The 200610-nt window shown below is 71.6% G+C and carries 172 protein-coding genes, 1 tRNA gene and 1 riboswitch; of the genes, 104 read left to right on the forward strand and 69 right to left on the reverse strand.

Features of this window, described 5'->3' with window-relative positions:
• The first annotated feature begins 201 nt into the window (after nucleotides 1-201).
• Nucleotides 202-2391, forward strand: a complete 2190-nt coding sequence (locus tag AB0L37_RS21025) for a 3-hydroxyacyl-CoA dehydrogenase NAD-binding domain-containing protein (RefSeq protein WP_365507365.1) — start codon at nucleotides 202-204, stop codon at nucleotides 2389-2391.
• A gap of 28 nt (nucleotides 2392-2419) precedes the next feature.
• On the opposite strand, the gene AB0L37_RS21030 is transcribed toward AB0L37_RS21025, so the two are convergent.
• Nucleotides 2420-3163 carry a MerR family transcriptional regulator gene (locus tag AB0L37_RS21030; RefSeq protein WP_365507368.1) on the reverse strand — a complete coding sequence of 248 codons (744 nt, stop codon included), beginning with the start codon at nucleotides 3161-3163 and terminating at the stop codon, nucleotides 2420-2422.
• A gap of 324 nt (nucleotides 3164-3487) precedes the next feature.
• On the opposite strand from AB0L37_RS21030, the gene AB0L37_RS21035 reads away from it, so the two are divergent.
• Nucleotides 3488-4960, forward strand: coding sequence for an amino acid permease (locus AB0L37_RS21035; RefSeq protein WP_365507370.1), 1473 nt, complete (start codon nucleotides 3488-3490; stop codon nucleotides 4958-4960).
• Between the two features lie 40 nt (nucleotides 4961-5000).
• Complete coding sequence (locus tag AB0L37_RS21040) at nucleotides 5001-5480, forward strand: macro domain-containing protein (RefSeq protein ID WP_365507373.1); 480 nt, start codon at nucleotides 5001-5003, stop codon at nucleotides 5478-5480.
• A 33-nt stretch (nucleotides 5481-5513) separates the two neighbouring features.
• On the opposite strand, the gene AB0L37_RS21045 is transcribed toward AB0L37_RS21040, so the two are convergent.
• Both AB0L37_RS21045 and AB0L37_RS21050 read right to left on the reverse strand, forming a co-directional pair.
• Entirely contained in the window at nucleotides 5514-6146 is a 633-nt protein-coding gene (locus AB0L37_RS21045; protein ID WP_365507798.1) for a response regulator transcription factor, read from the reverse strand.
• A gap of 5 nt (nucleotides 6147-6151) precedes the next feature.
• Complete coding sequence (locus tag AB0L37_RS21050; RefSeq protein ID WP_365507376.1) at nucleotides 6152-7312, reverse strand: histidine kinase; 1161 nt, start codon at nucleotides 7310-7312, stop codon at nucleotides 6152-6154.
• A gap of 109 nt (nucleotides 7313-7421) precedes the next feature.
• On the opposite strand from AB0L37_RS21050, the gene AB0L37_RS21055 reads away from it, so the two are divergent.
• From AB0L37_RS21055 to AB0L37_RS21070, 4 genes are read left to right on the forward strand one after another with little or no spacing between them, the layout of a single operon-like run.
• Nucleotides 7422-8168, forward strand: coding sequence for an ABC transporter ATP-binding protein (locus tag AB0L37_RS21055; RefSeq protein ID WP_365507379.1), 747 nt, complete (start codon nucleotides 7422-7424; stop codon nucleotides 8166-8168).
• Nucleotides 8165-10576: an FtsX-like permease family protein gene (locus tag AB0L37_RS21060; RefSeq protein WP_365507382.1), complete on the forward strand. Its 2412-nt coding sequence runs from the start codon at nucleotides 8165-8167 to the stop codon at nucleotides 10574-10576. The genes AB0L37_RS21055 and AB0L37_RS21060 overlap by 4 nt, the downstream gene beginning before the upstream one ends.
• A gap of 34 nt (nucleotides 10577-10610) precedes the next feature.
• Complete coding sequence (locus AB0L37_RS21065) at nucleotides 10611-10898, forward strand: hypothetical protein (protein WP_365507384.1); 288 nt, start codon at nucleotides 10611-10613, stop codon at nucleotides 10896-10898.
• 57 nt (nucleotides 10899-10955) lie between these two features.
• The gene (locus AB0L37_RS21070) at nucleotides 10956-11813 is read left to right on the forward strand and encodes an oxygenase MpaB family protein (RefSeq protein WP_365507387.1); all 858 of its coding nucleotides are present in this window, start codon (nucleotides 10956-10958) and stop codon (nucleotides 11811-11813) included.
• A 105-nt stretch (nucleotides 11814-11918) separates the two neighbouring features.
• Here AB0L37_RS21070 and AB0L37_RS21075 read toward each other — a convergent pair whose 3' ends face one another.
• The gene (locus tag AB0L37_RS21075) at nucleotides 11919-13394 is read right to left on the reverse strand and encodes a M1 family metallopeptidase (RefSeq protein WP_365507389.1); all 1476 of its coding nucleotides are present in this window, start codon (nucleotides 13392-13394) and stop codon (nucleotides 11919-11921) included.
• 232 nt (nucleotides 13395-13626) lie between these two features.
• Here AB0L37_RS21075 and AB0L37_RS21080 point away from each other — a divergent pair, with 232 nt between their 5' ends.
• From AB0L37_RS21080 to AB0L37_RS21100, 5 genes are all read left to right on the forward strand, one after another.
• Nucleotides 13627-15594 (forward strand): Xaa-Pro dipeptidyl-peptidase, encoded by a 1968-nt coding sequence (locus tag AB0L37_RS21080; protein ID WP_365507392.1) that lies wholly within the window; start codon nucleotides 13627-13629, stop codon nucleotides 15592-15594.
• Complete coding sequence (locus AB0L37_RS21085; RefSeq protein ID WP_365507395.1) at nucleotides 15594-16868, forward strand: M14 family metallocarboxypeptidase; 1275 nt, start codon at nucleotides 15594-15596, stop codon at nucleotides 16866-16868. The genes AB0L37_RS21080 and AB0L37_RS21085 overlap by 1 nt, the downstream gene beginning before the upstream one ends.
• A 126-nt stretch (nucleotides 16869-16994) precedes the next feature.
• Complete coding sequence (locus tag AB0L37_RS21090) at nucleotides 16995-18677, forward strand: BCCT family transporter (RefSeq protein WP_365507801.1); 1683 nt, start codon at nucleotides 16995-16997, stop codon at nucleotides 18675-18677.
• 50 nt (nucleotides 18678-18727) lie between these two features.
• Nucleotides 18728-19372 (forward strand): HAD family hydrolase, encoded by a 645-nt coding sequence (locus tag AB0L37_RS21095; RefSeq protein ID WP_365507398.1) that lies wholly within the window; start codon nucleotides 18728-18730, stop codon nucleotides 19370-19372.
• Between the two features lie 46 nt (nucleotides 19373-19418).
• A complete protein-coding gene (locus AB0L37_RS21100) occupies nucleotides 19419-20057 on the forward strand; it encodes an SIMPL domain-containing protein (RefSeq protein WP_365507400.1) in 639 nt (212 codons plus the stop codon).
• A gap of 56 nt (nucleotides 20058-20113) precedes the next feature.
• Here the strand turns inward: AB0L37_RS21100 and AB0L37_RS21105 are convergent, their stop codons facing one another.
• Nucleotides 20114-21040: an FAD-dependent oxidoreductase gene (locus AB0L37_RS21105; RefSeq protein ID WP_365507403.1), complete on the reverse strand. Its 927-nt coding sequence runs from the start codon at nucleotides 21038-21040 to the stop codon at nucleotides 20114-20116.
• Nucleotides 21041-21106: 66 nt separating this feature from the next.
• On the opposite strand from AB0L37_RS21105, the gene AB0L37_RS21110 reads away from it, so the two are divergent.
• Nucleotides 21107-22132, forward strand: a complete 1026-nt coding sequence (locus AB0L37_RS21110; RefSeq protein ID WP_365507406.1) for an oxidoreductase — start codon at nucleotides 21107-21109, stop codon at nucleotides 22130-22132.
• A 54-nt stretch (nucleotides 22133-22186) separates the two neighbouring features.
• Nucleotides 22187-23824 (forward strand): ABC-F family ATP-binding cassette domain-containing protein, encoded by a 1638-nt coding sequence (locus AB0L37_RS21115; protein WP_365507409.1) that lies wholly within the window; start codon nucleotides 22187-22189, stop codon nucleotides 23822-23824.
• A 70-nt stretch (nucleotides 23825-23894) separates the two neighbouring features.
• Here AB0L37_RS21115 and AB0L37_RS21120 read toward each other — a convergent pair whose 3' ends face one another.
• The 3 genes from AB0L37_RS21120 to AB0L37_RS21130 form a co-directional block, all read right to left on the reverse strand.
• On the reverse strand, nucleotides 23895-26294 hold the full coding sequence (locus AB0L37_RS21120) for a Tex family protein (RefSeq protein ID WP_365507411.1): 2400 nt from the start codon (nucleotides 26292-26294) through the stop codon (nucleotides 23895-23897).
• Nucleotides 26295-26388: 94 nt separating this feature from the next.
• Nucleotides 26389-26523: an LPFR motif small protein gene (locus AB0L37_RS21125; protein WP_365507413.1), complete on the reverse strand. Its 135-nt coding sequence runs from the start codon at nucleotides 26521-26523 to the stop codon at nucleotides 26389-26391.
• An 83-nt stretch (nucleotides 26524-26606) separates the two neighbouring features.
• Entirely contained in the window at nucleotides 26607-27482 is an 876-nt protein-coding gene (locus AB0L37_RS21130; protein ID WP_365507416.1) for a hypothetical protein, read from the reverse strand.
• Between the two features lie 113 nt (nucleotides 27483-27595).
• Here AB0L37_RS21130 and AB0L37_RS21135 point away from each other — a divergent pair, with 113 nt between their 5' ends.
• Nucleotides 27596-28564 (forward strand): GlxA family transcriptional regulator, encoded by a 969-nt coding sequence (locus AB0L37_RS21135; RefSeq protein ID WP_365507419.1) that lies wholly within the window; start codon nucleotides 27596-27598, stop codon nucleotides 28562-28564.
• Between the two features lie 32 nt (nucleotides 28565-28596).
• On the forward strand, nucleotides 28597-29232 hold the full coding sequence (locus AB0L37_RS21140) for a DJ-1/PfpI family protein (RefSeq protein WP_365507421.1): 636 nt from the start codon (nucleotides 28597-28599) through the stop codon (nucleotides 29230-29232).
• 45 nt (nucleotides 29233-29277) lie between these two features.
• Here the strand turns inward: AB0L37_RS21140 and AB0L37_RS21145 are convergent, their stop codons facing one another.
• A complete protein-coding gene (locus tag AB0L37_RS21145; RefSeq protein ID WP_365507424.1) occupies nucleotides 29278-30027 on the reverse strand; it encodes an enoyl-CoA hydratase-related protein in 750 nt (249 codons plus the stop codon).
• 160 nt (nucleotides 30028-30187) lie between these two features.
• On the opposite strand from AB0L37_RS21145, the gene AB0L37_RS21150 reads away from it, so the two are divergent.
• Nucleotides 30188-30769 (forward strand): DUF308 domain-containing protein, encoded by a 582-nt coding sequence (locus AB0L37_RS21150; protein ID WP_365507804.1) that lies wholly within the window; start codon nucleotides 30188-30190, stop codon nucleotides 30767-30769.
• Between the two features lie 93 nt (nucleotides 30770-30862).
• Entirely contained in the window at nucleotides 30863-31405 is a 543-nt protein-coding gene (locus AB0L37_RS21155; protein WP_365507427.1) for an ATP-binding protein, read from the forward strand.
• Between the two features lie 3 nt (nucleotides 31406-31408).
• Here AB0L37_RS21155 and idi read toward each other — a convergent pair whose 3' ends face one another.
• From idi to AB0L37_RS21180, 5 genes are all read right to left on the reverse strand, one after another.
• Nucleotides 31409-32002 carry an isopentenyl-diphosphate Delta-isomerase gene (idi, locus tag AB0L37_RS21160; protein ID WP_365507429.1) on the reverse strand — a complete coding sequence of 198 codons (594 nt, stop codon included), beginning with the start codon at nucleotides 32000-32002 and terminating at the stop codon, nucleotides 31409-31411.
• A 339-nt stretch (nucleotides 32003-32341) separates the two neighbouring features.
• On the reverse strand, nucleotides 32342-33601 hold the full coding sequence (locus AB0L37_RS21165) for a bifunctional class I SAM-dependent methyltransferase/N-acetyltransferase (protein WP_365507432.1): 1260 nt from the start codon (nucleotides 33599-33601) through the stop codon (nucleotides 32342-32344).
• Between the two features lie 175 nt (nucleotides 33602-33776).
• Nucleotides 33777-34718 (reverse strand): cation diffusion facilitator family transporter, encoded by a 942-nt coding sequence (locus tag AB0L37_RS21170; protein WP_365507435.1) that lies wholly within the window; start codon nucleotides 34716-34718, stop codon nucleotides 33777-33779.
• Between the two features lie 168 nt (nucleotides 34719-34886).
• On the reverse strand, nucleotides 34887-35870 hold the full coding sequence (galE, locus tag AB0L37_RS21175; protein WP_365507438.1) for a UDP-glucose 4-epimerase GalE: 984 nt from the start codon (nucleotides 35868-35870) through the stop codon (nucleotides 34887-34889).
• Nucleotides 35871-36081: 211 nt separating this feature from the next.
• The gene (locus AB0L37_RS21180) at nucleotides 36082-36324 is read right to left on the reverse strand and encodes a hypothetical protein (protein WP_365507441.1); all 243 of its coding nucleotides are present in this window, start codon (nucleotides 36322-36324) and stop codon (nucleotides 36082-36084) included.
• Between AB0L37_RS21180 and AB0L37_RS21185 the strand changes: the two genes are divergently transcribed.
• The 19 genes from AB0L37_RS21185 to AB0L37_RS21275 all read left to right on the forward strand — a co-directional run bounded on the left by AB0L37_RS21185 (nucleotide 36316) and on the right by AB0L37_RS21275 (nucleotide 57287).
• A complete protein-coding gene (locus AB0L37_RS21185) occupies nucleotides 36316-37905 on the forward strand; it encodes a DUF5941 domain-containing protein (protein ID WP_365507443.1) in 1590 nt (529 codons plus the stop codon). The genes AB0L37_RS21180 and AB0L37_RS21185 overlap by 9 nt on opposite strands.
• Nucleotides 37902-38654 carry a phosphocholine cytidylyltransferase family protein gene (locus AB0L37_RS21190; protein WP_365507446.1) on the forward strand — a complete coding sequence of 251 codons (753 nt, stop codon included), beginning with the start codon at nucleotides 37902-37904 and terminating at the stop codon, nucleotides 38652-38654. The genes AB0L37_RS21185 and AB0L37_RS21190 overlap by 4 nt, the downstream gene beginning before the upstream one ends.
• Nucleotides 38642-39709, forward strand: coding sequence for an iron-containing alcohol dehydrogenase family protein (locus tag AB0L37_RS21195; RefSeq protein WP_365507449.1), 1068 nt, complete (start codon nucleotides 38642-38644; stop codon nucleotides 39707-39709). The genes AB0L37_RS21190 and AB0L37_RS21195 overlap by 13 nt, the downstream gene beginning before the upstream one ends.
• The gene (locus AB0L37_RS21200) at nucleotides 39687-40466 is read left to right on the forward strand and encodes a CDP-alcohol phosphatidyltransferase family protein (RefSeq protein ID WP_365507452.1); all 780 of its coding nucleotides are present in this window, start codon (nucleotides 39687-39689) and stop codon (nucleotides 40464-40466) included. The genes AB0L37_RS21195 and AB0L37_RS21200 overlap by 23 nt, the downstream gene beginning before the upstream one ends.
• 44 nt (nucleotides 40467-40510) lie before the next feature.
• On the forward strand, nucleotides 40511-41356 hold the full coding sequence (locus tag AB0L37_RS21205; RefSeq protein ID WP_365507806.1) for a glycosyltransferase family 2 protein: 846 nt from the start codon (nucleotides 40511-40513) through the stop codon (nucleotides 41354-41356).
• Nucleotides 41357-41451: 95 nt separating this feature from the next.
• Nucleotides 41452-42381 (forward strand): ABC transporter permease, encoded by a 930-nt coding sequence (locus AB0L37_RS21210; RefSeq protein WP_365507454.1) that lies wholly within the window; start codon nucleotides 41452-41454, stop codon nucleotides 42379-42381.
• On the forward strand, nucleotides 42374-43162 hold the full coding sequence (locus AB0L37_RS21215) for an ABC transporter ATP-binding protein (protein ID WP_338702467.1): 789 nt from the start codon (nucleotides 42374-42376) through the stop codon (nucleotides 43160-43162). Before AB0L37_RS21210 ends, AB0L37_RS21215 begins: the two co-directional genes overlap by 8 nt.
• Nucleotides 43163-43577: 415 nt before the next feature.
• The gene (hpnC, locus tag AB0L37_RS21220) at nucleotides 43578-44477 is read left to right on the forward strand and encodes a squalene synthase HpnC (RefSeq protein ID WP_365507457.1); all 900 of its coding nucleotides are present in this window, start codon (nucleotides 43578-43580) and stop codon (nucleotides 44475-44477) included.
• Nucleotides 44474-45424 (forward strand): presqualene diphosphate synthase HpnD, encoded by a 951-nt coding sequence (gene hpnD, locus AB0L37_RS21225; protein WP_365507460.1) that lies wholly within the window; start codon nucleotides 44474-44476, stop codon nucleotides 45422-45424. Before hpnC ends, hpnD begins: the two co-directional genes overlap by 4 nt.
• A gap of 166 nt (nucleotides 45425-45590) precedes the next feature.
• A complete protein-coding gene (gene hpnE, locus AB0L37_RS21230) occupies nucleotides 45591-47024 on the forward strand; it encodes a hydroxysqualene dehydroxylase HpnE (RefSeq protein WP_365507463.1) in 1434 nt (477 codons plus the stop codon).
• A 44-nt stretch (nucleotides 47025-47068) separates the two neighbouring features.
• The gene (locus tag AB0L37_RS21235) at nucleotides 47069-48163 is read left to right on the forward strand and encodes a polyprenyl synthetase family protein (RefSeq protein ID WP_365507808.1); all 1095 of its coding nucleotides are present in this window, start codon (nucleotides 47069-47071) and stop codon (nucleotides 48161-48163) included.
• A gap of 103 nt (nucleotides 48164-48266) precedes the next feature.
• On the forward strand, nucleotides 48267-50276 hold the full coding sequence (gene shc / locus AB0L37_RS21240; protein WP_365507466.1) for a squalene--hopene cyclase: 2010 nt from the start codon (nucleotides 48267-48269) through the stop codon (nucleotides 50274-50276).
• Nucleotides 50276-50932, forward strand: a complete 657-nt coding sequence (locus AB0L37_RS21245) for a 1-hydroxy-2-methyl-2-butenyl 4-diphosphate reductase (RefSeq protein ID WP_365507469.1) — start codon at nucleotides 50276-50278, stop codon at nucleotides 50930-50932. Before shc ends, AB0L37_RS21245 begins: the two co-directional genes overlap by 1 nt.
• A gap of 5 nt (nucleotides 50933-50937) precedes the next feature.
• Nucleotides 50938-51960, forward strand: coding sequence for an adenosyl-hopene transferase HpnH (gene hpnH, locus AB0L37_RS21250; protein ID WP_365507472.1), 1023 nt, complete (start codon nucleotides 50938-50940; stop codon nucleotides 51958-51960).
• A gap of 7 nt (nucleotides 51961-51967) precedes the next feature.
• Complete coding sequence (gene ispG / locus AB0L37_RS21255; RefSeq protein ID WP_365507474.1) at nucleotides 51968-53134, forward strand: flavodoxin-dependent (E)-4-hydroxy-3-methylbut-2-enyl-diphosphate synthase; 1167 nt, start codon at nucleotides 51968-51970, stop codon at nucleotides 53132-53134.
• A 33-nt stretch (nucleotides 53135-53167) separates the two neighbouring features.
• On the forward strand, nucleotides 53168-55057 hold the full coding sequence (gene dxs, locus AB0L37_RS21260) for a 1-deoxy-D-xylulose-5-phosphate synthase (protein WP_365507478.1): 1890 nt from the start codon (nucleotides 53168-53170) through the stop codon (nucleotides 55055-55057).
• The gene (locus AB0L37_RS21265; RefSeq protein ID WP_365507481.1) at nucleotides 55054-56439 is read left to right on the forward strand and encodes an aspartate aminotransferase family protein; all 1386 of its coding nucleotides are present in this window, start codon (nucleotides 55054-55056) and stop codon (nucleotides 56437-56439) included. The genes dxs and AB0L37_RS21265 overlap by 4 nt, the downstream gene beginning before the upstream one ends.
• A gap of 73 nt (nucleotides 56440-56512) precedes the next feature.
• Complete coding sequence (locus AB0L37_RS21270) at nucleotides 56513-57139, forward strand: XRE family transcriptional regulator (protein ID WP_365507484.1); 627 nt, start codon at nucleotides 56513-56515, stop codon at nucleotides 57137-57139.
• Nucleotide 57140: 1 nt separating this feature from the next.
• Nucleotides 57141-57287, forward strand: a complete 147-nt coding sequence (locus AB0L37_RS21275) for a DUF6126 family protein (protein ID WP_338702479.1) — start codon at nucleotides 57141-57143, stop codon at nucleotides 57285-57287.
• Nucleotides 57288-57300: 13 nt separating this feature from the next.
• Here the strand turns inward: AB0L37_RS21275 and AB0L37_RS21280 are convergent, their stop codons facing one another.
• Nucleotides 57301-58098, reverse strand: coding sequence for a tyrosine-protein phosphatase (locus AB0L37_RS21280; protein ID WP_365507487.1), 798 nt, complete (start codon nucleotides 58096-58098; stop codon nucleotides 57301-57303).
• A gap of 367 nt (nucleotides 58099-58465) precedes the next feature.
• Nucleotides 58466-58651, forward strand: a riboswitch (cyclic di-AMP (ydaO/yuaA leader).
• 3 nt (nucleotides 58652-58654) lie between these two features.
• On the opposite strand from AB0L37_RS21280, the gene AB0L37_RS21285 reads away from it, so the two are divergent.
• The 3 genes from AB0L37_RS21285 to AB0L37_RS21295 all read left to right on the forward strand — a co-directional run bounded on the left by AB0L37_RS21285 (nucleotide 58655) and on the right by AB0L37_RS21295 (nucleotide 61219).
• Complete coding sequence (locus AB0L37_RS21285) at nucleotides 58655-59395, forward strand: LysM peptidoglycan-binding domain-containing M23 family metallopeptidase (protein WP_365507490.1); 741 nt, start codon at nucleotides 58655-58657, stop codon at nucleotides 59393-59395.
• 130 nt (nucleotides 59396-59525) lie between these two features.
• Nucleotides 59526-60344, forward strand: coding sequence for an SGNH/GDSL hydrolase family protein (locus AB0L37_RS21290; RefSeq protein ID WP_365507493.1), 819 nt, complete (start codon nucleotides 59526-59528; stop codon nucleotides 60342-60344).
• 122 nt (nucleotides 60345-60466) lie between these two features.
• Entirely contained in the window at nucleotides 60467-61219 is a 753-nt protein-coding gene (locus AB0L37_RS21295; protein ID WP_365507496.1) for an SIMPL domain-containing protein, read from the forward strand.
• A 24-nt stretch (nucleotides 61220-61243) separates the two neighbouring features.
• Here the strand turns inward: AB0L37_RS21295 and AB0L37_RS21300 are convergent, their stop codons facing one another.
• On the reverse strand, nucleotides 61244-61864 hold the full coding sequence (locus tag AB0L37_RS21300; RefSeq protein ID WP_365507499.1) for a TetR/AcrR family transcriptional regulator: 621 nt from the start codon (nucleotides 61862-61864) through the stop codon (nucleotides 61244-61246).
• Nucleotides 61865-62068: 204 nt separating this feature from the next.
• On the opposite strand from AB0L37_RS21300, the gene AB0L37_RS21305 reads away from it, so the two are divergent.
• The gene (locus tag AB0L37_RS21305; protein ID WP_365507501.1) at nucleotides 62069-63658 is read left to right on the forward strand and encodes an APC family permease; all 1590 of its coding nucleotides are present in this window, start codon (nucleotides 62069-62071) and stop codon (nucleotides 63656-63658) included.
• Here AB0L37_RS21305 and AB0L37_RS21310 read toward each other — a convergent pair.
• Entirely contained in the window at nucleotides 63627-64052 is a 426-nt protein-coding gene (locus AB0L37_RS21310) for a hypothetical protein (protein ID WP_365507504.1), read from the reverse strand. The genes AB0L37_RS21305 and AB0L37_RS21310 overlap by 32 nt on opposite strands.
• 113 nt (nucleotides 64053-64165) lie before the next feature.
• Between AB0L37_RS21310 and AB0L37_RS21315 the strand changes: the two genes are divergently transcribed.
• Nucleotides 64166-65023: a helix-turn-helix transcriptional regulator gene (locus AB0L37_RS21315; protein ID WP_365507506.1), complete on the forward strand. Its 858-nt coding sequence runs from the start codon at nucleotides 64166-64168 to the stop codon at nucleotides 65021-65023.
• Here the strand turns inward: AB0L37_RS21315 and AB0L37_RS21320 are convergent.
• Genes AB0L37_RS21320 through AB0L37_RS21335 form a run of 4 tightly spaced genes read right to left on the reverse strand, consistent with a single transcriptional unit; the run spans nucleotide 64956 to nucleotide 70988 of the window.
• Nucleotides 64956-67055, reverse strand: a complete 2100-nt coding sequence (locus AB0L37_RS21320) for an acetate--CoA ligase family protein (protein ID WP_365507509.1) — start codon at nucleotides 67053-67055, stop codon at nucleotides 64956-64958. The genes AB0L37_RS21315 and AB0L37_RS21320 overlap by 68 nt on opposite strands.
• Complete coding sequence (locus AB0L37_RS21325; protein WP_365507512.1) at nucleotides 67052-68239, reverse strand: Glu/Leu/Phe/Val dehydrogenase dimerization domain-containing protein; 1188 nt, start codon at nucleotides 68237-68239, stop codon at nucleotides 67052-67054. The genes AB0L37_RS21320 and AB0L37_RS21325 overlap by 4 nt, the downstream gene beginning before the upstream one ends.
• A complete protein-coding gene (locus AB0L37_RS21330; RefSeq protein ID WP_365507515.1) occupies nucleotides 68236-69834 on the reverse strand; it encodes a thiamine pyrophosphate-dependent enzyme in 1599 nt (532 codons plus the stop codon). The genes AB0L37_RS21325 and AB0L37_RS21330 overlap by 4 nt, the downstream gene beginning before the upstream one ends.
• Nucleotides 69831-70988, reverse strand: coding sequence for an acyl-CoA dehydrogenase family protein (locus AB0L37_RS21335; protein WP_365507518.1), 1158 nt, complete (start codon nucleotides 70986-70988; stop codon nucleotides 69831-69833). The genes AB0L37_RS21330 and AB0L37_RS21335 overlap by 4 nt, the downstream gene beginning before the upstream one ends.
• Nucleotides 70989-71192: 204 nt before the next feature.
• Here AB0L37_RS21335 and AB0L37_RS21340 point away from each other — a divergent pair, with 204 nt between their 5' ends.
• Complete coding sequence (locus AB0L37_RS21340) at nucleotides 71193-72422, forward strand: MBL fold metallo-hydrolase (protein WP_365507521.1); 1230 nt, start codon at nucleotides 71193-71195, stop codon at nucleotides 72420-72422.
• A gap of 625 nt (nucleotides 72423-73047) precedes the next feature.
• Here AB0L37_RS21340 and AB0L37_RS21345 read toward each other — a convergent pair.
• Nucleotides 73048-73482, reverse strand: coding sequence for a VOC family protein (locus AB0L37_RS21345; RefSeq protein ID WP_365507524.1), 435 nt, complete (start codon nucleotides 73480-73482; stop codon nucleotides 73048-73050).
• Nucleotides 73483-73728: 246 nt separating this feature from the next.
• Between AB0L37_RS21345 and AB0L37_RS21350 the strand changes: the two genes are divergently transcribed.
• The 5 genes from AB0L37_RS21350 (at nucleotide 73729) to AB0L37_RS21370 (ending at nucleotide 77655) form a co-directional block, all read left to right on the forward strand.
• Nucleotides 73729-75567 carry an ATP-binding protein gene (locus AB0L37_RS21350; RefSeq protein ID WP_365507527.1) on the forward strand — a complete coding sequence of 613 codons (1839 nt, stop codon included), beginning with the start codon at nucleotides 73729-73731 and terminating at the stop codon, nucleotides 75565-75567.
• 107 nt (nucleotides 75568-75674) lie between these two features.
• Complete coding sequence (locus AB0L37_RS21355) at nucleotides 75675-76109, forward strand: roadblock/LC7 domain-containing protein (RefSeq protein WP_365507530.1); 435 nt, start codon at nucleotides 75675-75677, stop codon at nucleotides 76107-76109.
• A 2-nt stretch (nucleotides 76110-76111) separates the two neighbouring features.
• Nucleotides 76112-76483, forward strand: a complete 372-nt coding sequence (locus AB0L37_RS21360; RefSeq protein ID WP_365507533.1) for a DUF742 domain-containing protein — start codon at nucleotides 76112-76114, stop codon at nucleotides 76481-76483.
• A complete protein-coding gene (locus AB0L37_RS21365; RefSeq protein WP_365507535.1) occupies nucleotides 76461-77060 on the forward strand; it encodes an ATP/GTP-binding protein in 600 nt (199 codons plus the stop codon). Before AB0L37_RS21360 ends, AB0L37_RS21365 begins: the two co-directional genes overlap by 23 nt.
• A gap of 13 nt (nucleotides 77061-77073) precedes the next feature.
• Nucleotides 77074-77655 (forward strand): GAF domain-containing protein, encoded by a 582-nt coding sequence (locus AB0L37_RS21370; RefSeq protein ID WP_365507538.1) that lies wholly within the window; start codon nucleotides 77074-77076, stop codon nucleotides 77653-77655.
• 8 nt (nucleotides 77656-77663) lie between these two features.
• Here the strand turns inward: AB0L37_RS21370 and AB0L37_RS21375 are convergent, their stop codons facing one another.
• The 5 genes from AB0L37_RS21375 to AB0L37_RS21395 all read right to left on the reverse strand — a co-directional run bounded on the left by AB0L37_RS21375 (nucleotide 77664) and on the right by AB0L37_RS21395 (nucleotide 85985).
• A complete protein-coding gene (locus tag AB0L37_RS21375) occupies nucleotides 77664-79568 on the reverse strand; it encodes a DUF2264 domain-containing protein (RefSeq protein WP_365507540.1) in 1905 nt (634 codons plus the stop codon).
• 55 nt (nucleotides 79569-79623) lie between these two features.
• Nucleotides 79624-82011 (reverse strand): polysaccharide lyase 8 family protein, encoded by a 2388-nt coding sequence (locus AB0L37_RS21380; RefSeq protein ID WP_365507543.1) that lies wholly within the window; start codon nucleotides 82009-82011, stop codon nucleotides 79624-79626.
• Nucleotides 82012-82032: 21 nt separating this feature from the next.
• Entirely contained in the window at nucleotides 82033-83379 is a 1347-nt protein-coding gene (locus tag AB0L37_RS21385) for a M60 family metallopeptidase (RefSeq protein ID WP_365507546.1), read from the reverse strand.
• 336 nt (nucleotides 83380-83715) lie between these two features.
• Complete coding sequence (locus AB0L37_RS21390) at nucleotides 83716-84831, reverse strand: LacI family DNA-binding transcriptional regulator (RefSeq protein WP_365507549.1); 1116 nt, start codon at nucleotides 84829-84831, stop codon at nucleotides 83716-83718.
• An 83-nt stretch (nucleotides 84832-84914) separates the two neighbouring features.
• Nucleotides 84915-85985, reverse strand: coding sequence for a hydroxyacid dehydrogenase (locus AB0L37_RS21395; RefSeq protein WP_365507551.1), 1071 nt, complete (start codon nucleotides 85983-85985; stop codon nucleotides 84915-84917).
• A 263-nt stretch (nucleotides 85986-86248) separates the two neighbouring features.
• Between AB0L37_RS21395 and AB0L37_RS21400 the strand changes: the two genes are divergently transcribed.
• The 14 genes from AB0L37_RS21400 to AB0L37_RS21465 all read left to right on the forward strand — a co-directional run bounded on the left by AB0L37_RS21400 (nucleotide 86249) and on the right by AB0L37_RS21465 (nucleotide 102287).
• Nucleotides 86249-87199 (forward strand): ABC transporter permease subunit, encoded by a 951-nt coding sequence (locus AB0L37_RS21400; protein WP_365507553.1) that lies wholly within the window; start codon nucleotides 86249-86251, stop codon nucleotides 87197-87199.
• Between the two features lie 88 nt (nucleotides 87200-87287).
• Nucleotides 87288-88148, forward strand: a complete 861-nt coding sequence (locus AB0L37_RS21405; protein WP_365507810.1) for a carbohydrate ABC transporter permease — start codon at nucleotides 87288-87290, stop codon at nucleotides 88146-88148.
• 69 nt (nucleotides 88149-88217) lie between these two features.
• Nucleotides 88218-89936 carry an extracellular solute-binding protein gene (locus AB0L37_RS21410; protein ID WP_365507556.1) on the forward strand — a complete coding sequence of 573 codons (1719 nt, stop codon included), beginning with the start codon at nucleotides 88218-88220 and terminating at the stop codon, nucleotides 89934-89936.
• Nucleotides 89933-91402: a M1 family metallopeptidase gene (locus tag AB0L37_RS21415; RefSeq protein WP_365507559.1), complete on the forward strand. Its 1470-nt coding sequence runs from the start codon at nucleotides 89933-89935 to the stop codon at nucleotides 91400-91402. The genes AB0L37_RS21410 and AB0L37_RS21415 overlap by 4 nt, the downstream gene beginning before the upstream one ends.
• Nucleotides 91399-93612, forward strand: a complete 2214-nt coding sequence (locus tag AB0L37_RS21420; protein WP_365507562.1) for a right-handed parallel beta-helix repeat-containing protein — start codon at nucleotides 91399-91401, stop codon at nucleotides 93610-93612. The genes AB0L37_RS21415 and AB0L37_RS21420 overlap by 4 nt, the downstream gene beginning before the upstream one ends.
• A gap of 52 nt (nucleotides 93613-93664) precedes the next feature.
• The gene (locus AB0L37_RS21425; RefSeq protein WP_365507564.1) at nucleotides 93665-94888 is read left to right on the forward strand and encodes a Gfo/Idh/MocA family oxidoreductase; all 1224 of its coding nucleotides are present in this window, start codon (nucleotides 93665-93667) and stop codon (nucleotides 94886-94888) included.
• Between the two features lie 159 nt (nucleotides 94889-95047).
• Nucleotides 95048-96076, forward strand: a complete 1029-nt coding sequence (tdh, locus tag AB0L37_RS21430) for an L-threonine 3-dehydrogenase (protein ID WP_365507567.1) — start codon at nucleotides 95048-95050, stop codon at nucleotides 96074-96076.
• A 37-nt stretch (nucleotides 96077-96113) separates the two neighbouring features.
• Nucleotides 96114-97310: a glycine C-acetyltransferase gene (locus tag AB0L37_RS21435; RefSeq protein WP_365507571.1), complete on the forward strand. Its 1197-nt coding sequence runs from the start codon at nucleotides 96114-96116 to the stop codon at nucleotides 97308-97310.
• 22 nt (nucleotides 97311-97332) lie between these two features.
• On the forward strand, nucleotides 97333-98232 hold the full coding sequence (locus AB0L37_RS21440; RefSeq protein WP_365507574.1) for a LysR family transcriptional regulator: 900 nt from the start codon (nucleotides 97333-97335) through the stop codon (nucleotides 98230-98232).
• Nucleotides 98233-98310: 78 nt separating this feature from the next.
• The gene (locus AB0L37_RS21445; protein WP_365507576.1) at nucleotides 98311-98916 is read left to right on the forward strand and encodes an XRE family transcriptional regulator; all 606 of its coding nucleotides are present in this window, start codon (nucleotides 98311-98313) and stop codon (nucleotides 98914-98916) included.
• Nucleotides 98917-98918: 2 nt separating this feature from the next.
• Nucleotides 98919-99461 carry a GNAT family N-acetyltransferase gene (locus AB0L37_RS21450; RefSeq protein ID WP_365507813.1) on the forward strand — a complete coding sequence of 181 codons (543 nt, stop codon included), beginning with the start codon at nucleotides 98919-98921 and terminating at the stop codon, nucleotides 99459-99461.
• A 45-nt stretch (nucleotides 99462-99506) separates the two neighbouring features.
• A complete protein-coding gene (locus AB0L37_RS21455) occupies nucleotides 99507-100460 on the forward strand; it encodes an alpha/beta hydrolase (protein WP_365507579.1) in 954 nt (317 codons plus the stop codon).
• Between the two features lie 52 nt (nucleotides 100461-100512).
• The gene (locus tag AB0L37_RS21460; protein WP_365507582.1) at nucleotides 100513-100872 is read left to right on the forward strand and encodes an MmcQ/YjbR family DNA-binding protein; all 360 of its coding nucleotides are present in this window, start codon (nucleotides 100513-100515) and stop codon (nucleotides 100870-100872) included.
• 104 nt (nucleotides 100873-100976) lie between these two features.
• On the forward strand, nucleotides 100977-102287 hold the full coding sequence (locus AB0L37_RS21465) for an MFS transporter (RefSeq protein ID WP_365507585.1): 1311 nt from the start codon (nucleotides 100977-100979) through the stop codon (nucleotides 102285-102287).
• On the opposite strand, the gene AB0L37_RS21470 is transcribed toward AB0L37_RS21465, so the two are convergent.
• The gene (locus AB0L37_RS21470) at nucleotides 102241-103167 is read right to left on the reverse strand and encodes a transketolase (protein ID WP_365507815.1); all 927 of its coding nucleotides are present in this window, start codon (nucleotides 103165-103167) and stop codon (nucleotides 102241-102243) included. The two genes, AB0L37_RS21465 and AB0L37_RS21470, sit on opposite strands and share 47 nt — an antisense overlap.
• Nucleotides 103168-103238: 71 nt before the next feature.
• Nucleotides 103239-103943 carry a transketolase gene (locus AB0L37_RS21475; protein WP_365507587.1) on the reverse strand — a complete coding sequence of 235 codons (705 nt, stop codon included), beginning with the start codon at nucleotides 103941-103943 and terminating at the stop codon, nucleotides 103239-103241.
• A gap of 136 nt (nucleotides 103944-104079) precedes the next feature.
• Between AB0L37_RS21475 and AB0L37_RS21480 the strand changes: the two genes are divergently transcribed.
• Nucleotides 104080-104153 (forward strand) — tRNA-Pro (locus AB0L37_RS21480).
• 247 nt (nucleotides 104154-104400) lie between these two features.
• Here AB0L37_RS21480 and AB0L37_RS21485 read toward each other — a convergent pair.
• Entirely contained in the window at nucleotides 104401-105036 is a 636-nt protein-coding gene (locus tag AB0L37_RS21485) for a TetR/AcrR family transcriptional regulator (RefSeq protein ID WP_365507589.1), read from the reverse strand.
• A gap of 147 nt (nucleotides 105037-105183) precedes the next feature.
• On the opposite strand from AB0L37_RS21485, the gene AB0L37_RS21490 reads away from it, so the two are divergent.
• From AB0L37_RS21490 to AB0L37_RS21510, 5 genes are all read left to right on the forward strand, one after another.
• On the forward strand, nucleotides 105184-106338 hold the full coding sequence (locus AB0L37_RS21490) for a VOC family protein (protein ID WP_365507591.1): 1155 nt from the start codon (nucleotides 105184-105186) through the stop codon (nucleotides 106336-106338).
• Nucleotides 106339-106377: 39 nt separating this feature from the next.
• The gene (locus tag AB0L37_RS21495) at nucleotides 106378-107316 is read left to right on the forward strand and encodes a fumarylacetoacetate hydrolase family protein (RefSeq protein ID WP_365507593.1); all 939 of its coding nucleotides are present in this window, start codon (nucleotides 106378-106380) and stop codon (nucleotides 107314-107316) included.
• Nucleotides 107317-107331: 15 nt separating this feature from the next.
• The gene (locus AB0L37_RS21500) at nucleotides 107332-108903 is read left to right on the forward strand and encodes a bifunctional 3-(3-hydroxy-phenyl)propionate/3-hydroxycinnamic acid hydroxylase (RefSeq protein ID WP_365507595.1); all 1572 of its coding nucleotides are present in this window, start codon (nucleotides 107332-107334) and stop codon (nucleotides 108901-108903) included.
• Nucleotides 108900-110870, forward strand: a complete 1971-nt coding sequence (locus AB0L37_RS21505) for an acetoacetate--CoA ligase (protein WP_365507598.1) — start codon at nucleotides 108900-108902, stop codon at nucleotides 110868-110870. The genes AB0L37_RS21500 and AB0L37_RS21505 overlap by 4 nt, the downstream gene beginning before the upstream one ends.
• Before the next feature lie 244 nt (nucleotides 110871-111114).
• Nucleotides 111115-111714 carry a DUF4822 domain-containing protein gene (locus AB0L37_RS21510; RefSeq protein ID WP_365507600.1) on the forward strand — a complete coding sequence of 200 codons (600 nt, stop codon included), beginning with the start codon at nucleotides 111115-111117 and terminating at the stop codon, nucleotides 111712-111714.
• A 35-nt stretch (nucleotides 111715-111749) separates the two neighbouring features.
• On the opposite strand, the gene AB0L37_RS21515 is transcribed toward AB0L37_RS21510, so the two are convergent.
• The gene (locus AB0L37_RS21515) at nucleotides 111750-112979 is read right to left on the reverse strand and encodes a sialidase family protein (protein WP_365507602.1); all 1230 of its coding nucleotides are present in this window, start codon (nucleotides 112977-112979) and stop codon (nucleotides 111750-111752) included.
• A 217-nt stretch (nucleotides 112980-113196) separates the two neighbouring features.
• Between AB0L37_RS21515 and AB0L37_RS21520 the strand changes: the two genes are divergently transcribed.
• Nucleotides 113197-114411, forward strand: a complete 1215-nt coding sequence (locus AB0L37_RS21520) for an ROK family transcriptional regulator (protein ID WP_365507604.1) — start codon at nucleotides 113197-113199, stop codon at nucleotides 114409-114411.
• Between the two features lie 214 nt (nucleotides 114412-114625).
• Here AB0L37_RS21520 and AB0L37_RS21525 read toward each other — a convergent pair whose 3' ends face one another.
• Together AB0L37_RS21525 and AB0L37_RS21530 are read right to left on the reverse strand one after the other, a co-directional pair.
• A complete protein-coding gene (locus tag AB0L37_RS21525; protein ID WP_365507607.1) occupies nucleotides 114626-115660 on the reverse strand; it encodes a LacI family DNA-binding transcriptional regulator in 1035 nt (344 codons plus the stop codon).
• Complete coding sequence (locus AB0L37_RS21530) at nucleotides 115644-118091, reverse strand: glycoside hydrolase family 3 N-terminal domain-containing protein (protein WP_365507610.1); 2448 nt, start codon at nucleotides 118089-118091, stop codon at nucleotides 115644-115646. Before AB0L37_RS21530 ends, AB0L37_RS21525 begins: the two co-directional genes overlap by 17 nt.
• A gap of 246 nt (nucleotides 118092-118337) precedes the next feature.
• Between AB0L37_RS21530 and AB0L37_RS21535 the strand changes: the two genes are divergently transcribed.
• The 4 genes from AB0L37_RS21535 to AB0L37_RS21550 all read left to right on the forward strand — a co-directional run bounded on the left by AB0L37_RS21535 (nucleotide 118338) and on the right by AB0L37_RS21550 (nucleotide 121882).
• Entirely contained in the window at nucleotides 118338-119678 is a 1341-nt protein-coding gene (locus tag AB0L37_RS21535; RefSeq protein ID WP_365507612.1) for an extracellular solute-binding protein, read from the forward strand.
• Nucleotides 119675-120577, forward strand: coding sequence for a sugar ABC transporter permease (locus AB0L37_RS21540; protein WP_365507615.1), 903 nt, complete (start codon nucleotides 119675-119677; stop codon nucleotides 120575-120577). Before AB0L37_RS21535 ends, AB0L37_RS21540 begins: the two co-directional genes overlap by 4 nt.
• 1 nt (nucleotide 120578) lies before the next feature.
• The gene (locus tag AB0L37_RS21545) at nucleotides 120579-121478 is read left to right on the forward strand and encodes a carbohydrate ABC transporter permease (protein WP_365507618.1); all 900 of its coding nucleotides are present in this window, start codon (nucleotides 120579-120581) and stop codon (nucleotides 121476-121478) included.
• Nucleotides 121479-121636: 158 nt separating this feature from the next.
• Complete coding sequence (locus AB0L37_RS21550) at nucleotides 121637-121882, forward strand: hypothetical protein (protein WP_365507620.1); 246 nt, start codon at nucleotides 121637-121639, stop codon at nucleotides 121880-121882.
• A gap of 60 nt (nucleotides 121883-121942) precedes the next feature.
• On the opposite strand, the gene AB0L37_RS21555 is transcribed toward AB0L37_RS21550, so the two are convergent.
• Nucleotides 121943-122347, reverse strand: a complete 405-nt coding sequence (locus tag AB0L37_RS21555) for an FKBP-type peptidyl-prolyl cis-trans isomerase (protein ID WP_365507623.1) — start codon at nucleotides 122345-122347, stop codon at nucleotides 121943-121945.
• A 24-nt stretch (nucleotides 122348-122371) separates the two neighbouring features.
• The gene (locus AB0L37_RS21560) at nucleotides 122372-123037 is read right to left on the reverse strand and encodes a GntR family transcriptional regulator (RefSeq protein ID WP_365507626.1); all 666 of its coding nucleotides are present in this window, start codon (nucleotides 123035-123037) and stop codon (nucleotides 122372-122374) included.
• 166 nt (nucleotides 123038-123203) lie between these two features.
• Here AB0L37_RS21560 and AB0L37_RS21565 point away from each other — a divergent pair, with 166 nt between their 5' ends.
• The 3 genes from AB0L37_RS21565 to madM all read left to right on the forward strand — a co-directional run bounded on the left by AB0L37_RS21565 (nucleotide 123204) and on the right by madM (nucleotide 127373).
• Nucleotides 123204-126092 carry an AMP-binding protein gene (locus AB0L37_RS21565; RefSeq protein WP_365507629.1) on the forward strand — a complete coding sequence of 963 codons (2889 nt, stop codon included), beginning with the start codon at nucleotides 123204-123206 and terminating at the stop codon, nucleotides 126090-126092.
• Between the two features lie 77 nt (nucleotides 126093-126169).
• Nucleotides 126170-126607, forward strand: a complete 438-nt coding sequence (madL, locus tag AB0L37_RS21570; RefSeq protein ID WP_365507631.1) for a malonate transporter subunit MadL — start codon at nucleotides 126170-126172, stop codon at nucleotides 126605-126607.
• A gap of 1 nt (nucleotide 126608) precedes the next feature.
• Entirely contained in the window at nucleotides 126609-127373 is a 765-nt protein-coding gene (gene madM / locus AB0L37_RS21575) for a malonate transporter subunit MadM (protein ID WP_365507634.1), read from the forward strand.
• 14 nt (nucleotides 127374-127387) lie between these two features.
• On the opposite strand, the gene AB0L37_RS21580 is transcribed toward madM, so the two are convergent.
• On the reverse strand, nucleotides 127388-128605 hold the full coding sequence (locus AB0L37_RS21580) for a metallophosphoesterase (protein ID WP_365507637.1): 1218 nt from the start codon (nucleotides 128603-128605) through the stop codon (nucleotides 127388-127390).
• Nucleotides 128606-128812: 207 nt separating this feature from the next.
• On the opposite strand from AB0L37_RS21580, the gene AB0L37_RS21585 reads away from it, so the two are divergent.
• Entirely contained in the window at nucleotides 128813-129940 is a 1128-nt protein-coding gene (locus AB0L37_RS21585) for an NADH:flavin oxidoreductase (RefSeq protein WP_365507640.1), read from the forward strand.
• 11 nt (nucleotides 129941-129951) lie between these two features.
• Here the strand turns inward: AB0L37_RS21585 and AB0L37_RS21590 are convergent, their stop codons facing one another.
• The 4 genes from AB0L37_RS21590 to AB0L37_RS21605 all read right to left on the reverse strand — a co-directional run bounded on the left by AB0L37_RS21590 (nucleotide 129952) and on the right by AB0L37_RS21605 (nucleotide 134715).
• Complete coding sequence (locus AB0L37_RS21590; protein WP_365507643.1) at nucleotides 129952-130320, reverse strand: MerR family transcriptional regulator; 369 nt, start codon at nucleotides 130318-130320, stop codon at nucleotides 129952-129954.
• Between the two features lie 30 nt (nucleotides 130321-130350).
• Nucleotides 130351-131370, reverse strand: a complete 1020-nt coding sequence (locus AB0L37_RS21595) for an NADP-dependent oxidoreductase (protein ID WP_365507645.1) — start codon at nucleotides 131368-131370, stop codon at nucleotides 130351-130353.
• Nucleotides 131371-131663: 293 nt separating this feature from the next.
• A complete protein-coding gene (locus AB0L37_RS21600; RefSeq protein ID WP_365507647.1) occupies nucleotides 131664-133838 on the reverse strand; it encodes a hypothetical protein in 2175 nt (724 codons plus the stop codon).
• A 136-nt stretch (nucleotides 133839-133974) separates the two neighbouring features.
• Nucleotides 133975-134715: a DUF4232 domain-containing protein gene (locus AB0L37_RS21605; protein WP_365507650.1), complete on the reverse strand. Its 741-nt coding sequence runs from the start codon at nucleotides 134713-134715 to the stop codon at nucleotides 133975-133977.
• A gap of 234 nt (nucleotides 134716-134949) precedes the next feature.
• Between AB0L37_RS21605 and AB0L37_RS21610 the strand changes: the two genes are divergently transcribed.
• Nucleotides 134950-135597 carry a sigma-70 family RNA polymerase sigma factor gene (locus AB0L37_RS21610; RefSeq protein WP_365507652.1) on the forward strand — a complete coding sequence of 216 codons (648 nt, stop codon included), beginning with the start codon at nucleotides 134950-134952 and terminating at the stop codon, nucleotides 135595-135597.
• Nucleotides 135598-135674: 77 nt separating this feature from the next.
• Nucleotides 135675-136520, forward strand: a complete 846-nt coding sequence (locus AB0L37_RS21615; RefSeq protein WP_365507655.1) for a hypothetical protein — start codon at nucleotides 135675-135677, stop codon at nucleotides 136518-136520.
• 7 nt (nucleotides 136521-136527) lie between these two features.
• On the opposite strand, the gene AB0L37_RS21620 is transcribed toward AB0L37_RS21615, so the two are convergent.
• Together AB0L37_RS21620 and AB0L37_RS21625 are read right to left on the reverse strand one after the other, a co-directional pair.
• Nucleotides 136528-137529: a proline racemase family protein gene (locus tag AB0L37_RS21620; RefSeq protein ID WP_365507658.1), complete on the reverse strand. Its 1002-nt coding sequence runs from the start codon at nucleotides 137527-137529 to the stop codon at nucleotides 136528-136530.
• Nucleotides 137526-138431, reverse strand: a complete 906-nt coding sequence (locus tag AB0L37_RS21625; RefSeq protein WP_365507661.1) for a dihydrodipicolinate synthase family protein — start codon at nucleotides 138429-138431, stop codon at nucleotides 137526-137528. Before AB0L37_RS21625 ends, AB0L37_RS21620 begins: the two co-directional genes overlap by 4 nt.
• A gap of 193 nt (nucleotides 138432-138624) precedes the next feature.
• Here AB0L37_RS21625 and AB0L37_RS21630 point away from each other — a divergent pair, with 193 nt between their 5' ends.
• The 4 genes from AB0L37_RS21630 to AB0L37_RS21645 are packed head-to-tail and all read left to right on the forward strand — an operon-like array spanning nucleotide 138625 to nucleotide 142253.
• A complete protein-coding gene (locus AB0L37_RS21630; RefSeq protein ID WP_365507664.1) occupies nucleotides 138625-139791 on the forward strand; it encodes an FAD-binding oxidoreductase in 1167 nt (388 codons plus the stop codon).
• 17 nt (nucleotides 139792-139808) lie between these two features.
• A complete protein-coding gene (locus tag AB0L37_RS21635; protein ID WP_365507667.1) occupies nucleotides 139809-140138 on the forward strand; it encodes a (2Fe-2S)-binding protein in 330 nt (109 codons plus the stop codon).
• Nucleotides 140128-141549 (forward strand): FAD-dependent oxidoreductase, encoded by a 1422-nt coding sequence (locus AB0L37_RS21640; RefSeq protein WP_365507816.1) that lies wholly within the window; start codon nucleotides 140128-140130, stop codon nucleotides 141547-141549. The genes AB0L37_RS21635 and AB0L37_RS21640 overlap by 11 nt, the downstream gene beginning before the upstream one ends.
• Nucleotides 141549-142253: a GntR family transcriptional regulator gene (locus tag AB0L37_RS21645; protein ID WP_365507669.1), complete on the forward strand. Its 705-nt coding sequence runs from the start codon at nucleotides 141549-141551 to the stop codon at nucleotides 142251-142253. Before AB0L37_RS21640 ends, AB0L37_RS21645 begins: the two co-directional genes overlap by 1 nt.
• 15 nt (nucleotides 142254-142268) lie before the next feature.
• Here the strand turns inward: AB0L37_RS21645 and AB0L37_RS21650 are convergent, their stop codons facing one another.
• The 3 genes from AB0L37_RS21650 to AB0L37_RS21660 all read right to left on the reverse strand — a co-directional run bounded on the left by AB0L37_RS21650 (nucleotide 142269) and on the right by AB0L37_RS21660 (nucleotide 145514).
• Nucleotides 142269-143135, reverse strand: coding sequence for a carbohydrate ABC transporter permease (locus AB0L37_RS21650; protein WP_365507672.1), 867 nt, complete (start codon nucleotides 143133-143135; stop codon nucleotides 142269-142271).
• Nucleotides 143132-144103, reverse strand: a complete 972-nt coding sequence (locus AB0L37_RS21655; RefSeq protein ID WP_365507674.1) for a sugar ABC transporter permease — start codon at nucleotides 144101-144103, stop codon at nucleotides 143132-143134. Before AB0L37_RS21655 ends, AB0L37_RS21650 begins: the two co-directional genes overlap by 4 nt.
• A gap of 91 nt (nucleotides 144104-144194) precedes the next feature.
• Nucleotides 144195-145514 (reverse strand): extracellular solute-binding protein, encoded by a 1320-nt coding sequence (locus tag AB0L37_RS21660; protein WP_365507677.1) that lies wholly within the window; start codon nucleotides 145512-145514, stop codon nucleotides 144195-144197.
• Nucleotides 145515-145781: 267 nt separating this feature from the next.
• Between AB0L37_RS21660 and AB0L37_RS21665 the strand changes: the two genes are divergently transcribed.
• Entirely contained in the window at nucleotides 145782-148184 is a 2403-nt protein-coding gene (locus AB0L37_RS21665) for a glycoside hydrolase family 2 protein (RefSeq protein ID WP_365507680.1), read from the forward strand.
• Nucleotides 148181-149218 carry a LacI family DNA-binding transcriptional regulator gene (locus AB0L37_RS21670; protein ID WP_365507683.1) on the forward strand — a complete coding sequence of 346 codons (1038 nt, stop codon included), beginning with the start codon at nucleotides 148181-148183 and terminating at the stop codon, nucleotides 149216-149218. Before AB0L37_RS21665 ends, AB0L37_RS21670 begins: the two co-directional genes overlap by 4 nt.
• Before the next feature lie 17 nt (nucleotides 149219-149235).
• Here the strand turns inward: AB0L37_RS21670 and AB0L37_RS21675 are convergent, their stop codons facing one another.
• The 4 genes from AB0L37_RS21675 to AB0L37_RS21690 all read right to left on the reverse strand — a co-directional run bounded on the left by AB0L37_RS21675 (nucleotide 149236) and on the right by AB0L37_RS21690 (nucleotide 153368).
• The gene (locus AB0L37_RS21675) at nucleotides 149236-150255 is read right to left on the reverse strand and encodes a LacI family DNA-binding transcriptional regulator (protein WP_365507686.1); all 1020 of its coding nucleotides are present in this window, start codon (nucleotides 150253-150255) and stop codon (nucleotides 149236-149238) included.
• Nucleotides 150256-150345: 90 nt separating this feature from the next.
• Nucleotides 150346-151710, reverse strand: a complete 1365-nt coding sequence (locus AB0L37_RS21680) for a cellulase family glycosylhydrolase (protein ID WP_365507689.1) — start codon at nucleotides 151708-151710, stop codon at nucleotides 150346-150348.
• A gap of 279 nt (nucleotides 151711-151989) precedes the next feature.
• Nucleotides 151990-152946, reverse strand: coding sequence for an ROK family protein (locus AB0L37_RS21685; RefSeq protein ID WP_365507692.1), 957 nt, complete (start codon nucleotides 152944-152946; stop codon nucleotides 151990-151992).
• Between the two features lie 62 nt (nucleotides 152947-153008).
• The gene (locus tag AB0L37_RS21690) at nucleotides 153009-153368 is read right to left on the reverse strand and encodes a hypothetical protein (protein WP_365507695.1); all 360 of its coding nucleotides are present in this window, start codon (nucleotides 153366-153368) and stop codon (nucleotides 153009-153011) included.
• Between the two features lie 87 nt (nucleotides 153369-153455).
• Between AB0L37_RS21690 and AB0L37_RS21695 the strand changes: the two genes are divergently transcribed.
• The 3 genes from AB0L37_RS21695 (at nucleotide 153456) to AB0L37_RS21705 (ending at nucleotide 156138) form a co-directional block, all read left to right on the forward strand.
• Nucleotides 153456-154487, forward strand: coding sequence for a LacI family DNA-binding transcriptional regulator (locus tag AB0L37_RS21695; RefSeq protein WP_365507698.1), 1032 nt, complete (start codon nucleotides 153456-153458; stop codon nucleotides 154485-154487).
• A gap of 277 nt (nucleotides 154488-154764) precedes the next feature.
• Entirely contained in the window at nucleotides 154765-155454 is a 690-nt protein-coding gene (locus tag AB0L37_RS21700; protein ID WP_365507701.1) for a glycoside hydrolase family 11 protein, read from the forward strand.
• Nucleotides 155455-155487: 33 nt separating this feature from the next.
• Nucleotides 155488-156138, forward strand: coding sequence for a polysaccharide deacetylase family protein (locus AB0L37_RS21705; RefSeq protein WP_365507819.1), 651 nt, complete (start codon nucleotides 155488-155490; stop codon nucleotides 156136-156138).
• 52 nt (nucleotides 156139-156190) lie between these two features.
• Here AB0L37_RS21705 and AB0L37_RS21710 read toward each other — a convergent pair whose 3' ends face one another.
• Nucleotides 156191-159853 (reverse strand): LamG-like jellyroll fold domain-containing protein, encoded by a 3663-nt coding sequence (locus AB0L37_RS21710; RefSeq protein ID WP_365507704.1) that lies wholly within the window; start codon nucleotides 159851-159853, stop codon nucleotides 156191-156193.
• Between the two features lie 291 nt (nucleotides 159854-160144).
• Here AB0L37_RS21710 and AB0L37_RS21715 point away from each other — a divergent pair, with 291 nt between their 5' ends.
• The 5 genes from AB0L37_RS21715 (at nucleotide 160145) to AB0L37_RS21735 (ending at nucleotide 166194) form a co-directional block, all read left to right on the forward strand.
• Nucleotides 160145-161167: a LacI family DNA-binding transcriptional regulator gene (locus AB0L37_RS21715; RefSeq protein WP_365507707.1), complete on the forward strand. Its 1023-nt coding sequence runs from the start codon at nucleotides 160145-160147 to the stop codon at nucleotides 161165-161167.
• A gap of 142 nt (nucleotides 161168-161309) precedes the next feature.
• A complete protein-coding gene (locus tag AB0L37_RS21720) occupies nucleotides 161310-162551 on the forward strand; it encodes an extracellular solute-binding protein (protein ID WP_365507710.1) in 1242 nt (413 codons plus the stop codon).
• A gap of 24 nt (nucleotides 162552-162575) precedes the next feature.
• Nucleotides 162576-163550 (forward strand): sugar ABC transporter permease, encoded by a 975-nt coding sequence (locus AB0L37_RS21725; RefSeq protein WP_365507713.1) that lies wholly within the window; start codon nucleotides 162576-162578, stop codon nucleotides 163548-163550.
• Nucleotides 163547-164383, forward strand: coding sequence for a carbohydrate ABC transporter permease (locus AB0L37_RS21730; RefSeq protein ID WP_365507716.1), 837 nt, complete (start codon nucleotides 163547-163549; stop codon nucleotides 164381-164383). The genes AB0L37_RS21725 and AB0L37_RS21730 overlap by 4 nt, the downstream gene beginning before the upstream one ends.
• A gap of 56 nt (nucleotides 164384-164439) precedes the next feature.
• Nucleotides 164440-166194, forward strand: a complete 1755-nt coding sequence (locus AB0L37_RS21735) for a trehalase family glycosidase (protein ID WP_365507719.1) — start codon at nucleotides 164440-164442, stop codon at nucleotides 166192-166194.
• A gap of 52 nt (nucleotides 166195-166246) precedes the next feature.
• Here AB0L37_RS21735 and AB0L37_RS21740 read toward each other — a convergent pair whose 3' ends face one another.
• Nucleotides 166247-167050, reverse strand: a complete 804-nt coding sequence (locus AB0L37_RS21740) for an NAD(P)H-dependent oxidoreductase (RefSeq protein WP_365507722.1) — start codon at nucleotides 167048-167050, stop codon at nucleotides 166247-166249.
• Nucleotides 167051-167194: 144 nt separating this feature from the next.
• Here AB0L37_RS21740 and AB0L37_RS21745 point away from each other — a divergent pair, with 144 nt between their 5' ends.
• Entirely contained in the window at nucleotides 167195-168103 is a 909-nt protein-coding gene (locus AB0L37_RS21745) for a helix-turn-helix transcriptional regulator (RefSeq protein ID WP_365507725.1), read from the forward strand.
• Here the strand turns inward: AB0L37_RS21745 and AB0L37_RS21750 are convergent.
• Both AB0L37_RS21750 and AB0L37_RS21755 read right to left on the reverse strand, forming a co-directional pair.
• On the reverse strand, nucleotides 168004-168570 hold the full coding sequence (locus AB0L37_RS21750; RefSeq protein WP_365507728.1) for a GNAT family N-acetyltransferase: 567 nt from the start codon (nucleotides 168568-168570) through the stop codon (nucleotides 168004-168006). The genes AB0L37_RS21745 and AB0L37_RS21750 overlap by 100 nt on opposite strands.
• A 55-nt stretch (nucleotides 168571-168625) precedes the next feature.
• Nucleotides 168626-170185 (reverse strand): long-chain-fatty-acid--CoA ligase, encoded by a 1560-nt coding sequence (locus AB0L37_RS21755; protein WP_365507731.1) that lies wholly within the window; start codon nucleotides 170183-170185, stop codon nucleotides 168626-168628.
• 262 nt (nucleotides 170186-170447) lie between these two features.
• Between AB0L37_RS21755 and AB0L37_RS21760 the strand changes: the two genes are divergently transcribed.
• Nucleotides 170448-174377 (forward strand): glycoside hydrolase family 2 TIM barrel-domain containing protein, encoded by a 3930-nt coding sequence (locus AB0L37_RS21760; protein WP_365507734.1) that lies wholly within the window; start codon nucleotides 170448-170450, stop codon nucleotides 174375-174377.
• A 10-nt stretch (nucleotides 174378-174387) separates the two neighbouring features.
• Here AB0L37_RS21760 and AB0L37_RS21765 read toward each other — a convergent pair whose 3' ends face one another.
• Nucleotides 174388-175254, reverse strand: a complete 867-nt coding sequence (locus tag AB0L37_RS21765) for an SDR family oxidoreductase (RefSeq protein ID WP_365507737.1) — start codon at nucleotides 175252-175254, stop codon at nucleotides 174388-174390.
• 120 nt (nucleotides 175255-175374) lie between these two features.
• On the opposite strand from AB0L37_RS21765, the gene AB0L37_RS21770 reads away from it, so the two are divergent.
• The gene (locus tag AB0L37_RS21770) at nucleotides 175375-176067 is read left to right on the forward strand and encodes a TetR/AcrR family transcriptional regulator (protein WP_365507740.1); all 693 of its coding nucleotides are present in this window, start codon (nucleotides 175375-175377) and stop codon (nucleotides 176065-176067) included.
• 32 nt (nucleotides 176068-176099) lie between these two features.
• Here the strand turns inward: AB0L37_RS21770 and AB0L37_RS21775 are convergent, their stop codons facing one another.
• Nucleotides 176100-176624, reverse strand: coding sequence for a 2'-5' RNA ligase family protein (locus AB0L37_RS21775; protein WP_365507742.1), 525 nt, complete (start codon nucleotides 176622-176624; stop codon nucleotides 176100-176102).
• Entirely contained in the window at nucleotides 176624-177457 is an 834-nt protein-coding gene (locus tag AB0L37_RS21780) for a PIG-L family deacetylase (protein ID WP_365507745.1), read from the reverse strand. Before AB0L37_RS21780 ends, AB0L37_RS21775 begins: the two co-directional genes overlap by 1 nt.
• A gap of 150 nt (nucleotides 177458-177607) precedes the next feature.
• Here AB0L37_RS21780 and AB0L37_RS21785 point away from each other — a divergent pair, with 150 nt between their 5' ends.
• Both AB0L37_RS21785 and AB0L37_RS21790 read left to right on the forward strand, forming a co-directional pair.
• Nucleotides 177608-178195 carry an XRE family transcriptional regulator gene (locus tag AB0L37_RS21785; RefSeq protein WP_365507748.1) on the forward strand — a complete coding sequence of 196 codons (588 nt, stop codon included), beginning with the start codon at nucleotides 177608-177610 and terminating at the stop codon, nucleotides 178193-178195.
• Nucleotides 178196-178306: 111 nt separating this feature from the next.
• Nucleotides 178307-179176, forward strand: coding sequence for a methyltransferase (locus AB0L37_RS21790; RefSeq protein WP_365507750.1), 870 nt, complete (start codon nucleotides 178307-178309; stop codon nucleotides 179174-179176).
• Here AB0L37_RS21790 and AB0L37_RS21795 read toward each other — a convergent pair.
• Nucleotides 179173-179502, reverse strand: a complete 330-nt coding sequence (locus tag AB0L37_RS21795; RefSeq protein WP_365507753.1) for a hypothetical protein — start codon at nucleotides 179500-179502, stop codon at nucleotides 179173-179175. The genes AB0L37_RS21790 and AB0L37_RS21795 overlap by 4 nt on opposite strands.
• Nucleotides 179503-179710: 208 nt before the next feature.
• On the opposite strand from AB0L37_RS21795, the gene AB0L37_RS21800 reads away from it, so the two are divergent.
• Entirely contained in the window at nucleotides 179711-180451 is a 741-nt protein-coding gene (locus tag AB0L37_RS21800; RefSeq protein WP_365507756.1) for a class I SAM-dependent methyltransferase, read from the forward strand.
• A 17-nt stretch (nucleotides 180452-180468) separates the two neighbouring features.
• On the opposite strand, the gene AB0L37_RS21805 is transcribed toward AB0L37_RS21800, so the two are convergent.
• The 8 genes from AB0L37_RS21805 to AB0L37_RS21840 all read right to left on the reverse strand — a co-directional run bounded on the left by AB0L37_RS21805 (nucleotide 180469) and on the right by AB0L37_RS21840 (nucleotide 190909).
• Nucleotides 180469-182586, reverse strand: a complete 2118-nt coding sequence (locus tag AB0L37_RS21805) for an NB-ARC domain-containing protein (RefSeq protein WP_365507758.1) — start codon at nucleotides 182584-182586, stop codon at nucleotides 180469-180471.
• A 124-nt stretch (nucleotides 182587-182710) separates the two neighbouring features.
• On the reverse strand, nucleotides 182711-185662 hold the full coding sequence (locus AB0L37_RS21810; RefSeq protein ID WP_365507761.1) for a glycoside hydrolase family 3 C-terminal domain-containing protein: 2952 nt from the start codon (nucleotides 185660-185662) through the stop codon (nucleotides 182711-182713).
• A gap of 75 nt (nucleotides 185663-185737) precedes the next feature.
• On the reverse strand, nucleotides 185738-186562 hold the full coding sequence (locus tag AB0L37_RS21815) for a carbohydrate ABC transporter permease (RefSeq protein ID WP_365507764.1): 825 nt from the start codon (nucleotides 186560-186562) through the stop codon (nucleotides 185738-185740).
• Nucleotides 186559-187533 (reverse strand): sugar ABC transporter permease, encoded by a 975-nt coding sequence (locus AB0L37_RS21820; RefSeq protein WP_365507767.1) that lies wholly within the window; start codon nucleotides 187531-187533, stop codon nucleotides 186559-186561. Before AB0L37_RS21820 ends, AB0L37_RS21815 begins: the two co-directional genes overlap by 4 nt.
• Entirely contained in the window at nucleotides 187530-188834 is a 1305-nt protein-coding gene (locus AB0L37_RS21825) for an extracellular solute-binding protein (protein ID WP_365507770.1), read from the reverse strand. The genes AB0L37_RS21820 and AB0L37_RS21825 overlap by 4 nt, the downstream gene beginning before the upstream one ends.
• 282 nt (nucleotides 188835-189116) lie before the next feature.
• Nucleotides 189117-189497 (reverse strand): metalloregulator ArsR/SmtB family transcription factor, encoded by a 381-nt coding sequence (locus AB0L37_RS21830; RefSeq protein WP_365507822.1) that lies wholly within the window; start codon nucleotides 189495-189497, stop codon nucleotides 189117-189119.
• Between the two features lie 189 nt (nucleotides 189498-189686).
• Complete coding sequence (locus AB0L37_RS21835; protein ID WP_365507772.1) at nucleotides 189687-190061, reverse strand: hypothetical protein; 375 nt, start codon at nucleotides 190059-190061, stop codon at nucleotides 189687-189689.
• A gap of 146 nt (nucleotides 190062-190207) precedes the next feature.
• On the reverse strand, nucleotides 190208-190909 hold the full coding sequence (locus AB0L37_RS21840) for a hypothetical protein (protein WP_365507775.1): 702 nt from the start codon (nucleotides 190907-190909) through the stop codon (nucleotides 190208-190210).
• Between the two features lie 159 nt (nucleotides 190910-191068).
• On the opposite strand from AB0L37_RS21840, the gene AB0L37_RS21845 reads away from it, so the two are divergent.
• The 4 genes from AB0L37_RS21845 (at nucleotide 191069) to AB0L37_RS21860 (ending at nucleotide 194585) form a co-directional block, all read left to right on the forward strand.
• Nucleotides 191069-192310, forward strand: coding sequence for an MFS transporter (locus AB0L37_RS21845; protein WP_365507778.1), 1242 nt, complete (start codon nucleotides 191069-191071; stop codon nucleotides 192308-192310).
• A 36-nt stretch (nucleotides 192311-192346) separates the two neighbouring features.
• The gene (locus AB0L37_RS21850) at nucleotides 192347-192985 is read left to right on the forward strand and encodes a LysE family translocator (protein WP_365507781.1); all 639 of its coding nucleotides are present in this window, start codon (nucleotides 192347-192349) and stop codon (nucleotides 192983-192985) included.
• A 181-nt stretch (nucleotides 192986-193166) separates the two neighbouring features.
• The gene (locus tag AB0L37_RS21855; protein WP_365507783.1) at nucleotides 193167-193928 is read left to right on the forward strand and encodes a CoA transferase subunit A; all 762 of its coding nucleotides are present in this window, start codon (nucleotides 193167-193169) and stop codon (nucleotides 193926-193928) included.
• A 3-nt stretch (nucleotides 193929-193931) separates the two neighbouring features.
• Nucleotides 193932-194585, forward strand: a complete 654-nt coding sequence (locus AB0L37_RS21860; RefSeq protein ID WP_365507786.1) for a 3-oxoacid CoA-transferase subunit B — start codon at nucleotides 193932-193934, stop codon at nucleotides 194583-194585.
• Here AB0L37_RS21860 and AB0L37_RS21865 read toward each other — a convergent pair.
• Both AB0L37_RS21865 and AB0L37_RS21870 read right to left on the reverse strand, forming a co-directional pair.
• Nucleotides 194573-196516, reverse strand: coding sequence for a GAF domain-containing protein (locus tag AB0L37_RS21865; RefSeq protein ID WP_365507788.1), 1944 nt, complete (start codon nucleotides 196514-196516; stop codon nucleotides 194573-194575). The genes AB0L37_RS21860 and AB0L37_RS21865 overlap by 13 nt on opposite strands.
• 84 nt (nucleotides 196517-196600) lie before the next feature.
• Entirely contained in the window at nucleotides 196601-197404 is an 804-nt protein-coding gene (locus tag AB0L37_RS21870; RefSeq protein ID WP_365507791.1) for a 3-hydroxybutyrate dehydrogenase, read from the reverse strand.
• A gap of 209 nt (nucleotides 197405-197613) precedes the next feature.
• Between AB0L37_RS21870 and AB0L37_RS21875 the strand changes: the two genes are divergently transcribed.
• Nucleotides 197614-199290, forward strand: a complete 1677-nt coding sequence (locus AB0L37_RS21875) for an acyltransferase (RefSeq protein ID WP_365507793.1) — start codon at nucleotides 197614-197616, stop codon at nucleotides 199288-199290.
• 215 nt (nucleotides 199291-199505) lie between these two features.
• Here the strand turns inward: AB0L37_RS21875 and AB0L37_RS21880 are convergent, their stop codons facing one another.
• Both AB0L37_RS21880 and AB0L37_RS21885 read right to left on the reverse strand, forming a co-directional pair.
• Nucleotides 199506-200144: a GntR family transcriptional regulator gene (locus AB0L37_RS21880; protein ID WP_365507825.1), complete on the reverse strand. Its 639-nt coding sequence runs from the start codon at nucleotides 200142-200144 to the stop codon at nucleotides 199506-199508.
• A 41-nt stretch (nucleotides 200145-200185) separates the two neighbouring features.
• Nucleotides 200186-200610: amidohydrolase family protein (locus AB0L37_RS21885; protein ID WP_365507795.1), on the reverse strand; the 425-nt coding region annotated here is incomplete at its 5' end.

The raw sequence follows: 200610 nt of genomic DNA on the forward strand, positions 1-200610 counted from the left end.
GCCGTTCCCCGCGCCCCTGAAGGCTTGCGGCTTCGCCGCTGAGCCTTCATCGGGGAGATGCCGCACCGGAGGTGCGCATCTCAGGGGCGCGGGGAACTGCGCGAGCAACCCACCACCACCCGCACCCGGCAACGAAACAGGGCCGCCCACCCCAGAAGCCGCCGAAAACCCCGCCGCACCGAACTTCACGGAGACACGACTATGACCGCCAGCACCACCATCCGCTGGGAACAGGACGAGACCGGCATCGTCACCCTCGTCCTCGACGACCCCAACCAGTCCGCGAACACCATGAACCAGGCGTTCAAGGACTCCATCGCCGCGATCGCCGACCGCGCCGAGGCCGCCCTCGCCGAAGACCCCGCCGCGATCCGCGGGTTCATCTACACCTCCGCCAAGAAGACCTTCTTCGCGGGCGGCGACCTCAAGGACATGATGAAGGCCGGCCCCGAGGACGCACAGGCCGTCTTCGAGACCGGCGTCGGCATCAAGAACTCCCTGCGCCGCATCGAGACCCTCGGCAAGCCGGTCGTCGCCGCGATCAACGGCGCGGCCCTGGGCGGCGGTTACGAGATCGCTCTCGCCAGCCACCACCGCGTCGCCCTCGACGCCCCGGGCTCCAAGATCGGCCTCCCCGAGGTCACCCTCGGCCTGCTCCCGGCCGGCGGCGGCGTCACGCGCACCGTCCGCCTCATGGGCATCGCCGACGCCCTCCTGAAGGTCCTCCTCCAGGGCACCCAGTACGCCCCGCAGCGCGCCCTGGAGAACGGCCTGATCCACGAAGTGGCCGCCACCCGCGAGGAGATGATCGAGAAGGCCCGCGCCTTCATCGACGCGCACCCCGAGTCGGCGCAGCCCTGGGACAGGCCCGGCTACCGCATCCCCGGCGGCACCCCGGCCAACCCCAAGTTCGCCGCGAACCTCCCCGCCTTCCCGGCCAACCTGAAGAAGCAGCTCAACGGCGCTCCCTACCCTGCTCCCCGCAACATTCTCGCGGCCGCAGTCGAGGGCTCCCAGGTCGACTTCGAGACGGCCCTGACCATCGAGGCCCGGTACTTCACCGAGCTGGTCACCGGGCAGACCGCGAAGAACATGATCCAGGCGTTCTTCTTCGACCTCCAGGCCGTGAACTCGGGCGCGAACCGCCCCCGGGGCATCGAGCCCCGCACGGTCCGCAAGGTCGCCGTCCTCGGCGCCGGGATGATGGGCGCGGGCATCGCCTACTCGTGCGCCCGCGCCGGGATCGAGGTCGTCCTCAAGGACGTGTCGGCCGAAGCCGCGGCCAAGGGCAAGGGCTACTCCGAGAACCTCTGCGCCAAGGCCGTCAAGCGCGGCCGCACCACCCAGGAGAAGGCGGACGCGCTGCTCGCCCGCATCACGCCCACCGCCGACCCGCAGGACGTCGCCGGGTGCGACGCGGTCATCGAGGCCGTCTTCGAGGACCCGGCGCTCAAGCACAAGGTGTTCCAGGAGATCCAGGACATCGTCGAGCCGGACGCGCTGCTCTGCTCCAACACCTCGACCCTGCCGATCACGGTCCTCGCCGAAGGCGTCGAGCGCCGGGCCGACTTCATCGGTCTGCACTTCTTCTCGCCCGTCGACAAGATGCCGCTCGTCGAGATCATCAAGGGCGAGGCCACCGGTGACGAGGCGCTGGCCCGCGCCTTCGACCTCGTACGGCAGATCAACAAGACCCCGATCGTCGTCAACGACTCGCGCGGCTTCTTCACCTCGCGCGTCATCGGGCACTTCATCAACGAGGGCGTCGCCATGGTCGGCGAGGGCGTCGAGCCCGCGTCGGTCGAGCAGGCGGCGGGCCAGGCGGGCTACCCGGCCAAGGTCCTCTCCCTGATGGACGAGCTGACCCTCACGCTGCCCCGCAAGATCCGCCAGGAGACGAAGGCCGCGATCGTCGAGGCGGGCGGCACCTGGACCCCGCACCCGGCCGAGGCCGTCATCGACCGCATGGTCGACGAGTTCGGGCGCACCGGCCGCAGCGGTGGCGCGGGCTTCTACGAGTACGGCGAGGACGGCAAGCGCGCCGGTCTGTGGCCGGGGCTGCGCGAGCACTTCACGAAGCCGGGCACGGAGATTCCCTTCCGGGACATGCAGGAGCGCATGCTCTTCGCCGAGGCGCTCGACACCGTACGGCTCCTGGAGGAGGGCGTCCTGACGTCCGTCGCCGACGCCAACATCGGCTCCATCTTCGGGATCGGCTTCCCGGGCTGGACCGGCGGCGTGCTCCAGTACATCAACGGCTACGAGGGCGGACTGCCCGGATTCGTCGCCCGCGCGCGTGAGCTGGCCGAGCGCTACGGCGACCGCTTCCTGCCGCCGGCGCTGCTCGTGGAGAAGGCCGACAAGGGCGAGACGTTCACCGACGCCCGCTGACCCGGCTCCTGGCCCGACCGCCCCGCGCTCACGGCGCGGGGCGGTCCTGGGTGCGCGTGGCCTCGTCCAGCTCGTCCCTCAGCGCTTCCTTGAGCGAGCGCTGGAACGCCGTGAGCAGGGCCTGCACCACCAGCGGATGCATATGGGCGGACAGCGACCGCACATCCGGCGCGGCCCGCTGCGCGACCTCGTCGCGGAACAGCCGCGCCAGCTCGCGCGCGGCGGCCCGTGAGTGCTCGACCAGGACCTCGCGCGAGGCGACGACGGACTCCAGCGACAGGGGTACGTCGAGGAGCTGGACGCCGAGCCGGAGCATCCCCGCGTCGCAGCGCAGGGTGCCGTCGCCGGCCGGGGTCACGATGTCCATCGCCGCGAGCCGCGCCACGTCCTCGTCGCCGAGCCGCCGCCCGGCCCGGCGGTCGAGATCGTCGCGGGTCAGCGTCTCGACGGTGTCGGGCGCCCAACTCGCCACCACCGCGCGGTGGATGGCCAGATCGTGCGCGCTCAGATCCGCGGGGAGCTGCTCCAGGTACCGCTCGATCGCGGCGAGGGTCATGCCCTGGTGCTGGAGTTCCTCGATCAGGGCGAGCCGCGAGAGATGGTCCTGCCCGTAGTGGCCGACCCGGCGCGGTCCGATCACCGGCGGCGGCAGCAGACCGCGCGTGCTGTAGAAGCGGATCGTGCGCACCGTCACGCCCGCCCGCGCCGCCAGTTCGTCGACGGTCAGGGTGGGGGCCGACGCCGCCGCGGCGTCCTCGGTGTCCGTCGTCATGTCCGCCTCGCGGGTCGCTCGCGTACTCCTGCCGAACAGGAGGGAACAGGTTGAACAGTATTGCTGACACACCGGTGTTGTGAAAGCCTCCGGCGCCAAGATCGCCGAACTCGACGCCTTATACGCCTGCTTCGAGGTCCTGTACAGAGTCGTCCTGCCATGTGAGAAGAACCGCTATGTGATCTCCGCCACCGCGTGCGGCGTGATCTCTGGGGGAAGGTGCACCGTCGGTCCGCGCACTGTCAGGGGTGTCGCGGGCCGGAGCACTTTCCGGACCCCGGCTGACCTGCGCGTCTCCGGGCACCACAGAGTGGACACCCCCACGTGAGCAAGGACGCCGTCAACACGGCCCTGGACGCATCCCGCACGGATGCGACCCAGGCGCCCGCCGACGCGGGCGACGCCGGCTACAGCAAGGACCTCAAGAGCCGCCACGTCAACATGATCGCGATCGGCGGCGCGATCGGCACGGGCCTCTTCCTCGGCGCCGGAGGCCGCCTGCACGACGCGGGCCCGGCCCTCGTCTTCGCGTACCTCATCTGCGGAGTCTTCGCGTACTTCGTCGTACGCGCCCTCGGCGAGATGGTCGTCTACCGGCCCTCGTCCGGTTCCTTCGTGTCGTACGCGCGCGAGTTCCTCGGTGAGAAGGGCGCCTACGTCGCCGGTTGGATGTACTTCCTGAACTGGTCGATGACGGGCATCGCGGACATCACCGCGATCGCCCTCTACACGCAGTACTGGAGCGCCTTCACGACCATCCCCCAGTGGGTGCTGGCGCTGATCGCCCTCGCGGTGGTCCTCGGCGTGAACCTCATCTCCGTGAAGTACTTCGGCGAGATGGAGTTCTGGTTCGCGATCATCAAGGTGGCCACGCTGGTCGCCTTCTTGTTCGTGGGCATCTTCCTGGTCGCCACGCAGCACCCGATCGACGGGCAGACACCCGGCCTGAACATGATCACGGACCACGGCGGCATCATGCCGAGCGGCCTGATGTCCGTGGTCCTCGTCATGCAGGGCGTCGTCTTCGCGTACGCCGCCCTGGAGCTGGTCGGCGTCGCGGCCGGCGAGACCGCCGAGCCGCAGAAGATCGTCCCGCGCGCGGTGAACTCGATCATGTGGCGCGTCGGGCTCTTCTACTGCGGCTCGGTGCTGCTGCTCGCGCTGCTGCTCCCCGCGACGTCGTACTCGTCGGACGAGAGCCCGTTCGTGACGCTCTTCAGCAAGCTGGGCGTCGGCGGCATCGGCGACATCATGAACCTGGTCGTGCTCACCGCGGCCATGTCGTCGCTCAACTCCGGCCTGTACTCCACGGGCCGCATCCTGCGCTCCATGGCGATGTCGGGCTCGGCCCCGAGGTTCACCGCCAGGATGAACCGCAGCCAGGTGCCCTACGGCGGCATCCTGCTCACCGCGGGCGTCGGCGTCCTCGGCGTGGGCCTCAACTACCTGCTGCCGCACGACGCCTTCGAGATCGTCATCGAGGTCTCCTCGATCGGCATCATCGGCACCTGGGTGATGATCATGGTCGCGCACCTGGCGTTCGTCCGCCGGGCCAAGCAGGGCCTGGTCGAGCGCCCGTCGTTCCGCCTGCCCTGGTCCCCGGTCACGGAGATCGTCACGATCGTCTTCCTGCTGCTCGTCCTCGGCCTCATGTGGAACGACGAGGAGACCGGCCGCAAGACCCTCATGCTGATCCCGATCGTCGCGGTGGCCCTGGTCATCGGCTGGTTCGGCGCCCGCCGCCGCATCGACCGCCTGGCGACGGACGAACTGACGAAGGTCGCGGACGGCAAGTAACCCGAGCCGGACTGTCAGTGCCTGCCCCTACGGTGGCGTCATGTCGGAGATCACGTATGTCCGAGGTGACGCCACCGCGCCGTTGGGCAAGGGCCCGCGGCTGATCGTCCATGTCTGCAACGACATCGGCGGCTGGGGCAAGGGTTTCGTCCTCGCCCTGTCGCGCCGCTGGCCCGAGCCGGAGAAGGCCTACCGCCGCTGGCACCGCGAGCGCGCGACGAACGACTTCGGGCTCGGCGCCGCCCAGTTCGTCCAGGTCGAGCCGTACCTGTGGGTGGCGAACGTGATCGGGCAGCGCGGGACACGCACCGGCAGCAAGGGCGTCCCCGTCCGTTACGAGGCGATCGCCGAGGGGCTGAGCGCCGTCGCCGGGAAGGCCGCCGAGCTGGGCGCCTCCGTGCACATGCCGCGGATCGGGTGCGGGCTCGCCGGCGGCACGTGGTCGCGCGTGGAGCCGCTCGTCGTCGAGCGGGTCGCGGGCCGGGGGATACCGGTGACCGTGTACGACCACGGAGACTGAGGTCCGTCGGCAGTCCTGGCAGGCGACACCCGGTCAGCCCCGCAGGTACGCGAGGACGGCGCGGACGCGGCGGTGGTCGTCGGGGGCCGGGGGCAGGTCCAGCTTCAGCAGGATGTTCGCCATGTGCTTGGCCACCGCGGCCTCGGTGACGACGAGGGCGCGGGCCACCGCGGCGTTCGACCGGCCCTCCGCCATGAGCGCCAGCACCTCCCGCTCGCGGGGCGTCAGCCGGGCCAGCGGGTCGCGGCGCCGCGCGAGCAACTGGCGTACGACCTCCGGGTCGACGACGGTGCCGCCGTCCGCGACCCGCCCGACCGCCGCCACGAACTCCTCGACGTCACCCACCCGGTCCTTGAGCAGATACCCGGTCCCGGCGCCCCGCCGTGACTCCAGGAGTTCCTCGGCGAAGGTCTGCTCCACGTACTGGCTCAGCACCAGGACCGCCAACTCCGGCAGCCGCGGCTCCAGTTCGCGCACGGCCCGCAACCCTTCGTCGGTGAAGCCCGGCGGCATCCGCACATCGGCGATCACCACGTCGGGCTCGTGTGCGAGTGCCGCCGCGACCAGGGCGTCCCCGTCACCGACCGCCGCCACGACCCGGTGCCCGAACCGCTCCAGGAGCGCGACCAGGCCCTCCCGCATCAGGACCGCGTCCTCCGCGACCACCACGCTCAAGCACCGCACGGGAACTCCATCCGCAGCCGGGTCGGCCCGCCCGCCGGGCTGGACAGCAGCATGCGCCCGTCGACCGCCGCGATCCGGTCGGCCGTCCCGGTCAGCCCGGAGCCGCGCGCCGGATCGGCGCCGCCGCGCCCGTCGTCCGTCACCTCCACCCACAGCGCCCCGCCGTCGCGCCCGCCCTCGATCCGGCAGCGCTCGGCACCGCTGTGCCGGGCGACGTTCGTGAGGGCCTCGCACACCGCGAAGTACGCGGCGGTCTCCACGGCGGCGGGCGGCCGCCGCGGCAGGTCGAGCACCACGTCGACGGGGACGGGGGAGCGCCCGGCCACGTCCCGCACGGCCGCCCCGAGCCCGCGCTCGGTGAGCACCTGCGGATGCACGCCCCGGATCAGCTCCCGCAGCTCCGCCAGGGCCTCCTTCGCCATCACATGCGCCCGGGCCACCTCGTCGGCGGCCCGCGACCCCTGCGGCAGATCGAGCCCGGCGAGCCCCAACTGCACGGTGAGCGCCACGAGCCGCTGCTGCGCCCCGTCGTGCAGATCCCGTTCGATACGGCGCCGTTCGGCCTCGTACGCGTCGACGAGCCGGGCCCGGGAACGCCGCACCTCCACCAGCTCGGCGGAGTCGGGCGCGAGCACCGCCCGCGACACGGCGCCGCGCGCGCCCGCCCACCCGGCCACGGGATACGCCGCCACCGGCAACAGCAGCGCCCCCGCGACCGGCCCGCCGACCACCGCCCACCCGGGTGCCGACGGCTGGAACGGGGTCGTGAGCAGCGCCCCCGGCACCCCGAGCGACACGCAGACCACGCCGAGGTCGATCCAGCCGACGCCGAGCACGGACAGCGCCCCGTACCCGAGCGCCCGCCGCACCGGCGCCGCCGCTGGCTCCACGAGGCGCAGCCGCCACCGCTCCACCGGGTTCGCGAGCGCCGCCACGAACGCGAGGACCGCGACCGCGCACACCACGACCGTCGCCGTCCCGAGCCGCCCCCGCGCCGCGACGAGCCCGCCCACGGCGACCCACGCGGCGACGCCGAGGACGCCCCCGGACAGCAGGTGCGCGAGCGCCCGCCACGGCCACGCCGAACCGAGGAACCGCAAGGGGTGCCTGGTCAGGGCGGCGAACAGAGTGCTCGGAGCGGAGGTCACACGGCGACCCTAGCCAGCCTGATCACCCGGCGCAGTAGTGCCAGGTGGAGTATCGGGACTAGCCCTCGGGCCGCTGCGCCGGGGCCGCCCGGCGCGGTCCACTCGTGGCATGCCGAACCAGACACCGCACCCCGTCGTCCTCGACTCCGTCACCCGGCTGCACGGCACCGGCGAGCGGGCCGTGCGCGCGCTCGACGGCGTCAGCCTGCGCTTCGCCCGCGCCACGATGACCGCCGTCATGGGCCCGTCCGGGTCCGGCAAGACGACACTGCTGCACTGCGCCGCCGGGCTCGACCGGCCCACCGAGGGCCGCGTCGTCGTCGACGGCACCGACCTGACCGGGCTCGACGAGCACGCCCTGACCCTGCTGCGCCGTGACCGGATCGGCGTCGTCTTCCAGGCCTTCAACCTGGTGTCCGCGCTCACCGCCGCCCAGAACGTCGCCCTGCCGCTCCGGCTCGCGGGCCGCAGGCCCGACCCCGGGCAGGTCGCCGACGCCCTCGCCCGGGTGGGCCTCGCCGACCGCGCCGGCCACCGGCCGGGCGCGCTCTCCGGCGGGCAGCAGCAGCGTGTCGCCATCGCCCGCGCCGTGATCGTCGAACCCGCCGTCCTCTTCGCCGACGAGCCGACGGGCGCCCTGGACACCGGCACGTCCCGCGCCGTGCTCGCGCTGCTGCGCGAACTCGTCGACCGGCACGGCCAGACCGTGATCATGGTGACGCACGACCCGGCCGCCGCGGCCTGGGCCGACCGAGTCGTCCTGCTCGCCGACGGCCGCGTCGCCGACGACCTCGACGGCCGTCACGACGCGCCGGCCATCGCGCGCCGCATGGCCGACCTGGAGGTCACGGCATGACCGCGCTCGCCCTCGCCATGCTCAGGGAGCGCCGCACCGCCCTCATCGGCTCCCTGCTCGCCCTCTGCCTCGGCGCCGCTCTGCTGACCACCGCCGCGCTCACCCTGCTCACCGGCGCGACCTCCGTGCCCGGGCGCTACGCGGGCACCGACCTGTTCGTGCGTACCACCCAAGGCGCCGACCACAGCGGTCAGTTCCTCGAACGCGCCCCCTTCCCGCCCGAGCGGGAGCGGCAGTTGGAGCGCCGCCTCGAAGCGCTGCCCGGGGTCCGCGACGCCGTTCCCGACCGCTCCTTCGCGGCCCAGGCCCTCGTCGACGGGCGCCCCGCCGGCCACCAGGAGGAGGGCGACCGGCTCGGCCACGGCTGGTCCTCCGCCGCGCTCGCCCCGTACCGGATCGCCGACGGCGCGCCGCCCCGCACCGGCCGCGAGATCGCCGTCGACCGCTCCCTCGGCCTGCGCCCCGGCGACCGCGTCACCCTGCTCACGGCGACGGGCGCCGCCCCGTACACCGTGTCCGGCACGGTCACCGGACCCGGCTACTACGTCACCGACGAGCGCGCCGCCCAACTGGCGGGCGGGGCAAGGGTGCTGGGTCTCACCACCGACGGGCCGGTCGGCGCGGACGCCGTGCGCGCCGCCGCCGGACCCGGCACCGAAGTCCTCACCGGCGACGACCGCACCGCGCTCGCGCCCGCCGAAGACGCCAGGACCACCTGGATCGGGGGCCAGGTCGTCAGCGCCGTCGCCGGGCTCGCCGCCTTCGTGACCGTGCTCGTCGTCGCCTCCACGTTCGCCTTCGGCGTCGCCCAACGCCGCCGCGACATCGGCCTGTTGCGCACCGTCGGCGCCACTGCGCGCCAGGTCCGCCGCATGCTGTACGCCGAGGCGCTCGTCGTCGGCGCGGCGGGCGCGGCGGCCGGGGTGCTGCTCGGCGCCCTCGCCGCGCCCGCCCTCGCCGGCCTCCTCGTCACCACCGGATTCGAACCCGAAGGGTTCACCGTCGAGCGTCAACCCCCGCTCCTCGCCGCCGTGTTCGCGGTCGGGGTCGCGGTGGCGCTCGCCGCCGTGTGGAGCGCTGCCCGCCGCGCCGCCCGCATCGGACCGCTCGACGCGCTGCGCGAGGCCGCCGTCGACGACCGGCCCCTCGGCCGGGGGCGCCGCACGACGGGACTCGTCTGCACCGCCGTCGGACTCGGCGCCGCCGTCGCCTCCGCGACCAGCGACCCCACCGACATGATCACCTTCGCGCTGCTCACCGCCGTCGGCCTGATCACCGGACTCACCCTGCTCGCCCCGGCATTCGTGCCCCCGCTGGTGCGCTGGGTGACCTGGCCACTGGCCCGGCGCGCCCGCGGGGCCACCGCGCTGCTCGTCCGCGAGACGATGCTCACCGCCGTCCGCCGCACCGCGTCCACGCTCGCCCCGGTCCTGGCCACCGTGGCCTTCGTCGTCCTCATCACCGGCAACACCGAGACGACCGCCCGCTCGTACGAGTCCCAGGACGTGGCCGCCGTCGACGCCCGCGCGGTCGTGGTCCCGGACGGCACCCCCGGCCTCCCCGACGCCACGGTCGCCCGGATCGACGGCACGGCCCTCCTGCCCACGACCGTGTACGAAGGGAAGGCCCGAACTCCGGTCCCGGCGGCGGGAGTCGACACCGCGGGCCTGCGCACGGCGTTCGACCGGCTCGACGTCGTCGAAGGAACCCTGACTGCGCTGCGCGGCCACGGCACGGTCGCCCTCTCCCGCGGTGCGCTCGCCGCGCTGCGCACCCGGCAGGGCGGCACCGTCGACCTCACCTACGAGGACGGCACCACCGCGCCCGCCCGGGTCGTCGCCGTACTCAGCGACCAGACCGCCCCGGCCGGCGTCCTGCTGAGCCGCGACGCGGTCCGCGTCCACGATCCGTCGGCGCTCACCACGGCCGTGTTCCGCACCGGCGAACGCGCCCCGCACGAGGTGCCGGGCACCCGCGAGATCACCGTCACTGCCCACGCGGGCCGCCAGGACGCGGAGGAGGACCGGCTCATCGCGGTGTTCACCCAGCTCCTCGTCGCCCTGTCGGCGGGCTGCACCGCCCTCGCCGTCGCCAACACCCTCCTGATGGCCACCGCCGACCGCCGCCATGACCTGCGCGTCCTGCGCCTTTCCGGCGCAGCGCCCCGGCAGATCCTCGGCACGGTCGCCGCCGAGACCGGTGTCGTCGTGGCGCTCGGCACCCTGCTCGGCGTGTGCGCGGCGCTCCCGTCGCTGCTCGGCATCAGGGCCGGACTCAGCGGCACCCTCGGCATCCCGGTGGACCTGGTCGTACCGTGGCAGCCGGTGGTCGGCGCCGTCGGGGGATGCCTCGCCCTGGCCCTGGCGGCGAGTGTGCTGCCCGCCCGAAGGGCCCTGAGGGAGCGGTGAGTTGAGGCGCGTGCCGGGCGGGTAGGACACAGGCATGGCCCTGATTCCGTGGGACGTCCATCTCAAGGCGGGTCAACTGGCCGTGTTCGCGGCCATGTTGGCGACGACGCTGGTCACCACCGTGCGACGACGGGCCCGGCACGCGGGACGTACCGGGGCGGCGGCACCGGAGCCGCCGCCGTACGCCCCCTGCCGCGTCCCGGTCGTGCCCACTCCCCTCGTCCGCTCCGACCCGCGGCACGCCGCCGCCGTCACCGACCTGTGCACCTGTGTCTCCGAGCTCGCATCGGACCTCGCGAAGCGATTCGGCGGCGAGATCTAGCGCGTCGCATACTGGGATCACGGCACCACCCGCACCACGTGACCCACAGGACGCGGCATGAAACAGCACGACCCGGACCCGCCACCGCCCCCGCCCGGCGGGATCCTCTGGGACACCGCGGGCGACATCCGCTCGTTGCTCGCCCTGCCCGCCGCGTTCGTCCTCCAGGTCGCGCACCCCGCCGTCGGCGCGGGCGTCGACGACCACTCCGTCTTCCGCACCGACCCGTGGGGCCGCGGCCGGCGCTCCCTCACCTCGGTCCTGCTCTGGGTCTACGGGGGAGAGGCCGCCGCCGAGGAAGGGCGCCGCCTGCGCCGGGTGCACCGCGACATCCGGGGCACGGACCCGGACGGCCGCCACTACCACGCGCTGACGCCCGCGTACTACGCCTGGGTGCACGCCACCGGCTACCCCGTGGCCCGCTACGCCCGCCGCTACTTCGCCCGCCCCTTCACGCCCGAGGAGGACGAGCGGTTCTACGCGGAGTGGCTGATGGTCGGCCGGATCCTCGGCATCCACGACCGGGACATGCCGCAGACCACCGCGGAGTTCTGGCCGTACTACCGCGAGACGCTCGCGCGGCAGATCGGCCGGAACCCGGTGGTCGACGAGCTGACGTCCGCCGCCCGCGCGATCCCGGCCCCGCCGGGCCACGGGGTGCTGCGGCTGCTCTGGCCGGTTCTGCGCCCCGCGCTGGCGCGCACCCTGCGGTTCCTCTCGATCGGCCTGCTCCCGCCCGAGGCCCGCGAGGCGCTTGACCTCCGGTGGACGGCGCGCCAGGAACGGGCGCTGCGGCGTCTCGCGGTGCCGGTCAGATGGGTCGTCCCGCGCCTGCCCGAGCGTCTGCGGTACCTGCCGTTGGCTCGGCGGGCGCGGGCCGGTGGGGGTTGCTCGCGCAGTTCCCCGCGCCCCTGAGATGCGCACCTTCGGTGCGGCATCTCAGGGGGGAAGGCTGCGCGCAGCGCATGCCTTCAGGGGCGCGGGGAACTGCGCGACCAGCCCCCACGCACCCACAGCCGCTCAACCCTCCGCATGCACCCCATTGGTCGCGGCAATGGCCCGCCAAGACTTCGGCCGCTCCACAACCCCCGCAGACCGCACCGCGGAAGTCGCCGGCTTCGACGGCTGGTACAGCCACGTGTCGAACAACCCCGCCAGCGGCTTACGGGAGACCTTCTCGGCGTACCGCACGAAGTCGGAGACCTTCGCGTTGCCGTACGCGTGCTGCTGCGGCCACCCCTTCAGAATCGCGAAGAAGTCCTTCTCGCCGACCGCGTTGCGCAGCGCCTGGAGCGCCAGGGCGCCCCGGTCGTACACCGCGATGTCGAACTGGTTCTCCGCGCCCGGGTCGCCCGGCTTCACCGTCCAGAACGCGTCGTCCGCCGGATGCTGCGCGTACACGTAGTCCGCGAGTTCCTGCGCCGTGCCCTCGCCCTCCTTCTCCGACCACAGCCACTGGCTGTAGCGGGCGAAGCCCTCGTTGATCCAGATGTCCTTCCAGTTGTCGACGGAGACGCTGTCGCCGTACCACTGGTGCGCCAGCTCATGGACGACCACGGACACGTTGGCCCCGTTGGCGAACTGCTTCGGCGAGTAGAACGGCCGCGTCTGGGTCTCCAGCGCGAAGCGCGACGGGACGTTCGGCACGTAGCCGCCCAGCGCGTCGAACGGGTACGGGCCGTACAGCGACTCCAGCCACTCGGCGACCTCGGTCGTGCGCTCCACGCTGGCCTTCGCCGCGCCCTCGTTCGCGCCGAGATCCTTGCTGTAGGCGTTGATGACCGGCAGGCCCGACGCCGTCGTGTCCTTCGTGATGTCGAACTTGCCGACCGCGAGCGTCGCGAGATATGTCGCCTGCGGCTTGCTGGAGCGCCAGTTGAAGCGGGTCCAGCCCAGCTGCGAACTCTGCGACTGCAACGTGCCGTTGGAGATCGCCTGCGTCCCGTCGGGCACGGCGACCGACACGTCGTACGTGGCCTTGTCGCGCGGGTGGTCGTTGGACGGGAACCACCAGGCCGCCGACTCCGGCTCGTTGGCGAAGACGGCGCCGTCCGGGGTGCGCTGCGGGGACGTGAAGCCCCACAGCTCGACGTCGGTCGGCTTGCCGGAGTACTTGACGACGACGGTGAACGGCGTGCCCTTCGGCAGGCCGGTCGCCGGGGTCACCTCCAGCTCCTGCACGCCCGACGCCGCGAACTTCGCCTTCTTGCCGTTGACGAGGACCGAGCTCGCCGTCAGCCCGAAGTCGAGGTTGAAGCGCGAGAGGTCCTGCGTCGAGGAGGCGAGGATCGTCGCCGTGCCCTCCAGCAGGTCCGTCGTCGGCTGGTACTTCAGACGCAGGTCGTAGTGGGAGACGTCGTAGCCGCCGTTCCCGTACGTCGGGTAGTAGGGGTCGCCGATGCCCGAGGCCCCCGGCGTGTAGTCGGCGGCCGATGCCGGGATCGCCAGCATCAGGGAGGCCACGAGTGCGCCGGGGGCGATGAGTCTGCGGTACACGTAAAACTCCAAGTCGTAGGAACACGCCGAGGGTTGAGCCACGGTGATCACTCGGCCAGGTGGGTGATCACCACCGCGAGCCTATTCAGCACCCCCACCCCCGGTCATGTCCATGGCCCCGACTGTCACACGATCGCCATTCGGCCGACATGTGCCTGTCCACCCCAAGCGCCTGTCTTCACCCGCTACCGCCCTCTGTCGCGCGGGAGTTGACCCGTGTACCTTCCGCGCCATGCCGATACCTGCCAGACGCACCCACCGCCTCTGGAGAACGCTCGCGACCGCGGCCACCGCCGCCCTGCTCGCCGTTCTCGTCGCACCCGGCGCCGCCGTCCACGCGGCCGAACCCACCGGGTCGCAGCCCGTCTACTCGTACGAGAAAGCGATCCGTGAGTCCGTCTGGGTCGACACCCGGCTCGACGGGGACGGCGACGGAAAGACCGACCGGGTCGCCGTCGACATCGTCCGCCCGCGTGAACCCGCCGCGCGGGGCCGCAAGGTGCCCGTGATCATGGACGCCAGCCCGTACTACTCCTGCTGCGGGCGCGGCAACGAGAGCCAGAAGAAGACGTACGACGCGAACGGCGACGTCGTCCAGATGCCGCTGTTCTACGACAACTACTTCGTGCCCCGCGGCTACGCCTTCGTCGGCGTCGACCTGCTCGGCACCAACCGCTCCGACGGCTGTGTCGACGTCGGCGGCGCCTACGACATCGGCTCCGCCAAGGCCGTCGTCGACTGGCTCAACGGACGCGGCAAGGGCTACACCAGCCGCACCGGCACCGAACGCGCCAAGGCCGGCTGGACCAACGGCCGCACCGGCATGATCGGCAAGAGCTACGACGCGACCATCGCCAACGGCGTCGCCGCGACCGGCGTCGAGGGCCTGGAGACCATCGTCCCGATCGGCGGCATCTCCTCCTGGTACGACTACTACTTCCAGCAGGGCGCCCCGCTCTACGACTCGGGCCCCGACTGGCTGTCCGACTACGTCGAGAGCCCCGACGCCCGCACCCGCTGCGCCGCCGTCCAGAAGCAGCTCGTCGACGAGGCGCCGCGCACCGGCGACTGGACCTCCCTGTGGGAGAAGCGCGACTACGTCAAGGACGCCGACAACGTCCGCGCCAGCGTCTTCGTCGTCCACGGCATGCAGGACCTCAACGTCCGCGCCAAGCACTTCGGCCAGTGGTGGGAGGCGCTCGCGAAGAACGGCGTCGACCGCAAGATCTGGCTCTCGCAGACCGGCCACGTCGACCCGTTCGACTTCCGCCGCGCCGCGTGGGTCGACACCCTGCACCGCTGGTTCGACCACGAACTCCTCGGCTACGACAACGGCATCGACCGCGAGCCGATGGCCGACATCGAGCGCACCCCCGACCACTGGACCACCGACAAGGTCTGGCCGCCGCGCAGCACGCAGACCACCGCCCTGCGCCCCGGCAAGGGCAGCGCCGCGGGCGTCGGCACGCTGGGCCTGAAGACCGGCTCCGGCACCGAGACGTTCACCGACAACCCGGCCCTGAGCGAGACCGACTGGGCCGACCGCATCGACAGCCCCACTCCCGACAAGGCCGGCTTCATCAGCCGCCCGCTCGCCAAGGACCTGCGCCTGTCCGGCTCGTCGAAGGTCACCGTCACCGCGACGCCGACCACGTCGAGCGCCCACCTCAGCGCCGTCCTCGTCGACCTCGGCCCGGCCACCATCCGCGACTACGCGGGCGCCGGCGAAGGCATCACGACGCTGACCGACCGCAACTGCTGGGGCCCCGGCACCACGGGCGACAGCTCCTGCTTCCTGAACACGCAGGCGGCCACCACCGATGTCAACTCGACGATCTTCAGCCGTGGTTGGGCCGACCTGGGGACGTACGCGAACCCGGACAAGGGCACCGAGCTGACCCCGGGCAAGCCCTACACCCTCACCATCTCGCTCGCCTCGGCCGACCACGTCGTGCCCAAGGGCCACCGTCTCGCGCTGATCGTCGCGGGCACCGACAAGGACCTCATCGACCCGCCCGCGAGCAAGCCGACCCTCACGCTCGACCTGTCCGGCACCGCGGCCCGCGTCCCCGTCGTCGGCGGCGCCGACGCCTTCGCGGCCGCCACCTCCGGATCCGTCACCGCCGCGCCGCACTCCAGGACGGCCGACGGCGTGAGCCCGTTCCGTCAGGACCGTCCCGTCCCGGGAGGCGCCCACTGATGCGTAAGCCGAAGCGCACCCTCGTCCTGGCCGCGTCCGTCGCGGCCCTCGCCGCCACGGCGCCCGCGCAGGCGAGCGCCACGGAGCCGCCCCGCACCGGCTTCGAGCAGACCGGCGGCGCCCGCTGGACCACCCAGCCCGAGGAACAGGACCTCCTCGCCACCGTGGACAAGGCCTCCGACCGGGTCTCCGTCTCCCGGATCGGGACGACCGCGCAGGGCCGGCCGCTCCAGCTCGTACGGATCGGCGCGCACCGCACCGCCGGCACCGTGCTGCTCGTGTGCAGCCAGCACGGCGACGAACCGTCCGGACGCGAGGCGTGCCTCACCAAGATCCGCGACCTCGCGTACGCCAAGGACGCCGCCACCCGGCGTTTCCTGTCCCGCACGACCCTCCTGGTGGTGCCCACCGCCAACCCCGACGGGCGCGCCGCCGACACCCGCGGCAACTCCGACGGCGTCGACATCAACCGCGACCACCTCGCCCTGAGGACGGCGGAGGCGCGGGCCATGGCGGCCGTCATCCGGGACCGCAGGCCCGACGTCATCTACGACCTGCACGAGTACGGGGCCACCCCCGAGTACTACGACAAGGACCTCTTCGACCTCTGGCCGCGCAACCTCAACACCGACGCGGCCGTGCACGACGAGGCGAGGAAGCTCTCCCTGGACTACGTACGGCCGGCGGCCAACGCCTCCGGATACTCCACAGGCACGTACGGCATCTGGACCGACCCGGTCACCGGCGACCCGATCAAGCAGACCGCGGGCGACGGACAGGAGCGCATCCTGCGCAACATGTCCGGCGTGAAGCACTCCGTCGGCCTGCTCATCGAGAGCCGCGTCGATCCGGGCACCCCGGCCGAGGAGGCCGACGAGTCGCTGAACAACCGGCGCCGCCGCGACTCCCAACTCGCGGCGCTCGGCGGACTGTTCACCTTCACCGGGGAGCGGCTCGGCCGGATCGAGGCGGCGACCGGCGCCGCCCGCGTGGCCGGCTTCGCCGACAGCGGTCCCGTCTACGTCGGCGGCGCCGACAACGACCCGGCCGAACCCGCCGAGACCATCCAGGACCCGCCCTGCGGCTACCGCCTCACCGAGGCCCAGTACGCCACGTACAAGGACGAGTTGGCGCTGCACGGCATCACCGTGGAGAAGTCGGGTAGGGGGGCCTTCGTGCCGCTGCGCCAGTCGGAGCGGGCGCTCGTCGCGCTGCTGCTCGACGCCCGCGCCCCCTACCACTTGACGGAAGGGGAGCCCGACACCAGCTGCTGAAGGGGTGTCAGGAGCGTCGTGTGTGGTAGGCCCTAAAGGGTGACAACCCCTCAGAAACCACCCACCGACGCTCCCGTCCCCGACGAAGGAGCGACAGGCGGCCGGAGCCCCGCCACCGACCGGATCGTGTTCGGCGTCACCGCCGTGCTCACCCTGGCCTTCGTGGTCTGGGGCTCCGTCGCCACCGACAGCCTGGAGAGCGTGTCCACGCGTGCGCTCAACGGCCTGATCCACAACGGCGGTTGGGCGTTCATGCTCGCCGCGTCCGGCTTCGTCGTGTTCGCCCTGTGGCTCGCGATCAGCCGCTACGGCAAGATCACCCTCGGCAAGGAGGGTGAGGAGCCGGAGTTCCGCACGGTCTCCTGGGTCGCCATGATGTTCAGCGCCGGCATGGGCATCGGCCTCATGTTCTACGGCGTGAGCGAGCCCCTCGCGCACTTCACGACGCCGCCGCCGGGCACCGACCCGGCCGACTCCGCGGAAGCCATGGAGACCGCCATGGCGACGACCCTCTTCCACTGGACGCTGCACCCGTGGGCGATCTACGCGGTCGTCGGGCTCGCCATCGCCTACTCCACGTTCCGGCGCCGCCGCCGGCAGACGATCTCCTCCGTCTTCGTGCCGCTCATCGGTGAGAAGCGCGCGCACGGGGCGTGGGGCCGGGTCATCGACATCATCGCGATCTTCGCGACGCTGTTCGGCTCGGCGGCGTCCCTCGGCCTCGGCGCACTCCAGATCGGCTCCGGCTTCGAGGTCCTGAACTGGATGGACAAGGCGAGCACCGCCCTGCTGGTGTCGATCATCGCCGTCCTGACGGTCGCGTTCGTCGCCTCCGCCGTCTCCGGGGTGGAGAAGGGCATCCAGTGGCTGTCCAACATCAACATGGTCCTGGCGCTGATCCTCGCGGTCTTCGTCTTCATCGCGGGCCCCACGATCATCGTCCTCGACCTGCTGCCCACGTCGCTCGGCGCCTACCTCGGTGACCTGCCCCAGCTCATCGGCCGCACCGAGGCGTCCAGCGGCAAGGGCGTCGCCGAGTGGCTCGGCAGCTGGACGGTCTTCTACTGGGCGTGGTGGATCTCCTGGACGCCCTTCGTCGGCATGTTCATCGCGCGCATCAGCCGCGGCCGCACCATCCGCCAGTTCGTCGGCGGCGTGATCCTCGTCCCGTCCACGGTCAGCCTGCTCTGGTTCGCCATCTTCGGCGGTACGGCGATGAAGATGAAGGAGCACGGGCAGCTCGGCGGCGCCGACACCCCGGAGGCCCAACTCTTCGGCGTCCTGCACGAGTTCCCGATGGCGACGGCCACCAGCCTCCTCGTCATGATCCTGGTCGGCATCTTCTTCGTGTCGGGCGCCGACGCGGCCTCCATCGTCATGGGCACGCTGTCGCAGAAGGGCGCGCTCGAACCCGGCCGGTTCGTCGTCATCTTCTGGGGCGTGGTGACGGGCGCCGTGGCCGCGGTCATGCTCCTCATCGGCAACGGCTCCGGCAATGCGCTCACCGGTCTGCAGAACCTGACCATCCTCGTGGCGGCCCCCTTCACCCTCGTCATGATCGGCATGTGCGTGTCCCTCATGCGCGACCTGCGCCAGGACCCGCTCATCGTCCGCGGCGACATGGGCATCGAGGTCGTCGAGGCGGCCGTCGTCGCCGGACACGAGCAGTACGGCGGCGAGTTCGAGATCCGCATCGGCCCCGGCGACAGCCTGGAGACGGAGGGCGACCCCATCGGCAGACACCTGGAGGACGACGGGCCGGGCAGCGGCCTGGACACGGACCTCAAGACGGACACCGACAAGAGCTGACGTCACCGACGTCGGGCGGGGCAGGGCCGGGACGTGTTCTACTCCCGGCCATGCCCCTGCTCCTGCTCGACCTCGACAACACCCTGATCGACCGGGACGCGGCGTTCCGCGCGGCGATGACGGCTTTCCTGGCCGAACACGCGCTCCCGGCAAGGGACGTGGCGTGGCTGATGGCCGTCGACGCCGACGGCTGCACACCTCGGGCCGAGGTCGCGGCGGCCATGACTGCGCGCTACGGCCCCCGCGTCCCGGCATCCGCGATCCGCACCGTCCTCGACCACGGCGCGGCGGACCGCGTGACCCTGCCCGACCCGGTCCGTACGTCCCTGCTCGCGGCGTCGGCCGCCGGCTGGACCCCGGTCGTCGTCACCAACGGCCGCACCGCACAGCAGACCGAGAAGATCCGCCGCACCGGCCTCGACGCGCTCGTCGACAGCTGGGTGATCTCGGAGGCCGTGGGCCACAAGAAGCCCGCCCCCGAACTCTTCTGCGCGGCAGCGGTCGGCCGCTCCCTGGACGACGCCTGGATGATCGGCGACGCCCCGCGCGCCGACATCGGGGGAGCGCATGCCCTCGGGCTGCGAACCGTGTGGCTGACCCGCGGCCGGACGTGGCAGGAGCGGGACTTCACACCGACGCGCACGGCCGACGACGTCGTCGAGGCGATCGACGGGCTGCCGAGCGTACGGCCGTGAATCCGCGCCCCTGTCGCCCAGCGCGCCGCGGTGTTTCAATCCCGGCATGACAGAGATCAAGGAACCCTGGGGCCTCAGCGTCTTCGGGACCGGCAGCGTGTCGGCGGAGCCGCGCGTGGCCCAACTGAAGCTGGCCGTCGACCATCTGGCGCCGACGCCCAAGGAGGCCTTCGCGCACGCGGGCGCCGCGGTGGCCCGGCTGCGGGGCGTGCTGCGCGAGCACGGCGTGCCCGACTCCGAGGTGTCCGGATCGCGCCTCGCGCTCCAGTCCGAGTTCAAGGGGTACGGGGGCGAGCGGACCTTTCTCGGCTACCGGTGCGAGGCGACGTACACCGTGCAGACCGAGCAGCTCGACCGCCTCCAGCAGCTCATCGAGGACGCCGTGGAGGCCGGTGCCAACCGCGTCGACGAGGTCCGCTTCGATGTCCTCGGCAAACCGGCCATGCGCGACGAGGCCCGCCGCCGCGCCGTCGCCGCCGCCCGCCGCAAGGCCGAGGTCTACGCCGAGGCGGCGGGGGTCCGGCTCGGCCGCGTCGTGCACATCCAGGACGTCGACCCCGAATCGGTCGGCGTCCGCACCCACGGCGGCCGCCTCGGCGGCGACCCGGAGACCGACGGCGTCCTCGCGCCCGGCGCCGTGAAGGTCGAGGCGGCGGTGCTCCTCGGGTACGGTCTGCTGCCGTGACGCACGAGGGGGCGGGCCGCCTGGGCCGCCCCCTCGTCCCGGATCCGCCGCCCCCCTCACACCAGATCCGCCGCCTCCTGCGCGCACCCCCAGGCCACCGTGACCCCGGCCCCGCCGTGCCCGTAGTTGTGCACCAGCACCCGCCCGGAGCCGGTCACTTCACGCTCGACGCGCACGGCGGGCCGGGCCGGCCGCAGCCCCACCCGGTGCCCGAGCACCCGTGCCCCCGCGATCTCGGGCCGCACCTGCGCACACCGCTTCACGATCGCTTCCGCCACCGCCGGGTCGGGCTCCAGGGACCACGCGTCCTCCTCCGCGGTGCCGCCGAGGATCAGCCCGCCGGGCTGCGGGAAGAAGTACGTCGTCGCGTCCGACGCGGGGTCCGCCGCCGTGAACCACGTACGGATGCCGGGGTTCTCCACGACGACCAACTGCCCGCGCACCGGGCGCACCGCCGCGTCCGGTACGAGGTCCCGGGCCCCGAGCCCGGCGCAGTTCACGACGACCGGCGCGGGCACGTCCCGCAGGGAGGACACCGCCCGCTCCTCCACCGCCACACCGGCGGCCGCCAACTCCCCGCGCAGCCACGCCAGATGGGCCGGCATGTCGATCAGTGGAAGCCGCGCCGCGAGCCCCGCCTCCGTGTCGCGCAGCCCCGCCACCTCGCCGGCCCACGCACCGAGCCCGGCAAGACGCGTGCCGGCGTGTACACCCTCGACCATGCGTACGCCGGTCGCCTCGGGCCGCCCCGCCCACTCCTCGTAGCGCCGCAGCGACTCCACCGACCACGCGCCCACCCGCTCGACCGGGTCGATCCGGTACGGCCACCACAGCGCACCCGCGACGGCCGAGGTGGTCCGCCCGGCCGGCTCCCGCGACCACACCCGCACCCGGCGCCCGCGCCGCGCCAGAACCAGGGCGGTGGCCATCCCTATGACCCCGCCGCCGACCACGATCACTTCACCGCTCGGTTCACTCTTCACGCCCGGACGGTAGCGGAATGTGTGATGCCGTGCTCACATCAGGTTCCAGGTGGGGATACTCACCTCATGTCTGCCGAGTACGCGACCTTCGGCCTGGCACCGGCGATGCGCGCCGGTGGAGTTCTCGCCAACGGTGACTACCAAGTCCACCGGGACTTCGTGGACTTCATCGTCGACGGCCGCCCGCTGCTGTTCCAGCTCTCCGACCTCGACGCCGTCTCCCCGCTGGCCGCCGACATCCCGCCCGCCATCTTCACCCACCACGTCAGGAGCCTGCTCCTGGAGGCCGACGCACCGCTCGCCGGCGGCCGCTACGTCATCTACGGCTGCCCCGAGTGCGAGGGCCTGGAGTGCGGGGCGGTCACGGCCGCCATCGAGAAGGCCGGCGAGGACTTCGTATGGCGCGACTTCGCCTGGCAGACCGACGAGCACGCCGATCTGGAGCTCAACGGCTACCACGGCATCGGCCCGTTCCGCTTCCGCGGCGACGCCTACCGCGCCGCGCTGGGCCAGTTGCTCGACGGCGCCCCCGGGCCCGTCGCCCCGCGCAGGGTGCTGCTCATCGGCGCCCGCGTCGCCGTTCTCGCCAAACTCGCCGCCGCGCTGCGCACCATCGGCATCGGCGCGGACATCACCCAGGACGCGGCAGGCGTCCCGGCCGAGGAACTGCGCGCCTATGGTGCCGTCGCCTTCGGCCGGGCCGTCGAGCAACGCCAACGGGACGCCGTACGAAGGGAGTTCGAGCGCACGGGCGCCGACGTCGCGTACGTCGACGGGCTCGCACCGATCATTCCGCTCCTCGTCGCCCAGATCGAGAGCGCCCTGGACCGCGGGCCCGAGGAACAGCGCCGCCTCACCCGGCTGGTCGCCGCCGACGGCGAGGCGGGCCTTGAGGTCACCTCCACCTGCCGCGTCAAGATCACCGCCTACCGCCTCGACCGCCTCTACCGCACCCACACCCACGAGGTCTTCGACGACGTCCTCGCACCCGGCCTGCACCGTGTCGCCCTCGACGGGAAGGCGACCAAAGGGGAGTCCTTCCTCGTGGCCCGGACCACCGGAAGCGTGCTGGTGGCGCCCATGGCGCGCTGACCCGCCGGGCCGCGGCCACGGCGGCCGCGTGCCCCGATTAGGATCGACGCCCTGATGACTGCCACCCTCGTAGCCAAGAATCTCGCCGCGGGACACGGCGACCGCTCCCTGTTCTCCGGGCTCGACCTCGTGGTCGCGCCCGGCGACGTGATCGGCCTCGTCGGCGCCAACGGCGCCGGAAAGTCCACCCTGCTCCAGCTCCTCGCGGGCCTCGCCGTGCCGGAGGAGGGCGAGCTGCGGCTCTCCCCGCCGACCGCGGCCGTCGGCCACCTGCCGCAGGAGCCGGAGCGCCGCCCCGGCGAGACGATCCGCGCGTTCCTCGCCCGGCGCACCGGCGTCGCCGAAGCCCAGCGCGCCATGGACGAGGCCACCCAGGGCCTGGTCGACGGCACCCCCGGCGCCGACGACGCGTACGCCACGACCCTGGACCGCTGGCTGAACCTCGGCGGCGCGGACCTCGACGAACGCGCCGAGGAGGTCGCCGGGCAGCTCGGCCTGAGCGTCGGCCTCGACCAGACGATGACGTCCCTCTCCGGCGGCCAGGCGGCCCGCGCGGGCCTCGCCTCGCTTCTCCTGTCCCGCTACGACGTCTTCCTCCTGGACGAGCCGACCAACGACCTCGACCTCGACGGCCTGGAGCGCCTGGAGAACTTCGTGCGGGGCCTGCGCGCCGGCACCGTCGTCGTCAGCCACGACCGCGAGTTCCTCACCCGCACCGTCACCAAGGTCCTGGAGCTCGACCTCGCCCAGCAGGAGATCAACCTCTACGGCGGCGGCTACGAGGCCTACCTGGAGGAGCGCGACGTCGCCCGGCGCCACGCCCGCGAGGAGTTCGAGGAGTACGCCGACAAGCGCTCCGCCCTCGAAGGCCGCGCCCAGATGCAGCGCGGCTGGATGGACAAGGGCGTCAAGAACGCCCGGCGCAAGGCGACCGACAACGACAAGATCGGCCGCAAGTTCCGCAGTGAGGCCAGCGAGAAGCAGGCCGCGAAGGCCCGTCAGACGCAGCGCATGATCGAGCGCCTGGACGTCGTCGACGAGCCCCGCAAGGAGTGGGAGCTGCGCATGGAGATCGCGGCGGCGCCCCGCTCGGGCTCGGTCGTGGCCTCGCTCCGCGACGCCCGGCTGCGGCGCGGCGACTTCGACTTCGGCCCGGTCACGCTGCAGATCGACTGGGCGGACCGGGTCGCGATCACCGGGGCGAACGGCTCCGGCAAGTCCACGCTGCTCGCCACCCTGCTCGGCCGCGTCCCGCTCGACTCCGGGCACGCGACGCTCGGCTCGGGTGTCGTGGTCGGCGAGGTCGACCAGGCCCGCGCCCTCTTCCACGGCCAGGAGACCCTGCTCGACGCGTTCTGCGCGGCCGTCCCCGAGACCGAACCGGCCGAAGTCCGCACCCTGCTCGCCAAGTTCGGCCTCAAGGCGGACCATGTGCTGCGCCCGGCGGCGACCCTCTCACCCGGTGAGCGCACCCGCGCCGCCCTCGCCCTCCTCCAGGGCAAGGGCGTCAACCTCCTGGTCCTGGACGAGCCGACGAACCATCTCGACCTCCCGGCGATCGAGCAGCTGGAGTCGGCCCTCGCGACGTACGAGGGCACCCTCCTCCTGGTCACCCACGACCGCCGCATGCTGGACGCGGTGCAGACGACCCGCCGTCTGGAGATGGCTGCCGGAAAACTCAGAGAGCTTTAGGGGCGCGAGGAACTGCGCGCCCGGCCACGAACCGGGCCGCAGTTCCCCACGCTCACAAGCTCAACGGCGGCTAGGCCAATCCAGCCTTCCGCAACGCGTCAGCCATGGCGGAATTGGCGGCGGCAGGAGCCCCACCCTGCCGCCCCTTGCCGCCACCCGGACCAGAACCCCGGCCCCCGCCGCTCCCGCGACCACCCTGACGGGCCTGCTGCTGCGGCGGCTTACGATCCCGGTCACGAGACCCCCGAGACCCGCCGGAGGCACTGGCGTCGTCGTCGAGCCGCAGCGTGAGCGAGATCCGCTTCCGCGGCACGTCCACGTCAAGGACCTTCACCTTCACGATGTCACCGGGCTTGACGACATCGCGCGGGTCCTTCACGAACGTACGGGACAGGGCCGACACATGCGCGAGCCCGTCCTGGTGCACACCGATGTCGATGAAGGCCCCGAACGCGGCGACGTTCGTCACGACCCCCTCGAGGACCATCCCCGACTCCAGGTCGGAGATCTTCTCCACGCCCTCCTTGAAGGTGGCCGTCTTGAAGGCGGGCCGCGGGTCGCGTCCCGGCTTCTCCAGCTCCTTCAGGATGTCGGTGACCGTCGGCAGACCGAACGTGTCGTCCACGTAGTCGGCCGGCCTGAGCGAGCGCAGCGTGCCCGTGTCGCCGATCAGTGAACCGACCTCGCCCCCGGTCGACTTCGCCATCCGCCGCACGACCGGGTACGCCTCGGGGTGCACGGACGACGCGTCCAGCGGGTCGTCGCCGCCGCGGATCCGCAGGAAGCCCGCGCACTGCTCGTACGCCTTCGGGCCGAGCCGTGCCACGTCCTTGAGGGCCTTGCGGTTGCTGAAGGGGCCGTGGGCGTCGCGGTGCGCCACGATGTTCTCGGCGAGGCCGGAACCGATGCCCGACACGCGCGCGAGGAGCGGCGCGGAGGCGGTGTTGACGTCGACACCCACGCCGTTCACACAGTCCTCGACGACGGCGTCGAGCGAGCGCGACAGCTTCACCTCGCTCAGGTCGTGCTGGTACTGCCCGACACCGATCGACTTCGGGTCGATCTTCACGAGCTCGGCCAGCGGGTCCTGGAGACGGCGGGCGATCGAGACGGCGCCGCGCAGCGACACGTCCATGTCCGGCAGCTCCTGCGAGGCGAAGGCGGAGGCCGAGTAGACGGAGGCGCCCGCCTCGCTGACCATCACCTTCGTGAGCTTCAACTCCGGGTGCTTGGTGATGAGTTCACCGGCGAGCTTGTCGGTCTCGCGCGACGCCGTGCCGTTGCCGATCGCGATCAGGTCGACCGCGTGCTCCTTGGAGAGCTTCGCCAGCTTGGCGATCGCCTCGTCCCAGCGGTTGGCCGGGACGTGCGGATGGATGACGTCGGTCGCCACGACCTTGCCCGTCGCGTCGACGACCGCGACCTTCACACCCGTACGGAAACCGGGGTCGAGCCCCAGCGTCGCGCGCGTGCCCGCCGGGGCGGCGAGCAGCAGGTCCCGCAGGTTCGCCGCGAAGACCTTGACCGCCTCGTCCTCGGCGGCCGTGCGCAGGCGCAGCCGCAGGTCGAGGCCGAGGTGCACCAGGATGCGCGTGCGCCAGGCCCAACGGACCGTGTCCTGAAGCCACTTGTCGCCCGGACGCCCCTGGTTCCTGATCCCGAACCGGTCGGCGATGATCGGCTCGTACGAGGACGAGGCGCCGGGGCCCTCCTCCACGGCCTCCTCAGGCTCCAGGACGAGCTCCAGCACGTCCTCCTTCTCGCCGCGCAGCATCGCGAGGACGCGGTGCGAGGGAAGCTCCTTGAAGGGCTCCGCGAAGTCGAAGTAGTCGGCGAACTTGGCGCCCGCCTCCTCCTTGCCCTTCTTGACCTTCGCCGCGAGCCGCCCGCGCACCCACATGCGCTCGCGCAGCTCGCCGATCAGGTCGGCGTCCTCGGAGAACCGCTCGGTGAGGATCGCGCGGGCCCCGTCGAGCGCGGCCTGCGCGTCCGCGACGCCCTTGCCGGCGGCGACGAACGCGGCGGCCGCGGCCGCCGGGTCCACCGACGGGTCGCCGAGCAGGCCCTCGGCCAGCGGTTCGAGACCCGCCTCGCGCGCGATCTGCGCCTTCGTCCGCCGCTTCGGCTTGAACGGCAGGTAGATGTCCTCCAGGCGCGCCTTGGTGTCGGCGGCGCGGATCTGCGCCTCCAGCTCCGGCGTCAGCTTGCCCTGCTCGCGCACGGAGTCCAGGACGGCGGTGCGCCGCTCCTCCAACTCGCGCAGATACCGCAGACGCTCTTCGAGCGTGCGCAGCTGCGCGTCGTCGAGGGACTCCGTCGCCTCCTTGCGGTAGCGGGCGATGAACGGCACCGTCGAGCCGCCGTCGAGCAGCTCGACGGCGGCCTTCACCTGCCGCTCCCGTACGCCGAGTTCCTCGGCAATCCTGCCTTCGATGGACCCGACAGTGGTTCCAACAGTGGGTGTCGCCACGATCCCGTAACCGCCTATGTCGACTGAGGTTGCGCGGCAATTGTGGCAGGTGGCACCGACAACAGGGGATCAGGGCGCCGACCAGGGGGGCCTGTCATGCGCGGCGCGCCCGGCCTCCGGAGCGGGACGCTCCGCCGAACAGCCGGGCGAGCGCGCGGAACGGCAGCGTCACCACGGTGGCGATGGCCCCGGCGATCTGGCGCAGTACGTCGGCGATGGCACGGAACATGAAGGCTCTCCTCTCGTCGCCCCGGCCGCGGTGACCGGGGTGCCTTGCGGAGACCGGGTACCGCGTACGGCGCCGCTCAGACGTCAGGCGGCCTTGCCGATCAGGTCGGCCGGGAACGCCCCGTTCTCCAGCGCCGCACCGATGAAGCCGCCGGCGAGTTCGGTCAGCCGGGCCACGCCCTCGTCGCCGAGGTGCGCGTACGGCGCGCGGTCGAGTTCGTCCGTCCGTAGTTCGATCGCGGCCCGCAGCGCCACGCCCTCCTCGGTGAGCGTCAACTCCTCGCCGGCGGTGAGCAGTCCGCGCTCCCGCAGCCTTCCCGCGGCCTCGTCGAACTCGGCACGGCTCCAGCCGCGCGTGGCCAGCAGCCACTTCGGGGCCATGCCCTTGCCGGTCGCGACATGGCTCACGAGGGCCTCCAGCGGGTCGAGTTCGGCGGCGAGCAGCGCGGCGAGGTGTCCGTCGCCGCGGTGTTCGCGCAGCAGCGTCGTCGCGTGCCAGTAGGCCATGTGCGGGGCGTCGGGCACCGGGAGGTCGGCGTGGGCGGCGTACAGGGGCCGCGCGTGCCGCGTGCACGCCTCGGTGGCGCGCAGCGCGAGTTCGGCCGCCTCGGCCATCTCCGCGGAGGCGAGCACCTCCTCGCCGAGCAGCCGGCGCAGCGTCGCGTCCACGGCACGCGCGCGTGCGGCGAGCACCGTCTCCGGGGAGGCGGCCTTCCACACCTCGGGCACGTGCCGCGCCACGAGTTCGTGCTTGAAGTTGTAGAAGGCCGCGGTGACCGTCCCGGCGCCGACCGCGCCCATCGGCGCGGAGCGCACCGCGAAGTAGGCGGCGTTGCGGTCGCTCACCCCGACCGCGGCCAGCTCCTTGCCGAGGTCCGGTGAGAAGTAGTGCGTCGAGTGGAACGGGTTGACCACGTGGTGACAGCGGCGGGCGGCACGGAGGCGCGGGTCAGGAGTCATGCCCGTACGTTACCGACCGGTCGGTACGACTGGCGAGGAGGGAGTCGACGATGGCAGGAAAGGTGGGCTGCTCGTCATTGCGGCCATGACGGAGAGGCCCGAAGAATGAGGGCATGCCGCCACGCACCGTCCTGGTCCCGCTCTTCGACAAGGTCCAGAGCCTCGACGTCACGGGCCCGGTCGAGGTCTTCGCCGGAGCCACGCTCACCACCGGCTCCGCCACCGGATACCGGGTCCGCACGGCCTCCCTCGACGGGGCACCGGTGCGCACGTCGAGCGGCCTGACCCTGGTCCCGGACCACGCCCTGGCACACGCCCCCGCCCCGCACACGCTGCTCGTCCCCGGCGGCCAGGGCACCCGCCGCCCCGACCCCCGCCTGATCGACTGGCTCCGCGAGACCGCCCCGCGCGCCGAGCGGATCGTCTCGGTCTGCACCGGCGCGATCCTCCTCGCCCGCGCGGGCCTCCTCGACGGCCGCAGGGCCACGACCCACTGGGCGTACTGCGACACGCTCGCCCGCGACCACCCCGCGATCCAGGTCGACCCGGACCCCATCTACGTACGCGACGGAAACGTGGCGACGTCCGCCGGGGTCACCGCCGGCATCGACCTCGCGCTCGCCCTCGTCGAGGAGGACCACGGCCGCGACACGGCGCTGACGATCGCCCGCCACCTCGTCGTCTTCCTGCGCCGCCCGGGCAATCAGGCCCAGTTCAGCGCCCAGCTCGCCGCGCAGACCGCCCGCCGCGAACCGCTGCGCGAGGTCCAGCAGTGGATCACCGAGCACCCGGACGACGACCTGTCCGTCGACTCCCTCGCCGCCCGCGCGCGCCTCTCGCCCCGCCACTTCGCCCGCGCCTTCCAGGCGGAGACCGGCCTGACCCCCGGCAAGTACGTCGAACGCGTCCGCATGGAACACGCGCGCCGGCTCCTGGAGGACACCCCCGACGGGGTGGAGGAGATCTCCCGGGCCAGTGGCTACGGCACCCCCGAGGCGATGCGCCGCGCCTTCCTGAAGACCCTCGGCACACCTCCGGCGGAGTACCGCCGCCGCTTCCACGCCCCGCACCCCGCGCACTGACCACCCGAGAAATCCGACCGGAAAGGCCCCTCGTGCAGATCGCCGTCGTCCTCTTCGACCGATTCACCGCTCTCGACGCCGTAGGCCCCTACGAGACCCTCGGCCGCCTCCCCGACGCAGAACTCGTCTTCGTCGCCGAGGAGCGCGGCCCGGTGCGCACCGACACCGGCACCCTGGCCATCGTCGCCGACAAGACCTTCGCCGAGGTCCCGCACCCGGACATCGTGGTCGTCCCGGGCGGCCCGGGACAGACCCCGCAGATGGAGAACGAGACGCTGCTCGCCTGGCTGCGCGCGGCCGACGCCACCAGTACGTGGACGACCTCGGTCTGCACCGGATCGCTGCTCCTCGCGGCGGCGGGCCTGCTCAAGGGGAGGCGCGCCACCTCGCACTGGCTCGCCCTGGACTTCCTGAAGCAGTTCGGCGCCGAGCCGACGGGCGAGCGCGTCGTCGTCGAGGGCAAGTACGTCACCGCCGCCGGGGTCTCCTCCGGCATTGACATGGGCCTGACCCTGCTGGGGAAGATCGCGGGCGACGAGCACGCCCAGGCCGTCCAGCTCCTCACCGAGTACGACCCGCAGCCGCCCTATGACGCGGGCTCACCGCAGAAGGCACCCGCGCACCTCGTCGAGGAGTTCCGGTCCAAGAGCCGCTTCATCCTCACGTAAAGCACGTAAAGCGCGTAAAGGATCTAGAGGATGTAGCAGCCAGCGTCATACGGTCCACTCGAAGCGCGGCGCCCGCCGTTCCAGGAACGCGGCGACACCCTCCGCGGTGTCGCCGCTGCCGCGCGCCTGCGCGGCCCAGTGCGCGTCCCGGTCCGCGCGCCCCGCCACGAACTCCTTCGCCGCGGCCTGGGTGAGGAGCGAACGCGACGCCAGTACGCGGGTGAACTCGGCCACCCGCTTGTCCAGTTCGGCCCCGTCCCAGACCTCGTCGACGAGCCCGGTCCGCAGCGCCCGCTCCGTGCCGATCAACTCGCCCGAGAACAACAGGTACTTGGCGGTCGCGGGCCCGACCAGCGCGGCGAGCCGGCGCGTCGACGACGCCGGATAGACGATCCCGAGCTTCGCGGGCGTCACCCCGAACAGCGCGCCCTCCGCGGCGAACCGCAGATCGCACGCCGCCGCCAACTGGCTGCCGCCGCCCACGCAGTAGCCCCGTACGACGGCCAGCGTCGGCTTCGGGAACGCCGCGAGGGCGTCCTCGGCCGCGACCGCGAGCCCCTGCGCGGCACCCTTGCCCAGCGTCGAGATGTCGGCGCCCGCGCAGAACGTCTCACCCGCCCCCGTCAGCACCAGGGCGCGCACCGCCGGGTCCGTTGCGAGCTCGGCGAGCAGCGGCGGCAGGGCGGCCCACATGCCGTCGGTCATGGCGTTGCGCTTCGCCGGATGGTCGATGACGACGGTTGCGATGCCGTCGGCGACGGAGTGCGTGAGCCGCGGCGGGGAGACGGGAGCCATGCGCCGGATGCTATCCGCAGCGGGCGAACGTACGATCTGAAGGGGGTGCCGACAGGAGGCGCCGATGGCTGAACCGCAGGATCAGGAAGCGGCGGCGGGGCCGCCGCTGACCGGGAAGGTCACCACCGACGAGCGCGGCCCGGACCGGCGGCGCCGCAAGATGCGCCGCGGCTTCGGCTGGCTCGCGGCCCTCGGCGTCGTGCTCGTCCTGGCGGGCCTCGTCGGTCTCGCCTACACCGCCTTCGCCACGCTCACCTCGATGCTGCTCTTCGGCTGGCTGCTGCTGCTCGGCGGCCTCGTGGGACTGCTGCACGCGGTCCAGTCGCGCGGCACCAACTTCTTCTGGCTCGGCGTCGTCGTCGCGGCCCTCAACCTCGCGGCCGGCATCGTCGTCATCCGCCACCCCGAGGGCACCGCCGAGGCGCTGACCATGTTCGCCGCGCTGCTCTTCCTCACCGGCGGCGTCTTCCGGCTCGTCGGCGGTCTCGTCGTACGGGGGCAGTATCTCGGCTGGACGCTGGTGCAGGGCGCGTTCGGCATCCTGCTCGGCGTCCTGGTCCTCGGCAACTGGCCGGAGAGCAGCCGCTACGTCCTCGGCTGTTTCTTCTCCCTCGCGCTGCTCTTCGACGGGCTCGGGCTGCTCGCGACCGGTCTGGGCGGCCGGCGCATCGTCCGTCTCGTACAACAAGCTGAAGAGCCTCTGAAAGAGGACTCATTGGGGCGGGACCAGTCGGAGAACTGACCCTGTCATACGCCATCGGTCAAATTCCGTCGATACGCGCTGACTTCTGGTCAGTCATTCGGTCCGGACCAGTGGATTCTCAACACTCGAAGGGTGGTGACAATCGAGCGCAAGGGCGGCGACCGGACGATGAGCGGCCACGGGTGGGGGTCCCGCCCAAGTCCTCAGGGCAGTGGGGGAGTTCCCCTCGACCGACCATCGAACGAGCCGCTGCCGTACGAAGGAGTCTGGCGCTTCACCGCCGAGGCGGTCGACGCCTCCGTGCCGCAGGCCCGCCGCGCGGTGCGCGAACTGCTCGCCCGGCAGGGGGTGCCCGCCCCCGACGACCTGGTGCACGGGCTGCTCGTGATCGTCTCCGAGCTGGTGACGAACGCGGTGAAGCACGCGGCCCTGCTCTCCCCGATGCTTGCCGTGGAGGTGGCCGTCGGGGCGGAGTGGGTGCGCGTCTCCGTGGAGGACGACCACCCCTACCGCCCCACGGCACTCGAGGCCACCAGCGGACAGACCGGCGGGCGCGGGCTGCTGCTCGTCCGGGAGATCACCGCGGAGGCGGGCGGCGTCTGCGACGTCGCCCACACCGCGAGCGGGGGCAAGGTCATCTGGGCGGCCCTGCCCCTGCCCGCCGCGCACTTCTGAGCGTTACCAGCCGGCCGCCTGGCCCGTCAGCTCCTTGATCGCGGGGCGCGCCGCGTCGAGCACGGTCATGAACCACGCGGAGAACGGGTCCTTCGCGTGCCGCTCGGCCAGCTCCCCGGCCGTCACGAACGCCGTCGCCCCGACCTCCTCCGGGTCCGGGTTCAGCGGTGCCTGCACCATCCCCACGAAGAGGTGGTTGAACTCCTGCTCCACCAGGCCCGACTCCGGGTCCGGGTGGTTGTAGCGCACGGTGCCGGCCTCCGCCATCAGCGACGGCGAGACGCCGAGCTCCTCGAACGTGCGCCGGGCGGCCGCCGCGAACGGCGCCTCACCCGGGTACGGGTGCCCGCAGCAGGTGTTCGACCACACGCCGGGGGAGTGGTACTTGCCGAGCGCCCGCTGCTGGAGCAGCAGCCGCCCCTGCTCGTCGAAGAGGAACACGGAGAACGCTCTGTGCAGCTGCCCCGGCGCCTGGTGGGCGGCGAGCTTCTCCGCCGTGCCGATCGTCCTGCCGTCCTCGTCGACGAGTTCCAGCAAGATCGCTTCTCCGGTGCCGTTCGACGAACTGTTCGCCGCGGTGGCAGGTGTGATCGGCATACCCATCCTTCGCTTCGGTTTTCCGGACCAAGTCTGCCGTACGGGACGCGGACTCCCGGGCCATACCGTCCCCCGCATGTCCCGCCCGGCCGCACGGCCGGGCGGAACCACCGTAGGGCCTGTCCGGCGGATCTTGTCGCGGGCGCGGGGTCCACCACGCCGATCTGCGGCGTTGTCGTCGGTTGCCAACGCTCCGCGTTGTCGCCCTCTTCCGCCTTGCATCTCGACGCGCCGGACCCCGCTCACCCGGCGATGACGTGCGCGGGCCTCCTGTGATGCGACCTGACCCTCCCCCCAGCCTTCGGCCGGGGGGACCCACTGACAGGCGCTGGGGTCCGCTCAGACGCCGAAGGCGGCCGGGTAGGAGATAGTGCCCCGCGGGAGCTGCCCGGAATCGGGTCCGTCACCCAGGGCCAGCGCCATCATCGCCTCGTCGGGCACGTCGAACCCGGGCCTGATGCCGTACGCCGACGCGGGCCCGAAGCCGAACCGCGGGTAGTACTCGGGGTGTCCGAGAACCAGCACGATCCGCTCCCCGCGCGCGCGTGCCGCATCGAGCACCGCGCGTACGACGGCCGAGCCTGCCCCCGTGCGCTGGTCCTGCGGGCGGACGGCCACGGGCGCGAGCGCCGCCGCCGGTTCCCCGTCCACGGTGCAGCGGGTGATCAGCGCGTACGCGGCGACCGAGCCGTCCGGCGCCTCGGCGACGTACGAGAGGCCGTCCAGCCAGGCGCCCTCGTCGGCGCGCAGGGCGTCGACGAGATCGGCCTCGGCCGGCGTCGGGAACGCGGCGGCGTTGACCGCGTGCACCGCGGCCCGGTCGCCGTCGGTCTCGGGCCGGGTGGGCCAGGCCGCGGCGGGCCGCAGCACATAGCCTCCGTACCCGTAATCGGCAGCGTGCTCGCGGCGCATCGCCAGCTCCGCGCGCGTGGCGGCCAGCGCCACGGCCATGCCCGGCCGCGCCGGATCGGCGGCGTCGGCGCGCGCGGCGAGCGGGGCGTAGTACTCGTCCCAGTCGGACTCGGGCTGCCGGTAGGCCCCGAGCACGGAGTACCCGGCGGCCGTGCAGGCTCGCAGGTTCTCCTCGGCGGTACGCAGCTTGTAGTGCTCCTCCCAGAAGGCGCGGGCCTCGGGGGAGGGGGTGTCGGTCGTCCACTCGCACTCGGTGAGCACGAGCGTGCCGCCCGGCGCGAGCAGCCGCTTCCACCGCTCGAGCGCGGTGTCGAAGCCGATGCTGTACGCCGAGCTCTCGGCCCACACCAGATCGAACGAACCATCCGGACAAGGGAGTTCGCCCATGTCGGCGTTGACGACATGAACACGGCCGTCGAGGGCACGCTCGCGCGCCGCGGCGCGCAGCTCGTCGAGGAATGGCTCGTGCAGATCGACGGCCGTCACCTCCCCGCCGGTCTCGGCGGCGAGCAGCAGCGCGCTGCGGCCCGGACCGCAGCCCAGGTCGAGGATGCGCGGACAGGCGGGCAGCTCACCCGCGTAGGAGAGAAGACGCCGTGTGGTGGCGTCGGAACCGGGGCCCTGCCGGGGAAGTCCGTGGTGCAGAGCGAAGAAGGAATCGCGTACGACGTTGTTGTCGTCGGTCAACGTAAGAACCCTTGGGTGAAGGGACCCGCTCAGAAGGAGAGGGCCCGAGGAATGGTGGGGATGCACCTGTCGCTGCGCACGGCAGCGCTCACCGCGACGACAGTCATCAACCCACCTCCTCAAAGATCCGTGGCCAAAGTACCACGGAGCGTGGGTCGGTCGCTTTCGGCGGACATCAGTGGCAGAGCTTCGCCTCGTGCTCCGCGTGACCGGTGGGCTCCAGCTGGAACGTGCAGTGCTCCACGTCGAAGTGGTCGCCGAGGCAGCCCTGGAGTTCGTGCAGCATCTTCTCGTTGCCGATCGCGCTCAGCACGTCGGGGCTGACGACCACGTGCGCGGAGAGCACCGGCATGCCCGAGGTGATCGTCCAGGCGTGCAGGTCGTGGACGTCCTCGACGCCGGGCAGCGCCAGTATGTGCGTCCTGACCTCGGCCATGTCGACGCCCCTCGGGGCCGATTCGAGCAGCACGTTCAGGGTCTCGCGCAGCAGCTTCACCGTGCGCGGGACGATCATGAGGCCGATGACGATCGACGCGATCGGGTCGGCCGGCTGCCAGCCCGTCGTCAGGATGATCACGGCCGAGATCAGCACCGCCACCGAGCCGAGCGCGTCGGCGGCCACTTCGAGGAACGCGCCGCGCACGTTCAGGCTCTCCTGCTGGCCCTTGACGAGCAGCGACAGCGAGATCATGTTCGCGACCAGGCCGATCAGGCCGTAGACGATCGTCAGGCCGCCCGCCGTCTGCGCCGGTTCCATGAAGCGCTGGATCGCCTCGTACAGGACGTAACCGCCGACGCCGAGCAGCAGCAGACAGTTGGCGAGCGCGGCGAGGATCTCGGCGCGCGCATAGCCGAACGTGCGCTGCTCGCTGGCCGGGCGGTTCGCGAAGTGGATCGCGATCAGGGCCATCGCGAGGCCGAGCGCGTCCGTCGCCATGTGGGCGGCGTCCGCGATCAGTGCCAGCGAGTCGGCCACGACGCCGCCGACGATCTCCACCACCATCACGGTCAGCGTGATCGACAGCGCGATGCGCAGCCGGCCCCGGTGGGCGGCGGCGGCCGTTCCGGTCGTGGGTCCCTGGCCGTGCCCGTGGTCGTGGCTGTGCCCGACGCCCATCGAAACCGCCCTCCGTATCGGTTCGCCGTACCGCCCCGGTCGGGGGCGGCGATCACAGTGAACTACGGGGAGGGGGTATCTGCAAACACTGCACTGAACACCGTTGTCATATGCCCTGACCTGCGGAAACGAAGAACTCCATGTGTGCAGGTCAGGGCGCCGGAAAGATCATTCAGGCGTCGCCTCGGGGTGTCGCAGACACCACCCCGCCCAGGCCGACTCCACCATCTCGCGCACCCCGCGCGTCGCCGACCAGCCGAGCTCCTTCTCGGCGAGCGCCGAGGAGGCGACCGCGCGCGGCGCGTCACCGGGGCGGCGCGGCTCGACGAGCGTGGGCGTGCGGTCGCCGGAGACGTCCGCGATCACGTCCACGAGTTCGCGTACGGAGACGCCCTGACCGGTGCCGATGTTCAGGGTCAGGTCGCCGCTCGCGTCGGGGCGCAGGAGCCGGCGGGCCGCGGCGAGGTGCGCCTCCGCGAGGTCCGCGACGTGGATGTAGTCCCGTACGCACGTGCCGTCCGGCGTCGGGTAGTCGTCGCCGAAGATCCGCGGGGACTCGCCGCGCGTGAGGCGGTCGAAGACCATCGGGATCACGTTGAAGACGCCGATGTCGGCGAGGGCGGGCTCGGCGGCCCCGGCCACGTTGAAGTAGCGCAGGCAGACCGTCGCCATGCCGTGCGCCTGCCCCGCCGCCCGCACCAGCCACTCGCCGGCCAGCTTCGTCTCGCCGTACGGGTTCACGGGCGCACACGGCGTCGACTCGGTGATCAGGTCGGTGTCGGGGTTGCCGTAGACCGCGGCCGACGACGAGAACACGAAGCGGCGCACGCCCGCGGCGGCGACCGTCTCGAGGAGCGTGGCGAGCCCGCCGACGTTCTCCCGGTAGTAGAGCTCGGGCTTCTCGACCGACTCGCCGACCTGCTTGTGCGCCGCGAGGTGCACCACGCCCGTCACCTCGTGCTCGGCGCAGACCCGGGCCACGAGATCCGCGTCCAGGGCCGAGCCGCGGACCAGGGGAAGGTCCGGGGGCAGCCGGTCGGGCACGCCCGACGTCACGTTGTCGAGGACCACGACGCGCTCCCCGGCGCCCGCCATCGCCCGTGCCACATGTGCCCCGATGTATCCGGCTCCGCCGGTGATCAGCCACGTCATGACGCACCACCCTAAGCCGGACCCCGGCCGGTGGCGGCCGCCCGCGGGTTTGTCGGCCGGGGCCTTGATCGACAATGATGAATGGGCGGCCTGGCCTACGCAGACCGTGTGGGACAGGGGCCAATCGGGCCGTAAACGGGCGGTGAACGTCCGCTTCTCATCATCCGATAGCCTCTGCCGACATGCCGCCCGGCCCCCGGAAAATCGGGGCTCAGGGCGCCCCCATCGTGTGCATGAGCCCGGCGCCCTCGCGTCGGCACCCAAGGAGTGAGTTCGTCTGTCGACCGCCATCGTCACCGGCCAGCCGGTCCCCGGGTCGTCCCTGGAGGGCGATCTGCGGGCGCTCGGCTTCGACGTACGGCTCGCCCCGGACGCGGCGGACGCCGAAGCGGCGCTCGCCACCGTCCCCGGCGGCCGGCGGGTCGCCGTCGTGGACGCGGGCTTCGTGGGCCATGTCCACGCCCTGCGCCTCGGCCTCACCGACCCCCGCTTCCCCGCCTCCGCGATCCCCGGCGCCGTCTCGGTGCTGCCCTCCGCACGGCAGGCACTGAACCGGGCCTTCGCGGAGAGCGGCCCGCACCCCGACGCCCTCGCCACGTCCCTGGAGGCGGCCGGCACCGAGGTGCGCCGCCCCGAACTCGGCGAACTCGTCGCGGACGTGCCCGCCGACCCGCAGGCCCGCAACGAGGCCCGCCAGCGCGTCGCCGCCGTCGACGACGAGGCGATCCGGCTGCGTACGGCGGTCAAGGCGCGGGACGGCTTCTTCACCACGTACTGCATCAGCCCCTACTCCCGCTACATCGCTCGCTGGTGCGCACGCCGCGGCCTGACCCCGAACCAGGTCACCACCGCGTCGCTGCTCACCGCCCTGATCGCGGCGGGCTGCGCGGCCACCGGCACGCGCCCCGGCTTCGTCGCCGCGGGCCTGCTGCTCCTCTTCTCCTTCGTCCTCGACTGCACGGACGGGCAGCTCGCCCGCTACTCGCTGCAGTACTCGACGCTCGGCGCCTGGCTGGACGCGACGTTCGACCGCGCCAAGGAGTACGCCTACTACGCGGGTCTCGCCCTCGGCGCGGCCAACGCGAACGGCGACGACGTGTGGGCCCTCGCCCTCGGCGCCATGGTCCTCCAGTCCTGCCGCCACATCGTCGACTTCTCCTTCAACGAGGCGAACCACGACGCGAGCGCCAACACCAGCCCCACAGCGGCCCTTTCGGACAAGCTCGACAGCGTCGGGTGGACGGTCTGGCTGCGCCGGATGATAGTGCTGCCGATCGGCGAACGCTGGGCGCTGATCGCGATCCTCACCGCGCTGACCACCCCGCGCGTCACCTTCGTCGTCCTCCTCATCGGCTGCGCGCTCGCCGCCTGCTACACCACCGCGGGACGCGTGCTGCGCTCGCTCACCCGCAAGGCCCGCCGCACCGACCGCGCCGCCCAGGCCCTCGCCGATCTCGCCGACACCGGCCCGATCGCGCAGCTGTTCAGCAAGGTGAAGGCGCCCCTTCCCGCCCCCGTGACCGCCGCGCTCGGCGGCGTGGCCGTCGTCACTGTGAGTGCTCTCACGGACGTCGGCGGCCCCTGGCCGATCGTGGCCGCGGCCGTGTACTGCGTCACGTCGGGCCTCGCCGTCGCCCGCCCCCTCAAGGGCGCCCTCGACTGGCTCGTGCCCCCCGTTTTCCGGGCCTCGGAGTACCTGACGATCCTCGTCCTCGCGGCCCGCTCGGACGTCGACCAGGCGCTTCCCGCGGCTTTCGGGCTGGTGGGGGCGGTCGCCTACCATCACTACGACACGGTGTACCGCATTCGCGGCGGCACCGGAGCGCCCCCGCACTGGCTGGTGCGGGCGATCGGCGGGCACGAAGGCAGAACGCTGGTGGTCACGATCCTGGCCGCGCTGTTCACAACGACAGATTTCACCGTCGCGCTCACGGTCCTCGCCGTGTTCGTGGCACTCGTGGTGCTCGCCGAGAGCATCCGCTTCTGGGTCTCTGCTGGAGCACCCGCCGTACACGATGAAGGAGAACCCGCATGATCGGCCTCGTCCTGGCCGCCGGCGCCGGCAGCCGGCTCCGCCCCTACACCGAGACGCTTCCCAAGGCGCTCGTGCCCGTCGTGGGCGAGGGAACCGAGAACGAGCTCTCCGTCCTCGACCTCACCCTGAAGAACTTCGCCGAGATCGGCCTCGAAGAGGTCGGCATCATCGTCGGCTACCGCAAGGAGGTCGTCTACGAGCGCAAGGCTGCGCTCGAGGCGAAGTACGGCCTGAAGCTGACGCTGATCGAGAACGACGTCGCCGAGAAGTGGAACAACGCCTACTCCCTGTGGTGCGGCCGTGACGCCATCAAGCACTCGGTGATCCTCGCCAACGGCGACACCGTGCACCCGGTCTCCGTCGAGAAGACGCTGCTCGCCGCCCGCGGCGACGGCAAGAAGATCATCCTCGCGCTCGACACGGTCAAGGACCTGGGCGACGAGGAGATGAAGGTCGTCGTGGACCCCGCCAAGGGCGTCCAGAAGATCACGAAGCTGATGGAGCCCTCCGAGGCCACCGGCGAGTACATCGGCGTCACCCTCATCGAGGGCGAGGCCGCCGACGAGCTGGCCGACGCCCTGAAGGCCACGTACGAGCGTGACCCGCAGCTGTACTACGAGGACGGCTACCAGGAGCTCGTGAACCGCGGCTTCAAGGTCGACGTCGCGCCCATCGGCGACGTGCCGTGGGTCGAGATCGACAACCACGACGACCTGGCCAAGGCTCGGGAGATCGCGTGCCAGTACTGACGAGGCTCATCCCCTCGCCGGTCGTCGTCGACATCCGGCCGGGGGCGCTCAACGACCTGGCCACCGTCCTCGCCGACCAGAGGATCTCGTCGTCCACGGGGCGCCTGGCCATCGCGATCAGCGGTGGCTCGGGCGCCGCCCTGCGCGCCCGTCTCGAGCCCTCGCTGCCCCGGGCCGACTGGTTCGAGGTCGGCGGCGGCACGCTCGACGACGCGATCAAGCTGGGCGACGAGGTCAAGAAGGCGGGGCGCTACGACGCCATCGTCGGCCTCGGCGGCGGCAAGATCATCGACTGCGGCAAGTTCGCCGCGGCGCGCGTGGGCCTGCCGCTGGTCGCCGTCGCGACGAACCTGTCGCACGACGGCCTGTGCTCGCCGGTCGCGACCCTCGACAACGACGCGGGTCGCGGCAGCTACGGCGTACCGAACCCGATCGCCGTCGTCATCGACCTCGACATCATCCGTGAGGCCCCGGCCCGCTTCGTGCGCTCCGGTATCGGCGACGCCCTGTCCAACATCTCCGCGGTCGCGGACTGGGAGCTGGCCGCACGGGAGCGCGGCGAGGACATCGACGGACTCGCGGCCGCCATGGCCCGCCAGGCCGGCGAGGCCGTGCTGCGGCACCCGGGCGGCGTCGGCGACGACGGCTTCCTCCAGGTCCTCGCCGAGGGTCTGGTCCTCACCGGTATCGCCATGTCCGTGTCGGGCGACTCCCGTCCGGCCTCCGGCGCCTGCCACGAGATCAACCACGCCTTCGACCTCCTCCACCCCAAGCGCGCCGCCAGCCACGGCGAGCAGTGCGGCCTGGGCGCGGCCTTCGCGATGCACCTGCGCGGTGCCCACGACGAGTCCGTGTACATGTCGCAGGTGCTGCGCCGGCACGGTCTGCCCGTGCTGCCCGAGGAGATCGGCTTCACCGTGGACGAGTTCGTCAAGGTCGTGGAGTTCGCTCCGCAGACCCGGCCGGGCCGCTACACGATCCTCGAGCACCTCGACCTCTCCACCGACCAGATCAGGGACGCCTACGCCGACTATGCAAAAGCCATCGGTAGCTGAACTCCGCCCGGTCGTTCACCCCGCCGGGGTGAAGGACCGCAGGAGCGGTGAGCACTGGATGGGCCGGCTCTACATGCGCGAGATCTCGCTGCGTGTCGACCGCCACCTGGTGAACACCAAGGTCACGCCCAACCAGCTGACCTACCTGATGACCGTCTGCGGTGTCCTGGCCGCCCCCGCGCTGCTCGTCCCGGGCATCTGGGGCGCGGTCCTCGGCGTCGTCGCGGTGCAGCTGTACCTGCTGCTCGACTGCGTCGACGGCGAGATCGCGCGCTGGCGCAAGCAGTACTCGCTGACCGGTGTCTGGATGGACCGTGTCGGCGCGTACCTCACCGACGCCGCCGTGCTCGTCGGCTTCGGCCTGCGCGCCGCCGACCTGTTCGGCGAGGGCCGCATCGACTGGCTGTGGGCCTTCCTCGGCACGCTCGCCGCGCTCGGCGCCATCCTGATCAAGTCCGAGACGGACCTGGTCGCCGTGGCCCGCGCGCAGAGCGGCAAGGAGCAGGTCAAGGAGGCGGCGTCCGAGATGCGCTCCTCCGGCATGGCGCTGGCCCGCAGGGCCGCCGCGATGCTCAACTTCCACCGGCTCATCCTCGGCATCGAGGCGACGCTGCTCATCCTGGTCCTCTCGATCGTGGACCAGATGCGCGGCGACCTGTTCTTCACGCGCCTCGGCGTGGCCGTCCTGGCGGGCATCGCGCTCCTCCAGACCCTGCTCCACCTCGTGTCCATCCTCGCTTCGAGCAGGCTGAAGTGACCCCGGACGCACGGCAGTTGAAGGTCGGCGCGGTTGTCATCACCATGGGCAACCGGCCGGCCGAGCTGCGCGCCCTCCTCGACTCGGTCGCCAAGCAGGACGGCGCCCCGGTCGAGGTGGTCGTGGTCGGCAACGGCTCGCCGGTCCCCGATGTCCCCGACGGCGTACGCACCGTCGAGCTGCCGGAGAACCTCGGCATCCCCGGCGGCCGCAACGTCGGCATCGAGGCGTTCGGCCCGTCGGGATCCGACGTCGACATCCTGATGTTCCTGGACGACGACGGCCTGCTGCCGCTGACCGACACGGCCGAGCTGTGCCGCGAGGCCTTCGCCGCCGACCCGAAGCTCGGCATCATCAGCTTCCGCATCGCGGACCCGGACACCGGCGAGACCCAGCGCCGCCACGTCCCGCGGCTGCGCGCCGCCGACCCGATGCGCTCCTCGCGCGTGACGACCTTCCTCGGCGGCGCCAACGCCGTCCGTACGCGGGTCATCGCCGAGGCCGGACCGCTGCCCGCCGAGTTCTTCTACGCCCATGAGGAGACCGACCTCGCCTGGCGGGCCCTCGACGCGGGCTGGATGATCGACTACCGCGCCGACATGGTCCTGCACCACCCGACCACGGCCCCGTCCCGGCACGCGGTGTACCACCGCATGGTGGCCCGCAACCGGGTCTGGCTGGCCCGCCGCAACCTGCCCGCGCCCCTGGTCCCCGTGTACCTCGGCGTGTGGCTGCTGCTGACCCTCGCCCGCCGTCCCTCGGGCCCGGCCCTGAAGGCCTGGCTGGGCGGTTTCAAGGAGGGCTGGACGACGCCGTGCGGCCCTCGGCGTCCGATGAAGTGGCGTACGGTGTGGCGCCTGACCCGACTGGGCCGACCTCCTGTCATCTGACAAGCTCATGTCTGAGAGCATTCGGGCCGAACCCGGTCCCTGGCTCCTCGCCTATGCCCGACCAGGCTGTGCTTTTGAAGACGAAAGTTCCCCTTGTGAGTGAGACAACGCATGACGGCGGTGTCGCGGTGAGCGCCGCCCCGTCGCCCGACGACGGGCTCTCCCCGGCCGAGCTCGCCGCCAAGTACGGCTTGTCCGTCAGCGGAGCGCGGCCCGGCCTGTCCGAGTACGTACGGCAGCTGTGGGGCCGGCGGCACTTCATCCTCGCCTTCTCGCAGGCGAAGCTGACCGCCCAGTACAGCCAGGCCAAGCTCGGCCAGGTCTGGCAGGTGGCGACGCCCCTGCTCAACGCCGTCGTCTACTACTTGATCTTCGGCTTGATCCTGGGCACCAAAAAGGGCATGACCCAGGAAGTGTTCATCCCGTTCCTGGTGACCGGCGTCTTCGTCTTCACCTTCACCCAGTCGTCGGTCATGGCGGGCGTGCGGGCGATCTCCGGCAACCTCGGCCTGGTACGCGCCCTGCACTTCCCGCGCGCCTCGCTGCCGATCTCCTTCGCGCTCCAGCAGCTCCAGCAGCTGATGTTCTCGATGATCGTGCTGTTCATCGTGGCGATCGGCTTCGGCAGCTATCCGAGCCTGTCGTGGCTGCTGATCATTCCGGCCCTCGCGTTGCAGTTCCTCTTCAACACGGGCCTGGCGCTGATCATGGCCAGGGCCGGGTCGAAGACCCCCGACCTCGCGCAGCTGATGCCGTTCGTGATGCGTACGTGGATGTACGCGTCCGGCGTCATGTTCTCCATCCCGATCATGCTCGAGGGCCATCCGCAGTGGGTCGCCGACGTGCTCCAGTGGAACCCCGCCGCCATCTACATGGACCTGGTGCGGTTCGCGCTGATCGACGGCTACGGCACCGAGAACCTGCCGCCGCACGTCTGGGCCGTGTCGGTCGGCTGGGCCGTCCTCGTCGCCGTCGGCGGCTTCGTCTACTTCTGGAAGTCCGAGGAGCGGTACGGCCGTGGCTGATCTCGACAAGAACCCCTCCGACGCCCGCGTTCCCACGGTCATCGCCGACGAGCTGCACATCGTGTACCGCGTCAACGGCGCCAAGACCGGCAAGGGCAGCGCGACCTCGGCGCTGAGCCGCATACTCAAGCGCGGCGAGGAGCGCGGCGTGCGCAAGGTGCACGCGGTCAAGGGCGTCTCCTTCACGTCGTACCGCGGCGAGGCCATCGGGCTGATCGGCTCGAACGGCTCCGGCAAGTCGACGCTGCTGCGCGCCATCGCCGGCCTGCTCCCCGCCGAGAAGGGGAAGGTCTACACCGACGGCCAGCCCTCGCTGCTCGGCGTGAACGCGGCCCTGATGAACGACCTCACGGGCGAGCGCAACGTGATCCTCGGCGGTCTCGCCATGGGCATGTCCCGTGAGGAGATCAAGGCGCGCTACCAGGACATCGTCGATTTCTCGGGCATCAACGAGAAGGGCGACTTCATCACGCTGCCGATGCGCACTTACTCGTCCGGCATGGCGGCCCGGCTGCGGTTCTCCATCGCGGCCGCCAAGGACCACGACGTGCTGATGATCGACGAGGCGCTCGCCACCGGTGACCGCAAGTTCCAGAAGCGCTCCGAGGCCCGCATCCGGGAGCTGCGCAAGGAGGCCGGCACGGTCTTCCTGGTGAGCCACAACAACAAGTCCATCCGCGACACCTGCGACCGCGTGCTCTGGCTGGAGCGCGGGGAGCTGCGTATGGACGGTCCGACGGGCGAGGTACTCAAGGAGTACGAGAAGTTCACGGGCAAGTAACCACCCGGCTCCGGCCCGCGTCATAGGAGGCTCCACCGAGTCGCATCGGTGGGGCCTCCGATGTGCTTGTAGTGGCCAAGCGATTTCCCGATCACGGTCAAGGACGGGTCAACTTCCTTGGCCTGAAGGAATCTTGGAGCCAATCGGTGTGTTCTTGTGATGTGCGGAACACCCCGCCGTGGCGAGCATCGTTGTACAACGTAAGCTGTACCGGTGCCTATTCGCGGCAAGTGGGGCGATAATGCGCGACGCCCGGTCCGGCGGGGCGGGCCGACCGCGCGGAAGTCCGGGCGGCGTGTCCGAAATAGGATGTATTGGGTCGGCAGTGTAGAACGGGAGACGTGACGGCAATGGCTACGGAAACTCTCCAGCTCCACGGGGCTTTTGCCGTCGTTCCGGAAGCGGACCGCGCCCGGTGACCGCATCCCGCCCGCGCCCCGACACCACGGAGAGCGCCACCCTGGACAAGGCTGCCGACGAGAACTTCCCGGTCGCCCCCTTCTTCCTGCCGCGCGCCTGGCGCGACGACCTCATGGCCGTCTACGGGTACGCGCGCCTCGTCGACGACATCGGTGACGGCGACCTCGCGCCCGGCGGCGCGGACGCCCGTCTGCTCGGCGTCTCACCCGATCGGGCCGACGACCGGCTCGCGATGCTCGACGCCTTCGAGGCGGACCTGCGCCGGGTCTTCGACTCGACGCCCAGACACCCGCTGCTGCTCGCCCTGCAGCCCACCGTGCGCCGCCGCGCCCTCACCCCCGAGCCGTTCCTCGGACTCATTCAGGCCAACCGCCAGGACCAACTCGTCGCGCGCTACGAGACGTACGACGACCTCCTCGCCTACTGCGAGCTCTCCGCCAACCCCGTCGGCCGCCTCGTCCTCGCGATCACGGACACGGCGACCCCCGAGCGGATCCGCCGCTCGGACGCGGTCTGCACGGGCCTCCAGATCGTCGAGCACTTGCAGGACGTCGCCGAGGACCTGGGGCGGGACCGGGTCTACCTGCCCGCCGAGGACATGAAACAGTTCCACGTACAGGAGTCGGATCTCGCCACGGCGACGACGGGCGCGTCGGTGCGTGCCCTGGTCGCGTTCGAAGCGGAACGCGCCCTCGGGCTCCTGAATGAAGGCACCCCCCTCGTGGGTAGCGTCCACGGCAGGTTGAAGCTGCTGCTGGCCGGGTTCGTGGCAGGGGGGAAGGCGGCGGTGCACGCGATCACCGCCGCCAAGTACGACGTCCTTCCTGGACCGCCCAAACCCACCAAGCTCCAGCTGCTGCGCGAGGTGGGAGCGACTCTGCGAGGAGAGGGGTGAGCAGAACCGTGGAGTCTGACCAGCAGATGTCGGCACCGGTGCTCGCCGCATACAGCTACTGCGAGACGGTCACCGGCCGACAGGCACGGAACTTCGCCTACGGGATCCGGCTGCTGCCGACCGCGAAGCGCCGCGCCATGTCGGCGGTGTACGCGTTCTCGCGCCGTGTCGACGACATCGGCGACGGCACGCTGGCGCCCGACGTCAAGGCGCAGCGGCTCGACGAGACCCGGGCGCTGCTCGCGCGGGTCCAGAACGGCAAGGTCGAGGAGGACGACACCGACCCGGTGGCCGTCGCGCTCGCCCATGCCGCGGGCCGGTTCCCGATCCCGCTCGGCGGGCTCGACGAGCTCATCGACGGCGTCCTGATGGACCTGCGCGGCGAGACGTACGAGACCTGGGACGACCTGAAGGTGTACTGCCGCTGTGTCGCGGGCGCCATCGGGCGGGTCTCGCTGGGCGTGTTCGGCGCGGAGCCGGGGGCGCGTGGCGCCGACCGCGCGCCCGAGTACGCGGACACGCTCGGGCTCGCGCTCCAACTGACCAACATCCTGCGGGACGTGCGCGAGGACGCCGCCGACGGGCGTACGTACCTGCCCGCCGACGACCTCGCCAAGTTCGGCTGCTCGGCCGGGTTCGACGGGCCGACGCCGCCGCCCGGTTCGGACTTCGCGGGCCTCGTGCACTTCGAGGTGCGGCGCGCCCGTGCGCTGTTCGCCGAGGGCTACAAGCTGCTGCCCCTGCTCGACCGCCGCTCGGGGGCCTGTGTCGCGGCCATGGCCGGCATCTACCGGCGCCTGCTCGACCGCATCGAGCGCGAGCCGGAGGCCGTGCTGCGCGGCCGCGTCTCGCTGCCCGGGCACGAGAAGGCGTACGTCGCCGTGCGCGGCCTGTCCGGCCTCGACGCGCGCACGGTCTCCCGCACCGCCCTCAGGAGGCGCGCCTGATGGGCAGCCACGGTCTCGGTGCAGCGAGGAACGTGAAGTGGCGGGCAACCCTCCGCCGCGACGCGGCGTCCCTGCATGCAACGGTCGGCAGCGCGTTCGTCACATCCGTCGAACCCCGCCGCACCCCGGCCGTACGCACCATCGGCACCGCCTCGGGGGAGGGCGCATGAGCAACGGGAACACCGCACCCGAAGAGTCCGACGCGGACGACACCGCGGCCCGGCAGCGGCCCACCGCGGTCGTCGTCGGCGGTGGGCTCGCGGGCATCACCGCCGCGCTCTCCCTCGCCGACGGCGGCGCGGACGTCACGCTCCTGGAAGGACGGCCGCGCCTGGGCGGGCTCGCCTTCTCCTTCAAGCGCGGCGACCTCACCGTCGACAACGGCCAGCACGTGTACCTGCGCTGCTGCACCGCCTACCGCTGGTTCCTCGACCGCATCGACGCCGCGTCGCTCGCGCCCTTGCAGGAACGTCTCGACGTGCCGGTGCTCGACGCCGAGAAGAACCGGCTCGGACGGCTGCGGCGCACGGCGCTGCCCGTACCGCTGCACCTCGCGAAGAGCCTCGCGACCTACCCGCATCTGACGCTGGCCGAGCGGGCCAACGTCGGCCGTGCCGCACTCGCGCTCAAGGGCCTCGACCTCACCGATCCGGCGCTCGACGAGCGGGACTTCGGCTCCTGGCTGGCCGAGCACGGACAGTCGCAGCGGGCCATCGAGGCGCTGTGGGACCTGGTCGGTGTCGCGACCCTGAACGCGGTGGCGGGGGAGGCCTCCCTCGGCCTCGCCGCCATGGTGTTCAAGACCGGGCTGCTGTCCGACCCCGGTGCCGCCGACATCGGCTGGGCCCAGGTGCCCCTCGGTGAACTCCACGACACTCTCGCCCGCAAGGCGCTCGACTCCGCGGGCGTACGCACCGAGCTCCGTACACGCGTCACCTCCATCTCCCGTACGGAGAACGGACGTTGGGCCGTCGAGGTTCCCGAGGGGCCCGACACTTCCGGCCAGATCCTGGCCGCCGACACCGTGGTGCTCGCCGTGCCACAGCGCGAGGCGCACGACCTGCTGCCCGACGGCGCGCTCGACGACAAGGGGCGGCTGCTCGACATCGGCACCGCGCCGATCCTCAACCTGCACGTCGTCTACGACCGCAAGGTCCTCAAGCGGCCCTTCTTCACGGCGCTCGGCTCCCCGGTGCAGTGGGTCTTCGACCGCACCGAGGCCTCCGGCCTCACCGAGGGGCAGTACCTCGCCGTGTCGCAGTCCGCCGCGCAGGACGAGATCGACGAGCCCGTCGCCGTGCTGCGGGAGCGCTACCTCCCGGAGCTGGAGCGGCTGCTGCCCAACGCGCGCGGGGCGAAGATCCACGACTTCTTCGTCACCCGCGAGCGGACGGCGACCTTCGCACCGACCCCGGGCGTCGGCGCCCTGCGCCCCGGTGCCCGGACCAATGCCCCCGGCCTCTACCTGGCCGGCGCGTGGACCGCCACCGGGTGGCCCGCGACCATGGAAAGCGCCGTGCGCAGCGGTGCGTCCGCGGCGGACGCGGCGCTCGCCGCACTCGGCCGCCCGCGCGGCCATCTGTACCGGGAGGCGGCGTGAGCCTCGAACCTCCCACGGCAGGAACACCGACATCGACGACATCGGTGCATCCGGTTACACAAGGAGAGACTGTGCCACCTGTGCCCTCGGCCGAAAAGGCTGCCGACGCGGTGGACGTGACCGCGCTTCTGGAGCGCGGCCGAACCCTGGCCACTCCGGTGCTCAAGAAGGCGGTCGACCGCCTCGCACCGCCCATGAACACCGTCGCCGCCTACCACTTCGGCTGGATCGACGCCGAAGGCAACCCGTCCGACGGTGACGGCGGCAAGGCCGTCAGGCCCGCCCTCGCCGTGCTCTCCGCGCAGGCCGCGGGCGCCGCACCCGAGGTCGGCGTCCCCGGCGCCGTCGCGGTCGAGCTCGTGCACAACTTCTCGCTGCTGCACGACGACCTGATGGACGGCGACGAGCAGCGCCGCCACCGCGACACCGTCTGGAAGGTGCACGGGCCCGCCCAGGCGATCCTCGTCGGCGACGCCCTGTTCGCCCTCGCCAACGAGGTGCTGCTCGAACTGGAGACGGTCGACGCCGGTCGCGCCACCCGCCGCCTCACCACCGCCACCCGCGCCCTGATCGACGGTCAGGCGCAGGACATCTCCTACGAGCACCGCGAGCGCGTCAGCGTCGTGGAGTGCCTGGAGATGGAGGGCAACAAGACCGGCGCCCTGCTCGCCTGCGCCTCCTCCATCGGCGCGGTCCTCGGCGGCGCCGACGACGCCACCGCCGACGCCCTGGAGAAGTACGGCTACCACCTGGGCCTCGCCTTCCAGGCCGTCGACGACCTCCTCGGCATCTGGGGCGACCCGCAGTCCACCGGCAAGCAGACGTGGAGCGACCTGCGTCAGCGCAAGAAGTCGCTGCCCGTCGTCGCCGCGCTCGCCGCGGACGGCCCGGCCTCCGAGCGGCTCGGCGAGCTGCTCGCGGCGGACGCCAAGAACAACGACTTCGACAACTTCTCCGAGGCGGAGTTCGCCGCCCGCGCCGCCCTCATCGAAGAGGCCGGCGGGCGCGAGTGGACGGCCCAGGAAGCGCGGCGCCAGCACACGGTCGCCCTCGAAGCGCTGGACACCGTCCAGATGTCAGACCAGGTGCGGGCCCAGTTCGCGGCGCTCGCCGACTTCGTCGTCGTACGAAAGAGATGATCACTATCGGCCGCATATGACTCGCAGTCGCCGGCCGGTGTCCATCCAGGGCATCGGCCGACGGTTACCCAGCAGAGATGAACCACTGCATGAAGGGATAGCCATGACAGCGACGACCGACGGAAGCTCCGGAGCCCCGGCCCCGCAGGCGACCTCGGCCACCACTGCCCCAACGACCGACACGACCCCGCAGGCGGCCGGGACGCACGGCGCCGCCGGCCGAGCCATACACCGCGCCACGGACTTCCTGCTCGCCCGGCAGGACGCCCAGGGCTGGTGGAAGGGCGACCTCGAGACGAACGTGACGATGGACGCCGAGGATCTGCTGCTGCGCCAGTTCCTGGGCATCCGCGATCAGGCGACCACCGAAGCGTCCGCCCTCTTCATCAGGGGCGAGCAGCGCGAGGACGGCACCTGGGCCACCTTCTACGGCGGACCGGGCGAACTCTCCACGACCATCGAGGCGTACGTCGCCCTGCGGCTGGCCGGCGACGCCCCCGACAGCCCGCACATGGCCAGGGCCTCCGCGTGGATCCGTGAGCGCGGCGGCATCGCCGAGGCACGGGTCTTCACCCGGATCTGGCTGGCCCTGTTCGGCTGGTGGAAGTGGGACGACCTCCCCGAACTCCCGCCGGAGCTCATCTACTTCCCGAAGTGGATGCCGCTCAACATCTACGACTTCGGATGCTGGGCGCGGCAGACCATCGTGCCGCTCACCATCGTGTCCGCGAAACGCCCGGTGCGGCCCGCGCCGTTCCCGCTCGACGAGCTGCACACCGACGCCAGGAATCCCAACCCCGCCAAGCCCCTTGCGGCGGTGGCGAGTTGGGACGGTGCGTTCCAGCGGCTCGACAAGGTGATGCACGGCTATCACAAGGTGGCCCTGAAGCCGCTGCGCAAGGCCGCCATCAACTCGGCCGCGCGCTGGATCATCGAGCGGCAGGAGAACGACGGCTGCTGGGGCGGCATCCAGCCGCCCGCCGTGTACTCCGTCATCGCCCTGCACCTGCTCGGCTACGACCTCCAACACCCGGTCCTCAAGGCCGGGTTGGAGTCCCTCGACCGGTTCGCCGTGTGGCGCGAGGACGGGGCCCGGATGATCGAGGCCTGCCAGTCGCCCGTCTGGGACACCTGCCTCGCGACCATCGCGCTGGCGGACGCGGGGGTACCCGGCGACCACCCCGCGCTGGTCAAGGCCGCCGACTGGATGATCACCGAGCAGATCGACCGGCCAGGCGACTGGTCGGTGCGCAAGCCCCGCCTGGAGCCAGGCGGTTGGGCCTTCGAGTTCCACAACGACAACTACCCGGACATCGACGACACCGCCGAGGTCGTCCTCGCGCTGCGCCGTGTGCGCCACCCCGACAAGGTGCGCCTGGAGAAGGCCATCGAGCGCGGGGTGCGCTGGAACCTCGGCATGCAGTCGAAGAACGGCGCCTGGGCCGCCTTCGACGTCGACAACACCAGCCCGTTCCCCAACCGGCTGCCGTTCTGCGACTTCGGCGAGGTCATCGACCCGCCGTCCGCCGACGTCACCGGGCACGTCGTGGAGATGCTCGCCATCGAGGGCATGTCCCACGATCCGCGCACCCGCCGCGGCATCGAGTGGCTGCTCGCCGAACAGGAGGCGAACGGCGCCTGGTTCGGCCGCTGGGGCGTCAACTACGTATACGGAACAGGGTCGGTGGTCCCCGCGCTCGTCGCGGCCGGTCTGCCCACCTCCCACCCGGCGGTCCGGCGCGCGGTCGACTGGCTGGAGTCCGTGCAGAACGAGGACGGCGGCTGGGGCGAGGACCTGCGCTCGTACCGCTACGAGGACTGGAAGGGCCAGGGCGCCTCGACCGCCTCGCAGACCGGCTGGGCGCTCATGGCGCTGCTGTCGGCCGGCGAGCGGGAGTCCAAAGCGGTGGAGCGGGGCGTCACCTACCTCGCCGAGACCCAGACCGAGGACGGCACCTGGGACGAGCCGTACTTCACCGGCACCGGCTTCCCCTGGGACTTCTCGATCAACTACCACCTGTACCGGCACGTCTTCCCGCTGACCGCGCTCGGCCGGTACGTGCACGGCGACCCCTTCGGCGGCCAGGCCGGCGCCGTGACCAAGGGCAGCTGATGAGCGCCGACCCGGCGACAGGACCGCCGGACACCACCCCGCTGCTCGTCGCCTGCGCGCTGGGCATCGAGCACCTCGCCCTGCGCACCGGCAGCCGGGCCGGGGCGAGCGCCCCCGTGACCGTGCTCCGTACGGGCATGGGGCCGAGGGCCGCCGAGCGGGCCATGACCCGCGCACTCGGCGACCCGGCGCTCAGCGCCGCCGCCGTCGTGGCCACCGGGTTCTGCGCGGGGCTCGCCCCCGGCATGCACCCCGGTGACCTGGTCGTGGCCGAGGAGACCCGGGACGCGGACGGCAGCACGCCGTGCGCGGGCACGGAGCTGCTGGTCAAGGAGCTGGTCAGGGCGGTGCCCGGCAGGACCGTGCACACCGGCCCGCTCACCGGTTCCGATCACGTCGTACGCGGTCACGAGCGGGGCGACCTGCTCGCCACCGGTGCGATCGCGGTCGACATGGAGTCCGCGGCCACGCTGCGCACGGCCGCGAGAACCGACGGCCGCCCGGTTGCCGCCGTACGGGTGGTCGTGGACGCCCCGCAACATGAACTCGTCAGGATCGGCACGGTGCGCGGTGGACTATCTGCTTTCCGCGTCCTTCGTGCCGTCCTTCCCGCTTTTTTCGAATGGCACCGTTCTTTGCTGCTCCCCCGGAGGTGAGCCAGATGGCCATGCCGCTTCGTCAGTCCATCAAGGTTGCGACGTATCTCGCTGAACAGAAGATCCGCAGGCGGGACAAGTTCCCGCTCATTGTCGAACTCGAACCGCTCTTCGCGTGCAACCTCAAATGCGAGGGCTGCGGCAAGATCCAGCACCCGGCCGGGGTGCTGAAGCAGCGCATGCCCGTCGCGCAGGCCGTCGGCGCCGTGCTCGAATCGGGTGCGCCGATGGTGTCCATCGCCGGCGGCGAGCCCCTGATGCACCCTCAGATCGATGAGATCGTGCGGCAGTTGGTGGCGAGGAAGAAGTACGTCTTCCTGTGCACCAACGCGATGCTGCTGCGCAAGAAGATGGACAAGTTCACCCCGTCCCCCTACTTCGCGTTCGCGGTGCACATCGACGGGCTGCGCGAGCGGCACGACGAGTCCGTGGCGAAGGAGGGCGTCTTCGACGAGGCCGTCGAGGCGATCAAGGAGGCCAAGCGGCGCGGCTTCCGGGTCACGACGAACTCGACCTTCTTCAACACGGACACCCCGCAGACCATCATCGAGGTGCTCAACTTCCTCAATGACGACCTCAAGGTCGACGAGATGATGATCTCGCCCGCGTACGCCTACGAGAAGGCGCCCGACCAGGAGCACTTCCTCGGCGTCACCCAGACCCGCGAACTGTTCAAGAAGGCCTTCGCGGGCGGCAACCGGCGGCGCTGGCGGCTCAACCACTCGCCCCTGTTCCTCGACTTCCTCGAGGGCAAGGTCGACTTCCCGTGCACCGCGTGGGCCATCCCCAACTACTCGCTCTTCGGCTGGCAGAAGCCCTGCTACCTGATGAGCGACGGGTACGTGACCACGTACAAGGAGCTCATCGAGAAGACCGACTGGGACGCGTACGGGCGCGGCAAGGACGAGCGCTGCGCCAACTGCATGGCGCACTGCGGGTACGAGCCGACCGCGGTCCTTGCCACGATGGGCTCCCTCAAGGAGTCGCTGCGGGCCATGACCGAGACCGTCGTGTCGAATCGCGGGTGACGACGCCATGAGTTCCGGAGAGCCTGTCTCACTGGGCCTCCCCGAGGTGCCGGTCCGACCTCTGGCCGAACGGCGGGTCAGCCGTCAGATCCAGGTCGGACCGGTGGCCGTGGGAGGCGGCGCGCCGGTGTCCGTGCAGTCGATGACGACGACGCGGACCTCGGACATCGGGGCCACGCTCCAGCAGATCGCCGAACTGACCGCCTCCGGCTGCCAGATCGTGCGCGTGGCGTGCCCCACCCAGGACGACGCGGACGCGCTCGCGACGATCGCGCGCAAGTCGCAGATCCCCGTGATCGCGGACATCCACTTCCAGCCGAAGTACGTGTTCGCGGCAATCGACGCCGGGTGCGCGGCAGTGCGCGTGAACCCAGGCAACATCAAGAAGTTCGACGACCAGGTGAAGCAGATCGCGCGGGCCGCCTCGGACGCGGGCACCCCGATCCGGATCGGGGTGAACGCCGGTTCCCTGGACCGGCGTCTGCTCCAGAAGTACGGCAAGGCCACCCCGGAAGCGCTCGTCGAGTCGGCGCTGTGGGAGGCGTCGCTCTTCGAGGAGCACGGCTTCCGGGACATCAAGATCTCGGTGAAGCACAACGACCCCGTGGTGATGGTGAACGCGTACCGGCAGCTCGCGGCCGCGTGTGACTACCCGTTGCATCTGGGGGTCACGGAGGCGGGTCCCGCCTTCCAGGGGACCATCAAGTCGGCTGTCGCCTTCGGGGCGTTGTTGAGCGAGGGCATCGGCGACACCATCCGTGTCTCGCTGTCCGCGCCGCCCGCCGAGGAGGTCAAGGTCGGCATCCAGATCCTGGAGTCGCTCGGCCTGCGCCAGCGGCGCCTGGAGATCGTTTCCTGCCCGTCGTGCGGGCGGGCACAGGTCGACGTGTACAAGCTCGCCGACGAGGTGAGCGCCGGGCTCGACGGCATGGAGGTGCCGCTGCGCGTCGCCGTCATGGGATGTGTGGTGAACGGCCCGGGTGAGGCGCGCGAGGCGGACCTCGGCGTCGCGTCCGGCAACGGCAAGGGTCAGATCTTCGTGAAGGGCGAGGTCGTCAAGACCGTCCCGGAGTCGAAGATCGTGGAGACGCTCATCGAGGAGGCGATGAAGATCGCCGAGCAGATGGAGCAGGACGGCGTCGCGTCGGGGGCACCCGACGTCACCGTGGCTTGAGTTCTGAAGTTCGAACGGGAAGGGGGCTCGAGCGTGACGATTCTGGAATCCATCCGGGGGCCGCGCGACCTGAAGGCGCTGAGCGAGGAGGAGCTCGACGAACTGGCCCTGGAGATCAGGGAGTTCCTGATCCACGCGGTCGCGAGGACGGGCGGCCACCTCGGGCCCAACCTGGGCGTCGTGGAACTCTCCATCGCGCTGCACCGCGTCTTCGAGTCGCCGGTCGACCGGATCGTCTGGGACACCGGCCACCAGAGCTACGTGCACAAGATGTTGACCGGCCGTCAGGACTTCTCGAAGCTGCGCGGCAAGGGCGGCCTGTCCGGCTACCCCTCGCGCGAGGAGTCCGAGCACGACATCGTCGAGAACAGCCACGCCTCGACCGCGCTCGGCTGGGCGGACGGCCTCGCCAAGGCGCGGCAGGTGCAGGGGGACCGCGGGCACGTCGTCGCCGTCATCGGGGACGGCGCGCTGACCGGCGGCATGGCCTGGGAGGCGCTGAACAACATCGCGGCCGCCAAGGACCGCCCGCTGATCATCGTCGTCAACGACAACGAACGCTCCTACGCACCGACCATCGGCGGCCTGGCCAACCACCTCGCGACGCTGCGCACCACCGACTCGTACGAGAAGGTGCTCGCCTGGGGCAAGGACGTGCTGCTCAGGACGCCGGTCGTCGGGCACACGGTGTACGAGTCGCTGCACGGCGCGAAGAAGGGGTTCAAGGACGCGTTCGCGCCGCAGGGCATGTTCGAGGACCTCGGTCTCAAGTACGTAGGACCGATCGACGGGCACGACGTGGGCGCCATGGAGTCCGCGCTGCGCCGCGCGAAACGCTTCCACGGGCCCGTCCTCGTGCACTGTCTGACCGAGAAGGGGCGCGGGTACGAACCCGCGCTCGCCGACGAGGCCGACCGGTTCCACACGGTGGGCGTGATGGACCCGCTGACCTGCGAGCCGCTCGCCCCCTCCAACGGGCCGTCCTGGACCTCGGTGTTCGGCGACGAGATCGTGCGGATCGGGCGCGAGCGGGACGACGTCGTCGCCATCACGGCGGCGATGCTGCACCCGGTGGGCCTGACCAAGTTCGCCGAGGAGTTCCCCGGGCGGGTGTGGGACGTCGGGATCGCCGAGCAGCATGCCGCCGTGTCGGCCGCGGGACTCGCGACCGGCGGACTGCATCCCGTAGTTGCCGTCTACGCGACCTTCCTCAACCGGGCCTTCGACCAGCTGCTCATGGACGTCGCGCTGCACAAGTGCGGGGTGACGTTCGTGCTCGACCGGGCCGGGGTGACCGGCGTCGACGGCGCCTCGCACAACGGCATGTGGGACATGTCCGTGCTCCAGGTCGTGCCCGGACTGCGGATCGCGGCGCCGCGCGACGCCGACCAACTCCGGCTCCAGCTGCGGGAAGCCGTCGCCGTGGACGACGCGCCGACCATGCTGCGCTTCCCCAAGGAGTCGGTGGGGCCCGAGATCCCGGCGGTCGACCGGGTGGGAGGCGTCGACGTCCTGCACCGGGCGGACGACGCGCGCGTGCTGCTCGTCTCCGTCGGCGTCATGGCACCGGTCTGCCTCCAGGTCGCCGAGCTGCTCGCCGCGCGCGGCATCAACTCCACGGTGGTGGACCCGCGTTGGGTCAAGCCGGTCGACCCGGCCCTCGCGCCGCTGGCCGCCGACCACGAGATGGTCGCCGTCGTCGAGGACAACAGCCGTGCGGCAGGCGTCGGTTCGGCCGTCGCGCTCGCCCTCGGGGACGCCGACGTCGATGTGCCCGTACGCCGGTTCGGGATCCCCGAACAGTTCCTGGCGCACGCCAAGCGGGGCGAGGTGCTCGCCGACATCGGTCTGACACCGGTGGAGATCGCGGGACGGATCAGCGCCTCGCTCAGTCTGAAGTCAGGCAAGGAGAACGACGCATGAGCAAGGAGTTCGACCTCGGCACGCTGCTCGCCGAGCGCGGCGCCGAACGGTACGAGCTGCACGCCAGATACCTCAACCACCAACTGCCGAAGATGCTCCACACCATCGGCTTCGACAAGGTCTACGAGCGGGCCGAGGGCGCGCACTTCTGGGACGCGGACGGCAACGACTACCTGGACATGCTCGCCGGCTTCGGCGTCATGGGCCTCGGCCGGCACCACCCCGTCGTCCGCAAGGCGCTGCACGACGTCCTCGACGCCTCGCTCGCCGACCTGACCCGGTTCGACTGCCAGCCGCTGCCGGGCCTGCTCGCCGAGAAGCTGATCGCGCACAGCCCGCACCTGGACCGGGTGTTCTTCGGCAACAGCGGCACGGAGGCCGTGGAGACCGCGCTCAAGTTCGCCCGGTACGCCACCGGCAAGCCGCGCGTCCTGTACTGCGCGCACGCCTTCCACGGTCTGACCACCGGCTCCCTGTCGGTCAACGGCGAGGACGGATTCCGTGACGGGTTCGCCCCGCTGCTGCCCGACACCGCCGTCCCGCTCGGCGATCTCGACGCGCTGGCACGGGAGTTGAGGAAGGGGGACGTCGCCGCGCTCATCGTCGAGCCCATCCAGGGAAAGGGCGTGCACGAGTCGCCGCCCGGGTATCTGCGGGCCGCGCAGGACCTCCTGCGGGGGCACAAGGCGCTGCTCATCGCCGACGAGGTGCAGACCGGGCTCGGCCGCACCGGCGACTTCTACGCGTACCAGCACGAGGACGGCGTCGAGCCGGACCTCGTGTGCGTCGCGAAGGCGCTGTCGGGCGGCTATGTCCCGGTCGGCGCGACGCTCGGCAAGGACTGGATCTTCAAGAAGGTCTACTCGTCCATGGACCGTGTCCTCGTCCACTCGGCGAGCTTCGGGTCCAACGCGCAGGCGATGGCGGCCGGGCTCGCCGTCCTGTCGGTCATGGAGGACGACCAGATCGTCGCGAACGCCCGCGCCATGGGCGATCTCCTGAAGTCCCGGCTCGCCGCGCTCGTCGACCGCTACGAGCTGCTCAGCGACGTGCGCGGACGCGGGCTCATGATCGGCATCGAGTTCGGCCGGCCCAAGTCCCTGAAGCTGCGCAGCCGTTGGACGATGCTGCAGGCCGCGCGCAAGGGCCTGTTCGCGCAGATGGTCGTCGTGCCGCTGCTCCAGAAACACCGGATCCTCACACAGGTCTCCGGCGACCACCTGGAGGTGATCAAGCTGATCCCGCCGCTCGTCGTGGACGAGGCCGACGTCGACCGGTTCGTGGAGGCCTTCACCGCCGTGATGGACGACGCGCACAGCGGCGGTGGACTGATGTGGGACTTCAGCAAGACACTGATCAAGCAGGCGGTCGCCAACCGCTGAGACGCCCCCGAGAGACTTTGCCTCTGAGGCAAAGGATTTGCCGCTGGGGCAGGGCTCTGGCTGAATCGACAGCATGAGTCCTGCCCTCCCGGAGGAGGTTCCGGAGCCCCCGGAGCTGCCCGCCGTAGCGCCCCAGCTGCGCGCCCTGCGCCGCCGCGCCTCCCTCACGCTGGAGCACGCGGCCCGCGCGGCCGGCCTGTCGCCGGCCCACCTCTCACGCCTGGAGACCGGACAGCGCCAGCCGTCGCTGCCGATGCTGCTCGCTCTCGCCCGTACCTACGGTACGACGGTCTCCGAACTGCTCGGCGAGACCCCCGCCGACCGTGACGCCGTCGTCCGGGCCGGGGCCATGGAGCCCACCGAGGCCGGCGGCTGGGTGTACCGGCAGGCCGGCGCCCCCGGCCGCGGCATGCAGGCGCTGCGGGTCCACATCCCGTACGGCAGCCAGGGCGACATCGTGCGCGTCCACCCCGGCGAGGAGTGGCTCTACGTCCTCGAAGGGCGGCTGCGGCTGCGGCTCGGGGACACGACCCACCGGCTCGGCCCGGGTGACAGCGCCCACTTCGACTCGCTCACCCCGCACCGGCTCGCCGCGGCGGACCAGGGCGGGGCCGAGCTCCTCTTCGTCCACACCCTGTTGCAGAGCCCGACCGCCGCGCTGTGCCTCGGCCCCGCGGCCGGTCCGATCCGGGAGGTCTGACATGAGTGACACCGAGCGGCCCGCGGGCCGTGACATCGAGGACAAGCTGCCGCGCGGCATCTGGGTGCGGGTCCTCGTGTACGTCTTCGCCGGGCACGCCCTGGCCGCCTTCATCTATCTGCTGTTCACGCTGGGCGGCGGCCAGTAGGCGGCCTGGACCGTCAGTCCAGCAGGCGCTCGCGCAGCCGCTCGCGGTCGGCCGCGGTGAGCTTCAGGCCCTCTTCCAGGTAGCGGTCCGTGCTGCCCCAGGTCTCCTCGAGCGTCTCGAAGGCCGCGTTCAGGTACTCGGCGCGCGCGTCGAAGAGCGGGCTGAGCAGCTCCATGACCTCGGGGGAGTACGCGTCCGCGGACGTGCCGCTGCGGCGCACCTTGTAGCGGCGGTGCTTCGCGTTCGACTCCAGGTAGTCCGCCTCGATGGCGTCGCGCTCCACGCCGACCGCGAGCAGTGTCACGGCGATCGACAGGCCCGCGCGGTCCTTGCCCGCGGCGCAGTGCATCAGGGCGGGGACGCTGTCCTCGGCGAGCGCGTGCAGCACCCGGCTGTGCTCGCCGGTGCGCTGCGTGATGATCGAGCGGTAGGACGTGATCATGCGGTTCGCGGCGCGGCCCTCGGACAGGAGCGCCCGCAGCTGCTCTATGTCGCCGTCGCGGACCATCTGCCAGAACTCGGCGCCGTCGGCCGGGTCGGACAGCGGCAGGTTCACATTGCGCACGCCCGGCAACTCGACGTCGGCGCCCTCAAGGCGCTGGTCCGCCGCGTTGCGGAAGTCGAAGACCGTGTGCAGCCCGAGGCCCGCGAGGAACACCGCGTCCTCGGCGGTGGCGTGGGCGAGGTGTCCGCTGCGGTAGAGCACGCCCTGGCGCACGCGCCGGCCGTCCACGGTCGGGAGGCCGCCGACGTCCCGGAAGTTGCGTACTCCGGCCAGCTCGGGCTCGGTGGACGGGACGTGCTGCGTCACGGGGGCTCCTCCCGGTCGGGGCACCGGCGTTGCTCGCCGGCGGATCGCGCTCCTGACGATACGACATGGCTTCCCGGGGCAACCATCTGTCCGATTTGAGGCTTTCCTTGGTAACTGTCCCTGGTAGCACGGGTGTTGCGCAGGTCTGCGTGAGCAGGCTCATAGCCGTGACGTTCCGTGGCGGTCGTCCGGATTGCGGCGCGCGGAATTTGCTAGGGGTAAGGCGTTGGTAAAGCGGAAGGGTCGACGCAGGGTGACACCGGGAACTCCCAGTCGATCAAGAAAGGGCTGGCGTACGTGAATTCGGCGCTTGTCGCCGCCTTTCTCATTCCTTTACGGTCACCACCAACTCCGGTCGGAACGCCTAGTCCTGCCACCGCCCGGATTCCGAACGACTACCCGTGACGGCAGGAGCGGGGGACCCACAGGCAGTACGCCGCCGAGGGAATTCCCCATGCGGCTCGGGGTGAAGTCGCGTCCGTACGACGGGCGCGGCCGGACATCTCCCGTCCGAACCCGACAGCTCACCTCGTAGGCGACGGAGAGAGATTTCGCCATGCCCGCAAAGGGAAAGCACCGCCGTCCGAAGTCCCAGCGCGTCACCCGCGCCGCCGCCGTCGTCTCCGCCGGCGGAGCCGCGCTCGCCCTGCCGCTGATCGGCGCGACCGGCGCCCATGCCGCCACCGCCACGACGTACACGGTGAAGGCCGGTGACACGCTCTCCAAGATCGCCGAGGCGCAGGGCGTCGACGGCGGCTGGAAGCAGCTCTACCAGGACAACAAGGCCGCGATCGGCTCCGACGCCGCGCTCATCAAGCCCGGCACGAAGCTCACGCTCGGCGGCGCGGCCAAGGCCACCACCACGGCGACGCAGGCGAGCGCCTCCACCACCACCTCCTACGTGAAGCCCGTCGCCGCGTCCATCGGTACCCCGTACCACCAGAACGGCTCCATGTGGTCCAGCGGCTACCACACCGGGACCGACTTCACCGTTGCCACCGGCACCTCGCTCAAGGCGATCGCCGCCGGCACCGTCGTCTCGGCCGGCTGGGACGGCAGCTACGGCAACGAGGTCGTCATCCAGCACGCCGACGGCAAGTACTCGCAGTACGCCCACATGTCGTCGGTGGGCGTCTCGGCCGGCCAGGCCGTCACCGCCGGGCAGCAGATCGGCCTGTCGGGCGCGACCGGCAACGTCACCGGGCCGCACCTGCACTTCGAGATCCGTACGTCCCCGAACTACGGCTCCGACATCGACCCCCTGGCGTACCTGCGCCAGCACGGTGTGAGCGTCTGACAGGACCCGGCGCGCGCGATCCACTCGGCCCCCCGGGATATTCCCCGGGGGCCGAGTGGGCTATCTCACCACCCGTCAACCCCTGGCTACGGTCGCGTAGGTCACATCCCAGGGTGAAAGATGTGTGGTCGTGGCAAACGAATCGAGATCATTCAGCGGCGGCACGATTCGGTCCTACGCGGCGGTGGGGGACAGCTTCACCGAAGGCGTCGGGGACCCCGGGCCCGACGGGAACTTCGTCGGATGGGCGGACCGGCTCGCCGTCCTCCTGGACGACCGCGTCCCCGAGGACACGTTCCAGTACGCGAACCTCGCGGTCCGCGGCAAGCTCATCGACCAGATCGTCGAGGACCAGCTCCCGCGAGCCGTCGAGCTCGCCCCGGACCTGGTGACCCTCGTCGCGGGCGGCAACGACATCATCCGCCCCGGCACCGACCCGGACGACGTGGCCGAGCGCTTCGAGAAGGCCGTGGTGCGGCTCTCCGAGGCCGCGGGGACCGTCATGGTCGCCACCGGCTTCGACACCCGCGACGTCGCCGTGCTCAAGCACCTGCGCGGCAAGATCGCCACGTACAACATGCACGTACGGGCCATCGCCGACCGGCACGGCTGCGCGATGCTCGACCTGTGGTCCCTCAAGTCGCTCCACGACCGCAGGGCCTGGGACGAGGACCGGCTGCACCTGTCGGCCGAAGGGCACACCCGGGTCGCGCTGCGCGCCGCGCAGGCGCTCGGCATCGAGGTCCCCGCCGACCCGGAGCAGCCCTGGCCGCTGCTTCCGCCGCGCGGCACGTTCGAGGTGCGGCGCGACGACATCCACTGGGCCCGCGAGTTCCTGGTGCCGTGGATCGGGCGGCGACTGCGCGGCGAGTCGTCCGGCGACCGGGTGCAGGCCAAGGGGTTCGTCGACCCGCACGCGATCAAGGCTCACCTGGAGTCCGCGTCCTGAGTCCGGGGCTGCGCCGGTGAGGTGACCGGGCGGAGTGGCGTGTCCTGCCGGGACCGGCGCGGGTGCTGGGATGTCGGCTGCCCGCCGCCGGGGCGGGCCCGACCGGGAAGGACCCCGATCCCATGCCTGTCAGTACCCGCCACTGCGCCGCGCTCGCCGCGGCCCTGCTCGCCGTCGGCCTGCCCGCGTTCCCCGCGGCGGCCGCCCCGCAGGCCCCGGCCGCGGTCGGCGCGCAGGCGCCCCGGCCCGCGACCCTGACGGTCACCGGTGAGGGCCGGGCCGCCGCCGCGCCGGACATGGCCACCGTCACGGCGGGCGTCGAGGTGTCCGGCGCGAGCGCCAAGGAGGCGCTCGCCGCCCAGAGCCGCGCGGCGGACGCGCTGCTCGACGCCGTGCGCGAGGCCGGGATCGCCGACCGCGACGTACGCACCGAGGCCCTCGCCCTGTCCGCCGTGTACGCGGACGGGCCCGAGCCCGGCTCCGCCCCGAAGCTCACGGGTTACCAGGCGTCCCAGGCGTTCTCCGTGAAAATCCGCGACCTGAAGCGCACCGGCGCCGTCATCCAGGCGATGTCCGACGCGTCCGGCGACGCGATCCGCCTCCACGGTGTCACCTTCGACGTCGCCGACCCGAGCGCCCTGCGCGCCGAGGCCCGCAAGGCCGCGCACGCCGACGCCCACGCGAAGGCCGTGCAGTACGCCGAGCTGACCGGGCACAAGCTCGGCCGTCTCGTCTCGCTCGACGAGGGCGCGGGCGGCCGGCCGCGCCCGGTGGCGGTCTCCGCGGTCGCCTTCGACGCGATGGAGAAGGTGCCGGTGGCGCCCGGCGAGATCGAGGACGAGGTGACGCTGACGGCGGTGTACGAGCTGCGCTGACGACTGTGCCCCGGGGGGGCGGTGCTACCGGCCCGCCCCCGTCAACTCGGCCCGTTCCAGGCCCAGTTCCCGTGCGAGCGCCTCATCGGCCCACTCCTGCGTACGGGCCCGCGACACCGCGCCGTCGTACGCCGTCATCTGCACCGCGAGCCCGTCGAGCAGGGCGGTCAGGCGCAGGGCCGTCGCCGCCGGGTCGGGGCAGCTGAACTCGCCCGCGGCGACGCCCTGCGCGATCACGTCCGCGAGTTCCGCCTTCCACCGCTGGTCGAGGTCGCGGGCGACCTCGCGCAGCGCGGGCTCGCGCAGCGACACGGCCCAGCCCTCGATCCACAGCCGCCAGCCCTTGGCCTGCCCGGTCGGCGCGTACCAGCGCACCGCCGCACGGAGCCGCTTGAGGGCCGACGTGCGCCGCCCGAGCAGCTTGCGCAGATGCGCCAGGTCGCCCTCGGCGGCGTACGCGAACGCGGCCGCGACGAGTTTCTCCTTCGTCGAGAAGTGGTACAGCACCAGCGCGTTGCTCACGCCGAGCGCCGATGCCACGTCGGCGATGCGCACGGCGGCGACACCGCGCGCCTCGATCTGTTCGATGGCGGCGCGCAGCAGCTCCTCGCGCCGCTCTGCCACGCTCAACCGGACTCTGGCCACGCGGTCACCCTAGTTGGTCCCGTCCGCGGGCGGCGGCGCGGGAGGTCCGTGCCGGGCTCGTGGCCGCCGCTTCGCGCAGGACCCTTGACACCTTCCTGACGGGCGCGCCACAGTCCCTCTACTCTCCTCTACTGACTGGCCATTCAGTCAATAGGGGTCGGTCGTCCCCCGTCGGAGCAGTCCTGTCGCCGCCAGGAGCACCTCGTGACCCAAGCGCCGCCCGTCCCGCAGAACCAGCCCCCAGCGGGCACCCCCGACCTCTCGGAAGGCTGGGGCGAACAGCGCTCCAGGCTGCGCAAGGACCTGCGCCGGCTCGACGTGCTGTTCTTCCTGATCTGCACGCTCGTCGGCCTCGACACCATCGGCTCGGTCGCGGCCCAGGGCCCGCAGGGCATCACCTGGATGGCGATCCTCGCCCTCGCCTTCTTCCTGCCGTACGGGCTTCTCGTCGCCGAACTCGGCTCCGCCTTCCCGGTGCAGGGCGGCCCGTACGTGTGGACCCGGCTCGCCTTCGGCCGGCTCGTCGCCGGGGTCAACCAGCTCCTGTACTGGATATCCAACCCGGTCTGGGTGGGCGGCAGTCTGTGCATCATCGCCCTCACCACCTGGGAGGAGTTCTTCACGCCGCTGCCCGGCTTCTGGAAGTACCTCGCCGGGCTCGTCTTCATCTGGGGCGGCGCGCTCGCGGTCGTGCAGTCGGTGCGGATCGGCAAGTGGGTGCCGATCGCGGGCGCCGTCGCGCGGATCGTGCTGCTCGGCTTCTTCCTCGTCTCCGTCGTGGTGTTCGCCGCCGAGCACGGTGTGCACACGCTGCCCGCGGGCGAGTTCACCCCCACCTACGCCGGATTCGTGGCGCTCGTCCCCGTCCTCATCTTCAACTACGTGGGCTTCGAACTGCCCAGCTCCGCCGCCGAGGAGATGAAGAACCCGCGCCGCGACATCCCCCTGTCGATCCTGCGCTCGGGGCTCGCCGCCGTGCTGCTCTACGGCGGGCCCATCCTCGGCATCCTGTTCGTCCTGCCGAGCCAGGAGATCGGCAGCCTCGGCGGCTTCATCGACGCGTGCAAGGCCGTGTTCACGGTCTACGGAGGCTCGATCGCGGCCGACGGAACGGTCACGCTCACCGGGCTCGGCTCCGTGTTCGGCGGGGTCGCCGCCGCGGGGCTCATCATCGGCCTGCTCACCTCCGGCGTCACCTGGGCCATGGGCGCCCACCGCGCGCAGGCCGTCGCGTGCGCGGACGGCGCGGGGCCCGCGTGGCTCGGCCGCATCTCCGAGAAGCACGGCACCCCGGTACGGGTCAACTTCCTCTCCGCCGTGCTCGGCACCGTCTTCTTCGTCGTCGCCCTGAACCTCACCGGCGGCGACGGCGAGAAGTACTTCGCCGCCGGCCTCGGCCTGACGATCTGCACCACCTTCATCTCCTACGTCATCACGTTCCCGAGCCTCGCCGTCCTGCGCCGCAAGTACCCGGACCAGCCGCGCCCGTACGCCGTTCCGGGCGGGCGCGCGGGCGCGTGGACCGTGAGCGTGCTGGCCACCGGGTTCGTGGCGTTCACCGTGGTCGTCCTCGTCTGGCCGGGCTTCGGCGTCGGCTGGTTCGGGACGGCGGGCAGCGCGGCGGACTCGCTGCCCGAGTCGTTCGCCGGTCAGCGGCTCCAGTACACGCTCAGCCAGGTCCTGCCGCTGCTGCTGTTCATCGGGATCGGGTTGGTGTTCTACGCGAGCGGCGCGAAGGCGCGGCGACGCGACCGGGAGAACGTCACAGCCCGGGGAACTGATAGTCGCGGTTGATCCGGCCGTCCGCGTCGACGGTCACGAACTCCAGGCCGCCGCCCGACACTTCGCCGGTCTCCGCGCGCACCGACTGCCAGCGGAACGTGACGACGTCCTCCAGGGCGGACGCGCTGTCCGGCGCGGCACGGAACGTGAACTCGCCGGTGGCCACGAACTCCTCGTGGGAGCGCGCCACGCGGGTCTCCAGTTCGTGATGGCCGCGCGCCACGAGCGCCGTGGCGGTGAAGCCGAGCCGGCCCGCCTCCGCCCGCATCTCCTGCGGCGGCTGCAGGACATGGACCCCGCCCGGCGCCCACAGGGCCTCCACGGCCTTGCGGCGCAGGTCGGGGTCCGGCTCGTTCCAGACGGCGGCGTAGCGGGCGGCCAGATCCTGTGCGTCGATGTGCGGCACGGTGACTCCTCGGGAAGCGGGTGTGTGCGACCGACTCTGCGGCCCGGCCGGGTATGACCTCAATTCCCGGCAGGGAATGGCCGATCGGCGTTTCCTGGGGTAGACACGGCCCGGTGACGACCGAGACGGTGACGACGGAGACGGTACGGGGCGGGGGCCTGGGCGAGGCGCTGCGCGGATGGCGGACGCGGCGCAGGATCAGCCAGCTGGAACTGGCCGCACGCGCGGGCACCACACAGCGCCATGTGAGCTTCATCGAGAGCGGCCGTTCCACGCCGGGACGTGCCATGGTCGTACGGCTCGCGGAGGCCATGAAGGTGCCACTGCGCGAGCGGAACGCGCTCCTCCTTGCCGCGGGGTACGCGCCCGCCTACAAGGAGACCGGTTTCGCGGATCCCCACCTGGGCGCCGTCCGTAAGGCGCTGGAACGCGTCATGGAGGCGCACCATCCGTACCCGGCCGTCATCATCGACCGCGGCGCGGACCTCGTCACCGCGAACGGCGCCTTCTATGCGCTGATCGACGGCGTGGGCGCTTCCTTGTCGAAGGCGCCGGTGAACGTCGCGCGCGTGCTGCTGCATCCGCGCGGTCTCGCGCCGCGCATCGAGAACCTGGAGGAGTGGGCATGGCACGTCGTCGACGCCCTGCGGGACGAGGCCGCGCGCAACCCGCACCGGCGTACGGCTCAACTCCTGGCCGAGCTGGAGGAGTTGCTGCCGGACCGGCCGCGGCGCGTCGGCCCGGACCACCTGGGGTTCGCCGTTCCGCTGCGGCTGCGCTCCCGCGTCGGTGAGCTGCGCCTGCTGAGCACGCTCACGCACTTCGGTACGGCGGTCGACGTGACCCTCGCCGAGCTGCGGCTCGAAGCCTTTCTGCCGCTCGACGAGGAGACCGCCGAGCGGCTTACTGTGCTGGCACCCCGTGCGCGTCCAGGGCGATCGCCCCGCCCGGATGCACCAGGAGTGGATTGACCTCCAGTTCGGCCAGTTCGGGGTGGTCCGCCGCGGCCCGTGCGACCGCGCACACGGCGGCCGCCGCCGCCTCCAGATGGACGGGCGGGGCGCCGCGCCAGCCGGTGAGCAGCGGGGCGTGCCGCAGCTCCAGGAGCAGGGCACGCGCGCGTGCCGGGGTGAGCGGGGCGAGGGCGAGCGCCGTGTCGGCGTGCAGCTCGGCCGTGACACCGCCCGCGCCGACCATGACGACCGGGCCGAACGCGGCGTCCCGCCGTACGCCGACGATGAGTTCGCGCGCGTACGGGGGCGTGGCCATCGCCTCGACCGCGTAGCGCTCCATACCCGTGGCCCGGCGCATACGGGCGAACGCGGCGCGCAGGGCGGCCTCGTCGGCGATGCCGAGTGCGACCCCGCCGGCCTCCGTCTTGTGGGCGAGCCCCATCGCCTTGAGCGCCAGGGGGTAGCCCGTGCGGTGCGCGGCCTCCACGGCGGCGTCCGCATCGGTCACGAACTCGGCCACGGGGAAGGCGAGTCCATGGACCGCCAACAGGTCGCGCACGCTCTCGTAGCCGCCGTCCTCAAGGGCGTACGACGCCCCAGGCGTTTCGTGCGGGTCCGGGAGGCAGGGTGTCGTGGCGGCCAGGCGGGCCGCGCCCGCCAGTGCGGTCGCCGCCTGCTCGATGCGCTCGTAGACCGGGACGCCGCGCTCCCTGAGGGTGGCCAGGGCAGGGGTGTCGCGGGCCATCGTGTGGACGACGAGCGGGCGGCCCGCGGCGTCGGAGGCGTCGGCCAGCGCGTGCGCGACCGCGCACTCCGTGTCGCTCTGCGCCGGATTGGCGCTCGCGTAGTCGCCGAAGTAGCCGGTGAGCACGACCGCGTCGGCATCGCCGCCGTGCAGCAGACTGCCCGCCACGCGCGCGTAGTTGGCCAGATCGGCCTCGCCCGCCCCGGCGAGGTCGACCGGGTTGGCCGCGCCCGCCCCGGGCGGCAGGTGCTGCGCGACGGCGGTCTCGGTGTCCGGAGAGAGCGCGGGTACGTCGAGGCCGTGCGCCGTGAACACGTCGGCGGCGAGCGCACCCTGGCCGCCGCTGTCCCCGATGACGGCGACCCGCCGAGCCGGGGTACGTCCTCGCTGGGGGCCGCGCGCCATCAAGTGGACGGCGGTGTCGACAAGTTCACCGGCCGAGTCGAGGAGCAGCGCGCCCGCGTCGCGGCAGACCGCGGCGACCGTGGCGTGCGGGCTGACGAGGGCGCCGGTGTGGGAGGCGGCGGCGCGGCCCGACGCCGCGCTGCGGCCCACGGTCAGGAGCAGCACCGGCTTTCCCGCGGCGTGCGCGGCCGCCAGGACGCCCGCCAGGCGGCGGCCGTCCCGGAAGTCCTCCACGTACGCGGCGATCGCTCTCGTGGGCTCGTGCGCGATCAGCGAGGCGAGGGCGTCGGCGGCGTCGATGTCGCGCTGGTTGCCGAGCGAGACGAACCGCGAGAATCCCTCGCCCGCGCGGGCGAGATGCCGGCCGATCTCCAGCGCGAGGTTGCCGCTCTGCGAGACCAGGCCGAGCCCGCCGTGCGGGAAGTCGCCCCAGCTGAGCCGCAGTTGGCTGGTCGTGTCGACGACGCCCATGCAGTTCGGGCCGAGCAGCCGCGCCCCGTTCGACGTGACCAGGTCCGCGAGGGCCCGCTCCTCGGCGGCGCCCGCACCGCCCGACGTGATGACCGTGAAGCAGCGCGCCCCCGCCGCGAGCCCCTCGGCGACGACGGGCCGCACCTGCCGGGGCGGCACCGCGACGACCACGTGCTCGGGCGCGGTCGGCACGGCCGCCAGATCCGGCAGGAACGGTTCACCCTCAAGGTGGCCGCCCCGGCGGTTGACCAGGTGGACGGCGCGCCGGGCACGGCCGCTCAGGGCGCCGGCGGCCAGCCAGTACCCCCACTTCTCGGGGTTGTCGGACGCGCCCACCACCGCGACCGAGGCGGGGTCGTAGAGCGTGTCCAGGGTGCCCAGCGGGTCGGCGCAGGCAGGGGCGCGTTCCCCGACTCGCTCAGTGGTCACCTGTACCACCCGAAGCGCTCCGCGATGACGGGCAGCCGGTCGGCGACGATGGCGTGCGCGGCGGCCCGCGGCGTCGTGCCGTCGGCCTCCGCGCGGGCCAGCATCTGGTCGATCAGGGCCCGCATGGAGCGCCGCGTGTAGGCGAACGCCTCATCGGCGTCGGCGCCGATGTCGCCGAACAGGGTCCACCACCACCAGGCGTTCGTCCCGGAGTTGACGACCACGTCGGGCAGGACCGTGATGCCGCGCCGCGCGAGGAGCTCCTCCGCCTCCGCGACGACCGGCATGTTGGCGGCCTCGACGATCCAGCGGGCCGTGATCCGGTCCTCGTTCGTGGCGTCGATCGCGTACGAGACGGCGGCCGGCACGAGCACGTCGGCGTCGGCCGACAGCCAGGCGTCGCCCGGCAGTTCACGGTCCTCGGGGCGCAGCGCAGCGCGTTCCACGGTGCCGTACGCGTCGCGGGCGGCGAGCAGCGCCTCCACGTCGAGCCCGTCGGGGTTGGCGACCGTGCCCTTCAGGTCGGCGACCGCGACGACCTTCAGGCCGGCGCGGGCGAGGAAGCGGGCCGTGGCGCCGCCCATCGTGCCCAGGCCCTGGAGCGCGACACGGGTGCCCTCGTGGGCGACGCCCGCGCGGTCGAGCGCGACGAGCACCGACTCGGCGACACCGCAGCCGCCGACGAGCTCGTCGAGGCCGATCCCGTCGACGTCGAGCGCGAACGCGTCGGCGAGCCGCGCGCGGGCCGCCTGCTCGTCGTCGAGCAGCGGGTACACGGCCTGGATGGACGAGACGAGGCCCGCCTCCGCGGCCGCCCTGTCGACCAGGTCCTGGGTCAGACCCAGGTCCTCACCGGTCGTCCAGAACGACTCGATGTACGGGCGCATGGCCCGCAGGTAGCGCACCAGGACGCCGTACGCCTCCGGGGAGCGCGGGTCGCAGTCGATGCCGCCCTTGGCGCCGCCGAGCGGGATGTAGCGCCCTTCGGGGTTGTATTGCAGCGCTTCCTTCATCGTCATGCCGCGCGCGAGCCCGGCGACCTCCTCGACGGTGCAGCCCGGGCGCATGCGCAGGCCGCCGCTGGAGACGCCGCGGACCAGCCGGTCGATCACCAAGTGGCCGGTGCGGCCGGTGACATGGTCGGTCCAGGTGAGCTGGACGAGCGGGGCCGTGGGGGTGGTCATGCGGTCTCCTCGGGGACGGTGATCAGGGTGGGGCCCGGCGTGGTCAGGGCCCGGGCCAGGAGCGTCGCCAGCTCGTCGGGGGAGTGGGCGACGGCGCCGTGGCCTCCGTAGGCGCGGGCGAGCGCGGGCAGGTCCACGCGCGCGTGGTCGACCGCGAGCGGCGTGTCGCCGCGGGCCGCCATCTCGTCGCGGATCTCGCCGTAGCCCGCGTTGTCGAACACCACGACGGGCAGCGGCAGCCGCAGCTCGGCCGCCGTGGCCAGCTCCTGGACGGTGAACTGGAGGCCGCCGTCACCGCTGAGCGCCACGACGTGCCGGTCCGGCTGGGCGGCCTTCGCGCCGATCGCGGCGGGCAGGGCGTAGCCGAGCGTGCCGAAGCCGGTCGGGTGCAGGTAGCGGGCCTGTGGGCCGAGCGTGAGGTGCGGCAGGGCGCCGTAGTAGCAGCACTGGGCGCTGTCGGAGGTGACGATCGCGTCCGGTGCGAGCGTCGCACGGATCGCCTCCAGGTACGGGAGCCACACGGCGTCCCGCGCGCGGGTCTCGTCGTCGCGCGTGGTGCGCAGCGCCGCCGCCTCTTCATGCCGCTCGTCCGGCGCGCTGCCACCGACGACCTTCAGGGCGTCCAGCGTGGCCGCCGCGTTGCCCACGAGCGCGACGTTCGCCGGGATGCCCGCATACATCTGCGCGGGATCGAGATCGACACGGATCAACTGACCCTGGAGGGGCGGGAGATCGGCCCACAGGTCCGACTCCGCGAGCTCCGTGCCGATCGCGAGGACGACGTCCCGGCTCGCGAGCCACTTGTGGACCGCCGGGCTGTGCAGGGAGACGCCGAGCGACAGCGGGTGCTGTTCGTCCACGACCGCCTTGCCGTTCGCCGTGGTGACCACCGGTGCGCCCAACTGCTCGGCAAGGGCCAGGCACTGAGGGCCCGCGCCGCGCGCGCCGCCGCCGAGGACGAGGGCCGGGCGCTCGGCCCGCGCCAAGAGGTCGGCCGCCGCCGCGAGTGCCTGCGCGTCGGGTACGGCCGGCGCGGTCGGTGGGGCAAGACGCACGGGGCCCACCGGCTCTGCCGCCTCCAGGAGGTCGAGCGGCACTTCTATGTGCACCGGTCGCGGCCGCTCCGTACGGAACAACGTGAAGGCGCGCGCCACCGCCGCACCGATCTCGTCCATGGAGGAGACCCGGTGGCTGAACGCGGCCACGTTGCGCAGCGCCTCGCTCTGGCTGCGCATCTCGTGCAGCAGCCCCGTCGACTGGCGCGGATGGCGCAGCGGCATCCCGGGCGAGATCACCAGGAGCGGCACGCTGTCCGAGTACGCCTGGCCGACGGCGGCCGCGATGTTCAGGAGCGCAGGACCCGTCGTGGTGATCGCGACACCCGGGGCGCCCGTCACGCGCGCGTGGGCGTCCGCCGCGTATCCCGCGCCCTGCTCGTGGCGCGGGGCGACGTGCGCGATGCCGTATGCGGTCAGATGGCGGTAGATCTCCAGGTTGTGGGTGCCGGGGATGCCGAAGGCGCGGGTCACGCCGTGCGCGGCGAGGGCGCGTACGACGGCCTCGCCGCCGGTCAGCCGCACCGGTCCGGCCGTCACAGCGACCTCGAGATGACCAGGCGCATGATGTCGGAGGTGCCCTCCTCGATCTCCTCCAACTTGGCGTCCCGCATCCACTGTTCGACCGGGAACTCGCGCGAGTAGCCCCAGCCGCCCAGCGTCTGCACCGCCGCCCAGGTGCAGTAGGCCGCCGTCTCCGACGCGGTGAGCTTCGCCATGGCGGCTTCCGCGGTCGCGTCGAGGCCCGCGTCCAGGCGCTTGGCCGCGCGCCACGTCATCAGCCGCGACTGCTCGATCCGCGTCCGCATGTCCGCGAGCCGGAAGGCGACCGCCTGGTGCTCGATGATCGGCTTGCCGAACTGCACGCGCGTGCGCGCGTAGTCGCGTGCGTACTCGTAGGCGGCGCGGGCCACACCGGTGGCCGCCGCGCCCAGCACCGCGCGCGAGATGTCGAAGGTGCGCATGAGGCCGACGAAGCCCTGGCCCTCGTCGCCGAGCCGGTTCTCCTCGGGGACGAACACGTCCGAGAAGAACATCTCGCGGCACACGATGGCGCGCTGGCCCATCTTGCGCATCGGCTCGCCGAAGGTGAGCCCCTCGGTGTCCTTGCGCAACAAGAAGGCGCTCACTCCGCGCGAGCGCTGCTCCGGGTCGGTCTTGGCGAACACCACGTACTGGTCCGCCTCGCCCGCGTTCGAGATCCACGCCTTCTGGCCGTTGAGGAGGTAGCCGCCGGCGGCGCGGGTCGCCGTCGTCGTGATGGAGGCGGCGTCCGAGCCCGCACCGGGCTCCGTCGTCGCGAGCGAGGTCATCGGGGAGTCGGGGCCGGTCAGCGGGGTCAGCCAGGCGCGCTTCTGCTCCTCGGAGCCGAGCTCGAGCACCGGGTCGGCGAAGAAGCCGTTCGAACAGAGCAGGTTGCCGATGCCCAGGTCACCGACGCACAGCTCCTCCTGGACGAGCACCTGCGTGAAGACGTCGGTGAAGCCGCCGCCCCCGTACGCCTCGGGGAGCATGAACCCCGTGATGCCGACCTTGGCGGCCTTGTGCCACAGGTCCCAGGGCGTCTCGACGTCCGCCTCGTCGACGGCACGCGCGCGCGGACGTATCTCCTCGGCCGCGAACGACCGCGCGAGATCCACGACGGCGCGCTGCTCGGTGGTGAGCGGGACCAGCTCGGTGGGGAGTTCCGACACGGTGCCTCCAAGTGGCTTTACTGAATCGTCGGTCAGTATCCGGACCCTGGGAGAGCCCTGTCAATGGACCGGTTACTGAATGATGGATCAGTTCGAGTCAGGTGTGGCCGGCGGGCGGCGGAGCAGGCAGGGGGAAGGGGCGCGGCGCGTTGTCGGTGGGGCCGCCCATAATGGAAATCCCTGATCGATCAAACGGGAGGCGTCGTGTCACGTTCCCTGAGTTCCGGACCGCGTTCGTTGCGGCCCGCTGCCTTCGGCGCCGAGTCGACGGGCGCGCGCCTGGAGCGCATCCGTAAGTCGCCGAACTTCTCCGACGGCACCTTCCAGAACCCGCAGGCCGCCAAGATCCGGCCGGACGGCTCCATGATCGACTTTGCGAAGGTCTTCTTCCGCAAGGAGGAGCGCGCCCTGCGGGCTCCCACGGGCACGATCCCGGTGCACGCCACGACCCTCGCCGACCTGTCGAAGCCCTCCGCCGACGGGCTGCGGATCACCTGGATGGGGCATTCCAGCGTGCTCGCCGAGATCGACGGCGTGCGCGTGCTCTTCGACCCGGTCTGGGGCGAGCGCTGCTCCCCGTTCTCCTTCGCCGGCCCCAAGCGGCTGCACCCCGCGCCGCTGCCGCTCGCCGCGCTCGGACCGGTCGACGTCGTCGTCATCTCGCACGACCACTACGACCATCTCGACATGCCCACGATCAAGGAGCTGGCCGGCACCGACACCCTGTTCGCGGTGCCGCTCGGCGTGGGCGCCCACCTGGAGCACTGGGGCGTCCCGGCCGACCGGCTGCGCGAGCTGGACTGGCACGAGTCGGCCGAGGTCGGCGGCGTGACCCTCACGGCCACCCCGGCCCGCCACTTCTGCGGCCGCGGCATGCGCAATCCGCAGCACACGCTGTGGGCGTCGTGGGTCGTGGCGGGGCCCGACCACCGGATCTACCACAGCGGTGACACCGGCTACTTCCCCGGCTTCAAGGACATCGGCGCCGAGCACGGTCCGTTCGACCTGACCATGATCCAGATCGGTGCCTACTCCAACCACTGGCGCGACGGCCACACCGGGCGCACCCCGCTGCCCGGGGCGTGGCCCGACATCCACATGACGCCCGCCGAAGGCGTGCGGGCCCACCTGGATCTCCAGGGCGGCGCGCCGCGCGGCGTCCTGATGCCCATCCACTGGGGCACCTTCAATCTGTCGCTGCACGCCTGGGCCGAGCCGGGCGAGTGGACCGCCGACGCGGCGCAGGAGGCGGAGCAGCCCCTTGCCCTGCCGCGGCCCGGCGAGCCCTTCGAGCCGGCCGGAGCGCTGCCGACCGAGCCGTGGTGGCGGGCGGTCTCCGCGCCTCTCGCACACCCGTGGCGCCCGAGCGAGGACGAGGCGCCGGTGGCGGCGCGGCCGGTCGAGGGCGAGCTGGATCTCGCGGGAGACCGCTGAGGGCGCCGGGTCCGCCCTCCGGCGCGCTGTCCGAGCGTGCGCGCTGGTGCGGACCCGGGCTCCTCTGTGAAGCCGGAGGGGCGTGACGAACCGCAGCCCGTAGCCGAGCGGCGCCTACGGCGCGTGGGCCGAGCCGCGCCTATGGCGCGTGGGCCGAGCCGCGCCTGCGGCGCGTGGGCCGAGAATCGCGGGCTGCCCGCCGTCGCCCTCGCGCCGGGAACGCCGCACACCCCTCGGTATCGGGTCATTGACCCGCCCACCGCGCGCCGTTGGCCCCCCGTCGACAACTGCCGCATCACGCTCGTCGCCCATACGGACGGGCGCAGCGGTCTGCGGGGGCGGTCTGCGGGACGAGCACGACGGGCTGCGCCCGCTGACCCAGCTGTCGGCCACACGCACAGCCACGCCCAGCCGCTCTCCGGCAACCTCCGGCTGCTCGGCGTCTGACCCACGGCTCTGGGCCGACTCGCCGTCGGCGGCGGCGCGTTCTTCGGGAGCCGGCTGCTCACCGGGCGCCCCGACGGCTCTGGAGCGCTGCGCACCCTCGGCCGGGCCGACGTGGTGACACGGGGCGGGCACGTGCACCGCGGCGACGGCGAGATCCGGTGGCCGTGACCGCCCGCCGTCAGCGCGGGGCCGCGGCCACACAGAACTCGTTCCCCTCCGGGTCGGCCATCACGATGTGGTGGCCGTCGAACTCCTCCAGGATCGTGCCGCCCGCGCGCACCAGCCGGTCCGCCTTCGCCACGATCCGCGCCCAGCGCTCGGCGGGCGAACCGTGCCCGGGCACCCGTACGTCGATGTGCAGTCTGTTCTTCGCCGTCTTCGCCTCGCGCACCTTCAGGATCGACAGCCGCGGGCCCGTGCCGTCCGGGGAACACAGCCACGCGCCGTCGTCCTCCTCCTCGTCCTCCGGCGGCCCGAACGACGCGAGCCACTCCTCGCGCGTCGCGAACGGCGCGGGCGGGGGCTCGTCCACGTAACCGAGCGCCGTCTTCCAGAAGTCGGCGAGCAGCGTCGCGTCCGCGCAGTCCAGCGTGAGGTCGAATCCCGTCGTCATGAAACCGACCGTACGGGAGCCCACTGACAGTCCGGCCTCGGCGAACACCTGTCCGGCGGAGTATTCGGACTGTCGTACGAGGGCTCATACCAGAGCGGGACCTCGGCCGCCGGAGTTTGGCAACTGCCCACCGCACATGAGGCGTTGACGACTACCGTGAGTGCCCGCCGCGCGACACCCGGTCGCGCTGCCTGCCGTCGTGAACCGCCGACCGACACCCCGAGAGAACCGAGGACGAGGACCCGTATGTCTCAGCTTCGCCAGCCGGCCGCCCGCGCAGACCGCCGCGAAGGCGGTCGGCACGGCAGGCCGGCCGGGCGGGCCGCCGCGCCGCGCCAGGCCGAGACCCACATACGCCCTCAACTGCTGCGACTCGCCGTGCTGCCACCGCTCGCGGTGGCCCTCAGCGCCTGCGCCGCCGTGCTGTTCGTCATCCGCTCCACCGGCGTCCGGCCCAGCCCCGCCCTGTGGGCCGTGCTCGCCGGGGCCTGCCTCGTCACGGCCGCCGGCATCGTCATCGCCGCCATCGCCGCCGACCGCGCGGCCACCGCCGTCCGCGACCGGGTCGTCGGGCTGCGCCGCAGCACCGCCCGCGGCCAGGCCGAACTGCGCGGCCTCGTCGAGAAGTTGCGCAAGGGCGAAGGACCGCCGCCGCGCCGCACCCACACGCCGGTCGGCTCGGGGGCCGACGACTTCGACAAGCTCGCCGCCGACCTCGCGCGCTCCCAGGACGTCGCCGTCACCGCCGTCGTCCAGGCCACGCAGCTCTCCAGCCAGGCAGGCAGCCAGCAGAAGGTCGAGGTCTTCGTGAACCTCGCGCGGCGCCTCCAGTCCCTGGTGCACCGCGAGATCTCCATCCTCGACGACCTGGAGAACGAGGTGGAGGACCCCGATCTCCTCAAGGGCCTCTTCCATGTCGACCACCTGGCCACCCGCATCCGGCGGCACGCCGAGAACCTCGCGGTGCTCGGCGGCGCCGTGTCCCGGCGCCAGTGGAGCCACCCCGTCTCCATGACCGAGGTGATGCGCTCCGCCATCGCCGAGGTCGAGCAGTACTCGCGGGTCAAGCTCGTCCCGCCGATCGACGGCACGCTGCGCGGGCACGCCGTCGCCGACTGCATCCACCTCCTCGCCGAACTCGTCGAGAACGCCACGGTGTTCTCCGCCCCGCACACCCAAGTGCTGCTCCGCGCCAACCTGGTGACCGCCGGACTCGCCGTCGAGGTCGAGGACCGCGGCCTCGGCATGCCGGTCACCGAGCAGAACAAGATGAACGCCCTGTTGGCCGACCCCGACCAGGTCAACGTCGCGAGCCTGCTCCAGGACGGCCGCATCGGCCTGTTCGTGGTCTCGCAGCTCGCGCGGCGGCACGGCATCACCGTACGGCTCCAGACCAACATCTACGGAGGCGTGCAGGCCGTTCTCGTCCTCCCGCAGGGGCTGCTCGGCACCGACCGCGACGACGAGGGCGAGCGGACCCCGCACGTCCGCAGGGCCGCCGCCGCGGCGACCGCCGACAGCATGCTCGGCCCGCAGGCCGCCGCCGCGAACGGCCGGAGCGCTGCCGCCTATCCCACGGCGGTCCCGCGCGAGGCGCCGCAGCCGGTGACCGCCGCACCGCGCGAGACGCCGTCGCCCGTACGCGCCGTCCCGAACACCCCGGTGCCCGGGGTGCCCCGACAGCCGCGCACCGAGTCGCCCCTCGCGCCGCCCGGCGCCGCACCCCTGCCGCAGCGCACCGCGGGCGACCCGCGGCCCACCCCCGCCGACGCCCTGCCCGGCATCCGCCCCGAGGACCGGCAACTCGCCGACGAGCACACGGTGACACCGCCGACCCCGCTCGGCGGCGCGGTCCGCGGCACCATCGGACGCCCGCAGCTCCCCAGGCGCAGAGCCCAGGAACACCTCGCGCCCCAACTGCGCGGAGGCCCCGCGGAGCGGCCCGACGACGAACCTCCGGTCGGTCACGACCCCGGGCTCATGGCGGCGTTCCAGCGCGGCATCACGCTCGCCGAGGCGGCCGAACCGCGCGAGCTGTCACGGGAGGCGCCGCTCCGTGACGACGAGAGCGGGAGCAGTACATGACCACCGCCGCGACGGCCCCGCACGGCGGGGCGATACCCGCGGGCCCCCACCACGCCCCCCACCCGACCAGCACCACCCCCAGCAGTCCGACAAGGAGTCGATCCCCCATGGCGAGCGATGTGCCGACGGGTCATGTGTCCGATCTCGACTGGCTGATGAGCGGCCTCGTCCAGCGCGTACCCCACACCCACAGCGCCGTGCTCCTCTCCTCCGACGGCCTCGTCAAGTCCGTGCACGGACTCGACCCCGACAGCGCCGACCACATGGCGGCCCTCGCGTCGGGCCTCTACTCGCTCGGCCGCAGCGCCGGAGTCCGGTTCGGCGACGGTGGCGACGTACGGCAGGTGGTCGTGGAGCTGGACTCCACGCTGCTGTTCGTGTCGACCGCGGGCTCCGGCACCTGCCTCGCCGTGCTCGCCGGACGGGAGGCCGACGCCGCCGTCCTCGGCTACGAGATGGCCATGCTCGTCAAGAGCGTGCGGCCCTACCTGGTGACGGCACCGCGGCAGCCCTCGGCCGAGCCCACGGCGATGAGGAATTGAGCGTGGCGGCCCCGCAGGACGGGCCATGGCTCGACGGCGCGGCCGGCCGCCTCGTTCGCCCCTACACGGTCAGCAACGGGCGCACCCGGCCGAGCACGTCGATGGATCTGCTGTCCCTGGTCATGGCCACCGGGGCAACCCCCCTCGGCTACCTGGGCCCCGAACACAGCCAGGCGCTCGACCTGTGTGCCCAGCCCACGTCGGTCGCGGAGATCGCCGGCCATCTGAAACTCCCCGCAGTCGTCACCAAGGTGCTTCTCTCGGACCTCGTCGACTGCGGGGCGATCACCACCAAGCCCCCCACGTTCCACGAAAACCCCACTGACCGGTCCCTACTGGAGGCAGTGCTCGATGGACTACGACGACAGCTCTGAGCTGTTCCCCACTGCGCTGAAGATCTTGGTGGCGGGCGGGTTCGGCGTCGGAAAGACGACCTTCGTCGGGGCGGTCAGCGAGATCGCACCGCTCAGCACGGAAGAGCTGCTCACCACCGTCAGCGCAGCGACCGACGATCTCGAGGGCATCGAGAACAAGGTCGAGACGACGGTCGCGATGGACTTCGGGCGGATCACGCTGGACCCGGAGCATGTGCTGTACCTGTTCGGCACCCCGGGGCAGGAACGCTTCTGGTTCATGTGGGACGAGCTCTCCGAAGGCGCCCTGGGGGCCGTGATCCTCGCCGACACCCGGCGCCTGGAGGACTGCTTCGCCGCCGTCGACTTCTTCGAGGAGCGCGGCATGGGGTTCATCGTGGCGGTCAACGAGTTCGACGGCGCGTACCGCTACGAACCGGAGGAGGTGCGCGCCGCCATCGACCTCGACCCCCAGGTCCCGGTGGTCCGCTGCGACGCACGCATCTCGAGTTCCGGCATCCAGACGCTGCTCACCCTGGTCAGGCACCTGCTGGCGCACGCCGCGCCGGCGGCGCCCAGCTTCGGGGCCCACACGTGACAGGAGCACACACGTGACCTACGACGCGGCCGGGCGTCTGCTGCTCACCCCGGTCGACAAGGAAGGCCCCGAGCGGGCGCGGCGGCTGCGCAGGCTCGACCTCGGGCGGCGCCCCGAGCGCACCTTCGACCTCTTCGCCGACCGGCTCGCGGGCGTCACCGGGGCGCCTTACGCGATGGTCAACTTCATCGACGAGAACCGGCAGTTCTTCGCCGGCCTGCACACGCCCGACGGCGACCACCGGGGCGGCGAACTGGGCGCGGTGGCAGCGGAGTCGGCAGCGGGCTCGGCGAGCCGCTATATGGCACGCGATCACGGCTACTGCCCCCATGTAGTCGTGCGCCGCAAGGCACTCGTCCTTGAAGACGTGTGCGACTACCCGCGATTCGCGGGCAACCCTGTGGTCGACGAGATCGGCATCCGCTCCTACCTGGGCGCCCCGCTGATCGACGACCGTACGGGGCTCGCGCTCGGCACCGTATGCGTGGTGGACACCGAACCGCGGCCCTGGGGGCGGGCCGGACTCGCGACCATCAAGGCGATGGCGGGCGAGGTGATGGACATGATCCGGGTGCGCGGCGACACCCTGCTGTGACCTGGGCTTCACGCCGTGACGGTGTCACCGTCGGGGAACGTGATCCGGACCGCGCCGTCCTCCTCCACCGTGCAGTTGACCGACTCCCGCAGGGCCCGCGGGTGCACCACGTCACGGGTCAGGGCCACCAGCGTGACGTGGACGCTCGTACCGCCCGGGTGGTGCGCCGCGCGGAGGTACGGGGTGGCCGAATGCGGGCCGAAGGCGTTGGCCTCGACCTCGCGGGCGATCCCGGTCTCCTCGTCCCAGCCGTACAGCGCGACCACGGCGCTCGTCAGCCCCGACTCCGTACGCGTCAGGGCCCAGCCGGGGCCGAGTTCGCCCTGCGGCCGGACGGCGTCGGCCACCGCGTGACCGCCCTCGCGCACGGTCAGGCCCGCGGCGGCCCGCACCCGGTGCACCCGCAGCTCCCACGGCCCGTGCAGCACACTCGTCGACTCGATCGGGAACTCTTCGTCGCTGCCCGGGAGTTGAGCGTCGTGACGGGAGGAGGCGCGGCGCCCCTCGCAGGTGAGCGGATGGATGCGGCGGCGGCGCGACGGGGTGCCGTCGGGCGCGAGCAGCGCGAGGTGGTTGTCGACCGTGCGGGCCCAGGCGTGCGGCGCGGACTCGGGCGCGGCCGCCGTGGAGTAGGCGAGCTTCGCGTAGTGCGGATCGTCCTCGGCCGGGCCTTCCAGGGGGTTGTGGTCGCTGCCGTGGTTGATCAGCCGGACGATGCCGTCGTGCGGCGTGCCGTGCAGCAGCCAGCCCGGCGCGGGCAGCGCCGTGTACTGCGCGGACTCCTCGACGGGGAGCGGGAGTTCACGCTCCGTCCACACCGGGTGATCGGCGGGCAGCAGAAGTCCCGCGAAGCCCTTGCTCGCCCAGTACGGTGACGCGGGCCCCGAATACGCCTGGGTCGCGGGCAGGAACGTGTCGTACCAGCCCAGCGGCAGCAGCCCCCGTTCGTCCGGCACGCCGCGCTCCACGAAGTGCCGGGCCGCACCGGACGCGAGGCGCCGGGTGAGGCCGGGCGCGAGCGGCGTGCAGTCCGCGAGCGCGCCCATCCACACGGGCGCCGTCGCCGCGAACCGGTACGTGAGCGAGCGGCCCTGGTGCACGGGGGCGCCGTCGCCGCCGAAGAACTGCGGGTAGGTGGCGAGGAACTGGCCGAGGCGCTCCCGGTAGACCTTGGTGCGGCCGGTATCGGGGTCCTCGCCGGCGATCCGTGACCACAGCAGCGGATACAGGTGCAGGGCCCAGCCGATGTAGTAGTCGAAGTTGCGGCCGTCGCCGTCGGTGTACCAGCCGTCGCCGACGTACCAGTCCTCGATCCGGTCCAGGCCGCCGTCGATGTCGCTCTGGCTGTAGGGAGCGCCGACGGACGCGAGGAACTGCTCCGACACCACTTGGAACAGGCGCCAGTTGTTGTCCCAGGTGCGTCCGCCGACGAAACCGGAGAACCACTCGACGACCCGCTCCTGCACCCGGACGTCGAGCCGGTCCCAGATCCAGGGGCGTGTCTCGTGCAGCGCGACGGCGATCGAGGCGGCCTCCACCATCTGTTGGGAGCAGTCGGTGAGTTCGGGCCAGGCCTCGCCACTGTCACGGTCCGTGCCCGTTGTCAGACCCTCCGTATACCTTTCGATCAGGTGGGAGACGGCGGCCGCGTCGGGGCCATCGCCGCCGCCCGCGCCCGCGATCCGGAAGGAGGCCAGCAGAAATGTCCGAGCGAAGCCTTCGAGCCCGTCCGAGACGACCCCGGACCAACTGGCCCGCCCCGGCAGCCGGTACTGCGCGAAACCGGGGGTCGCGTACGGGACGAGCGCGTCCAGCTGGCGGTCGGCCAGGGCCTCCCAGTGCGCCCGCGTCCAGCCCGTCCGGGGGGAGCGGACACGGTCGGTGGGCGGCAGGGAGAAGTACGGGGCGGGCATGGCGGTTCGCTTGCTCCTCGGTTCGGGGCTCCGCGGCCGGGGCGGTGGCCGCGGATCAGACGAGTTCGGCGGTGTGCGTACGGCCGCGGGAGCCCGCGACGCGGACGGTGACCACGGGACGGCGGCCGGGTGCGACCTGCACCGTGTCGTCGGCCCGCACCACCTGCCGTACGGGGAACGGGAGTTGGACGGTGACGGTCGTCGCCGTGCGGCCGGGATCGGCGAGCGCCACCGAGATCCCGTCGTCGCGGCGGCGGACGAGGACGGTGCAGGGGCCGTCCGCGCGCAGCCCGCCGACCGCGCCCGCCGCCCAGAAGTGCACGGCGAGCAGCCCGAGCCGGGGCGACTCGACCGCCTGGACCGTCGTGTCGTTGGCGACGACGCGCACCGGCCGGGACCGGGACCAGGCGCCCGTAGCGGTGGCGGTGGCGCCCGGCAGCAGGACGTAGGCACAGGAAGCGGACGTGGGGGAGGGGCCGTGATCGAACCAGAGCGTGGCGTAGCGGCGGATGACGGGGGCGGTGCTGCCGCCGGTGTCGGCGCCGGTGTTGAGGGAGCGCCAGGTGCCGGTGCGCTCTTCGCGGAGCGCGTGCAGGGGGCCGCCGGCCGGGAAGACGTAGCCGCCGGTGCCTTCCAGGTGGGCCCAGGAGGCGTCGGTCAGCGCCGCCGACCAGCCCGGCTCCGCGGGTTGCGGGTGTCCGTCGACGGTGAGGCGGGGCGCGCCCTCGGCGTGCAGGTTCCGGTTCTCCACGATCGTCTCGACGGTGCGGCCGTCGCTCGCCGTGATGCCCGCGCCCAGGGCGACGACCGCGTTGTCCACGAAGAACCAGGCCTTCTTGGCGCGCAGCGTCGACCCGTCGGCGATCAGCTCCATCGCCGCGGCCCCGTACCGGCCGTTGAGGACGGCGCCGCCCGCGACCGCGTTCTTGGGCCGCATCGTGCCCGTCCCGCCCCCGGTCCCGAGGTCGGCCCGCGCGCGGGTGTCCACCGTCGTCCCCGGCAGTCGGTACGGATCGACGGTCGGCCAGAAGCCGTCCCCGAAGGCGTCGAGGTCGTCGCCTTCGTACAGGTACGTCATGCCGTCGCCGGTGTACCAGCCGTGCAGGTTCTCGCCGTTGCCCGCCTCGTACGCGGCGATGCGCTTCGAGGACAGCGCCAGGGCGCACGCCCAGCCGGGCCTGCGGTGCACGACCCGGTCCATGCCGGCGAAGACGAAGTGGCCGGTGAGCCGGTCGGCGGGGAGCACCGCCGGATCGTCGAGGACCGCCTTGGCGCGGGCGAGCGCGGGGATGCCGACGAGCGTCGCGTACGGCGTCTCGCGGTTGCGCAGGATCCAGCCCTTGGCCGCCGCGCGCCAGCGCTCCGCGTACGACTGCGGTGCGCCCTCCGCGAGTTGGAGGATGTACGAGACGGTGACGGCGCCGTCGGTGTGGTCGCGGGCCCGCTCCCGGGAGATCGCCCGGCCGCGCACCGCGTCCATCATCAGGCCGTCGAAGAGAACCGGTGCGAAGGTCCGGTCGACGGCGTCGTGGAGCACCGAGACGGCCGGGTCCGTGACCGCGTGCTCCGAGCCGGCCAGCAGCGCGATGAGCTGCCCCACGCTGCCGAGCAGCACGCTGCCGTACGTTCCCGTGTAGGCGACGGAGTCGTGCTGGACGAACGAGCCGTCCGCGTAGAAGCCGTCGCCCGAAGTGACGTACCGGAACAGACTGTTGCGGCCCTGGTCGCGGACGTCGGACAGGCCGTCGCGGGCCAGCGCGACCACGGCCGCGTCCCGGGCGAGCAGCCCGCGCAGCGCGACGATGACGGCCTTGTCGGCGCGGTTGGCACCGGTCTCGGCGAGGCCGGGGGAGTTGGTGCGCCGGTCCGGGTTCGGGACGAACCGGGCGACCGTCTTCAGGTAGGCGTCGAGGTCGTCGGCCGGGAGCGAGGCCCGCAGCAGGACGCAGGTGTCCATCAGCGCCCTGGGCGCGCCGATCTCCCAGAACCACCAGTTGCCGGACTCGGAGCGGGCCGGGTGGTAGCCGGTGGTGTGCAGGAAGCGCAGGGCGCCGAGCAGCCCGGCGAGCACCGTGGGCTCGCCGGTCAGCGAGGTGCCGGGCGTGGCCCACGCGGTGGCCAGGGTGCGCAGCCGCTGGTAGCTCTGGCCGAACATGCCGGGGTCGGAGGCAGGGGCCAGGTCCGCCCACAGCGCCGTGCGCCCGGCCGACGTGTCGATCTGTCGCCACCAGGTGGCGGCCTGGGTGTCCAGTGCCGTGAGCGCGGCGGCGAAGTCGGTGTCGTCCGGGTCGAAGGTGCCGCCGGTGAGCTGCCGCGCGGCCCGCGCGAGCAGGCCCTCGTACGGGTCGTCGGCCGCGGCGGCGCTGCTCGCGAGGGCGCCGGGCAGGCTCACCGCGGCGGCCGCACCCGCGAGAGCGAGTGTCTGACGTCTGCTGAGGTCCATGGTCGCTCGTCACCCTTCCCGTCAGTCGCTCAGGCCGGCCGGGTCGACGTCCGGCTTCGGCAGGTTGAGTGCGGCGAGTTCGGCGCGGCCCTGAGCGTCGATGGGGAACGCCCAGGTCGTGAGGAAGAAGTCGGTGAGATCCCGGCCGGCGACGCGGCTGGCGTACGTGGCCAGGGCCCGGTAGCGCTTGTCGTTCTCGGTGTAGCTCGACTGCGGGTTCTCCTCGCGCACGAGGCGGTGCATCCGCGGCCAGAAGTCGTCCCCGAACGCGAGCTCCAGCTGCCGCAGCGGCACGAGCTTCTCGTACGCGCCGAACGACTTCTCGTAGGTGAGCCCCGCCGTGCCGAACTTGGCCTGGGCGGACTGGAAGTAGTTCAGCCCGGTCGACGGCGTCACGGTCAGCAGGTTCGACGGCTGCCCGAGGGCCCGCTGCACCGCCAGCGAGTAGATGTTCACCGTGACCTCGGTGAGTCCGCCCGGCTTGTAAGCGAACTGCTGATGCAGATGGCCGAGTTCGTGGTAGAGCCCCCAGCCCCGGGTCGTCAGGCCGGTCACGGTGGTGGCCCGGTCGAGGTAGGCGCGCGGGAACCCGTTGTAGCCGTGGGTGGCGTACGCGCCGACGCCGGACGGCACGACCGACACCTCGGTGAAGTGGTAGCCGCCCGCCTTCGGCCGGTGCACCGGCTTGGACCCGTCGAGGCCGCTGATGTCGGACTCGGCGTCGATGATCCGCTCCAGGAGCCGCAGCAGCGCCGCGTGGTCTTCGTCGCGGTGGAGCAGCGCGCCCTCCCGGGTGAGCGTCACGATGGACCGGGGGCCGTGCAGTTCGACGAGCGGGACGTCGGTGTACGTGTCCAACTGGCGCTGGTAGTCGGCCTCTTGGGTGGAGCCGAGAGTGAAGACGGGCATCGGGGCGGAGCCGCTCTTCAGCTTGACCGCCGCGCGCTGCCCGTCGCCCGCGAGGGAGAAGTAGACGGGCCCGCCGTGCGGGTCGGTGACCGTGTTCGCGCCGGCCTTCAGGGGGTAGCTGCGGGGCGCGGTGAGCGTGCCGTAGTAGTCCCACTGCCCGATCCAGAGCGTCGGCACCACGTCGTCGTACGGCAGCACGTCGAGGCGGAGCGCGGCGCCGGGCAGGGCGTAGCGGCCCGTGGCCTGGAACTCGGAGGCGCGCAGCGCCTGTCCGAGGCGCAGCCGCTCGGCCTCCGCGGAGGGCCGTGCTCTGAGCTCCACGGTCACCGCATCGGCATGGGCCTCGGCGCCGGCGGCGTGTGCGGCCGGCCCGGCGCCGAGGCCGACGGCGATCGCGGCGCCGGTGGCCGCGGCGCTGGTCAGGACGGTACGGCGGGACGGAGCTTCGGGAGTGCGCATGCGGAGTCGTCTCCTTGCGGTCATCCGAACAGGGAGGGGAAGGTGCGGCAGGGAGGTGCGGTGGAGGGCGGACGCAGGGCGAGTGCGCCGCGTCGCCAGCATGTAAGCGTTTGCTACCTGCCCGCAAGAGGTTCCGGGGAGTTTCTGTTCGTTACTACGTCAAGTGGCGCCGATCCGAGCAGAATCGAGCAGCGCAGCGGGACTGGGCGGCACAGCGGAACGGGCCAGCACAGCGGAACGGGCCGGCCCGGCGCGACCGGCGGGCCCGGCGCGACCGGCCGGTCCAGGGCATCCGAGCGGCGAGGCGCGACCGAGCGGCGAAAGGGCTCAGCCGGCTCAGCCCTGCCGCCGTCCCGCCCGGGGCGGCGCCACCGAATCGCGCACCACGATGTGCGTCCCCAGCCGCAGTGTGCCGGTCGTGGGCGCGCGCCAGTCGTCCTCGTCGCCGCCGTTGAGCGCGACCCGGACCGCCTGTCGGCCCATCTCCTCCAGCGGGATCCGGACCGTGGTCAGGCGGGGCCGCAGCTCCTGGGCCACCGGAATGTCGTCGTAGCCCACCAGCGACATGTCCTGCGGGACGCGTACGCCGGCCTCCTCCAGGGCCTGGGCCGCGCCCGCCGCGACGATGTCGTTCGCGGCGAAGACGGCGGTGAAGTCGGGTGCCTCCCGCAGGAGTTCGGCCATGCGCCGGTAGCCGAAGGCGCGGCTGAACGCGCCGGGCTGTTCCAGCCGCGGGTCGCGCCCGATGCCGCGCAGCTCCAACGCGCGCCGGTGTCCGGCGAGCCGGTCGCGGGCCGTCGACAGGCCGGGCGGCCCGCCGAGGTACAGGATCCGCCGGTGCCCCTGGGTGATCAGGTGGTCGGTGAGGGCGAAGGCGCCGCCCTCGTTGTCGTACTCCACGCCGACCGTGGGTACGTCGTCGCCGAGGGAGGGCCGCCCGCACAGCACCAGCTTCGAGCCGCCCGCGTCCAACTCGCGCGCGCGGCGGGCCAGTTCGGCCTTGTAGGCACGGTCCTCGACGCTGCCGCCGACGAGCACGACCGCGTCCGCGCGCCGCTCGTGCATCAGCTCGATGAAGGCCAGCTCCCGCTGTGGATCGCCCTGGGTGCAGCAGACCAGGCACAGTCGGTCGCCGTCGGTCGCCTCGCGCTCCACGCCGCGCGCGATGTACGCGTAGAACGGGTCGATCAGCTCGCTCACGATGATGCCGACGGTGCGGCCGGAGACCCCGGCGAGCGCGCGGGCGTGGGCGTTGACCACGTAGCCGAGCGCGCGCATCGCCTCCTCGACGCGTTCGCGGGTGGCGGCGGCGACCGGATAGTTGCGGTTCATGACGCGGGACACGGTCGCCGTGGACACACCCGCGCGCTTGGCCACGTCCACGACCGTGGCGCGGCGCTGCCCGCCGGCCGTGCCGCTCGCGCCGGACGCCGTCGAACTCTGCCGGGACATCCGGCCCACCCCCTGATGGTCGTGCTGTTGTGCTGTCGGTGCTCCGCCCGGACCAGAGCCTATGGCGTGCGGCGCGGGCCCGGTCACGCGATCCGCTCCAGATCCTCCAGGAGCACGGGATGGTTGAGGGGCACCCCGCGGGCGTACCGGGCCAGTTCGTCGACGGCGAGCGCGCCGAGCCGCCCGACCTCGTTGCCCTGGGCGCCCGCCATGTGCGGGGTGATGAAGACGTTGGGCAGCTCCCACAGGGGGTGGTCGGCGGGCAGCGGCTCCGGGTCGGTGACGTCGAGTACCGCGTCGATACGCCCGCTGACCAGGTGCCCGGTCAGCGCGGCGGTGTCCACGAGCGGGCCGCGCGCGGTGTTCACGAGCAGGGTGCCCGGCCGCATCAGATCCAGCCGGCGCGCGTCGAGCAGCTGCCGGGTCTCGGCCGTGTCGGGCGCGTGCAGGGTCACCACGTCGCTGGTCGCGACCAGGGTGTCCAGATCGGTGCGGGTCGCGCCGAGCAGCTCGGCCTCGGCGTCGCTCACGTACGGGTCGTAGAGCAGGACCTCGGCGTCGAGCGGGCGCAGGAGCCGGACGACGCGCCGGCCGATGTGCGAGGCGCCGACGACGCCGACCGTGAGGCCGTGCGTGCCGAGCCAGTGGTGCTGGTCCAGGTCGTCGGCGGTGCGGTGGGTGCGGCGGGTGCGGAAGAGATGGGAGAGGGGGAAGGCGCGTTTGGCGCCCAGGATGATCGCGGCGAGGGTGAACTCGGCGACCGGCACCGCGTTGGCGGCTGCCGCCGAGGAGACGGTGATCCCGCGCTCGTAGGCGTCCCGGCTCAGAAACGTCTTCACGGTGCCGGCGGCGTGGATCACCGCACGCAGCCGGGGTGCGCGGTCGAGCACGGCCGTGTCGATGGGCGGGCAGCCCCAGCCGGTGAGCAGCACCTCGCACTCGGCGAGCGCCGCGTGTGCCGTGCTGCTGGCGAACTCCCGTACGACACAAGGGGGTTGGATGTCGGCGGTCTCCTCGAGGCGGGCCCGTACCGACGGCGGGAAGACGTCGTCGACGACCGAGGAGTCCATCGCGAGAACCGTGCGGGGCCGCCGCGGGGGCGGTGTGGCGTCGGCGGCCGTGGCCTCGACCGGCGCCTCGTCAGTGGTACGCACCCTGCCTCCGGACAGTAAACGTATTCTATGGCGTTACCGAAAACTAGGGAGCCCGATGCGGGACCGTCAAGGTCAACCACACCGCCACTGCTGCGAGTTGCCAGCAATTTCGCCGAAATGCCCGGTCGTGCAGGGCTCGTGAGAGGTGCGCGTCACGCAGGTGTTGCCCGCATCTATTGACGACAGGGTTAACCGCTTACTAACTTGCCGCCGCAGCAGGAGAGTTACCGCATCGCGCCACTTCGGCCGAACAGGACCGCCTCATGACTGTTCCCGCACCACCGTCCGTCGTCCCCCGCAAGACCCTCCGGCAGCGTCTCCAGCGCGACAAGGTGATGCTGCTGCTGTGCCTGCCGGGTTTCCTGTATTTCGTGGTGTTCCACTACGTGCCGCTGCTCGGCTACATGGTGGCGTTCCAGGACTACCAGCCCTATCTCGGCTACATGCACAGCGCCTGGACCGGCTTCGCCAACTTCAGCGCCGCCTTCGCCGACCCCGACTTCTGGTCGGCGACCGGCAACACGCTGACGATCGCGCTCGTCCAGCTGGTCCTGTTCTTCCCCGTGCCGATCGGGCTCGCCCTGCTGCTCAACAGCATCGTCAGCGACAAACTGCGCCGCTTCGTGCAGAGCGTCGTCTACCTGCCGCACTTCATCGGCTGGGTCATCATCGTCTCGATCTTCCAGCAGATACTCGGCGGCGCGGGTGTCGTCCCCGACCTGCTCGAAGCGCTCGGCCTGCCGCGCTACGACATGATGACCGACCCCGACGCGTTCCCCTGGCTGCTCGCGCTTCAGGTCATGTGGAAGGACGCCGGCTGGGGCACGATCATCATCCTCGCCGCGCTGCTCTCCGTGGACCGCGGCCTGTACGAGGCGGCGGCCATGGACGGCGCGGGCCGCGCACGCCGCTTCTGGCACGTCACGCTGCCCGGCCTCTCCCCGGTCCTGGTCCTCTTGCTGATCCTCAACCTCGGCAACATCCTGACCGTCGGCTTCGAGCAGATCCTCCTCCAGCGCGACGCCGTCGGCCCGGGCAGCGGCGAGGTCCTGGACACGTACGTCTACTTCCACGGGATCAAGGACAACCAGTGGGGCACGGCGGCCGCGGTCGGTCTCGTGAAGGCCGTGATCGGCACCGTCCTCGTCATCGGCGCGAACAAGTTCGCCCACCGGCTCGGCCATGAAGGGGTGTACCGCGGTGCTGACCGCTGAGACGACGACCGCCGTCCGGACCCGGGGAAGTGCCCCACAGGCCCCGCAGGAAGGGGAGTTGCGCCCGTCCGGGGCCCGGCCGCCCTGGATGGAGAAGCCCACCAAGGCCGGCCTGGTCATCAAGGGTCTCGCTCTGGTCCTCGTCGTCGGGCTCGTCGCGTACCCGCTGCTCGGCGTGATCGGCACGAGCTTCGCCTCGCAGAGCGACATCATCCGCTCGAACGGGCTCGTCCTGTGGCCCGATCACCCGAACCTCGACGCCTACCGCACGGCGTTCACCGGCGGCCGCGTCACCCGCGCTCTGTTCGTCAGCGTCGGGGTCACGGTCCTCGGCACCGGATGCAGCCTGCTCGCCACCATCGGCATGGCGTACGGGCTCTCGCGGCGCGGCATCGTCGGTGGCCGCTTCATCCTCATGACGGCCCTGTTCACGATGCTGTTCAACGCGGGCGTCATCCCCAACTTCCTTCTCGTGAAGGAGCTCGGCCTCTACAACACCTTCGCCGCGCTCGTGCTGCCCACGATGGTCAGCGCGTTCAACCTCGTCGTGATGCGCGCCTTCTTCATGAACCTCCCCGGGGAGCTGTACGACGCCGCGAAGGTCGACGGCGCGGGCGACCTGCGCACCCTCGTCCAGGTCGTGCTGCCGTTGTCGAAGGCGGTCGTCGCCGTCGTCGGGCTCTTCTACGCGGTCGCGTACTGGAACGCGTACTTCAACGCCCTGCTGTACCTCGGCGACAACGACAAGTGGCCGCTGCCGATGGTGCTGCGCACGTTCATCCTCCAGGGGCAGGCCCTCGACTCCGGGGCGGTCGGCGAGGTCGTGGCCCCGCAGCAGGCCGTGCAGATGGCCGTCCTCGTCATCGCGGTCGTCCCGATCCTGCTCGTCTACCCCTTCCTCCAGCGGTACTTCACGAAGGGCGTGCTCACCGGAGCAGTCAAGGGCTGACCGGCGACGCGCCTCCGTGGAAAGCGCCCCCACCTCTCTTCTCATCCCCTCCTGTCGAGGAGTTCTCCGATGTCCGGCACCCTCCCTGCTCATCGACCCGTCAACCGCCGCACCCTGTTCCGCTGGGGCACGGGCCTCGGCCTCGGGGTCGCGGCCGCCCCGCTGCTCGCCGCGTGCGGCGACGGCGGTACCGCGGCGAAGGCCGACGCCATCGGCGGCAAGCTGCTGCCGAGGACGACGGTCCGCTCCATCGGTATCAACGCCGATCTGCCCGGCACCGCGGCCGGCGTCCCGAACGCGTTCCTGAAGTACCCGACGGACCTGGTCCGGGCGACGAAGGGCACCCCGCTCAAGGGGGCCAAGAAGATCACGGCCGTCACCGAGACCTTCGCCCCGCTGCCGCCCGCGCGCGGCAAGAACGCCGCCTGGCAGGCCATCGAGAAGCTCCTCGGCACCGAGGTGGACTTCACGGCGGTGCCCGCCGACGACTATCCGGCGAAGTTCTCCACCATGGTCGCGGGCGACCAGCTCCCGGACATCTTCATGTACCCGGAGACCGGCGGCGTCGACAACATGGCCTCGTTCCTCCAGGCCAAGTGCGCCGACCTCGGCCCGCACCTGTCCGGCGACAAGGTCAAGGACTACCCGAACCTGGCGGCCATCCCCGAGTACGGCTGGCGCGACGCGGTCAAGGGCGGGAAGCTCTACGGCATCCCGATCGCCCGAAGCGGCAGTGCGGGCGCCGGTTTCTACCGCGCCGACCTGTTCGCGCGGGCGGGCGTCACGAGCCTCGACCAGATCGACAGCATCGAGCGGCTCGTCGAGCTCGCGAAGGAGCTCAGCGACTCCAGGAAGAAGCAGTACTTCTTCACCGGCGGCGGCGTGAACCTGCTCGCCATGTCGGCCGGCGCCCAGCACCTGTGGAAGCGGGACCACAAGACCGGCAAGTGGACCTACCAGATCGAGGACGACAAGTACCGGTACGCCATCGAGACCGCAGCCAAGCTCTACAAGGCGGGCTGCTACTACCCGGGCACCGTCCAGATGTCCGGGGCGCAGAAGGCCGAGTACACGAACCTCTTCAAGAACGGCAAGGCCGCGTACGTGTACGACGGCATGCCGTCCTACCTCGCCCCCGGCGCCGGCTACGTCGACTCCATGGCCGCCATCGACAAGACCTTCGACGTCCGGCCGATCGTCCCGGTCGGCAAGGACGCGGTGGCCTGGACGGACAATGTCTCGCTGGAGAACTGCTACGTCACCAAGGCGAGCGACGCCCGCGTCAAGGAGATCCTGCGCCTCGCCGACTTCGCGGCCTCGCCGTTCGGCTCCCTCGAGTACACGCTCATCACGTACGGCGTCGAGGGCACCGACTACCGGCGCGACAAGAACGGCACGCCGGTCCTCACCAAGCAGGGCACTCAGGACATCACCGTGCCGTGGTCGAAGCTGGCGTCGGCGGCGCCCGCGTTCTTCAGCGCGACCAACCCGGACGCGGCCAAGCACGTCCACGAGGCGTACACGAAGATCATCCCGATGCTCATCGAGGACCCGACCCAGGGTTACTCCTCGCCGACCTGGGACTCCAAGGGCCTCGGCAGCCTCTACACCATCCATCTCGACGGCATGAAGGACTTCGTCACCGGCCGCGAGCCGCTGTCCGCGTACGACTCCTGGGTCAAGAAGTGGCGCAAGGCGGGCGGCGACACGTGCCGCGCCGAGTTCGAGCAGGCATCAGAGAAGCAGGCATCAGAGAAGCAGGCCTCCGGGAAGAAGGGTTCCAAGTGACCACCACCAGACGCGCGTTGCTCGGCAGGTCCGCGTCGGCCGCCGTGGCCGCCGCCGTCGGCGTCCCGCTGTTCGGCGCCCCCGCGCTCGCCGCCGAAGGATTCGACCCGCGCCCCGGCTCCGACGGCGTCGGCGACCCGCTCTACCCGACGCTCGGCAACGGCGGCTACCAGGTCGTCCACTACGACCTGACCTTCGACTTCACACCCGTGACGTACGACTTCACGGCCGTGGTCCGGATGAACGCGCAGGCCACGCAGGACCTGTCCGCGTTCAACCTGGACACCGACGGCCACACCATCGACGCCGTCACAGTGAACGACCGCGCGGCCCAATTCGCCCTGTCCGCAGGTAAGTCGGGGCAGGAGCTGACGGTCACCCCGACCGCACCGCTCCACAAGGGCACCCCGTTCACGATCGCCGTCAGCTACCACGGCAACGGCAAGGCACCCCGGACGAGCCTGTCAGGCTGGAAGTTCGGCGCGGACGGCGGCTTCGCCTCCGCCGTGCAGTCCTCGCGCGCCGACACGTTCCTGCCGTGCAACGACACCCCCTCCGACAAGGCCACGTGGACCTTCCACCTCTCCGCGCCCGAGGGCTATGTCGCCGCCGCCAACGGCGAGTTGACCGGCACCGACAAGCGCCCGGACGGTTCGACGGTCTGGCACTTCGCGCTGCGCGAGCGGATGCCCACCGAACTGCTCGGCATCGCCGTCGTCAAGGGCACGTATCTGTACGGGACGTCGCACGCGGGCCTCCCGCTGCGCCACATCGTCCCCCGGGGCGAGGAGGACACGTACGCGCCGATCGTGGCCCGCACCCCCGACCATCTCGCCTGGCTTGAGGCGAAGTTCGGGACGTACCCCTTCTCCGTGTACGGGCTGCACATCTACGGCGGCTACACCGACGCCCTGGAGAACTCCACGCTCACCCTGATGGGCACCAACTGGTTCAAGCTCAACGCCGACGGCAACCCCACCTACGAGAACACGATGGTGCACGAGCTGACCCACCAGTGGTTCGGCGACTCGGTCACCCCGCACGACTGGCAGCAGGCCTGGCTCAACGAAGGCCCCGCCGTGTACTACGCCGCCCTCTACAGCGAGGAGCGCGGCTGGTCGCGGATGGCCGACAAGATGAAGGCGACCTACGCCAAGCTCGACGCGATCCGCGCGAGCGACGGCCCGCCCGGACGGCCCAAGGGACTCGGCGGCACCAACATCTACGACGGCGGCGCCCTCGTCCTGTACGCCCTTCAACTCCAGGTCGGGCAGCGGAAGTTCGACCGGATCATGGGCCTGTGGCCGCGCCGCTTCAAGGACCGGACCGTCACGAGCGAGGACTTCATCGGCCACGCCGTCGACGTGACCGGCGACCGTTCGCTCGACCCGTTCCTGCGCGACTGGCTGTTCGGTGCCGTGAACCCGCCGATGCCCGGTCACCCCGACTGGACGGCCGCGTCATGAGGGGGAGTTGGAGGCGCGCGGTGTTCGCCACAGCGGCCGCGCTCGCCCTGGCCCCGCTGCCCACCGCGCAGGCCCATGCCGAAGCCGCGCCGAAGATCCTGTACGCCGCCCCGCACGGTTCCGGCGACACCTGCACCGCGGGCCGTCCGTGCTCGGTGGAGGGCGCCCGTGACGCCGCCCGCACCGTCACCGGCCGCGACATCCGCGTAGAACTCGCCGACGGCACCTACGCGTTGCGTACGCCGCTGAAACTCGGCCCCGACGACTCCGGCGTCACCTGGGCCGCCGCACCCGGCGCCGCCCCGGTCCTGTCCGGCGGCCGCGCCCTGACCGGCTGGACGGCGAACACCGACGGCACCTGGACCGCGAAAGTCCCCGACGGCGTCACCCCGCGTCAGCTGTTCGTCGACGGCGAGCGGGCCGTCCGGGCCCGCGGCACGTCCTGCGCCGCCGCCCTCTGCGATGCCACCCAGACCGGCATGACCGGCGCCGAGAAGACCGGCATCGCCGCCTGGGCCAGGCCCACCGACGCCGAAGCCGTGATCCGCGTCCGCTGGCGCAACTACCACTGCCGGATCGCGTCCGTCAGCGGCGACCTCATGACGTTCGCCCAGCCCTGCTGGACCAATTCCGCCTCCGGCACCGACCGCACCGGACCCGCCTGGGACTCGACGACCGTCGACTCGGGCCGCTACACCAAGGTCGCCTTCTTCGAGAACGCCCGCGAACTCCTCGACCAGCCAGGTGAGTTCGTCTGGGACTCGGCCGCGCGCACGGTCACGTACCTGCCGCGCACGGGCGAGAACCCGCGCCGCTTCAAGGCCGTCACCCCGGTCACCGAGAACCTGCTCGTCCTCGACGGCGCCCACGACGTCCGCATCACCGGCCTCGGCTTCGCATACGCCGCCTACCGGCAGCCGTCCACCGACGAGGGCTACGCCGGCATGCAGGCGGGCCTGACCCTGACCGGCGCCACCGGGCCCGTCGACCACGCGGGCCGCTACTACACCAAGCCGGCCGCCGCCCTCACCGTCCGCGGCGGCCGCCGAGTCGTCGTCGACCATGCCATGTTCGCCCAACTCGGCGGCGCGGGCGTGGTGTTCGAGCACGGCACCCAGGACTCCACCCTGACCCGCTCCCGCTTCTCGGACCTGTCGTCAGGGGCCGCGTACATCGGCGACACGGAACCCCGGCCCGAACCCGAACTCGCCGGCGCCCGCAACACCGTCTCCTACAACACGATCCGCCGCACGGGCGTCGAGTACACGGACGCCGTCGGCATCTGGGCCGGCTACGAGGCGCAGACCGCCATCGACCACAACACCCTCGACGACCTGCCCTACTCCGGCATCTCCGTCGGCTGGGGCTGGAACCAGCCCGAGGCGCGGACGTCCGTCCTGCGCGACAACCGCATCACGAACAACCGCATCACGAACGTCATGCGCGTCGAGCACGAACAGCACGACGGCGGCGCCATCTACACCCAGGGCGCCCAGCCCGGCACCGTGATCTCCGGGAACTACATCAACCGCAGCGCGTACGGGAACACCGAGCGCGACGGCAACGGCATCTACCTCGACGAACAGTCGAGCCACATCACCGTCACCGGCAACGTGATCACGCGCGTCGGCTACAAATGGGTCTCCAACTGGGCCGACTACGGCATCGACAACCACGCCACCGGCAACTGGGTCGACACCGACGCCCCCGCCCTCGCGGGCACCGGCTCCACCATGAGCGGCAACCACACCAAGCTCGACAGGCTCCCGGCCGAGGCCCTCAAGGTCGCCGAGGCCGCGGGCGCCGACGGACGCGGCCGCGTCGAACAGCTCCGCCCGGACCTGGCCCGTAACGGGACCGCCGCTCAGTCCACGACCGACGGCACCTCCGCGGCGGCGCGCGCGATCGACGGCGACACCTCCACCGACAGCCGCACCCTCGCCGGCGCGGGATCCTGGTGGCAGGTCGACCTCGGCGCCGCACGGCACATCGGCCAGGTGGAGATATGGAACGACGCCTCCATGACGACCGCGGAGTTCGACGTCCAGCTCGCGACCGACGCCGGCTTCACCGACGCCACCCCTGTCCACGTCACCGGTAAGGCGCTGCGCCCCACCGTCCTCGACACCGACACGGACGCCCGCTACATCCGCGTACGGCTGACGGGGACCGGCCGCGTCGGCCTCGCGCACGTCCTCGTACACCCGTAGAAGGCGGCGCCGGGGCCACCCCGGCACTCCTGCCACGAAAGGCGGTTACGTCATGACCGACACCCCGGCCGGCGACCTCGGGCTCGGCGTCCTCGGCTACGGGCTGCGCGGCTCGATCGCCCGCACCGCCCACCGGCCGGGGGCCGGCTCCCGGGTCACCGCGCTCGCCGACCACGACGCGGCGGCGCGCACGGAAGCCGCCCTGGCGTTCCCCGGCGCGCTCGTCTCCACCGACCACGCGAAGGTGATCGGCGACCCCGACGTCGACGCGATCCTCGTCCTCACCCCCGACCACACCCACGCCGCCCTGGCCTGCGAGGCGCTCAAGGCGGGCAAGCCGGTCTTCGTCGAGAAGCCCCTCGACATCACGATCGAACGCTGCGACGAGATCCTGCGCACCGCGTACGAGACCGGGACGCGCCTGTACGTGGGGCACAACATGCGGCACATGCCGGTCGTCCGGCTGATGCGCGACATCATCGCGCGCGGCGAGATCGGCGAGGTCAAGACCGTGTGGGTACGTCACTTCGTCGGCTACGGCGGCGACTGGTACTTCAAGGACTGGCACGCCGAACGGCGGTACACCACAAGTCTGTTGCTCCAGAAGGCCGCCCACGACATCGACGTCCTGCACTGGCTCGCGCACGGTTACACCCGGCAGGTGCAGGCCTTCGGCGACCTCATGGTCTACGGCGACAACCCGCACCGCCGCGAGCCCGGCGAACCCAAGCACGACGACTGGTACACGAGGGACGGCCACTGGCCGCCGCACACCCAGCGCGGCCTCAACCCGGTCATCGACATCGAGGACGTCTCGATGGTCAACATGCGCCTGGACAACGGGGTGCTGGCCGCCTACCAGCAGTGCCACTTCACCCCCGACTACTGGCGCAACTACACCGTGATCGGCGACGCGGGCCGCCTGGAGAACTTCGGCGACGGGCCCGGGGGAGTGGTCAAGGTGTGGAACAGCCGCCGCTCGACGTACCGGGCCGAGGCCGACGCCGCGTACCCCGTGCCCGACGTCCAGGACGAGGGCAGGCACGGCGGCGCCGACCCGCTCCTGATCGACGAGTTCGTACGGTTCGTGCGCGACGGCGGCACCACCGACACGTCACCCGTCGCCGCCCGGATGGCCGTCGCGGCGGGCGTACGGGCCACCGAGTCGCTGCGGGACGGCGGCACACCGCGCGAGGTGCCGCCCCTGGACCCCGGCCTGACCGCGTACTTCGAGCGCGGGCAGACCCGTCCGGCACCCGAAGAGCACGGCCTGTAGGAAAGCTGCGGCGGCGCTTAAGAAAACCTCGATGGACCCGGGGCCCCGCCGTAGGGAAGAGTCCGGGGTGGCGGCTTCCTCGCCGCCACCTCCACTCACTCTTCCCCGTGTGCGGGCCGCCTCGCGCTGCCCGCGTGCGCGACGACAGGAGCCGATCCGTTGAAGGCGCTGGTCAAGGAGAAGGCCGAACCGGGACTGTGGCTGACGGACGTCCCGGAGCCGTCCATCGGCCCCGGTGACGTACTGATCAAGGTCCTGCGGACCGGCATCTGCGGCACCGACCTGCACATCCGCAGCTGGGACGGCTGGGCGCAGTCGACCATCAGCGCGCCGCTCGTCGTGGGCCACGAGTTCGCCGGCGAGGTCGTCGAGACCGGTCGCGACGTGCAGGACATCGCCGTCGGCGACCGGGTCAGCGGCGAGGGCCACCTCGTCTGCGGCAAGTGCCGCAACTGCCTCGCCGGGCGCCGCCACCTGTGCCGCGCCACCGTCGGCCTCGGCGTCGGCCGCGACGGAGCGTTCGCCGAGTACGTCGCGCTGCCCGCCTCGAACGTGTGGGTGCACCGTGTGCCCGTCGACCTCGACGTCGCCGCGATCTTCGACCCGTTCGGCAACGCCGTGCACACCGCCCTGTCCTTCCCGCTCGTCGGCGAGGACGTCCTGATCACCGGTGCGGGCCCGATCGGCCTGATGGCCGCCGCCGTCGCCCAGCACGCCGGCGCCCGCAACGTCGTCATCACCGACGTCAGCGAGGAGCGCCTGGAGCTCGCCCGGAAGATCGGCGTGAGCCTCGCCCTGAACGTCGCCTCCGGGACCATCGCGGACGGCCAGCGCGCGCTCGGCCTGCGCGAGGGCTTCGACATCGGCCTGGAGATGTCCGGCAACCCCGTCGCGATGCGCGACATGCTCGCCAACATGACCCACGGCGGCAAGATCGCCATGCTCGGCCTGCCGTCGCAGGAGTTCGCCGTCGACTGGGCCCGGATCGTCACCTCGATGATCACCATCAAGGGCATCTACGGCCGCGAGATGTTCGAGACCTGGTACGCGATGTCCGTCCTCCTCGAAGGCGGCCTCGACCTCGGCCCGGTGATCACCGGCCGTTACGCGTACACCGACTTCGACGCGGCCTTCGACGACGCGGCGAGCGGCCGCGGCGGCAAGGTCATCCTCGACTGGACCTCCTGAACTCCCCCCGCGCACACAGGACTTAAGGACTCACGGCATGTTCGACAACGTACGCGAAGACCTCCAGAACACCCTCGACGAGATCGTCGCCGCCGGCCTGCACAAGCCCGAGCGGGTCATCGGCACCCCCCAGTCCGCCACTGTCGGCGTCACCGCGGGCGGCAAGCCGGGCGAGGTGCTGAACTTCTGCGCCAACAACTACCTCGGCCTCGCCGACCACCCCGAGGTCATCGCCGCCGGGCACGCGGCCCTCGACCGCTGGGGCTACGGCATGGCCTCCGTCCGCTTCATCTGCGGCACGCAGGAGGTCCACAAGGAGCTGGAGGCGCGCCTTTCCGCCTTCCTCGGCCAGGAGGACACGATCCTCTACTCCTCCTGCTTCGACGCCAACGGCGGCGTCTTCGAGACGATCCTCGGCCCCGAGGACGCCGTGATCTCCGACGCCCTCAACCACGCCTCGATCATCGACGGCATCCGGCTGTCCAAGGCCAAGCGCTTCCGCTACGCGAACCGCGACATGGCCGACCTCGAAGCCCAGCTCAAGGCCGCGACCGAGGCGGGCGCCCGGCGCAAGCTGATCGTCACCGACGGCGTCTTCTCCATGGACGGCTACGTGGCGCCCCTGGGGGACATCTGCGACCTCGCCGAGCGCTACGACGCCATGGTCATGGTCGACGACTCGCACGCCGTCGGCTTCGTCGGCCCCGGCGGCCGCGGCACCCCCGAGCTGCACGGCGTCATGGACCGCGTCGACATCATCACCGGCACCCTCGGCAAGGCCCTCGGCGGCGCCTCCGGCGGCTATGTCGCGGCCCGCGCCGAGATCGTCGCCCTGCTGCGCCAGCGCTCGCGCCCCTACCTCTTCTCCAACAGTCTCGCCCCGGTCATCGCGGCGGCCTCCCTGAAGGTCATCGACCTCCTGGAGTCGGCCGGTGACCTGCGCGAACAGCTCGCCGCCAACACCAAGCTGTTCCGCGAGCGGATGACGGCCGAGGGGTTCGACGTCCTGCCCGGCGACCACGCCATCGCGCCCGTGATGTTCGGCGACGCCACCGTCGCAGGGCGCATGGCCGAGCTGCTCCTGGAGCGCGGCGTGTACGTGATCGGCTTCTCGTACCCGGTCGTGCCGCAGGGCCAGGCCCGCATCCGCGTCCAGCTGTCCGCCGCACACTCCACGGAGGACGTGAACCGGGCCGTGGACGCGTTCGTCGACGCCCGCGCGCAGCTCGGCTGACCGGTTTGCGACAATCGGAGACATGATCGAAGCGCGGCGACTGCACATCCTCCGGGCGGTGGCCGACCACCGTACGGTCACGGCTGCGGCCGCCGCGCTGTATCTGACCCCGTCCGCGGTGTCCCAGCAGCTCACCGCCCTGGAGCAGGAGACGGGCCACAAGCTGGTCGAGCGCGGCGCGCGCGGCGTCCGGCTCACCCCGGCCGGCGAGATCCTGCTCACGCACACGAACGCCGTCCTCGCCCAGCTGGAGCGCGCCGAGGCCGAGCTCGCCGCGTACAGCACCGGCGAGGCCGGCACGGTCACCCTCGCGTCCTTCGCCACGGGCATCGGCCTGGTCGTCGGCCCGGCCCTCGCGCATCTGTCGCGGTCCGCGCCCGGCATCCGGGTCCGGGTCCGCGACGCGGAGGGCGACGCGAGCCTGCCGATGCTCCTCGAGCGGCAGATCGACGTCGCCGTCGCCGTCGAGTACCGGGGCGCGCCCGGCGCCGACGACGACCGGATCACGCGCGTACCGCTGTACGCGGAGCCGTTCGACGCGGTGCTGCCCGTCGCGCACCGCCTGGCCGCCGCCGAGCGGGTCCCGGTCGCCGAACTCGCGAAGGACACCTGGATCGGCCCCTACCCGGGCAACCCGTGCCACGACGTCGTCGTCCTCGCCTGCGAACACGCCGGGTTCTCCCCGCAGTTCGAGCACTCCTCGGACGACTTCCGCGCGGTCGTCGCGCTCGCCACGGCGGGCGCGGGCGTCGCCCTCGTGCCGCGTTCGGCGCTGATCGGCATGGACCTGACGGAGGTCGTCGTCCGCCCGATCGAGGGGGTCGCCCCGACCCGCAAGGTCTTCGCGGCGGTCCGCCACGGGGCGGAGACGCATCCGCTGATCCGCCCGGTCCTCGACGCCCTCGGCGAAGCGGCGGCGTGACCGCCCTGGGGCTCCGTGCCCGAGGGATCCACGACTTCCGTAACCTCACTGTTTCATATCTGGGATATCGTGCCGAATATGAGACGCGAGAGCGCGGGGTCCGCCCCCGCCGAACCCGGCCCTGAATCGGACCCCGTCGACGCCCGGCTCGGCTCCCGCCTGGCCGAGCTGCGGGCCGAACACGGCTGGTCCCTGGGCGAGTTGGCCGACCGCAGCGGGGTGAGCAGATCCACGCTGTCACGCGCCGAACGCGCCGAGATCAGCCCCACGGCCGCCCTCCTCAACCGGCTGTGCGCCGTCTACGGGCGGACCATGTCGCAGCTCCTGAGCGAGGTCGAGTCGGCCCCGGCCCAGGTCGTCCGCGCCGCCGACCAGCCCGTGTGGCGCGACGACGCGACCGGCTTCGTGCGCCGCTCCGTGTCGCCGCCGCTCGCCGGACTGCGCGCCGAAGTGGTCGAGGGCAGCCTCGAACCGTACGCCGACATCGCCTACGACCGCCCGCCCGTGCCCGGCCTCGAACAGCACATCTGGGTCCTCGAAGGGCGCCTCGACCTGACCGTGCAGGGCATCACGCACACCCTGACCGCCGGAGACTGCCTCCGTTTCCGACTCTGGGGTCCCACGCACTTCCACTGCCCGGGCCCCGAAGGCGTCCGGTACGCGCTCGTGGTGGTGCTGCCGTGAGCATCGTCGTCGTACGGCTGACGCTCGATCAGTTCCTCTCTTGCGTCAGCGACTTGGGCGAACTGCTCGCCGACGTCGTGGCCGGTGGCAGCTCGCTCGGATTCCTCTCCGGCCTCACGGCGGCCGACGCCACCACCTGGTGGCGCGAGCGCGCACCCGCCGTCGACCGAGGCGGCCTCGCCGTCTGGGTCGCCAGGGACGGCGCGGGCCGCTGCGTCGGCACGGTCTCGCTCGCCTTCACCGACTGGTCCAACGGCACGCACCGCGCCGAGGTCGTCAAGCTGATGGTGCACGAGAAGGCGCGCGGCCAGGGCCTCGGCCGGACTCTGCTCGCCACCGCCGAACGGGCCGCGGCGGACGCGGGCATCACCCTGCTCGTCCTCGACACCGAGACCGGCAGCCCCGCCGAGCCCCTGTACCGCACGGCCGGCTGGACCGAGGTCGGTGTCATCCCCGACTACGCCCTCGATCCCTCCGGCGTCCCGCGCCCGACGACGCTCTTCTACAAGCGCCCAGGCATGGAGGCCGACGAAAAGGGGAGGTGAAGGGGGTCGCCGCCCGGCCCAAGGCCCACCTGGACAGGAGCACCCATGACCGACACCCCCGCGCACACCACGAGCGCGCTGAGCACCGGCGACGGCGCGGCCGTGGCCACGTACACCTGGCTCCCGGACGGCGGCAGGCCCCGCGCGTTCGTGCAGATCGCCCACGGCGCGGCCGAGCACGCCCTGCGCTACGACCGGTTCGCCCGCCACCTCACCGCCCACGGCTACGGCGTCATCGCCTCCGACCACCGCGGCCATGGCGCCACCGCCCAGTCCACCGGCGGCTACCGCGTCACGGACGACGCCGAACCCGGCACCGTCGACGCCTGGGAGTCGATCGTCGAGGACCTCAAGGCGATCGGCGACCAGGCGCGGGCCCTGCACGCCGACGTCCCCTTCGTCCTGTTCGGCCACAGCCTCGGCTCGCTCCTCGCGCGCGATTACGCCCAGCGCCACGCGGACGACCTCGTCGGCCTCATCCTCTCCGGCACCTTCCGCTCCCTGCCCGGCGCCGACAACGAGGGCTCGATCGCGCGCCTGGAGGCCGAGATCGCCCGCGACGGCCGCGCCGCCCTCTCCTCCTACGTCCCCGACCTCTTCGCCTCCTTCAACGACCCGTACGAGCACCGCACCGGCTTCGAGTGGCTCTCGCGGGACGAGACGGAGGTCGACACGTACGTCGCCGACGAGCGCTGCGGGTTCCCCTTCTCGGCGGGGCTGTCCCTGGACTGGGTCCGCGCCGTGCGCCGTATCAACGACCCGGCGAACCTCGCCCGCATCCCCACCGATCTGCCGGTCCACGTCGCGGTCGGCACCGAGGACCCCTGCAACCAGCACATGACCCTGGTCCACGAACTCCTGGAGGACTTCCGGTACGTGGGCGTGGAGGACCTCACGTGGAAGGGTTACGAGGGCGCCCGCCACGAGATCCTCAACGAGACCAACCGCGACGAGGTCCAGGACGACCTGACGGCCTGGCTGGACAAACGCGTCCTGTGACCCGCTGATCGGGTCGGCGGCCGTTGTCAGTGCCCTTGGCTACGGTTTCTCCATGCTGGACGCCGAGGATGTACGCACCATCGCCCTGTCGCTGCCGGAGACGACGGAGAAGATCGCCTGGAGCATGCCCACGTTCCGGGTCGCGGGCAAGATGTTCGCCACGCTGCCCGAGGAGGAGACGTCGATCGCCGTGCGCTGCCCGAAGGTGGAGCGCGACGAACTGGTCCTGGCGGAGCCGAAGAAGTTCTGGATCGCCGACCACGAGGCGTCCTTCGCCTGGGTCCGGGCCAGACTCGCGGCCCTCGACGACGCCGACGAGCTGCGCGCCGTCCTCGCCGACTCCTGGCGCCAGGCCGCACCGCCCCGACTCCTCGAAGCACACCCGGAGTTGGGCCTCCCGCCCACGGACTGAAAATACGTGGGGCGTGCACGGTCCGCCATGGCATCATCCGCCTCACAGGGGCGGGGACGACGAGGCGGCGCTGCGGAGCGGCGCCGGGAGAAGACGGGGCGGGCATGGGCGAGGCGGCACCACGGCAATCGCTGGGACCACGCCGGTCACGGAGCATCTGGTCCCGCGACTTCGGTCTCTTCTTCACCGCGCGCGCCCTCGCCAAGCTCGGCGAGACGATGCTGCCCGTGGCCCTCGCCGCCGGCCTGCTCCAGTACGGATACGGGGCGGGCGCCGTCGGCCTCGCCATGGCCTCGTCCGTCGCCTGCTTCGCCGGACTCGTCATCTTCGGCGGCGTCTTCGCGGACCGGTTCAGCACCCGGCTGCTGATGATCGGCGCGGACGCCACGCGCCTGATCAGCCAGTCGCTGGCCGCCGTCATGTTCTTCACCGGCCACGTCGTGCTCTGGGAGATCTGCGTCATCGGCGCGGTCAACGGCGCGGCCTCCGCGATCTTCCAGCCCGGCGTCGCCAGCACCGTGCCCCGCCTCGCCGCCGACGTCCAGGCGGCGAACGGCGCGATCCGGGTCGCCGAGTCGGGGTCCCAGCTCGCGGGCCCGGCCGTCGCGGGCCTCCTCGTCGCCTTCGCCTCCCCGGGCCTGGTCTTCGCCGCGCACGCCGGTACATACGCGCTGAGCGGCCTGTGCCTGATCCTCCTGCGGCTGCCTCCGGCGGCCCCCGGCACCAAGGCCGTGCGCACCCGCTTCCGCACCGAACTCGCCGACGGCTGGCGCGAGTTCAGCGCGCGGCAGTGGCTCTGGGGAGTCATAGCCGTGTGGTGTGTGCTGCAGATCGGGGCGTCGGGTCCGGCCGTCCCCCTCATCGCGACGGAGATCACCCAGGAACACGGCCCGCGCGCGTACGGCCTCGTCAACGCCGCCCTCGGCGCGGGCACCGTCGTCGGCGGTCTCATCGCCCTGCGCCTGCGACCGCGCCGCATGCTGCGCGCAGGCTCCCTCGCCCTGTTCGCGTTCGCCCTGTTCCCGGCGGTGGTCGGCGCGGGCCTCGACGTCCCGTGGATGATGGCGGGTTGTCTGATCGCCGGCACCGGCATGTCGTTCTGGGGCGTGATGTGGGCGACCAGCGTGCAGACCCAGGTCCCGCACGAGGTCCTCAACCGCATCCACGCGTACGACGTCGCCGGCTCCCTCGCCATGGCCCCGGTCGGCCAGGCCCTCGCGGGCCCGGCGTCCGGCGCCTTCGGCACCCGGCACGTGCTGCTCGCGGGCGGCGGCGTCACGGTCCTCTGCGCCACGGCCCTGCTCGCGATCCCCGCCGTACGAGGACTCGTACGGGCCGACGCGAAGACCGAGCCGTCCCTCGCGCTCCCTAGGCGGGAACGGGAACGGGCGCGCCCCGATACAAGAACCCGCTGATCCGCTCCCGCAGCGACGCCGCGTCGAGCCCGTGCGCGGCGACATGCTCCTCGATCCGTCCATAGCGCCGCAGCTCGCGCCGCCCCACGCCGAGCCCGAGCACCCGGTGCGGCACATCGGAGAGCGCGTCGTTCGCGGCGGCGGTCGACGTGCCCGCGAGATACGGCTCGACCAGCACCACATCCGCGGCGTCGGCCCCCGCCACGGCCCGCCGCAGGGCTCGCGCGTCGAAGGGCCGCACCGTGGTCGCGTACAGCACGCTCACGTCGAGCCCCTCGGTCGCGGCGAGCACGTTGTCGAGCATCGGCCCCACGGCGACGACGACCCCTCGCCGCCCCTCCCGCACTGACAGGAATCGCTCGCCGTCGACGGGGAGCGCCTCCCGGTTGGCCTGCACGGAGAGCCGCACGTACGCCCGCTCGTCGCCCGAGCCGACGGCATGCCGCAGCAGCGTCTCGGCCTCGTCCGGATGCCCCGGCACCTGCACGCTCCACCCGTCCAACGTGTCGAGGAGCGCCACATCGCCGGGTGCCATGTGCGTGAAACCGCCGGCCGACACGTCGTACGACCCCGCGGCGCTCACCAGTACCCCGCCCACGTCCTGGTGCCCGAAGTCCAGCTTGACCTGCTCGAAGGGCCGCTCCACGAGGAAACTGGCGAAGGTGTGCAGCACCGGCCGCAGCCCGGTGAGCGCGAGGCCGGCCCCGGCGCCGACGAGCAACTGCTCCCGGATCCCGACGTTGATCACCCGCTGCGGATGCCGCCGCGCGGCCTCCGCGAACGGCGCGACCCCGATCTCGGCGAGCACGACGGCGACCCGTGGGTCCTTGTCGAGCAGCCGGGAGACGACGGGAGCGAAACGGTCACGCATGGTGTCCATCGACATGGAAAGCTCCTTCTGGGGGCGTGGGGGCGTGGGGGCGTGGGGGAGTTTTTCTGGGGACGGGCTCGTCAGAACTTCGCCTCGACACGGGCGACGACCACATGCGGCCGCCCGCCGTGCGGAGCGCTGAAGGCCTCGTACAGCGCGTCATGATCACGGCCGTCGACGGCCAGGGTGGACCAGCCCGCGGCCTCGAAGCGGGCCGCGATCCCGCCGGCCCTGCCGTACGTGGCGCTGAGGTTGTCGATCACGACGGCGTGCAGCCGCTCCAGGCCGACGGCCCCGGCGAACGCGATGGCCTCGTGATTGCTCCCCTCGTCCAGCTCGGCGTCGCCGACCAGCGTCCAGACGGCGGGCTCGTCCAGCCCCTGCGCCCGCAGCCCGAGCGCCGTGCCGACCGCGAGGGGCAGTCCGTGCCCCAGCGACCCGCTGCCGATCTCCACGCCCGGCACGAGCACCCGGTCCGGGTGGTGCCCGAGCCGCGACCCGTACGCCCCGAACCCGCTCAGCCACTCGACCGGTACGAACCCCTTCGCGGCGAGCACCGCGTAGTAGGCCATCGGCCCGTGCCCCTTGGACAACAGGAACCGATCCCGCCCCGGCGCGTCCACACTCCCGGGCCCGACCCGCAGCACCCGGTCGTAGAGCACCCACAGCACATCGAGAGTCGAGGTCGCGGCGGGCCCGTGCTTCTCGTCCCCGGTCATCAGGCTCATCAGCCGGGAGAGGTCCCCGTACCCGTACTCACGTCCACGCACCGCTGTCGTCGTCATGCCGACCACCCTGCAACCTCAACCAAACTTGAGGTCAACCCGTCCCCGCCCCCGAAAGGGATGCGCGACCACGGCCCCGAGTGCGGTATGGTTTCCGTGCGCGTTCGGCCAGGGGAAAGCCCAGGTCAGCGAGCACCGGGACGTGGCGCAGCTTGGTAGCGCACTTGACTGGGGGTCAAGGGGTCGCAGGTTCAAATCCTGTCGTCCCGACTAGTTCGAGCTATCGAACGTCGCAGGTGAAGGGCCGTTTTCGAACGGCCCTTTTTCTGTTGCAGCCACTGTCCCCCGGGCTGTTTGCTCCCACTCGCCGCGATGCGCACATATTCGGTTCCCTGCGCATGCATTCCACTCGTGTCTGCTTCATGAACCGCCGAAGGCGCGGCTCGTCTTCGCCGACTACGTCACCGTGCTGGACGCGGACGGCGGCTCGGTGGCGTGGTTCGGCCGGAGGGACGGGTCACGCCAGGTGCGGCAGGGGGCGCCGGGCGACGTCGTGGGCGTCGGCGGCGGGGACGCCCAGCATGCGCAGGGCCATCTCGGCGAGGTTCGACGCCGCTTCGTCGCCGTCGAGCTCGGGGCGGGCGAAGCGCAGTTCGATCAGGGACAGCAGGCTCCCGCCCAGCGCGTACAGGGCGGTTGTCGGATCGGTGACCGTGAACCGGCCGGACGTCATGCCGGCCTCCAAGTCGCGCAGGGCCCGCGGGGTGAGCCCCCGCTCGGAGTGCAGATGCTCGAGCCCGTGGCGGCGCAGGACCTGCATCAGCTCGGGGTGCGAGTCGGCCATGCGGGCGCTGAGCCGGAAGCCCGCCGCGACGAGCTCCGCGGGATCGTCGATGCCGGTCAAAGATGCGTCGAAGGACCGACCGAACTCCTCCAGGGCGTCCACCACCGCCGCGTCGAACAGCTCTGCCTTCGACTCGAAGTGGTTGTAGAACGAGCCGAAGCCGACATCGGCGCGCTCCGCGATCGCCTGGATGCTGGGGCTGGCGTCCCCGGGCTCGGCGAGGATCTGCCGGGCCGCGCGCACGAGTGCGCCGCGGGTCTCGGCGCGTCGCCGTTCGAAACGGTTGCCGGGCGGGGCTGACGTAGGCATGCAGGGAATTCTAGTCGCGTTACGGGCGCGCTCCCAGATCTGATGGATTCATCAGAAAGGTGCGTCCCGGGGCTTCCGGCGCCTTGACGATGGCGTGCTCAGAGTTGATGATTTCATCAAGACAAAGACGTTGCGTTGGAGGGCACCATGTCCGAATCCCGCGTCCACGGGGCCTTCGCCCCCGACGCCGCGACCGCCCATCAGAACCTTCACAGCGAGGCGGGAGCCCTGCGGGGCGAGCACTCGGGCCGGTCCCGGAACCCCGTGATCAAGGTGGCGGACCTGGCCTGGCTGGAGTTCGAGAAGCCGGATCTCGACCGCGCCGAGGTCTTCGCGCGCGACTTCGGCTTCGGCGTGGCGGCCCGCACCGAGCGTGAGCTCTGGCTGCGCGGCACGTTCGCGGGATCGCCGTGCATGGTGATCCGGCGCGGTCGCGCCTCGCGTTTCATCGGTCCGGCTTTCCGCGCGGCCGAGCCTGCCGACCTGGACCGGCTCGCCCGGGTGACCGGCGCGGCGGCCCGCGAGGCGGACGTCCCGGGCGGCGGCCGGACGGTCGATCTCCTCGATCCGTCCGGGTTCCGGGTGCGTGTCGTGCACTGCGGCGAGGAACTGGCCGAACTGCCCGGCCAGCAGCCGCAACTCCTCAACTTCGGCACCGGCCACCCGCGGGTGAACACCCCGCAGCGCCCGCCCCGCGAGCCGTCCCGCATCCAGCGCCTGGGGCATGTCGTCCTGGAGACCAACGTGTTCGCGCGGGCCCTGGACTGGTACCTCGACACGCTCGGCATGATTGTGTCCGACTTCCTCTTCCTCGACGGACAGCGTGAGCGCGGCCCCACCATGGCCTTCATCCGCTGCGACCAGGGCACCGTCCCGGTCGACCATCACACCCTCGCGATGCACCTCGGCCCGGCGTGCGGATACGTCCACTCCGCCTACCAGGTCACCGACCTCGACGCGCTCGCTGCGGGTGGCGAGTACCTCAATGAGCGCGGATACCAGCGCAGTTGGGGCATCGGACGGCACATCCAGGGCAGCCAGATCTTCGACTACTGGCGCGACCCCGACCGCTTCATGCTGGAACACTTCGCCGACGGCGACCTCTTCGCCTCCGACCTCGCACCCGGCTGGGCGCCCATGTCGACGAGCGGCCTCGCCCAGTGGGGCCCGCCCGCCACCCGCGACTTCCTCGGCGCGAGCCCGTCCCCGTCCCGGGTCCGGGAGGTCGTGCGCACCCTGCGCGGCGACAACGAACTCGACCCCGCCCGCCTGCTCGGCCTGCTCAAGGCCACCAACTCCTGACCCCGCCCCGCCCTCACCCCCATCGACAGAGGCACTGACATGAGTACGAACATCCTGCGCACCGCCGACGGCTGGTGGGTGGTCCGCGACACGCGTGCCGTCCGTATCGACACCACAGCGGACACCACCGCCGGCCTGCTCGCCGACCGCGCCGCCGTGCACGCGGCCGCCGCTTCCAAGGACGCCGGCGCGGCGGTCGCGGACCTGGACCCGGTCTCGCCGGTCACCACGCCCTGCCGGGTCGTCGCCCAGATGGTCAACTACCGCAGCCACGCCCGGGATTCGGGATTCATCGGAGAGTTCCCGCCCGCCTTCTTCCGCAAGGCGTCCGGCTCCGTCAGCGGGCCCCGGGACACCGTCGTCCGCCCCGCCCACGTGAAGCTTCTCGACTACGAGATCGAACTCGGCCTGGTCATGGGCGCGCCGCTGCCCGACGGCACCGTCGTCGAGGAACGGGACCTCGCCACGTACGTGGCCGGACTCGTGATCACCAACGACGTCAGCGCCCGCGACATCCAGCTGACCCGGACCCAGTTCTACGAGAGCAAGTCCTACCCCACCTTCACCCCCACCGGCCCGTATCTCACGCTCCTGGAGCCGGAGGACTTCGCCCACCTCCTCGACCTGCGGCTGCGGCTGACCGTCAACGGCGAGCTGCGCCAGGACCGCACCCTCGCCGACATGATCGTCCGCCCCGCGCAGGCGCTGACCCTCCTGGCCCGGTTCCAGGAGCTCGCCCCCGGTGACCTGCTGCTGACCGGAACGCCCGGTGGCACGGCCCTCAAGGCGCCGCCGAAGGCCATCGAGAAGATCGGGGCGTTGCTGCCGCCCGCCGTGAAGTGGAACGCATTCTTCAAGGGGCAGGCCAAGAACCCGCACTACCTGCACGAGGGCGACCTCGTCACCGCCGCCATCGCCACGCCCGACGGGCGCATCGACCTCGGCGAGCAGCGCACCCCCGTCTCCTACGCCCACTGACGACAGGGGAGTGACATGACAGCGCAGCCATCCGCACCGGCCCACGTCCCCGTCGTGATCATCGGCGCCGGTCCGGTGGGCGTCACCGCCGCCCTTCTGCTCGCCCGGCGCGGCGTGCGCAGCGTCGTCCTGGAGCGGCACAGGGACGTCTATCCCTTGCCCCGTGCCGTGGCCATGGACGACGAGGTACGTCGCATACTCCAGGCCGCGGGGGTCGCCGACGCCTTCGCCGCTCTCGCCCGGCCGGGCCGGGGGCTGCGGCTCCTCGACAGCCGGCACCGGCGCATCGCCGAGTTCCGGCGCTCCCCGGAAGGCCACCACGGTTTCCCGGAGACGAGCATGTTCGACCAGCCGCAACTGGAGCGGGCGCTGCGCGCCGCACTCGACGCGCGCCCGGAGTCCGAACTGATCGGCGGCGCCGAGGTGACCGCCGTCGCGCAGAAGAGCGCCGCCACGGTCCGGGTGGCCTACCGCGACGACGACGGCGACCACGTCCTGAACGCCGATGCCGTGCTCGGCTGCGACGGCGCGGGCAGCCTGACGCGCGACGCCATCGGCGCGCGCTGGGAGGACCTGCGCTTCGAAGAGCGATGGACCGTCATCGACGTGACGACCAAGGCGCCCGTCCGCTGCTGGGAGGGCGTCGACCAGGTCTGCGATCCGCAGCGGCCCGCCACCTTCATGAGGGTCGGCGAGGACCGTTACCGCTGGGAGTTCCGGCTCCCGGACGGCCAGGGCGCGGACCTGGACCACGAGCGGCTGCGGGCCCTGGTCGCCCCGTGGACCGACCTCGCGGACGCGGCGGACCTCAAGGTGCTCCGGCAGGCGCAGTACACCTTCCGCGCCGCCGTCGCCGACCACTGGTCCCGGGGGCGGATCTTCCTGCTCGGCGACGCGGCCCACCTCACCCCGCCGTTCGTCGGGCAGGGGCTGTGCACCGGACTGCGCGACGCCTCCAACCTGACCTGGAAACTCGCCCGCGTCCTCCGACAAGGCGCCGACGAAAGGCTCCTCGACACGTACGAGCGGGAACGCAAACCGCACGCACGCCATGTCATCCGGCTCGCCGTCGCCACCGGCTGGGCCATGACCGGCGGCCAGGACCGCGCCGCCGCACTGCGCCGGACGGCCGTCTCCGCCCTGTGCCGCATCCCCGGCGTCACGACCCTGGCCGGCCGCAACATGACCCGCGCCCTGCCCGTCGGCCCGCTCGTGCACCGCAGCCGGCTCGGTGGCACCCCGTGCCCACAGCCCTGGGTGGACGCCGACGGGGCCCGCACCCGGTTCGACGCCGTACTCGGCGACTCCTTCGCCGTCGTGACGGCCACGCCGTCCACCCCGACCCTGCGGGCCCTCGCCGAAGGCATCGGCGCCCCGCTCGTCGACGCGCAGGCGATCCGTGACGACGGCACCGTCGCCGCCTGGCTCAGGCGCGGCCGGGCGGAGGCGGTCCTGCTGCGCCCCGACCGAGTCGTCCTCGACGCCGTCCCCGCGGGCGGCGCCGACTTCCCCGGCCGGGCGGTCTGGGCCCCCCTGCTGTGCACCACCCGTCCCGCCGAACCCGTACAGAGGAGCAGTGCCCCATGACCGCCACCGCCCCGTTCTGGCTTCCCGACCCGGACACCGCCGGGGACAGCCGCATCGCGGACTTCGCGCGCCTCCACGGCATCGACCCCACCGACCACGCCGCCCTGCACCGCTGGTCGGTCACGGACCTCGAAGGGTTCTGGGGCGCGGTCTGGGACTACTTCGCCATCGACGCGGCCACGCCCTTCGAGCGGGTGCTGGCCGAGGAGAAGATGCCCGGCGCCCGGTGGTTCCCCGGCGCCACCCTCAACTACGCCCACCACGCCCTGCGCCACCTGCGGCCGGACGCAACGGCGATCGTCGCGCTCGACGAGACCGGCGCGAGTTATGAGGTGACGGGTGGTCAACTCCGTTCCCAGGTCGCCTCCCTGGCGGCGACGCTGCGTGATCTCGGGGTCGGGGAGGGCGACCGGGTCGTCGGCTACCTCCCCAACACCCCGCACGCCATCGTCGCGTTCCTCGCCACCGCGAGTCTCGGTGCCGTCTGGTCGGTCTGCGGCCAGGACTACGCCCCGACGGCCGCCGCCGACCGCTTCGCCCAGCTTGAACCGGCCGTCCTCGTCGCCGCCGACGGCTACCACTTCAACGGCACCGCGCACGACCGCAGCGCGGCCACCGGCGAACTGACCCGCGCGCTGCCGACCCTGAAGGCCACTGTCCTGGTGGACCACATCGGGCTCGGCCGGGACACCGGCCGGCAGCACGGGCCTATGGTCTCCTGGCAGGACGCGACCGGCCGCACCGAGCAACTCACCTGCACCGACGTACCGTTCGACCACCCCCTGTGGATCGTGTTCTCCTCCGGCACCACCGGCCTGCCCAAGGGCATCGTCCACGGCCACGGCGGCGTCCTCCTGGAGCACCTCAAGACCCTCGGCCTGCAGAGCGACCTCGGTCCCGGCGAGCGCCTCCTCTGGTACACGACGACCCACTGGATGATGTGGAACCTCGTCGCCTCCACCCTCCTGACCGGGGCCACGCCGTGCACGTACGACGGCAGCCCCGCACCGCACGCCCGCCCCGACATCCTGTGGGACCTCGCCGCACGCCACCGGGTCACCGTCTTCGGCACCAGCCCCCAATACCTGCTGGGGATGGCCAAGTTCGGCATCACGCCGAGCACGTACGACCTGTCGGCCCTGCGCAGCATCGGCTGCACCGGCTCCACTCTGCCCGCCTCCGCCTACCCCTGGGTGCGCGACCATGTGGGCGCGCACATCCAGCTCGCCTCCGGCAGCGGCGGTACCGACGTGGTCTCCGGCTTCGCGGGCAGCGCGCCGACGACACCCGTGTGGGCGGGCGAACTCTCCGCGCCGAACCTCGGTGTCGCGCTCGCCGCGTACGACACCGAAGGGCGCCCGGTCGTCGACGAGGTCGGTGAGCTGGTCGTCACCCGGCCGATGCCGTCCATGCCGCTGTGCTTCTGGAACGACCCCGACGGCAGCCGGTTCCACGACGCCTACTTCGGCGCGTATCCGGGCGTGTGGCGGCACGGCGACTGGATCACCCTCACCGGGCACGGATCCGTGATCGTCCACGGCCGCTCCGACTCCACCCTCAACCGCAACGGAGTCCGCCTCGGCAGCGCCGACATCCACGACGTCGTGGAGCAACTCCCCCAGATCGCCGAGGCGTTGGTCATCGGCGCGGAGGAGCCGGACGGCGGCTACTGGATGCCCCTGTTCGTCGTCCCCGCGCCCGGAGCCACCCTCGACGACGCCCTGCGCGAGCGGATCCGCGCGGCCGTCCGCGAGGGCGCCTCGCCCCGCCATGTCCCCGACGAGATCCTCGAAGTCCCCGCGATCCCGCACACCCGCACCGGCAAGAAGCTGGAGGTCCCCGTGAAGCGCCTGCTCCAGGGCGTGCCGATGGAGGACGTCGTCAACCCCGGCGCAGTGGACGACCCCGAGCTGATCGACCACTACGCCCGGCTGGGAGCAGAGCGCCGCGCCCGACGCACAGGCTGAGCCGACGCTCAGCACGGCGCGTACTGAGGGGCAAGGGGGCGCAGATTCGAATCCTGTCGTCCCGACCAGCTTCTTGCGGGTCGGAGGCCGTTTCTGCCGTTTGGCAGAGGCGGCCTTTCCCGTGTGGAGTCGTTGTGCGGCCGTCGCGTGGTCGTGGCCCGGTCGCGAATCGGCAAGACGGAGCATCCATCAATAGCCGATCGGATGACATGCCCGCCCCGGAGCCGTACCTAGCGTGGGGGCCATGAACATCAACCGCATCTCCCGCCGCTCCGCTCTCACCGCCTCCGCGATCGCGGTCGCCGTGGCAGGCCTGGTGCCCGCCACGGCCATGGCCGCCGAGGGGCCCGCCGCACCGGCATCCGCATCCGTGGCGCAGAAGGACGCGACCCCCTCCGACGTGCTCGCCTCCACCCCGTGGAAGACCACCAGGGCCGTCGACCAGGACGGCAACCGCGTCGCCCTCGACGACCCCGCTGTGTCGAACTTCGTGGGCTGGGCCTACTTCGACGCCGACGGCACGTACGCCATGTACAACCTCGACGACAGCCCCAAGATGCACGGTGACTGGACCGTCACCCCCGACGGCTCCGAGCGCTGGATCAACGCGAAGGACGCGAACGGCAACGTGCTCTTCCAGCGCACCGTTCCGATCACCCAGCTCGACAAGAACGTGTTCACGTACCGCATCTACCCGAACGCGGCCGACACCAGCGTGTACTACGACATCGTCCACACCAGGACCAACCACGTGGAGCCCGGCACCGACGGCCGAGGCCCCGGCGCCCACGGCAACCAGGGCGGCAACGGCGAGTACCACTTCAACAACGGCAACGCCCACTGATCGCGATCCGCTGAATCGAGCTGTGGTCCGAGGCGTCAGGCCAGCCGGATGACGCCGGCCCGGACCGGGGTCCGTTCGGCGTAGGGGGAGCCGGTGATGACGAAGACGAGGCCCTGCCCGTCCCGCGGGCCCGGGCCGGTCAGCGGGATGGTCTGGCGGCTGTAGCCGCGGGGCATCGGCGAGGGCAGGCGCGTCCACTCGGCGGGGTCGCCCAGGGCGCGGTTGACGAAGAAGTCCTGGTTGTCGTTGTCGGTGACGACGATGGTGCCCAGGGGGCCGCCGGCCGGCGACCACGACACGGTCGGGGCGCCGTTCGGGGCGTTCCCGTCCTGGTCGAGGAGTGCGTGCTCCGGTGCCGAGTCGAACGACTCCGGGTCGTGGGCGAGCCGGTAGCGCACGTGGTAGGTGCCGTCGGGGAGACCAAACTCGTACGTCATGATCCATAGCCCGCGCGGCAGTTGGGCGACCGTGGTCATGCCGGGCCGCAGGCTGTACTCCGTACCTCTCGCGTCGTTGACGACGGGGCCCCAGGTGCGCAGGTCCTTGCTGGTCTGGTGCGCCAGCTTCTGCCCGTAGCCCGGGTCGCGCTGGTCGGAGTAGTAGCAGACGAGCCGGTCGTGGTGGAGCAGCAGGAACGGCTCCCACACCGGTGTGTTGCCGTTCTCCGCCCTGGGCGCGCCGCCCTCCGCGACCGTGCTCAGGTATCGCCAGGTCAGGCCGCGGTCGACGCTCGCGTACACCACCATCCGGGTGCTCGTGTCGTCCAGCGAGTTGGCGGCGCACAGCACTGTGCCCTGGGGGAAACCGGCGAAGGCACGGGGGAGTTCGTAGAGGTGCGGCTGCAACCAGCGCCTGCCGGCCTCGCCGCCCACGGGCACATTGCTGTACGGGCTCCAGGTGCGGCCGCCGTCGGTGCTGCGGTGGATCGGGAAGCCGCCCGGCCCCGTGGAGCCGAACTGCTGGAACGTCGCCAGCACGGCCCCCCGGCCGCCCGGTCGCTGCGCGCCGAGGAACACGGCCCGCGCGTACGACCCGCCCGACTCCGGGTCGGCCACCGTGACGGGGCCGAACGGGCCCGCGCCCCGCGAGGTGCTCGTCGGCGCCGCGAACGCCGACCCCGACGCGCCCAGGGACAGCGCCGCGACCGCCGCCGAGCCGGTGCCGAGCAACGCCCGGCGGGTCAGGCGGGCGCTGCGGTGAGCTGCGCCGTCCGCCGGCTGTCCGTCGTTCGGTTCGATCTGCTGCGAGTTACGACCATGTCCCATGGTTCACCTTCGCTCTACTAGATCGGCTGCCGGGAAGTTATGTGCAACTCTGACGTCATGTCAATGTCCGTGCGCCTCAACTGGGCGTGATTTGACGTAAGTTGGAGGAACAAGCCGCCTGAGGCGATGTCAAAGAGCTTGATTGTGACGACCTTTGGCAAGACAGGGGTGTGCCTGTATGGATTCGGATCAGCGGCGTTGAACTAGGCTTCGGGCCGTGATCCAGCCAGTGGGCATCCCCTCGCCGCCGTCCCTCGGCATGCGCGACCTCAACCGGCTGCGCGTGATCGAGTCGATCTACCTCCATCCGGGCTGCAGCCGGACCGAGATCGCCCGGCGCACCGGCCTCTCGCGCGGCACAGTGTCGAGCGTGGCCGAAGAGCTCGAGAGCGCCGAGCTCATCCGCGAGTACGAGGCTCCCGACGAGGAGCGGCGCCGCCACGGCACCGGACGACGGCCCACGCTGCTCTCACTGGCGCCGGGCGCGGCCTACGCGATCGGCATCGACATCGGCCACCGGCACGTCCGCGTGATCGTCTGCGATCTCGCCGGCAAACCGGTCGCCGAGCAGTGGTCCCCGGCGCACGTCGACGAGGCACCCGCGGCGACCCTGGACCTTGCGTACGACCTGGTCCAGCGGGCGTTGCGCGACGCCGACGTCGACCCTCGGCGGGTGCTAGGCGCCGGCATCGGCCTGGCCTCGCCGATCGATCCGGACACGGGGGCGATCAGGGCGGACGGCATTCTCCCCGGCTGGCAGGGCGTCGTTCCCGCGACCGAGATGCAGGGACGGCTCGGCGTGCCGGTGCAGCTGGCCAACGACGCCGACGCCGGCGCGCTCGGCGAGAACGTCTTCGGCGCCGGTCAGGGCGTCGACGACATGATCTACGTACGGCTCTCGGCCGGTGTCGGGGCCGGACTCATACTCGACGGCCGGCCCTACCGCGGTGCCCGCGGCATCGCCGGAGAGATCGGCCACGTCTGCGTCAGACGCGACGGCGCCATCTGCCGGTGCGGCAACCGGGGGTGCCTGGAGACGGTCGCCAGTCCTGTCGCGGTGGCGCGGGAGATCGAGCACGTCGTCGACCGGCCCGCCGGGGAGCAACTGTTCAGCCTGATCGCGGCCGGCGACCGGCGGGCGCTGCGGGCCGTGGCCGACGCCGGCGAGGCCGTCGGGCTCGCCCTGGCGTCGGTCGTGAACGTCCTCAACCCGGAACTGGTGGTCGTCGGCGGTGAACTCGCCGCCGCACACGAGGCGTTGCTGGACCCGATCCGCACCGCCATCCACCGCCACAGCCTGCCGGGCGCCGCCGCGACGGCACGGGTCATCACCGGAAGTCTCGGGGACCGCGCCGAGGTCCTCGGCGCCGCGGCGCTCATCCTGGCCCGATCGCCTGCCGCGCTCGCCGAACGCGTGCGCACGCCCGCCTAGATTCCGCGGGACGAGGTCGCCCCGCAAGTACGGCCTCGGGATCGTCCTTGCCTCCCAGCCCCTGGGGGATCCACAACCAGGCGCTGCGCATCACCGTGAGCCAGATCGTCCGCCGACTCACAGCGAACGCCCACATCGAGGCGGCCATGGCGCAGGCGCGGAACGCGGTCCTCGACAACCTCGGCGGTCTGAGTCGGGGTGTCTTCGAGCGCGGCTACGCCCGCGTCGACGATGCCTCCGGCGGGGGCGGTGCCGTGGACTGTCGTACGACCAGTTCCGTGGCGAGTTCGATGTGGTGGGATTCGACGCGCTCGTTGTTCGCCAGGCGCAGCGCGGTACGGAGTGCGATGCCGCCCATCTCGCGCAGTGGCTGGCGCACGGTGGTGAGGGGCGGCGACGCCATCCGGGACAGGTGGGTGTCGTCGAAGCCGACCACGCTCAGGTCCTCGGGGATGCGCAGGCCGCGGGAGCGGGCCGCCTCGATGATGCCGAGGGCGATCTCGTCGTTGCCCGCGAAGAGCGCCGTCGGTGGTTCGTCCAGGTCGAGGAGTGCGGCGGCGCCGAGCAGGCCGGTGCGGTGGGTGAACTCGCCGTGCCGGACGTACGCGGAGGGAGTCGGGGCGCCCGCCGCCTCCAGGGCGGCGCGGTAGCCGTGCATACGGGCCTGGTTGCACACGGCCATGGTCGGCCCGCCGAGATAGCCGACGCGGCGGTGGCCGAGACGGAGCAGATGCTCGGTCGCGGCCAGGCCGCCGGCGAAGTTGGTGGCCCCGACGCTGTGGACCCGGTTGTGCGGCAGATGCAGCGGGTCGAGGACGACCAGCGGAAGCCCGGCCCTGGCCAACTCCCTGACATGCGTGGCCGTGTACATGCTGGTGACCGCTATCAGGGCGCGCCGTCCGGCCGACACGAGGTCCCGGGCCCAGTGCGGGGCGGGCGACGACACCTTGCTGATCACGACGGAGACGCCCAGTTCGGCGGCGGCCTCGATGATGCCCTCGAGCGCCTCGGCCGAGTACGTCTTGAGGTCGTTGTTGAACTGCACCTCGATCGTCAGGCTCCGGGCGGTCTCGGTGTACCGGAACACCGGGGCCAGGTACTCGTGCTGGCGCAGCAGTTCCTGCACCCGGGCGCGGGTGTGCGGCGCCACGTCACTGCGGTCGTTGACCACTTTCGACACGGTCGCCACGGACACCCCCGCCTCGCGGGCGATGGTCGCCAGGGTGGTGCGTCTAGCGTGCGGTGGCATCGGCTTCTTCCAGGGTTACGTCCACCGGCGTGGTGAGCCGCCGGTCGTGGCCGACCTCCCGGGTGGGGCCCGTCAATCGTACGGCAGCCCGGCAGGGCAGATGCTGCGACGAGGCGCCGACCTGCACCTCCACCTCGCCGGGCTCGACGATCCGGGTGAGAGCGCGGCCGGTGAACGCGGTCCGGTCGGCGTGCACCCTGAAGGCCACCCGCGCACTCGCCCCCGGGAGCAGCTCCACTTGTGTGAAGCCGGTCAACTGCCGCACAGGGCGGCTGACTTGGGCGACGGTGTCGCGCAGGTACAGCTGGACGACCTCGCGTCCCGGCCTGGCGCCGGTGTTGCGCACCCGTACCGACACCGTGAACTCGCCGTCGGTGGGGACGTCGTGCGCGCTCACGTGAAGGTCGTCGATCTCGAAGGTGGTGTACGAGCCGCCGTAGCCGAACGGGAACAGCGGTGTCGGGTCGACGCTGCTGATGCCCTGCGTGTGCGCGCCGAGGGGCGGTTGCAGGTACGTGCCGGGCTGGCCGCCGGGGCGGCGCGGAATCTGTACCGGCAGCCGCCCTGCCGGCTGGATGCGTCCCGACAGCACTCCGGCGATCGCCGCCGCGCCCTCCTGCCCCGGCATGAACGCCTGGACGAGCCCGGCGGACCGCGGATGCACCTCGCCCAGGGCGTACGGGCGGCCGGAGAGCACGACCACGACCACGGGCGTCCCGGTGGCGAACAGTTCCGCCAACAACTCCGCCTGTACGCCGGGCAGTTGCAGGTCCTCCACGTCGCATCCCTCGCCCGACGTGCCGTTGCCGAACAGGCCGGCGCGGTCGCCCACCACGGCGATGCACAGCTCCGCGTCGCGGGCCGCGGCCGCCGCCGCGGCGAAACCGGACCGGTCCTCCTCGCGCACGTCGCAGCCCGGCTCGAAGACGAGCTCGGTGTCCGGGAATTCAGCGCGCAGCGCCTCCACGACGGTCGGCGCCGAGATGCCGAGCGGCAGGCCGGGGTGGCGGGGCAGCACATGGTTCGGGAAGGCGTAACAGCCCATCAGGGTGCGCGCATCGGCCGCGCAGGGCCCCACCACGGCGACCCGGGCCGGCGCGGTGCGCCCCGCGCCGGCGTCGACCAGCGGCAGCGCGCTGCCCGCGTCGAGCAGGATCACGGACCGCTCGGCCAACTCGCGGGCCAGCTCCCGGTTCTCCGGCGAGTCCAGGTCCCTCGCCGCGGCCTGGGCGAGAGCACCCTCGGGTGTCCAGCCGGGGTCGAGGAGGCCCAACTCGACCTTCTGGGTGAGCAGTCGGCGTACCGCCCGGTCGAGCAGTGACTCGGGCAGCTCACCCCGTTCGACCCGTTCCTCCAGGTGACGGCCGTAGGTGAGCGTGTCCGGCAGCTCCACGTCGACGCCCGCGTCGAGTGCCAGGACGCCCGCTTCGCCGAAGTCGGCCGCCACCCCGTGCAGGCCGGCGAGGAACGCGAGCGACCCGTAGTCGGAGACGACCGTTCCGGTGAACCCCCACTCGTCGCGCAGCAGTTGCGTCAGCAGCCAGGGGTCGGCGCCAGCCGGGACGCCGTCGATGTCGGAGTAGGAGTTCATCACGGAGCGGGCGCCGCCCACCGCGATCGCGGTCTCGAACGGCGGCAGGATGACGTCCATCAGTTCGCGGCGGCCCATGGGCACGGGGCCGTGGTTGCGGGCACCGCGCGCGGCCGAGTACCCGGCGAAGTGCTTCAGCGTGGCGATGACGCCCGCGCCCTCCACCCCGCTGACGTACGCGGCACCGAGCATCGACACGAGGTAGGGGTCCTCGCCCATGGTCTCCTCGACGCGGCCCCATCGGTAGTCCCGCACCACGTCCAGGACCGGTGCGAGCCCCTGGTGCACACCGGCCGCGCGCAGGTCCCGCCCGATCACCCCGCCGAGGCGGCGCACCAGCTCCGGGTCGAAGGTCGCCGCCCACGCGAGCGGAGCGGGGTGGACGGTGGCGCCGTAGGTGTTGAACCCGGTGAGACACTCCTCGTGGGCCAGGGCAGGGATGCCGAGCCGCGACCCCTTGACGACGGTGTGCTGCTGCGCGACCAGGAGAGCGGCGCCCTCCTCCACGCTCACCGGACGGCTGCCGTACACCCGCGTGAGATGGCCGAGCCCGTCCCGCGCCGCCTCTTCGAGCGGAACGCGTCCCGCCTCCTCGAACACGGCCTCCATCGGGGCCACTTGAGGCCGCTCGGTCTCGCCGTCGCCGTCGGCGCCGATGTCGTCGTCGCCCGCTTCCTGCCCCATGAAGTTGCCGAGCCAACGGCTGCCGAGCTGCGCGACCTTCTCCGCCACTGTCATCTCGGCGAGCAGCGCCTCGACCCGGTCGGACACGGGCAGCGCCGGGTCCTGCCAGCGCGGCACGGCCTGCCCCGTCGCCGGAAGTGATTCAGCCGCGGACATCCGCATCCTCCTCTGTTACGGCCACAGGATCTCGAAATGTTTTCGAGATCCGCCGTGGCGTTCATGAGAGTCGTGTCCATCTGAAGCTAAGGGGAACTTCCTTGCGGCACAACGTTGTTGCGCATGCCTTGACAGCCCCCTGGCCGCTACCTAATTTGCATGCACGGGCTGAACGCTGACTGGATTTCGAAAAGTTTTCACGGCGGCTCATGAGTCGTCGGCGGCTCTCGAGTGCGGAGAACAGACATGGAAATCCCCCTCTCACGACGTCCCATCGCCAGACGGTCCGCCCTCGGCATCGCCGTCGGCGTTCCGCTTTCCGCGGCGCTCGCGGCCTGTGGATCGTCAGGGCCCTCCAAGAACGGTGCGGGCGGCAAGGGAGCCACGTACTGGTACCTGGGCGGTCAGCCCGACGAAGGCATCAGGAAGAACGTGGTGGATGCCTTCAACAAGGCCCACCCCAAGAGCCAGATCGCCGGCACCGCCTTCCAGAACGACGCGTTCAAGACGAAGATCAAGACCGCGATCGGTGCCGGGAAGGCGCCCACCATCATCAAGAGCTGGGGCGGCGGGACGCTGCGCAGCTACGTGGAAGCGGGCCAGGTCGAGGATCTGACCCCGTGGTTCGAGCAGCACCCCGAGGTCAAGAGCAAGCTCTTCCCCACCGCGTTCGCCGCGGCGACCGTGAAGGGCAAGATCTACGCGATGCCCGTCGAGCGGGTGCAGCCCATCGTCCTCTACTACAACAAGAAGGTCTTCGACAAGGTCGGCGTGGAGCCGCCGCAGTCGTGGGACGACATCATGTCCCTCGTGCCCAAGTTCAACGCCAAGGGCATCGCGCCGTTCTCCCTCGGCGGCCAGTCCCGCTGGACGAACATGATGTGGCTGGAGTTCCTCTTCGACCGCATCGGCGGGCCCGAGGTGTTCCAGGCCGTCTTCGACGGTGAGAAGAACGCCTGGTCCAACCCCGCCGCCATCAAGGCCCTGGGCATGGTGCAGGACCTCGTCAAGGCCAGGGGTTTCATCAAGGGCTTCTCGTCGATCACCGCCGACTCCAATGCCGACCAGGCCCTCCTGTACACCGGGAAGGCGGCGATGATGCTGCACGGCTCGTGGTCGTACGGCATCCAGAAGCAGGACGGCGGCGACTTCGTCTCCAGCGGCGGCCTGGGCTTCATGAACTTCCCGAGCGTCGAGGGCGGCAAGGGCGACCCGAGCAACACCGTCGGCAACCCTGGCGAGTACCTGTCCATCTCCTCGAAGGCCAGCGCCGACGAGAAGAAGGTCGCCAAGGAGTTCTTCGCCAAGGGCATGTTGCAGGACGCCGAGGTGAAGGCGTGGATCGACGGCGGCGGCGTCCCGATCAAGCTGGGCACGGAGAAGCTGCTCGCCGCCTCCAAGGACCACGAGTTCCTGCAGTTCACCTATGACGTCGCGACCAAGGCCAAGTCGTTCAGCCAGTCCTGGGACCAGGCGCTGAGCCCGACGGCGGCGGAGACGCTGCTCGACAACATCGTCAAGCTGTTCCAACTGTCCATCTCTCCCAAGCAGTTCGCCGCCAACCTCAACGAGGTCATCGGGACATGACCTCGCTCGCCACCCGTCCGCGCCGTCGCGGTCAGCGCGGCATCCTGCCGTGGCTGACCGTGCCGGCGCTGGTGCTCTTCGTGGGTTTCGCCGTCGTGCCGCTCGTCGGCGTCTTCGCGCTGTCCTTCACCTCCTGGGACGGCATCGGAGCCATCCACCCCTCGGGGCTCAGCAGTTGGCGGTCCGTGCTCACCAACCCCGACCTGCCGCATGCCGTGTTGGTGACGTTCGGGGTGATGATCGCGTCCTGGGCGTTCCAGACTCCGATGAGCATTCTGCTCGGTACGTTCATGGCGGGACGCCAGCGCTACCGGGCGCTGCTCGGGGTGGTGTACTTCATCCCGCTGCTGCTCAGCTCCGCCGCCATCGCCGTCGCGTACAAGGCGCTGCTCAATCCCAACTTCGGGCTCGGCGCCGGCCTTGGGATCGAGTCGCTGAGCAAGGACTGGCTGGGGCGGCCGGGACTCGCCTTCGGCGTCGTCATCTTCATCGTCTCCTGGCAGTTCGTCCCGTTCCACTCGCTGATCTACCAGGGTGGTGTGCAGCAGATTCCCAAGTCCCTCTACGAGGCGGCCCAGTTGGACGGAGCAGGGCGGATCCGGCAGTTCTTCAGCATCACGCTGCCGCAGCTGAAGTACACGATCATCACCTCGTCGACGCTGATGGTGGTCGGATCACTGACCTTCTTCGACCTGATCTACGTCCTGACCGAGGGCGGCCCCGGAGACGCCACCCGCGTCCTCGCACTCGACATGTACAAGCGGGGCTTCCAGGCCAACCTGATGGGCCAGGCCAGCGCCATCGCGGTCATCCTCGTCCTGGTGGGACTCGCCTTCGCCCTCCTGCTGCGCCGGCTCGGCGGCAAGGACGCCGCCGCGAGCCAGCTCGAGGGAGCGTGACATGACGACCACCCTGACCAAGACCCGGCGCCAGGAGCACACCACCGGCCACGAGCGCCGCCCACGCCGCCCCCGTCGCGCCGCCCAGCGCCGCAACTGGCTCGGCGGCCTGGCCGGCTGGCTCTGGCTCGTCGTGGTCGCCGTGCCCCTGTACTGGACGCTCATCACCAGCTTCAAGCAGCAGAGCACCTACTACGCGAGCAACCCGCTGGTCCCGTCCGGCGACCCCACGGTCGACAACTACCGCCTCGTCCTCGAATCCGACTTCGTCGGCTACTTCGTCAACAGCGTCGTGGTCACCGTCGGCGCGGTGGTGCCGGCGGTCGCGGTCTCCTTCATGGCCGCCTACGCGATCGTGCGCGGCGGACGTACGCGCTACCTGCGCGCGGTCAACGGCCTCTTCCTGATGGGCCTGGCCATCCCGCTGCAGGCGACCGTGATCCCGCTCTACCTGATCATCATCAAGCTGCACCTGTACGACAGCCTGCTGGCGCTGGTCCTCCCGTCGATCGCCTTCGCCATCCCACTGTCCGTCCTCGTCCTCGCCAACTTCATCCGCGACGTGCCCAAGGAACTGTTCGACTCGATGCGGGTCGACGGCGCTACCGAGTGGGGCACCCTGTGGCGCCTCGCGGCCCCGCTCACCCGCCCCGCCATCCTCACCGTGACCATCTTCAACGCGCTCTCCATCTGGAACGGGTTCCTGCTCCCGCTGATCCTCACGCAGAGCCCCGACAAACGGACCCTGCCGCTCGCACTGTGGACCTTCCAGGGCCAGTACGGAGTCAACGTCCCCGCCGTCCTCGCCGCCGTCGTCCTCACCACGCTGCCGATCCTCATCCTGTACGCGTTCGGCCGCCGCCAACTGCTCAGCGGCCTGACGGCCGGGTTCAGCAAGTGACTGGCTTCGTGACATGGTCGGCGACGTCGCCGGAGTCCGGACTCTTCCGTTCGGCAGAGAGTTGCTCAGGCTGGGGATCTTTGTCGGACCACTTCGACGAGCTGCGTTCCCTGGGGCAGGGCTATGTCGAGGTCCGTCCCCCGAAAGGGGACTTCCCGATGCTGAGCCTGGCCTTCCGGGGGGATCGGGCGGTCGTCCATCGGATGGGCAGCCCTGAGCAGATGTTCCTGCTCGCGGGAGACGGCACCGTGCCCTCGGACGCTGAAGTCGAGGTACCGATCATGGACGACCTCGCCGTTTTCACGGGCGACTTCGTTCTGGACATCGATCACGCGTGGAGCCGGCTGCACGCCTTCACCCGGGCCTGGGACGTGGGGCCTCCGGAGGTGTGGTGTGAGCTGTAGCCGAGACCCTGTTCCCGACTGGCGACAGGCGGGACGACCTGACCGGGGCGCTGTGGGGGTCTAGGACCTGCTCCACCCCGTCGTGCCGGAGTACGCGTCGATCAGGTCCACCACGAAGACGAGCGTGGAGCCCGGCGGGATCGACGATGAAGGCGACTGGTTGCCGTAGGCGAGGCGCGGGGGAACGATGAGTTCGCGGCGGCCGCCGACCTTCATGCCCTTCACCCCTCGGTCCCAGCCCTTGATGACCCTGCCGCCGCCCACGGCGAACTTGAACGGCTCGCCCCGGTCCCAGGAGGAGTCGAACTCCTTGCCGGATGCGAAGGTCACCCCGACGTAGTGCACCCGGACGACCATGCCGGGTTTCACCTCGGGCCCGTCGCCGACGATCAGGTCCCGGACGGTCAGCTCGGGGGGAGCGTCGCCTTCGGGGACGTCGACCTTTGGCTTTGTTCGTTCGCTCATTGCCGTTTCGTTCCTCTCCGCGGCCTACGCCGGTTCCGTCAGATGCCGCCACGTCCGCACCAGCTGGCTGAACTCCTTGACCTGGACGAGGACATGCTCGCGCGCCTCCTCCTCCGCCTTCTCCGCCGCGCCCGCGGTGATCGCGTCGGCGATCGCCCGGTGTTCCGCGAGGGAGCGTCGCATCCGGTCCGGCACCCTCAACTGGAGCCGGCGGTACGGCTGGAGGGCTCGCTTGAGGGCGTGTGACTGCTGGCGCAGGTACTCGTTGCCGCAGGAGTCGTAGACGACGGCGTGGAAGCGGGCATTGGCGTAGTAGTAGCGGTCCGCGTCGCCCGCGTGTGCGTGCTCCTCGCACTCGCGCAGCGCCGCCTCCAGTTCATCGAGGGCCTCGCGCTCGATGCGGCGCGCCGAGAGCCGTGCCGCCATGCCCTCCAGCTCCGCCATCACCTCGAACCGCTCGGCCAGTTCGGGCACGCTCAGCTCGGTGACGTACGTGCCCTGTTTGGGGCGGATCTGGACGAGACCGGACCGCTCCAGGGCTTGCAGCGCCTCGCGGACCGGTGTGCGCGAGCAGCCGAACTCCCGCTCCAGCTGCGCCGGGTCAAGGCGCTCGCCGGGGCGGTACCGACCGTCCACCACCGCGTTCTCCAGGGCGTCACGGACACGCCTGGCCTCCGGTACTCGAGCCATGTCCACCTCCGAAGGCCCAGGTTATCCGCCCGCTCCAGGGGGTAGCGCGGGTCGCTTCCGTCATCTACGGTTCCAGCGTCGTCGACGTTATATACATCACGGCCTCAGATGGATATTAAGGGCCACGGCATCTCCGGGATCAGGAATCGACGCAGGGAGGGCACGGATGGAACCGCACGACGAGCGGCCCGACGGCTGGCTGCTGACCGATCTGTACCGGGCCCTCGGGCACCGGAGCGGCACAACTCATGGCCGGGACACGCCGCTGGAACAGCTCATGGCCGCGTGTGAAGTCCTGATGAGCGACGTCGGCGAGGCCTCCGTGCGGGCCGTCGCGGCCCGTGCCCTCGCCGCGTACGACGCACTCGACGACGACGGCAGACTCGCCTTCTTCGCCCACATCACCACGACGTACGACGCCGATGCCGACGCGGTTCGCGCCGCCTATCGCCGCTGGGAGGGCGCCCGCGCCGCCGGCTCCCAGGGGGAGAGCGAGCTGGTCGGCCTCTTCGACGCCGTCGAACCGGCCCGCCAGCAACTGCTGCGCCGTATGAACCACGCCCCCGACGCCACCCTCGCCCTCGTGCACATGCGTGCCGATCTACGTCGCCTGCTGCGCGCGCACCCCGACCTGCGTCCCCTTGACCACGACTTCCACCACCTGCTCACCTCCTGGTTCAACCGGGGCTTCCTGCGGATGCGGGAGGTGACGGTTCACTCGCCGCCCGCTCTGTTCCGGCATCTGCTGGCCGGTGAGCGGGTGCACCCGATGGCGTCCGAGGCCGAACTGCGCCGCCGCATCGAGCCCGCGGACCGCCGCGTCTACGCCTTCTTCCACCCGGCCACCGGCGACGTGCCGCTGATCTTCGTGGAGGTCGCCCTCGTGCGGGGGCTGCCCGACCGCATCGCCCCGCTGCTCGAACCGGGCCCCGCGCTCAGCCCCGCCGACGCGGACACGGCGGCGCTCTACTCCATCAACAACGCCCTCGACGGACTCGCCGGAGTCTCCTTCGGCAGCTTCCTCATCAAGCAGGTCATCGAGCAAGTCGGCGAGCAGCTCCCGCACTTGACGCAGTTCGCGACCCTGTCGCCCATCCCCGGATTCCGCGCTTGGCTGGAGGAGCGTGCCGCCCATGAGGGTGAACTTCGTTCACTCGTCGCCGAGTTGAGTGATCGGACTGCGGCCCTCGCGGCTGCCGAGCGGATCCGTCCGCGCCTCCTTGACGCCCTCGCCCGCTACATCACCGTCGAACGCCGCCCCGACGGCCGGCCCCTCGACCCGGTCGCCCGCTTCCACCTCGGTAACGGGGCCGCCGCCTGGCAGCTCGACTGGCCGGCCAACGGCGCGCCCGAAGCCTGGGAGCAGTCCTACGGGGCGATGATCAACTACCGCTACGAACCGGACGAGTTGGAGCGCCGCCACGAGGACTTCGTGCGCCGCCGCACCGTCGCGGTCGGCGGCCCCCTCGAAGGCGCAGGAACGAAGGAAGGAACCACCACTCCCATGGACCCGATTCAGGACCCGACGGATCCGCATCCGTATGCCACCGTTCACCAGGCCTTCGTCGCGCAGGCCGGCGTGCGGCCGGACAAGGTGCTCTTCGAGTTGCCCGGCGGCCGGTCCGTTACCTATCGCGAGACCGCCGATCTGGTCCGGCGCATCGCCGCGCGCCTCGTCGCCGACGGGGTGACGCCCGGCGACCGCGTCGCCATGCAGGTCGACAAGTCGCCCGAGGCCATCGCCCTCTACCTCGCGACGTTGCAGATCGGCGGCGTCTTCCTGCCGCTCAACACCGCCTACACCGGCACCGAGATCGACTACTTCATCGGCGACGCCCAGCCGCGCGTCCTTGTCTGCGCGCCGCAGCGCCACCCCGATCACGCGCACCGGCAGGGCGCGGACCTCGTCGTCGAGACCCTCGGCACGGTGGGCGACGGCAGCCTGCTCGAAGGCCGTCCCGACGAGCGCCACGACGACGTGTACGAGGCGGCGGCCGGCGACCCCGCGGCCATCCTCTACACCTCCGGCACCACCGGCCGCTCCAAGGGCGCCGTCCTCACGCACGAGAACCTCGCCTCCAACTGCCGTGCTCTGCTGGACTCCTGGCGGTTCACCTCCGAGGACCGGCTGATCCACGCGCTGCCGATCTTCCATGTGCACGGCCTGTTCGTCGCCGCCAACATGGTGCTCACCTCGGGCGCCTCGATGTACTACCTGCCGAAGTTCGACGCGGACGCCGTGGCCGAGTTGCTGCCGCGCGCCACCGTGCTCATGGGCGTACCCACCTTCTACACACGCCTGCTCCAGCACGAGAAGGTCACCCCGGAGACCTGCGCCGGCATGCGTCTGTTCGTGTCCGGTTCGGCTCCGCTCCTGGCCGCCGACCACGAGGCGTTCGAGGCCCGCACGGGGCACGCCATCCTCGAGCGCTACGGCATGACCGAGACCGGCATGAACACCACCAACCCGTACGAGGGCGGGCCCCGCAAGCCCGGCACCGTCGGCAAGGCGCTGCCGGGCACCGAGATCCGTGTCGTGGACGCCGAGACCGGCAAGCCGCTGCCGGACGGTGAGGTGGGCAGCGTCGAGGTCCGTGGCCCCAACGTGTTCGCCGGGTACTGGCGGATGCCGGAGAAGACCGCGTCCGAGTTCCGCGAGGACGGCTTCTTCATCACCGGCGACCTCGGTCTCATCGACGAGGACGGCTACCTCTGCATCTCCGGCCGCGGCAAGGACCTCATCATCTCCGGCGGCTTCAACGTGTACCCGAAGGAGATCGAGACCCTGCTCGACGCCCAGCCGAGCGTCCTGGAGTCCGCCGTGATCGGCGTCCCGCACCCGGACTTCGGCGAGACGGTCGTCGCCGTCGTCGTCCCCGCGCCGGGCCGGCAGCCCCAGGAGCGCGAGCTGATCGACTCCATCGCGGGCGACCTCGCCCGCTTCAAGCATCCGCGCGCGGTCCGCGTCGTGGCAGCCCTGCCGCGCAACGTCATGGGCAAGGTCCAGAAGGCCGAACTCCGCAAGCGGTACGCGGACTTGTTCGCCGCCTCCTGAGCCACCTCACCACCCCGTCCCCGTCCCCTCACGTGCTCTCTTACTCACTTTCCCGGTCTCTCGATGTGGAGTAGACGATGGTTCTCTATGGAGTGGCAGCGCTGGCGGTGTGCATGCTGGCGGGCACGCTCGTCGGCGAGTACCTCGGCCAGGCGCTCGGCGTCGACGCCAATATCGGCGGCGTCGGTTTCGCCATGGTCCTGCTGGTGTTCGTGACGCACTGGCTGCGCCAGAAGGGGAAGTTCCCCGAGGCGAGCCGGCAGGGCGTGCTCTTCTGGAGCGCGATGTACATCCCGATCGTCGTCGCGATGGCCGCCACGCAGAACGTGCGCAAGGCGGTCACCGGCGGTCCGATGGCCCTCCTGGCGGGCCTTGTCGCGCTCGTCGCGGGCTTCGCCCTGGTACCGGTGGTCGCGCGGATCGGCGGGCCGGGGCAGCCGTTCCCGGAGTCCGACGACGGACCGGCACAAGAGGAGCCCGCCGAGGCGCTCACCCCCGAGAAGAAGGGCTCCTGACATGGACGTGTTCGTCTCGGTGTGCAAGGACAACGGGCTCATAGTGGCCTTCGCCCTGGTGGGTACGTTGATGCTGGTCTCGGGGTGGATCTCCGGGAAGCTGACCCGCGGGCGGCTTCAGGGCTCCGCCATCGCCATCGTGCTCGGCCTCGCGCTCGCCTACTGGGGCGGCTCGGTGACCGGGGGATCGGCGGGCGTCTCCGACATCGCGGCGCTCTCCGGCATGAGCGTGATGGGCGGCGCGATGCTGCGGGACTTCGCCATCGTCTCCACGGCGTACGGCGTCGACCTGAAGGAGATCAAGAAGGCGGGCCCGGCCGGCGCCCTGTCGATCCTGCTGGGCGTCGTCGTCTCCTTCGTGGCCGGCGCCGTCGTCGCCGCGCTCTTCGGCTACCGCGACGCGGCTTCGCTCGCCACCATCGGCGCGGGCGCGGCCACGTACATCGTCGGGCCCGTCACGGGCACGGCGGTAGGCGCCAGTTCGGAGGTGATCGCGCTGTCGGTGGCCGCCGGTCTGGTCAAGTCCGTGGTGGTGATGGTGGGCACGCCGCTCGTCGCCCGCCTGATCGGGCTGAACAACCCCAAGTCGGCGATGGCCTTCGGCGGCCTGCTCGGCACCACCTCCGGGGTGGCCGGCGGTCTCGCGGCCACCGACAAGCGGCTCGTCCCGTACGGCGCGATGACCGCCACCTTCTACACGGGCGTCGGCTGCCTTCTCGGCCCCTCGCTGTTCTACGTGTCGCTGCGGGCGCTCGTCGGCGGCTGACCCCGAGCCCCGGGTCAGGGACGGCTCCGCGGTGCGCGCAGCACGAGCAGAGTGATCTCGCTGGGGGCGAAGACGCGGAACGGCGGGCCCCAGAAGCCGGTGCCGCGGCTGGTGTAGAGAAGGGTGCGGGCGCCGTGCCGGGTGAGGCCGGCGAGGGCCGGCTGGTCGATGCGGACCAGGTGGTGGAAGGGCCAGATCTGGCCGCCGTGGGTGTGGCCGGAGAGCTGGAGGTCGACGCCTCCGGCCGCGGCCTCGTCGACGAACTTCGGCTGGTGGGCCAGGAGCAGGACGGGCAGTCGGGGGTCGGCGCCGTCCAGGGCTCCGGCGAGGCTCGCGCCGTGCCCGGACAGGCCGGAGGACTCGGCGGTCACGTCGTCCACGCCGGCGACCACGAGGGTGTCCCCGCCGCGTTCAAGGAGGAGGTGGCGGTTGCGCAGCGGCTCCCAGCCCAGCTCGGCCATCAGGTCGACCCAGCCCTGGGCCTCGCTGTAGTACTCGTGGTTGCCGGTGACGTAGACGCGGGCGCGGGTGGCCCGCACCGTGCCGAGCGGGGCGGCCTGGGCGCGGCGGCGTTCGGCCGTGCCGTCCGCGATGTCGCCGGTGTGGCAGACCAGGTCGGCGTCCAGGGTGTTCACCGTCTCGCACACCCGCGCCGACCAGCGGGCCCGGTCGAGCGGCCCGTAGTGGGTGTCGGTGATGAGGGCGACGCGCGTGCCGTCCAACCCGGCGCCCAGGCGCGGGAGTTCGACGTCGAGGCGGCGTACCCGCGGCACCCGGCGCGCCTCGGTGTAGCCCCAGACGAGCAGAACGGCGGCCGTGCCGAGCACCGCCCACGTGACGATCCGGGCCCGCTCCTGGCCGTCCCCGACGCCGGCCGCGGTCAGGGCGAGCCGCAGGACGACGCCGAGCAGGACGGACCAGGTGAACAGGATCCAGCTGCCGCCCAGGAGCGCGTCCCCGACGATCGCGGCGCGGTCCTGCTGCCGGCGGCCGTGGCCGCGCATCATCGCGACCGGCATACCGAACAGGCCGAGCGCGAACAGGGCGGTGCCGGCCAGGGCGACGGGGAGCGGCCAGTTCTGGCCGGCGTACAGCAGGACCCAGCACGGCACGGTCCACAGCAGGACCGGGGCGATGAGCGGGAGGTAGCGCATCAGGCGGCGCAGCCGGTTCGGGCGGGCCGGCGCCGGGGCCGCGTCGTCGGCGGGTCGGGTCTCGCTGGTGTCGGTCACATCTCCCCTTTGAACCCTTGAACCTCTGAACCCTTGAGCTTCTGAAGCTTTGAACCCTTGAACCCTTGAATCTTTGGAGCTTTGAAGCGCCGGGGCTGCCGTCGCGGGCACTGTATCCGGTGGCCGTGTTGCCGTGGTTGTTTCATGGGCTGTAACAATGCATGCTCACATACTGATCGGTATCCGCGACCCCCCAGGAGCACCAACGTGACCGGCAGCACGACGCCCACTTCCCGCGCGGCCCAGATACTTTCCCGCCCGATCCAGCTGGGCGGTCTGACCGTCCCCAACCGGATCGCGATGGCGCCGATGACCCGGATGTTCTCGCCGGGCGGCATCCCGGACGCCGCCGTGCGCTCGTACTACGCGCGCCGCGCCGCCGCCGGGGTCGGCCTGATCGTCACCGAGGGCACGTACGTCGGACACGAGTCGGCCGGGCAGAGCGACCGCGTGCCGCGCTTCCACGGCGAGGAGCAGCTCGCGGGCTGGGCGAAGGTCGCCGAGGACGTCCACGCGGCGGGCGGCACGATCGTCCCGCAGCTGTGGCACATCGGCATGGTCCGCAACCAGGGCGAGCCCCCGTACCCCGAGGCCCCGGCCGTCGGCCCCTCCGGCCTGGCGACCGCGGGCGCCGAGGTCACCGGCAAGGCCATGACGCAAGCGGACCTCGACGACGTCGTCGCCGCGTTCGCACAGGCCGCCGCGGACGCCGAGCGCATCGGATTCGACGGCGTGGAGCTGCACGGCGCCCACGGCTACCTGCTCGACCAGTTCCTGTGGGCGGGCACCAACCGGCGCACCGACGCCTACGGCGGCGACCCGGTCGCCCGGACGAAGTTCGCCGCGGAGATCATCGCGGCCGTGCGCGAGAAGGTCTCCCCGGACTTCCCGATCCTGTTCCGCTACTCGCAGTGGAAGCAGCAGGACTACAAGGCCCGGCTCGCCGAGACGCCCGAGGAGCTGGAGGCCGTCCTGACCCCGCTCGCCGCGGCCGGCGTCGACGTCTTCCACGCCTCGACCCGCCGCTACTGGCTGCCCGAGTTCGAGGACTCGGACCTCAACCTGGCCGGCTGGACGAAGAAGATCACCGGCAAGCAGGTCATCAGCGTCGGCTCGGTCGGTCTCGACGGCGACTTCATCAAGGGATTCCTGGGCGAGGGCTCCCCGGTCAAGGGCATCGACAACCTCCTCGACCGCATGGAGGCCGAGGAGTTCGACATGGTCGCCGTCGGACGCGCGCTGCTCCAGGACCCCGAGTGGGCGGCGAAGGTCCTCGCCGACCGCTTCGACGAGCTGAAGCCGTACGACGCCGCCGCGCTGAAGACGCTCAGCTGACCCGGCACTGATCACGCGGGCGCCGCGATCTCGTGCGCCAGGCTCTCGCGCAGCGCGGTGAGCCTGGCGATCTCCGCGTCGAGCGCGGCGAGCCGCTGGTCCACGACCCCTCGTGCGGCGCCGGGCTCGGGCGCGGAGCACCGGCGCCCGGGCTGCGCGAGCAACAGGTCGATGCGGTCGGCGCACGCTCGGACGTCCGCGACGGTCAGTCCGAGCGCGAGCAGCCGGCGCACCACCCGGATACGGGCCATGTCCCGTTCCGTGTAGTCCCGTTGGCCCGACGCGGTGCGCCGCGGCGGGGGCAGGAGCCCTCGCTCCTCGTAGAAGCGCAGGGCGCGCGGGGTGGTGCCGGCGGCTGCCGCCGCGTCGCCGATCCGCATCCGGGGCCTCCCTCTCCGCACCGCGTGCGGTCAGACTTCCACCACCAGGGTTCCGAAGTGCCGGCCCTGTTGCAGTTCCTGCAACGCCGACGGGCCGCTTTCCATGCCCGCGAGCACCGTGTACGGGAAGACGATCCGCCCGGCACGCAGCCAGCCGGCGAACCGCTCCCGCCACTCCTCCTCCACGCCGGGATGGTCGGCGGTCTGATAGCCGAGCAGCGACACCGAGCGCTTGACCAGGGCGAACGTGTCGATCACCGTCGGCGAACTCCCACCCGACAGCGCCGGATCGAACTGCCCCGCCAGAGCGCCGACCACGGCGACCCGCGCGCCGGGGCGCGTCAACTCCAGGGCCGCGGTGAGCTGTTCACCGCCCACGTTGTCCACGATCACGTCGTACCCGTCCGGGGCGGCCTCGGCGAGCGAGCCGCTGCCGGGGTCGCCCGGCACCACCACGGCGTCGTATCCGAGTTCATCCCGCAGCCGCGCCGCCTTGCCCGGGCTGCGGGTGGTGCCCACGACCCGGGCCGCGCCGAGCAGCCGCGCGATCTGCCCCGCGAGGGAACCGACGCCGCCGGCCGCGCCGGTCACCAACACGGTCTCGCCTTCCCGCAGTTGGGCGAGGCGGGTCAGCGCGCCATAGGCGGCCGACGCCGTGGACAGCAGCGCCACCGGGTCGGGATGCCCCTCGGGCACGGCCTGTACGGCATCCGCGTCGACCACCGCGTACTCCCGCCACCCCCGCATGTGCGTGACGAGGGCGCCGGTGCGTACGTCCGTGACGCCCGGCCCCGCCGCCACCACCTCGCCGAGCGCCGGCCCGAACAGGGTCTCGCCGGGCTTCAGCGGCGGGAACGGGAAGTCCTTCGCCTCGGCCGAGACGAGGGTGCGCAGTCCCGGGAAGACCAGGAAGTGCCGGTTGCGGACGAGGAGTTGACCGGATCCGGTGGGCGGGACCGGGGCGTCGGCGACGGTGAAGTGTTCCGGTCCCGGCAGGCCGGTGGGCGTGGCGGCCAGACGGATCTCGCGGCCGGTGGACGGTACGGGCATGGCAAACCTCCGGGGTCCGGGGTGGCTGGGCAGGCCCGGACGCTAACCTCTGACGTGCGGGTGAGGGGCAAGCCGCGTACGACGAAGCCCCTGGCGCCGTGCGCCAGGGGCCCGAAGCCGGCGGTGAGGAGAGCGAGGAGGCTATTTCTTAGCAGGAAAGGGTGAGAAGGAAGCCTCTTCATGGCCTCACCGGCCTGGGTCGAGGAGAGCGAAAGGGCTAGGTGGCAAACCCCCGCGAGGGTGGGATCGAGAAGGAAGCCCCTTCATGGCCTCGACCTGCTGAACGCTAGCAGTCACTCGGGGATCACGTCGCGCAGATTTTCCGGGGTGAGGATGCGCGACCCGGGGTGCAGCCCCTCGGGGCGCCGCATCCCGAGATAGGTGACCGGGCCGTCCGGGACGCTCTCGCCGTCCCACACGGTCACGTCCGCGTCGTCGCGCAGGCCGAGCAGCCAGCGCACGGTCAGCTGCTCCCGCTCGACGATGCCGCGCGCCAGCGCCTCCACCGTCACCCGGGTCTCCTCGACGCGGTTCGCGGCCGGCATGCCCTTGAGGTACAGGTGCAGCCAGTGCGCGTGCCAGCGGCCGTCCTCGTCGCGCCGGAACACGAGCGGCAGCGCCACCCGCCCGGGGCCGCGCAGATCCGACTTCATTCGCACGGTCCGCGGTTCGAACGGGCGCCCCTTCTGCTCGCCCTCGCGCAGCATGAACCCGAAGAACGACTCCTCCACGTCCATGAAGCCCTCGCCGGAGAACACCAGGACCTGCGGCACGACGAACGCCCCGCGCACCGCCCCGAGCCTCAGCTCGATGAACTCCGAGGCCCCTTCCGGAGCTTCGACGATGTCTCCCGAGTGCCGGCCCTCGACGTCCGTCAGCTGGGTGTACGAGAGCCAGGTCACCTGCTCGTAGTTCTCGTCCAGGATCACCGCGGACAGGTCGTAGTCGGTGGTCTGCCGGTGCTGCTTCCAGTACACGAAGAACCGCAGCAGCTCGCCCTCGACCGGGGAGACCGAGCCGCGCGGCAGGACGCCGAGCCCGGACGAGACCGCCTTGCCGCTGAGCGGCAGCGCGACATCGAGGACGTCCGGGTCGACGAGCACCGGACCGGTCACCGGCAGCCGGCGGGCGATCTCCGCGTCGAGCAGCGCGATCAGCCGCTCCTTGGCGGTTTCCGGCAGCGCGGGGCGGGTGTCCGGCGTGACCCAGGCGCGGCCGCGCCGGTTGATGAACACCCGGCGCACGCCGTCCTGTTCGAGCCGGTCTCCCCGGTTGAGGAGATGCTGACGCACCGAGAGCAGGACCCGCCCGGCGGTCCGCGGGGCGGCCTTCTCGACGCCGGCGAGGACCGTCTCGTACTCCTCGTCCGCGCGGGCGGAGCGCACCAGGCGGTCCACGGACCGCAGCAGCACACCCGGCGCGGACTCCAACAGCCTTACCGCTTCGGTGAGTTCACCGCGGCCGAGCAGTTCCTCGGTCCGGCTCGCGAAGGACCGTACACGCTGCTCACCGCGGGCCACCGCGAACACCTCGGCGGCAGACGGGAATTGCGGGTACTCGTGCGGGTGCAGGCGCTCGCCGAGCCGCTTCCACGCCTCCCTGTGCGCCGCCACGTCGGCGAGCTTCGCGGGCGCCGCGGCGACCACCGTGTCCAGGCCGGCGAGCAGCGCACGGCGCACGGGCCGCGACAGTTTCACGAACCGGGTGGGCTCCAGGAGGGACACGTCGCCGTCCGCCAGCGCGCAGGCCAGACGCAGCACATCGGTCACCGTGTCGAGGATCGGGCCCGAACCCGCCCGCAGACGAGCCCTGTTGATCACCGCGCGGTTCTCGCGCACCGGGATCTCGTCGGGCTGCGGGCCGTCCACGCAGTGCGTCGCCAGTGCGTCGAGGTCCCGCAGGTGCTCCTCGCCGAGCGGCGTGCGGCTGCCCGCGAGCGTCAGATACAGCTCGCCGACCTCGTCCGCCGCGTCCCCGCCGAGGTGAAGGACCGTCATCCGGTCGCCGGCCGCCGCGATCAACTCCTCGTGGTGGCCGAGCATGTCGGCGTACGTGTGCTGGTAGCGCCCGTACGACGGCAGCGTCAGGAGATTCACGACACCGTTGCTCAGCTGCTTGAGGGTGCCCTCGCGGGCGTCGTCGTCGGCAAGAGCCTCGCGGATGCACCCCATCCAGAAGTCCAGGGTGTCCGGCACGTTCGCGGGGAAGTCGATGAAGTACGTGTTGTGCCGCACATGGTCGCCGACCAGCTCGCGCACCGTGGACAGGGTCCGCACGGCGACATCGACCACCGCGCCTTCGGACAGCCCGGCCAGTCGCTCCAGGAGCGGGGCGGACAGCTTGAAGCCCACGGACATCAGCGCGGCGTCGAACTGCCGCGCGGCGACGGCACCGTCACCGGCCGCGCCCTCGGGGGCGGGCAGACGGTGCGTGTGTCGGACGACCAGATGTTCGAGAGGGTGAACCATGCGGGAATGGTGACAGAGCGGTACACGCGGGTGCACGTGGGTTTTTCGGCAGGGTGCCGGGTGCTGCCGGGGCAACGGGGCCGGCCGCGGCGCGCGGTGACGCACCGTCAGGCGTCACCGCGCACCCGGCGCCGGGTCAGTCCTGCATCGGCCGCAGCGCGAGCCCCTCGGTCCCCGCCCAGTAGCTGACGCGCGCGCCGTCGCTGACGACGGCCGGCTTTTCGAGGACGGCCGGGAAGTCGTGCGACGTGTCGGTGCCGTCGCCCGAGACCAGGCGGACGACGAAGGTGTCGGTGGAGCCCTCGTCGTAGGGGCCCTTGGCGGTGCGCAGACCGGCCCAGGCGGCGTCGCCCGGTGCCAGGACCAGCGTCTCGGTGTCGGCGGTGTCCTTGTCGGGCTGCACGCTGGAGGTGGAGCCCGGCTTGTCGTTGAGCCAGACCTGCGGGTACTCGTTCATCGCGCACTTGTGGTCGGACCGGTTGGTGAGCGAGAGCGCGTAGAGGGTGTTCTTGCTGCCGTCGTCCGGGGTGCGCGGCTCGGCGGAGAGCGCCGACAGGTCCTCGGGGCCGCAGTCCGGGTACGTGGTGCCGTTGCCGCCGCCCGTCTCACCGCTGTCGCCGCTCTGGCCGGCGCCCTGGGAACGGTCGTCGGAGCCGGTCCCCGTCCCGCTGTCCGTCGAACTCGCGGACGCCTTGGGGGAGGAGGCCGACGAGGACGGCGTGGCGGAGGCCGACGTGGTCGCGCCCGCCTTGTCGTCCTTGTCGTCCGGCTGGCACGCGGCGGTGCTCAACAGTGCGGCGGCCACGGCCGCCGAGGCGAGCGCGCCGCGCAGGGCCTGCCGTCTACGTGAGCCCGTTCCCGTGGTGATGCTGTTCATGTTCCGCTCCTGGTCCCCCGAGGCCGGTCGCGGTGACCGGCCCGCATGTCGTTGGCGAAGTCATTCTGCTCACCGTGATCAGCGTTCTCACCTCGAAGGACGAGTTGTTACGAGTCCCGGACGAGCCCGTGGCAAAGCGACCGGGGGCCGGCTGTCGGGCAGGGCTGGCTCCGTCCGGCGAAATGGTTTTGAATCAGCGGGAACCTTCGACCGTCTGCCGGACACGAACAGGGCATGGAACTGAAAGACGCTGACCCCGCCGTACCGGTCGGAGGGATGTCCGACCGGGAGCTGTGGGCGCGGGCCGTGGCCGGCGACCGGGAGGCGTTCGGCCGGATCTTCGACCGGCACGCCAAGGCCGTCTACAACTACCTGTTCCGGCGCACGGCGGACTGGTCGGAGGCCGAGGACCTCACGTCGACGGTATTCATGCACGCCTGGCGCCGGCGCTCGGAGACGGTCCTCGACCGCGAGTCGGCGCTGCCCTGGCTGCTGGGCATCGCCGACCGCCTCGCGTCGAACACCAGACGGCGGCTGAGACGTGCCGAGGCGCTGTTCCACCGGCTCGTCTCGCACGACGAGCCGGTGGGCGACCACGCGGAGCGCGTCGCCGTCCGGATCGACGACGAACGCAGGATGTCGGAGATCCACCGGGCGCTTGCCCGGCTGCCGCGCCACGAACGCGAGGTCGTCGAGCTCTGCGTGTGGTCGGGCCTGGACCAGCAGGCGGCCGCGCACGCGCTTGGGGTGGCGGTCGGAACGGTGAAGTCCCGGCTGCACAGGGCGCGGCGGAGGCTGGGGGCCGACCTTCTCGGCCCGGCCGCCGTCGCGGCGTCGATCGGTTCCGGTAACCCCGTCAACGCGGAGGACGTCGCACGATGAACGACATGCAGGGCATTCCTGCGGCTCCTTCCGACCGTGATCTGCCGGACCACCGGCGGACCCGTGAGGAGCTACTGATGCAGATCGGCCGAGAGAAGAAGCAGGACCGTCCGGACCGCCTCGACCGTCGGGACAGCGAGGAGCCTTCGGCTTCGCTGCGCCGCCGGTGGGGGGTGCCCGCCGGGGTCGCCGCCGGTGTGGTGGGGGTGAGTGTGGCCGCCGTGGCCGCCTTCGGCGGAGCGGGGGACACGAAGCAGGAGGTCGGCGAGCCCGCGGGGAACCCGAGCCGGCCGGCCACGTCGCCGAGTGCGAAGGCGGGGACGGACTCCCCGTCGGCCGACGAGAAGTCCGCCTCCTACGCGTTCACCATCACCGGCGCGCGGACGACCCCGATCGACAAGGCGACGACCGCCAGGATCCTCGCCTCCTGCCTCGGCGCGGACGCCGCGCAGTTCCGCGCGGTGATCGCGGAGCGCGCCCCGCTCGCCGCGAAGACCAGTGACGGCCTCGTCGTCGCCGTCAACTCCGCGGGCCAGTACGCGCAGTGCGGGACGAAGGGAGACACGGGCAGCAGCCAGGCCCACCCGCCCACGTTCATCAACGACCGCCTCTGGGGCACCGGGCGGATCATCTCGTACTTCGACTCGACCATGGAGACCGACGGCGCGGGGCACTTCCTGATGGTCGGCGCCGGGCACTACACCTCCGACGTCGCCAAGGTCACCATCAGCTTCGGCGACAAGAAGAAGGAGTACCCGGCGGTGATGGCCGACGGCGCCTTCGCGTACGCCGCCGCCGTCACCCCCGACACGCCCCCCGGCCCGCACTACGCGGGCCCGAACGCCAACGTCCACGCCTACGACGCGGCCGGCAAGGAGATCTACAGCCAGAAGAAGGACCCGCAGTTCACCGACGGGCAGTGATCCCTGGTCAGAGCAGGAACCCCGCGGGGAACGGGTCGCTCGGGTCCAGGTGGAACTGGGACGTGCCCGTCACCCAGGCGCGGCCCGTGATCGACGGCAGCACGGCGGGCAGCGGACCGACCGTGGTCTCGCCGAGGAGCCGGCCCGTGAAGCGCGTCCCGATGAACGACTCGTTCACGAAGTCGCGGCCGAGGGGCAGTTCGCCGCGCGCATGCAGCTGGGCCATGCGCGCGCTGGTGCCGGTGCCGCAGGGGGAGCGGTCGAACCAGCCGGGGTGGATGGCCATCGCGTGCCGTGACAGCTCGGCGGTCGAGCCGGGGGCCTTGAGGTAGACGTGGTGGCACCCGGTGATGTCGGCACGCTCCGGGTGCACGGGCAGCGCCCGCTCGTTCACCGCCTCCATGATCCTCAGGCCGGCGGCGAGCAGGTCGCCGGCCCGGGAGCGGTCGAACGGCAGGTCCAGGTCGGCCAGTTCGACGATCGCGTAGAAGTTCCCGCCGAAGGCCAGGTCGTAGCCGACCTCGCCGAAGCCGGGGACCTCGACCTTCTGGTCGAGGGCGTACGCGAACGACGGGACGTTCTCGATCGTGACGGCGGTGGCCGCGCCGTCCGTCACGGCCACCGACGCCACGACGAGTCCGGCCGGGGTGTCGAGCCGGATCGTCGTGACCGGCTCGACCACCGGCACCATCCCGGTCTCGACGAGCACGGTCGCCACCCCGATCGTGCCGTGCCCGCACATCGGCAGCAGCCCCGAGACCTCGATGAACAGCACGCCGTAGTCGGCGTCGGGCCGGGTCGGCGGCTGGAGGATCGCACCGCTCATCGCGCCGTGCCCGCGCGGCTCGTACATCAGGAGCGTACGGATGTCGTCCTGATGCTCCATGAAGTGCAGCCGGCGCTCGGCCATCGTGGCGCCGGGGATCGTGCCCACCCCGCCGACGACGACCCGGGTGGGCATGCCCTCGGTGTGCGAGTCGACCGCATGGAACGTGCGCCGGGACCTCACTTGTACCCCTTGGCGAGCACGGCCTCGGTGTCGGCCGTGATGCGGTCGGCCAGCTCGGGGGCGAGCGGCAGGCGCGGCGGGCGGCACGGACCGCCCTTCATCCCCGCGACGTCCATGGACAGTTTGATCGACTGGACGAACTCGGTCTTCGAGTCCCAGCGCAGCAGCGCGTGCAGATCGCGGTAGACCGGCAGCGCCCTGGCCAGATCGGCGGGGTCGCCCGAGGTGGCCAGGCGGTACAGCTCGACCGTGCTCTCGGGGATCAGGTTCGGATACCCGGCGATCCAGCCCGTCGCTCCCGCGAGACCGAGTTCGAGCAGAACGTCGTCGGCGCCCACCAGCAGATCGAGTTCCGGAACCAACTCCCTTATCTGGTACGCCCGTCGGACGTCGCCTGAGAACTCCTTCACGCCGACGATCGTGCCCTCGTGGTACAGCTCGGCGAGCAAGTCCGGCGTCAGGTCGACCTTGGTGTCGATCGGGTTGTTGTACGCGACGACCGGCAGCCCCGCCTTGGCGACCTCGCGGTAGTGCCCGACGACGGCGGCGCGCTCGGCGCGGAAGGCGTTCGGCGGCAGCAGGAGCAGCGACGTGGCCCCCGCCTCTGCGGCCTGCTCGGCCCAGCGGCGGGCCTCCAGCGCGCCGTACGCGGCGACCCCCGGCATGACACCGAACCCGTCGGGGGCCGCCTCCACCGCCGTCTCCACGACACGGGCCCGCTCCTGCGGGGTGAGCGTCTGGTACTCGCCGAGCGAGCCGTTGGGCGTCACCCCGTCGCAGCCGCCCGCGGCGAGGAACCGTACGTGCGCGGCGAACGCGTCGTAGTCGACCGAGAGATCGTCGTGAAAGGGCAGCGCCGTCGCGACATGGACACCGTGCCAGGGCGTGGCGGGGTCGAGCATGCGGAGTCTCCTTGTGAAAGGGCGGCCTTGGGGTACGGACGGTCAGTGGTATGTGCTATTGCACTGGCGTGCTGGGCCGACCCTAGAGGCGTGCTCGGCGTCCGGGCAATGGGGCGTCGGCGGAATTCGCGTACGGACAGCGGGAGTTGGCGAACTCCTGTGCCAGAGAAGGGACATGTGACATAGTACCGCCGTGACTAAGCGACTGACCTGCGATGTTGTAGTCATAGGCGCCGGAATGACAGGCGCCGCATGTGCCTTGTACGCGGCTCGCGCGGGCCTGCGCGTCGCGCTCGTGGACCGTGGTCCGGTGGCCGGCGGGACGACCGGCGCGGGCGAGGGGAACCTGCTGGTCTCCGACAAGGAACCGGGCCCGGAGCTCGAACTCGCGCTGTACTCACTCCGGTTGTGGGCTGAACTCGCCGCCGAACCCGGCGCGGGCGCGGCGATCGAGTACGAACGCAAGGGCGGCGTCGTCGTGGCCGCCGCGCCCGAGAGCCTCGCCGCCCTCGACAAGCTCGCCGTGGAACAGCGCGCCGCCGGGGTCGACGCCCGACCCGTCGCCGCTGATCAACTCCCCGATCTGGAACCGCACGTGGCGCCTGGTCTCGCCGGTGCCTTCCACTATCCGCAGGACGCGCAGGTCATGCCGGCCCTTGCCGCCGCCCGGCTGATCCGCGCGGCCCGCGCCGCCGGCGCCACGCTGCACACCGGGTGGACCGTCACCGCCGTCCTGCGCACCGCGGGCGGAGCGGTCCGGGGCGTGCGCACCGACCGCGGTGACCTGCACGCCCCGGCGGTCGTCAACGCCGCAGGCACCTGGGGCGGCGAGGTCGCCGCCCTCGCCGGGGTGCGGCTGCCCGTGCTGCCCCGGCGCGGTTTCGTCCTCGTCACGGAACCGCTGCCGCGCATGGTCCACCACAAGGTGTACGCCGCGGACTACGTCGCCGACGTGGCCAGCGACTCGGCGGCCCTCCAGACCTCGCCGGTCGTCGAGGGCACCGCCGCGGGGCCGGTCCTCATCGGCGCGAGCCGTGAACGCGTCGGCTTCGACCGGTCGTTCTCCCTGCCCGTCGTACGAGCCCTCGCGGCGGACGCGACCCGGCTCTTCCCGTTCCTGGAGCGGGTCCGCGCGATGCGCTCGTACCTGGGGTTCCGCCCGTACCTGCCGGACCATCTGCCCGCCGTCGGGCCCGACCCCCGGGTGCCGGGGCTGCACCACGCCTGCGGGCACGAGGGCGCGGGCATCGGACTCGCCCCCGGGACAGGGCAGTTGATCGCCCAGGTGCTCAGCGGCGCGCCACCCGACCTGGACCTCGCCCCGTTCAGACCCGACCGCTTCACCGAGGAGGCGGCGTGAGCACAGGAGGCAGCGACATGAGTGCCCGCACGCCACTCGGCCTGGTCGATGCCCGGCCGGGACCGCCCTTCACGGTCACCTTCGACGGCCGCGCGATCGAGGCACTGCCCGGCCAGAGCGTCGCCGCCGCGCTCTGGTCGGCGGGGATCACCTCCTGGCGGGCGACCCGGGGCGAGGGGCGCCCCCGGGGCATCTTCTGCGGCATCGGGGTCTGCTTCGACTGCCTGGTCACCGTCGACGGCCGCCCCAACCAGCGGGCCTGTCTGCTGCCCGCCGAGCCCGGCCAGCAGATCCGCACGCAGCAAGGGACGGGACACGATGAGCGAACGGGACACGATGAGCGCTGACCCGCATCTCGCGGTGGTCGGAGCGGGCCCGGCGGGCCTCGCCGCCGCTCTCGCCGCAGCCGCCCGGGGCGTCCGCGTCACCGTCGTCGACGCGGCGGCCGAGGCGGGCGGACAGTTCTACCGGCAGCCCGCCCGCGCACTCGGCGCGCGCCGCCCGCAGGCGCTGCACCATCAGTGGCGCACCTGGGAGCGGCTGCGCGACGGTCTCGCCGGACATGTCGAGGCGGGACACGTCAGACACCTGAGAGGTCATCATGTGTGGTGCGTAGAAGGGGAGTTGCCCGGGGGATTCACGGTCCACGCGCTGACCGGCCCCGAGCAGCGGGAGCCGGTCGCGGTGCCCGCCGACGCCGTGCTCCTCGCCACCGGCGCCCACGAGAAGGTGCTGCCGTTCCCCGGCTGGACCCTGCCGGGCGTCCTCACGGCGGGCGGCGCCCAGGCCATGCTCAAGGGCGGCCTCGTCCTGCCGGGGCGCAGGGCGGTGGTGGCCGGGACCGGGCCGCTGCTGCTGCCCGTCGCCGACGGGCTGCTCGCGGCCGGGGCGGACGTCGTCGCGCTCGTGGACTCGGCGGCTCCCCGGGCGTTCCTGCCGCACGCGCGGACCCTCGCCGCTCACCCGGACAAGCTCGTCGAGGCCGCCGGATACGCTGCGCGGCTGCTGGTCAGGCGCGTGCGGATCCGGGCGCACCACACCGTCGTCGCGGCGCACGGCACCGACCGGGTGGAGGCCGTCACGATCGCCGCGCTGGACGCGGACGGCCGGGTGCGGGCGGGCACCGAGCGGCGCCTCGCGTGCGACACCCTCGTCGTCGGACACGGCCTGCTGCCGCACACCGATCTCGCCGGCGCGCTCGGCTGCCGCCTCGACGGGGGAGCCGTGGCCGTCGACGACGAGCAGCGCACCGACGTGCCCGGCGTCTGGGCGGCGGGCGAGGCGACCGGCATCGGGGGAGCGGCCCTCTCGCTCACCGAGGGGCACATCGCGGGCCGGTCCGTCGCCGCCCGCCTCTTCGACTCCCGCCCTGATCCCCGTACGTGGAACGCGGTCGCTCGTACGCGCACCCGCATGAGGGAACTTGCCGCGGCGCTCGACACCGCGTACGCGCCGCCCGCGCGCTGGACCGAGCAGCTCACCGACGGCACCGTCGTCTGCCGCTGCGAGGAGGTGACGGCCGGAGCGGTCCGCGAGGCGGTCGACGAGCTCGGCGCCGGCGACGCACGGACCGTCAAACTGCTGACCCGGGCCGGCATGGGCTGGTGCCAGGGCAGGATGTGCGGAGCAGCCGTCGCCGGGCTCGTCGGGGGTGAACAGCCGCCTGCGAAACGGCCGTTCGCCTGCCCGGTGCCACTCGGCGTGCTCGCGGGGAGAACACCGGACCCAGCACCCGACCCGGCACGGAAGGACACCTGATGGCCGCCCAGCGCACCCGAAGCGCCACGACCGCCGCGACCGGCCCCGCTCTGCCCACGCTCGGCGGGACCCGGCGCAGCTACCGAGAGCGCGTCGTCGACGCCCTGCGCGCGGCGCTCATCGCCGGTGAACTGCGGCCCGGCGAGATCTACTCGGCGCCCGGCCTCGCCGCCCGGTTCGGCGTCTCCGCCACCCCCGTGCGCGAGGCCATGCTCGACCTCGCCAAGGAGGGCCTCGTCGACACGGTGCCCAACAAGGGCTTCCGGGTCACCGCGGTCTCCGACCAGCAGCTCGACGAGTACACCCACATCCGCTCCCTGATCGAGATCCCCACGACGGCGGCCCTCGCCTCGACCGCCGATCCCGAGGCCGTCGCGGCGCTGCGGCCCGTCGCCGACGAGATCGTCACGGCCGCGGCCGCCGGCGACCTCATCGCGTACGTGGAGGCGGACCTGCGCTTCCACCTCGGACTGCTCGCGCTCGCGGGCAACGCGCACCTGGTCGAGGTCGTCGGCGACCTGCGCCGCCGCTCCCGCCTGTACGGACTGACGGCGCTCCACGAGGACGGGCGGCTGCCCGCGTCGGCCGCCGAGCACCTGGAGATCCTCGACGCGCTGCTCACCCGCGACGAGGAAGCGGTCCGCGCCGTGATGACCCGGCACATCGGACACGTCCGGGGCCTGTGGGCCGCGCCGCGCCGATGACCCGGCGCGGCACCGCTACTTGGTGGCCCCCTGCGCGAACCCGTTGTAGATGTACCGCTGGAGGAAGAGGAAGACGAGCAGCGTCGGCACGATGACGAGGATCGCGCCCGCGGAGATGTTCTCCCAGTGCGCGCCGAACGGACCCTTGAAGCGGAACAGGGCGGTGGAGATCGTCCCCTTGTCCTCGGACGGCATGTAGAGGAAGGGGATGTAGAAGTCGTTGTACGTCGTGATGCCCTTGACGATGACGACCGTGGCGATGGCCGGCTTGAGCAGCGGCAGGATGATCTTCCGGTAGATGGTGAAGGTGTTGGCGCCGTCGAGCCGGGCCGCCTCGTCGAGCGAGGTCGGGATGGACCGGATGAACTGCAGGAAGATGTAGATGGACACGATGTCGGTGCCCATGTAGAGCAGGACGGGCGCCCAGCGGGTGTCCACCAGGCCGAAGCTGTTGACCACTTGGAAGGTCGCCACCTGCGTCGTCACGCCGGGCACCAGCGTCGCGATCAGGAACAGCGCCATCACCGTCTTCTTGAACCGGAACTCGAAGCGGTCGATCGCGTACGCCGTCATCGAGCCGATCAGCACGGTGCCGGTGATGGAGAACAGCAGGATGAACGCGGTGTTCCCGAAGGCCGTGAGCATGTGACCGTCGTTGAACGCGGTGACGTAGTTGGAGAAGTTCAGCCAGTCGTGCGGCAGGCTCAGCGCGCCGCCGTCGGTCACCTCGCGGTTCGTCTTGAGCGACGTGAGGAAGACGACGGCCAGGGGGACGAGGACGACGAGGGACGCGACGACGAGCGACAGATACGTCAGTGCCGTGCTGATCCGGGGCCTGCCGCCGCCGGAGGTGACGCGGTCGTCGGTGCGGAGCGTGGTCATACGAGGTCCACCTTGTCGTCGGGCACGAGCCGCCGCTGGATCCAGGTGATCACCAGGATGATCAGCAGCAGCACGACGGCACAGGCCGAGGCCAGGCCCGTCTTGTTGAACTGGAACGCGAGCTTCACCGTCTGGATGACGAACGTCGACGTGCCGGTCGCGCCGCCGGTCATGATGTACGGGATCTCGAAGACGGCGAGCGAACCCGAGATCGCCAGGATGACGCTGAGGCTCAGCACCGGCCGGATGCTCGGCGCGATGATGTGCCGGAACTGCTGCCAGCGGCTCGCGCCGTCGAGTTGTGCCGCTTCGTAGAGCTCACCGGGGATCGACTGGATCGCGCCGAGGAAGAGCACGAAGTTCAGGCCCGTGAACCGCCACACGGACACGCCCGCGAGCGAGGTGTTCGCCGACTCCGGGTCGCCGAGCCAGGCGTGGTCGCCGCCGACGCCGAACCAGGACAGGACCGAGTCGAGCGTGCCGCCGTCCTGGAAGAAGTACAGGAACACGAAGCCGATGGCGACGCCGTTGATCAAGTAGGGGAAGAAGAGGATCCCCTTGAAGAGATTGCGCAGCCGCAGGTCGAAGCTGAGGACCGTCGCGAAGTAGAGCGCGATGACGATCTGCACCGCCGACGCTGCCAGGTAGTAGAAGCTGACGAAGAAGACGCGGAACAGCTCGGGACGGGTGAAGAGCTGGGTGTAGTTGTCGAGGCCCACGAGGTTCCGGTCGGGGCTGACGCCGTCCCAGTCCGTGAAGCTGTAATAGATCATGTTGCCCACCGGCACGTACGTGAACGTGATCAGCAGCGCGAGCGGCGCCAGCAGGAACAGCCACGGGGTGAGCCGGCGCACGGGATGATCGCGCCAGGAGCGGGTCGGCGGCTTGCGGCGTCCCGGTCGGCGCCGCGGGTCGGAATCGGCGCGCCGCGCAGGGGCGGGCGGCGCCGGGGACTGGGTGTCGGTCATGTCGGACGGGCCTTTCGTGATCCGGGGCGAGCTCGGTCAGGCGCGGGGCCCCGCCCCCGCGGACGGTGCGGGGCCCTGTGCTCGGTCCGGGTCAGTTGCCTGCGGTCGCGGCCGCGTCGGCCCAGCGCTTGTTCAGCTCGTCGAAGTAGCCCTGGAGGGAGCCCTTCTGAGCGCCTCGGGCGATGTCGATCAGCTTCTGCCGGTAGTCCTGCTTGGCGAGGCCGATCTCGGCGGCGTTGTCGATCGCGTCGACCTGGAGCGTCTTGTCCTCGGAGCGCTCGATCAGCTTGACATCGTTGTCCTGGTACGGCTTGAGGACATCGGGGAAGCTGAGGGAGGTCAGGGCCGAGACGCCGCCCTCCTTCGCGGAGAAGCCGGACTTCTCGGTGAACCAGTCGATCCAGGCGCGGGCGGCCGGCTTGTTGTCCGAGTGCGTGTTCACGGCGAGCTGGTAGTCGGAGAGCATGGTGGCGCGGAACGCGCCGCCCTTCTGGACCGGGAAGGGCATGAAACCGATGTCGTCCGGGTTCTCGCCCGCCTTGCCGGCCGCGTCGCGCATCTGGTTCACGGCCCAGGAGCCGAGCAGCATGCTGCCGATCTTCCCCTTGGCCAGGTCGGTCTTCGAGGTCTCCCAGTTGGTGGTGGTGGGGTCCTTCTCCGACAGCTTGTCGTGGACGATGTCGTAGAGGAGGGTGTCGAGGACGTTGAGGTCGCTGCCCTTGGCCCACGGTGCCTTGGAGTCGGCGAGCTGCGCGTAGGCGTCGGGGCTTCCGCTGACCGAGCCGATGCTGTTGGTCCAGGGGCTGCTGAGCGGCCAGCCGTCCTTGAAGTTGGTGTAGTACGGCGTCGCGCCGGTCTTCGCCTTGATCTGCCGGAGATTTGTGAGGAACTCGGCAGGGGTGGTGGGCCAGTCGGTGATGCCGGCCTTCTTCCACACCGCCTTGTTGTAGACGAGCCCGTTGACGGTGCCGAAGTTGGCGATGCCGTACGTCTTGCCGCCGACATCGGTCTTGCCGGTGAAGCGGTAGGTCTTCGCCATCTCCTTGGTGTCACCGAGCGGGGCGAAGAACTTCGGGTAGTCGCCCTTGGCGATCACCGACGGGATCAGCAGCACGTCGCCGTAGTTCTCGGTGTTCATCCGGATCTTCACCTCCCCCTCGTAGTCGGTGATGCCCTGGAACTTCACCGAGACCTTGGGGTAGGTCTTCTTGAACTGGGCGGCGTACTTCTTCATCGTGCCGTCCTGCACGAGGTCGGTGCGGTTGGTCAGCACGGTGATCGTGCCCGACACCTTGGCGGGGTCCGAGGGTGCGGTGGCCGCCTCCCCGGACGAGGATCCCCCGCCACCACACCCCGCGACGGTCAGCATCGCGGTGGCAAGCAGAACCGCGCTCAGCGGCTTCCTCCTCATGTGCCCAACTCCTTTCAAGGGTTACGGCTCAGGCCCCAGCGGCTGACGGCACTATGTCAGCCATCCGTGAACCGGTAAAGCTCCAATTTCCGGCGTGATGCCTAATCGTTACTCCGCGCTCGGGCGGGAGTCGGCTGCCGGGGCGTGGATCTGCGCTGTTGTGTGCGGGCGTGATCAGTTGTGGGGACTGGACCGGTTAATCAACGAGGGTTAGGTTGGCCGACGTCACCCGCAACAGGGCCTGTACCTGTCCGAGAGGAGCCGCAGATGAAGCACGTCGTCCAGCTGACGGAGGGCTGGCGACTCAGCCACGAGGGGAAGCGGCTGGAAGCCGCCGTCCCCGGCTGCGTCCACACCGACCTGCTCGCCGCGGGCCTCATCCCCGACCCCTTCCTCGGAACGAACGAGAAGGAGGTCGACTGGGTCGGGCGCCGCTCGTGGACCTACACCCTCGACCTGCCCTCCGTGAGCGGCGCCGCCGAGCGGACCGACCTGGTCTTCGACGGCCTGGACACCGTCGCCGAACTCACCCTGGACGGCGCGGAGTTGGGCCGCACCCGCAACATGCACCGCTCCTACCGGTTCGACGTCACCGGCCGCTCGGGCGAGCTGAGCGTCACCTTCGCCTCCGCCTACGACGAGGCCGAGGCCGTCCGGGCGTTGACGGGGGACCGGCCCAACGTCTACCCCGAGCCGTTCCAGTACGTGCGCAAGATGGCCGCCAACTTCGGCTGGGACTGGGGTCCGACCGTGGTCACCGCCGGCATCTGGCGCCCGGTCCGCCTGGAGCAGTGGTCCACGGCCCGCATCGCCCGGGTCCGACCGCTGGTGACCGTGGACGGGACCGACGGCCGCGTGGAACTCCGCGTCGACATCGAGCGCACCACCGCCGGCGCGGACCGCGGCCTGGCCGCCCTCGCCACCGTCGCGGGCGTGACCACGCGCGCCGAGATCGACGGCGACAGCGCCACCCTCGTCCTCGATGTGCCCGACGTACGCCGGTGGTGGCCGCGCGGACACGGCGAACAGCCGCTGTACGACGTCGAGTTGACGCTCCTCGACGGCGCGGCGCCGCTGGACGCGTGGCAGCGCCGGATCGGCTTCCGCACCGTCGAACTCGACCGCTCCGCCGACGCGCACGGCACCGGCTTCACCTTCGTCGTCAACGGCGAGCGCATCTTCGTCCGCGGCGTGAACTGGATCCCCGACGACGTCCTGCCGTCCCGGATCACCCCCGAGCGCTACCGCCGACGCCTGGAGCAGACCGCCGCGGCCAACGCCGACCTCGTGCGGATCTGGGGCGGCGGCATCTACGAGGACGACGCCTTCTACGACGTCTGCGACGAACTCGGCCTGATGGTCTGGCAGGACTTCCTCTTCGCCTGCGCCGCCTACCCCGAGGAACAGCCGCTGCGCGGCGAGGTGGAGGCCGAGGCCCGCGACAACGTCGTACGGCTCATGCCGCACCCCTCACTCGTCCTGTGGAACGGCAACAACGAGAACCTGTGGGGCTTTCGCGACTGGGACTGGGAGGAACCCCTCGCGGGGAACTCCTGGGGCGAGGGGTACTACCTGGGTCTCCTGCCGCGCGTGGTCGCGGAGTTGGACCCCACCCGGCACTACAGCGCGGGCAGTCCCTGGTCCGGGTCCTGGGACCACCATCCGAACGACCCCGACCACGGCACGTACCACTCGTGGGAGGTGTGGAACCGGCAGGACTACACCGAGTACCGCTCGAACGTGCCGCGCTTCGTCTCCGAGTTCGGCTGGCAGGCGCCCGCCGCGCTCGCCACGCTGCGCCGCGCCCTGCCCGGCGAGGACCTCGCGCCCGACTCGCCCGGCATGCTGCACCACCAGAAGGCCGAGGACGGCAACGGCAAGCTGAACCGCGGCGTCGCCCGCCACTTCGCCCTGCCCGAGGGCGACTTCGACCGCTGGCACTACCTCACCCAGGTCGTCCAGGCCCGCGCCGTCGCCACCGGCATCGAGCACTGGCGGGCGAACTGGCCGCGCTGCGCCGGCACGATCGTCTGGCAGATCAACGACTGCTGGCCGGTCAGCTCCTGGTCCGCCATCGACGGCGACGGCCGCCTCAAGCCCCTCCACCACGAGCTGCGCCGCGTCTACGCCGACCGGCTGCTCACCCTCCAGCCGGGCGCCGACGGACCCGACCTTGTGCTCGTCAACCAGAGCGCCGAGCCGTGGACCACGGACGTCACCCTGCGTCTGATGCACGCCGACGGAACCCTGGCGACCCGGCTCTCCCTCGGTCTGACCGTGCCCGCGCGCGAGGTGCTGCGGCTGCCCGCCCCACCGGAGGTACGGCCCACCGACGGTGGCACGAAGGAGTACCTGGTCGCCGACGCCGACGGCCTGCGCGCCCTCCATCTGCCCGTGCGGGACAAGGAGTTCGCCTACCCGGCGCCGCGGTTCGACATCGCCGTGGAGACCGTGGGCCGCGACCAGGACACGGTGGACGTCGTGGTCAGCGCACACACCCTCGTACGCGACCTGCTGCTCCAGGCCGACCGGCTCGGGCCGCACGCGACCACCGACCGCGGTCTGATCACGCTGCTGCCCGGCGAACAGACCCGCATCCGTGTCCACGGGGCGGCCGGCGCGGGCGCCAACGCCGTCCGCGCCGCCCTCTTCTGCGTGGAACCCGCGTGAGCGCTCCCGTCCAACGCGTCACCATCAAGGAGGTGGCGGCCGCCGCCGGAGTCTCCAAAGGCGCGGTGTCGATCGCGTTCAACCACAAGCCGGGCTTGGCCGAGACCACCCGGGAACGCATCTTCGCCGTCGCCCGCGAACTCGGGTGGGCGCCCAACTCCTCCGCCCGGAGCCTGTCGACACAGCGGACCGACACCATCGGCCTCGCCCTGTGCCGGCCGGCCCGGCTGCTCGGCCTCGAACCGTTCTACATGGAGTTCATCTCCGGCATCGAGAGCGTCCTGGCCGAGCGGTCCTGCTCGCTGCTGCTCCGCCTGGTCAGCAGCCTCGACGAGGAGATCGCGCTCCAGGAGAGCTGGTGGCGCGAACGGCAGGTCGGCGGCTCGATCCTGGTCGACTTCCAGCAGGACGACCCGCGCATCGGCCCGCTCAAAGAGCTCGGCATCCCGGCGGTGGCGGTGGGCCACCCGGACCTGACCGGCGGGATCCCCTCGGTGTGGACGGACGACGCCACCGCGGTCGACGAGGCGGTGCGCTACCTCGCCGCCCTCGGCCACCGGCACATCGCCCGCGTCGGCGGCCCGCCGGGACTCGGGCACAGCGCCATCCGTGAACGGGCCTTCCGCGGCGCGCTGGACGACCTCGGCCTCGGGCCGGGGGCCCAGGTGGCGACGGGGTTCGCGGGGGAGGAGGGGGCCAGGGCCACCCGCTCGCTGCTGCTGCGGCCCGAGCGGCCGACCGCGATCGTCTACGACAACGACATCATGGCGGTCGCCGGTCTGGGCGTCGCGGCCGAGATGGGCGTGCGGGTGCCGGCCGAACTGTCGCTGCTGGCCTGGGACGACTCCCAGCTGTGCCGGCTGACGCACCCCACGCTGTCGGCGATGAGCCATGACGTGCACGGCTTCGGCGCCGAGGTCGCCCGGGAGCTGTTCGCCGTCATCGCAGGGCGGGAGGTGACGCCGCGTCCGGTGCGGACACCGTCGCTGGCGCCGCGCGCCTCCACGGCGGCGCCCGCGCTGCCGCCGACCTGACGCGCTCGGCCAGGCGCTCAGCGAGGGCGCGGCGCGCTGGTGCTCGCGCGCGGCACGAGCCGGGCGGCGTCCACCTGGACGTGGTCCACCGGCTCCTTGCCGATGGCGGCGAGGAGCGTACGGGCGGCGCAGGCCCCGTACGCGGGGATGTCCCGTGTCAGGGCGGTGAGCTGGGGACGTACGGCCTGCGTGAACGGGGAGTCGTCCCATGCCACGAGGGACAGGTCGCCGGGCACGTCCAGACTCAGCTCCTGCGCCACGGACAGGCCCGCCACCGCCATGATGTCGTTGTCGTAGACGATGGCGGTGGGCCGCTGCGCCGCGATGAGGAGTCGGCGCGTGGCGCGTGCGCCGTCCTCCCCTGAGTAGTCGGTGTGTACCACGACCGGCTCGGGCAGCCCCGCCTCACGGCAGCTCGCCTCGAACGCGGCGTCGCGCACGGTCGTGTGGGCGAGCTGCGGCATCCCCGCCACCCGTGCGATGGAGCGGTGCCCCAGCGCGGCCAGGTAGGCGACGGTCTCCTGCATGCTGGCCCCGTCGTCGGACCAGACGGCGGGCACGGCCCCGGCGGCGCTCGGCGGTCCCAGAGCGACCACGGGCAGATCCAGCGCCGCGAGGGCCGGCACCCGTACGTCGTCGTCGTGCAGGTCCACCAGGAGCGCGCCGTCCACCCGGCCCTCGCCCCACCAGCGACGGTAGAGCTCCGTCTCGTCCTCGTGGCTGGTGACCGTCTGGAGCATCAACGCGATGGAACGCGGCGCCAGTTCGGACTCGATGCCGCCGATCAGCTCCATGAAGAACGGCTCGACGCTCAGGGTGCGCGCGGGGCGGCACACCGCAAGACCCACGGCCCTGGCCTGCGCGCCGTTGAGCGCGCGAGCGGCGCTGCTGGGGCGCCAGCCGACCTCCTGGGCGATCGCCTTGATCCGCGCCCGGGTCTGCGCGGAGACGCCCGGCTGGTCGTTGAGGGCGTAGGAGACCGCGACCTTGGAGACTCCCGCCTGGCGCGCGATGTCCGCGATCGTCGGCCGTTTCATGCGCCCTCCTGCTGTACCGGTTCCGCGCTTCAGCGGCCGACCTTACCGGTCGGCCGCTGAAGCGCGCTCATCCGGTCACTGAACCAGGGTTCAGCCGGTGGTGCATGCCCTGCCGTCGAGCGTGAAGGCCGTCGGCACCGCGTTGGTGCCGGTGGAGGAGCCGCTGAACCCGAAACTCACCGAGCCGCCCGCCGGGACGGCGGACGTCCAGGACTCGGGGGTGACATGGACGGCGGTGCCGCTCTGCGTGGCCTTGGCGTTCCAGATCGAGGTGACCTTCTGCTGTCCGGAGAACGCGAAGTCGAGCTTCCAGCCGTCGAGCGCCCGGTCGGACGTGTTGCGCACGGTGACATCGGCGTTGAACGAACTGCCCCAGTCGCTCAGCCGGTACGTGACGGCGCAAGCGCCGGTGCCGGTGCCTTCGCCCGGGTCGGTGCCGCCGCCCCCACCCGTGCCGCTCGTGAAGACGCTGGCCTCCTTGGCGGTGGCCTTGATGCCGTCGGCTCCGTCGAAGAGGCGCTTGCCCCAGTCGGAGAGCCGGCTCGCGTCGAAGCCCTGGACGAGGTCGAGATACTCGACGCCGCCGCCGTTGCCGCTCCAGGACCAGCCCAGGTAGCCGACCCCGAGGGACTGGGCGGTGGACATGATGGCGTCCTCGTCGGGGTTGCCGTCGGAGTGCATGTTGCCGAACTCGCCGACGACGATGGGCAGATGGGCGGAGGTGAACCGGTTGAGGTAGTCGCTGACCTCGGCCGGGGTGTCGTAGACGCCGTACATGTGGATGTCGAACAGGGTGTTGCGGTCGGGGTCGGCGGCGAACACCGAGGCGGCGTTGTCGCGCATCGTGAACGACCAGTCCTGGCCCCAGTTGGGGGCGTCGACCATGAGGGTGTGGTCCAGGCCCCCGGCCCGCAGCCGGCCGATGGCGGCCTTGGTGTCCGCGGTCCAGGCGCTGTATCCGCTGTTGCCGTACGGCTCGTTGCCGATGTTGACCACGACGTACTTCTCCTGGCCCACGAGGGCGCTCTTGACGCCGAGCCAGTAGTCGACGGCCTTGGACAGTGGCGCGGCGGCGCCCGCCTCGCCGTAGCCGGTGGTGTCGTGCGCCTCCAGGACGCAGATCAGCCGGTTCTCCTTGCACTCGGCGACGACGCGGGTGACGTCGGCCGTGTCGTTCTTCGTCCACTGGTCCCCGGTGGCGAGAACCACGCGGACCGTGTTGGCGCCCTTGGCCTTGATGTCCTTCAGGGCCTGGGTGGTCTTGTCGGGGTACCAGGTGTGCGCGTGGTTCACCCCGCGCATCACGAAGTCCTTGTCGTTGGCGTCCAGCAGCCGGCCGTCCTTGATGTGGAAGCCGGGGGTCTCGGCGGCCTGGGCCGAGGGGGTGGCGGTGAGGAGTGCGGCGCAGGCGGCTAGGAGGGTGCCGGTCGCGACGGCGGCTCGGGTGCGTCTCATCTACTGCTCCTGGTTCGACGGGGGCGCGCCCGCTCTCCGGGCAGCTGGCATCGGCTGCCCGGGACGTGACGCGGCATCAGGGGCGACTCGGGACAAGGTCGGCCGGGGAATCGCCGAACACCATCTGACCTGCGAGAACGCAGAGAAGGTGACCGGCTTCGAGGCTTCCGCCCGGCGACGGCCACGACATTAGGGGCCCCGATGGTCGAGCACAATGCTTTCTTCGGAACCGGTTAAGTCTTCAGCTTGAGCATCAGCGGAGAGGCGGTGCGGAGGCGGTTACGCGACTGCTTCCCCGGCCCGCGCGAGGCGTTCCGGCTCGCGCACCGCGGCGACCGCCCCGACCAGACCGGCGTCCTGGGCGAGCGCCGCCGGGCGGACCTGGATGCCCCGGACGAAGTCCAGGGTCGCGTAGGTGTCGAGGTGGCGCCGCAGGGGCGTGAACAGCAGGTCGCCTGCCTGGGCGACGCCGCCCCCGATGACCGCCGCCTCGATCTCGACCAGGGTGGCCGTGGCGGCGATCCCCGCTGCCAGGGCTTGTGCGGCCCGGTCGAAGGCGGCCAGGGCCAGTGCGTCGCCGCGCCGCGCGGAGGCGGCGACCTCCGCGGCCGTCGCCGCCTCCCCCTGCGGCGGTGTCCAACCGGCGGCCCGTGCGCGCCGCGCGATCGCCGTGCCGCTGGCCAGGCCCTCCACGCAGCCGCGCGCTCCGCACGGGCAGGGGTCGCCGTCGAGGTCCACGCTGATGTGGCCGATGTGCCCGGCGTTGCCCGAACGCCCGTGATGCAGGCGGCCGTTGAGGACGAGACCACCGCCGACGCCCGTGGAGACCACCATGCACAGCGCGTTGTCGACGCCGCGGGCCGCGCCCTTCCAGTGCTCGGCGGCGGCCATCGCCACGGCGTCGCCGACCAGGACGGGTTCGACGCCGGGGGCGAGGAGGGGGTGTGCCCGCACCTCGTCCACCAGCGGAAAGCACCGCCAGGCAGGGATGTTGACCGGGCTGACGGTGCCGCCGACGGTGTCGACCGGGCCCGCGCTGGCGATGCCGAGACCGCGCACGGATGCCCAGGCGGGGTCCCCGGCAAGGGAGTTCAGAACCTCGCCGACCGCGCCCATCAGGACGCGCGCCGACTCCTTCGCCGGTGTCGGGCGCTGCACCCGCCGCGTCACGCGCCCTTCCGCGTCGACCAGCGCCCCGGCGATCTTCGTGCCCCCGATGTCCAATGCCGCGTACATGACCCTCCCCTTCCGGCACGGGCCGCGGGCCACGTGCTCCGAACCAGTGGTGACAACGTTGCCTAGAGGATACTTAACCGATTCAGTCCGGCGGGTGAAGGGTGGCGAGCTGCGGACAGCGGTGCGGATCGGATCCGGGTGTGCACCCCGGCCGCGCGCAGGGCGAGCGACGGTTCGACGTCGTCGGGCTCGTGGGTCCAGGTGACGGCTGGCGCGGACGCGTCGGGGGACCGGTGTCGCCGTCGCCCGGACCGTGCACCGTACGCGTGGAACAACTCCCTGTACTGCCATGACGGTTCACGCATCTCGTGGTCGAGGCCGATCCAGGATGCGGGGTCCGGCGCGTCGAGCGCCAGGCTGGGCGCCACTCCTGCGGCCAGCTTCCTGACGATCTCGTGCGACGGGTCTTCGCTGGTCACCATGGGTGAAGTCCAGGGTTCGGCCAAGTCGTCGCGCCGGGAAGGGGAGAGCGATCGGAAACCCCCTTCGAAACTCTTTCGGCGTGCCTTATGCTCTCGGACATGCGAGATGACGATTACGCGGGTCGGATCACCCTGGCGCAGGTCGCTCAGCAGGCGGGGGTCTCCATTTCGACAGTTTCGAAGGTGCTCAACGGGCGGCAGGACGTCGCGGCGCCCACCCGCGACAAGATCGAGCGTCTGCTGGACGAGAACGCCTACCGCCGCACCACCCGCGTCGCCCACGAGGCGCCCCTGATCGAGCTCGTCTTCCACGAGCTGGAGAGCGTCTGGGCGCTGGAGCTGATCCGGGGCGTGGAGAGGGTCGCCAAGGCCAACGACGCCAGCGTCGTGCTCACCGAGAGCGGTACGCGCCAGGCGCCGGGGCCCGAGTGGATCGAGGGCGTGCTGCAGCGCAGGCCGCTCGGCGTGGTCCTCGTCTTCTCGACGCTGCCCGCCGAGGTCAAGCAGCAACTGCGGTCGCGCTCCATCCCGTTCGTCGTGATCGACCCGGCCGGCGACCCCGACCCGGACGTGCCCTCGGTCGGCTCGGCGAACTGGAGCGGTGGGCTCGCCGCCACCCGGCACCTGGTCCAGCTCGGCCACCGGCGCATCGGCATGATCACGGGACCCGAGGACGTGCTCTGCTCGCTGGCCCGCCTCGACGGCTACCGCTCGGCGCTGAGCATGGCCGGACTTCCGGTGGACCCCGACCTCGTGCGGTACGGCGACTTCCACGTGGAGGGCGGCCGCGAGCGCGCCGCCGAACTGCTCGACCTGGCCGACCCGCCGACGGCGATCTTCGCGGGCAGCGACCTCCAGGCCCTCGGCGTCCTGGACGCGGCCCGCCTGCGCGGGCTGCGGGTCCCGGAGGACCTGTCCGTCGTGGGCTACGACGACGTGCCGCTGGCCAAGTGGTCGAGCCCCGCGCTGACGACGGTGCACCAGCCGCTGCTCGAGATGGCCGAGGGCGCGGCCCAGATGCTGCTGCGGCTGCGGGCGAAGGAGGAGGTCGCGACCCGTCTGGAGCTGGCGACGTCCCTGGTCGTACGGCAGAGCACGGCGGCGCCCGGCAGTCACTGATCCGGCCTCGCAGGCGAAAACCTTTCGGTCAGGCCGTCGCTGAGGCGTGCGTGTTTCTCGGTGCGATTCGGACCGCTTCCTGGTTCTGGCTTGTCATGAGCCCGTAATGCTGAGCTGAACTGCGGTGATGTGTCGATGAGTTAACGCGTCGTGTCATAAAAGTTTCGTCGTCTGTGTCGAAACAGTTGACAGTGCTCAGGGGTGGGACCAACCTGACGGCGTCGACAAGCACCTCAATGGCTGTGCAGCCTCTCCCAGGCCCCCACCCGGAGGAAGCATGAACACGGACCACAAGAGCCCCACGCCGCCCCTGAGCCGCCGCGCGTTCATCGGTACGGCCGGTGCGATGGCGCTCGGCGCCTTGGCGCTGGTGCTGCCCGGCACCGCCCACGCCGACACCACGATCACCACCAACCAGACGGGCACCAACAACGGCTACTACTACTCGTTCTGGACGGATGCTCCCGGCACGGTCTCCATGACCCTCTCGTCCGGCGGCAGTTACAGCACGTCGTGGCGGAACACCGGCAACTTCGTGGCCGGCAAGGGCTGGGCCAACGGCTCCCGCAGGACCGTGAACTACCGGGGCAGCTTCAACCCGTCCGGCAACGCGTACCTGGCCCTGTACGGCTGGACCTCGAACCCGCTCGTCGAGTACTACATCGTCGACAACTGGGGCACCTACCGGCCCACCGGCACGTACAAGGGCACCGTCACCAGCGACGGCGGCACGTACGACATCTACCAGACGACGCGGTACAACGCGCCGTCCGTCGAGGGCACCAGGACCTTCAACCAGTACTGGAGCGTGCGGCAGTCGAAGCGCACCGGCGGGTCCATCACCACCGGGAACCACTTCGACGCCTGGAGCCGTGTCGGGATGCCGATGGGCAGCTTCAGCTACTACATGATCATGGCCACCGAGGGCTACCAGAGCAGTGGCAGCTCCAGCATCACGGTGGGCTGACGGGTGCGCCGCGCCCGTGCGTCACTGACGAAGCTGGTCGTCCTCGCGAGTATCGGAGCCTGCGCCATCACCATCAACACCGTCGACCCGGCGCGCGCCGCGACCTGCACCGGATACGTCGGCCTGACCTTCGACGACGGCCCGCAGGCCGGCTCCACACCGGCCCTGCTCGACGCGCTGCGGAGCAACGGCCTGCGCGCCACCATGTTCAACGAGGGCCAGTACGCCGCCGCGAACCCGTCCCTCGTACGGGCCCAGGTCGCCGCCGGGATGTGGGTCGGTAACCACAGCTACACGCATCCCCATCTGACCCAACTGAGCCAGGCGCAGATCGACTCCGAGATCGGCAGGACCCAGCAGGCCGTCGCCGCCGCGGGCGGCGGCACGCCCCGGCTGTTCCGTCCGCCGTACGGCGAGACGAACGCGACGGTGGCGGCCGTCGCCGCCAAGTACGGTCTGACCCAGATCATCTGGGACGTCGACTCGCAGGACTGGAACGGGGCGAGCGCCGACGCCATCGTGCAGGCCGCGTCCCGGCTCACCAACGGGCAGATCATCCTGATGCACGACTGGCCCGCCAACACCCGCGCCGCGATACCCCGGATCGCGCAGGGGCTCGCGGCCCGCGGCCTGTGCGCGGGCATGATCTCCCCGCAGACAGGACGGGCCGTGGCCCCGGCCTGACCGCGGGCGACACGGTGCCCCGGGACGCTCGGCGTCCCGGGGCACCGGTGTGTCACCCCACGGGCCGCGCGTACGGAGCGACCGTGATCCGGTCGATCAGCGGCGCGTACCGGGAGCGGAGCAGGATGCCGGGGAAGGTGTCCGACGCATAGGTGGTGCCGTCGAAGTTGGGGAGTTCCTCGGAGCCGAAGGTGATCGTGTTGCTGCCCTCCTTGAGGTCGACGGGGACGGTCAGTTCCCAGAAGTTGTTCTGGTGGAAGGTGTGCGGGAAGCCGACGCGTCGCGGGGCCGCGCCGTTGACGGTGATGTCGGCGTGGCGGGCGAGCGGGTCGGGGTTGTAGTGCGTGGCCGGGGACTGCTCCGGGTTGGAGTAGCGGATGCGGAGCGCGTAGCGGCCGTCGCGGTCGGCGTCGACCGTGAAGGTCGCGGTGTTCGTGTTGCCCGGGGCGCCGCCGATGTCGGTGATCGCCGTGCCCTTGTCGGCCAGCGACAGTTCGGTGAGCTTCGCCGTGCCGGCGAGCTTGGCGTCGCGGGCGTCGTACGTACGCTCCGTCAGCGTGCCCTCGGTCGGCGTGACGGTCAGCCGGTCGACGAGCGTCACCGCTGAACTCCCGGTCACTGTCACCTTGTTGAGGCCGCCGGAGAGCGAGACCGCGACCTTGTCCCGGCCCTTGGTGACGCGGAGCACGTCGTGGCCGTTGACGGAGAGCCGGGCGTTCGGCGTGCCCAGCGTCTCCACGCGCAGTGTCGCCTCGCGGTCGGCGGGGGAGTGCACCCAGAACGTCGCCGTCTGGTCCTTGGCCAGGCGGGCCGCGCCCGATCCGGTCCTGACGGGCAGCGACGTGCCGTAGTCGGGACGGGCGCCGCCGCCCAGCCAGGCCAGCTCACCCTCGTACACCTGGGTGGCCGCCGTCGGGGCGGGCAGGGACAGCGTCAGCCGGTCGACGATCGCGTCGCCCCGCGTGGTGCGCTTGCCGTCGAGGCTCTTCGCGGCGAGCGTCAGGGTGTGGGTGCCCTTGGTGAGTTTCACCTTGGTGTCGGCGTGGTCCCACACCACCCACTTGTAGCCGAGCGGCAGGTTCAACTCCCTTTCGCTGTCCGCCTTTCCGTCCACGCGCAGGAAGACGTTGGTCGGGCCCTGCTCCTTCACCTTGTCGTAGGTGTTGAGGGAGTTGGCGAAGACGCTCAGGTCGTACGTGCCGTCCTCGGGCACGTCCACGGTGAAGTCCAGCGTGACGTCGGAGCCGGTCCGCAGGCCGCCGACGTCGTAGCCGCCCGAGGTGTAGAACTTCGACACGTCCTTCGGCGAGCCCTCGGGGCCGTTCTTCGCGTAGCCGGTCCCGGTGTGGGCGGCGTCCTCCGCCTCGTAGGACGTCTGCCAACTCACCGGCGGCGTCTGTGTGTTCGCCGCCTTTCCGGCCGGACTGAGGACGATCTCGTACGCCGACGACTCGTCGAGCTTCGGCAGGGTGCCGTCCCCGAAGTCGAGGGAGACCGTGCCGTCGTCGCCCACCTTCAGATCGGTCTCGGAGAGCAGGCGCGGGCCCGCCGAGTCGCCGATCTGGCCGCTCCAGCCGATCTCCCGCACCCAGGCGTGGACCTGGTCGCCGAAGACGCCGTCCGGGAGGTTGCCGAAGGTGATGTGGCCCCTGCCGGCCGAACCGCCGAAGAGCAGCCGTGCCTGCCGCTTGTCGCGGTCGAGGGTGGCGACACCCTGCATCGTGTAGTTCTCGCCGGGCGACGGCGGGGTGACCCGCACCGTGCGTCCTGTCATCGACGCGTACGCGTTGAGCAGCCACCACTGGCCGTTGGCGCGGTTGGACTGCACGGCGGAGTCGGAGAGGTTGCCGTCGATGTTCCAGTACGCGATGTCCGCGTCGACCTTGGACTCCTCGATCGCGGAGACCCACTGGACCATCTGGCCGGGGACCGAGGTGTGGTAGTTGAACGCGTACTCGTTGATGTTGACGGGGAGTTGGGTCCCCTCGTGCCGTGTCCCCTTGAAGAGGTCCTTCTCCCACGTCCGGTACTTCGCGACGCTGTCGCGCACCGCTTCCGGGTGGCTCAGCTCGTGCCAGGTGATCACGTCGGGCAGGGTGCCGGCGTCGAGGGTGTGCCGCAGGAAGCCCTTCACCTGGTCGTACAGGACGCTGGTGTTCGGCCCCGCGATGCGGGCGGCCGGCATCTTGCCCTTGATGAGCTTGTACGCGTCGTCCCAGGCGGCGAAGTAGTCGTCAGGGTCGGACAGCCAACTCACCTTGTCGTACGACCAGGTGCCCGTGCCGAACATGTTGCCCTCGGGCTCGTTGAACGGCACGAAGACGATGTTGTCCTGGTACTTCTCCGGCAGCTTCAGGACCTGGTCGACCTGCTTGGCGATCTTCTCCATGTACAGCTTGAGCTTCTGGGCCGGGGTGTCGCCCGGCCACTCGTACGGGAAGCCGCGGTGGATGTCGGTCATGTAGATGTACACGTCGCCGTCGGTGGAGTCCGCCAGCGGCTTCACCACCTCCAGGGCGTCGGCGCCCGGGTGCTGCGGGCCGTCCTGCGCCTTGGTGGACACGGTGCGCAGGCCCATGCCCTCCAGGAGGTTGTTCGTCGGGACGTCCGGGCCGTACACGCCGTAGAGCGTGCCGGACGCTCCGCCGTGGAAGGCGCCGGTGTCCGCGCCGAGGTCGACGGTCAGCTGTCCCGCGCGGGTCACCGTGACGTCCGCGCGCACCGCGCGTCCCGCCGCGGTCCCGGCGACCGTGAAGGTGCCCGGCTTCGCGTACTTCTCGGACGGCACGGCGTCCCAGACGACCGGGGTGTCACGGTCGTAGCCGTCGGAGAACGACGCGCGCACCGCTTCAGGAAGCGCCGGGGCGCTGCCCGTCGTCGTACGGACATCGAAGGACGTCTTCGACAGCTCCTTGAGGGTGGGCCGTTCACCGGTGACCGAGCCGGCCACCTGGTCGGCGGTGAGCGCCGCGTGCCACACCGTGAAGTCGTCGATCGCGCCCTTGAACAGCGGGTCCGGATACAGGGACTTGCCCAGATATCCGGCCGCCGTGGCCGAACTCTCCAGCAGATCACCGGCCTTGACGTTCGTCGCGGCGGACGACACCGCCACACCGTCCAGGTATGTCGTCAGCCGCTTGGCCGCGCTGTCCAGGGTGACGGTGACCGTGCGCCATCCGTCCGTGGGCAGCGGTGCATAGCCGCTGACCTGGGACTCGGCGCCGCCCCCGCCGGTGGTCACGGCGGTGCGCAGCACACCGCCGTTGTTGGACGGGGTTGTGAACAGGTACTTCGAGGTGTTGCTGCCCAGGTCGAAGATGCGCTGCCACGCGGCGTTGTCGCCGCTCCACTTCACGCGGGCGGAGACCGTCAAGTCGGCCGTGTCCACCAGGAGTTCGCGGGGCAGTCGGACGTACGCGCCGTCCGAGTCGGCGGCGCCGCCGGGCAGCGAGAGGGCCTTGCCGCCGTCAGGGCCTGCGACGGAGGCGGCGGTGGAGGCGTTCACCAGGCTCGCCGTGAGTCCGTTGCCGGAGCTGTCGGCGATCTTCCCGGACGTGAGGTCGTCCTCGTCGAAGGTGTACCGGGCCGTCGGCCGGGGCGGGTCCGCCGCGTGGGCGGGGGCGACGGTGGGGGCGGTCAGCAGGCCCGCGCCGAGCGCAACGGCCACGGCGGCAGGGGCCCGGCGGGGGCGGGCGGGTCTGTCAGCGGATGGCATGGAATCGCGTCCTCAATCCCTTGAGATCCCTTGAGACTTCGTGGACCGGCCGAACCACGGGGTCGAACCGGTTCGGCGAAGTTAGCAGCGTGGCCAGTGGCCAGCAATGCTTCGGGAGGGGAGAAGTGGCCCCGCACTCAACGGGGTTCATGAAGTACGAGGTCAACGATGAGACGTGTCAGAAGTGTTGACAGTCGTGCCTCGCCTTCCTACCTTCACTTCACGCGAACCGGTTCGACACAGGACCGTCGCCGCCTGAGAGCACGCACCCCACCTGAGCAAGGAGCAGCCGTGAACATCGGTGAGATCGCCCGGCGGGCCGGTGTCTCGCGGAGCACCGTGTCGGTCGCCCTGTCCGGCAAGCGCCCGGTCTCGGACGACACACGGCGCAAGATCCAGCAGGTCATCGACGAACTCGGCTACCGGCCCAACGCCAGCGCACGCGCACTGGCCAACGGCCGCACCAGCACCATCGGCCTGGTCTTCCCGCCGGCCGGGAACCACTACACCGGCATGCAGCTGGACTTCATCGGCAGCGTGGTGGAGGCGGCCACGGCCCACGACTACGACGTGCTGCTCTCCCCGAGCGGCGTCGACAGCGACCGCTCCTTCCAGCGGCTGCTCGGCGAGCGGCGGGTCGACGGCGCGATCCTCATGGAGATCAGGCTGGAGGACGACCGGGCCGACCACCTCACGGCCCTCGGCTTCCCGTTCGTCGCCATCGGCCGTACCGCCCACCCGCACGACAGTTGGTGGGTCGGCCTCGACCACACCGCGCTCGCGGCGGCCTGCGTCCACCACCTCGCCGACCTCGGCCACCAGCACGTCGCCTTCGTGAACCGGCCCGAGCAACTCCTGCGCACCGGCTACGAGTCGGCGCAGCGCGGCCTCGACGGATTCACCAAGGCGGCGGCCGAGCGCGGGCTCACCGTGCGCACGTACTGCTGCGGGGACGACGCCGCCGCCGGCCAGTCGTGCGTCGAGCAGATCCTGCACGACGAACCGGCGACGACGGCCCTGGTCACCCTGAACGAGGCCGCACTCGGCGGCCTGTACCGGGGGCTCGCCCAGGCCGGCCGCCACGTCCCGCGCGACTTCTCCGTCACCGGCGTCGTCGCCGCGCGCTGGGCGGAGACCGTGACACCGCAGCTCACCGCCGCCGACGTACCGGCGGCCGAGCTGGGCCGGCGCGCCGTCGACCTGCTGGTCGAGCGCCTCGGCCGGGCCGACGCTCCGCCCCGGCACCATCTGCTCACGCCGCCGATCTCGCTGCGCGCAAGCACCGGCCCCGCGGCCTCCGCGCAGCGCCCCTGACACCGACCGGCCGGCACACGCACCACCACAGCACCGCCGCACCACGACACTGCACAGCATCACAACAGCGCACCACCGCTTCCCACTTCACCCCGTCGCCCCTTCCACGGCACCCCTGTGCCCAGATGACGAAGGACCCGCCATGCACAGCACCTCCCGACGACGCCTCGCCGCCGCGGCTCTGTCGACCGCTGTCTGTCTGACCGGCGCCGCCTGCTCCTCCGGCTCCGGCGGCTCCGACAGCCAGGGCGCAGCCGACGGCACGTACACGATCTGGGACCCGTACCCGCAGTTCGCCAAGGGCTCGGCGTGGACGAAGCTGCTCGACAAGTGCGGCACCGAGGCCGGGGTCAAGGTCAAGCGGACCGGGTTCGACACCAGCGACCTGGCCAACAAGACGCTGCTCGCGGCGCAGCAGGGCAACTCGCCCGACGTCCTCATCGTCGACAACCCGGTCGTGTCGACCCTCGCCGAAGCGGGCGTGCTCACCACGACCGACGACATCAAGCTGGACACGTCGAAGGTCGACCCCAACCTGCTCGCCGCCGGCCAGTCGGACGGCAAGACGTACGGCACACCGATCGGCGCGAACACCCTCGCCCTCTACTACAGCAAGAAGGTCCTGAAGGCGGCAGGCGTCGACGTCGCCTCCATCAAGGACTGGCTGTCCCTGACCGCCGCGCTCGGCAAGGTCAAGAGGGCGGGCAAGAAGGGCATCACCTTCTCGGCGATCGGCACGGAGGAGGGCAGCTTCCAGTTCCTGCCGTGGTTCTGGGGCGCGGACGCGAAGCTCACGCAACTCGACTCCACGCAGGCCGAGTCGGCGCTCGCGCTCTGGAAGGACTGGCTGAAGCAGGGGTACGCGCCGAACTCCGTCCTCAACAACACGCAGACGACCAGCTGGCAGGAGTTCGCCACCGGCGACTACGCGTTCGGCGAGAACGGCACCTGGCAGCTCGCCAACGCCAAGAAGGCGGGCCTCGACTACGGGGTGCTGCCCATCCCCGCCGCGACGCAGGGCACCGCGTCCGCCCCCACCGGCGGCGAGTTCGTCACCGTCCCCGTCCAGGAGGACACCGGCCGCTACGCCACCACCAAGAAGCTGACGGCCTGCCTGACCAGCACCCAGAACCTGTACGACACCGACACCACCCTCTCCTACGTGGCCCCCACGTCCGAGGTCCAGGACAAGCAGGTCGCGGCGAACGCCGAACTGAAGCCGTGGGTCGAGGCGGTCAAGTCCGCCAAGGGGCGCACCAGCGACGACCTCGGCACCAAGTACCCCAAGATCTCCGAGCAGTTGTGGAAGGCGGTCCAGTCCGCGCTGAGCGGATCGACGTCGCCCAAGGACGCGCTGGCCGCGGCCCAGTCGGCCGTCAAGTAGCGGCGGACCCCGGACGGATCGCCGATGAGCCACATGACCGAGCAGCTGCCGGCGCAGCGCCGGACCGGCACCGGGGCGCCCCCCGCCGCCCCGGCCCGGACCACGAAGCGGCGCCGCCCCGCCTCCACCCAGTGGGCCGCCTGGGGCTTCCTCGCCCCGGTCACCGCCTACCTCGTCCTCTTCTACGCCTATCCGCTCTTCCGCAACCTCGACCTGAGCCTGCGCAACTACACCGTCCGCTCCTTCGTGCAGGGCGACGCGCCCTTCACCGGCCTGAAGAACTACCGGACCGTCTTCGACGACCCGACCTTCGCCCCGGCCCTGCTGCACACCGTCGTCTTCACCGTCGTCTGCCTCGCCTTCCAGTACGCGATCGGCCTGGCCCTCGCCGTCTTCTTCCACCAGAACTTCCGGCTCTCGGCGACCCTGCGCGCCCTCTTCCTCGTACCGTGGCTGCTGCCGCTGATCGTGTCGGCATCCACCTGGTCGTGGATGCTCAACAGCGACTCCGGCATCGTCAACGCGGCCCTGCACGCGCTCGGCATCGGGCCCGTCAACTGGCTGACCTCGCCGTCCTGGTCGCTGACCTCCGTGATCCTCGCCAACATCTGGATCGGCGTCCCCTTCAACCTGGTCGTCCTCCACAGCGGACTTCAGTCCATCCCCGCCGGGCTCTACGAAGCCGCGGCGCTCGACGGGGCGGGGGCCTGGCGCCGGTTCTGGAGCATCACCTTCCCGCTGCTCCGCCCCGTCTCCGCGATCACGCTGCTGCTCGGCCTCGTCTACACGCTCAAGGTCTTCGACATCATCTGGATCATGACGAAGGGCGGTCCCGCGGACTCGTCGACCACCTTCGCCACCTGGTCCTACCAGCTCGGGTTCGGCAATCTCCTGCCCGCCTTCGGCCCCGGCGCGGCCGTCGGGAACCTGCTCGTGGTCGCCGCCCTCGTCTTCGGCCTGGTCTATGTGCGGGCCCAGCGAAAGCAGGCACTGTCATGAGCCTCGTACGTCAACGGGCAGGCGGCCGTGGGCCGTTGAAGACGGCCGTCGGCGTCGTCCTGACCGCGGTGATGCTCTTCCCGGTCTACTGGATGGTCAACGTCTCCTTCACCCGCGACCAGGACATGCGCAAGAGCCCGCCGGACCTGTTCCCCGCGCACGGCACGCTGGCCGGGTACCGCACGGTCCTCGACGAGCAACTGCCCTACCTCGGCACCAGTCTCGTCATCGGCCTCGGCACCGTCGCCCTCACCGTCGCCCTGGCCGCGCCGGCCGGCTTCGCCCTCGCCAAGCTCCGCCCGCGCGGCGGCGGCATCCTCAGCTTCGCGCTGCTCGCCGCGCAGATGATCCCCGGCATCATCATGGCGATGGGCTTCTACGCCATCTACCTCCAACTCGGCCTGCTCAAAACGGTTCCCGGGCTGATCATCGCCGATTCCACCCTCGCCGTCCCGTTCGCGGTCCTCATCTTCACCGCGTTCATGTCGGGCATCCCCGGCGAGCTCCTCCAGGCCGCGAAGACCGACGGCGCGGGCCCCCTGCGCACCTTCTGGTCGATCGTCCTGCCGATGAGCCGCAACGCCGTCGTCACCGTGTCGCTGTTCGCGTTCCTGTGGTCCTGGTCGGACTTCGTCTTCGCGAGCACCCTCGTCAACGGCGGCTCCCACGAACCGATCACCCTCGGCATCTACCACTACATCGGCAACAACAACCAGGAGTGGAACGCCATCATGGCCACCGCCGTCGTGGCCTCCCTGCCGGCCACGGTCATCCTCGTCCTCGCCCAGCGCTATGTCGCCGCCGGCGTGACCGCGGGCGCCGTCAAGGACTGAGAGACCCCTTCGAACCCCGCCTGCCGCCGCCTCTCTCGAGAATCGAGTCACTCCGTATGACCGCCGCCCACTCCGGCCCGGCCTTCTCCGTCCACGACATCCCCTTCAGCACGCACGGCTCCTGGTTCGACATCTCGCCGGTCGTCGCAGAGAAGACGTACGCCGACGATCTCCATCTCGTCTCGCACCAGAACGGCATGCACGGCGTCCTGCGCCTGACCCCGATGCACCGCGGCTCGGGCGGCCGCGCCGAGACCCGCGTCGAGGCGACCCCGGGCCTGCTCAGCTGGATCGGCGAGCAGGGGCGGATCGACCTCGCCTACGAGTCACCGGACACCGTCCGGCTGCGCGGCAGCGGCGACCTGGACCTCGGCGTGTTCGCGGCCGCGCCGACCCTGACGCCGTTCAGCGGCACGTACTTCTTCCACGACCCGGCGGCCGACGCCCACGTCTTCACGTCGTACGAGACCGGACGCCGCTACCGGGTCACGGTGCTGAGCGGCGCCGTGGCCCGTGTGGACGGGCCGCAGGCGCTGGCGGGCAGCGAGCGCGGTGTCGTCACGACCGCGTCGGACGGCGGCGCCTGGGAGCTGGCCGTCGAGGAGTTCGAGACGGCCCGCCCCCGGTATGCCGGGACGACGTCCTTCGACGATGTCGTGGCGTCGGCGCGGGCCTCGTTCGCCCGGTTCGTGGACGCCGTGGCGCCCTGGCGCGGCGCCGCCACTCCCGCCGCCGAACTCGCGGCGTACGTCCTGTGGTCGGCGACCGTCGCTCCGGCGGGCCTGGTCACCCGGCCCGCGGTCCTGATGTCGAAGCACTGGATGGACAAGGTGTGGAGCTGGGACCACTGCTTCAACGCCTTTGCTCTGGCGGCCGGTTGCCCGGACCTCGCCCGTGACCAGTTCGCCCTGCCCTTCGACCACCAGGACGCGACCGGCGCGCTGCCGGACTCGGTGACGCACTCCGAGGTCCTGTACAACTTCGTGAAGCCGCCCATCCACGGCTGGACCCACGGCCACCTGCGTGAGCGCCTGTCGCAGCCCCCGACGCGCGCCGAACTCGCCGACACCTACGCCCGGTTGGAGCGCTGGACCGAGTTCTGGCTCACCGCGCGCCGAGCCGAGGGCAGCGAACTGCCCTACTACCAGCACGGCAACGACAGCGGCTGGGACAACGCCACCACCTTCGACCCCGAGCGGGTCGTCGTCACCGCCGACCTGACGGCCTTCCTCATCCTCCAGATGCACGAACTGGCTCACCTGGCAGATGTGTTGGAGATGCGGGAGGAGGCCGGGCGGTGGACACGGGCGGCGGACGACCTCCAGTCCACGCTGCTCGACCAGCTCTGGGCGCAGGACAGGTTCGTGGCCAGGGGAGCGGCGTCCGGGGACACCTGGAGCACCGACAGCCTCCTCGACCTGATGCCCGTCGTGCTCGGCGAACACCTTCCCGAGCACATCTCCAGCACCCTCGCGGACCGCATCAAGGCCCACCTCACCCCGTACGGCCTGGCCACCGAACTCACCACCTCGCCGCACTACCTCGCCGACGGCTACTGGCGCGGACCCATCTGGGCCCCCGCCACCGTCCTCATCGAGGACGGCCTGCGCCGGGCGGGCCACGAGCGCCTCGCGGACGACATCGGCGCCCGCTTCCGTGCCCTGTGCGAGGCCCACGGCTTCGCCGAGAACTTCGACGCCCTGACCGGCACGGGCCTGCGCGACCGCGCCTACACGTGGACCGCGAGCAGCTATCTGCTCCTGGCCGAGGCGCACGTCCGCCGCGGCGGACAGGGGGACCGGGACCACTGAGGACCGCGCCGCGGCAGCCGGCGGTGAGGGCCGGCTGCCGCCGCGGCCCGCGTCACGCCTTCACGTGCAGCCCGAACCCCGTACGGCCGGCGGGCTCCAGGCCCTCCTTCAGCTGGAGCGCGGGGATCTCGTAGTCGCCGAAGTTCTGCGGCCGGAAGGCGATCGGCTCCGTCGACCCCAGGGTGAGCAGGCGCTGCTCCCACGCCTTGGCGACGTCCGCGTACGCCTCGCCGGACATCCGGTCGGTGCCGTACTGGACGAACGGCGGAAGCACCTCGATGCCCGGGTAGTAGAGGATGCCGTGCTGGATGGGGAAGAGCAGGTCGTCGATGGGGCCGTTGATCCCGCGCGCCCCGTAGTGCGCCTCCGGGCCGCCGACGGTCACCGAGAGCAGGGCCCGCTTGCCCGCGAGGGTGCCCTCGCCGTAGCGCTCGCCGTACTTCGTGGCGCTGTGCTCGCCGACGCCGTACGCGAAGCGGTACGTGAAGACCCGGTCGAACCAGCCCTTGAGGATGGCGGGCATCGAGTACCACCACAGCGGGAACTGGAAGACGACGGTGTCCGCCCACAGCAGCTTCTCCTGCTCGGCGCGGACGTCCGGGCTCAGCTCACCGGCCTGGAAGGCGCGGCCCGAGTCCAGCGGGACCTTCAGCGGGTCCGAGGCGTGCGGACCGAAGTCGTCGGCGTCCACCGCCGCCTTCCAGTTCATCGCGTACAGATCGCTCACCCGTACGTAGTGTCCCGCCTTCTCCAGGGTGGAGACGGCGAGGTCCTTGAGCGAGCCGTTGAGCGAACGGGGCTCGGGGTGGGCGTGGACGATGAGGGTCTTCGGCTGCGTGGTCGGCTGCGTGGTCATGGAAACTCCTGAGGATCGCTGCGGATGTCTTCGATCCTGGCCGTCGCGATGCCCTTTGTTCAGGGGCGCCGATTCCATAGGACGGGACTTCCTGGTATCGGCAGGGCCACCCTCGCCACCGGCCCCGTGCCCATACTGGGAGGCATGGACGATCTCGCGAGCTTCCTGAAGACCCGGCGTTCCCGCGTGGACCCCGCGGCCGTCGGCATCCCCACCGACAGCCGCCGCCGCGTCGCGGGGCTGCGCCGCGAGGAGGTGGCGCACCTGTCCGGGGTGAGCGTCGACTATTACGTACGCCTGGAGCAGGGGCGCGCCACCCAGCCCTCCGAGCAGGTCCTCGACGCGCTCGCCGGCGTCCTCGACCTGGACGAGACCGAGCGCGAGCACCTCTACCGGCTCGCCCGGCAGCGCCGCCGCCGCGCGAAGGCCCCGGGCGGGCGGGTACGGCCCGAACTGCTGCGCGTCCTCGGCCTGGTGGCCGACGCACCCGCGCTGATCATGGACCACCGCCTCGACGTGCTCGCCGGCAACCGTCTCGCCGGACTCCTCTACGGGCGTGCGCTGCCGGGCCTGAACACGGCCCGGCACATCTTTCTGGAGGAGACCGAGCGCGGCCTGTACGCGGACTGGGAGACCTGCACCCTCGACGTGGTCGGGCATCTGCGCCTCGCCGCGGGGAAGTACCCCGACGACGCCCGGCTGGCCTCGCTCATCGGCGAGTTGGCGATGGGCAGCGAGCGGTTCCGCCGTCTGTGGGCCCGCGCGGACGTGCGCGCCCGCACCCACGGCCGCAAGGCGTACCGGCACCCCCTGGTCGGCCTCCTCGAACTGCACCAGGAGAACTTCGCGCTGCCCGACGCATCGGGCCGCGAACTGATCGTGCTGTCCGCGCCGCCGGGCAGCCCCACCGAGGACGGCCTTCGGCTGCTCGCCGCCCTGGGCGCGGACGCCGCTCAGCCCGGCAACTCCCGCGCCCACACGTCGAGTTCGGACGGTGAGGGGTCCTCCGTCGAAGGGTTCAGCGCGCCGAACCGGCGCCACCCCCAGGCCTGAAGCGCGGCCCGCGCCACGGTGTCGGCGGGGTCGGCCAGGGTGACGGCGAGCTCCGCGTCGTCGGCGGCGAGCAGCCGCTCCAGGAGACGGCCGCCGATGCCGCGGCGGCGATGATGGGGGAGCACCATCAACTCGGCGACGGCGAACACCTTTCCGGACGCGGTGAACTGCTCGACCTCGTCCGGCAGGACCCCGACGAAGCCCTGCCACCACGAGCCGTCCCGGTGCAGCGGATACCCGTACGCCATGCCCGCCGGGGCGTCGTCGTCCGCGCCCGCGTCATCGGCCGCCACCATGTCGAACCCCGGCCGCTGCACGTCCTGCGCGAGCCGGTCCAGGAACTTCTCCCGGTTGCGGTACTCCTCGCCCGGCGGTTCCTCGTAGGCCGTCACGTACAGGTCCGCGAGTTCCTCGCGGTCCCCGTCCGCCTGCCATCGAGTCAGCCTGCGGAAGAACACCTCGCCCATTGCCCGCCCCCTCGCCTGTGACGCCTGGGGATCAGCGTGCCCAACGTCGCGGCGGCTATGCGGACGCGTCCAGCCTGCGCAGCGCGGGTTTGACGATTTTGCCGCCCGCGTTGCGGGGCAGCTCGTCGACCACGACGAGATCCTTGGGGCGCTTGAACGAGGCGAGCCGTCCGTCGAGGAACTCCGTCAGGCCGGTCAGCGACAGCTCGGCGCCCTGCGCCACGGTCACGTACGCGACCGGCACCTGTCCCCAGCGCGCGTCGGGCCTGCCGATGACCGCCACCTCCCGGACGTCCGGGTGCGCGGCGACGGCGTTCTCCAGCTCGGCGCAGTAGATGTTCTCGCCGCCGCTGATGATCATGTCCTTCGCGCGGTCGACGACCCAGACGAAGCCCTCCTCGTCCTGCCTGACCAGGTCGCCGGAGTGGAACCAGCCGCCGGCGAAGGCCTCCGCCGTCTCCTGCGGCTTCTTCCAGTACCCCCGCGTCACGGTGGGCCCGCGGTAGACGATCTCGCCGACCTCGCCCACGGCGACGTCGTTCATGGCGGCGTCGACGATGCGGTACTGGATGCTCGGGATCGGCCGTCCGACGGACCCCAGCTTGCGCAGTGAGTCCTCGCCGCGCAGCACACAGGTGATCGGCGATGTCTCGGTCTGCCCGAACACGGCCACGTTGAGCGCGTCCGGGAACTTCTCGCTCATCGCGCGCAGCGTCGCGTCGCTCGCGGGGGCGGCGCCCCAGCTGATGATCCGCAGCTTCAGATCGCGCTTGTCGATGTCGGGCTGGGCGCAGATCAGGTCCCACTGCTGCGGGACGTTGAACACGACGGTGGCGCCCTCGCGTTCGTACGCGTCGAGGACCGCGACCGGATCGAAGGCGCCCAGCGGATGGAGCACGACCGTACTGCCGACCATGAAGTTCGCCACGATCGAACCCAGGCCCGCGATGTGGAAGAAGGGCGCCGTCAGGAAACCGACGTCGGAGTCGTCGGAGATCTCCATCGCGCGGATGCACGTCATCGCCTGCACCTGCATGTTCCGGTGGGAGAGCAGCACCCCCTTCGGCCGGCCCGTGGTCCCCGAGGTGTACATGATCAGCGCGGTGGACTCCTCGCTGACGTCGGGCAGCTCCATCGGCTCGTACGACGACAGCAACTCCTCGTACGCCAGGGCGCCTTCGACCGGCTCCGGCGCGTCGACCACGACTACCGTGCCGATCCGCGCGGCGTTCGGCGCGGCCCGCAGCAGCGGCACCAGGCGGGCGTCGACGACGACCGCGGCCGGCGTGCAGTCCTCCAGGATGTAGTCCAGCTCCAGCGGCGCGAGCCGGAAGCTGAGCGGCACGGCCATCGCCCCCAGGCTGTTCGCCGCCAGCACGCTCTCCACGAACCAGGGGTGGTTGAGCGTCAGCAGGGCCACCCGGTCGCCCTCCGCGACGCCCCGGCCGGCGAGGGCGGCCGCGAGTTGCAGCGACCGCCGCGACAACTGCGCCCAGGTCGTGGTCCGTCCGAGATGACGCAGCGCGGGCTTGTCGGGGCGGGTCTGCGCGTGGGTGGCCACCTGGGTCATCCAGTGGTTCCTGAACGTCCAGGCGGGCGCCGTGTCGGCAGGCATGGGCGACTCCTCGAGTCGGGTGTCGATGGGTGGTCGCTGAATGCGCAGGGCCGTTCTTCGAGGGGTGCGGATCGTCCGATTATGAAGCGGACCGGGCCCGGTGCGTCGGCGGTCTCCCGGAACCGCGGCCGTCTCCTCAGGAAGCAACAAATTCGGACGGTGGCATTGTGTGGGTTGTGTTGTGTTCTTAGGGTGGTCGAGCTCAACAGGCCTGTCTCGTCACACCAGTTGCACGTGTCCGCACCCGCAGAAGGGCACAGCCATGCCGATGTCCAGCCCCCGCCCCCACGCCATGCCCCTCAGTCGCCGCAGGCTGCTCCAGGCCGGCGGCGCCGCCGTCGGGGCGCTCGCCCTGCCGATCGCCGGATCCGCCGCCCCGGCCCTCGCCGCCGGCGGCGGGGTGAGCGCCGACGGCGACGAGTGGAACGGACGCATCGACGTCTTCCGGCTCGGCACCGAGCCGCCGCACACCACCCTCATGCCGTACGAGAGCGTGCAGCGCGCCCTCGCCGCCGACCGCACACGGTCGGCGTACCGTCAAAGTCTCGACGGGGACTGGAAGTTCGCCTACGTCGACCGGCCCTCGGAGCGGGACGAGGACTTCTACCGGACCGATCTCGACGACGCGGCGTGGGAGACGATCCCGGTGCCGTCCGTCTGGCAGCTGCACGGGCACGACCGGCCCATCTACACCAACATCACCTACCCCTGGTGGGGGCCCAACGGTCTCGGCGAGGACGCCCAGCCGCCCGCGTCACCGACCCGCTACAACCCGGTCGGCCAGTACAGACGCACCTTCACCGTGCCGAAGGGGTGGGCGAAGCGGCGGGTCTTCCTGCACTTCGAGGGCGTGAAGTCCGCCCACTACGTATGGGTCAACGGCACCCTCGTCGGCTATCACGAGGACTCGTTCACCCCCGCCGAGTACGACATCACCGATCACCTCGACCCCCATGGCGGCCCCAACCACCTTGCCGTGGAGGTCTATCGGTTCTCCGACGGCGACTGGATGGAGGACCAGGACATGATCCGGCTGAGCGGCATCTTCCGCTCGGTCCACCTCTACGCGACGCCCTCCGTGCACCTGCGCGACTTCAAGCTGGACACCCCCCTCGGCGACGGTTACAAGAGCGCCGAGCTGTCGGTCACCGCCACGGTCCGCGACTACGGCGGCGACGCACCGGCCTCGGCCGCGTACACCGTCGAGACGCAGCTCTACGACGCAGCCGGGCACCCCGTGTGGAACCGGCCGCTGGCGCAGCGCGCGACGCTGACCGACACCGAGGTGACGGTGCGGGCCGCCAAGTCCGTTCCCTCGCCCCGCCTTTGGTCCGCCGAGAGCCCGTACCTCTACACCGCCGTCCTGCAACTGCGCGACCCGTCGGGCAAGGTCGTCGAGACGCTCTCGCACCGCGTCGGGCTGCGCGAGTTCGCGCTCACCGACGGGCTGATGCGGATCAACGGGAAGCCGGTCTCGCTGCGCGGCACCAACCGGCACGAGATGCACCCCGACCGCGGCACCGCCCTCACCCGCGCCGACATGGTCGAGGACATCACGATCATCAAGCGGATGAACATGAACTCGGTCCGCACCTCGCACTACCCGAACAACCCCATCTGGCTCGAACTCGCCGACGAGTACGGCCTGTACCTCGTCGACGAGACGAACCTGGAGACGCACGGCGTCCGCGACAAGTACCCGACCAGCCACGCCGACTGGACCAAGGCGTGCGTCGCCCGCGCGCAGAACATGGTCCACCGGGACAAGAACCACGCCAGCGTGGTCATCTGGTCGCTCGGCAACGAGGCGGGCGCCGGGTCCACCTTCAGCGCCATGCACGACTGGATCCGCTCGTACGACACGACGCGGGTCATCCAGTACGAGGGTGACGACAGGCCCGGTGTCAGCGACATCCGCTCCGCGATGTACGAGTCGCCGGCCCGCGTGGAGGCCCGCGCCAAGGACACCGCCGACACCCGCCCGTACGTGATGATCGAGTACTGCCACGCGATGGGGAACTCGAACGGCAACGTCAAGGAGTACTGGGACCTGGTCCGCCGCTACGACGTGCTCCAGGGCGGCTGGATCTGGGACTTCGTCGACCAGTCGCTGAGCTGGCCGACCCCGGACCGCACCCTCTTCACGGAGAGCGGTCCCGTCGGGCTCAAGGGTGAACTCCTCAACCCGGCGGGCTCGTTCAGCCGGGAGAAAGGGCTGAGCGGGGCCACCGTCTTCGCGCGCGACGACCGCCTCGACCTGACTGGTTCGCTCACCCTCGAAGCCTGGGCGACCCCGCACGTGACCGGCTACCACCAGCCGATCATCGCCAAGGGCGACACTCACTACGCGCTGAAACAGAACGACAAGAAGCTGGAGTTCTTCATCTACTCCGGCGGACAGTGGATCACGGCGACGTGGGCCACCCCGGCCGAGGGCTGGACCGGCGCCGAGCACCACATCGCCGGCGTCTTCGACGCGAGCGCGGGCACGCTCACGCTGTACGTCGACGGCGAGGTCAAGGCCACCACGACGACCACCCGCAAGCCCACGGTCAACACCGCCCCGCTCGCGCTCGGCGTCGACGTGGACAACATGACACGGGAGTTCAGCGGCGCGATCCGCCGCGCCCGCGTCTACGCCCGCGCCCTGAGCGCCACCGAACTCGCCGACGGCAAGCGGGGCGCGGACGGTGACGGCGTGCGCTTCTGGTTCGACGCCGAGACGGTCGGGGTCGTGAAGAAGAAGCCGCGCGACAAGACGTTCTTCGCGTACGGCGGCGACTGGGGCGACAACCCCAACGACGGGAACTTCGTCGCCGACGGCATCGTCACCGCGGACCGCGGGCACACCGGCAAGGCCGCCGAGATCAAGCGGATCTACCAGGCGATCAACGCGACGGCGACGAAGGGCGGCGGCCCGGGCGGCGTCACCCTCACCAACGAGTTCCTCTTCACCAACCTCCGTGCCTACGAGGGACGGTGGGAGCTGTCCTGCGACGGCGAGGTGATCCGGCGCGGCAGCCTCAGCCGCACCCAGCTGGACGTCGCGCCCGGCACGAGCAAGGACATCACGGTCCCGGTGAACCTGCCGGCCGACCCGAAGCCCGGCGCCGAGTACTTCCTCCAGCTGTCGTTCCGGCTCAAGGAGGACACCGTGTGGGCGGACGAGGGCTTCGAGGTGGCCCGCGCCCAACTGCCCCTGGATGCTGGCAGCCCCGCGATCACGCCCGTACCGCTCGGCGACGTACCGGACCTGTCCTACGAGGACGGCGACAAGGCCGTCACGGTCACCGGACACGGCTTCACGCTCGTCCTCGACAAGGCCGAGGGCATCATCACGTCGTACGAGGCCGACGGAGTCACGCTCGTCTCGTCCGGGCCGGTCCCCAACTTCTGGCGCGGGCCCACCGACAACGACCACGGCAACGGCCAGCACACCCGCAACCAGACCTGGCGGGACGCGGGCCCCCGCCGCGCCGTCACCGATGTGACGGTACGTCAACTCCCTTCGGGGGGTGCCACCAAGGCGGTCGAGATAGCGGTGAAGGCCACCCTGCCGACGACCACCGCGTCCACGTACTCCACCACCTACACCGTCTTCGGCGACGGCGCCGTGAAGGTCGACAACGCCCTGCACCCCGGAGCCGCGAACCTGCCCTACATCCCCGAGGTCGGCACGATCCTGCGGCTGCCCGCGGCCCTCGACCGGATCCACTACTACGGCCGTGGCCCCGAGGAGAACCACTGGGACCGCAACGACGGTACGGACGTGGGGCGTTGGGGCGGCCCCGTGGCCGGGCAGGGGACCTCGTACATCCGCCCCCAGGAGAACGGCAGCCGGACGGACGTGCGCTGGGCGGTCCTCGGTGATGAGCGCGGGCGCGGCCTGCTGGTCAGCGGCGACCCGCTGACGGACCACCCGCTCCTGGAGGTCAACGCCTCGCACCTGACCCCGGAGGACCTGTCCGTCGGCGCCCGCCACGACTACCAGCTCGACTTCCGTGACGAGGTCGTGCTGCGGGTCAGCCACCGTCAGATGGGCGTCGGAGGCGACAACAGCTGGGGCGCGCACACGCACGACGCGTACAAGCTGTTCGCCGACCGGGACTATGCGTACACGTACTGGCTGCGGCCGGTCTCCGGGGTGGGGGAGGCGCTCGCGCTGTCGCGCCGGGTGATCGACGTGGAGTAGCGCGCCCGCGTCACCGCTGCCCGGCGAGCGCCGCCGCGAGCACGTCGCGCAGCGGTGTCGTCGGGCGGCCGACGATCGTCCCGAGGGCGGGGTCCACCGCCGCGAACTCGCCCTCGCGGGACGCCCGGTACATGCCGACGAGCAGGTCGGCCTGTGCCCGGGGCGCGCCGTGTCCGACGAGGGCCTCGTGGTACTCCTCGTCGGACACCACGACGCGCTCGATCCGGCGCCCCGCTATCTCCGAGGCGAGCGCCGCGACGGCGTCGAGGTCGAGGGCGTGCGCGCCGGTCAGCGGCGGGGTGGGCCCCTCGAAGCGGCCCTCGTCGGCGAGGATGCGGGCCGCCGCCTCGGCCAGGTCGGCGTGGTCGGTCCAGGAGACCGGGCCGTCCTGCGGTGCGACGAGGCGGCCCGTGCGGACGGCGTCGCCGAGCATCATGACCGTCGTCGACGCGTAGAAGCCGTTGCGCAGCGCCGTGTACGCCGTGCCCGATTCCTTGAGCAGGTCCTCGGTGGCCGCGTGGTCGGGCATGGGCGGGAAGGGAGACGCCGGGTTCGCGCCCATGTGGCTGGTGTAGAGGACGCGGCGGGCGCCCGCGGTGACGGCGGCGGAGATCGCGGCGCGGTGCGCTGCGACGGTGTCCGCGCCGGTGGAGTCCGCGGACACGATCAGGACCTGCTCGGCGTCCTCGAAGGCGTGGGTGAGGCTGTCGGGCTCGGTGAAGTCGGCCCGGCGCACGCGGACGCCGCGCTCCGCGAGGGCACGGGCCTTCTCGGGATCGCGGACGCTGACGCCGATCCGGTCGGCGGGGACGTGGTCGAGCAGCCGCTGGACGGTCTGCCGGCCGAGCAGGCCGTTGGCTCCGGTGACGATGATCATGAGGACTCCTGTGGTGCCGAGGAAGGGATGGCGCAGCGGTAGCGCCGCTAACGTGACCGAGATATCGACGATAACACCGTCACGTTAGCGTCGCTAACGCCTGCCTGTTACCGTTGGCTCATGAGCGTCGACGACAGTCCCCGCGAGCGGATCCTCGCCGCCACCACCACACTGCTCGCCGAAGGCGGCAGGGAGGCTGTGTCCACGCGTGCCGTCGCGGCCGCCGCAGGGGTGCAGGCCCCCACGATCTACCGGCTCTTCGGCGACAAGCAGGGGCTCCTCGACGCGGCGGCGGCCGAGGGCTTCGCCGCCTACCTGGCCGACAAGACCGACGTCGAACCGACCGACGACCCCGTCGAGGACCTGCGCGCCGGCTGGGACCTGCACCTCGGCTTCGGTCTCGCCAACCCGGCCGTCTATCTCCTGATGTACGGCGAGCAGCGGCCCGGCGCCGTCCTGCCGCCCGCCGCCGTCGCGGGCGCCGAGATCCTCGCCGCGCACATCCGGCGGATCGCCGAGGCGGGCCGGCTGCGGGTCCCCGAGGAGCGGGCGGCGCAACTGGTGCACGCCGCGGGCAGCGGCACGACGGTCGCGCTGATCGCGCAGCCCGCCGAGCGGCGCGACCTCGAACTGTCCGTGCTGGCACGGGAAGCGGTCATCGCCGCGATCACCACGGACGCGCCCGCGGCGCGCGAGCCAGGACCGGTGGCGGCGGCGGTGGCGATGCGCGCGGCCCTGCCGCGAACGGAGGCGCTGAGCGGTCCGGAGCGCGGATTGATGCGGGAGTGGCTGGACCGGATCGCGGACGCGTAGCCGCCTGCGCGTCCGCGCCCCCGCCCAGCCGTCTACGCGAGCGGGAACGTGTCCCGCTGCTGCCACCGAGTGCCGTCGTGGACCACCAGGTCGACGGCCGAGACGTGAGTGACCAGGGGCAGGGCACGGGCGAGCAGATCGGCCTCGGCCCGCTCCATGCCCGCGTCGTCCCGGCACTCGACGACGGTCAGATGCGGCGCCGCGTCACCGTACTTCCCGCCGTACGGCGGGTGTTCGGGCCACTGCCCGACGACCGCCTCGGTCAGGCGCCGGAACGGGGTGACCGGTTCGGGGGCGAGATACAGCAGACCCGGGAACCGGCCGCAGCGCTCGAAGCGGGCCTCGAACGAGCGCTGACGGCCGAGCACCGCGCGGAGCGTGTCGCGGACACCGGAGTCGATCCGGTCCGCGGGCAGGAACGGGAAGAGCACCGTCACATGGGCCGGAACCCCGGAGCGCGGCGACGTGTCGAGCCGCTCCCGCCACGCCCGCACGGCGGCCTCCGCCTCCGGGACCCGGACGACCAGACCCGAAAGACCCGCCCCGGCACTCCCCATCAGCGCAGGCCGGCGAAGAGGTCGTTCTCCGGAAGGGGTGCGTCGGTGGTGTCCCGGACCCGTACGAAGGTCTCCACGCCCATCAGGTCGGTGAACTTCTCCAGGCCCATCTTGAGGAAGAAGATGTTCTCGCCCTGACTGGCGTGCGCGGCCAGCGCGTCGAACTTCTGGGCGCCGTACGCCGCCGTGTCCACCCAGGTGGTGATCTCCTCGTCGGGCAGACCGATCTCGGCCATCGCGGCGGCCTCCTCGGGAGACGGCTCAGGGAAGTCGTCCCCGAGTTCGCGCATGACGTCGCCGAACCGGGCCATCGCCGAGCGGGGCATCGTCGTCCAGTACACCTTCGGCGTCAGCGGGACCATGTCGAGCGCGGCCATGGTGATGCGGTGGGCCTGGATGTGGTCGGGGTGGCCGTAGAAGCCGTTCTCGTCGTACGTCACGACGATGTCGGGCTCGTAGCGGCGCATGAGTTCGGCGAGGCGGGCCGCGCCCTCCTCCACCGGGGTCTGCCAGAACGCGTGCGGGGCGTCGTTGGTCGGCCAGCCCATCATTCCGGAGTCGGCGTAGTCGAGAGTCTCCAGATCGCTGATCTTCAGGACCTCGCGGCTCGCCTCCAGCTCCTGGCGGCGCATCGCGGCGACGGCCGCGGGATCGTGCCCGGGGTCACCCGGTTTGATGCCCCCCGGCCCGTCCCCGCACCCGCCGTCGGTACAGGTCACGAGGACCGTGCGGATGCCCTCCGCCGCGTACCGGGCGAGCACACCTCCCGTTCCGGTCGCCTCGTCGTCGGGGTGGGCGTGCACGGCCATGAGCGTCAAGGTGCCGTCCGGCATGAAGCAGTCCTCCTCGGTAAAAAGGCCACCGTATGCGGCCCCGGTGCGCGTGCGCACCGCCGGTGCAACGCCGCCGGTCGGACCCGGTGTTCCCGAGGGGCCGCACGACCTCGCGGCCCCGCTTTGCGACAAGGGCATACGATCTTGCCCATGGAGCAAAGCATCGGCGAGCTGGACAGCCTCGTCCGCAGACGCATCCGCGCCCTGCGGGTCGCGCAGGGCTGGTCCCTTGAGGAGCTGGCCGGGCGCGCGAACCTGAGCCAGTCCTCCCTCAGCCGCATCGAGAACGGCCGGCGCCGGCTCGCCCTCGACCAGCTCGTCACCCTGGCCCGCGCCCTGGACACGACGCTCGACCAGCTCGTGGAGACCGCGACCGACGACGTCGTCATCAGCCCGATGACCGACGGCGCGCACGGTTCGCTGCGCTGGCCGATGAAGGCGGAGCCCGGCATGACCGTGGTGCGCCGGCGGATGACCGATCCGCCGCCGGACAACCCCGCGCGGATGCGTGCCCACCCGGGCCGTGAATGGCTCGTCGTCCTGTCCGGTACCGCGATCCTGCTGCTCGGGAACCGCCGGCTCCGTGTCGAGACCAACCAGGCCGCCGAGTTCCCGACCATGCTGCCGCACGCCATCGGCGCCGAGGGCGGGCCCTGCGAGATCCTCGGCATCTTCGACCGGGACGCCCGCCGCGGGCACCAGCGGGACACCGGCGACCCGGACGACGACCGCGCGTGAGGCCCTCGCCGAGCCGGGCTTCTTGCGCCGTCGGCAGCGTCGGCCCCGACCTTCTTGCCGTTCCCGGGAGACGCGCGGGTGACGGGCCGCACCGCACCTAACGTGAACGTCATGAGCCATGCACCGCACTCCGCACACCACGCCACAGAAGGCGCCACGGACGGCGTCTCCGACCAGGCGGAGATCCTGGACCTCGACGCCCAGGTCCTCGCCGAGCACACCGCCGCCGTCATCGACCGACTCCCGCTGCGGGCCGCACCGCGGCACATCGTGGACCTGGGCTGCGGCACCGGCGCCGGCACCTTCGCCCTCCTGGAACGCTTCCCCGACGCGCACGTCACCGCCGTCGACGCCTCCGCCGTCCACCTGCAACGGCTGCGCGAGAAGGCATGCGCCCGAGGCCTGGACGACCGGGTGCGGACCGTGCAGGCGGACCTCGACGCACCCGGGCTGCCCGACCTCGGCAGCCCCGACCTGGTGTGGGCCTCGGCCTCGCTGCACCACCTGGCCGACCCCGGCCGGGCGCTGCGCGCGGTCCGTGAACTGCTGCTGACCGATGGGCTGTTGGCCGTCGTCGAGCTGGCCGGCTTCCCCCGCTTCCTGCCCGCGACCGCCCCCGAGGACCGGCCCGGCCTCGAGGAGCGCTGCCACGCGGCGAGCGACCACCGGCACGCCCACCACCTGCCCCACCGGGGCGCGGACTGGGGTCCGATGCTGACGGACGCCGGGTTCACCGTCGAGGACGAACACACCGTCACCGTGCACATCGAGGGCGCGCGGAACACCGCGGTGGGCGCGTACGCCCTGAGCGGCCTGCGACGCCTGCGCTCCGGCGTCGCGGACGCGCTCGCCCCCGAGGACCTGGCCGCCCTCGACCGCCTGCTCGACACCGAAGGACCCGACAGCCTCCTGCGCCGCGACGACCTCGCGGTCCGCACGGAGCGCACCGTCTGGGCGGCCCGCGGCGGAACGAGGTCCTAGTCCCCGTCGAGGTGGACCTCGAGGTCCACCTCCGTCGCGCACCGCTCGGCGAGCGCGAGCAGATCGTCGAGGAGCGCGACGACGCCCCCGTCCGAGGTCCGCGCGCGTGTCGCCTCCAGCTCCGAGACGAACTGCGGCATGTCGTGCCGGGTGAGGATCTGGCTGTTGTACGGGTCAACGCGGCTGAGCAGCGGAAGCGTGCTGCGGGCGCACAGGTCGGCGAACGTGTCGCCGGATCCGCCCACCGTGGCCAGATACCGCGTACGCCGGCCCTTGCGGCTGGTGCCGATCTGCGTGACGTGGACGAGGCTGACGTGCACTCCCATGCGCGCTCTCCCTTCCTCCCTTTGGCTGGCCATCATGCCTGGTCCGCGCCGGGGAGCGGCCGCCTCAGTCGTTCGATACGAACCCGCGCCCCGCCCCTCTTCGTGCTTTCCGCCAGTACGGCCCCCCGACGCCCCGGCGGCAGACTTCCCGCCGGAGGCCGCGGCCCGTCCCGAAGGCCGACGCCACGGACAGAAGGGGAACAGCAGGATGAGCGGTCAGCTGTACGACGAGATCGGCGAGGCGTTCGAGGGCTTCAAGACGCTTCCGCTCGCGCGCTACGGGGAGGTGCCCGGCTTCCTGGCGATGGTCGGGGACGTGCGCGGCAGATCGGTCCTCGACCTCGCCTGCGGAACCGGCTTCTACAGCCGGGAGTTGAAGCGCCGCGGCGCGGGCGACGTCCTCGGGGTCGACATCTCCGGCGAGATGATCGCCGCCGCCCGCGGCATCGAGGAGCAGGACCCGCTCGGCATCCGCTACGAGACGGGCGACATCGCCGAACTGCGCACCTTCGAGCGCCGCTTCGACCTCGCGATCGCCGTCCAGGCGTTCAACTACGCCGAGGAGGTCGCCACCATCGAGCGGATGTGCCGCCGCATCCACCGCAGCCTCGTGCCGGGCGCCGAGTTCTTCGTCTTCGGGCAGAACCCGGACTACCGGTTCGACGGCCCTTCGCTGGACAAGTACGGCTTCCTCTGCGAAGCGGCCGGCGGGGCGGCCGAGACCGGGCCGCGCGTGCGGATCACCGCCCTTCTCGACCCGCCCATCTCCTTCGTCGCCACCCCGCCGCGCCGCGAGGTCTACGAGAACTCGCTGCGGGCGGCCGGGTTCACCGACCTGACCTGGGTGCCGCTGGAGATCTCCGACGCCGGGATACGCGAGTACGGCGAGGAGTTCTGGGCCGACCTCGCCGGGAACCCGCCCCTGGAGATGCTGCGCTGCCGCGCCTGACACCCGCCCCGGTCGCCTCAGGCGATCGCCGCACCCGTGAGGGTCCGCGCGATTCCCGCGTCGAGATCGGTGCGGTAGCCGGTCTCGAACGCGGAGTCGTAGGCCTGCTCGCCGAGGGACGCCCGGGTGCGCGTGACGCAGTCCTCGTGGGCCGCGACCCAGGACGGGATGCCGACCTGGGGGCGGCCGAGGGTGGTCCACAACTGGTGGGCCAGACCCAGGAGTTGGGCCGCACGCCCGGCGTCGCCGCGGGCGATGGCGCACTGGGCGAGCGCCTCCAGGCACATCCCCGAGCCGAAGTTGTCGTGCATCCGGTGTTTGACCGTCAGCGAGGCGCGGGCCGAGTGCTCCGCCTCCGGGATACGGCCGAGCGCGAGTTCGGCCTGCGCGCGGATGGAGTCGCCCCAGGCGCGCATCCAGTTCTCGCCCGTCTTCTCGCAGATCTGCCGCATCTCGTCCAGGCCCGGCAGCGCCTCCTCGGCCATGCCCATGGCGATCCGGGCATGGCTGCCGACGGCGAGCGAGCCGAGGCCCTGCAAGGTGAGCATGGACTCCAGGGAGCGGCTGTGCCGGGCGTGCAGTTCGTCGGTCACGGCGAGGACCGTCGCCGCGTCGCCGCGCAGCGCCCCCGCCACCGCGACCACGGACTTGGCGAGGCCGTCCTCGTCCTCGCCGAACCGCGCCGCCAGCGGGACGATCTCGGCGGCGCACTCCTCAAGGGCGGGCGAGTCGCCCAGCTCCGTCAGGACGAGGCCGAGGGCGTAGAGGGCCTTGAGACGCAGCGGGCTCGGCCCGGTGAACGCGGCCAGCGCGCGGTCGAGATAGTGCCGCCCCTCCCGGGCGAGCCCGCACGCGTACCAGAGGAACCACAGGTCACCGGCCATGCCCAGACCGATCCGGCTGTCGGCGGACCCGAGGCAGGATTCGAGGGCGAGCCGGAGGTTGTCGAGCTCGGCGTGCATCCGCTCGTACCAGGCGTACTGGTCGGCCCCCATCCAGGCCAGGTCGCCGTCCCGCGCGAGGCGCACGTACCAGGTGCGGTGCCTGCGCCGGAACTCGCGGCCCTCGCCGAGGCTCCGCAGCCAGCTCTCGCCGTACTCGCGGATCGTGTCGAGCATCCGGTACCGCTCACCGGCCGCCGTCGGCTCCCACGTGATGATCGACTTCTCGGCGAGCTGCGTGAGGAGCCGGGGGATCTCCCTGCGGTCGAGCCGGTCGTCGCCGCAGACCTGGACCGCGCCCTCCAGGTCGAAGCTGCCGACGAACACGGACAGGCGTGCCCACAGCAACCGCTCGGCAGGGGTGCACAGTTGGTGGCTCCAGCCGATCGCCGTGCGCAGCGCCTGGTGCCACACGGGGTCCGTCCGGTCGAGCGCGGCATCGTTCTCGCCGAGGACGTCGAAGCGGTCCGACACCCGGTCGGCGAGGCGGTCGGTGAGCTCGGCGGGGGAGAGGTCGCTCAGCCGTGCCGCGGCCAGCTCGATCGCCAGTGGCAGGCCCTCCAGCTGACGGCACACCTCCTCCAGGGCGGGGCGGACCGCCTCGGTGACGGTGAAGCCGGGCACCGCGCCGGCGGCCCGCTCGGTGAGCAGGACCATCGCGTCGGACTCGGGCCCCGCGCCGGGTCCCGGCACCGGCAGCGGGTCCACGGTCACGACCTCCTCCAACGCCGTACCGAGCACCCGCCGGCTCGTCGCCAGGATGCGCAGCCCCGGCGCGGCGGCCACCAACTGCTCGATCACCGGCCGGAGTTCGACGGTGAGGTGCTCGCAGGTGTCGAGGACCAGCAGGATCTCGCGCTCGGCGAGATAGCCCGCGAGCGCGTCGAGCACGGGCGTGCTGGTCTGGTGCGCCATGGGCAGCGCCTCGGCGACGGCGTGCGGCAGCAGTTCCGCGTCGCGCAGGCCCGACAGCGCGACCCACCACGCCCCGTCCTTGAACCGCGGCTGCATCCGGTCGGCGACGCCGTGGGCGAGGCGGGTCTTGCCCACGCCGCCGACCCCCACGAGCGTCACCACCCGGTGCGGATCGAGGGCCCGTGCGACGTGGTCCAACTCCTTGCGACGCCCCACCAGTTGCCCGGTCGGCCGGGGCAACTCGCCCACCCGTCGCTCCTGCTGCCTGTCCGCCGTCATCGTCCCGCTCCCACGCCGAGTGCCGCTGCACCGTCAGTGCTATCAACTCGACGGGGTCCGAGGGAGAGTTATGGCCGGATCCGGCGGAATCGGCGGAGCGCCGGGCGGGCGAGCCGCACCCTCGTCACCCGAGGGTGAACGACGCCAGTCGCATCCCTTCGCCGAGCACCAGGTACACGTCGCTCCTGCCGTCGGGGACGCCGTCGAGCGCCGCCGTCACGGCCGTGTACGCGTAGACCGAGGACGTCCCGCCGAAGGCCGCCGTCCCGACGCGGCGCCCGGTCGGTGACCCGAGCCGGACCTCGACGGAGCCCGCGGCGCCCGCCACTCGCGCCTTGAACTGCCGTTTTCCACCCGACAGTTGAGCGTCCTTGTACGACACCCACGCGCCCGCGGCGGTCGCCCCGACCGCCGTGCCGCGCACCTTCGACTCGTCCACCAGCCGGATCGAGGCGTAGTCGTCGAAGTTCTCCGCGCGGGTGGTGCGCGACAGGTCGCGGGGTGCGATCGTCTCGCCGGACACCTTCCAGGTCGTGCGCGCCCGCAGATCCGCCGACGAGGACCCGACCCCGATCTCGTACGTCGCCGACTCGACGACCCACCGCGACCGCGTCACGTCCCAGTGCGCGAGGTCCCGCTCGGTGAGGCGCAGCCGGACCGTCTTCGTCTCGCCCGGCTTCAGCGACACCCGCCGGAACGCCTTCAGCTGCTGGAGCGGCTGCACATCGCGGGACGTGCGCTGGTGGACGTACAGCTGCACGACCTCGTCGCCCGCGCGGCGGCCCGTGTTGGTGACGGCGACCGTGTACCCGCCATCGAAGCGCTTCAACTGCCCGTACGAGAACGTCGTGTACGACAGGCCGTACCCGAAGGGGTAGAGCGGCTTGCCCCGGAAGTACCAGTAGGTGCGCTCGTGCTTGATGATGTCGTACTCGAGGATGGAGGGGAGGTCGTCCTCGGAGCGGTACCAGGTCTGGGTGAGGCGGCCCGCCGGGTTCGCGTCACCGAAGACGAGGTCGGCGAGGGCGTTGCCGGTCTCCTGTCCCGCGTGCGACGTCCACAGCAACGCCGGTACCCGCGCGGCGAGTTCACCGATGGTCGTCGGGTAGCTGTTCTCGACGATCACCACCGTACGGGGATTCGCCGCGACGACCGCCTCGACCAGGGCGGCCTGCGCCGGGGCGATGCCCATGTCCGTGCGGTCGTGGTTCTCGCGGCCGTTGATCGCGGGCATCGAGCCGATGACGACGATCGCCGCGTCCTTGCCCTTGACCGCGGCGACGGCCTCCTCCGTGCCCGAGCGGACCACCTCGCGCGCGTAGTGCGCCGCGGCGGACTTCTCGACGAGGCCCAGCGTCCCGTCGGCGCCGGACGGGCCGAGGTAGACGGGCGAGGTCCACCAGGAGTCGGCGGTCTCGTACCCCGCGTACTTCAGGAGGTACGTGCCGTCCGCCTGCTTCTCCAGGCTGAACTGCTGCATCACGTACCAACCACCCGGCTGCACCTGGTCGTTGACGAACCCGGCGTCGCTCCGGCCCACGTACCGCCCGTTGGCGACGGAGCGCAGCGTCACGATGCCCGCGCCCCAGTCGAAGACGTCGAACTGTGCGGTCTCCTCGGTGGCCGCCGCCCCGGACTCGCGCAGCGCAGCGCCCGCCGTTCCGGTGCCCGCCGTCACGTACTTGTCGGTCGCCGTGTTGCGCAGCGCGATCCGGTCGACACCCTCGCTGCTCGCGACATCCTTGCCGACCTTGGCCGCGACCCCGTCCTTCGGCGTCACCTCGTACGGCAGGGTCCCCGCGTACCAGTCGGTGTAGAGGGTGTCCGCGAGCGGGCCGACCACCGCCACGTCGGCGGACTTGCGCAGCGGCAGCGTGCCGCCGGAGTTCTTCAGGAGCACGGCCGCCTTGGTGGCCGCCTCACGGGCGAGGGCCCGGTGCGCCGGGGTGTCGATCGCCTCCTTGCCGATCGCACCGTACTTCCCGCCGTTCGGGTCGAACTCGCCGAGCCGGACGCGCACCGCGAGGATGTGGCCCGCGGCCCGGTCGATGTCGGCCTCGGTGAGCAGCCCGTCCGTGAGGGCCTTCTTCACGGCGGTCGTGGTCGGCGCGGAGTCGGCGTCGTCCGTCGTGTAGCTGTCGATGCCCGCCTTCATCGCGGCGGCGTCGGCCTCCGCGAGCGTGGGGTAGTAGTTCTGCGCACCGACGCCGGTCACCAGGTTGTTGGGCGCCCAGGCGTCCGTCACGTTCATCAGGTCGCGGTCGGTCCACGAGCGCACGGCGTCGTTCAGATCCGGATCGACCGTGCAGGGACGCCCGTTGACGAGGTTGTACGAGGACATCACGCCGGTCACCGCGTCCGCCTCGACCGCGGGCCTGAACGCCGCCTGGTCGTACTCGTGCTTGACGCGCGGCCGCAGGTCGCTGGAGGTCCGGTCGCGGCGCACCTCGTTGTTGTTGGCGCTGAAGTGCTTGATCGTCGGGGCGGACTTGAGGTGGTCCGGGTCGCCGCCGGTCATCCCCTTGCCGTACGCCGTCGAGATCACGCCGGTCAGATACGGGTCCTCGGAGTAGCCCTCCTCGTTGCGGCCCCAGCGCGGGTCGCGCAGCAGATTCGCCACCGGCGCCCACAGGTTGAGGCCCCAGCCGGCGGGCCGCTCCTGCTGGAAGCCGCGCGCCTCGTCGCCGACGGCGGAGCCGACGCGCTCGATCAGCTCCGGGTCCCAGGTCGAGGCGAGCCCGATCGCCTGCGGGAACACGGTCGCCTTGCCGAGCCAGGCGACACCGTGCAGCGCCTCGGTGCCGGTGCGGAACGACTTGATGCCGAGCCGGTCGATCGCCGGCTGGTACTGGTGGAACAGCGAGATCTTCTCGTCGAGCGTGAGCCGCCCGAGCAGGTCCTTCACCCGGGCCGCCACCGAGTGCGCCGGGTTCTGGAAGGGGTACGCGGCGGCGGCCGACGCGGGCGGCGCCCCCACGGCCATCAGCGTCCCGGGGACGGCGAGCGCCGCGGTCGCCGCGGCGAGCAGGTTGCGCCGGCTGATTCCGGTGGCGGCAGGTCTTTCACGGTCGTGCACGGCAGGACTCCTTCGATGCGGGTGGGATCCGGGGTCGTACAGGCGTGAACCACGTGAACTAGAAGTGAGGGAAGGTCACTTGACCGCGCCCACGGCGATGCCGCGGGTCAGGGTCCGCTGGAAGAGCAGGAAGAAGACGATCGCGGGCAGGACGCCGAGCAGCGCGGCCGCGTTGGTCATCGTCGCGTCCATCAGGCGCTGCCCCTGGAGCACGCCGAGCGCCACCGACACCGTCTGGTTGTCGTTGGAGAGCAGCATGACGAGCGGCAGCAGGAACTCGTTCCACGTCCAGATGAAGAAGAAGACGAGCAGCACGCCGATCGTCGGCCGGTTCATCGGCACCACGATCCGCCACAGCACCTGCCACTTCCCGGCCCCGTCGATCCGCGCCGCCTCGATCACCTCGCGCGGGAAGCGCCCGAGGACGGACGACAGGAGGTACGTGCCGAACGCCGACTGGATCACCGTGAACACGATGATCACGCTGAGCCGGGTGTCGTACAGGTCCACCTTCTTCGCCATGAAGTACAGCGGATAGACGAGCGCCTCCTGCGGCAGCATGTTCGCGAGCACGAAGAACGCGAGCACCCAGGTGCGCCCGCGCACCCGCCCGATGCCGATCGCGTACGCCGTGAGCACGGAGAGGACCACGGCCAGCAGGGCGACGGAACCGCTGATCAGGGCCGAGTTCCACAGCTTCTGCCCGAAGTCGACGCGCTCCCAGAACCCGGTGATCCCGTCGGTGTAGAAGCTGTCGGGCAGGCTGAGCGGGCCGTTGTTCGAGTAGTCCTCGGGGGACTTGAACGCGTTGACGACGACGATCAGAAACGGGGCGATCATGAACAGCGCCGCGACGCCGAGTGCCACGAGCACCGGGTGACGGCGGATGGCGGCGCTCACGCGGCCCGTCCTTCCTCGACGTCCTCGGCGCGGGTCTGGAGCTTCAGACCGACCAGCGCGAGTACGAGAATGATCACGGTCAGTACGGTGGAGATGGCGGCGCCGTAGCCGACCTGCGTCTGCTCGAAGAAGGTCGTGTACGAGAAGTACGACGGGACGTTCGTCGCGCCGCCGGGGCCGCCCTTGGTCAGGACGTAGATCGCGCCGAAGACCTTCAGCGCGGCGATCGTGCACCACAGGAGCACGACGTAGATCTCGGGCCGGATCTGCGGCAGCGTGACGTGCCACAGCCGACGCCACCAGCCCGCCCCGTCCAGCTCCGCGGCCTCGTACAACTGCGGGTCCACGCGCTGGAGTCCGGCCATGAAGACGACGAGCGGGAAGCCGATCTGCACCCAGATCATCACGCCCATCACGGAGTACAGCGCGAGGTCGGGATCGCCCAGCCAGTCCTGCTGCCAGGAGCCGAGGCCGATCGCCTTCAGGAACGCGTTCAGGGCACCGTCGTCGGGCGCGAGGATCCAGCTCCACACGATGCCCGCGACCGCGATCGGCAGCACCTGCGGCAGGTAGAAGCAGGCGCGCAGCACGGTCGCGACCTTGCTGCCGTAGTGCTTGGCGACGAAGTCGAAGAGCGCGGCGGCGAGCACGAGCCCGACGACCGTCGGCACGATCGCCATCGACAGGACCATGAAGAGGCTGTGCCGGAACGACGCCCAGAACTCGGCATCGGCGAACAGCTCGCGGTAGTTGGCGAGCCCCGACCACTTGAGGTCGCCGACACCCTGCCAGTCGGTGAAGCTCCAGGCGGTGTTCATCGCGAACGGGGCGATGATCACGGCGAGGAAGGCGAGCGCGCCCGGCAGGAGGAACAGGGCGTACGAGTCACGGCGCCGGCGGCGCGGCAGGGGTGCGACCCCGCCGCGCCGCGCCCCGGCCGCGCGCTCCTTGCGAGGGGCGGCGAGGCTCATCCCTTCGACACGCCCTTGTCGTAGGCCGCCTGGAGGGCGTCGAGGTACTTGTCAGGTGAAGCGCTTCCGGTCATCAGCTTCTGCGTCTCGGAGACGAGCGTCTCGTAGAAGCCGGCCGCCGGCCAGTCCGAGTAGTACGCCAACCCGTCGTTCTTCGTCAGGGTGTTGAAGTTGTTGATGAGCTCCTTGGACTTGGGGTCCTTGATGGCGGAGGCGTCGGCGGCGACGGGGACGCCGCCCTTGTTGCCGAGCATGTTCTGGATCTTCTTCGACATGGTGATGTCGATGAAGTCGTAGGCCAGTTCCTTGTTCTTGGACTTGGCGGGGACGACCCAGAGGTTGCCGCCGGAGCCCGGGGTGAGCGAGGCGCCCGGGAAGACCCCGGAGGACCAGTCGAACTTCGCCTCGTCCTGGAACCGGCCGAACCACCACGACCCCGAGAAGATGATCGGCGTCTTCTGCTGGAGCCAGGAGACGCCCGCCTTCTCGGCGGTGGCGCTGGTGGTGTTCTTGTCGATGTAGCCCTTCTTCACCCAGTCGGCGAACGTCTCGGCCGCGTACGTCCAGTCGGCGTCGTGGAAGTCGGCCTTGCCCTTGAGCTCGTAGTCGTCGACCCAGGGGCGGTCGGCCTTGGTCAGGGCGAGCTGGTAGACGTACTGGTGGGCGAGGTACTCGGCGCCGGCGTTGGCCAGCGGCGTCACGCCGTGCTTCTTGAACTCGCCCAGCGCGGTGGTGAGTTCGTCGAAGGTCGTCGGGACCTTGATGCCGTACTTCTCGAAGAGGTCCTTGTTGTAGTACGCCATCAGGAACTCGCCGTAGTTCGGCACGCCGTACCACTTGCCGGAGCCCATCGTGCCCGCCGGTGAGTAGCGGCTCGTGGTGGTGACGGACGGCGAGAGCAGCTTGTCCCAGCCGCGCTCGGTCACCTCCGCGCTCATGTCCGTGAGCAGGCCCTGCTTGGAGAGCAGGCCCGCCGTGGCGTTGCCCTTGTTGTACTCCATCAGGTCGGGCGCGTCGTCCGAGCCGAGCACCATCGACGCCGTCTTCTGGATCTGGTCGAAGCTCTTCTCCTCGAACTTGACCTTCACACCCGGGTGTTGGGCCTCGAACTCCTTGATCGACTCGTTCCAGGCGGCGCCCATTGCGCTGTTGGCGGCCTCGTAGTGCCACAGCCGCAGCGTCTTCGCGTCACCGCCGCCGCTGTCGTCATCGTCGCCGCCGCAGGAGGTGAGGGCCAGGGCGCAGGTGAGCGCCACGCCGGCGGCGGCTAGGGCGCGGATGCGCCGGTTTCTCGTGTGCATGGTGCTCCGGATCGTCAACATCCGCTGGTCCCCCAGAGTTCGGCGAGATCTGTGGTTCGGCAAGATCTATCGAAGCGCTTCGACGGGTGACGGTATGAGGGGGGCCGACCGGGCGTCAATGGGCTGTACGCAGTGACGTGCGAATTGTGAGCGAAACGCGAGAAGTTCCTGCCGTAGGGGCGTCATCTCCGCGGAGGCGCACGGCAGTTCATCGCGGGGCGGGCGTCAGGCGATCGTTGGTGGAGCGATTCGACGCGGGCGGCGCGCGGGAGGCGGCAGGAGTCAGCGGCGCGACGGCGCGGCGGGACCCTCGGCCCGGTCGGCGTCCTGAGTGGCCTGGGCGTCCTGGAGTTCGGCGAGCAGGGCGGTCTGCCCGGCGAGCAGCTCGGTGAGGATGCGCCGCGCCGCCCGCAGCAGATCGGCGACGTCACCGCCGGCCAGGGCGTAGGTCACCGTGGTGCCCTCGCGGGTGGAGACCACGATGCCGGAACGGCGCAGCACGGCGAGTTGCTGCGACAGGTTCGACGGCTCGATGTCGATGTCGATGAGCAGATCCCGCACGGACACGGGTCCGTGCTGCAGCAGTTCGAGGACCCGGATGCGGACGGGGTGCCCGAGCATCCGGAAGAACTCGGCCTTGACCTGGTAGAGGGGCGGCTGCACGGGATCGCTCACTTCCCTGGCTCGATTGACGCTGGGGGCGGGCGCAGCGAACGGGGCGGATGCCTGTCGCTGCGCCCGGGGTCGTCCAATCCTTGCCCGCCGGGTCCGCCGAATCCGAGAGTTGGACAGATGCAGACATGGAGACTTGAAGAACTCTTCAAGTAGCGGGCAAATGAAGGGCGTCGGATCTCAGACCTCGAGCTGCTCCTCGGTGCGCTTGAGGTGGTGACGGGCCATCGCGAGGTTCGAGCGGCCCTTGTCGATGACGAGGTAGATGAACAGGCCGTTCCCCGACTTCCCCGCCACCGGGCGGATGAGGTGGTACTGGGTGCTCAGGGTGATCAGGATGTCCTCGATCTTGTCCTTGAGGCCGAGGACCTCCATGGTGCGCATCTTGGCGCGGATCACATCGGTGTTGCCGGCCGCGGCGACGGTCAGGTCCAGGTCCTTGCCGCCGCCCAGGGTGCCGAGCGCCATGCCGCTGGTGTAGTCGACGACCGCGGCGCCCAACGCGCCTTCGACCTCGGTCAGCAGGGTCTTCAGGGACACTTCCACGCTGGTCATGGGTCCTCCTCCGGGAGACATAGGGGCGGATTCGAGGCCCCGGCGGGAACACTAGGACGCACGCGGCCTTCCTGTATGGCATATGCCGAAAGCGGGTGCGGAGGAAGCGGGGGAGCGGTATTGAGGCCCGACTCGGACACAGGCGCTCAGGCCGGGACGTAGACCGTGAGCCACTCCGCGTCGCGCGGGCGGAAGTCGTGACGGTCCATCAAACCCGCGACGATCGCCGGGACATGGTCGGCTCCGTAGACGACGGCCACCCGGATCCTCTCGTCGGCGCGCTCGTCGATCACCCTGCCGAGCACCGCGAGGAGCCGCCGGTCGCGGTGGTCGGTCATCGCGTGCGCCACCTCGTTGTCCGCGAGCATCTCGGCGCGGGCCGTCGCCGGGAGGTCGTCGACCGCGAGGTCCTCGTCGAGGAACGCGCGCGGACCCCGTACCGCGAACACCAGACCCATCACCGGAGCCGCGACGAGCAGCAGGGCGTACATCCACAGCGGCAGCTTCCTCAGCTCCGCGACCGCCTCCGCCGCCGTGACGTCCGGATAGATCACCGGCACGGACTCGGGCAGCACCACGGAGTCCTGCTGCTCCGCGAGTCCGTTGCGCCCCCGCCGCGGAGCGAACCGGTAGGCGAGCGTCAGCGTGCTCACCACCGCCGACTTCCCCCGGATCCCCTCCTGGAGGATCAGGTCGCACGTGGCGAGCCGCCTGCGCACCTGGGAGTAGAACGTCGGCGACGCCACGTGCAGCATCGGGAAGATCACGAACTCCAGCGGCGTCCCCCTCCGCCGCATCGTGATCACGGCGGAACGCACCGCGTACCCGGTCACTTTGATGATCTGCATGGCGACCCCCGTGTACGGGGACACGAGGCGGGCCGGGTGCGCGGTTCCACGCCCCGTCGACCTGTCGGGGACCGACGGGGGCCTGACGTGTACGTTCGTCCACATCCGACCGTCCGTCCGAACCCCCGTGTTCGCGTCGCGTGAAAGAGCACGTCACTCATGGATCTGGCCACGCGCCGCCGACGGGCGGCCCTGTTCCTCTTCTTCCTCATACCCGGCCTGTCAATGTCGTCCTGGGTGACGCGGACCCCGGACGTCAGGGATCAACTCGGCGCGTCGACCGCGCAGATGGGACTGATCCTGTTCGGGCTCTCCGTGGGATCGATGATCGGCATCCTGTGTTCCGGAGCACTGGTCACCCGGTACGGGACCCGGCCCGTCATGGGTGTGGGCACGGCCGTGGTGGTGTTCAGCGTGGCGGTCATCGGGCTGGGGGCGCTGACCTCCTCGGCGTGGACCGTCACCGCCGGACTCATGCTCTTCGGTGCGGGCGTGGGCGGCGGCGAGGTCGCCATCAACATCGACGGCGCCGAGGTCGAGCAGATCTCCGGGCGTACGGTGCTCCCCACCCTGCACGGCTTCTACAGCCTCGGCACCGTCCTCGGGGCGGGGGTCGGCATCCTGTGCACCGCGGTCGGGTTCCCCGTGCAGTGGCACCTCGCCGCCGTCGCCGTGCTCACGGCCGTGCTCTTCGCGTACGCCTTCCGCTCCGTGCCCGCCGGTGTGGGCAGGACCCGTGGGACGGAAGGGAGTTCGGGTGACGGCGGCGCCACGTCCGGCGCCAAGGTGTGGAAGGACCGCTGGCTGCTCCTGCTCGGCGGCATCATCCTCGCCATGGCGCTCGCCGAGGGCGCCGCGAACGACTGGCTGCCCCTGCTCATGGTCGACGGCCACGACATGGCGCCCGCGCTCGGCTCCGCCGTCTACACGGGGTTCGCCGCCGCGATGACGATCGGCCGGTTCGTCGGAGGGTTCTTCATCGGGCGCCTCGGCCGGGGGCCCGTCGTCCGGGCGAGCGCCGTCTCGGCGACCATCGGCATCGCCGTCGTCGTCTTCTCCGACTCGCCCGTCCTGGCCGGCGTCGCGGTGCTGTTCTGGGGCCTCGGCGCCTCGCTCGGCTTCCCCGTCGCGCTCTCGGCCGCCGGTGACTCCGGGGAGAACGCGACGGCCCGGGTCGGCCTCGTGGCGATGATCGGCTACGTCGCTTTCCTGGTCGGGCCGCCCAGCCTCGGCTTCCTCGGCGACCACTACGGCCTGCGCTCCGCCATGATCGTGGTGCTCGCCTTCACCACCGCGGCGATCTTCCTCGCGCCCGCCGCCGGCCGCCGCGGTACCGCGCCCGCCACGGAACGCCCCGGCACCCCCGCCCCGGTCGAGGAGTGCGAGGACAGGGGCGTGTGACCAGGTCAGCGGGGCGGTGTCGTACGCTGGCCGTCCATGGCAATAAGTACTGCGCTGTGGTCCTTCGCCCTCGTCGTAGGGCTCCTCACCCTCACCCCCGGTCTCGACACCGCCCTCATCCTGCGCACCTCGGCCCTCGGTCGGCGCCACAGGGCCTGGGGTGTCGTCCTCGGCATCCAGACCGGCACCCTCCTGTGGGGCGCGCTCACCTCCCTCGGCGTGACCGCGCTCCTGACCGCTTCCCATGTCGCGTACGAGACCGTGCGCTGGGCCGGCGCCGCCTATCTGGTGTGGATGGGCGCCCGAATGCTCCGGGACACCTTCCGCGGGACCCGCGCGGCCGGCTCCGCCGACCTCGACCTCGGCACCGGCGCGGACACCGTCGGTGACGGCTGGCGGCAGGGGACCCTGACGAACCTCCTCAATCCGAAGATGGGCGCCTTCTATGTGGCCGTCCTGCCGCAGTTCGTCCCGGCCGGGACGAACCACTTCGCCATGGGCCTGCTGCTCACCACCGTGCACATCCTCATCGGCCTCGTCTGGTCGGCCGTCCTGATCGCCTGCGCGCGCGTCCTGCGCGGCTGGCTCAGCAAGCCCCGGGCCCGCCGGATCCTCGACCGCGTCACCGGCACCGTCGTCGCCGCCTTCGGGGTCAAACTCGCGCTCGGCGACTGACGTTCCGCTCTCCCCGTACGGCGGTGGCCACCATGGGGACCGCGCGGACCATGGTCGCGGGCCACATACCGGCCGGGCGCTCCCGCGGCGAAGGTGGGAGGCACCAGACCTCAGGCAGGTCGCCGGGACCGCCGTCGGGATGCGGCCGGTGACGCCTGGGCCGAGGACTTTTGGAGAGCACATGGACAAGGTGGTGGACGCGGCCGCGGACGCCGTGGCCGACATCCCGGACGGGGCGACGCTCGCGGTCGGCGGGTTCGGCCTGTGCGGGATCCCGTCGACGCTGATCGCCGCGCTGGCCCGGACACCGACGACGGGCCTGCGGGTGGTGTCCAACAACTGCGGGGTGGACGACTGGGGCCTCGGCCTGCTCCTGGCGGCCGGCCGGATCGCCCGGATGACGTCGTCGTACGTGGGCGAGAACAAGGAGTTCGCGCGGCAGTACCTCTCGGGGGAGCTGGAGGTCGAACTCACCCCGCAGGGCACCCTCGCCGAGCGGCTGCGGGCCGGCGGCAGCGGCATCCCGGCGTTCTTCACCCCGGCCGGCGTGGGCACCCAGGTCGAGGAGGGCGGACTGCCCTGGCGGTACGCGGCGGACGGCAGCGTCGCCGTGGCCTCACCGCCCAAGGAGATACGGGAGTTCGGGGGCCGGCGGTACCTGATGGAGGAGGCCGTCACCGCGGACTTCGCCCTGGTGCGGGCCGAGGTCGCCGACCGGCACGGCAACTGCGTGTTCCACAGCGCCGCCCGCAACTTCAACCCGCTCGCCGCCATGGCGGGCCGCACCACCCTCGTCGAGGCCGAACGCATCGTGGAGGCGGGGGAGTTGGACCCCGACGCCGTACACCTGCCGGGTGTCTACGTCGACCGGATCGTCGCCGCGGACCCCGCCGACAAGCGCATCGAGCGCCGCACCGTCCGTCCCGCCGCCCAGGAGGCCTGATCCATGGCACTCGACCGCGACCAGCTCGCCGCCCGCGCCGCCCGTGAACTGCGCGACGGGCAGTACGTGAACCTGGGCATCGGGCTGCCCACGCTGATCCCGAACCATCTCCCCGACGACATCCACGTGGTGCTGCACTCGGAGAACGGCATCCTCGGCGTCGGCCCCTACCCGGTGGCCGGCACCGAGGACCCCGACCTGATCAACGCGGGCAAGGAGACGGTCACGCTCCAACAGGGGTCCGCGACCTTCGACTCCGCCTTCTCGTTCGGGATGATCCGCGCCGGACGCATCGACGTGTCCGTGCTCGGCGCCATGCAGGTGTCGGCGAGCGGCGACCTCGCGAACTGGATGATCCCCGGAAAGATGGTCAAGGGGATGGGTGGCGCCATGGACCTGGTGCACGGCGCCCGCCGCCTGATCGTCGTCATGGAGCACACCGCGAAGGACGGCACCCCGAAGATCGTCGACGAGCTGAGCCTGCCCGCCACCGGGCGCGGCGTCGTGCACCGGATCATCACCGACCTCGCCGTCATCGACGTGACGCCCGACGGCCTGGAACTCGTGGAGTGCGCTCCGGGCGTCAGCGCGGACGACGTTCACAAGGCCACGGTGCCCGCACTGCGCGAACGGGCCCAGCTGCGTCAACTGCGCTGACCGGCACGGGAGACGAGGTGGATACGGAGCGCGAGCTGGATCTCCAGGGCGCGCTCCGGGCTCTCCCAGTCGCGGCCCAGGAGCGCGGAGATCCGCTCGATGCGCTGCACGACGGTGTTCACGTGGACGTGGAGCAGGTCCTTGGCGCGGACGTGGCTGCCGCCCGCGGCGAAGTGCGCCTGCAACGTGCGGACCAGCTCGGTGCCCCGGCGCTCGTCCCACTCCAGGACGGGCCCGAGCACCCTGCGCACGAAGCTCGCCGTGTCCTGCTCCTTGCCGAGCAGCACGCCGAGGAAACCGAGGTCGGCGGCGCACGAGCCGTCGCCGGTGAGGCCGAGCACCCGCATCGCGCTCAGGCAGCGGCGCCCCTCCGCGTAGAAGCCGGGCAGAGCGGCCGGGCCGCTGCCCGGTCCTGCGGCGACGACGCTGACGGGGGCGCCGAGCCCCTGGGAGAGGTGGTCGGCGGCGGCGCGGGCGGCGAGCCCCGGCTCGGTGCCGTCGTCGGGGATCAGCATGACGGCGCGCTGCTCGTACTCGCAGCACAGGCCCTCCCTGCCGAAGAGGTACTGCTGGGCGGCAGCGGTCAGCTTGTCGTGCACCCGCTGTTCCGCCTCGGCGACCAGGACCAGGTGGGGCCGGTTGAGGTCGACGCCCAGCCGGCGGCCGCGGTCGGCGAGCAGGGCGGGGTCGCGTCCCGCGCCGTCGAGGAGGTCGGTGAGGAGTTCGCCGCGCACCCGGTTCTCGGTCTCGGCGACGGTACGGCGCAGCAGCAGGAGCAGGGCGGTGATGGTGCCGGCGCGTTCGAACAGGCGGCGGTCGGGGCCGTCGAGATCGGGGCGGCCGTGGAAGGCGAGGCTGCCGAGGAGCTCCTGTCCGGCGAGCACGGGGCAGTACCAGACGTCGCCGTCGCGCACACAGCGGCCTTCGGCGCGGGCCCGGGTGACAGCGCCCCGCAGCGCCTCCGGATCCGGCGCGCTCGTCCCCGCGGCGCCGCCGGCCCGGGCGAGGACGTCGCCGCGCGGGTCGCAGACGGTCAGCGGGCCGCCGAGGAACTCGGCCACGGCGTCGGCCACTTCGCACACCTCGGAGCCGCGCAGCACGAGATCGGTGAGCCGGTCATGGGCCTCCGCCGCGCGCTGCGTCGACGTCGCGTGTGCCTGGATGACGGCGTTGGCCTCCGTCAGCTCGGCCGCGGCGGCCCGGGCCTCGGCGAGCGCCTTCGCGGTGTCGATGGCGATGGCGGCGTGCGCGGCGAGGGAGCTGAGCAGCGCCACTTCGTCGGGCGAGAAGCTGCGCGGACTGCGGTCGGACGCGAACAGGACGCCGATGACGTCCCGCCCGCCGGCCCGCCCGGGACCGAGGATCAGCGGCACCCCGAGGATGGCCACGAGTCCCTCGTCGAGGACGCCGTGGTCGATGGTCTGGGTGTGCTGGAAGCGTTCGTCCGTGCGGTAGTCGGGAGAGGCGTACGGGCGTCTCGTCTGCGCCACCAGACCGCCGAGGCCCTCGCCCATCCGAAGCCTGAGCTGCTGGAAGGCGAGCGAGACGGAGCCGTCCGTGACCCGCATGAAGGTGTCCTTGGTCGCCTCGTCGACCAGGGTGAGGTAGGCGGTGTCGGTGCCGAGGAGGGTCCGGGCGCGGCGCACGATCGAGTGCAGGACGGCGTCGAGGTCGCGCAGGGCGGCCAGGTCGCCCGCGGTGTCGAAGAGGGCGGTGAGCTCGGCCTCGCGGCGGCGCTGGCGGCGCAGTACCTGCCGGACGCCGAGGGCGGTCGAGACGGCCCGGTCGATCTCCCGCAGGTCCGGTTCGCCGACGCCGTCGGCGCGGGCCCGCGCGGCCACCGCCGTGTACTCCTCGGCGGACGCGTCGGTCGTCAGCAGGTCCACGAGGTGGCCCAGGGCTGCTGCGGAGCGGGTGATGAGCTGGGGCATGACAAACCTCGGGGCAGGGGGCGGGCGCGTACCGGACGACGCGGACGCGCCCGCAAGTGAGGGGTGGGAAGGGGCGGTCGGCGGTCAGTGCGCCGTCCAGCCGCCGTCGAGCGGCAGGGACGTACCGGTGACGAAGCCGGCGTTCTCGGAGCACAGCCACAGCACCGCGGAGGCGACCTCGGCGGGTTCGATGAGCCGCTTGATCGCACTGCGCTCCAGCATGATCCTCTCCAGGACCTCCGACTCGGCGATGCCGTGGGAGCGGGCCTGATCGGCGACCTGGGTCTCGACCATCGGGGTCCGCACATAGCCGGGGTTCACACAGTTCGAGGTGACGCCGTGCGGTGCGCCCTCCAGCGCGGCGACCTTGCTCAGCCCCTCAAGCGCGTGCTTGGCGGCGACGTAGGCGCCCTTGTACGGCGAGGCGCGCAGCCCGTGCACCGAGGAGAGGTTCACGATCCTGCCCCAGCCCTGCGCGTACATGTGGGGGAGGGTGTGCCGGATGATGCGGAACGGCGCCTCGACCATGATCTTCTGGATGAGCGCGAAGCGTTCCGGCGGGAACTCGTGCAGCGGCGCCACGTGCTGCAACCCGGCGTTGTTGACGACGATGTCCACGGCGGTGGGGAGCAGGTCGACGGCCGTCGGGTCGGCGAGATCGCTGACGCAGGCGGTGCCGCCGATCTCCTCGGCCACCTGGTCGGCGGCCTCCTTCGCCACGTCGAGGACGTACACATGGGCCCCGGCGTCGGCGAGGGCCACGGCGCACGCGCGCCCGATGCCGCTCGCCGCTCCGGTCACCAGAGCGGTCCGGCCTGCGAGGAAGCGGCCTGCGGGGCCGGCAAGGGGGGCGGTGGCGTCGCCCTCGGGGGAGCGGGAGGTGTTCATGCCCGTCACGGTAGGCAGCGGACCGGGCCCGGCACATGGTGCGGGAGCCCATGCCCGGGGCCGAAGACCTGGTGGCGCGCCACATGCGTCGTGGTGCCGCCGCACGGATCGGGCCGAGGTCTTGTGTGGCTCAGGAGGGTCGATCTAGGGTTCCGCGGAGACAGTGGAGAAAGCGCTTTCTCGATGGACTGCCGCGAAGGGCCCCGCACATGACCCGGAACCGATTCGACTTCTCGCCCTGGCTGTTCGCGATGGATGCCGACGACGAGGAGCGGGCCCAACAAGCCGCGCACCAGGCCCTGTTGGCCGACGGGCCGGGCACGTGCTCCCTCGCCGATCAGTGCTACGTCTCCCCGCTCGCCTCCGTGCAGAACGACGAACTCCGGCTCGGCGAGCGCAGCTACGTCGCGGCGGGCGCCTATCTGACCGGCTCGCTGCGCACGGGGCGGGACTGCACCGTGAACCCGTACGCCGTCGTGCGCGGCACCGTGGAACTCGGCGACGCGGTACGGATCGGCGCGCACACCTCCCTGATCGGGTTCAACCACACCATGTCCGACCCCGACGTCGAGGTGTTTCGGCAGCCGCACACCTCCCAGGGGATCCGGATCGGGGACGACGTGTGGATCGGCTCGCACGTCGTCGTCCTCGACGGGGTGTCCGTCGGGTCGCGGGCCGTGGTCGGCGCGGGGGCGGTGGTCACCAAGGACGTGCCCGCCGGGGCGATCGTCGGCGGCAACCCGGCGAAGGTGCTGCGCTGGCGGGTGCCGTCGGCCGCGCCCCGGACGGCCCCGGAGGGACTGGCCGCCGCTGTCGCCGAGTTCGCCGCGACGGCGCGCGACCAGGCCGAGGAGATCCTTGACCGCTGCTTCCAACGGGCCGCGGACGGCGGCCTGTTCGCCGACCGGCCCGGGGCCGCCCCGACCGTGCGGGCCCAGTGCGACGCGATCGAGATCGCCGATCTGCTCCTGGGCCGCGCCCCGGGACAGCTGCCCGCCGCCGACCAGATCGCACGGCTGCGGAGCTGGCAGGACCCGGTCACCGGAATGGTCGGGCCGCTGCTGGCCGACGGCACGCAACGCGCCCCGGAACCCGGCCTGTTCGACCCCGACGCCGGATACCACGTGCTCTGCGTCGGCTACGCGCTCGATCTGCTCGGCAGCGCGTTTCCGGGCCCGGTCCGGGTCGTGGCCGACGCGGAGGCGCGCGACGTCGCCGAAGGATTCCGGCGGCAGCCGTGGCGCGACGCCGCGTGGCACGCGGGCTCCTGGGTCGACACGCTCGGCACCGCGTTCCTGTGGAACCGCGAACAGGGGGAGCACGGCCGGCCCGGAGCCCTCGACGCCCTGTTCGGCCGGCTCCTCGCGGACGCCGACCCCCGTACGGGGATGTGGGGTTCGCCCCGCCCCGCCGACGGCCTGTTGCAGCTCGTCAACGGCTTCTACCGGGCGTCACGCGGAACGTTCGCCCAGTTCGGTCTTCCGGTGCCCTACCCGGAGCGAGTGATCGACACCGTCCTCGAACACGCCGGGGACCCCCGCTGGGTGCGCCCCGAGCGGCAGAACGCCTGCAACGTCCTCGACATCGCCCACCCGCTCTGGCTCACCCGGCACACCAGCCACCGCGCCGACGAAGTCACCGCGCTCGCCCGCCGGTTGCTGGCCGACGCCCTCGGCCACTGGACCGACCGGCAGGGCTTCGGATTCCAGGCTCCGCACCCCGCCACGGCGGGCGCCGACGCGACGGCACCAGGCCTCCAGGGCACCGAGATGTGGCTGTCCGTCATCTGGCTCCTCGCCGACCTGTCCGGCGTCGCGGAGTCCCTCGGCTACCGGCCGCGCGGGATCCACCGGCCGGAGCCGCGCGGCGACCTGCGGTCCGCGTAGACCGGCCCGGCGGGTTATCGGCGTCGGTCGCCCCCTGCGCCGTCGTCTCGCTGACCAGCGCCCTGCTTGTGGGCGTCCGCCGGCAGCTGTCGAGCGCGCTCCAGTGCACCCTCGCCGCGATCGCGTACTGGCAGGTGTTGTGGGTGCTGCGGCCGACGCTGCCACGGCGCCCCCGCACTGGCCGGCCGAGCACATGAGCCGGGCCGGTGCCTTGCTCACTGCGGTGGCAGGATCTCCGCCAGCGCCCGCATCACGGGTTCCCTGCGGATGTCGATGTGGGTGAACGTGAGCGCCTCCGCGAGGCCGGGGCGGCCCGCGCCGATCGCCACGTAGATCTGGCGGTGCTCGGCGCAGTGCTGCCGTGCGCCGTGCGCGGTGCCGGTCAGCCGGAACAGCCAGTGCATCAGGCCGAGGGTGGGCTGGAAGGACGCCTGGAGCAGCCGGTTGCCCGGCAGGTTGATCAGTTCCGCGTGGAAGGCCGTGTTCGCGGCCGCGATGGCCGCCGCGTCCCCGCGCAGCGTCGCCGACTCCGCCGCGTCGAGGACCGCGCGCAGGCCGTCGTGACCGGCGCCGCGCGCGACGAGCTCGGCCGCCCGGCGCGCCGCGAACACCTCCAGACTCAGCCGCAGATCGAAGAGTTCCTCGACGTCCCGCAGGGTCAGCCGGCGCACGCGGGCGCCCCGGCGCGGTTCGAGGACGACGAGGCCCTCGGTCGCGAGCCGCAGCAGCGCCTCGCGCACCGGGACGCGCGAGACGCCGAGCGCCTCCGCCAGTTCCCGTTCGCGCAGGCGTGAGTCCGGCGGGTACGTCCCTGCGTGGATCCCGGCCCGGATGAGTTCCTCGGTCCGCTCCACCTGCGAGGCGCCGCAGGGCGGTTCGCGCTCGGCGGTGAGCGTCACGTGCGTACGTCCGTCGCGTGCGCGCCCGCTGCGCCGGGGGCGCGAAAGGCCGGGAACGTCGGCGGGAACAGAATCTCGGTGGGGCGGCGTTCGATGTCCCGCTCGCTGTAGGCGGCCCGCATCTTCTCGAACAACTCCTGTGCGTTCCGGGCGAGTCGGGGCAGATCGATGCCCGGCAGGGCGCCGTCGACCAGGACCGGGCGGCCCGCGACGACGGAGTCCGTGGCCTGGCGTGCCGTGCCGTTGAGCAAGAACGTGCGGACCGGGTCGTCGAGCACCCCGTCGCGGACGTCGTCGAGCGAGAACGCGACCAGGTCGGCCTGCGCGCCGGGTGCGATCCGGCCCAGGTCGTCACGGCCGAGCGCGCGGGCGCCGCCCAGCGTGGCCGCCTCCACATAAGCCTCGGCGGGCGCCGCGTCGG

Origin of the sequence: Streptomyces sp. NPDC052225, from assembly GCF_040679615.1 — a bacterium.
GTDB lineage: Bacteria > Actinomycetota > Actinomycetes > Streptomycetales > Streptomycetaceae > Streptomyces.

What these genes read in the sequence shown, in the direction of transcription:
- AB0L37_RS21190 (WP_365507446.1), top strand. Translation starts at nt 37,902, where the DNA reads ATGATCGGCCTCGTCCTGGCCGCCGGCGCCGGCAGCCGGCTCCGCCCC.
- AB0L37_RS21380 (WP_365507543.1), bottom strand. Translation starts at nt 82,011, where the DNA reads ATGGACCTCAGCAGACGTCAGACACTCGCTCTCGCGGGTGCGGCCGCC.
- AB0L37_RS21030 (WP_365507368.1), bottom strand. Translation starts at nt 3,163, where the DNA reads ATGACGACGGACACCGAGGACGCCGCGGCGGCGTCGGCCCCCACCCTG.
- AB0L37_RS21440 (WP_365507574.1), top strand. Translation starts at nt 97,333, where the DNA reads ATGATCGAAGCGCGGCGACTGCACATCCTCCGGGCGGTGGCCGACCAC.
- AB0L37_RS21350 (WP_365507527.1), top strand. Translation starts at nt 73,729, where the DNA reads ATGTCTCAGCTTCGCCAGCCGGCCGCCCGCGCAGACCGCCGCGAAGGC.
- AB0L37_RS21055 (WP_365507379.1), top strand. Translation starts at nt 7,422, where the DNA reads ATGCCGAACCAGACACCGCACCCCGTCGTCCTCGACTCCGTCACCCGG.
- AB0L37_RS21615 (WP_365507655.1), top strand. Translation starts at nt 135,675, where the DNA reads ATGCAGATCGGCCGAGAGAAGAAGCAGGACCGTCCGGACCGCCTCGAC.
- AB0L37_RS21465 (WP_365507585.1), top strand. Translation starts at nt 100,977, where the DNA reads ATGGGCGAGGCGGCACCACGGCAATCGCTGGGACCACGCCGGTCACGG.
- AB0L37_RS21245 (WP_365507469.1), top strand. Translation starts at nt 50,276, where the DNA reads ATGAGCGCCGACCCGGCGACAGGACCGCCGGACACCACCCCGCTGCTC.
- AB0L37_RS21795 (WP_365507753.1), bottom strand. Translation starts at nt 179,502, where the DNA reads ATGGGAGTGCACGTCAGCCTCGTCCACGTCACGCAGATCGGCACCAGC.
- AB0L37_RS21865 (WP_365507788.1), bottom strand. Translation starts at nt 196,516, where the DNA reads ATGCCCCAGCTCATCACCCGCTCCGCAGCAGCCCTGGGCCACCTCGTG.
- AB0L37_RS21700 (WP_365507701.1), top strand. Translation starts at nt 154,765, where the DNA reads ATGAACACGGACCACAAGAGCCCCACGCCGCCCCTGAGCCGCCGCGCG.
- AB0L37_RS21565 (WP_365507629.1), top strand. Translation starts at nt 123,204, where the DNA reads ATGGAACCGCACGACGAGCGGCCCGACGGCTGGCTGCTGACCGATCTG.
- AB0L37_RS21740 (WP_365507722.1), bottom strand. Translation starts at nt 167,050, where the DNA reads ATGACCACGCAGCCGACCACGCAGCCGAAGACCCTCATCGTCCACGCC.
- hpnE (WP_365507463.1), top strand. Translation starts at nt 45,591, where the DNA reads ATGAGCAACGGGAACACCGCACCCGAAGAGTCCGACGCGGACGACACC.
- AB0L37_RS21760 (WP_365507734.1), top strand. Translation starts at nt 170,448, where the DNA reads ATGCCGATGTCCAGCCCCCGCCCCCACGCCATGCCCCTCAGTCGCCGC.
- AB0L37_RS21640 (WP_365507816.1), top strand. Translation starts at nt 140,128, where the DNA reads ATGAGCGCTGACCCGCATCTCGCGGTGGTCGGAGCGGGCCCGGCGGGC.
- AB0L37_RS21590 (WP_365507643.1), bottom strand. Translation starts at nt 130,320, where the DNA reads ATGCGGATCGGCGACGCGGCGGCAGCCGCCGGCACCACCCCGCGCGCC.
- AB0L37_RS21530 (WP_365507610.1), bottom strand. Translation starts at nt 118,091, where the DNA reads ATGTCCGCGGCTGAATCACTTCCGGCGACGGGGCAGGCCGTGCCGCGC.
- AB0L37_RS21345 (WP_365507524.1), bottom strand. Translation starts at nt 73,482, where the DNA reads ATGACGACGGGATTCGACCTCACGCTGGACTGCGCGGACGCGACGCTG.
- AB0L37_RS21270 (WP_365507484.1), top strand. Translation starts at nt 56,513, where the DNA reads ATGAGTCCTGCCCTCCCGGAGGAGGTTCCGGAGCCCCCGGAGCTGCCC.
- AB0L37_RS21775 (WP_365507742.1), bottom strand. Translation starts at nt 176,624, where the DNA reads ATGGGGAGTGCCGGGGCGGGTCTTTCGGGTCTGGTCGTCCGGGTCCCG.
- AB0L37_RS21535 (WP_365507612.1), top strand. Translation starts at nt 118,338, where the DNA reads ATGGAAATCCCCCTCTCACGACGTCCCATCGCCAGACGGTCCGCCCTC.
- AB0L37_RS21365 (WP_365507535.1), top strand. Translation starts at nt 76,461, where the DNA reads ATGGACTACGACGACAGCTCTGAGCTGTTCCCCACTGCGCTGAAGATC.
- AB0L37_RS21610 (WP_365507652.1), top strand. Translation starts at nt 134,950, where the DNA reads ATGGAACTGAAAGACGCTGACCCCGCCGTACCGGTCGGAGGGATGTCC.
- AB0L37_RS21505 (WP_365507598.1), top strand. Translation starts at nt 108,900, where the DNA reads ATGACCGCCACCGCCCCGTTCTGGCTTCCCGACCCGGACACCGCCGGG.
- ispG (WP_365507474.1), top strand. Translation starts at nt 51,968, where the DNA reads ATGAGTTCCGGAGAGCCTGTCTCACTGGGCCTCCCCGAGGTGCCGGTC.
- AB0L37_RS21490 (WP_365507591.1), top strand. Translation starts at nt 105,184, where the DNA reads ATGTCCGAATCCCGCGTCCACGGGGCCTTCGCCCCCGACGCCGCGACC.
- AB0L37_RS21515 (WP_365507602.1), bottom strand. Translation starts at nt 112,979, where the DNA reads ATGGGACATGGTCGTAACTCGCAGCAGATCGAACCGAACGACGGACAG.
- AB0L37_RS21170 (WP_365507435.1), bottom strand. Translation starts at nt 34,718, where the DNA reads ATGGGCGTCGGGCACAGCCACGACCACGGGCACGGCCAGGGACCCACG.
- AB0L37_RS21475 (WP_365507587.1), bottom strand. Translation starts at nt 103,943, where the DNA reads ATGACGACGACAGCGGTGCGTGGACGTGAGTACGGGTACGGGGACCTC.
- AB0L37_RS21710 (WP_365507704.1), bottom strand. Translation starts at nt 159,853, where the DNA reads ATGCCATCCGCTGACAGACCCGCCCGCCCCCGCCGGGCCCCTGCCGCC.
- AB0L37_RS21295 (WP_365507496.1), top strand. Translation starts at nt 60,467, where the DNA reads ATGCCTGTCAGTACCCGCCACTGCGCCGCGCTCGCCGCGGCCCTGCTC.
- AB0L37_RS21770 (WP_365507740.1), top strand. Translation starts at nt 175,375, where the DNA reads ATGAGCGTCGACGACAGTCCCCGCGAGCGGATCCTCGCCGCCACCACC.
- galE (WP_365507438.1), bottom strand. Translation starts at nt 35,870, where the DNA reads ATGACGTGGCTGATCACCGGCGGAGCCGGATACATCGGGGCACATGTG.
- AB0L37_RS21410 (WP_365507556.1), top strand. Translation starts at nt 88,218, where the DNA reads ATGTCCGGCACCCTCCCTGCTCATCGACCCGTCAACCGCCGCACCCTG.
- madM (WP_365507634.1), top strand. Translation starts at nt 126,609, where the DNA reads ATGGACGTGTTCGTCTCGGTGTGCAAGGACAACGGGCTCATAGTGGCC.
- AB0L37_RS21730 (WP_365507716.1), top strand. Translation starts at nt 163,547, where the DNA reads ATGAGCCTCGTACGTCAACGGGCAGGCGGCCGTGGGCCGTTGAAGACG.
- AB0L37_RS21860 (WP_365507786.1), top strand. Translation starts at nt 193,932, where the DNA reads ATGGCACTCGACCGCGACCAGCTCGCCGCCCGCGCCGCCCGTGAACTG.
- AB0L37_RS21405 (WP_365507810.1), top strand. Translation starts at nt 87,288, where the DNA reads ATGGAGAAGCCCACCAAGGCCGGCCTGGTCATCAAGGGTCTCGCTCTG.
- AB0L37_RS21265 (WP_365507481.1), top strand. Translation starts at nt 55,054, where the DNA reads ATGAGCAAGGAGTTCGACCTCGGCACGCTGCTCGCCGAGCGCGGCGCC.
- AB0L37_RS21695 (WP_365507698.1), top strand. Translation starts at nt 153,456, where the DNA reads ATGCTCTCGGACATGCGAGATGACGATTACGCGGGTCGGATCACCCTG.
- AB0L37_RS21145 (WP_365507424.1), bottom strand. Translation starts at nt 30,027, where the DNA reads ATGGCTCCCGTCTCCCCGCCGCGGCTCACGCACTCCGTCGCCGACGGC.
- madL (WP_365507631.1), top strand. Translation starts at nt 126,170, where the DNA reads ATGGTTCTCTATGGAGTGGCAGCGCTGGCGGTGTGCATGCTGGCGGGC.
- AB0L37_RS21650 (WP_365507672.1), bottom strand. Translation starts at nt 143,135, where the DNA reads ATGACCACGCTCCGCACCGACGACCGCGTCACCTCCGGCGGCGGCAGG.
- AB0L37_RS21325 (WP_365507512.1), bottom strand. Translation starts at nt 68,239, where the DNA reads ATGACCACCCCCACGGCCCCGCTCGTCCAGCTCACCTGGACCGACCAT.
- AB0L37_RS21470 (WP_365507815.1), bottom strand. Translation starts at nt 103,167, where the DNA reads ATGGACACCATGCGTGACCGTTTCGCTCCCGTCGTCTCCCGGCTGCTC.
- AB0L37_RS21555 (WP_365507623.1), bottom strand. Translation starts at nt 122,347, where the DNA reads ATGAGCGAACGAACAAAGCCAAAGGTCGACGTCCCCGAAGGCGACGCT.
- AB0L37_RS21725 (WP_365507713.1), top strand. Translation starts at nt 162,576, where the DNA reads ATGAGCCACATGACCGAGCAGCTGCCGGCGCAGCGCCGGACCGGCACC.
- AB0L37_RS21125 (WP_365507413.1), bottom strand. Translation starts at nt 26,523, where the DNA reads ATGTTCCGTGCCATCGCCGACGTACTGCGCCAGATCGCCGGGGCCATC.
- AB0L37_RS21870 (WP_365507791.1), bottom strand. Translation starts at nt 197,404, where the DNA reads ATGAACACCTCCCGCTCCCCCGAGGGCGACGCCACCGCCCCCCTTGCC.
- idi (WP_365507429.1), bottom strand. Translation starts at nt 32,002, where the DNA reads ATGCCGATCACACCTGCCACCGCGGCGAACAGTTCGTCGAACGGCACC.
- AB0L37_RS21390 (WP_365507549.1), bottom strand. Translation starts at nt 84,831, where the DNA reads ATGTCCCGGCAGAGTTCGACGGCGTCCGGCGCGAGCGGCACGGCCGGC.
- AB0L37_RS21540 (WP_365507615.1), top strand. Translation starts at nt 119,675, where the DNA reads ATGACCTCGCTCGCCACCCGTCCGCGCCGTCGCGGTCAGCGCGGCATC.
- AB0L37_RS21805 (WP_365507758.1), bottom strand. Translation starts at nt 182,586, where the DNA reads ATGACGGCGGACAGGCAGCAGGAGCGACGGGTGGGCGAGTTGCCCCGG.
- AB0L37_RS21510 (WP_365507600.1), top strand. Translation starts at nt 111,115, where the DNA reads ATGAACATCAACCGCATCTCCCGCCGCTCCGCTCTCACCGCCTCCGCG.
- AB0L37_RS21665 (WP_365507680.1), top strand. Translation starts at nt 145,782, where the DNA reads ATGAAGCACGTCGTCCAGCTGACGGAGGGCTGGCGACTCAGCCACGAG.
- AB0L37_RS21680 (WP_365507689.1), bottom strand. Translation starts at nt 151,710, where the DNA reads ATGAGACGCACCCGAGCCGCCGTCGCGACCGGCACCCTCCTAGCCGCC.
- AB0L37_RS21825 (WP_365507770.1), bottom strand. Translation starts at nt 188,834, where the DNA reads ATGCACACGAGAAACCGGCGCATCCGCGCCCTAGCCGCCGCCGGCGTG.
- AB0L37_RS21200 (WP_365507452.1), top strand. Translation starts at nt 39,687, where the DNA reads ATGCAAAAGCCATCGGTAGCTGAACTCCGCCCGGTCGTTCACCCCGCC.
- AB0L37_RS21720 (WP_365507710.1), top strand. Translation starts at nt 161,310, where the DNA reads ATGCACAGCACCTCCCGACGACGCCTCGCCGCCGCGGCTCTGTCGACC.
- AB0L37_RS21085 (WP_365507395.1), top strand. Translation starts at nt 15,594, where the DNA reads ATGCGTAAGCCGAAGCGCACCCTCGTCCTGGCCGCGTCCGTCGCGGCC.
- AB0L37_RS21385 (WP_365507546.1), bottom strand. Translation starts at nt 83,379, where the DNA reads ATGCGCACTCCCGAAGCTCCGTCCCGCCGTACCGTCCTGACCAGCGCC.
- AB0L37_RS21785 (WP_365507748.1), top strand. Translation starts at nt 177,608, where the DNA reads ATGGAGCAAAGCATCGGCGAGCTGGACAGCCTCGTCCGCAGACGCATC.
- AB0L37_RS21690 (WP_365507695.1), bottom strand. Translation starts at nt 153,368, where the DNA reads ATGGTGACCAGCGAAGACCCGTCGCACGAGATCGTCAGGAAGCTGGCC.
- AB0L37_RS21455 (WP_365507579.1), top strand. Translation starts at nt 99,507, where the DNA reads ATGACCGACACCCCCGCGCACACCACGAGCGCGCTGAGCACCGGCGAC.
- AB0L37_RS21130 (WP_365507416.1), bottom strand. Translation starts at nt 27,482, where the DNA reads ATGACTCCTGACCCGCGCCTCCGTGCCGCCCGCCGCTGTCACCACGTG.
- AB0L37_RS21180 (WP_365507441.1), bottom strand. Translation starts at nt 36,324, where the DNA reads ATGGCCCACGAAGCCCGCGTCCACGACGGCGACCCGCCGGCCGCCGGG.
- AB0L37_RS21420 (WP_365507562.1), top strand. Translation starts at nt 91,399, where the DNA reads ATGAGGGGGAGTTGGAGGCGCGCGGTGTTCGCCACAGCGGCCGCGCTC.
- AB0L37_RS21780 (WP_365507745.1), bottom strand. Translation starts at nt 177,457, where the DNA reads ATGCCGGACGGCACCTTGACGCTCATGGCCGTGCACGCCCACCCCGAC.
- AB0L37_RS21750 (WP_365507728.1), bottom strand. Translation starts at nt 168,570, where the DNA reads ATGGGCGAGGTGTTCTTCCGCAGGCTGACTCGATGGCAGGCGGACGGG.
- AB0L37_RS21655 (WP_365507674.1), bottom strand. Translation starts at nt 144,103, where the DNA reads ATGACCGACACCCAGTCCCCGGCGCCGCCCGCCCCTGCGCGGCGCGCC.
- AB0L37_RS21545 (WP_365507618.1), top strand. Translation starts at nt 120,579, where the DNA reads ATGACGACCACCCTGACCAAGACCCGGCGCCAGGAGCACACCACCGGC.
- AB0L37_RS21560 (WP_365507626.1), bottom strand. Translation starts at nt 123,037, where the DNA reads ATGGCTCGAGTACCGGAGGCCAGGCGTGTCCGTGACGCCCTGGAGAAC.
- AB0L37_RS21875 (WP_365507793.1), top strand. Translation starts at nt 197,614, where the DNA reads ATGACCCGGAACCGATTCGACTTCTCGCCCTGGCTGTTCGCGATGGAT.
- AB0L37_RS21850 (WP_365507781.1), top strand. Translation starts at nt 192,347, where the DNA reads ATGGCAATAAGTACTGCGCTGTGGTCCTTCGCCCTCGTCGTAGGGCTC.
- AB0L37_RS21040 (WP_365507373.1), top strand. Translation starts at nt 5,001, where the DNA reads ATGTCGGAGATCACGTATGTCCGAGGTGACGCCACCGCGCCGTTGGGC.
- AB0L37_RS21285 (WP_365507490.1), top strand. Translation starts at nt 58,655, where the DNA reads ATGCCCGCAAAGGGAAAGCACCGCCGTCCGAAGTCCCAGCGCGTCACC.
- AB0L37_RS21500 (WP_365507595.1), top strand. Translation starts at nt 107,332, where the DNA reads ATGACAGCGCAGCCATCCGCACCGGCCCACGTCCCCGTCGTGATCATC.
- AB0L37_RS21060 (WP_365507382.1), top strand. Translation starts at nt 8,165, where the DNA reads ATGACCGCGCTCGCCCTCGCCATGCTCAGGGAGCGCCGCACCGCCCTC.
- AB0L37_RS21080 (WP_365507392.1), top strand. Translation starts at nt 13,627, where the DNA reads ATGCCGATACCTGCCAGACGCACCCACCGCCTCTGGAGAACGCTCGCG.
- shc (WP_365507466.1), top strand. Translation starts at nt 48,267, where the DNA reads ATGACAGCGACGACCGACGGAAGCTCCGGAGCCCCGGCCCCGCAGGCG.
- AB0L37_RS21100 (WP_365507400.1), top strand. Translation starts at nt 19,419, where the DNA reads ATGACAGAGATCAAGGAACCCTGGGGCCTCAGCGTCTTCGGGACCGGC.
- AB0L37_RS21745 (WP_365507725.1), top strand. Translation starts at nt 167,195, where the DNA reads ATGGACGATCTCGCGAGCTTCCTGAAGACCCGGCGTTCCCGCGTGGAC.
- AB0L37_RS21595 (WP_365507645.1), bottom strand. Translation starts at nt 131,370, where the DNA reads ATGCCCGTACCGTCCACCGGCCGCGAGATCCGTCTGGCCGCCACGCCC.
- AB0L37_RS21685 (WP_365507692.1), bottom strand. Translation starts at nt 152,946, where the DNA reads ATGTACGCGGCATTGGACATCGGGGGCACGAAGATCGCCGGGGCGCTG.
- AB0L37_RS21605 (WP_365507650.1), bottom strand. Translation starts at nt 134,715, where the DNA reads ATGAACAGCATCACCACGGGAACGGGCTCACGTAGACGGCAGGCCCTG.
- AB0L37_RS21855 (WP_365507783.1), top strand. Translation starts at nt 193,167, where the DNA reads ATGGACAAGGTGGTGGACGCGGCCGCGGACGCCGTGGCCGACATCCCG.
- AB0L37_RS21840 (WP_365507775.1), bottom strand. Translation starts at nt 190,909, where the DNA reads ATGCAGATCATCAAAGTGACCGGGTACGCGGTGCGTTCCGCCGTGATC.
- AB0L37_RS21025 (WP_365507365.1), top strand. Translation starts at nt 202, where the DNA reads ATGACCGCCAGCACCACCATCCGCTGGGAACAGGACGAGACCGGCATC.
- AB0L37_RS21625 (WP_365507661.1), bottom strand. Translation starts at nt 138,431, where the DNA reads ATGCTCGACCCCGCCACGCCCTGGCACGGTGTCCATGTCGCGACGGCG.
- AB0L37_RS21445 (WP_365507576.1), top strand. Translation starts at nt 98,311, where the DNA reads ATGAGACGCGAGAGCGCGGGGTCCGCCCCCGCCGAACCCGGCCCTGAA.
- AB0L37_RS21150 (WP_365507804.1), top strand. Translation starts at nt 30,188, where the DNA reads ATGCGCCGCGGCTTCGGCTGGCTCGCGGCCCTCGGCGTCGTGCTCGTC.
- AB0L37_RS21800 (WP_365507756.1), top strand. Translation starts at nt 179,711, where the DNA reads ATGAGCGGTCAGCTGTACGACGAGATCGGCGAGGCGTTCGAGGGCTTC.
- AB0L37_RS21275 (WP_338702479.1), top strand. Translation starts at nt 57,141, where the DNA reads ATGAGTGACACCGAGCGGCCCGCGGGCCGTGACATCGAGGACAAGCTG.
- AB0L37_RS21790 (WP_365507750.1), top strand. Translation starts at nt 178,307, where the DNA reads ATGAGCCATGCACCGCACTCCGCACACCACGCCACAGAAGGCGCCACG.
- AB0L37_RS21435 (WP_365507571.1), top strand. Translation starts at nt 96,114, where the DNA reads ATGTTCGACAACGTACGCGAAGACCTCCAGAACACCCTCGACGAGATC.
- AB0L37_RS21400 (WP_365507553.1), top strand. Translation starts at nt 86,249, where the DNA reads ATGACTGTTCCCGCACCACCGTCCGTCGTCCCCCGCAAGACCCTCCGG.
- AB0L37_RS21820 (WP_365507767.1), bottom strand. Translation starts at nt 187,533, where the DNA reads ATGAGCCTCGCCGCCCCTCGCAAGGAGCGCGCGGCCGGGGCGCGGCGC.
- AB0L37_RS21135 (WP_365507419.1), top strand. Translation starts at nt 27,596, where the DNA reads ATGCCGCCACGCACCGTCCTGGTCCCGCTCTTCGACAAGGTCCAGAGC.
- AB0L37_RS21600 (WP_365507647.1), bottom strand. Translation starts at nt 133,838, where the DNA reads ATGGTTCACCCTCTCGAACATCTGGTCGTCCGACACACGCACCGTCTG.
- AB0L37_RS21485 (WP_365507589.1), bottom strand. Translation starts at nt 105,036, where the DNA reads ATGCCTACGTCAGCCCCGCCCGGCAACCGTTTCGAACGGCGACGCGCC.
- AB0L37_RS21635 (WP_365507667.1), top strand. Translation starts at nt 139,809, where the DNA reads ATGAGTGCCCGCACGCCACTCGGCCTGGTCGATGCCCGGCCGGGACCG.
- AB0L37_RS21495 (WP_365507593.1), top strand. Translation starts at nt 106,378, where the DNA reads ATGAGTACGAACATCCTGCGCACCGCCGACGGCTGGTGGGTGGTCCGC.
- AB0L37_RS21205 (WP_365507806.1), top strand. Translation starts at nt 40,511, where the DNA reads ATGGGCAACCGGCCGGCCGAGCTGCGCGCCCTCCTCGACTCGGTCGCC.
- AB0L37_RS21755 (WP_365507731.1), bottom strand. Translation starts at nt 170,185, where the DNA reads ATGCCTGCCGACACGGCGCCCGCCTGGACGTTCAGGAACCACTGGATG.
- AB0L37_RS21070 (WP_365507387.1), top strand. Translation starts at nt 10,956, where the DNA reads ATGAAACAGCACGACCCGGACCCGCCACCGCCCCCGCCCGGCGGGATC.
- AB0L37_RS21095 (WP_365507398.1), top strand. Translation starts at nt 18,728, where the DNA reads ATGCCCCTGCTCCTGCTCGACCTCGACAACACCCTGATCGACCGGGAC.
- AB0L37_RS21550 (WP_365507620.1), top strand. Translation starts at nt 121,637, where the DNA reads ATGCTGAGCCTGGCCTTCCGGGGGGATCGGGCGGTCGTCCATCGGATG.
- AB0L37_RS21660 (WP_365507677.1), bottom strand. Translation starts at nt 145,514, where the DNA reads ATGAGGAGGAAGCCGCTGAGCGCGGTTCTGCTTGCCACCGCGATGCTG.
- AB0L37_RS21110 (WP_365507406.1), top strand. Translation starts at nt 21,107, where the DNA reads ATGTCTGCCGAGTACGCGACCTTCGGCCTGGCACCGGCGATGCGCGCC.
- AB0L37_RS21525 (WP_365507607.1), bottom strand. Translation starts at nt 115,660, where the DNA reads ATGCCACCGCACGCTAGACGCACCACCCTGGCGACCATCGCCCGCGAG.
- AB0L37_RS21735 (WP_365507719.1), top strand. Translation starts at nt 164,440, where the DNA reads ATGACCGCCGCCCACTCCGGCCCGGCCTTCTCCGTCCACGACATCCCC.
- AB0L37_RS21675 (WP_365507686.1), bottom strand. Translation starts at nt 150,255, where the DNA reads ATGAAACGGCCGACGATCGCGGACATCGCGCGCCAGGCGGGAGTCTCC.
- AB0L37_RS21645 (WP_365507669.1), top strand. Translation starts at nt 141,549, where the DNA reads ATGGCCGCCCAGCGCACCCGAAGCGCCACGACCGCCGCGACCGGCCCC.
- hpnH (WP_365507472.1), top strand. Translation starts at nt 50,938, where the DNA reads ATGGCCATGCCGCTTCGTCAGTCCATCAAGGTTGCGACGTATCTCGCT.
- AB0L37_RS21835 (WP_365507772.1), bottom strand. Translation starts at nt 190,061, where the DNA reads ATGACCAGCGTGGAAGTGTCCCTGAAGACCCTGCTGACCGAGGTCGAA.
- AB0L37_RS21355 (WP_365507530.1), top strand. Translation starts at nt 75,675, where the DNA reads ATGGCGAGCGATGTGCCGACGGGTCATGTGTCCGATCTCGACTGGCTG.
- AB0L37_RS21375 (WP_365507540.1), bottom strand. Translation starts at nt 79,568, where the DNA reads ATGCCCGCCCCGTACTTCTCCCTGCCGCCCACCGACCGTGTCCGCTCC.
- AB0L37_RS21765 (WP_365507737.1), bottom strand. Translation starts at nt 175,254, where the DNA reads ATGATCATCGTCACCGGAGCCAACGGCCTGCTCGGCCGGCAGACCGTC.
- AB0L37_RS21460 (WP_365507582.1), top strand. Translation starts at nt 100,513, where the DNA reads ATGCTGGACGCCGAGGATGTACGCACCATCGCCCTGTCGCTGCCGGAG.
- AB0L37_RS21425 (WP_365507564.1), top strand. Translation starts at nt 93,665, where the DNA reads ATGACCGACACCCCGGCCGGCGACCTCGGGCTCGGCGTCCTCGGCTAC.
- AB0L37_RS21065 (WP_365507384.1), top strand. Translation starts at nt 10,611, where the DNA reads ATGGCCCTGATTCCGTGGGACGTCCATCTCAAGGCGGGTCAACTGGCC.
- AB0L37_RS21845 (WP_365507778.1), top strand. Translation starts at nt 191,069, where the DNA reads ATGGATCTGGCCACGCGCCGCCGACGGGCGGCCCTGTTCCTCTTCTTC.
- AB0L37_RS21115 (WP_365507409.1), top strand. Translation starts at nt 22,187, where the DNA reads ATGACTGCCACCCTCGTAGCCAAGAATCTCGCCGCGGGACACGGCGAC.